Source organism: Streptomyces sp. NPDC022910 (assembly GCF_055561075.1).
On the sequence record NZ_JBVHHL010000009.1, the window covers coordinates 1 to 189,024 of the forward strand.

General features: G+C 70.5%; 156 protein-coding genes, 5 tRNA genes and 12 pseudogenes. 62 read left to right on the forward strand and 111 right to left on the reverse strand.

Features of this window, described 5'->3' with window-relative positions; all coding sequences use genetic code 11:
- From ACZ3TS_RS11230 to ACZ3TS_RS11260, 7 genes are all read right to left on the reverse strand, one after another.
- Positions 1-699: HNH endonuclease signature motif containing protein (locus tag ACZ3TS_RS11230; protein ID WP_467616137.1), on the reverse strand; the 699-nt coding region annotated here is incomplete at its 3' end.
- A 141-nt stretch (positions 700-840) separates the two neighbouring features.
- Positions 841-2,277 (reverse strand): terminase large subunit domain-containing protein, encoded by a 1,437-nt coding sequence (locus tag ACZ3TS_RS11235; protein WP_467616139.1) that lies wholly within the window; start codon positions 2,275-2,277, stop codon positions 841-843.
- Between the two features lie 53 nt (positions 2,278-2,330).
- On the reverse strand, positions 2,331-2,864 hold the full coding sequence (locus ACZ3TS_RS11240) for a hypothetical protein (RefSeq protein WP_224736245.1): 534 nt from the start codon (positions 2,862-2,864) through the stop codon (positions 2,331-2,333).
- A 24-nt stretch (positions 2,865-2,888) separates the two neighbouring features.
- Positions 2,889-3,791: a ParB N-terminal domain-containing protein gene (locus tag ACZ3TS_RS11245; protein ID WP_467616141.1), complete on the reverse strand. Its 903-nt coding sequence runs from the start codon at positions 3,789-3,791 to the stop codon at positions 2,889-2,891.
- A 2-nt stretch (positions 3,792-3,793) separates the two neighbouring features.
- Positions 3,794-5,128: a putative antirestriction adenine methyltransferase gene (locus ACZ3TS_RS11250; protein ID WP_467616144.1), complete on the reverse strand. Its 1,335-nt coding sequence runs from the start codon at positions 5,126-5,128 to the stop codon at positions 3,794-3,796.
- A gap of 133 nt (positions 5,129-5,261) precedes the next feature.
- Positions 5,262-5,663: a DUF488 family protein gene (locus ACZ3TS_RS11255; RefSeq protein ID WP_467616147.1), complete on the reverse strand. Its 402-nt coding sequence runs from the start codon at positions 5,661-5,663 to the stop codon at positions 5,262-5,264.
- Between the two features lie 275 nt (positions 5,664-5,938).
- Positions 5,939-7,081, reverse strand: a complete 1,143-nt coding sequence (locus ACZ3TS_RS11260; protein ID WP_467616149.1) for a ParB/RepB/Spo0J family partition protein — start codon at positions 7,079-7,081, stop codon at positions 5,939-5,941.
- Positions 7,082-7,926: 845 nt separating this feature from the next.
- Between ACZ3TS_RS11260 and ACZ3TS_RS11265 the strand changes: the two genes are divergently transcribed.
- On the forward strand, positions 7,927-8,469 hold the full coding sequence (locus tag ACZ3TS_RS11265; RefSeq protein WP_383144743.1) for a hypothetical protein: 543 nt from the start codon (positions 7,927-7,929) through the stop codon (positions 8,467-8,469).
- A gap of 5 nt (positions 8,470-8,474) precedes the next feature.
- Positions 8,475-9,242: a hypothetical protein gene (locus ACZ3TS_RS11270; RefSeq protein WP_467616152.1), complete on the forward strand. Its 768-nt coding sequence runs from the start codon at positions 8,475-8,477 to the stop codon at positions 9,240-9,242.
- On the opposite strand, the gene ACZ3TS_RS11275 is transcribed toward ACZ3TS_RS11270, so the two are convergent.
- Both ACZ3TS_RS11275 and ACZ3TS_RS11280 read right to left on the reverse strand, forming a co-directional pair.
- Positions 9,239-10,213, reverse strand: a complete 975-nt coding sequence (locus ACZ3TS_RS11275) for a recombinase family protein (RefSeq protein WP_467616154.1) — start codon at positions 10,211-10,213, stop codon at positions 9,239-9,241. The two genes, ACZ3TS_RS11270 and ACZ3TS_RS11275, sit on opposite strands and share 4 nt — an antisense overlap.
- Before the next feature lie 107 nt (positions 10,214-10,320).
- The gene (locus ACZ3TS_RS11280) at positions 10,321-10,581 is read right to left on the reverse strand and encodes a DNA-binding protein (protein ID WP_234334774.1); all 261 of its coding nucleotides are present in this window, start codon (positions 10,579-10,581) and stop codon (positions 10,321-10,323) included.
- A 163-nt stretch (positions 10,582-10,744) separates the two neighbouring features.
- Here ACZ3TS_RS11280 and ACZ3TS_RS11285 point away from each other — a divergent pair, with 163 nt between their 5' ends.
- On the forward strand, positions 10,745-12,634 hold the full coding sequence (locus ACZ3TS_RS11285) for a tyrosine-type recombinase/integrase (RefSeq protein WP_467616156.1): 1,890 nt from the start codon (positions 10,745-10,747) through the stop codon (positions 12,632-12,634).
- A gap of 151 nt (positions 12,635-12,785) precedes the next feature.
- On the opposite strand, the gene ACZ3TS_RS11290 is transcribed toward ACZ3TS_RS11285, so the two are convergent.
- The 3 genes from ACZ3TS_RS11290 to ACZ3TS_RS11300 all read right to left on the reverse strand — a co-directional run bounded on the left by ACZ3TS_RS11290 (position 12,786) and on the right by ACZ3TS_RS11300 (position 13,178).
- Positions 12,786-12,859: transfer RNA gene (locus tag ACZ3TS_RS11290), tRNA-Ile, on the reverse strand.
- Between the two features lie 168 nt (positions 12,860-13,027).
- Positions 13,028-13,100: transfer RNA gene (locus ACZ3TS_RS11295), tRNA-Asn, on the reverse strand.
- Positions 13,101-13,105: 5 nt separating this feature from the next.
- Positions 13,106-13,178, reverse strand: a tRNA-Asn gene (locus ACZ3TS_RS11300).
- A 163-nt stretch (positions 13,179-13,341) separates the two neighbouring features.
- Here ACZ3TS_RS11300 and ACZ3TS_RS11305 point away from each other — a divergent pair.
- The 4 genes from ACZ3TS_RS11305 (at position 13,342) to ACZ3TS_RS11320 (ending at position 19,167) form a co-directional block, all read left to right on the forward strand.
- On the forward strand, positions 13,342-13,647 hold the full coding sequence (locus ACZ3TS_RS11305) for a YtxH domain-containing protein (RefSeq protein WP_467616159.1): 306 nt from the start codon (positions 13,342-13,344) through the stop codon (positions 13,645-13,647).
- A gap of 117 nt (positions 13,648-13,764) precedes the next feature.
- Entirely contained in the window at positions 13,765-15,255 is a 1,491-nt protein-coding gene (locus tag ACZ3TS_RS11310) for a xylulokinase (RefSeq protein ID WP_467616162.1), read from the forward strand.
- A 250-nt stretch (positions 15,256-15,505) separates the two neighbouring features.
- Positions 15,506-17,239 carry an ABC transporter ATP-binding protein gene (locus ACZ3TS_RS11315; protein WP_467616164.1) on the forward strand — a complete coding sequence of 578 codons (1,734 nt, stop codon included), beginning with the start codon at positions 15,506-15,508 and terminating at the stop codon, positions 17,237-17,239.
- Entirely contained in the window at positions 17,239-19,167 is a 1,929-nt protein-coding gene (locus tag ACZ3TS_RS11320; protein ID WP_467616167.1) for an ABC transporter ATP-binding protein, read from the forward strand. The genes ACZ3TS_RS11315 and ACZ3TS_RS11320 overlap by 1 nt, the downstream gene beginning before the upstream one ends.
- Positions 19,168-19,202: 35 nt before the next feature.
- Here ACZ3TS_RS11320 and ACZ3TS_RS11325 read toward each other — a convergent pair whose 3' ends face one another.
- The 5 genes from ACZ3TS_RS11325 to ACZ3TS_RS11345 all read right to left on the reverse strand — a co-directional run bounded on the left by ACZ3TS_RS11325 (position 19,203) and on the right by ACZ3TS_RS11345 (position 26,830).
- On the reverse strand, positions 19,203-20,495 hold the full coding sequence (locus ACZ3TS_RS11325; protein WP_467616170.1) for an RNA polymerase sigma factor: 1,293 nt from the start codon (positions 20,493-20,495) through the stop codon (positions 19,203-19,205).
- A gap of 425 nt (positions 20,496-20,920) precedes the next feature.
- Positions 20,921-22,828 carry a DNA primase gene (dnaG, locus tag ACZ3TS_RS11330; RefSeq protein ID WP_467616172.1) on the reverse strand — a complete coding sequence of 636 codons (1,908 nt, stop codon included), beginning with the start codon at positions 22,826-22,828 and terminating at the stop codon, positions 20,921-20,923.
- A 47-nt stretch (positions 22,829-22,875) separates the two neighbouring features.
- Positions 22,876-24,141: an NAD(P)/FAD-dependent oxidoreductase gene (locus ACZ3TS_RS11335; RefSeq protein ID WP_467616175.1), complete on the reverse strand. Its 1,266-nt coding sequence runs from the start codon at positions 24,139-24,141 to the stop codon at positions 22,876-22,878.
- A 104-nt stretch (positions 24,142-24,245) separates the two neighbouring features.
- Complete coding sequence (locus tag ACZ3TS_RS11340; protein ID WP_467616177.1) at positions 24,246-25,580, reverse strand: deoxyguanosinetriphosphate triphosphohydrolase; 1,335 nt, start codon at positions 25,578-25,580, stop codon at positions 24,246-24,248.
- Between the two features lie 347 nt (positions 25,581-25,927).
- Positions 25,928-26,830 (reverse strand): sirohydrochlorin chelatase, encoded by a 903-nt coding sequence (locus ACZ3TS_RS11345; RefSeq protein WP_467616180.1) that lies wholly within the window; start codon positions 26,828-26,830, stop codon positions 25,928-25,930.
- 241 nt (positions 26,831-27,071) lie between these two features.
- On the opposite strand from ACZ3TS_RS11345, the gene ACZ3TS_RS11350 reads away from it, so the two are divergent.
- The 3 genes from ACZ3TS_RS11350 (at position 27,072) to ACZ3TS_RS11360 (ending at position 31,508) form a co-directional block, all read left to right on the forward strand.
- Entirely contained in the window at positions 27,072-27,767 is a 696-nt protein-coding gene (locus tag ACZ3TS_RS11350; RefSeq protein ID WP_467616183.1) for a SanA/YdcF family protein, read from the forward strand.
- Positions 27,768-27,769: 2 nt separating this feature from the next.
- Positions 27,770-29,239 (forward strand): membrane-associated oxidoreductase, encoded by a 1,470-nt coding sequence (locus ACZ3TS_RS11355; protein WP_467616186.1) that lies wholly within the window; start codon positions 27,770-27,772, stop codon positions 29,237-29,239.
- Between the two features lie 106 nt (positions 29,240-29,345).
- The gene (locus ACZ3TS_RS11360; RefSeq protein WP_467616189.1) at positions 29,346-31,508 is read left to right on the forward strand and encodes a molybdopterin oxidoreductase family protein; all 2,163 of its coding nucleotides are present in this window, start codon (positions 29,346-29,348) and stop codon (positions 31,506-31,508) included.
- A gap of 1 nt (position 31,509) precedes the next feature.
- Here the strand turns inward: ACZ3TS_RS11360 and ACZ3TS_RS11365 are convergent, their stop codons facing one another.
- Both ACZ3TS_RS11365 and ACZ3TS_RS11370 read right to left on the reverse strand, forming a co-directional pair.
- Positions 31,510-32,469, reverse strand: coding sequence for an intradiol ring-cleavage dioxygenase (locus ACZ3TS_RS11365; protein WP_467616192.1), 960 nt, complete (start codon positions 32,467-32,469; stop codon positions 31,510-31,512).
- Between the two features lie 104 nt (positions 32,470-32,573).
- Complete coding sequence (locus ACZ3TS_RS11370; protein ID WP_467616195.1) at positions 32,574-32,984, reverse strand: gamma-glutamylcyclotransferase family protein; 411 nt, start codon at positions 32,982-32,984, stop codon at positions 32,574-32,576.
- Positions 32,985-33,200: 216 nt separating this feature from the next.
- Between ACZ3TS_RS11370 and ACZ3TS_RS11375 the strand changes: the two genes are divergently transcribed.
- Positions 33,201-34,850 carry a M4 family metallopeptidase gene (locus ACZ3TS_RS11375; RefSeq protein WP_467616197.1) on the forward strand — a complete coding sequence of 550 codons (1,650 nt, stop codon included), beginning with the start codon at positions 33,201-33,203 and terminating at the stop codon, positions 34,848-34,850.
- Positions 34,851-34,944: 94 nt separating this feature from the next.
- Positions 34,945-35,946 (forward strand): aminoglycoside phosphotransferase family protein, encoded by a 1,002-nt coding sequence (locus tag ACZ3TS_RS11380; RefSeq protein WP_467616200.1) that lies wholly within the window; start codon positions 34,945-34,947, stop codon positions 35,944-35,946.
- Here the strand turns inward: ACZ3TS_RS11380 and ACZ3TS_RS11385 are convergent.
- Positions 35,867-36,466, reverse strand: a complete 600-nt coding sequence (locus tag ACZ3TS_RS11385) for an NADPH-dependent FMN reductase (RefSeq protein ID WP_467616202.1) — start codon at positions 36,464-36,466, stop codon at positions 35,867-35,869. The genes ACZ3TS_RS11380 and ACZ3TS_RS11385 overlap by 80 nt on opposite strands.
- A gap of 363 nt (positions 36,467-36,829) precedes the next feature.
- Here ACZ3TS_RS11385 and ACZ3TS_RS11390 point away from each other — a divergent pair, with 363 nt between their 5' ends.
- The 5 genes from ACZ3TS_RS11390 to nirD all read left to right on the forward strand — a co-directional run bounded on the left by ACZ3TS_RS11390 (position 36,830) and on the right by nirD (position 42,494).
- Positions 36,830-37,354: a hypothetical protein gene (locus ACZ3TS_RS11390; protein WP_467616205.1), complete on the forward strand. Its 525-nt coding sequence runs from the start codon at positions 36,830-36,832 to the stop codon at positions 37,352-37,354.
- A gap of 113 nt (positions 37,355-37,467) precedes the next feature.
- Positions 37,468-38,106: a class F sortase gene (locus ACZ3TS_RS11395; RefSeq protein WP_467616207.1), complete on the forward strand. Its 639-nt coding sequence runs from the start codon at positions 37,468-37,470 to the stop codon at positions 38,104-38,106.
- 196 nt (positions 38,107-38,302) lie between these two features.
- Positions 38,303-39,538 carry an NAD(P)/FAD-dependent oxidoreductase gene (locus ACZ3TS_RS11400; RefSeq protein WP_467616210.1) on the forward strand — a complete coding sequence of 412 codons (1,236 nt, stop codon included), beginning with the start codon at positions 38,303-38,305 and terminating at the stop codon, positions 39,536-39,538.
- Positions 39,538-42,144, forward strand: coding sequence for a nitrite reductase large subunit NirB (nirB, locus tag ACZ3TS_RS11405; RefSeq protein WP_467616213.1), 2,607 nt, complete (start codon positions 39,538-39,540; stop codon positions 42,142-42,144). Before ACZ3TS_RS11400 ends, nirB begins: the two co-directional genes overlap by 1 nt.
- A complete protein-coding gene (gene nirD / locus ACZ3TS_RS11410; protein ID WP_467616215.1) occupies positions 42,141-42,494 on the forward strand; it encodes a nitrite reductase small subunit NirD in 354 nt (117 codons plus the stop codon). Before nirB ends, nirD begins: the two co-directional genes overlap by 4 nt.
- A 4-nt stretch (positions 42,495-42,498) precedes the next feature.
- Here nirD and ACZ3TS_RS11415 read toward each other — a convergent pair whose 3' ends face one another.
- On the reverse strand, positions 42,499-43,425 hold the full coding sequence (locus ACZ3TS_RS11415) for an oxidoreductase (RefSeq protein ID WP_467616530.1): 927 nt from the start codon (positions 43,423-43,425) through the stop codon (positions 42,499-42,501).
- An 87-nt stretch (positions 43,426-43,512) separates the two neighbouring features.
- Between ACZ3TS_RS11415 and ACZ3TS_RS11420 the strand changes: the two genes are divergently transcribed.
- Positions 43,513-43,974: an excalibur calcium-binding domain-containing protein gene (locus tag ACZ3TS_RS11420; RefSeq protein ID WP_467616218.1), complete on the forward strand. Its 462-nt coding sequence runs from the start codon at positions 43,513-43,515 to the stop codon at positions 43,972-43,974.
- Positions 43,975-44,084: 110 nt separating this feature from the next.
- Here the strand turns inward: ACZ3TS_RS11420 and ppdK are convergent, their stop codons facing one another.
- On the reverse strand, positions 44,085-46,826 hold the full coding sequence (gene ppdK, locus ACZ3TS_RS11425; protein WP_467616221.1) for a pyruvate, phosphate dikinase: 2,742 nt from the start codon (positions 46,824-46,826) through the stop codon (positions 44,085-44,087).
- A gap of 445 nt (positions 46,827-47,271) precedes the next feature.
- Complete coding sequence (locus ACZ3TS_RS11430) at positions 47,272-48,492, reverse strand: ROK family protein (protein WP_467616223.1); 1,221 nt, start codon at positions 48,490-48,492, stop codon at positions 47,272-47,274.
- Between the two features lie 121 nt (positions 48,493-48,613).
- Here ACZ3TS_RS11430 and ACZ3TS_RS11435 point away from each other — a divergent pair, with 121 nt between their 5' ends.
- The 3 genes from ACZ3TS_RS11435 to ACZ3TS_RS11445 all read left to right on the forward strand — a co-directional run bounded on the left by ACZ3TS_RS11435 (position 48,614) and on the right by ACZ3TS_RS11445 (position 54,117).
- Positions 48,614-50,194 (forward strand): MGH1-like glycoside hydrolase domain-containing protein, encoded by a 1,581-nt coding sequence (locus ACZ3TS_RS11435; protein ID WP_467616226.1) that lies wholly within the window; start codon positions 48,614-48,616, stop codon positions 50,192-50,194.
- On the forward strand, positions 50,191-52,128 hold the full coding sequence (locus ACZ3TS_RS11440) for an amylo-alpha-1,6-glucosidase (protein ID WP_467616228.1): 1,938 nt from the start codon (positions 50,191-50,193) through the stop codon (positions 52,126-52,128). The genes ACZ3TS_RS11435 and ACZ3TS_RS11440 overlap by 4 nt, the downstream gene beginning before the upstream one ends.
- A 195-nt stretch (positions 52,129-52,323) precedes the next feature.
- Positions 52,324-54,117 (forward strand): sulfatase-like hydrolase/transferase, encoded by a 1,794-nt coding sequence (locus tag ACZ3TS_RS11445; protein ID WP_467616229.1) that lies wholly within the window; start codon positions 52,324-52,326, stop codon positions 54,115-54,117.
- A gap of 9 nt (positions 54,118-54,126) precedes the next feature.
- Here the strand turns inward: ACZ3TS_RS11445 and dusB are convergent, their stop codons facing one another.
- Complete coding sequence (gene dusB / locus ACZ3TS_RS11450; protein ID WP_467616230.1) at positions 54,127-55,359, reverse strand: tRNA dihydrouridine synthase DusB; 1,233 nt, start codon at positions 55,357-55,359, stop codon at positions 54,127-54,129.
- Positions 55,360-55,455: 96 nt separating this feature from the next.
- Between dusB and ACZ3TS_RS11455 the strand changes: the two genes are divergently transcribed.
- The gene (locus ACZ3TS_RS11455) at positions 55,456-56,907 is read left to right on the forward strand and encodes an MFS transporter (RefSeq protein WP_467616232.1); all 1,452 of its coding nucleotides are present in this window, start codon (positions 55,456-55,458) and stop codon (positions 56,905-56,907) included.
- On the opposite strand, the gene ACZ3TS_RS11460 is transcribed toward ACZ3TS_RS11455, so the two are convergent.
- The gene (locus tag ACZ3TS_RS11460) at positions 56,904-57,821 is read right to left on the reverse strand and encodes a helix-turn-helix transcriptional regulator (protein WP_467616233.1); all 918 of its coding nucleotides are present in this window, start codon (positions 57,819-57,821) and stop codon (positions 56,904-56,906) included. The two genes, ACZ3TS_RS11455 and ACZ3TS_RS11460, sit on opposite strands and share 4 nt — an antisense overlap.
- A gap of 101 nt (positions 57,822-57,922) precedes the next feature.
- Between ACZ3TS_RS11460 and ACZ3TS_RS11465 the strand changes: the two genes are divergently transcribed.
- On the forward strand, positions 57,923-59,350 hold the full coding sequence (locus ACZ3TS_RS11465) for an MFS transporter (protein WP_467616235.1): 1,428 nt from the start codon (positions 57,923-57,925) through the stop codon (positions 59,348-59,350).
- Positions 59,351-59,523: 173 nt separating this feature from the next.
- Positions 59,524-59,730, forward strand: a complete 207-nt coding sequence (locus tag ACZ3TS_RS11470) for a hypothetical protein (RefSeq protein ID WP_467616237.1) — start codon at positions 59,524-59,526, stop codon at positions 59,728-59,730.
- An 18-nt stretch (positions 59,731-59,748) separates the two neighbouring features.
- Here ACZ3TS_RS11470 and ACZ3TS_RS11475 read toward each other — a convergent pair.
- Positions 59,749-60,029, reverse strand: a pseudogene (locus tag ACZ3TS_RS11475) (CGNR zinc finger domain-containing protein); the annotation flags it as partial.
- Positions 60,030-60,031: 2 nt separating this feature from the next.
- Here ACZ3TS_RS11475 and ACZ3TS_RS11480 point away from each other — a divergent pair.
- A pseudogene (locus ACZ3TS_RS11480) lies at positions 60,032-60,216 on the forward strand (VOC family protein); the annotation flags it as partial.
- A gap of 11 nt (positions 60,217-60,227) precedes the next feature.
- On the opposite strand, the gene ACZ3TS_RS11485 reads toward ACZ3TS_RS11480, so the two are convergent.
- Entirely contained in the window at positions 60,228-60,821 is a 594-nt protein-coding gene (locus ACZ3TS_RS11485) for a TetR/AcrR family transcriptional regulator (RefSeq protein WP_467616239.1), read from the reverse strand.
- Positions 60,822-60,847: 26 nt separating this feature from the next.
- A pseudogene (locus ACZ3TS_RS11490) lies at positions 60,848-61,781 on the reverse strand (aldo/keto reductase).
- A gap of 253 nt (positions 61,782-62,034) precedes the next feature.
- Here ACZ3TS_RS11490 and ACZ3TS_RS11495 point away from each other — a divergent pair.
- The gene (locus ACZ3TS_RS11495; RefSeq protein WP_467616241.1) at positions 62,035-63,087 is read left to right on the forward strand and encodes a chitinase; all 1,053 of its coding nucleotides are present in this window, start codon (positions 62,035-62,037) and stop codon (positions 63,085-63,087) included.
- A 76-nt stretch (positions 63,088-63,163) separates the two neighbouring features.
- Here ACZ3TS_RS11495 and ACZ3TS_RS11500 read toward each other — a convergent pair whose 3' ends face one another.
- Positions 63,164-64,546 (reverse strand): glycine--tRNA ligase, encoded by a 1,383-nt coding sequence (locus ACZ3TS_RS11500; protein WP_467616242.1) that lies wholly within the window; start codon positions 64,544-64,546, stop codon positions 63,164-63,166.
- A gap of 197 nt (positions 64,547-64,743) precedes the next feature.
- Between ACZ3TS_RS11500 and ACZ3TS_RS11505 the strand changes: the two genes are divergently transcribed.
- The 4 genes from ACZ3TS_RS11505 to ACZ3TS_RS11520 all read left to right on the forward strand — a co-directional run bounded on the left by ACZ3TS_RS11505 (position 64,744) and on the right by ACZ3TS_RS11520 (position 67,911).
- Positions 64,744-65,703, forward strand: coding sequence for a metal ABC transporter substrate-binding protein (locus tag ACZ3TS_RS11505; protein ID WP_467616245.1), 960 nt, complete (start codon positions 64,744-64,746; stop codon positions 65,701-65,703).
- A 17-nt stretch (positions 65,704-65,720) separates the two neighbouring features.
- Positions 65,721-66,488 (forward strand): metal ABC transporter ATP-binding protein, encoded by a 768-nt coding sequence (locus tag ACZ3TS_RS11510; protein ID WP_467616247.1) that lies wholly within the window; start codon positions 65,721-65,723, stop codon positions 66,486-66,488.
- Positions 66,488-67,390 carry a metal ABC transporter permease gene (locus ACZ3TS_RS11515; RefSeq protein ID WP_467616250.1) on the forward strand — a complete coding sequence of 301 codons (903 nt, stop codon included), beginning with the start codon at positions 66,488-66,490 and terminating at the stop codon, positions 67,388-67,390. Before ACZ3TS_RS11510 ends, ACZ3TS_RS11515 begins: the two co-directional genes overlap by 1 nt.
- 101 nt (positions 67,391-67,491) lie before the next feature.
- Positions 67,492-67,911: a Fur family transcriptional regulator gene (locus ACZ3TS_RS11520; protein ID WP_467616252.1), complete on the forward strand. Its 420-nt coding sequence runs from the start codon at positions 67,492-67,494 to the stop codon at positions 67,909-67,911.
- Positions 67,912-67,924: 13 nt separating this feature from the next.
- Here the strand turns inward: ACZ3TS_RS11520 and ACZ3TS_RS11525 are convergent, their stop codons facing one another.
- From ACZ3TS_RS11525 to ACZ3TS_RS11550, 6 genes are all read right to left on the reverse strand, one after another.
- Positions 67,925-68,233, reverse strand: a complete 309-nt coding sequence (locus ACZ3TS_RS11525; RefSeq protein WP_467616255.1) for a hypothetical protein — start codon at positions 68,231-68,233, stop codon at positions 67,925-67,927.
- Between the two features lie 300 nt (positions 68,234-68,533).
- Positions 68,534-69,373 (reverse strand): isoprenyl transferase, encoded by an 840-nt coding sequence (locus ACZ3TS_RS11530; protein WP_467616256.1) that lies wholly within the window; start codon positions 69,371-69,373, stop codon positions 68,534-68,536.
- A gap of 31 nt (positions 69,374-69,404) precedes the next feature.
- Positions 69,405-70,151 (reverse strand): DNA repair protein RecO, encoded by a 747-nt coding sequence (gene recO / locus ACZ3TS_RS11535; RefSeq protein ID WP_467616259.1) that lies wholly within the window; start codon positions 70,149-70,151, stop codon positions 69,405-69,407.
- A gap of 4 nt (positions 70,152-70,155) precedes the next feature.
- A complete protein-coding gene (locus ACZ3TS_RS11540; protein WP_467616260.1) occupies positions 70,156-70,797 on the reverse strand; it encodes a DUF1266 domain-containing protein in 642 nt (213 codons plus the stop codon).
- Positions 70,798-70,855: 58 nt separating this feature from the next.
- Positions 70,856-71,074, reverse strand: a complete 219-nt coding sequence (locus tag ACZ3TS_RS11545) for a hypothetical protein (RefSeq protein WP_467616261.1) — start codon at positions 71,072-71,074, stop codon at positions 70,856-70,858.
- A complete protein-coding gene (locus tag ACZ3TS_RS11550; protein WP_467616263.1) occupies positions 71,074-71,253 on the reverse strand; it encodes a hypothetical protein in 180 nt (59 codons plus the stop codon). The genes ACZ3TS_RS11545 and ACZ3TS_RS11550 overlap by 1 nt, the downstream gene beginning before the upstream one ends.
- Before the next feature lie 185 nt (positions 71,254-71,438).
- Between ACZ3TS_RS11550 and ACZ3TS_RS11555 the strand changes: the two genes are divergently transcribed.
- On the forward strand, positions 71,439-72,272 hold the full coding sequence (locus tag ACZ3TS_RS11555) for a helix-turn-helix domain-containing protein (RefSeq protein WP_467616533.1): 834 nt from the start codon (positions 71,439-71,441) through the stop codon (positions 72,270-72,272).
- Positions 72,254-72,466, forward strand: a complete 213-nt coding sequence (locus ACZ3TS_RS11560) for a DUF397 domain-containing protein (RefSeq protein ID WP_467616265.1) — start codon at positions 72,254-72,256, stop codon at positions 72,464-72,466. Before ACZ3TS_RS11555 ends, ACZ3TS_RS11560 begins: the two co-directional genes overlap by 19 nt.
- Here ACZ3TS_RS11560 and ACZ3TS_RS11565 read toward each other — a convergent pair.
- The 13 genes from ACZ3TS_RS11565 to ACZ3TS_RS11625 all read right to left on the reverse strand — a co-directional run bounded on the left by ACZ3TS_RS11565 (position 72,444) and on the right by ACZ3TS_RS11625 (position 89,066).
- Complete coding sequence (locus ACZ3TS_RS11565; RefSeq protein WP_467616267.1) at positions 72,444-76,559, reverse strand: tetratricopeptide repeat protein; 4,116 nt, start codon at positions 76,557-76,559, stop codon at positions 72,444-72,446. The genes ACZ3TS_RS11560 and ACZ3TS_RS11565 overlap by 23 nt on opposite strands.
- A 5-nt stretch (positions 76,560-76,564) precedes the next feature.
- A complete protein-coding gene (locus ACZ3TS_RS11570; RefSeq protein ID WP_467616270.1) occupies positions 76,565-76,915 on the reverse strand; it encodes a trypco2 family protein in 351 nt (116 codons plus the stop codon).
- Positions 76,916-76,991: 76 nt separating this feature from the next.
- The gene (locus tag ACZ3TS_RS11575) at positions 76,992-77,645 is read right to left on the reverse strand and encodes a response regulator (RefSeq protein WP_467616273.1); all 654 of its coding nucleotides are present in this window, start codon (positions 77,643-77,645) and stop codon (positions 76,992-76,994) included.
- Entirely contained in the window at positions 77,642-78,850 is a 1,209-nt protein-coding gene (locus tag ACZ3TS_RS11580) for a sensor histidine kinase (RefSeq protein ID WP_467616276.1), read from the reverse strand. Before ACZ3TS_RS11580 ends, ACZ3TS_RS11575 begins: the two co-directional genes overlap by 4 nt.
- Before the next feature lie 212 nt (positions 78,851-79,062).
- Positions 79,063-80,673: an MFS transporter gene (locus ACZ3TS_RS11585; RefSeq protein ID WP_467616279.1), complete on the reverse strand. Its 1,611-nt coding sequence runs from the start codon at positions 80,671-80,673 to the stop codon at positions 79,063-79,065.
- On the reverse strand, positions 80,634-81,263 hold the full coding sequence (locus tag ACZ3TS_RS11590) for an NUDIX hydrolase (RefSeq protein WP_467616281.1): 630 nt from the start codon (positions 81,261-81,263) through the stop codon (positions 80,634-80,636). Before ACZ3TS_RS11590 ends, ACZ3TS_RS11585 begins: the two co-directional genes overlap by 40 nt.
- A gap of 133 nt (positions 81,264-81,396) precedes the next feature.
- A complete protein-coding gene (folE, locus tag ACZ3TS_RS11595) occupies positions 81,397-81,933 on the reverse strand; it encodes a GTP cyclohydrolase I (RefSeq protein ID WP_467616284.1) in 537 nt (178 codons plus the stop codon).
- A 484-nt stretch (positions 81,934-82,417) separates the two neighbouring features.
- The gene (locus tag ACZ3TS_RS11600) at positions 82,418-83,443 is read right to left on the reverse strand and encodes a DUF6879 family protein (protein WP_467616286.1); all 1,026 of its coding nucleotides are present in this window, start codon (positions 83,441-83,443) and stop codon (positions 82,418-82,420) included.
- 40 nt (positions 83,444-83,483) lie between these two features.
- Positions 83,484-84,452 carry an SCO2521 family protein gene (locus ACZ3TS_RS11605; RefSeq protein WP_467616288.1) on the reverse strand — a complete coding sequence of 323 codons (969 nt, stop codon included), beginning with the start codon at positions 84,450-84,452 and terminating at the stop codon, positions 83,484-83,486.
- 1 nt (position 84,453) lies between these two features.
- On the reverse strand, positions 84,454-85,437 hold the full coding sequence (locus tag ACZ3TS_RS11610) for an SCO2522 family protein (RefSeq protein WP_467616290.1): 984 nt from the start codon (positions 85,435-85,437) through the stop codon (positions 84,454-84,456).
- Positions 85,434-86,351 carry an SCO2523 family variant P-loop protein gene (locus ACZ3TS_RS11615; RefSeq protein WP_467616293.1) on the reverse strand — a complete coding sequence of 306 codons (918 nt, stop codon included), beginning with the start codon at positions 86,349-86,351 and terminating at the stop codon, positions 85,434-85,436. Before ACZ3TS_RS11615 ends, ACZ3TS_RS11610 begins: the two co-directional genes overlap by 4 nt.
- 3 nt (positions 86,352-86,354) lie before the next feature.
- The gene (locus tag ACZ3TS_RS11620) at positions 86,355-88,196 is read right to left on the reverse strand and encodes an SCO2524 family protein (protein WP_467616294.1); all 1,842 of its coding nucleotides are present in this window, start codon (positions 88,194-88,196) and stop codon (positions 86,355-86,357) included.
- A 72-nt stretch (positions 88,197-88,268) separates the two neighbouring features.
- Entirely contained in the window at positions 88,269-89,066 is a 798-nt protein-coding gene (locus tag ACZ3TS_RS11625) for an SCO2525 family SAM-dependent methyltransferase (RefSeq protein WP_467616296.1), read from the reverse strand.
- Between the two features lie 269 nt (positions 89,067-89,335).
- Between ACZ3TS_RS11625 and ACZ3TS_RS11630 the strand changes: the two genes are divergently transcribed.
- Positions 89,336-89,869 (forward strand): GNAT family N-acetyltransferase, encoded by a 534-nt coding sequence (locus tag ACZ3TS_RS11630; protein WP_467616298.1) that lies wholly within the window; start codon positions 89,336-89,338, stop codon positions 89,867-89,869.
- A 43-nt stretch (positions 89,870-89,912) separates the two neighbouring features.
- Here the strand turns inward: ACZ3TS_RS11630 and ACZ3TS_RS11635 are convergent, their stop codons facing one another.
- Positions 89,913-90,383 (reverse strand): phosphatase domain-containing protein, encoded by a 471-nt coding sequence (locus ACZ3TS_RS11635; protein WP_467616300.1) that lies wholly within the window; start codon positions 90,381-90,383, stop codon positions 89,913-89,915.
- Positions 90,384-90,532: 149 nt separating this feature from the next.
- On the opposite strand from ACZ3TS_RS11635, the pseudogene ACZ3TS_RS11640 reads away from it, so the two are divergent.
- Positions 90,533-90,796 (forward strand): annotated as a pseudogene (locus ACZ3TS_RS11640) (peptide ABC transporter ATP-binding protein); the annotation flags it as partial.
- Positions 90,796-91,731, forward strand: a complete 936-nt coding sequence (locus ACZ3TS_RS11645; RefSeq protein ID WP_467616302.1) for a dihydrodipicolinate synthase family protein — start codon at positions 90,796-90,798, stop codon at positions 91,729-91,731. The pseudogene ACZ3TS_RS11640 and the gene ACZ3TS_RS11645, both read left to right, overlap by 1 nt.
- Here ACZ3TS_RS11645 and ACZ3TS_RS11650 read toward each other — a convergent pair.
- From ACZ3TS_RS11650 to leuA, 3 genes are all read right to left on the reverse strand, one after another.
- A complete protein-coding gene (locus ACZ3TS_RS11650; protein ID WP_467616304.1) occupies positions 91,728-92,921 on the reverse strand; it encodes a sialidase family protein in 1,194 nt (397 codons plus the stop codon). The two genes, ACZ3TS_RS11645 and ACZ3TS_RS11650, sit on opposite strands and share 4 nt — an antisense overlap.
- 129 nt (positions 92,922-93,050) lie before the next feature.
- Positions 93,051-93,755, reverse strand: coding sequence for a TerB family tellurite resistance protein (locus ACZ3TS_RS11655; RefSeq protein ID WP_467616307.1), 705 nt, complete (start codon positions 93,753-93,755; stop codon positions 93,051-93,053).
- Between the two features lie 182 nt (positions 93,756-93,937).
- Positions 93,938-95,668, reverse strand: a complete 1,731-nt coding sequence (gene leuA, locus ACZ3TS_RS11660) for a 2-isopropylmalate synthase (protein ID WP_467616309.1) — start codon at positions 95,666-95,668, stop codon at positions 93,938-93,940.
- A 371-nt stretch (positions 95,669-96,039) separates the two neighbouring features.
- Between leuA and ACZ3TS_RS11665 the strand changes: the two genes are divergently transcribed.
- From ACZ3TS_RS11665 to ACZ3TS_RS11705, 9 genes and pseudogenes are all read left to right on the forward strand, one after another.
- Entirely contained in the window at positions 96,040-97,110 is a 1,071-nt protein-coding gene (locus tag ACZ3TS_RS11665; protein WP_467616311.1) for a M4 family metallopeptidase, read from the forward strand.
- Between the two features lie 32 nt (positions 97,111-97,142).
- The gene (locus ACZ3TS_RS11670; protein WP_467616314.1) at positions 97,143-97,409 is read left to right on the forward strand and encodes a protealysin inhibitor emfourin; all 267 of its coding nucleotides are present in this window, start codon (positions 97,143-97,145) and stop codon (positions 97,407-97,409) included.
- Between the two features lie 87 nt (positions 97,410-97,496).
- Complete coding sequence (locus ACZ3TS_RS11675; RefSeq protein WP_467616317.1) at positions 97,497-98,831, forward strand: GH1 family beta-glucosidase; 1,335 nt, start codon at positions 97,497-97,499, stop codon at positions 98,829-98,831.
- Positions 98,828-100,096, forward strand: a complete 1,269-nt coding sequence (locus tag ACZ3TS_RS11680; RefSeq protein ID WP_467616535.1) for an MFS transporter — start codon at positions 98,828-98,830, stop codon at positions 100,094-100,096. The genes ACZ3TS_RS11675 and ACZ3TS_RS11680 overlap by 4 nt, the downstream gene beginning before the upstream one ends.
- A 132-nt stretch (positions 100,097-100,228) precedes the next feature.
- A complete protein-coding gene (locus tag ACZ3TS_RS11685; RefSeq protein WP_467616320.1) occupies positions 100,229-101,302 on the forward strand; it encodes a PhoH family protein in 1,074 nt (357 codons plus the stop codon).
- A 12-nt stretch (positions 101,303-101,314) separates the two neighbouring features.
- The gene (gene ybeY / locus ACZ3TS_RS11690) at positions 101,315-101,812 is read left to right on the forward strand and encodes an rRNA maturation RNase YbeY (RefSeq protein ID WP_467616322.1); all 498 of its coding nucleotides are present in this window, start codon (positions 101,315-101,317) and stop codon (positions 101,810-101,812) included.
- On the forward strand, positions 101,809-103,116 hold the full coding sequence (locus tag ACZ3TS_RS11695) for a hemolysin family protein (protein WP_467616325.1): 1,308 nt from the start codon (positions 101,809-101,811) through the stop codon (positions 103,114-103,116). Before ybeY ends, ACZ3TS_RS11695 begins: the two co-directional genes overlap by 4 nt.
- Positions 103,113-103,471: pseudogene (locus ACZ3TS_RS11700) on the forward strand (MmcQ/YjbR family DNA-binding protein). The gene ACZ3TS_RS11695 and the pseudogene ACZ3TS_RS11700 overlap by 4 nt, the downstream one beginning before the upstream one ends.
- A 47-nt stretch (positions 103,472-103,518) precedes the next feature.
- Positions 103,519-103,872, forward strand: a complete 354-nt coding sequence (locus ACZ3TS_RS11705) for a cytidine deaminase (RefSeq protein ID WP_467616327.1) — start codon at positions 103,519-103,521, stop codon at positions 103,870-103,872.
- Positions 103,873-104,032: 160 nt separating this feature from the next.
- Here the strand turns inward: ACZ3TS_RS11705 and ACZ3TS_RS11710 are convergent, their stop codons facing one another.
- Entirely contained in the window at positions 104,033-104,371 is a 339-nt protein-coding gene (locus tag ACZ3TS_RS11710; protein WP_467616330.1) for a P-II family nitrogen regulator, read from the reverse strand.
- A pseudogene (locus tag ACZ3TS_RS11715) lies at positions 104,368-105,117 on the reverse strand (ammonium transporter); the annotation flags it as partial. The pseudogene ACZ3TS_RS11715 and the gene ACZ3TS_RS11710, both read right to left, overlap by 4 nt.
- Positions 105,118-105,227: 110 nt before the next feature.
- Here ACZ3TS_RS11715 and era point away from each other — a divergent pair.
- The gene (era, locus tag ACZ3TS_RS11720; RefSeq protein WP_467616333.1) at positions 105,228-106,178 is read left to right on the forward strand and encodes a GTPase Era; all 951 of its coding nucleotides are present in this window, start codon (positions 105,228-105,230) and stop codon (positions 106,176-106,178) included.
- Positions 106,179-106,346: 168 nt separating this feature from the next.
- On the opposite strand, the gene ACZ3TS_RS11725 is transcribed toward era, so the two are convergent.
- From ACZ3TS_RS11725 to ACZ3TS_RS11740, 4 genes and pseudogenes are all read right to left on the reverse strand, one after another.
- The gene (locus ACZ3TS_RS11725; RefSeq protein WP_467616336.1) at positions 106,347-107,459 is read right to left on the reverse strand and encodes a carbohydrate kinase family protein; all 1,113 of its coding nucleotides are present in this window, start codon (positions 107,457-107,459) and stop codon (positions 106,347-106,349) included.
- Between the two features lie 88 nt (positions 107,460-107,547).
- Positions 107,548-108,489 (reverse strand): annotated as a pseudogene (locus ACZ3TS_RS11730) (MFS transporter); the annotation flags it as partial.
- 24 nt (positions 108,490-108,513) lie between these two features.
- Complete coding sequence (locus tag ACZ3TS_RS11735) at positions 108,514-109,809, reverse strand: glucarate dehydratase family protein (protein ID WP_467616339.1); 1,296 nt, start codon at positions 109,807-109,809, stop codon at positions 108,514-108,516.
- On the reverse strand, positions 109,806-110,702 hold the full coding sequence (locus ACZ3TS_RS11740; protein ID WP_467616536.1) for a 5-dehydro-4-deoxyglucarate dehydratase: 897 nt from the start codon (positions 110,700-110,702) through the stop codon (positions 109,806-109,808). Before ACZ3TS_RS11740 ends, ACZ3TS_RS11735 begins: the two co-directional genes overlap by 4 nt.
- Positions 110,703-110,884: 182 nt before the next feature.
- On the opposite strand from ACZ3TS_RS11740, the gene ACZ3TS_RS11745 reads away from it, so the two are divergent.
- Together ACZ3TS_RS11745 and ACZ3TS_RS11750 are read left to right on the forward strand one after the other, a co-directional pair.
- Positions 110,885-111,667, forward strand: a complete 783-nt coding sequence (locus tag ACZ3TS_RS11745) for an IclR family transcriptional regulator (RefSeq protein ID WP_467616341.1) — start codon at positions 110,885-110,887, stop codon at positions 111,665-111,667.
- A gap of 214 nt (positions 111,668-111,881) precedes the next feature.
- Positions 111,882-113,267 carry an MFS transporter gene (locus tag ACZ3TS_RS11750; RefSeq protein ID WP_467616344.1) on the forward strand — a complete coding sequence of 462 codons (1,386 nt, stop codon included), beginning with the start codon at positions 111,882-111,884 and terminating at the stop codon, positions 113,265-113,267.
- Here ACZ3TS_RS11750 and ACZ3TS_RS11755 read toward each other — a convergent pair.
- The 10 genes from ACZ3TS_RS11755 to hrcA all read right to left on the reverse strand — a co-directional run bounded on the left by ACZ3TS_RS11755 (position 113,264) and on the right by hrcA (position 124,550).
- Positions 113,264-114,298, reverse strand: a complete 1,035-nt coding sequence (locus ACZ3TS_RS11755) for an adenosine deaminase (RefSeq protein WP_467616347.1) — start codon at positions 114,296-114,298, stop codon at positions 113,264-113,266. The two genes, ACZ3TS_RS11750 and ACZ3TS_RS11755, sit on opposite strands and share 4 nt — an antisense overlap.
- A gap of 20 nt (positions 114,299-114,318) precedes the next feature.
- Positions 114,319-115,224, reverse strand: a complete 906-nt coding sequence (locus ACZ3TS_RS11760; RefSeq protein WP_467616350.1) for a ribonuclease Z — start codon at positions 115,222-115,224, stop codon at positions 114,319-114,321.
- A 6-nt stretch (positions 115,225-115,230) separates the two neighbouring features.
- Positions 115,231-115,584, reverse strand: a complete 354-nt coding sequence (locus ACZ3TS_RS11765; protein WP_467616352.1) for an HIT domain-containing protein — start codon at positions 115,582-115,584, stop codon at positions 115,231-115,233.
- 348 nt (positions 115,585-115,932) lie between these two features.
- On the reverse strand, positions 115,933-119,163 hold the full coding sequence (locus tag ACZ3TS_RS11770) for a S41 family peptidase (RefSeq protein ID WP_467616355.1): 3,231 nt from the start codon (positions 119,161-119,163) through the stop codon (positions 115,933-115,935).
- 71 nt (positions 119,164-119,234) lie between these two features.
- Positions 119,235-119,801, reverse strand: a complete 567-nt coding sequence (locus ACZ3TS_RS11775; RefSeq protein ID WP_467616358.1) for a hypothetical protein — start codon at positions 119,799-119,801, stop codon at positions 119,235-119,237.
- An 86-nt stretch (positions 119,802-119,887) separates the two neighbouring features.
- Positions 119,888-120,280 (reverse strand): VOC family protein, encoded by a 393-nt coding sequence (locus ACZ3TS_RS11780; protein WP_467616361.1) that lies wholly within the window; start codon positions 120,278-120,280, stop codon positions 119,888-119,890.
- 16 nt (positions 120,281-120,296) lie between these two features.
- On the reverse strand, positions 120,297-121,037 hold the full coding sequence (locus ACZ3TS_RS11785) for a 16S rRNA (uracil(1498)-N(3))-methyltransferase (RefSeq protein WP_467616364.1): 741 nt from the start codon (positions 121,035-121,037) through the stop codon (positions 120,297-120,299).
- Positions 121,034-122,155, reverse strand: coding sequence for a nitronate monooxygenase (locus ACZ3TS_RS11790; protein WP_467616366.1), 1,122 nt, complete (start codon positions 122,153-122,155; stop codon positions 121,034-121,036). The genes ACZ3TS_RS11785 and ACZ3TS_RS11790 overlap by 4 nt, the downstream gene beginning before the upstream one ends.
- 238 nt (positions 122,156-122,393) lie before the next feature.
- Positions 122,394-123,530: a molecular chaperone DnaJ gene (dnaJ, locus tag ACZ3TS_RS11795; protein ID WP_467616368.1), complete on the reverse strand. Its 1,137-nt coding sequence runs from the start codon at positions 123,528-123,530 to the stop codon at positions 122,394-122,396.
- The gene (gene hrcA / locus ACZ3TS_RS11800) at positions 123,531-124,550 is read right to left on the reverse strand and encodes a heat-inducible transcriptional repressor HrcA (protein ID WP_467616370.1); all 1,020 of its coding nucleotides are present in this window, start codon (positions 124,548-124,550) and stop codon (positions 123,531-123,533) included. It abuts the gene before it with no gap.
- Between the two features lie 198 nt (positions 124,551-124,748).
- Between hrcA and ACZ3TS_RS11805 the strand changes: the two genes are divergently transcribed.
- Entirely contained in the window at positions 124,749-125,483 is a 735-nt protein-coding gene (locus ACZ3TS_RS11805) for an MBL fold metallo-hydrolase (RefSeq protein ID WP_467616371.1), read from the forward strand.
- 34 nt (positions 125,484-125,517) lie between these two features.
- The gene (locus ACZ3TS_RS11810) at positions 125,518-126,381 is read left to right on the forward strand and encodes a DUF3097 domain-containing protein (protein WP_467616373.1); all 864 of its coding nucleotides are present in this window, start codon (positions 125,518-125,520) and stop codon (positions 126,379-126,381) included.
- Here ACZ3TS_RS11810 and ACZ3TS_RS11815 read toward each other — a convergent pair.
- From ACZ3TS_RS11815 to lepA, 5 genes are all read right to left on the reverse strand, one after another.
- On the reverse strand, positions 126,365-126,544 hold the full coding sequence (locus ACZ3TS_RS11815) for a hypothetical protein (protein ID WP_467616374.1): 180 nt from the start codon (positions 126,542-126,544) through the stop codon (positions 126,365-126,367). The two genes, ACZ3TS_RS11810 and ACZ3TS_RS11815, sit on opposite strands and share 17 nt — an antisense overlap.
- Before the next feature lie 225 nt (positions 126,545-126,769).
- The gene (gene hemW / locus ACZ3TS_RS11820) at positions 126,770-128,002 is read right to left on the reverse strand and encodes a radical SAM family heme chaperone HemW (protein WP_467616376.1); all 1,233 of its coding nucleotides are present in this window, start codon (positions 128,000-128,002) and stop codon (positions 126,770-126,772) included.
- Positions 128,003-128,042: 40 nt separating this feature from the next.
- Complete coding sequence (locus ACZ3TS_RS11825; RefSeq protein WP_467616378.1) at positions 128,043-129,980, reverse strand: SpoIIE family protein phosphatase; 1,938 nt, start codon at positions 129,978-129,980, stop codon at positions 128,043-128,045.
- Between the two features lie 491 nt (positions 129,981-130,471).
- Positions 130,472-132,346: an AMP-dependent synthetase/ligase gene (locus ACZ3TS_RS11830; RefSeq protein WP_467616380.1), complete on the reverse strand. Its 1,875-nt coding sequence runs from the start codon at positions 132,344-132,346 to the stop codon at positions 130,472-130,474.
- A 265-nt stretch (positions 132,347-132,611) separates the two neighbouring features.
- Positions 132,612-134,480 (reverse strand): translation elongation factor 4, encoded by a 1,869-nt coding sequence (lepA, locus tag ACZ3TS_RS11835; protein ID WP_467616382.1) that lies wholly within the window; start codon positions 134,478-134,480, stop codon positions 132,612-132,614.
- A 296-nt stretch (positions 134,481-134,776) separates the two neighbouring features.
- Between lepA and rpsT the strand changes: the two genes are divergently transcribed.
- Positions 134,777-135,043 carry a 30S ribosomal protein S20 gene (gene rpsT / locus ACZ3TS_RS11840; RefSeq protein WP_467616384.1) on the forward strand — a complete coding sequence of 89 codons (267 nt, stop codon included), beginning with the start codon at positions 134,777-134,779 and terminating at the stop codon, positions 135,041-135,043.
- Positions 135,044-135,327: 284 nt separating this feature from the next.
- On the opposite strand, the gene holA is transcribed toward rpsT, so the two are convergent.
- The 5 genes and pseudogenes from holA to ACZ3TS_RS11865 form a co-directional block, all read right to left on the reverse strand.
- A complete protein-coding gene (gene holA, locus ACZ3TS_RS11845) occupies positions 135,328-136,317 on the reverse strand; it encodes a DNA polymerase III subunit delta (protein ID WP_467616386.1) in 990 nt (329 codons plus the stop codon).
- Positions 136,318-136,401: 84 nt separating this feature from the next.
- Positions 136,402-136,647 (reverse strand): hypothetical protein, encoded by a 246-nt coding sequence (locus ACZ3TS_RS11850; protein ID WP_467616388.1) that lies wholly within the window; start codon positions 136,645-136,647, stop codon positions 136,402-136,404.
- Between the two features lie 61 nt (positions 136,648-136,708).
- Positions 136,709-137,257, reverse strand: a pseudogene (locus ACZ3TS_RS11855) (arylamine N-acetyltransferase family protein); the annotation flags it as partial.
- Positions 137,258-137,379: 122 nt separating this feature from the next.
- Positions 137,380-138,489, reverse strand: coding sequence for a sensor histidine kinase (locus ACZ3TS_RS11860; protein WP_467616390.1), 1,110 nt, complete (start codon positions 138,487-138,489; stop codon positions 137,380-137,382).
- Complete coding sequence (locus ACZ3TS_RS11865) at positions 138,482-139,177, reverse strand: response regulator transcription factor (RefSeq protein WP_467616392.1); 696 nt, start codon at positions 139,175-139,177, stop codon at positions 138,482-138,484. The genes ACZ3TS_RS11860 and ACZ3TS_RS11865 overlap by 8 nt, the downstream gene beginning before the upstream one ends.
- Positions 139,178-139,264: 87 nt before the next feature.
- On the opposite strand from ACZ3TS_RS11865, the gene ACZ3TS_RS11870 reads away from it, so the two are divergent.
- Positions 139,265-139,960: a M15 family metallopeptidase gene (locus ACZ3TS_RS11870; protein WP_467616394.1), complete on the forward strand. Its 696-nt coding sequence runs from the start codon at positions 139,265-139,267 to the stop codon at positions 139,958-139,960.
- Between the two features lie 23 nt (positions 139,961-139,983).
- Positions 139,984-141,105, forward strand: a complete 1,122-nt coding sequence (locus ACZ3TS_RS11875) for an endonuclease/exonuclease/phosphatase family protein (protein WP_467616396.1) — start codon at positions 139,984-139,986, stop codon at positions 141,103-141,105.
- A 172-nt stretch (positions 141,106-141,277) separates the two neighbouring features.
- Here the strand turns inward: ACZ3TS_RS11875 and ACZ3TS_RS11880 are convergent.
- The 6 genes and pseudogenes from ACZ3TS_RS11880 to leuS all read right to left on the reverse strand — a co-directional run.
- Positions 141,278-141,445: pseudogene (locus tag ACZ3TS_RS11880) on the reverse strand (arylamine N-acetyltransferase); the annotation flags it as partial.
- 4 nt (positions 141,446-141,449) lie between these two features.
- Positions 141,450-144,023 carry a ComEC/Rec2 family competence protein gene (locus ACZ3TS_RS11885; protein WP_467616397.1) on the reverse strand — a complete coding sequence of 858 codons (2,574 nt, stop codon included), beginning with the start codon at positions 144,021-144,023 and terminating at the stop codon, positions 141,450-141,452.
- Positions 144,024-144,160: 137 nt separating this feature from the next.
- Positions 144,161-145,291 carry a ComEA family DNA-binding protein gene (locus ACZ3TS_RS11890; protein WP_467616399.1) on the reverse strand — a complete coding sequence of 377 codons (1,131 nt, stop codon included), beginning with the start codon at positions 145,289-145,291 and terminating at the stop codon, positions 144,161-144,163.
- Between the two features lie 96 nt (positions 145,292-145,387).
- A complete protein-coding gene (locus ACZ3TS_RS11895) occupies positions 145,388-146,233 on the reverse strand; it encodes a DegV family protein (protein ID WP_467616401.1) in 846 nt (281 codons plus the stop codon).
- A gap of 72 nt (positions 146,234-146,305) precedes the next feature.
- Positions 146,306-147,043: a hypothetical protein gene (locus tag ACZ3TS_RS11900; RefSeq protein WP_467616403.1), complete on the reverse strand. Its 738-nt coding sequence runs from the start codon at positions 147,041-147,043 to the stop codon at positions 146,306-146,308.
- A gap of 210 nt (positions 147,044-147,253) precedes the next feature.
- Complete coding sequence (leuS, locus tag ACZ3TS_RS11905) at positions 147,254-150,133, reverse strand: leucine--tRNA ligase (protein ID WP_467616405.1); 2,880 nt, start codon at positions 150,131-150,133, stop codon at positions 147,254-147,256.
- 459 nt (positions 150,134-150,592) lie between these two features.
- Between leuS and ACZ3TS_RS11910 the strand changes: the two genes are divergently transcribed.
- Both ACZ3TS_RS11910 and ACZ3TS_RS11915 read left to right on the forward strand, forming a co-directional pair.
- Positions 150,593-151,900 (forward strand): cytochrome b/b6 domain-containing protein, encoded by a 1,308-nt coding sequence (locus ACZ3TS_RS11910; protein ID WP_467616407.1) that lies wholly within the window; start codon positions 150,593-150,595, stop codon positions 151,898-151,900.
- Complete coding sequence (locus tag ACZ3TS_RS11915; protein WP_467616409.1) at positions 151,897-153,510, forward strand: NADH-ubiquinone oxidoreductase-F iron-sulfur binding region domain-containing protein; 1,614 nt, start codon at positions 151,897-151,899, stop codon at positions 153,508-153,510. Before ACZ3TS_RS11910 ends, ACZ3TS_RS11915 begins: the two co-directional genes overlap by 4 nt.
- Before the next feature lie 143 nt (positions 153,511-153,653).
- Here ACZ3TS_RS11915 and ACZ3TS_RS11920 read toward each other — a convergent pair.
- The 4 genes and pseudogenes from ACZ3TS_RS11920 to ACZ3TS_RS11935 form a co-directional block, all read right to left on the reverse strand.
- Positions 153,654-153,726 (reverse strand) — tRNA-Ala (locus tag ACZ3TS_RS11920).
- Between the two features lie 181 nt (positions 153,727-153,907).
- Positions 153,908-154,141, reverse strand: coding sequence for a hypothetical protein (locus tag ACZ3TS_RS11925; protein WP_059131550.1), 234 nt, complete (start codon positions 154,139-154,141; stop codon positions 153,908-153,910).
- 3 nt (positions 154,142-154,144) lie between these two features.
- Entirely contained in the window at positions 154,145-154,318 is a 174-nt protein-coding gene (locus tag ACZ3TS_RS11930; RefSeq protein WP_467616411.1) for a hypothetical protein, read from the reverse strand.
- A 69-nt stretch (positions 154,319-154,387) separates the two neighbouring features.
- A pseudogene (locus ACZ3TS_RS11935) lies at positions 154,388-154,543 on the reverse strand (MFS transporter); the annotation flags it as partial.
- 135 nt (positions 154,544-154,678) lie between these two features.
- Between ACZ3TS_RS11935 and ACZ3TS_RS11940 the strand changes: the two are divergent.
- A complete protein-coding gene (locus ACZ3TS_RS11940) occupies positions 154,679-154,972 on the forward strand; it encodes a hypothetical protein (RefSeq protein ID WP_467616412.1) in 294 nt (97 codons plus the stop codon).
- The gene (locus tag ACZ3TS_RS11945; protein ID WP_467616414.1) at positions 154,969-155,241 is read left to right on the forward strand and encodes a hypothetical protein; all 273 of its coding nucleotides are present in this window, start codon (positions 154,969-154,971) and stop codon (positions 155,239-155,241) included. Before ACZ3TS_RS11940 ends, ACZ3TS_RS11945 begins: the two co-directional genes overlap by 4 nt.
- A gap of 74 nt (positions 155,242-155,315) precedes the next feature.
- Here the strand turns inward: ACZ3TS_RS11945 and ACZ3TS_RS11950 are convergent, their stop codons facing one another.
- Entirely contained in the window at positions 155,316-155,588 is a 273-nt protein-coding gene (locus tag ACZ3TS_RS11950) for a hypothetical protein (RefSeq protein ID WP_467616541.1), read from the reverse strand.
- Here ACZ3TS_RS11950 and ACZ3TS_RS11955 point away from each other — a divergent pair.
- Both ACZ3TS_RS11955 and ACZ3TS_RS11960 read left to right on the forward strand, forming a co-directional pair.
- Positions 155,587-156,702, forward strand: a complete 1,116-nt coding sequence (locus tag ACZ3TS_RS11955; protein ID WP_467616539.1) for a YncE family protein — start codon at positions 155,587-155,589, stop codon at positions 156,700-156,702. The two genes, ACZ3TS_RS11950 and ACZ3TS_RS11955, sit on opposite strands and share 2 nt — an antisense overlap.
- Before the next feature lie 186 nt (positions 156,703-156,888).
- Positions 156,889-157,707 (forward strand): peptidase, encoded by an 819-nt coding sequence (locus ACZ3TS_RS11960; RefSeq protein ID WP_467616415.1) that lies wholly within the window; start codon positions 156,889-156,891, stop codon positions 157,705-157,707.
- A gap of 331 nt (positions 157,708-158,038) precedes the next feature.
- On the opposite strand, the gene ACZ3TS_RS11965 is transcribed toward ACZ3TS_RS11960, so the two are convergent.
- From ACZ3TS_RS11965 to ACZ3TS_RS11995, 7 genes are all read right to left on the reverse strand, one after another.
- A tRNA-Ala gene (locus ACZ3TS_RS11965) sits at positions 158,039-158,111 on the reverse strand.
- Between the two features lie 96 nt (positions 158,112-158,207).
- Positions 158,208-158,876, reverse strand: a complete 669-nt coding sequence (locus tag ACZ3TS_RS11970) for a histidine phosphatase family protein (protein WP_467616417.1) — start codon at positions 158,874-158,876, stop codon at positions 158,208-158,210.
- The gene (rsfS, locus tag ACZ3TS_RS11975) at positions 158,873-159,331 is read right to left on the reverse strand and encodes a ribosome silencing factor (RefSeq protein ID WP_467616419.1); all 459 of its coding nucleotides are present in this window, start codon (positions 159,329-159,331) and stop codon (positions 158,873-158,875) included. The genes ACZ3TS_RS11970 and rsfS overlap by 4 nt, the downstream gene beginning before the upstream one ends.
- Positions 159,332-159,440: 109 nt before the next feature.
- Positions 159,441-161,216 (reverse strand): LCP family protein, encoded by a 1,776-nt coding sequence (locus ACZ3TS_RS11980; RefSeq protein ID WP_467616422.1) that lies wholly within the window; start codon positions 161,214-161,216, stop codon positions 159,441-159,443.
- 16 nt (positions 161,217-161,232) lie between these two features.
- Positions 161,233-161,895, reverse strand: coding sequence for a nicotinate-nucleotide adenylyltransferase (nadD, locus tag ACZ3TS_RS11985; protein ID WP_467616424.1), 663 nt, complete (start codon positions 161,893-161,895; stop codon positions 161,233-161,235).
- Positions 161,896-161,977: 82 nt separating this feature from the next.
- Positions 161,978-162,133: a hypothetical protein gene (locus tag ACZ3TS_RS11990; RefSeq protein WP_181923042.1), complete on the reverse strand. Its 156-nt coding sequence runs from the start codon at positions 162,131-162,133 to the stop codon at positions 161,978-161,980.
- Positions 162,134-162,310: 177 nt separating this feature from the next.
- Positions 162,311-162,469 carry a hypothetical protein gene (locus ACZ3TS_RS11995; protein ID WP_467616426.1) on the reverse strand — a complete coding sequence of 53 codons (159 nt, stop codon included), beginning with the start codon at positions 162,467-162,469 and terminating at the stop codon, positions 162,311-162,313.
- A gap of 159 nt (positions 162,470-162,628) precedes the next feature.
- On the opposite strand from ACZ3TS_RS11995, the gene ACZ3TS_RS12000 reads away from it, so the two are divergent.
- Complete coding sequence (locus tag ACZ3TS_RS12000; protein ID WP_467616429.1) at positions 162,629-163,747, forward strand: M48 family metallopeptidase; 1,119 nt, start codon at positions 162,629-162,631, stop codon at positions 163,745-163,747.
- A gap of 281 nt (positions 163,748-164,028) precedes the next feature.
- On the opposite strand, the gene ACZ3TS_RS12005 is transcribed toward ACZ3TS_RS12000, so the two are convergent.
- The 5 genes and pseudogenes from ACZ3TS_RS12005 to ACZ3TS_RS12025 form a co-directional block, all read right to left on the reverse strand.
- Positions 164,029-165,096, reverse strand: coding sequence for an SCO2583 family membrane protein (locus ACZ3TS_RS12005; protein ID WP_467616431.1), 1,068 nt, complete (start codon positions 165,094-165,096; stop codon positions 164,029-164,031).
- 111 nt (positions 165,097-165,207) lie between these two features.
- A complete protein-coding gene (locus tag ACZ3TS_RS12010) occupies positions 165,208-165,822 on the reverse strand; it encodes an SCO2584 family spore wall biosynthesis protein (RefSeq protein ID WP_467616433.1) in 615 nt (204 codons plus the stop codon).
- Positions 165,823-165,940: 118 nt separating this feature from the next.
- Positions 165,941-167,227 carry a glutamate-5-semialdehyde dehydrogenase gene (locus ACZ3TS_RS12015; RefSeq protein WP_467616435.1) on the reverse strand — a complete coding sequence of 429 codons (1,287 nt, stop codon included), beginning with the start codon at positions 167,225-167,227 and terminating at the stop codon, positions 165,941-165,943.
- A 61-nt stretch (positions 167,228-167,288) separates the two neighbouring features.
- Entirely contained in the window at positions 167,289-167,777 is a 489-nt protein-coding gene (locus ACZ3TS_RS12020) for a hypothetical protein (protein WP_467616438.1), read from the reverse strand.
- Between the two features lie 144 nt (positions 167,778-167,921).
- Positions 167,922-168,075 (reverse strand): annotated as a pseudogene (locus ACZ3TS_RS12025) (glutamate 5-kinase); the annotation flags it as partial.
- Between the two features lie 354 nt (positions 168,076-168,429).
- Between ACZ3TS_RS12025 and ACZ3TS_RS12030 the strand changes: the two are divergent.
- Entirely contained in the window at positions 168,430-169,158 is a 729-nt protein-coding gene (locus ACZ3TS_RS12030; protein WP_467616439.1) for a L,D-transpeptidase family protein, read from the forward strand.
- Between the two features lie 76 nt (positions 169,159-169,234).
- On the opposite strand, the gene proB is transcribed toward ACZ3TS_RS12030, so the two are convergent.
- Positions 169,235-170,362 (reverse strand): glutamate 5-kinase, encoded by a 1,128-nt coding sequence (gene proB, locus ACZ3TS_RS12035; protein ID WP_467616440.1) that lies wholly within the window; start codon positions 170,360-170,362, stop codon positions 169,235-169,237.
- 961 nt (positions 170,363-171,323) lie between these two features.
- Positions 171,324-172,295, reverse strand: a complete 972-nt coding sequence (gene galE / locus ACZ3TS_RS12040; protein ID WP_467616442.1) for a UDP-glucose 4-epimerase GalE — start codon at positions 172,293-172,295, stop codon at positions 171,324-171,326.
- Between the two features lie 328 nt (positions 172,296-172,623).
- On the opposite strand from galE, the gene ACZ3TS_RS12045 reads away from it, so the two are divergent.
- Entirely contained in the window at positions 172,624-174,855 is a 2,232-nt protein-coding gene (locus tag ACZ3TS_RS12045; protein WP_467616444.1) for a bifunctional glycosyltransferase/CDP-glycerol:glycerophosphate glycerophosphotransferase, read from the forward strand.
- A gap of 25 nt (positions 174,856-174,880) precedes the next feature.
- The gene (locus ACZ3TS_RS12050) at positions 174,881-178,444 is read left to right on the forward strand and encodes a bifunctional glycosyltransferase/CDP-glycerol:glycerophosphate glycerophosphotransferase (RefSeq protein WP_467616447.1); all 3,564 of its coding nucleotides are present in this window, start codon (positions 174,881-174,883) and stop codon (positions 178,442-178,444) included.
- Positions 178,445-178,550: 106 nt separating this feature from the next.
- On the opposite strand, the gene ACZ3TS_RS12055 is transcribed toward ACZ3TS_RS12050, so the two are convergent.
- The 8 genes and pseudogenes from ACZ3TS_RS12055 to ACZ3TS_RS12090 form a co-directional block, all read right to left on the reverse strand.
- Complete coding sequence (locus tag ACZ3TS_RS12055; protein WP_467616448.1) at positions 178,551-180,065, reverse strand: glycosyltransferase; 1,515 nt, start codon at positions 180,063-180,065, stop codon at positions 178,551-178,553.
- Positions 180,066-180,106: 41 nt separating this feature from the next.
- Positions 180,107-180,592: a glycosyltransferase family protein gene (locus ACZ3TS_RS12060; protein ID WP_467616451.1), complete on the reverse strand. Its 486-nt coding sequence runs from the start codon at positions 180,590-180,592 to the stop codon at positions 180,107-180,109.
- Between the two features lie 214 nt (positions 180,593-180,806).
- Entirely contained in the window at positions 180,807-181,898 is a 1,092-nt protein-coding gene (locus ACZ3TS_RS12065; protein WP_467616453.1) for a glycosyltransferase family 2 protein, read from the reverse strand.
- 208 nt (positions 181,899-182,106) lie between these two features.
- Positions 182,107-183,543, reverse strand: coding sequence for a GTPase ObgE (gene obgE, locus ACZ3TS_RS12070; protein WP_467616454.1), 1,437 nt, complete (start codon positions 183,541-183,543; stop codon positions 182,107-182,109).
- A gap of 150 nt (positions 183,544-183,693) precedes the next feature.
- Positions 183,694-183,948 (reverse strand): 50S ribosomal protein L27, encoded by a 255-nt coding sequence (gene rpmA / locus ACZ3TS_RS12075; protein ID WP_023550764.1) that lies wholly within the window; start codon positions 183,946-183,948, stop codon positions 183,694-183,696.
- Between the two features lie 14 nt (positions 183,949-183,962).
- Complete coding sequence (gene rplU, locus ACZ3TS_RS12080; protein ID WP_009188585.1) at positions 183,963-184,283, reverse strand: 50S ribosomal protein L21; 321 nt, start codon at positions 184,281-184,283, stop codon at positions 183,963-183,965.
- A 238-nt stretch (positions 184,284-184,521) separates the two neighbouring features.
- Positions 184,522-185,080 (reverse strand): annotated as a pseudogene (locus ACZ3TS_RS12085) (dehydroquinate synthase/iron-containing alcohol dehydrogenase family protein); the annotation flags it as partial.
- Positions 185,081-185,280: 200 nt separating this feature from the next.
- Positions 185,281-189,024 (reverse strand): Rne/Rng family ribonuclease (locus ACZ3TS_RS12090; protein WP_467616457.1); only part of this gene is annotated, 3,744 nt, incomplete at its 5' end.

Sequence of the window (189,024 nt, forward strand, 5' to 3'; positions counted from 1 at the left end):
GGAGTTCGAACGGACCATCACCGAAGCACGCAAGAAGAGCGACCAGAGGTGCCAGGCCGCATAGGAGAGGTCTCTACGAAACCAGGGGATTGACAAGGCGATCATCGCCGCCGGATGATCCCGGCCGCCGCCAGCGTGGTCATCGATGTGGTCGACCTCGAGCAGCGGCTCCCCGGCCTCCGTCCGGTACGGGAGGTCCGGCAGCAAGCACTCTGGGTTCTCGCACCTTCCCCCACTTCGGATGACCACCGCCCGACGTGGTGCGGAATTCCGAACACGTCGGTCTCCCCCCACGGCCCGCCGCTCCTGATCCCGCCCGGACTCCTCCCATTCCGCCGCCCTCATACACAACGCCCGGTACGCGGCTACCGGGGTGGTGCGAGCACGCAAGCGTCGGGGTACGTACGGCTCGGGAACCAGATGGAAGCTGTCCGGTGCGGCCTGATCACCTGCCGCCTCATCCAGCCCTGCCCATGCGGCCTTCAGCTGTGCTTCGACAGCCTCCTGTTCGGCACGGTCCTTGACCACGAGCGTCAGCCTCTGGCCCTGCCTGGCCATCTCGATCGCCACCGCCACAGCGGTCGCGGTTTTCCCCGTCCCGGTGGGCAGACTCATCACGCTCTTCATGCCCACCCCGAACCGGCCGAGCGCGCCCTCACGGCGAGATCTCGTCTTGCGGGCGTCCACGATCGACGCCACGGCCGGAACCACAACGGTCCGGCCGCTCTCCACCCATGCCGGCATCACCCGAGCTTCCCCCGCCATCCCCGACTCCCTGTCTGTCCAGCGCCGATCAACTCGCAACGCTGCCACAACCCACGGACAACGGCCTTGGCCCAACTACCGCCGACCAGCGAGCCGCTGGTCATCCCCACCACGCGGAGGCGGCATCGTCGGATCCAGGAACAGGTCCCACAACGCCCACACCGCCGAGTCCAGCAGGTCGGGCGAGTCCTCCGTCTCGCCCTGGCCGACAAACGTCGTCATCTGCTCCTCCAGCTCCGCGAACCGCCGGGCCGGACCGACATGCGACACCCTGGCCTGCTCGTACAGCTGCGCCGCCGGCGCCGCCCGCGCCCGCTTCCCACGCGTTGCATGAACGATCCGCCAGTTCACCGTCGGGTCCACCTGCTCCAGCAGCGCGGGCAGGTAGTCACCACCGTTGTTGGCCTCGATCACCACGCAGTCGGCGCGGTGCTCGTGGTATAGCTCAGCGGCCCGCTTCATCGCCTGCGTCGGCGTATGCCGGTCCTGCTCGCAGTGCAGCAGATACCCGCGAGGCCGGTCATCCCCGAACATCGTCTCCACTGGGAACCCACGGCCCGCCACGGTGAACGCGGTCATGTCCGCGTTCTCGTGCGACTTCGTGGCCGGATCGACGGAGACCACCACGCGCTGGAGGTCAGGCAGATGCTCGGGTCGGGGGCGGAAGCCCTCGACTTCCAGCATCCACCCCTTCCACAGCGCGCCCTCCACGTCCTCGAGTAGCTCGCCGGACAGCTCCTGCCGCCCCAACCGGGTGCCGGCGTACTCCTCCTCCAGCTCTTCTCGGGCCGCCGCCGACAGGTTCGCGTCGTTCTCCCGCATGTGCCCGCGGGTCAGCACCACCCGAGGCGGCGCCCCGCCCTCCAGGTGCGCCTTCTCCTGGGCACGGCCCCGCTCGACGAGCCTCTTGACGTGTGGGAGCGGCTTCGGCGTCGTGGAGATCACGACTTGCGGGGTGTCCGCCTCACGCAGGCAGAACCACAGCATGTCGTAGACCTCTTGCGCGGTGTGCCGCGACCAGGCCGCGTACTCGTCGCACCATGCCTTGTCGAACGCCCAGCCGCGCAGGTTGTCCGGCGTCTCTGCACCGAATCCCCGGATCAGCGTGCCGTTCACCAGGCGCAGCGTCGTTTCACCCAGCGACGAGTTGTACTTCGCCACTTCCTCAGGCGGGAACACCGACAGCAGCCCCGACTTCGGGGACTCGAAGCAGATGTCCCGCACGAGCGTCGCGTTCTTCGCCACCACCGCGATCTGAAGACCTGGTGTCTGCGCCCACTCCTTCACCGTCTCCGCCGCCGTCCGGGACTTGCCCCAGCCACGGCCGGTGAGCAGCATCCACACCGTCCACAGCCACAGCGGCTTACGCTGTGCCGCGCGGGCATGGTGGTGCAGCCACCCAACGTGGGGCAGCCCATCACAGTTCGGGACCTCGCACGCCCACCTGCGCGCCGACAGCTCATCGGCGCGGACCAGTGCGGCGACCTCGGCCTTCATCTGCTCATCGCTCATTACCGACGGGTCCGCGAACCCCTCAACCATGCGGCGCTTGGCCCGACCGCGGCTCACTGCGCGCCCTCCGACAGCCGGCGCTCCAGTTCACGGCGGAGCTGGTCCATCCGGGCCCGGCGCTCCTCATCCGACAGTGAGGCCACGTCCACGCCCTGGTCCCGGTCCTCGACCGTCCCGGCCGCCGGGGCCTCACCCACGGCCCGCCGTTCGATCTCCGCCGCGACCTGGATGTAGCGCAGCAGTTCGGATGGCGACAGTTCCCGCGGGTCGAGTGTCTGAAGCCGCGCGACCGCCTTGCTCTGAACGGCCTGCGCCAACTTCGCGTGCCTGCGGGCGATATCCCGCCGCGCCTGTGCCTGTTCCGCGAGGAACAGGCGGTCCTGCTCCCGGTCGTAGGCCGCGGCCCGCATCACCCATGCGTACTGCCGCGACCACCGGCCCAGCAGCGTGCGGGATTTATGCAACTCGCGTGCCGTCTTTGTCAGACTCCGCGCTGGACCGAGATCGCGGTACACGGCGAACGCCTCGAACGCCTGGACCGACTCCCCGCTCTGCCGCTCCCAGGACTCCACGGTGTCCTCGGCCACCGCTCACCTCCTGGCCGACGGCCGTCAGTTGCTCTGTGCGGCCAGGACTTCCAGCGCCCGCCACGGCTCGTCGGCCGGCACGGTGCCGTCCTGCACCATCCGATCGATGGCCGCCCGCACGACGGCGGCCGTCTCCACCGGCACGTCCCGAACGCCGAACACCGTCTCCAGCGGTGCCGTCCCCGCCCTCGTCGCCTCTCCCGTGGTCGTGTCGAACCAGCCTTCGGCCAGCTCGCCGAGATGCCGCTCGAACACAGCGAGAATCACGCTGAGGGCCGTCGCGCTGTTGCCGATCTTGTATGCGGCTCGGGAGGTCTCCAGCGCATCGAGCACCGGCTCGTACTGCTCCAGCCCGGCCACCCACCGCTGGTCCGCCGTCGCCGTGGATCGGGCCGCGTCGAACGCGGCCTCGGCTCGCTCCAGCTCATCGGGCAGGAACATGAACTGCACGCTGGCGAAGTCGAGGTTCGCCTCACCCAGGGAGGCGACGTCCACCTTCTCCAGCAGGTCCAGGGCCTTGTCGTCCAGGCCCGTGTACTGCCGCCACTCCACCGACTCCAGCTCGTCGTACAGCTCCTTGAGGATCGCCGGATCGTCCTGGCCTGCGATGGCGTTGTGCGAGAGCTGGAGAGCGATCTGCCGCTGGCGGGGCAGCGGCTCGTCTATCTGCATCCACCAGATCTGCGACAGGCCGGCCTCGATCGCGGCGAGCGTGCGGTGGTTGCCGGACAGGACGACCAGCCGCCCCGTCTCGCGGTCCTTCCACACCAGCGGCGTCGAGGTCAGGCAGCCGTCACGCTCGATGTTCGCCACGAGCTGCCGGAACTGCTCGTGTGGCAGGAACCGCGCGTTCACGTCGAGCAGCGTCAGCGTGCGCGGGTCGCCTTGCACCATCTGCGGCGGGTCGAGGCGAGTGGTCTCCTCCATGGTCAGACTCCCGTCTTCGTCGTCGGGGCGCCCCACCGCTTCGCCCACATCTGAAGGGCCTCGGCCAGCGTGTGCTGGCCCATAGCCCCCTGGTATTGGAGCTGGAACTTCCAGCCGTCCTCGTTCAACGGGCTGCGTTTGTGCAGCCGCAGCAGCCCGCGGTACTTCATCGACACCGGGTTGTTGCTGAACGCCGTCGTCGCCACCCTCCGGATCCGCCGCGAGAACGCCCGCTGGCACAGCAACTGCGCCTCGGCGCTGGTGGCCGCGAGCACGATCAGCTTCGACAGCCGCAGGTAGTCCGTCGGCGCGACCGCGAAGTCCGAGAGCACGTACGCCTCGTCCGGCGTGTACGTGCTCGGAGCCATCGCGAACACGCCCAGCAGGCGTCCACCGCCGTCCTTCACCGCGACGGCCAGGTTCGCCGCGCCCGGCGCGATCTTCGGGTTGAGGTACCGGGAGCGCAGCGCGTTGAACTGGCCGGGCTTCAGCAGCGACAGCGTGAGCGGACCGACCAGTTCGTCACCCTCGCGCAGGCGGGGGACCTTCACCGGTTCGATCGGCTGGCGCGGAGCGACGATCCTCGTCCGCGCCTGACTGGCGTACACGTAGAAGGGAGCGGCGCGCGGCGTCGCCTTGATCACGCCGTGCAGGTAGGGGTGCAGCTCGGGCACGTCGTGGTTGGAGGCCGTCAGCCAGTACGGCCGATCCGTGATCGCGCCGAGCACGCTGACCACGTCGTCGTCGGACAGCGGCTCGTATTCAGGCGCGTCCCAGGTGAAGTGCGCCTCCAGCGGCTCGTACAGCTTCTCGTAGCCGCCGCCGTAGAAGGGAGGGAAGGAGCACACCGGGGCGTCACGGGGAACCTTCTGGAGCCAGGAGCGCACGTCTTCCACCTCGTACGAGGCGAGTTCGATGTCCGAGCCGGACAGCCGCTCGACCGTCTCGGCGTGCTTGACCTTCCACTGCTCCCGGTAGGAGCGAACGACCCGTTCGTGCCACAGCCCCTCGCGGCCGACACTGGCGAGGAACCGCGTGCCGAGCATCAGCGTGGCGACGGTGCCGACACCGTCGTCCAAGGAGTCCGCGAGCCAGCCGAGTTCGTCTCGGCTCTCCTCTCGGAGCTGGATGCCGACCGGTTGCCGGGTGAGCCACCGGCCGACCGCGCTGGTGTAGATGGACACGTCGGAGGAATGGAGGGCGAAGCCCATGCCGGCCACGCTGCGCTCGATGGTGAAGTTGCCGCAGCACGGGACGTACACCGGGCCGCTCGGCCACTGGCTGGCGGTCTCGCGCACGATGGAGCGCATGGGGCCCGGGATGGTGCCCTGGAACATCTCTCGCCTCCCGACGAACGACAGCGCCCGGCCCCGGCGGGTGCCGGGGCCGGGCGCTGCGCTGGAACCTTACACAAGGAGCAGGCAGCCCTTTGGAATCATGTCACCTATCTTTGCGGCGCGGTTCCGACGCTCATATCAAGGTGCCCTGCTGGTCCATCGGGGACAGCTCCCGCACGTCATCTCCGGTGGCCTCCTTCCACCAGGCGGCGAACACTCGGCGGTGGCACCACAGGCCCGGCTTGGCCAGGTCCTCGAAGCAGAGCAGCACCAGGCGGTGATCACCCTCGGCCTGCGTGATCTGCCGCAGCCGGGCGGCGATCCGCTCGGGCCCGAGCCGGTCGAGGTCAGCACGGTAGGCCGTCGTGAACTCGGGCTCGGGCTGGGAGAGGTATTCCCGACGCGGCGCGAGCTCCCGCACCGAGTGGGTGAGGGAGTACGGGAGTTTGAAGCGGGGAGCGCCCAGGGTGATGCGTACCGGCACCCCTTGCGGGGGCTGGAACGCCTGGAACCGATTGGTGAACAGGGTGAGCACGTGGCCATTCCTTTCATGGTGCTCAGATGCCGGGGTGCGTCGACGTCGCCGCCAGCGGCCCCGGTGACCGATGATGCCGCCCGCTCGGACCTTCGGGGGCCTGAGCGGCACCGGGCGCGTAGGGAGAGTCCCCCTGCACGCCCGGCCCGGGCCGAAACGGGTTGGAATTCAGAGAGGAATTCAAGCGGAAAGAGGCGCGGCCGGAATTCCGGCCGCGCCCACTCACCCAAACCCGTAGGAGAGGAGGGGCGCGACCGCTGCCGCGCCCCTCCGTTCTACTTCGCTGCCGCTTCAGTCTTCTTGGCGGGCGTCCGGCGCGCCGGGGCCTTCGTGCCCGCGGCCGTGCGCGCCGCGGGCTTCGGGCCGGGCTTGGCCGCCGCCTTCTTCCCCGTGGACTGCGACTCGTCCGCCGCCTTCGCCTCCGGCTTCTCGGCCTTCGCCTCGAGCTTGGCCGCCGCCTCGGTCTTCTTCGCAGCCGCCGCCTCCTGCTGGACCTCCACGGCCGCCTTGTTGAACTCCTCGGCCATGGCCCGCTGGATACCCTGCGCCTTGCTCAGCAGGTTCCGTACCATCTGCACCTTGGCGTACAGGCGGCCGACGACCCGCAGGTGACGGGCGAGGTCGTCACCGAGGATGACAGCCAGGTCCTCCGGCTTCTTCTCCGCCAGCTCCTCCAGCAGCGGGATCAGGACCTCCTCCGCCTTGCCGAGCTCGTCCTTCGCCTTAGCCTTGGCCTTCTTCTGCTTCTCCTGCTCCTCGGCCGTCGGCGCCTTCTCGTTGGTGAGGGAGGTCTGCTGCTCCATCATCTTGAGGCCGTTGGCGAAGTGCTGCGCCTCGGCCTCGCTGTCGAAGTCGCCGCGCACGTACCGCATGGCGGCCACCATCTGGTTCGCCGGGTTGAGCTGGGCGATGTGCCAGGCGAGGTTGTTCTTGATCTGTCCCTGGTCGACCATCTCGGCCACCTCGGGGCGCAGGGTGAGCAGGCCCAGCCGCCAGGTGATGTGCGTCTCCGTCTTGCCGAACTGCTTGGCGATCTTCGCCGGGGTCCATCCGGCGGCCTTGAGGTCGGCGTACGCACCGGCCTCCTCCATGATGGTCATGTCCGCCCGGTTGACGTTCTCAGCGATGCTGAGGACGTACGCCTCCTCCTCGGTGGCACCCTCGACGACCTTCGCCGGGATGACCTCCAGGCCGGCCGCCTGGCAGGACCGCCAGCGCCGCTCGCCCGCGATCAGCATGTAAGGGACCTTGGCGCCCTCGACCGGCCGGACGACGACCGGCTGGAGGAGGCCGTTCTCCTTGATGCTGTTGGTCAGCTCATCCTGCGCCTCCTCCGAGAAGAACTTCCTCGGCTGCTCCGGGTTGGGAGCGATCTCGCTGACCTTGATGTTGATGAACTCGACCTTGTTGTCAGCCATTTCCCCGCGCCTTTCGTGAATTCCGTTAGGGGTATTCCCCTTTGTTCTTACACTTATATCTTAATGGCGAATACCGCCAAAGCAAGTTCAGAACTCTTTTAATTCAAAGGAATTCAGAAAAGGGAATTCGCCGCATTTCCGAATTCCCCTTTCTGGCTGCGGACACGAGAGAGCCCGCCACGACCAAGCGGTCACGGCGGGCTGACTCCCGTCACGCACCCCGACGGCCGCACCGGACGGCCGACTCCTCGCCGGGTGGGGCGCGGGGGGTCGGCCACCCGGCGAGGAGCAGGGAAGGACGCCGCTCACGCGACGCTGCCGGGCGGGGCTCCTGCGGCTGCTGTACCCGCCCAGCACGTCAAAACGTACAGCAGCATCTCAAAAATGTCACCTATCTGTTCCCTGTCTGGGTGCTGGTCACCCTGTGACTCAACAGCACCCATCCTCTTGCAGGCCGTCGTCTGGCTCCCGGCCGCGCATACCAGCCTGCCACTCCAGCAGCTTTCGGGCCTCCTGGCGGGTCGAGACGCCCGCCCCGCCTCGAAGCAAACACGGGGGCTGCTTGGCCAGTTCAGCGATCCGCCGCTCGTCGATTTCGGACATGCGATTCCTCCCGTGAACGGCAAGCGCGCCGCCTTCGCCCGCCCAGATGCGACTTCCTCGACAGCCCACCAAGAGGCAGGTAACGGAGCGCGTGACGCCCGCAGTTCACCCGCCGGCTCCCCCGAGGAAACTGTCCAACAAACCCTATAACCCCTCCGAGCTGCGAGGTATCGTAGAGGCAGGGACGATTGTTACCGGCCAGTCACCTGCGGCAGCATACGACACGGCCAGAGAAGGCGGACATGACAGACACCACCGACCGGCGTCAACACATGAGTCTGGCCTCGAAGTTGCTCGTCCTGCTGCGCCTGCGCCGCGATCCGGACGGGTTCACGCCCAGCGCCCGGGACGTCTCAGATGCGACGACCCCCGTGGGACAGCGCAAGCCCCTGCTGTCGCACGGCACCGTCAACAGCCTGATGAACGGCACCAGCAGCAATCCCAGGTCGTCTACCATCGCTGCGCTCGCTCAGGCACTCGACGCTCCGGCCGCGTTCCTGCTCTCAGGACGGGAGTGGGACGACCTCGCAGCCCTGTCCGTGTACCGGGAGCACCCTGAAGCCCGCGAAGTCTTGCGTTTAATGCAGGACCTCGAAGTGCAGGACATTCTTGAAATCCGTTCGAAGCTCCGGGAGATCCGTGTTCGCAGGGGACTGTCCGAAGAGGTCCCCGCGATCCCCCCACCTCCCCCCGGCGTCGACCAGCCCCGTGAGGGCCGGCCGCGCCGCCTGCTGAGCCTGCACGAAGCCGCTGAGAGGGCAGCGGATGATCTGGAAGGACGTTGAACCTCTTGGACGGCCTCATCTACGGCGTCTGTGCCCTTGCCACAGCCATCAGCGCGGCGATACGTCTGCACTACACCCGTAAGCGTCGCAATCAAGCGGTCTATCAAATCGCCCACAGGGCCCGGGTATCGGCGTTCGCCGCCTGCTTCTTCGGCTCCCTCCTGGCGATCCCCACAGTCGCCGAAGCCGTTGACCGGCTCATGGACTTCAACGAGGTCTCATCCCTCGCCTCGGACCTCGCCGCGGTGATCTTCTGGGCAAGCCTCCAGGTCCTGATCGTGGACTGGACGCATTCAAGAAGCCACGTACAGGCGGGAGTCGCGGTGCGCCTCTTCGCCGTGTGCTGTGTTGTCGCGGCGATGATCTGGGAGTTCCATATGGCCGACACCGCACACACGGAGCTGTCCACGGCCTACGCGCGTAGATCCGACGTCCGGCTGTACCTGCTCACCTACCTCGGCTTCACAGCCGTGGCCGGGCTGGAAATCGGCGCCTTTTCTACCGGGCTGGCCATTGCGGCCTGGCAGCAACGACGCGCAGCCGCAACCGGACTGTCCATCGCTGCAGCCGGGGGCATCTTCGGCGTCGCCCATGCGCTCAGCCGTAGCGCGTACATCATCGCTGACCGGACCGGGCACGCTTGGCCGCTGTCTGTCGAAAACGCCGTCAGCCCCGCCTTGGCGGGGCTCTCCATCATCTGTGTGGCCACCGGTCTCGCGCTGGCCACCATCGGCTACAACGTCAGCCCCAAAGGCGCTGGCAGAGCAGTTTAGGCGGACTTCTCCTCAGCCTCCGCGCCCCACTGACGCCAATGCAGTGCCACCCGGTCCGCGTCCACCGTGCGAGAACCCCTGGACGCGGCCGGGTACACGGCCACCTTCTCCAGCATGAGAACCAGGACACCCTTCTTCGCCCTCATCGGCGCGTGCTTCCACCAGCGCACGAGGTCAGGGATGTCACCGACCGGCACGTGCTTGACCTGCTCCAGGAGACGAGCCTTCGTCTCGCTCTCGCGGATCAGCTGCATGAGTTCCTTGTCGGCCGCCCTGAACGCCTTGAGTGACATGTCCGGCGAACGCCCGTAGTCCACGCCCAGCTTCTTCTGCCGACGGCGCGCGGCTGCCGCCTCCTTACGCAGGAGGGCAGCCTGGGCCAGCAGTTCATCTCGCGCCTGACCAATCAGCGCGCTGACCTCCGGCTTGGCCAACTCTGCCAGCACGTGCTCAGCAACGTACGTCTCCAGCAGGTCAGCATTGATGCGGACCTTGCCGCACCCGCCCGGATGCTGAGCTGTGCTGGGCGCACACCGGTAGCCGCGGCTGCCGCGGTTCGAGGGAGAGGAGCCCAGCGAGGTCGTGCACAGCCCGCAGGTACCCATCAGACCCGGAATCAGATACTCGCGCTGTGGCGCCCGCTGCTTGTCGGGGTCATGGACGGGGCGCATGGCACGGATGGCCTCGAAGTCCTCCCGAGGAATGATCGCGGGGCCGCCCGTTTCGACGAGGTTGCGGTTCTCGTCTTCCTCCAGGCCGGCAATGGCCGGGTGATCGAGCACGTTTGCCAGGACGTCTGGCTTCCACAGGCCACCGCGCGTCGTGCGGTACCCCTCGGCGTTCATCCACTCCGTGATGGCGGGATAGGGCTGCTTGAGCAACCGCCGCGAGGCGGCAGCACGAATGCCCTCCGCCTCGCTCTCGCGCACCCGCCGGTACGCCATGTCCTCAAAGCCGTACAGCCTCGGCATCTCCTCGCCCCTCCTACCGACCCCCTTTAGTGAACTAGTTTACCGAAGATAGGTCACATTGTTGGAAACCCAACAAACACCCCAAGATCACGCGCCGCCTCCGTCGATCACGTACTCACCCCCGCGTCCCGGCGCTGCTCGATGCCGAGGACCTTCCACAGCTCCACCGTTGGTACCCGGACTGTGCCACCTAGCGGGAGCGTCCGAACAGGGAACTTCCCATTGCGGATCAGCTCGTACGCCTTGTCTCGGCCGATTCCCAGAGCACGCCCGGCAGTTGTCACGTTGACCGTGGCCGGAAGAGCCAGCAGCTCCTCCAGACCCATCGCTCCGGCCGAAGCCTGTCCGCCCGCTTCCTGAGCAGTCATCTCGTTGGTCGCAATCTCCCCCGCGCCAACTTGTCAGCAACTTTACAACGCTGTCCGACACCCCCAGCAAGATCGAGAGAGACCACGCCAGCCACGTACGGACACGTACGCACACCAACGGCTGGCTGTGATCCAAGCGACAGTCAACAGGGAGCAGTGTCGGATGTTCGAGCCGAGCTACTACAGGCGGTGCCAGTGCAAGGGACCACTCAAGGACAAGAAGGGCAACCCCGTCCTCGACGCCGACGGCAACCCCAAGATCGGCTCCATCGGCACGACGTGCCCCAAGCTAGGCAAGGGGCACGGCACCTGGAACTTCTACTTCGAGCTCGAACCAGCCGAGGGCGGCACCCGCCAGCGGGTACGCCGCGGCGGCTTCGCCAAGTTGGAAGACGCGAAGAAGAAGGCCAGGGAGATCTACGACGCCGCCGTGGCCGGCGGCGACGTGCTGTCCGATGAGAAGTGCGGCGACTTCTTCCTGCGGTGGATCAAGGCGAAAAGGTCCCTTGCCCGTACGACCCGCCACGGCTACGAGGAGCACATCAACAACTACCTCCTCCCTCATCTCGGGCACATCAAGTGCCGCGACCTCAAGGTTCGGCACCTCGACAAGATGTACGACGCAATCGAGAAGGAGAACGCCCAACGGATCCTCCACCGGCTGCGTGTCGACGAACTCCAGAAGAAGCGCGACGCCGCGCACCGGGCCTGGGTGAAGACGGCGGGCTATGCCAAGAAGGAGGAGCGCCGCGCCGCGCGCCGGGCATTTCTCGACGCGAACGCAGAGCTGCGCGAGGGCAAGAAGGGGCTACGGAAGCTCACCTCCCCAGCCACGATGCACCGCATCAACGACACTCTCAGCTCGGCACTGTCCTGGGGCATCAAGCGCGAACAGCTCTTCCAGAGGAACTGGGCCCAGCTCGTGGAGCTGCCGCCAGTCACTCGGCCCAAGCCGCTCGTCTGGACTCCCGAGCGCATCGAGCACTGGAAGCGCACCGGCGAAAAGCCCGGCCCGGTCATGGTCTGGACACCGGAGCTGACCGGCCAATTCCTCGACTTCGTCAAGGACGATTGGCTCTACGAGCTGTGGCACAGCTTCATCTTCCTCGGCCCCCGCCGCGGCGAGATGGCCGCCCTGCCCTGGACGGAGGTCAGCCTCGATGCCCTGTGGCTACGGATCTCCCAGCAGATCGTCGAGGTGGCGTACGAACTCTACGGAGAAGCACCGAAGGCCGACAGCGTTCGCACCCTGTCCCTGAGCCTGGAGTCTGCGGACAACCTCGCCGCCTTTCGCACGAAGCAGGAGAAGCAGCGCCAGGAGTGGGGAGACGCCTACGCCGAGAGCGGCCGGGTGTGGACGCACGAGAACGGCGAGGCGCTGCACCCCGACTGGATATCCCGACGCTTCACCCGCCTGGTCGAGCAGTCCGGCCTGCCGCCGGTCCGCCTCCACGACCTGCGCCACCTCGCCGCCACCCTGTCCCTGCTCGCCGGGCACGACATCAAGGTAGTCCAGGAGAAGCTGGGGCACTCCTCGCGCCAGATCACCTCCGACACGTACACCAGCGTGCTGCCCGAGATGCTGCGGGCCGAGGCAGAGTCGGTCATGGCCGTCGTCCCCCGCGACGTCCCCTTCCAGGTGCGCACCCCGCTGACGATCCCCGAGGCAGCCTGGCAGAACGACATCGCCGTCTTCTTCGCGCACGGCGCCAGGCAGTCAGGTGGCACCTGGGCCGTCGGAGCGCAGACCCACCCAGACTCCGACCTCCTCGGCATGATCACCCTGACCGGCCGGGGTCAGGACGACGCCGCCAATGCAACGGTGAAGTGGGTGCGTGATCACTGCTCCGCGAGCGACCTGGAGCTGGTGCGTGTGGAGAACTTCAACGACCGCTACCCCGAGGAGCAGCGAGCCGACTTCTCGCTCACGCGCTTCACGGTCGCCCGCTCCGAGTCCCCGACCGTCGAGGCATGGGCCCTACCGACCGGCCTGCCTCCGGCGGCGCCCCGCCATGGTCGCCGGGCTCCGAAAGGGCGCCGGAAGGCGGCGTGAGGGCGCTTCTGTCCACTGAATCGCCCCTGCGTCCACTGTGTGTCCACTGGATCTTGGTCTGAACGGATGAACGGAGGGCACCACCTTGGAGTGGTGCCCTCCGTTCTTACGTTTCCGCAGGTAGAAACGGTTCTCCTGGGAGAGGTGAGTGTGGGGCGGGTGGGACTCGAACCCACGGCCGACGGATTATGAGTCCGCTGCTCTAACCGGCTGAGCTACCGCCCCGGTGCGGCGCGTCGCGCACATTTGTGCGCGCCGTCTGCCGCAGCATAGCCGCTCATACGATCTCCTGCCTCGGATGGTCGGCTACACATGACCTTGAGGACTCCACCGAGGGCACAGCGGTTCCTGCGCACATGAAAAAGGACCCCTGCGGGGTCCTCGTTCAGCGTGCTCCCCCGACTGGACTCGAACCAGTAACCTGCCGGTTAACAGCCGGCTGCTCTGCCAATTGAGCTACGGAGGACCGAGCTCCCCCGACTGGACTCGAACCAGTAACCTGCCGGTTAACAGCCGGCTGCTCTGCCAATTGAGCTACGGAGGAATGCCTCGTTGCATCGAACGTACCTACCTGGGTATCCGCCAGGGGGCGCGCGCTCGCTGCGACACATACATTAGCGCAAGCAGGGGGGTGCTTCGCCAATCGGTACTCCCCGCGACGATGCCCACGCAAGGGACGACGCAGACGCAAGGGAAGGGTGGCCGCCATGCGCTATCGGCTCACGTTCGTCGCCGGGCTGCTTCTGGGCTACGTGCTGGGCACGCGAGCCGGACGTGAACGGTACGAGCAGTTGAAGAAGTCCGCCCGCCAGGTCGCGCAGAACCCCGCCGTCCGCAACACCGCCGAGACCGCCGCCCAGCAGGGACGCGAGATCGCCGGCAAGGCCTTCCACGCCGTGAGCGACAAGGTCGGCGACCGCATGCCCGCCTCGGTCGCGGGCCGCGTGCGCTCCCTGCGTGAACGGAACGCGAACGGCAGCGGCGGGGACGACTGGGGCACCAGCAACACCTGACCGCCGGGGCCGCCGGCACGGCCCGGACGGGGCGGCCGGCTTCCACCGCGCCGGGCGTGTCGTACGACGCTCCCGACGCGGCACGGTCACCGCCCTCCGTACGGCAGAATTTCCGCCATGGGGATAGTCGCCGGGTTGGACAGTTCGCCCGATTTCACTCGCATCGTCGTCTGTGACACGGACACGGGGGCCGTGCTCAGGCAGGGATATGCACCACATCCGGTGGAGAGCCCCGAGGCCGCGGGCACCGCCCGCGCGAGCGGATCCGAGCGTGGGGGAGGCCGTCCCTCCGACGTCGATCCGCAGGCCTGGCTGCTGTCCCTCGGGGAGGCGGCCGGCGGTGGGCTCCTCGAGGGCGTGCAGGCCATCGGCGTCTCCGCGCAGCAGAACGCGGTGGTCCCGCTCGACTCCCAGGGCGCCACCGTGCGGCCCGCGCTGGTCGGCGGCGACAAGCGTGCGCAGGTCGCGGCGGCCGACCTCATCGACGCCCTCGGCGGACGGCAGGCCTGGGCCGAGGCCGTCGGGTGCGTACCGCAGGCCGCGCAGCCCGTGACCAAGCTGCGCTGGCTCGCCAAGACCGAACCCGACAACGCGCGGCGCACCGCCCTGCTGCTGCAGGCCCACGACTGGCTCGTGTGGCAGTTGCTCGGGCGGCCCGTGAGAAGGACCACGGACCGTGGCGGCGCCTCGGGGACCGGGTACTGGTCGGCGGCGACCGGCGCCTACCGCTCGGACCTCGTCGAGCTGGCGCTCGGGCACCAGGCCATGCTCCCCGAGGTGCTGGGTCCCTCGGAGGCGGCGGGCACGACCCCGGAGGGGCTGCTGATCTCCGCCGGCACCGGCGAGACCATGTCCGCCGCCCTGGGCCTGGGCATCGGGCTCGGCGACGCGGTCGTCTCGCTCGGCGCCTCGGGGTCCGTGATGGCCGTGCACCCGGAGGCGCTCGTCGACTCGAGCGGGATGATCACCTCGCTGGCCGACGCGACGGGCATGCATCTGCCGGTGGTGACCACGCTCAACGCCGTGCGCACCCTGCGCGGCGCCGCCGAACTCCTCGGCGTGCCCGATCTGGAGGCCCTGTCCGAGCTCGCCATGAAGTCGACACCCGGCTCCCACGGGCTTGTGCTCCTGCCCTATCTGGAGGGCGAGCGGACCCCCAACCTGCCGCACACCGCGGGCACCCTGGCCGGGCTGCGGCGTGAGTCGATGCGGCCCGAACACGTGGCGCGCGCCGCGTTCGAGGGCATGCTGTGCGGGCTCGCGGACGCGCTGGACGTGCTGCGCGGCCGCGGGGTGGACGTACGGCGGGTCTTCCTGCTCGGCGCCGCCGCGGAGCTGCCCGCCGTGCAGGCGGCGGCGCCCGCGCTGTTCGGCGTCCAGGTCGTGGTGCCGCAGCCCGCCGACTACGCGGCCATCGGCGCGGCCCGGCAGGCGGCCTGGTCCCTCGGGGTGTCGCAGGGCACACTCGACCCACGCACCCCGCCCGCCTGGCAGGGTGCGGTCGCCCAGGTCCTGGATCCGGGCGACGACCTGGCGGTGGGCCAGGCCGTACGCCAGCAGTACGTGTCGGTACGCGAGCAGACGCATCCGGGGGCCTTCCGCTCGTAAGGCGCACGCTCCGTCGTACGGCGCACATGACGTCGTACACGTGCGGGCGCGTCCGATACGACATCTCACCCATCCCCCACGACATCTGCCCCCGTCCCCTGTCGGCCTACGCCCCGAGGCTGAATCCGAGTCAATACCCGGCCCGCCGTTGGCTTAATCGGTTGAGGTAACGCGGGGGGAGTGTTCGACGATAGGGGGTGGTGCATCACCGACCGCCATGCCGTCCGTCGACGACTCCGAGAGATCTCGCGTGCTCATACGACTTCTGAGGGCCCACCTGCGCCCGTACAGGAAACCCATCGCCCTGCTGGTGCTGCTGCAGTTCCTGCAGACCTGCGCCACGCTCTATCTGCCCACCCTCAACGCGCACATCATCGACAACGGTGTCGTGAAGGGGGACACGGGTTACATCCTGTCCTTCGGCGGCCTGATGATCGGGGTCTCCCTCGGCCAGGTCGTGTGCAACATGGGCGCCGTCTACTTCGGCGCCCGTACGGCGTCGGCCGTCGGGCGGGACGTCCGGGCGGCCGTCTTCGACCGCGTTCAGTCCTTCTCCTCGCGTGAGGTGGGCCACTTCGGGGCACCGACGCTGATCACCCGCACCACGAACGACGTGCAGCAGGTGCAGATGCTCGCCCTGATGACGTTCACCCTGATGGTGTCGGCGCCGATCATGTGCGTGGGCGGCATCGTCCTGGCGCTCGGACTGGACGTGCCGCTGTCCGGCGTCCTGGTCGCCGTGGTGCCCGTCCTCGGCATCTCCGTGACGCTGATCGTGCGCCGGCTGCGGCCGCTGTTCCGCACCATGCAGGTCCGCCTCGACACGGTCAACCGGGTGCTGCGCGAGCAGATCTCCGGCAACCGGGTGATCCGCGCCTTCGTGCGCGACGGCTACGAGAAGGACCGTTTCCGGGGCGCCAACACCGACCTCACCGAGGTGTCCCTGAACACCGGCCGCACACTGGCGCTGATGTTCCCCCTGGTGATGACGGTGGTGAACCTCTCGTCGATCGCGGTGGTCTGGTTCGGCGCGCATCGCATCGACAGCGGCGGCATGCAGATCGGCGACCTGACGGCGTTCCTCGCCTACCTCATGCAGATCGTCATGTCCGTGATGATGGCCACCTTCATGTTCATGATGGTGCCGCGCGCCGAGGTGTGCGCCGAGCGCATCCAGGAGGTGCTCGGCACCGAGTCGAGCGTCGTGCCGCCCACCGCGCCCGTGGTCGAACTGCGGCGCCACGGGCACCTGGAGATCCGCGACGCCGGCTTCCGCTATCCGGGTGCCGAGGAGCCGGTCCTCAAGGCCATCGGCCTGGTGGCGCGGCCCGGCGAGATCACGGCCGTCATCGGGTCCACCGGCAGCGGCAAGTCGACCCTGCTCGGGCTGATCCCCCGCCTCTTCGACGTCACCGAGGGGGCGGTGCTCGTGGACGGCGTGAACGTCCAGGAGATCGACCCGGCGCTGCTGGCGAAGACGGTCGGGCTCGTCCCGCAGAAGCCGTACCTGTTCGGGGGCACGGTCGCCACCAACCTGCGCTACGGCAATCCGGACGCGACCGACGAGGAGCTGTGGCACGCGCTGGAGGTGGCGCAGGCCAAGGAGTTCGTGTCGAAGCTGGAGAACGGCCTCGACTCCCCCATCGCGCAGGGCGGCACGAATGTCTCGGGCGGCCAGCGGCAGCGCCTCGCCATCGCCCGCACCCTCGTCCAGCGCCCGGAGATCTACCTCTTCGACGACTCCTTCTCCGCGCTCGACTACGCGACCGACGCGGCCCTGCGCACGGCGCTCGCACGGGAGACCGCCGAGGCGACCGTGGTGATCGTCGCCCAGCGCGTGGCGACCATCCGGGACGCCGACCGGATCGTGGTCCTGGACGAGGGCCGGGTCGTCGGCACCGGCCGCCACCACGAGCTGATGGCGAGCAACGAGACCTACCGGGAGATCGTTCTCTCCCAGCTCACGGAAGCGGAGGCCGCCTGATGGCCGGGCCCATGGGACGCATGATGGCCGGGAGCGGCCCCGACCAGCGCTCGATGGACTTCAAGGGGTCCGGAAGGCGGCTCCTGGCCCAGTTCAAGCCCGAACGCACCACCATGACCGCGATGTTGGTCTGCGGTGTGCTCAGCGTCGGCCTGTCGGTGATCGGACCGAAGATCCTCGGCAAGGCGACCGACCTCGTCTTCGCCGGGATCATCGGCCGCGGGATGCCGTCGGGGGTGACCAAGGAGCAGGTGCTGGAGTCCATGCGGAAGCGGGGCGAGGGCGGCACCGCCGACATGCTCTCCGGCACGGACTTCACCCCGGGCAAGGGCATCGACTTCGGTGCCGTGGGGAACGTCCTGCTGCTCGCGCTGTGTACGTTCCTGGTGGCCGGTCTGCTGATGGCGGTGTCCACCCGGCTCTCCAACCGGGCCATCAACAAGACCGTCTACCGCATGCGCGAGGACGTGCAGGCGAAGCTGTCGCGGCTTCCGCTGTCCTACTTCGACAAGCGGCAGCGCGGTGAGGTGCTCAGCCGCGCGACCAACGACATCGACAACATAGGGCAGACGCTGCAGCAGTCGATGGGCCAGCTCATCAACTCCCTGCTCACCATCGTGGGCGTGCTGGCAGTGATGTTCTGGGTGTCGTGGCTGCTGGCGCTGGTCGCGCTGGTGACCGTACCGCTCTCCTTCGTCGTGGCCACGCGGATCGGGAAGCGCTCGCAGCCGCACTTCGTGCAGCAGTGGCGCACCACGGGCAAGCTGAACGCGCACATCGAGGAGATGTACACCGGGCACACCCTGGTGAAGGTGTTCGGCCGGCAGGACGAGTCGGCGCGGCAGTTCGCCGAGCAGAACGAGAAGCTGTACGAGGCCGGGTTCAAGGCGCAGTTCAACAGCGGTGTGATGCAGCCGCTGATGATGTTCGTGTCGAACCTGAACTATGTGCTGGTGGCCGTGGTCGGTGGTCTCAGGGTCGCGTCCGGCACTCTGTCCATCGGCGACGTGCAGGCCTTCATCCAGTACTCCCGGCAGTTCTCGATGCCGCTGACGCAGGTCGCGTCGATGGCGAACCTCGTGCAGTCGGGCGTCGCTTCGGCGGAGCGCGTCTTCGACCTGCTGGACGCCGACGAGCAGGAGACGGACCCCGAGCGGGGGCTGCGGCCCGAGGAACTGCGCGGACGGGTCGCGCTGGAGCACGTGTCGTTCCGTTACGACCCCGAGAAGCCGCTCATCGAGGACCTGTCGCTCAAGGTGGAGCCGGGGCACACGGTCGCGATCGTCGGCCCGACGGGCGCCGGGAAGACGACCCTCGTGAATCTGCTGATGCGGTTCTACGAGGTCACCGGCGGGCGGATCACCCTCGACGGGGTCGACGTCGCGAAGATGTCACGGGACGAACTGCGCGCTGCGATCGGCATGGTGCTCCAGGACACCTGGCTGTTCGGAGGCACGATCGCGGAGAACATCGCGTACGGCGCCGCGCGTGAGGTCACGCGCGGGGAGATCGAGGAGGCGGCGCGGGCGGCGCACGCGGACCGGTTCATCCGTACGCTGCCGGACGGCTACGACACGGTGATCGACGACGAGGGCACGGGGGTCAGCGCGGGTGAGAAGCAGCTCATCACGATCGCGCGGGCGTTCCTGTCCGACCCGGTGATCCTGGTGCTGGACGAGGCGACGAGCTCGGTGGACACCCGGACGGAGGTCCTGATCCAGAAGGCGATGGCGAAACTGGCGCACGGACGGACGTCCTTCGTCATCGCGCACCGGCTGTCGACGATCCGGGACGCGGACACGATCCTTGTGATGGAGAACGGGTCCATCGTCGAGAAGGGCTCGCACACCGAGCTGCTGGCCGCCGACGGGGCCTATGCGCGGCTGTACAAGGCGCAGTTCGCCCAGGCGGTGGCGGAGGTCGACTGAGCCCCTGGGGGCCGCTCGCTGCGAGCGGCCCCCTGTCAGTCCAGGTAACCCCTCAACTGGTCGGCGAAGGCGTGGTCCCGCAGCTTGTTGAGGGTCTTCGACTCGATCTGGCGGATCCGCTCACGGGTCACGCCGAAGATGCGGCCTATCTCCTCCAGCGTGCGCGGCCGGCCGTCCACCAGCCCGTAGCGCAGCTGTACGACCTTCCGCTCCCGTTCGCCGAGGGTGGACAGTACCGCCTCCAGATGCTCCTTGAGCAGCAGGAAAGCGGCGGACTCGACCGGGCTCGTGGCGTCGCCGTCCTCGATGAGGTCGCCGAGGGCCACGTCGTCCTCCTCGCCGACGGGGGCGTGCAGCGAGACGGGTTCCTGCGCGAGCCGCAGTACTTCGCTGACCCGCTCGCTGGGCAGCTCCAGGTGGGCGGCGACCTCTTCCGGCGTCGGTTCGTAGCCGCGTTCCTGGAGCATGCGGCGCTGGACGCGGACGACGCGGTTGATGAGTTCGACGACGTGGACCGGGACGCGGATGGTGCGGGCCTGGTCGGCCAGGGCGCGGGACATGGCCTGCCGGATCCACCAGGTCGCATACGTCGAGAACTTGTACCCGCGGGCGTAGTCGAACTTCTCGACGGCCCTGATCAGACCGAGGTTGCCCTCCTGGACGAGGTCGAGCATGGTCAGTCCGCGGCCGACGTACCGCTTGGCGACGGAGACGACGAGCCGCAGGTTGGCCTCGATGAGCCGGCGCTTGGCCATCCGGCCCATGACCACCAGCCTGTCGAGGTCCAGGGCGAGTCGGGTGTCCAGGTCGGGAGTGCTGCCGAGCTTCGCCTCGGCGAACAGGCCGGCTTCGACGCGGCGGGCGAGTTCGACCTCCTCGGCGGCCGTGAGCAGGGGGATGCGGCCGATCTCGCGCAGGTACTGGCGGAACAGGTCCGAGGAGGGGCCGCTGGTGTCGACCCGGGCCCGGAGGGGTTCGACGGGCTCCGCCGCCTCGGTGGCCTCGCCGGCGGGCGGCTCGTCGAGCTCGGGCGGGTCCTGCGGCTCGGCTTCCGTCTCGGGATGGTGCGCGAGCCGGCTCTGCGGGGGCACCGCCGCGAGGACGTCGGTCTCCGCGTCCGGCGCGTCGCCACGGACATCGGTCTGTGTGAGGGTCTGGGTCTGCACGGGAGCGACCTCCAGGAATGTCGCTGCTGAGGCATGCGGCAGCGGAACGTCGGGGATGTGGCCGGTGGTCCGCCCGCCGGCCATCCCGTAGTCATTGAGCGGAACCGCGGGGGTGTCGGACCCGCCGTGGGCGGGTCGGCCGCGCTCCGAGGACTCAGGCACCGCAACCCAGTGTGGGGTACGACACATCGCTGCCACGAGGGGCGTGCGTCCACTTTTTGAGTCCGGTGCGTGACCGGGTGGTCACTCAGTTCGTTTGACCATCGCACCGACTCGGACGGGGATGGGGAGCATGCGCGCGATCGAGGAACTGCGGCGGCGCGTGGAGGCTGTGGAGGCGCTGGTCCACCACGTCGAGTGACAGCAGGCAGGGACACGGCATCTCGCGGCGTCCACGGACATCGAGAGCGGGGCGCTGCACGACCACCGGCGCTCCGATGCCGAGGTCATTCGGACCCTGTTGGAGGCGAACGCGCGCCACCGAAGAGTGCTGCGCACTCTGGCCGCAGGACAGCGGGCGGTGCTGAACCACTTCGGGATCAGGCCGCCCGAAGCGCCCCCGGATGCCTACCGTTCCGCGGCGGCGCTCACAGCGCCGCCGCCCCGCGTTCCCGCAGCGCCTGGTCGTACTGCTGCAGCACCCACAGCTCGTTCTGCACGGCGGACAGGTGGGCCGGATCCGCGTGGGGGCCCAGGCGGGTCAGGGTGCTCTGGACGTCGCGGACGCGGCGTTCGACCGCGCGGCGGCGGACCGTGACCAGTTGGGCGCCCGCGTAGGTGTCGTCCACCTCCTTGCGGAGCATGATCGCCTCGACCGCCAGCTCCGTGACCATGGCGCGGACCGTGTCGTCCGGGGCCGCCTCACGGACGCGGATCAGGTATTCCTGCGGGTCCTGCGCTCCGTACTCCGCGCCGCCCGCCTCAAGGATCGCCTGGCGGACGGCCGCGTACGGCGCCGCGGTGAACTCGTCGACCCCGTACGCGTCGAAAGCGGGAGAGACCAACTCCGGATGCTGGAGGGCGAGTTTGAGCAGCTCGCGCTCGGTGGCATAGACCGGGTTGCGGAGGTTCAGTGCCGGACCGGAGACCGTCGGACGGGGAGCCGCCTGGTAGGGCTGCTGGGGGCGCTGACCGGTCGGCGCCGGTCCCCTGCCACCGCGGTCGCGTGCCCAACGGGCCAGCTGCGCCACCCGTTTGACCACGAACTGGGTGTCGAGGATGCCCAGCATGCCCGCGAGCTGGACCGCGACCTCATGCTGGGCACCGCTGTTCTTGATGCGGGCGACGACCGGCGCGGCCTCGTCCAGCGCGGCGGCGCGGCCGGCCGGGGTTTCCAGGTCGTAGCGGCTCACGATCTGGCGGAGCGCGAACTCGAAGAGCGGCGTGCGGGGTTCGGCCAGGTCGGAGACGGCCTCGTCACCCTTCGCCAGGCGCAGCTCGCAGGGGTCCATCCCGTCCGGCGCGATCGCGATGTACGTCTCGGCGGCGAACTTCTGGTCGTCCTCGAAGGCGCGCAGGGCCGCCTTCTGGCCTGCCGCGTCGCCGTCGAAGGTGAAGATGACGCGAGCGCTGCCGTTGTCCATCAGCAGGCGACGGAGGATCTTGATGTGTTCCCCGCCGAAGGCCGTACCGCAGGTCGCGATGGCGGTGGTGACCCCCGCGAGATGGCAGGCCATGACGTCCGTGTACCCCTCGACCACCACCGCCCGGCTCGTCTTCGCGATCTCCTTCTTGGCCAGGTCGATGCCGTAGAGGACCTGCGACTTCTTGTAGATCGCCGTGTCGGGGGTGTTCAGGTACTTCGGACCGTTGTCCGCGTCGTACAGCTTCCTGGCGCCGAAGCCCACGACGTCCCCGCCGATGTCCCGGATCGGCCACATCAGCCGGCCGCGGAAGCGGTCGATGGGGCCGCGACGGCCCTCCTGGGAGAGGCCGGACAGGAGCAGTTCCTTGTCGCTGAAGCCCTTGCCCCGCAGATAGCGGGTGAGATGGTCCCAGCCCTGGGGGCTGTAGCCGACGCCGAAGTGGACCGCGGCTGCCTGGTCGAAGCCTCGCTCGGCCAGGAACTTCCGCCCCGTGTCGGCCTCGGGACCGGAGTCGAGCTGCTCGGCATACCACTCGGCGGCCAGCTTGTGGGCCTCCACGAGGCGGATGCGCTCGCCACGCTGGTGGGTCGGGTTGTACCCGCCCTCCTCGTACCGCAGCGTGATGCCCGACCGGGCGGCGAGACGCTCGACCGCCTCGGAGAACGAGAGGTGGTCGACCTTCATCACGAACGTGATGGTGTCGCCGCCTTCCTGGCAGCCGAAGCAGTGGAACAGGCCCTTGCTCGGGCTGACCTGGAAGGACGGGGACTTCTCGTCGTGGAACGGGCACAGACCCTTGAGGTTGCCGCCGCCCGCGTTGCGCAGCTGGAGGTACTCGGACACGACGGCGTCGATCGGGACCGCGTCCCGTACCGCCTTCACGTCCTCGTCGTTGATCCGTCCTGCCACGAGGTGATTCTACGGGGGTGCTGTGACAGCGGACGGCGCCCGTCGGGTCATGAGACCAGGCTCTCCAGGGGCACCCCCGGGTCCGCCAAGGCCTCCTGGTCCACGACCGTCCGTGCTCGGATCAGGTCCTGGATCCGGTCTGTGACGTCCCACACGTTCACGTTCATCCCGGCCAGCACGCGCCCCTCCCTCAGCCAGAAGGCGATGAAGTGCCGCTTCCCGGCGTCCCCCCGGATCACGACCTCGTCGTACGACCCCGGAGGCGCCCATCCGCTGTACTCCATCCCGAGGTCGTACTGATCGGAGAAGAAGTAGGGCACACGGTCGTAGGTGATGTCCCTGCCGAGCATGGCCCGGGCGGCCGCGGGACCGCCGTTGAGGGCGTTGGCCCAGTGCTCGACGCGCAGGCGGGTGTCGAACAGCTCATGCCGGAAGGACGCCACGTCCCCGGCGGCGTAGATGTCGGGATCGGACGTGCACAGCCGCGCGTCGACCGCGATGCCGCCCCCGTGCGCACGGTCCGCCAGCTCCAGCCCCGCTGCCTCCGCGAGGGCGACCCGCGGTGCCGCGCCGATCGCGGCGAGCACGTCGTGCGCGGGGTGCTCCTCGCCGTCGTCGGTGCGGGCGGCCAGCACCATGCCGTCCTGGCCGACGATCTCGGTGAGCCGCACGCCGAAGCGGAAGCGGACACCGTGCTCGCGGTGCAGCTCGGCGAAGAGGTTGCCCAGCTCGGGGCCGAGGACTCCGTGCAGCGGCGTCGGCTCGGGTTCGACGACGGTGACTTCTGCGCCGTACTCGCGGGCCGCCGCCGCGACCTCCAGGCCGATCCAGCCGGCGCCCGCGATCACGAGGTGGCCGTTGTCCCGGCCGAGCGTGGTGAGGACGCCCTTGAGGCGCTCGGCGTGGGCGAGGCGGCGCAGATGGTGGACGCCGGCGAGGTCGGTGCCCGGGATGTCGAGGCGGCGGGGCTCGGCGCCGGTCGCGAGCAGCAGCTTGTCGTAGTGGACGAGCGTGCCGTCGTCGCCGAAGCGGACCGTCCTGGCCTCGCGGTCGATGGCGTCGACGGTCTGGCCGAGGTGCAGCTCGATGTCGTTCTGCGCGTACCAGGCGGGCTCGTGGACGAAGACGCTGTCGCGTTCCTCCTTGCCGAGGAGATAGCCCTTGGAGAGGGGAGGCCGCTCATATGGGTGGTCGCGTTCGTCGCAGATCAGTATCACGCGGCCGGTGAACCCCTCCGCGCGGAGCGTCTCGGCCGCCTTCGCGCCGGCGAGACCTCCCCCGACGATGACGAATGTCTGATCCGCGTCGACCACTTGATGCCTCCTCGTAACGGTGTCGCCACATGCGAGCCTCCCGCACGGAGCGTGAAGCGGGAAGAGGGAGTGCCCCGATCAGGCCACGCCCGGCCACGTCCAGGTCATGTGCGCCCCGTCAGCCGTGCGTGCAGGGAGCGCGCCGATGTGTCCGTGAGCGAGGCGATCTGGTCGACGATCACCCGTTTGCGGGCTCGGTCGTCGTCCGCCTCGTGGAACAGCGCCCGGAACTGGGGATCGAGTCCCTCGGGCGCGCGGGCGGTGAGCGCCTCGGCCAGCTCGGCGACCACGACGCGCTGGTCGGCACGGATCCGCTCCTGTTCGGCGCGCTGCATCACGTACCGGTCGGCGACCGCCTTGAGGACCGCGCACTCCATGCGGGTGCCGGCCGGTACGACGAGTTCGGCGGCGTACCGCGTGAGGCGCCCGCTGCCGTACGCCCCCCGGGTCGCGCCCTCCGCGGCCAGGCAGAATCGGCCGATGAGCTGGCTGGTGGCATCCTTCAGCCGGGCCTGGGCGACCGCGGAGCCGTCGTAGCCGCGTGGCCACCACTCCTGGGCGAGGAGCCGGTCGAGGGCCTCGGCCAGCTCGCCGGGGTCGGTCTGCGCGGGCACGTACCGCCCGCGGGCTACGTCGAAGACCGCCTGCCGCTCGGGCTCGGCGTGCAGGCAGCCCGGGTCGATGTGGCCGGCGTGCAGCCCGTCCTCGAAGTCGTGCACCGAGTAGGCCACGTCGTCGGACCAGTCCATGACCTGGGCCTCGAAGCAGGTGCGGTGGCCCGGGGTGCCCTTGCGGACCCAGTCGAAGACGGGGCGGTCGTCCTCGTAGACGCCGAACTTTCGCGAGTCGGGGTCGGTGGGGTGGGCGCCGCGCGGCCAGGGGTACTTGGTGGCGGCGTCAAGGACGGCACGGGTGAGGTTCAGGCCCACGCTGACGAGTTCGCCGCCGTCGACGGTCCGTACGAACCGCTTGGGCTCGATACGGGCGAGCAGGCGCAGGGACTGGGCGTTGCCCTCGAATCCGCCGCAGTCCTCCGCGAACTCGTTCAGCGCCTGTTCGCCGTTGTGCCCGAAGGGTGGGTGGCCGAGGTCGTGGGAGAGACAGGCCGCCTCGACCAGGTCGGGGTCGCAGCCGAGGGCGGCACCCAGCTCACGGCCGACCTGGGCGCATTCCAGCGAGTGGGTGAGACGGGTGCGGGGGCTGGCGTCCCAGGCCTCACTCCGGGTGCCCGGCGTGACCACCTGGGTCTTGCCCGCCAGACGGCGCAGCGCGGCCGAATGCAGCACCCGGGCGCGGTCTCGCTGGAAGGCGGTGCGGCCCGGGCGCTTGTCGGGCTCGGGCGCCCAGCGCTCGACAGCCGCCGCGTCGTACGCCGAGCCGGCCGAGCCGTTCTCGTACCGCGCGGAAGTCTCGAATGCCTTCGGTGCAGTGCCGTCCATGACCCGACAGTAAACGCAGCGGATGACAATCGGGATGTGGGCGTCCGTATGCGGCGGTGCTGTTTCGCGGTCGCGTCGGCGCCGGGGGGCGGCACCGGGGGGCCGCGCGAGTGAGCCGAAGGGGCGCGCCGGTGTCGAGAGTGCATGGGGGTCCCCCGCGCGAGCGAAGCCGAGCGTGGGGGAGCGCGGAGGCGCGAAGCGCTGAGCACGGTCGTGGTCTCGACACCGGCTCAAGCGCCCCGGAGGCGAACGAGCCAAAAAAAGGGGGCGGCGCGAAGCGCTGAGCACGCTCGCGGTCTCGACACCCGCTCAAGCGCCCCGGACGCGAACGAGCCAGAAAAGAGGGTTCAGGCCGAGGCCAGCGCGCGTTCGTCGGCCGGCTCGGCGGCCGCGAGTGCCTGGTCGTAGCGGTGCAGCACGAGGCGGGCCATCGCCGGATGGGCGCCGAGCGGGGCCGCGGCGATCCACGGGGCGGCCTCGGCGCACTCGGTGGCGAAGCGGCCGGGCGCGGCGAAGTAGGAGGCGACGGCGATCCGGTGGCGGCCGCGGGCGGTGAGTGCGCGCACCGCCTCGGACACGGTGGGCGCGGCGGCGGAGGCGTAGGCGGGGACGACGGGGACGCCGAGGCGTTCGCCGAGGAGCTGCGCGGTGCGGCGGGTGTCGACGGCGGAGTCGGGGTCGCGGGAACCGGCGGCGGCGAGCACGACGGCGCTCGCCCGGCGCTGGGCGTCGCTGAGCGTCGTCGGCCAGCCGGCCTCGACCAGACGGGCGTGGAGGGTCTCCACGAGGAGGGGGTGCGGGCCGAGCGGCGCGGCCACGTGCGCGTCCGCCCGCGCCGCGGCGGCGGCTTCGGGGATGTCCCGCTTGACGTGGTGGCCGCGGCTGAGGAGCAGCGGTACGAGGACGGCGCGGGCGTCGCCGAGGGCCGCGAGGGTGTCGGGCAGCAGGGGCTCGTTCAGCTCGATGTGGCCGAGGTGGACGGGCAGGTGCGGGCGCAGTTCGCGGACGCGTTCGACCAGGGTGCGCACGGTCGACAGGGCGCGCGGGTCACGGCTGCCGTGTGCCACGAGGACGAGCGCGGGCGGGGCCGGGCGCCGGGTGCCGTCGAGGGAGACCAGGCTGAGCTGGCTGCCGAGCTGGCTGGTGATCCGGTTCATGAGTTGCGCCGTACTGTCGAGGTGGGCGCCACGGAGCGGCTGGCCGCCGGGGCGGAGGTGGGACTCGTCGCGAGGAGGGGTCGACGCCGTCATGGACCGATCCTGGCGGCAGGAGGTTGCCGCGCCGTTGCGTGACCATGACCGGGTTGTTTTCCGGGGTTTCACGCTACGGGGGCAGGAGGTGTGAGGAGGCGCGGGGTTTCCTTCGCGCGCCCCTCGGCGCGGAGGCCGGCCGCATGGGACACCCCTCGTGTCCCGCGCGAACCGCATCACCGTACGCTGCGTCCCCACTGGCGACAGTGGTGGAGCGACCGACCTGGGGGGACGCGTTTCGATGGGCCTGCCGCGCCTGAGGATCCGGGGACCGAAGCTGCCGCGCACGCGTGCCGGGCAGCGGCGTGCCGTGCAGGGCCTGGTGCTGCTGTGCGTGCTGGCGCTGCTGCCGGCGACGTGGATGTTCCTGAGCACGGGCGGCCGGCTCCGCACGACCGCGGACGTGCCGCGCACGGAGGTCGCCGTGGTCTTCGGCGCGGGCCTGTGGGACGGCGAGCCGTCGCCGTACCTCGCCCACCGGCTGGACGCGGCGGCGCATCTGTACCGGGCGGGCCGGGTCGAGGTCGTCCTGGTCACCGGCGACAACAGCCGCAAGGACTACGACGAACCGGACGCGATGCGCGACTACCTGACGAAGCACGGCGTGCCGGGCGAGCGGATCGTGCGCGACTACGCGGGGTTCGACACCTGGGATTCCTGCGTCCGGGCGAAGAGGATCTTCGACGTCGACCGGGCGGTCCTGATCAGCCAGGGTTTCCACATCCGGCGCGCGGTCGCCCTGTGCCAGGCGGCGGGCGTGACGTCGTACGGCGTCGGAGTCGACGACAAGCACGACGTGACCTGGTACTACGGCGGCACCCGGGAGATCTTCGCGGCGGGCAAGGCGGCCCTGGACGCGCTGTTCCACCCGGACCCGCGGTTCCTCGGCCCCAAGGAACAGGGGGTCGCGAAGGCGCTGGCGGCGGGGCGGGGCTGAGGGTGGAGATCACGGACCTGACGGCAGCCGAGCGCCGCGTCCGGGATGCCTTCCCGCTCGGTGAGGGCGTCGACTTCCGCGAGAGCCCCGACGAGGAACCCACGGCGGGCGCGTCCTGGGGTCCCGAGCGCACCGTACGGGCCGAGGTGCTGCGGGCGTTGCTGCTGGACGGGCCGGCCCGGGGCGGGGAGATCGCCGGGCTGAAGCTGTGGGGTGCGCGCATCACCGGGGTACTGCACCTCATGTACGGGACGGTGGAACACCCCGTCCGGCTGCGGCACTGTCACTTCGACGCGGTCCCGAATCTGTACGGGGCGCAGATCCCCGCCCTGGTGCTGACCGACTCGGTCCTTCCCGGGCTCACCGCGGGCGCGCTCCGAGTCGGCGGGGTGCTGCGGATCACCTGCTGCCGCATCTCCGGTCCGGTACGGCTCGCGGGGGCGAGGATCGCCGGGGCGTTCTTCGCCAACGAGGCGCGGCTCGGCATCCTCGACCAGGTCCCCGAGGAACCCGTCCTCCAGCTCAACCACGCGGAGGTGGGCACGGACGTGTGGGCCGTAAGGCTCGTCGCCAACGGCGAGGTCCGGCTGAAGGGAACCACCGTCGGTGGGCAGGTGAACCTCGACGACGCCGTGCTGCAGAGCCCCGGCGGTACCGCTCTGGACGCCGAGACCCTCTCGGTCGGCACCGATCTGCGGGGGATGCGGCTTCGCACCCACGGGCGGGTCAACCTGCGTGGCGCCAGGATTCCCCACCAGCTCAACCTCGCGCACGCCCGCCTGTCCCACCCGGACGGACAGGCCCTGCGCGCCAGCAGCTGCGTCATCGGCGAATTGTGGCTGCGCGACGCGGCACCCATCGAGGGCGCCGTCAACCTGCGCCGCACCCAGGTGGACCTCCTGCACGTGCCGCCCCAGGTCTGGCCCGAGCGTGTCCGGACCGACGGGCTCAGCTACCGCGTCCTGACCCCGCACCTCCCCGCCGAGCAGCGGCTCCCGCTGCTGGAGCGCGACACGGAGGGCTACCTCCCTTACTCCTACGAGCAGTTGACCATGGCGTACCGCACGACGGGCGACGACGCCGCGGCGCGCACCGTCCAGTTGGCAAAGCTCCGCCGACGCCGCCGTACCCTGCCGCGGTACGCCCGGCTGTGGGGCCATGTGCAGGACGCGGCGGTCGGCTACGGCTTCCGCCCGATGCGGGCCGCGGGCTGGCTGCTGTTGCTGCTGTGCACCGGCACGCTCGCCTTCGCGCTCCACCACCCGCCCGCGCTGAAGCCCTCCGAGGCGCCCGGGTTCAACCCGCTCTTCTACACCCTGGACCTGCTGCTGCCGATCATCGACTTCGGGCAGGAGGGGGCGTACGCGCCGCGCGGCTGGTACCAGTGGCTGTCGTATCTGCTGATCGCCACCGGCTGGGTGCTGGCGACGACGATCGCGGCGGGCGTCACGCGCTCGCTGAACCGGCAGTAGCACCGGTGACCTCACGCTGCCTCGCTCTGCGCGGGGAGGTCACCGTCCCGGCCGTGTAACAGGGAGCGGCCACGGCATGTAACACCGGCGAAGCACGCTGAGCTGCATGCAGACCACCTCGACGCCCACCCACTGCCCGTACTGCGCCCTGCAGTGCGGGATGAACCTGTCGCCCTCGCCGGAGGGGGGCGTCGAGGTGACCGAACGTACGGACTTCACGGTGAACCGGGGCGCACTGTGCGGCAAGGGCCGGACGGCGCCCGCGCTGCTGTCCTCGGGAGTGCGGCTGACCTCGCCGTTGGTGCGCTCCGGGGGTGTTCTCACGCCGGCCACCTGGGACGAGGCCCTGGACCGTGTCGCCCGGGAGCTCTCCCGGGCGCGCACGGAGCACGGCCCCGACGCGCTCGGGGTGTTCGGCGGGGGCGGTCTGACGAACGAGAAGGCCTACGCACTCGGGAAGTTCGCCCGGGTGGTCCTCGCCACCTCGCAGATCGACTACAACGGCCGGTTCTGCATGTCGTCGGCGGCGGCCGCGGGTGTGCGGGCGTTCGGCCTCGATCGCGGGCTGCCGTTCCCGCTGGAGGACATTCCACGCACCGGGTGCGTGATCCTGGTCGGTTCCAACCTCGCGGAGACGATGCCGCCCGCGCTGCGGTATCTGACGGAGCTGAAGGAGAACGACGGCACGTTGATCGTCGTCGACCCGCGCCGCACGCGGACCGCCGAGCAGGCGGACCTGCATCTGGCGCCACGGCCCGGGACGGACCTGGCGCTGGCGTTGGGGCTGCTGCACCTGATCGTCGCCGAGGGGCGCGCGGACGAGGCGTACATCCAGGAGCGCACCAGCGGCTGGGAGGAGACGCAGGCCGCGGCGATGGAGCACTGGCCGGAGTACGTGGAGCGGATCACGGGGGTGTCCGTTCCCGAGCTCCGGGAGGCGGTGCGGCTGTTCTGCGCGCCGGAGGCCGCGATGGTGCTGACCGCGCGCGGGCCCGAGCAGCAGTCCAAGGGCACGGACACGGTGGGCGCGTGGATCAACCTGTGCCTGGCGACCGGCCGCGCGGGCCGCCCGCTGTCCGGCTACGGCTGCCTGACCGGCCAGGGCAACGGGCAGGGCGGCCGCGAACACGGTCAGAAGGCCGACCAGCTGCCCGGCTACCGCAAGCTGACGGACCCGGCGGCCCGGCGGCACGTGGCCCAGGTGTGGGGGGTGGACCCGGACACGCTGCCCGGCCCCGGGCGGAGCGCGTACGAACTCCTCGACGCGCTGGGCACGGACATCCGCACCCTGCTGCTGATGGGCTCCAACCCGGTGGTGTCGGCGCCGCGCGCCGCACACATCGAGGACCGGCTGCGCTCGCTGGACTTCCTGGCGGTGTGCGACGTGGTCCTCTCGGAGACGGCGCAGCTGGCGGACGTCGTGCTGCCGGTCACGCAGTGGGCGGAGGAGACGGGCACGACGACCAGCCTGGAGGGCCGGGTCCTGCTGCGCCGCCGCGCGCTGACCCCGCCGCCCGAGGTCCGCAGCGACCTGGAGGTCCTGCACGAACTCGCCGCCAGGCTGGGCGTGGAGAAGGGCTTCCCCACGGACCCTGAGGAGGTCTTCGACGAACTCCGCCGCGCCAGTGCGGGCGGCCCGGCGGACTACTCGGGGATCACCTACCGGAGGCTGGCGGAGGAGAACGGCGTGTTCTGGCCGTGCCCGGCGCCCGCCGGTGCGGATGACGGTGAGGACGCCTCCCTGGACGTGCACCCGGACGACCAGGCGCACGACGAACCACCGTCCACCGTCCATCCCGGCACCCCCCGCCTCTTCCTCGACCGTTTCGCGACCGAGGACGGCCGGGCGCGGTTCACGCCGGTGACGTACCGGGCCGCCGCCGAGGAACCCGACGACGCGTATCCGGTGCTGCTGACCACCGGGCGGGTCGTCGCGCAGTACCAGTCGGGGGCGCAGACGCGTCGCGTCGAGGAGCTGAACGCCGCCGCGCCCGGCCCGTACGTGGAGATGCACCCGCGGCTGGCCGAGCGGCTCGGCGCGGCGGACGGGGAGGCGGTGGCCGTCGTGTCACGGCGGGGGCGGGCCGTCGCGCCCGCGCGGATCAGCCGTGCCATCCGGCCCGACACCGTCTTCATGCCCTTCCACTGGCCGGGCGAGGGCCGCGCCAACACGCTGACCAACCCGGCCCTCGATCCCACCTCCCGCATGCCGGAGTTCAAGGTGTGCGCGGTACGGCTGGAGCGCGTGGGCAGCGCCCTGGGGAAGTGACTCAAGGACTGGGCGTCCGCGACGCGCTCGCCGCGCCGTCCGGGGGCGGCGTGGTCTGTGCCGTTCCGCCGGGAGGTGCGCTCGGCGACGGCGTCACGGGCGTCCCCTTCGGCGGTGAACTCGACCGCCGCGCCCCCTCACCGCCCGTTCCCGCCCCGGTGTTCTCCCGCGTCGTGTCGACCCCCACGGTCAGCGTCGCCACGAACCCCTTGGCCGCCTCGCCCGTGACGCTCATCAGCCCGTCCCTCGCGCCACCCCCGCCGTACACGGTGTCCTGCGCGAGGCGGGTGCGCGTACCGGTGTGCAGCGTGTAAGGGGCCCTCGTGTACGCCTCGTCGGCGTGGCGGTCGTCGAAGAAGAGCTGCCCGGTCCAGTTGATCCTGCCGCCCTCGTAGGTGCCGCCGCGCTTCCTGCCTCCGGTGTGCACCCTGACGTGGATGTGCGGGGCGCGCGGCGTGTACCAGCCGGGGAAGATCGTCACGAACTCGGCGACGCCGTCGGTGTCGGTCGTCCGGAAGCCGCGCAGATACGTCCTGAGGTTCGCGCCGCTGGTGTCCTTGCTCCGGGCGGGCACCGTGCCGCCCGGGTGCGCGGTCGGGTAGCCGGCGTAGTAGCCCCAGGCGTCGCAGTGCCAGATCTCGACGGCCGCGCCCTTGAGCACGGCGCAGGTGTGCGGCTCGTCGCGCACGGTCAGCCGCACCGTGAGCGGGACGCCCTTCTTGCCCTCGGTGATGTCCCTGCGGAAGAGCGCACCGTCGAGGTGGTACGGCCCCGCGGTGACGCTCGTGGCGAGTACGCAGAGCTCGGCACCGGGGGCGGAGCTCGCCACCCCGAGGGGACCAGGGCCGTGGGAGCCGCGGGTCGGGGTGGAGCAGGAACTGATCCCGAGTCCCAGGACCGCGCCCGCGGCGGCGCCGCCCAGCGCGAGCGCACGCCGCCGGGTGATGTCGCTGTCGGTCATGCCCGGGACCCTAGGCCGGACGGCGCGGCCGCGGGAGGGGGTTCACGGAGCGGTCGCCCGCACGAGCGACGTGGACAGCCGGCTGCCCTCCCTGCGGGGCGCCCTCAGCGACGGGCGAGCCAGTCCCCGCCGTCGATCGGCCTGGCCCGTGCGCGCAGCCGTGTCGCGACGGCGGGTGCGGCGACGTACACCCAGGCGCGTACGGTCCTGCCGTCGACGGCCGTCACGTCACGCTTCACCCGCTCGTACAGGCTGCGGGGATCGCCCGGCACGTAGTCCTCCAACCGGTCCAGGGCGGCGAGGAGTTCCCCGTACGCCTCGGGCAGCGCGGTGACGATCTCGCCGCTGACGGTGCCGCCGTCCTGCTCCACGGCGTACGGGTATCCGGGGCCGTCGTACAGCACGGCGCCGCGCAGCAGCCCGGGCTCCTCGCAGCGGGTGCGGCCGCGCAGGAAGAGGTCGTGGTTGTGCTCGCCGGGGCGCAGCGTCCCGTACACGAAGAACGGCAGTCTCACGTGCCCGCTCTCCCGGTGGTCCGGCCGGCCGCAACCATGATCGAACTCCCTCCGGCGTCTCTACCGAAGCCTCGCAGAAACGATTCTCACCCCTCACACATCCCCACGAGCGCGCTATGGACATGACATGTCATGAACCCTTAAATCGGGGGGACGTCAGGGGCCACCGTCTCTGACTCCCCACGTGCGCCCCCACGCGCCTTCCCGAGGAGACCGATGAGTCGGATACGGCACATCCGAGGTTCCCGTCTCACCGCGGCCGGTACCGCCGCCACCACCGCGGCTCTGCTGGCCGCCGCCCTGGCCCCCGCCCCCGCCGCCGGAGCGGCCGACAGACCCAGCCGGGCCACCGCGATCGGCAACGCCGCGGCGGCACTGCTGCACCAGGCCGGGCGCCTGGGCCTGACCCCGGCGCAGGGTACCAGCGTGCGGGACGTCGTCGTGGACACGGACGGCAGCCAGCACGTGCGCTACGACCGGACGTTCCGTCAGCTCCCTGTCCTCGGAGGCGACTTCGTGGTCCACCTGACGCCGAGCGGCTCCTACCGCAGCGTGGACCGGGCCACGAAGCGCGCCATCACCGTGCCGACGACCACCCCCGCCGTCAAGGCTCCCGAGGCGGCCGACCTGGCCGCAGCGGCGCTGCGCGCCGTGAACCCGGGCGAACTGCTGAAGAAGGTGACGGCCAAGCCGCAGCTCGTCGTCGACGCGCTGCACGGCGCGCCCCGGCTCGCCTGGCGCACCAACGCGGTGGGCCAGGACTCGCTGGGCAACCCGGTCGCCCGCACGGTCCTCACGGACGCCCGCACCGGCAGGCAGATCGACGCGTGGGACAGCATCGAGACGGCGACCGGCGACGGGAAGTCCCTGTACAGCGGCACGGTTCCACTGGAGACGACGCAGTCCGGGTCGACGTACCAGCTCAAGGACCCGACGCGGGGCAACACCTACACCGGCGACGCCGCGAACAAGACGGACCTGTGCATCCTCGGGGTCTGCTTCAGCCGCGCGCCCGCCACCCTGTTCACCGACTCCGACAACCACTGGGGCACGGGCGCGGCCTCGGACCGCTCGTCGGCGGCGGTGGACGCGCAGTACGGCACCGACGAGACCTGGGACTACTACAGATCCGTCCACGGCCGCAGCGGTATCGCGGGCGACGGCAAGGGCTCGTACAACCGCGTGCACTACGGCACCAACTACAACAACGCCTTCTGGGACGACAGCTGCTTCTGCATGACGTACGGCGACGGCGACGGGACGACCTTCGGGCCGCTGGTCGCGCTGGACGTGGCGGGCCACGAGATGTCGCACGGCGTGACGTCGAAGACGGCGGCGCTGACGTACTCCGGCGAGTCGGGCGGCCTGAACGAGGCGACCTCGGACATCTTCGGGACGCTGGTGGAGTGGTACGCGAACAACTCCTCCGACCTCGGTGACTACCTGATCGGCGAGAAGATCGTCCGCTCGGGCTTCGGCAAGTCGGCGCTGCGGTACATGGACAAGCCGTCCAAGGACGGCAACTCGGCCGACTGCTGGAGTTCGTCGGTCGGGAATCTCGACGTCCACTACTCCTCGGGCGTCGCGAACCACTTCGCGTACCTGCTCGCGGAGGGCAGCGGCGCGAAGACCGTCAACGGCGTCTCCTACAACTCCCCCACCTGCAACGGCTCCACGGTGACGGGCATCGGCCGGGACAAGCTCGGCAAGATCTGGTACCGGGCCCTGACGGTCTACATGACGTCCTCGACGAACTACGCGGGCGCCCGGACGGCGACGCTGAACGCCGCGAAGGACCTCTACGGCGCCGGCAGCACCGAGTACAACGCGGTGGCTGCGGCGTGGAGCGCGGTCGACGTGGGCTGATCACCTGGTTCGGCCGAGGGGAAATCCATGGCGGGTCGGGTGCCGGTGCGTCCAGGCTCCGGCACCCGACCGTCCTACGGCCTCACGGAGACCCATGCCCGCCGCGAAGATGCACGCCGACGAACTCGACGTCGACAGCGCCCTGGTGCGTCGGCTGATCGCGGAGCAGTTCCCTCGGTGGGCGGAACTTCCCGTCACCGAGGTCCCGTCCGCGGGGACGGACAACGCCATGTACCGGCTGGGCGACGACATGGTCGTACGGCTCCCGCGCCGCCCCGGCGGGGCCCGGCAGGTGGCCAAGGAGCAGCGCTGGCTTCCCCTGCTCGCCCCGCACCTCCCGCTGGCGGTCCCGGTGCCGCTCGGCAGGGGCGAGCCGGCAGCGGGGTACGAGCAGCCGTGGTCGGTACTGCGCTGGCTGGAGGGCGAGAACGCGTACGACTCCCCCATCGCCGAACTCGGCTCCGCGGCCGTGGAGTTGGGCCGCTTCGTGGCGGCGCTACGGAAGGCCGACGCCACCGGCGGCCCGGCCTCCTGGCGCGGTGGCCCGGTCGGGGCGAACGATACCCACGTCCGCGCGGCGATTCGCGACCTGGGCGCCGACGGCAGGGTGGACGCGGCCGCGGCGACCGCGCTGTGGGAGGAGGTCGTCCGGCTCCCCCAGTGGGACGGCGACCCCGTCTGGCTGCACGGCGACCTCCTGCCGGGGAACCTGCTGACCAGGGCCGGGAAACTCACCGCGGTGATCGACTTCGGCGGCCTGGGCGTGGGCGACCCGGCGGCCGACACGCTGGCCGCATGGGCCGTCTTCACGGCCGGCACCCGCGATCTGTTCCGCGAGGCGGCCGAGGTCGACGACGCGACCTGGCAGCGGGGGCGGGGCTGGGCCCTGTGCTTCGGCCTGATGGCGGAGCACCACTACCGGGAGACGAATCCGGTCCTGGCCGCGACCGGCCACCGGACCGTGACGCAGGCACTCGCGGACCGACGGACGCGTCCGGCCCACCGGACCGCGCCGACTACCCGGCATACGGCCACCTCTCCTTCGCCTCCCGCAACGCCCTCGCCCACCAGACGAGTTGATCCAGCATCACCTTGACACCCGCGACCGGGCCCACCGCGTCACGCGGGCTCCCTTCCTCGTCGAAAGCGGCACCCGCGCCATGGAAGGACACCGTGTCCCGCATGGTGACCGCGTGGAGCTCCGCGAAGACCTGGCGGAGGTGTTCCACCGCGCGCAGACCGCCGGAGACACCGCCGTACGAGACGAGGGCGACCGGTTTGGCGCGCCACTCCGTGTAGTGCCAGTCGATCAGGTTCTTCAGACCGGCCGGGAACGAGTGGTTGTACTCGGGCGTGAGGACGACGAACGCGTCGGCGCCGGCCAGCTTCGGAGTGACCTCGGCGAGCGCGGCCGTCGCCTCGCGGGACCGGGAGAGGGACGTCGGCAGCGCCACCTCGGCCACGTCCACGACGTCGGGCACGAGATCGTCCCTTTCGCGGATCCGGCCGAGCAGCCACTGGGCGACGACGGGAGCGAAGCGGCCCTGCCGGTTGCTGCCGATCACGACGGCGACGCGAAGGGGCGAGAAGGCGGAGGGATCCGTGGTGGTGTTCATGGCGCACACCCTCGTACCTCAACCTTCCTCGAGGTCAAGTCGCGCCACGCCGAGCGGGATCACGCCGCCCTTCCCGAGGCCACGTTCGGGACCGGGGCTCATCTCCGTCACCCGTTTCGCGGCCCGCCCTGCGCTCTTCGGGTGCTCTGCGGTGCCCTGCCAGCCGTACGCCGGTGACCTGCCGGAACGCCGTCGAGGCCGCCTCCGGGAGCACCTCGCCCGACACCCGTTCATCGTATTTCTGACACATCATCAGAAGGCGGGCGGGGCCGACAGCCGCTTACCTCGACAGAGCAGGGGCACGACCTACGCAGCGGCACACTCGGGATGCCGCGGGCCGTGGCCTCTCCAAGGAGCAGCACGATGCGACGAACGGCCCGCCTGATCACCGGTCCCGCGCTCGCCGTCGCCGCCGCGGGCCTGGCCGCCGGGACCGCCTACGGCGGTGACACCCGGAGCCTGGAGGTCCTGCCGTCGACCGCCGTGCCCGGGGCCGAGGTCACGGTCAACACGGCGGCGTGCGGCCCGGACGGCTCGGCGGCCGGCGACGCCACCGCGGTCGGCGCGGGCACCTTCACGCTCGTGCCCACCACGCACGGGCAGGACGCCATCGGGCGGTTCCGGGTGCCGACCAGCGCGCAGCCGGGGACGTACGAGATCGTCGCGAAGTGCTCCGGCAGCCGGCACTCCACCGTGACCGGCGACCTGATGGTGTCCTTGACCGCGGTCAAGGACGCGACGCTTCCGCGAGGAAGCGTGCAGACGGGGGTCGGCGGCGCACTCGGCCCCGACCCCGTGCAGACCGCGGCCGGCGTGGCGGCTCTTGCCGTCGCGGCCGCGGGCGGTACCTGGCTCCTGCATCGCCGGGCGAGAGGCGACAGGATCTGACGGACACCCTCCGCTGTCCGTCCGCCGGTACCGCCGTCCCGCTCCCCTCCGGGTCCGATGCCCCTCGCGGCCCGGAGGGGGCACGGACCCCTGCATCCAGTGAGGAGGCGCACGTGCGCAAGATCGGCAAGTCCGGCGCGGTCGGAGACGCAGCCATAGCATCCGTCACGGTCGCGGCCCTCTGCTCCGGCATATGGTTGCTGCGGGGCGCTGCCGAGACCCAGGCACCGCCGCAGCCGTCGGCCGCGCAGGCCGCCGCGGGCACCGACCGCGAGAGGCCCGGATCACCCGCGCTGTCGCCCTCCCCACCCGACCGCATCCGCATTCCCTCGATCCGCGTCGACGCGCCCCTCACGGGCCTCCACCTGACCGCCACCGGCAGCCTCGAAGCCCCGCCCGCGGCGGACGAGAACCTCGCCGGCTGGTACCAGGACGGCACCACGCCCGGCGCGACGGGCACCGCGGTCGTCGCCGGTCACGTCGACACCGCGACGGGACCGGCCGTCTTCTACGACCTCGGCGCACTGAAGAAGGGCAGTACCGTCGAGGTGCACCGGCGCGACGGCTCGACGGCCGTGTTCACCGTGTACGCGGTCCAGGTCTTCCAGGACAAGGACTTCCCCGACGACAAGGTGTACGGGGCGGCGGCCCGCCCCGAGCTGCGGGTGATCACGTGCGGGGGCGGTTTTTCGGGCAGGACGGGCTATCAGGGAAACGTGGTGGTCTTCGCGCGTCTGACGGCCGGCCGCTGATCCGCTCGGGGCCTCCCCCTGCTCGCGGGCGCGTCTCGCGACCGGCGCCGATGTCCTCGCCGGCGAAGGCTCACCGCGGCCGGACGCCCGCGCACCGAACCCTCACAGCCCCACACCGCCTCCGCTGAGGGCAGCGTTCCCCGTGGGAAACAGCCGTGATGCGGCCGGGTAACGTCGGCACCGCACGCTGCGATGTATGACCTCGAATACGCGTGTGGTGGTGATCGGCGCCGGACTCGCGGGCGCCCGTCTCGCCCGGCGGCTCGGCGAGCTCGGCACGCCCGCCCTGCTCGTCGGGGAGGAGGAGCACGCCCCGTACAACCGGGTCCTGCTCGCCGACGTCCTGGCCGGCCGCTACGCGCCCCAGGTGATCTCCCTCCCGGCCCCGGAGCTCCTCGTGCGCGCCCGGGTCGCCCTGATCGACCGCGCGAGCCGCGAGATCCACTGCGCCGACGGCTCGGTGATCGCATACGACACGCTCGTCCTCGCCACCGGCTCCAACCCCGTGCTCCCCCCGCTGCGCGGTCTGCTCGCCCCCGGGCGCCACGAACTTCCCGAGGGCGTCCACGCGTTCCGCACCATGGACGACTGCCTGGGGCTCGCCAAGGCGGTGCGCGAGGGGGTGCGTGCCGTCGTCATCGGCGGCGGACTGCTCGGCGTCTCCGCCGCCCGCGCGCTGGCGGCCCGCGGCGCCCAGGTCGTCCTCGCGCAGCAGGCCGAGCGACTGATGGAGCGCCAGCTCGACCCGTCCGCCTCGAAGCTGGTGCGCCGCCACCTCACCGACCTGGGCGTGGAGGTCCACACCGAGACGCGGGTCCGCGGGGTGCGCACGCTCGGCGGTGCGGTCCGCTCCGTCGAGATGGCCGACGGCTATGCCCTCGACACCGACCTCGTGGTGCTGGCCTGCGGCGTCCACCCCCGTGTGGGCCTGGCCCAGGAGGCCGGCCTGGCCGTCCACAAGGGCGTCCTCGTCGACGACGAGCTGCGCACCTCGGACCCGCACATCCGGGCGATCGGCGACTGCGCCCAGCACGCCGGCACGGTGTACGGGCTCGCCACCCCGGCCCTCGAACAGGCCGAAGTCCTCGCCGAACTGATCGCGAGCGAGACCGGCGGCACGGGCAGCCCCGACGCCCGCTACACCGGCACCCGCTCCCTGACCCGGCTCACTCTCGCCGGGCAGGACTTCCTCGACCTCGCCGCCTTCGGCGAGACGGAACCGCGTCCCGGCGACGACGTCGTACAGCTCGCCGACGCCACCCGCGGCACCTACCGCAAGGTCGTCGTCCGTGACGACCGCCTGGTCGGCGGCGTGCTCGTCGGCGAACTCGGCACCGTCGGCGCGCTCGCCCGCGCCTGGGAGGGAGCGGAACCGCTCCCCGCGGACGGCGCCCCGCTGCTCCACCTGCTCACCAACGATGGAGGCTCCTGATGACCGCCACCCTGGGGGCCACCCCCACGATCGTGCTCGTCGGCCATGGCATGGTCGGCCAGCGCTTTCTCGAAGCGCTCGCCGAGCGCGGCATGACCGCCACGCACCGGGTGGTCGTGCTGTGCGAGGAGCCGCGCCCCGCCTACGACCGGGTCCGGCTCACCTCGTACTTCTCGGGAACCACGCCCGACGAACTGTCCATGACCGACATGCAGTTCATCGAGAGGCACGGGATCGAGCTGCACCTCGGCGACCCCGCCGAGACGATCGACCGGGACGCGCGGACGGTCACCTCCCGCTCGGGGCTCACCGTCACCTACGACACGCTCGTCCTCGCCACCGGCTCCTATCCCTTCGTCCCGCCGGTCCCCGGCAAGGACGCCGAGGGCTGCTTCGTGTACCGCACCATCGAGGACCTGCTGGCCATCGAGGAGTACGCGAAGGCGAAGGCGACCACGGGCGCCGTGGTCGGCGGCGGTCTGCTCGGCCTGGAGGCGGCCGGGGCGCTCAAGGGACTGGGCCTGGCCACGCACATCGTGGAGTTCGCGCCGCGCCTGATGCCGGTGCAGGTCGACGAGGGCGGCGGCGCCGCGCTCCTGCGCACCATCGAGGACATGGGTCTGACCGTGCACACCGGCACGGGCACACAGGAGATCGTCGCCGGTGAGGACGGCGCGGTGACGGGCATGAAGCTGTCCGACGGCTCCGAACTCGCCACCGACATGGTCGTGTTCTCGGCGGGCGTCCGCCCCCGCGACCAACTCGCCCGCGACAGCGGGCTCGCCGTCGGCGAGCGCGGCGGCATCACCGTGGACGAGCAGTGCCGCACCGTCTCCGACCCGCACGTGTTCGCCATCGGCGAGTGCGCGCTGGCCTCGGACGGCCGGGTGTACGGACTGGTCGCGCCGGGTTACGAGATGGCCCGGACGGCCGCCGCGACGATCGCCGCCGACGAGGCGGACCAGTCGTCGTTCACCGGCGCCGATCTGTCGACCAAGCTCAAGCTGCTCGGCGTGGACGTGGCCTCCTTCGGCGACGCGCACGGCACCACCGCGGACTGCCTCGACGTCGTCTACGCGGACTCGCGCTCGGGCACGTACAAGAAGCTGGTCATCGGCCGCGACGGGGAACTGCTCGGCGGCATCCTGGTCGGCGACGCGGAGGCGTACGGCACGCTGCGCGCCCTGACCGGGTCCGTGCCGCCCGTCGCCCCCGAGCAGTTGGTGCTGCCCGCCGGATCGGGTGCCCCCGCCCAGCTCGGTCCGTCCGCGCTGCCGGACGAGGCGGTCATCTGCTCCTGCCACAACGTCACCAAGGGCACGATCCGCGGCGCGGTCACCGAGCACAAGTGCACCACCGTGCCCGAGGTGAAGAAGTGCACCAAGGCCGGTACGGGCTGCGGCAGTTGCGTCAAGGTGCTCGGCCAGCTGGTCACCGCCGAGCTGGAGGCGAGCGGCGTCGAGGTCGACAAGGGACTGTGCGGCTGCTTCTCGCAGACCCGCGAGGAGCTCTACGAGATCGTCCTCGCCCTGCGCATCAGCTCCTACCGGCAGCTCCTCGACCGGTACGGGCGCGAGGGCGCGCGCGGTGGGGACGGCTGCGAGACCTGCAAGCCGGCGGTCGCTTCGATCATCGCCTCGCTCGCGCCCACGATCGGCGCCGACGGCTATGTCCTGGACGGCGAGCAGGCGACCCTGCAGGACACCAACGACCACTTCCTGGCCAACCTCCAGAAGAACGGCTCGTACTCCGTCGTTCCCCGGATCCCCGGCGGTGAGATCACCCCCGAGAAGCTGATCGTCATCGGCGAGATCGCCCGCGACTTCGGCCTCTACACGAAGATCACCGGCGGACAGCGGATCGACATGTTCGGCGCTCGGGTCGAGCAACTGCCGCTGATCTGGGCACGGTTGGTGGACGCCGGCTTCGAGTCGGGGCATGCCTACGGAAAGGCCCTCCGCACGGTGAAGTCCTGCGTGGGCCAGACCTGGTGCCGCTACGGCGTCCAGGACTCCGTCCGGATGGCGATCGACCTGGAACTGCGCTACCGGGGCCTGCGCTCCCCGCACAAGCTGAAGTCGGCGGTCTCCGGCTGCGCCCGCGAGTGCGCGGAGGCCCAGTCGAAGGACTTCGGTGTGATCGCCACGGCGAACGGCTGGAACCTCTACGTCGGCGGCAACGGCGGCGCGACCCCGCGCCACGCGGATCTGCTGGCCCAGGACCTGTCCGACGCCGAACTGATCCGCTTGATCGACCGGTTCCTGATGTTCTACATCCGCACGGCCGACCGCCTGGAACGCACCTCGGTGTGGCTCGAGCGGATCCCCGGCGGCCTCGACCACGTCCGCGACGTGGTCGTGCACGACTCCCTCGGCATCTGCGAGGAGTTGGAGGCGCTGATGGCCGCCCACGTGGCGAACTACCGCGACGAGTGGGCGCAGACCATCGACGACCCCGAGAAGCTGGCCCGTTTCGTGTCCTTCGTGAACGCGCCGGACACCCCCGACCCGGTCGTCGGCTTCGTCCCCGAGCGCGACCAGATCAAGCCCGACCTGCCGCTGCTGACCATCGGCACGCGACCCCTGGAAGGAAGCGCCCAGCGATGACCCTGGCACCCGAGACGACCGCTCTGAAGGTCCAGCTACGGCTCGACGAGGACAGCTGGTTCACGGTCTGCGACCTGGATCTGCTGCTCCCGGGCCGCGGTGTGGCGGCGCTGCTGCCGGACGGCCGCCAGGTGGCGCTCTTCCGCGACCGGGCGGGCCGGCTGTACGGCATCGACAACCGGGACCCCTTCGGCGGCGCGGCCGTGCTCTCGCGCGGCCTGACGGGCACTCACCGGGGTCGCCCGTTCGTCGCCTCCCCCCTTCTCAAGCAGCGCTTCGACCTGCTGTCGGGGCGGTGCCTGGACGACGAGACGGTGCGGGTGGCGACGTACGAGGTACGAACCGCCTGAAAGGTCACGCCTTCAAGGCGTCGTACGTCACCCCCGTGAGCCACTCGGAGGCGGTCCACAGCCGCCCTGCCACCGCGTCGTCGAGGGTCCACGGCGCTCGCCGGGACGGTGCCGGCGCGCCGCGCCACATCGCGAAGGAGGGCCCGGTGAAGGAGTCGGGGCGGACGCCGGGCGCGGTCGCCGCATACAGCGCGGGCAGCGCGCCCGTCTCCGCCGACTGGGCGAAGATCCGGTTGCCGATCTCCATCAGCCGCTCGGCGCCTCTGCGCCCCGCCGCCCGGGGACCGGCGGTCTGCAGGTTGGTGGCCGCGTACCCGGGGTGGGCCGCGGCCGCGACCACGTCGGCCCCGGTCGCGGCCAGCCGGCGTGCCAGCTCGTGCGTGAAGAGCAGGTTGGCCGTCTTGGAGCGGGCGTAGGCCACCCAAGGCCGGTAGCGGCGCTCGCTGTTGAGGTCGTGGATGTCGATGTTGGCCAGCGCGTGCACCATGCTGGACACGGTCACCACCCGCGCCCCGGGGGCGACGAGCAGGGCGGGAAGCAGCAGCCCCGTGAGCGCGAAGTGCCCCAGATGGTTGACCCCGAACTGGGTCTCGAACCCGTCCGCCGTCGTCCCGTACGGCAGCGCCATCACCCCGGCGTTGTTGACGAGCAGATCGAGCCGCTCGTACGGGAGGGAAGCCGCGAACTCCCGCACGGAGGCCAGGTCCCCGAGGTCGAGCCGCGCGAACTCCACCGCGGCGCCCGGCACCTCTCCGGCGATCCGCTCCTGCGCACCCCTCCCCCGCGCCTCGCTCCGGCAGGCGAGCACCACCCGCGCGCCACCGCGCGCGAGTTCCCGCGCGGCGACGTATCCGAGCCCGCTGTTGGCTCCGGTGACGACGGCGACGCGGCCGCCCAGGTCGGGAATGTCGGTCACGCGCCAGCCCGGCATGTTCATCACGAAACCATCACCGTTCCTTCATAAACGGCAGCCCGGGATTACGGTCGTGCCCGCATCCGACGCATCTGGGGGGACGATATGACCAACCCGTACACCACGCCACCCGTACCGCAGCCCGTCCGCCCCGCCCCGAGATGGGCCCGGAAGCGGTATGTGCTCACCGCGCTGGGCCTGGCCCTCTTCCTCGGCGCCGGCATCGGCGTCGGCGACCAGGACACGAAGACCGACGCGAAACCGGCGGCGGCCGGGCCGACGCCGACCGTCACCGTCACGGCGACCGCCACCGCCACGCAGACCGCAGAGCCCGAACCCGCCGCCACGGTGACCGCCACGAAGACCGTCCGGGCCACGAAGACCGTCACCGCCCAGCCCGCCGCAGGCGGTGGATCCGACGATGGCGCCAGCTCCGGCGGCGCCAGCGTCTACTACGCCAACTGCAGCGAGGCACGGGCCGCCGGTGCCGCGCCCGTCCACCGCGGCGACCCCGGCTACGCCGCCCATCTGGACCGCGACGGCGACGGCGTCGCCTGCGAGAGCTGACGGCATGCGAAGGGGCGGCACCCCCGCACAGGGTGCCGCCCCTCCTGGTGCACCGGGACCGTCGTGGTGTCGGTGAGGGTCGGGGACACCGACGTCGGTCCCGGGGTCTCCTACCGGTGGTCGCTGCCCTCCGCCTGCGACGCCGCCCGGCCCGCCTCCAGACGGGCCACCGGGATCCGGAACGGCGAGCAGGAGACGTAGTCGAGGCCGACCTCGTGGAAGAAGTGGACCGACTCGGGGTCGCCGCCGTGCTCACCGCAGACGCCGAGCTTGAGGTCCGGACGGGTGGCGCGGCCGGCCTGGGCGGCGGCCTTCACCAGGGAGCCGACGCCGTCCTTGTCGATCGTCTCGAACGGGCTGACGCCGAAGATGCCCTTCTCCAGGTAGGCCGTGAAGAACGACGCCTCCACGTCGTCCCGGCTAAAGCCCCACACCGTCTGGGTCAGGTCGTTCGTGCCGAAGGAGAAGAACTCGGCGGCCTCGGCGATCTGACCCGCGGTCAACGCGGCCCGCGGCAGCTCGATCATCGTGCCGATCGCCAGCCTCAGCCGTGCGCCCGAGGCCGCCTCGACCTCGGCGATGACCCGGTCGGCCTCCTCGCGCACGATCTCCAGCTCCTGGACGGTGCCGACCAACGGGATCATGATCTCCGCGCGCGGGTCGCCCTTGGCGGCCTTGCGCTCGGCGGCCGCCTCCGCGATGGCCCGCACCTGCATCGTGAACAGGCCCGGGATCACCAGCCCGAGGCGCACCCCGCGCAGACCCAGCATCGGGTTCTGCTCGTGCAGGCGGTGCACGGCCTGGAGCAGGCGCAGCTCGTTCTCGTGCGGCTCCTGACGGGACTCCGCCAGCGCCACACGCACCGACAGCTCGGTGATGTCGGGCAGGAACTCGTGCAGCGGCGGGTCCAGCAGACGGATGGTCACCGGGAGCCCGTCCATCGCCTCGAAGAGTTCCACGAAGTCCTGCTTCTGCAGCGGAAGCAGCTCCTTCAGGGATTCCTCGCGCTCGGCCTCCGTGTCCGCCAGGATCAGGCGCTCGACCAGCTCACGCCGGTCGCCGAGGAACATGTGCTCCGTACGGCACAGGCCGATGCCCTGCGCGCCGAAGCGCCGCGCGCGCAGCGCGTCCTCGGCGTTGTCCGCGTTCGCGCGGACGCGCAGGCGCCGCTTGCGGTCGGCGAACGCCATGATCCGGTGCACGGCCTCGACCAGTTCGTCGGCGTCGTCGGCGCCCGCGTGCATCCGGCCCTCGAAGTACTCCACCACCGGGGAGGGGACGACCGGGACCTCGCCGAGGTACACCTTTCCGCTCGACCCGTCGATCGAGATGACGTCGCCCTCCTCGACGACGTGCCCGCCGGGCACGGTCATCCGCCTGCGCTTGGTGTCGACCTCCAGCTCCTCCGCGCCGCACACACAGGTCTTGCCCATGCCGCGCGCGACCACGGCCGCGTGGGAGGTCTTGCCGCCGCGCGACGTCAGGATGCCCTCGGCCGCGATCATGCCGTCCAGGTCGTCCGGGTTGGTCTCGCGACGCACGAGGATGACCTTCTCGCCCGAGCGCGACCACTTGACCGCGGTGTACGAGTCGAAGACCGCCTTGCCGACCGCCGCTCCCGGCGAGGCCGCGATGCCCCGGCCGACCTGCTCGACCTTCGCGTGTTCGTCGAAGCGCGGGAACATCAGCTGGGCGAGCTGGGCGCCGGTGACGCGCTGCAGCGCCTCCGCCTCGTCGATCAGGCCCTGGTCCACCAGCTGCGTCGCGATACGGAAGGCCGCGCCCGCCGTGCGCTTGCCGACGCGGGTCTGCAGCATCCACAGCTGACCGCGCTCGATGGTGAACTCGATGTCGCAGAGGTCCTTGTAGTGGTTCTCCAGCGTCTCCATGATCTGCATCAGCTGGTCGTACGACTTCTTGTCGATCCGCTCCAGCTCGGCGAGCGGGACCGTGTTGCGGATGCCCGCGACCACGTCCTCGCCCTGGGCGTTCTGCAGGTAGTCGCCGTACACACCCTGGTGGCCGGAGGCGGGGTCGCGGGTGAAGGCGACACCGGTACCGGAGTCCGGACCCAGGTTGCCGAAGACCATCGAGCAGACGTTCACGGCCGTGCCCAGGTCGTGCGGGATGCGCTCCTGGCGGCGGTAGAGCTTCGCCCGGTCGCCGTTCCACGAGTCGAAGACCGCCTTGATGGCGAGGTCCATCTGCTCACGCGGGTCCTGCGGGAAGTCGCGCCCGGCCTCGGCCTTGACGATCTTCTTGAACTTGGTGACCAGCTTCTTGAGGTCCGCGGCCTCCAGCTCCGTGTCGACCGTGACCTTCTTGGCCGCCTTGGCCGCCTCCAGCGCGTCCTCGAAGAGGTCGCCGTCGACGCCGAGGACGGTCTTGCCGAACATCTGGATGAGGCGGCGGTACGAGTCCCACGCGAAGCGCTCGTCGCCGGCCTGCTGCGCCAGGCCCTGCACGGACTTGTCGGAGAGACCGATGTTCAGGACGGTGTCCATCATGCCCGGCATCGAGAACTTCGCACCGGAACGGACCGAGACCAGCAGCGGGTTGTCGGCCTGGCCGAGCTTCTTGCCCATCCGCTCCTCGAGCGCGCCGAGGTGTGCACTCACCTCGTCACGCAGTGCCGCGGGCTCCTCACCGCTGTCCAGGTAGACCTTGCAGGCCTCCGTGGTGATGGTGAAGCCCGGAGGGACGGGCAGACCCAGGTTGGTCATCTCGGCGAGGTTCGCACCCTTGCCGCCGAGGAGGTCCTTGAGGTCCTTGTTGCCTTCGGTGAAGTCGTAAACGAACTTCACGCCCTCGGCGCCGTTCTCAGCTACGTGGGGATCTTTGTTTTCCGACACGGTCTCGACTCCTCGAGGACGCGGTGGCTGCCCTGACGGCGAGGAACATACCCAGATCGAAGGCGTCTGGGTACGTCCACTTGCGCGTCATGCGCCTGTAACCACTCGTCCGCCACTGGATCGAAAGTCAAGGCTCGGCAAGTCAACACGCGCGGATGTTTTCACTTCTTGAACACGTCGGCACCCCGGGAGCCGCGCCCACCGCTCATGTGAGCGGGTTTCCACACGTCTGATTTCGATCGATGAACGATCAAGATGTGGCACTGAGTGCCACTCTTTGAGAAGTGCAGACGCCCAAGATCCGCTCATCTGAGCGCAACCCTTATCAAGGGTGGCGAGAATCACGCTAAGCGAGGCGCTGCGATTTCACCATGCGGACGCCGCATCCGAACGGAAACACGGTCGTCACGCGACAAAGACCACGCCCCTCGCGTACCGCGTCCCTTCACACGCCGAGCGCGAGCAGCCGCTCCTCCACCCGCTCCGGCGCGTAGAGGTGCTCGACGACCAGGGCGCCCGCTCCGATCAGGCCCGCCCGCTCGCCGAGCCGCGAGGTCACCACGTCCAGGTGCGCCGTGGAGCGGGGCAGCGCCCGCTGGTACAGGAGTTCCCGTACGCCCGTGAGGAAGGGGGTTCCGGCCAGGTCACCCGCGACCATCAGCACCCCGGGGTTCAGCAGGGTCACGACGGTCGCCAGGACCTCCCCGACCCGCCGCCCAGCCTCCCGTGCGAGCGCGGCCGCCTCCGGGTGCCCGGCGGTCAGTAGATCCCGTACGTCCGAGCCCGAGGCGGCCGGCACGCCCGCCTCCGCGAGCCGACGCGCTACGGCACCCCCGCTCGCGACGGCGGCCAGGCAGCCGTACGAACCGCAGCGGCACAGCGCGCCGGCGCCCTCGGGGACGCGGATGTGCCCGATGTCCCCCGCGCCGCCGTCGATGCCGCGGTATATCCGGCCGTCGACCACCACGCCCGCACCGATGCCGGTGGAGACTTTGACCAGGACGAACGCCGAGCAGTCCGGGTTTCCGGTGCGCTGTTCGCCGTACGCCATCAGGTTCGCGTCGTTGTCGACCAGCACGGGCACGTCGACGGAGCCGTGGGTGTGCTCCACGAAGGCACGGCCGATGCGCGCTTTGATGTCGTAGCCGTCCCAGCCGGGCATGATCGGCGGCTGGACGACCCGGCCGGTGTCACTGTCGACGGGTCCGGGGACGGCGAGCCCGATCCCGCAGACCTCGTGCGCCCGATGACCTGCCTTCTCGAGCAGTTCGGCGAACCAGCGGCCCAGTTCGCCGAGCACGGCGTCCGGGCCGTCCTCGATGACCAGCGTCCCGCTGTGCTCGGCCAGGATCTCGCCGGTCAGCGAGAGTACGGCGGCGCGGGCGTGCCGGGTGTCCAGGTCCGCGGCGAGCACCACCGCGTGGGCGTCGTCGAACTCCAGGGTGATCGAGGGTCGGCCGCCGAGCGGGGAGTCGACCGGTCCGCCCGCCCCCTCGCGCAGCCAGCCGGCCCGGAAGAGACGGTCCAGGCGCTGGCCGACCGTGGCCCGGGACAGGCCCGTGGCCTGCTGCAGGGCACCACGGGTCGTGGCGCGGCCACTGCGCACCAGTTCGAGCAGATCTCCGGCGCTGACCTGGCTGCCCGGCTTCCCCGCCCTTCCGGTCATGCGCACCCCCTTGCGTTCACCAACCTTGCATTACATATTGAGTTTTGCATGTTAAATAGACGTAACCCTACGGTAGCTACTTCCGAACCGCTCGGCCGGACGTCTTTCGGGGGAGACCTGAGTGGACCGCACCACGCAACTCACCGCCCGCCGCACGGAACTCACGGGTCCCGTGCGCACCTCCAGCCCTCCGCCGGCGTCCGGTCCGCGTGCGACCGTCCCTGTCGGAAGGCGTGTATACGATCCGGCCCGGCCCGCCGGGTCACTGCACGTCAGGGCGGCACAGGTGCTGGACGGCAACTGGACGGGGACGTCCACGGTGCCCTCGCGTGGCCTGTATCCGCACCAGTGGTCCTGGGACTCGGCGTTCATCGCGATCGGACTGCGGCACGTCTCTCCGCTGAGGGCGCAGACGGAGCTGGAGACGCTGCTCGACGCCCAGTGGGCGGACGGGCGGATCCCGCACATCGTCTTCAACCCCTCCGTGCCGTTCGACGCGTACTTCCCGAGTCCGGACTTCTGGCGCTCCTCGACCGCGGGGCGCGCTGCGGGCGCCCCGCGCACCGTACAGACCTCGGGCATCGTGCAGCCACCGGTGCACGCGCTGGCGGCCTGGCTGGTGCACCTCGCCGACCCGGGGCTGTCCAGGGCACGCGGCTTCCTGCCCCGCGTCCACCCACGGCTCGCGGCCTGGCACCGCTATCTGCTGCACCGCCGCGACCTGGGGGGTGGCGGGCTCGCCTCGGTGGTCCACCCCTGGGAGCAGGGCATGGACAACAGCCCCACCTGGGACGCGCCGCTGTCCCGGATCACGCCGGCCCCGGCCCGCACCTTCCGCCGTGCCGACCTCGACCACGGCGCGCCCGAGGACCGGCCGACGGACCTGGACTACGGGCGGTACGTGCGGCTGGCGACGGATTACCGCGACGGCGAATATGCCGACGGGGCAGACGAGGGGGCGGCCCGCAGGGCCTCCGTTGAGGGTGGGGGTGGGAGACGGGTGGGCGAGTTCGCGGTGGAGGACCCCCGGGCGGGCGAGTTCGCGGTGGAGGACCCGGCGTTCAACGCGCTGCTGATCGCGTCGGAGCACGCGCTGGCCCGGATCGCGTACGAGCTGGGCGCGACGGGCACGGCGAGGCACGCCCGCGCGGAGCGGCTGACGACGGCCCTCGTCGCCCGTCTCTGGGACCCGGCGGAGGGGATGTTCTTCTGCCGGGACGTGCGCGGCGGGTCCCTCGTCCCCGAGCGCAGCGTCTCCGGACTCGTCCCGCTGATCCTGCCCGCCCTCCCCGGTGACGTCGCCGCCGCACTCGTCCGTACGCTGCGGGGGCCGCATTTCGGGCTCGGCGGCGCCACCCGGCTCGTGCCGAGTTACGACCTGCTGGGCGAGGCATTCGATCCGCACCGGTACTGGCGCGGGCCCGCCTGGTTCAACATCGGTTGGCTGCTGGAGTCCGGCCTGCGGCTGCACGGGGAGCAGACGCAGGCCGACGGGCTGCGCGAGGCCCTGCTGGAGACGGCGGACGCCTCGGACTTCGCGGAGTACGTCGACCCGTACACCGGCGAGGCATGCGGCGCTCTCGGCTTCAGCTGGACGGCCGCCCTCACGCTCGACCTGCTGCACCAACGCCCCGGACACGGCGTGTCCTTCATGGGCAACGACACGTTCGACAGGAGCGACAAGGGAGGGGACCGGGGATGACGGACCGGCATCATCTGCTCGTGCGCGGCGGGACGTTCGCCGCCGTGGGCGACAGCGGCGACATCAGCGGGGTGCGGGGCGGCGGCTCCCCGGCCGGGTTGTTCGTACGCGACGCGCGGCACCTGAGCCGGTGGCAGCTCACCGTCGACGGCGCCGTGCCCGAGACGCTCACGCCGGTCGCCGACGGGGACACGGCCCGCTGCGTCCTCGTCCCGCGCGGCGGCCGCCAGGAGCCGCCCGCGCACACCCTCTTCCGTGAACAGGCCGTCGCCGACGGCACGTTCGTGGAGTCGCTGCGTGTCACCAGCAACCGCCCGGTGCCGACGACCGTCCGCATCGCGGTCACCGCGGACGCCGACTTCACCGACCAGTTCGAACTGCGCTCCGACCACCGCACGTACACCAAGACGGGTGCCGTGCGCTCCCGTCAAGTCCTCGACGACGGAGTGGAGTTCAGCTACCGGCGCGGCGAGTGGCGGTCCTCTACGACCGTCACGGCCGAGCCCCCGCCGGACACCGTGGAGGAGACGGGTACGGGTGCCCGCCGGCTGGTCTGGACGCTGGACCTGGAGCCGCACGGGACGGCGGAGCTGATGCTGCGGGTCGCCGCCCGGCCGCACGGGACGGCGCAGGTCCCGTTGGTCCCAGCGTCCCCCGCCGCGGCCAACGACCAACTTCTCGCCTTGGAAGGCGAGTTCATGGAGGGCGTGGCCTTCCCCACCGGCTGGCCCGAGCTGGCCACGGCCTGCGCACGGGGTCTGTCCGACCTCGCCGCGCTCCAGGTCCCGGCGACGGGCCCGGACGGCGAGGAACTGCTTGTCCCCGCGGCAGGCGCCCCCTGGTTCCTCACACTGCTCGGCCGTGACGCGCTCCTCACCTCCCTCTTCGCACTGCCCTACCTCCCGCAGCTGGCCGCGGCCACGCTGCCCGCACTGGCCGCGGCACAGGCGACCGAGGTCGGCACGCGTTCGGTGGCCCAGCCGGGGAAGATCGTGCACGAGGTGCGGCACGGGGAGCTGGCGCACTTCGAGCAGGTGCCGTACGGGCGGTACTACGGCTCGGTCGACGCGACACCTCTCTTCCTGGTGCTGCTCGGGGCGTACGTCGAGCACACCGGTGACGTGGCGACGGCCCGCCGCCTGGAACCCCACGCGCGCGCGGCGATCGGCTGGATGCTGGACCACGGCGGGCTCACCTCGCGCGGCTATCTCGTCTACCGCGCCGACCAGGGCGGTCTCGCCAACCAGAACTGGAAGGACTCTCCCGGCGCGATCTGCGGCGCCGACGGCAGTCGTCCCAACGGACCCGTGATGGCGGCGGGCGCGCAAGGGTACGCGTACGACGCACTGCGCCGCACCGCGCACCTGGCACGCACGGTGTGGGACGACGAGGTGTACGCGGCGTTGCTGGAACAGACGGCGGGAGATCTGCGCGACCGCTTCCAGCGGGACTTCTGGATGGACGACCACGCCTTCCCGGCGCTGGCGCTGGACGGCGAGGGCCGCCAGGTGGACGCGCTGGCGTCCGACGCGGGCCATCTGCTGTGGTCGGGCCTGCTGGACAAGCAGTACGGGGAGCTGGTGGGCAGGCGCCTGCTGGAGCCCGACTTCTTCTCCGGCTGGGGCGTGCGCACTCTGGCCGCGGACCAGGCGGCGTACCACCCGTTGTCGTACCACCGCGGCTCGGTCTGGCCGCACGACAACGCGCTCATCACGCTGGGGCTCGCGCGCTATGGGCTGCACGACGAGGCGCGTACGGTCGCGCACGCGCTGGTCGACGCGGCGACGGTGACGGGTCACCGGCTGCCTGAGGTGCTCGCCGGGTACGGCCGCGACACGCATCCGGAGCCGGTGCCGTATCCGCACGCCTGCGTCCGTGAGTCCCGCTCGGCGGCGACCCCGCTCGCGCTGCTCACCGCGGTCGGCGGCGCCTAGCGCGGCGCCGGGGGCCGGTTGACCTGGGATTTGCCGGGTGTTTGCCGAGCGCTGGGGCGCCGTGGTTGAACGCACGTACGCGGCCGCCCGTACGGGATGACGGCGGGCCCCAGCCTCCCCGGCGTGGCCCGCCGTCCACCACGGGCTTCGCACGGAAGGACCCTCGGGTTGCCTCTCAACACACGCTCACGACAGATGACGGACAAGGTTGGGGCGGCCACGGACGGAGTCCTGCCGGTGGAGGAGGAGCGACCGGACGATGCGGCGCAGGAGCCGCCGCAGGACACGGAGGCCCGGCCCGCGGCGACCGCCGTCCCCCGCCGCCCCCGCCGCCTGCGCACCTGGTGGGCCGCTCACCCCGTCGCCGCCCGTGTACTCGGCATCACCGTCACCGTTCTCGCCGGTGCCCTCGTCGTCGCCTCGTTCCTCCTGCCCAACAAACCCGGCTTCCGGCCCACGGTGTTCCTGCGGATACCGGTGGAGGCGCTGATCGGCGCCGTCGTGCTGACCGCCCTGCCGCGGCGGCCGCGGCTGGTCGTGGCCTGGCTCGGCGGGATCACGCTCGGCGTGCTGACCCTGCTCGACCTGCTCGACATCGGCTTCTACCAGTACCTCGGCCGCGGCTTCAACGTCATCCTCGACTGGCCCCTGTTCAGCGACGCGTACGCCTACCTCAAGGACACGCTGGGCGGAGCGGGCGCCGTCGGTGTCCTGGTCCTGGCCGTCGCGCTCCTCCTCGTCGTGCCCGCCGTCTCGGCGCTCGCCGTCGTCCGGGTCAGCAACGTGATGGCCCGGCACCGCACCACCACCACACGCACCGTCCTGGTCCTCAGCATGGTGTGGATGACCTGCACGGCCCTCGGCCTCCAGGTCAGCGGTATGCAGCTCGCCTCCGACCACACCGTCACGCTGCTCCAGGCCCGCGCCGACAACCTTCGCGCGACCATCCGCGACGAGCGGGAGTTCGCCAAGACCGCCCAGGCCGACGCGTTCGGCAACACCCCGGCCTCCCAGCTCGTGCCCGATCTGCGCGGCAAGGACATGATCTTCACGTTCATCGAGAGCTACGGACGCAGCGCGGTCGAGGATCCGATCATGGCGCCCGGTGTCGACAAGACACTCGACGCGAGCACCCAGGCCCTGGCCGAGGCGGGCTTCCACGCGAAGAGCGGCTGGCTGACCTCGGCGACATACGGCGGCAGCAGCTGGCTGGGCCACTCCACGTTCATGTCGGGCCTGTGGGTCGACAACCAGAACCGCTACCGCACGGTGACCGCGAGCGACCACCTCACCCTCACCGAGGCGTTCAAGAAGACCGGCGCCTGGGACACCGTCGGCGTCATGCCGGGCGTGCAGAAGGGCTGGCCGGAGGCGAAGTGGTACGGCCTCGACAAGGTCTACAACGCGTTCCAACTGGGCTACGAGGGGCCGAAGTTCAGCTGGTCGACCATGCCGGACCAGTACACGCTGGAGCAGTTCCAGCAGCGAGTGCACGGCAAGAAGCACGACAAGCCGCTGGCGTCGTTCGTCATCCTGACCTCCAGCCACCAGCCGTGGGCGCCGATCCCGAAGATGGTCGGCTGGGACCAGCTGGGCGACGGCTCGATCTTCGACGCCATCCAGAAGGCGGGCAACAAACCGGCGGACATCATCGCCGACTCGACCCGGTCCAAGGAGGAGTACGGCAAGTCCGTCCAGTACTCGGTGACCGCCCTGACCCAGTGGCTCGAGCGCTACGGCAACGACAACACCGTGCTCGTCTTCCTCGGCGACCACCAGCCCATCTCCCGCGTCAGCGGGAACCACGCCAGCCGTGACGTGCCGTGCGCGATCGTCGCCAAGGACCCGAAGGTGCTCGACAAGATCGCCGACTGGGGCTGGTCGGACGGACTGCGGCCCGCGCACGACGCCCCGGTGTGGAAGATGAGCTCGTTCCGCGACCGCTTCCTGACGGCCTACGGCTCCACCCCGCACCCGTCGAAGAACTAGGCCCCCGCCTCAGCCCCCGGACGTGTCCAGTTCCGCGTCCTCGCTGATGCCCGCGCAGTCGTACGGGTCCTTCAGCCAGCCGTCCGGCAGCACCACCCGGTTGTTGCCGGACGTACGGCCGCGGGGCCCGTCGGCGCCCACCGGCCAGGGCTGGTCGAGGTCCAACTCATCGAGGCCGGCGCGCAGTTCCGCCAGGGACGACGTGATCGCGAGCCGCTTGCGCATCTCCGAGCCGACCGCGAAGCCCTTCAGATACCAGGCCACGTGCTTGCGGAAGTCGATGACGCCGCGCGCCTCGTCGCCGATCCACTCGCCGAGCAGCGTGGCGTGCCGGACCATGACGTCGGCCACTTCGCGGAGGGCAGGGCGCACACCGCCTCCATCGGCGCCTCCGGCACGGGCCCCGGTGCGTCCCTCGAAGGCCGCCACCAGGTCCGCGAACAGCCACGGCCGCCCCAGGCAGCCCCGGCCCACGACCACTCCGTCGCAGCCCGTCTCACGCACCATCCGCAGCGCGTCGTCGGCCGACCAGATGTCGCCGTTGCCGAGCACCGGAATCTCCGGAACGTGTTCCTTCAGCCGTGCGATGGCGTCCCAGTCCGCCGTACCGCCGTAGTGCTGAGCGGCGGTGCGCCCGTGCAGCGCGATGGCCGTCACGCCCTCCTCGACGGCGATCCGCCCGGCGTCCAGGTAGGTGATGTGGTCGTCGTCGATGCCCTTGCGCATCTTCATGGTGACCGGGAGGTCGCCCGCGCCGCTCACGGCCTCGCGCAGGATCGCCCGCAGCAGGTTGCGCTTGTACGGCAGCGCGGACCCGCCGCCCTTGCGGGTCACCTTCGGCACCGGACAGCCGAAGTTCAGGTCGATGTGGTCGGCGAGGTCCTCCTCCGCGATCATGCGGACGGCCTTGCCGACGGTCGCCGGGTCCACGCCGTACAGCTGGATAGAGCGCGGCTGCTCGGTCGCGTCGAACGTGATCAGCTGCATGGTCTTGTCGTTGCGCTCGACCAGCGCCCGGGTCGTGATCATCTCGCTCACGAACAGTCCCTTGCCACCGCTGAACTCCCGGCACAGCGTGCGGAACGGCGCGTTCGTGATGCCGGCCATGGGCGCGAGCACGACGGGCGGCTGCACATGGTGCGGGCCGATGCGCAGTTCCGGGTTCGTCGTGGTCGGGTCGATCGTGGCCGGGTCGATCGTGGCCGGGTCGATCGTGGCCGGGTTCGTCGTGGGCGTGGACATTCCCCCATTGTCACGTACATCGAGGGGTATCCGTCACGGGATCATGCAGCAGTCATTAGTTAACCGCACTATCGACATCGGCGTACGATGGAGCGTATGCCCGAGCTCAGCCCCCGACGGCGCCTCCTGGTGCTCGCGATCTGCTGCATGAGCCTGCTGATCGTGAGCCTCGACAACACCGTCCTGAACGTCGCGCTGCCCTCGATGCAGAAGGAACTGCACGCGAGCGTGGCGGGCCTGCAGTGGACGATCGACGCGTACACGCTGGTCCTGGCCTCGCTGCTGATGCTCGCGGGCTCCACCGCCGACCGGATCGGCCGCAAGCGCGTCTTCATCGCGGGCCTGATCGTCTTCAGCCTCGGCTCGCTGCTGTGCTCCCTGGCCACGAACCTGGACGCGCTCGTCGCCTTCCGCATGGTGCAGGCGGTGGGCGGTTCGATGCTCAACCCGGTCGCCATGTCGATCATCACCAACACCTTCACGGATCCGCGCGAGCGTGCCCGCGCGATCGGCGTGTGGGGCGGTGTGGTCGGGATATCCATGGCGGCGGGCCCGATCATCGGCGGTCTGCTGGTCGACTCGGTGGGCTGGCGCTCGATCTTCTGGATCAACCTGCCGGTGGGCGTCGCCGCGCTGCTGCTCACCCTCATGTACGTCCCCGAGTCGCGCGCCCCGAAGGCACGCCGCCCGGACCCCGTGGGCCAGCTCCTGGTGATCGCCCTGCTGGGGTCCCTGACGTACGCGATCATCGAGGCGCCGAACTCGTCCGCCGGGCACACCCTGGTCCTCGGCGCGATCGCGCTGGCCGCCCTGCTCGCCCTGCTCGGGTACGAGCCCAGGCGCACCGAACCCCTCCTCGACCTGCGCTTCTTCCGTTCCGTGCCGTTCAGCGGCGCGACGGTGGTCGCGATCAGCGCGTTCGCGGCGCTCAGCGGGTTCCTGTTCCTGTCGACGCTGTACCTGCAGAACGTGCGTGGTCTGGACGCGCTGCACGCGGGCCTGTGGATGCTGCCGATGGCGGTCATGTGCTTCGTGTGCGCCCCGGTCTCAGGCCGTCTGGTCGGCAGCCGCGGCCCCCGCTTCCCCCTCCTGACGGCCGGAATCGCGATGACGGCCAGCGGTCTGTTGTTCGCGGCCTTCGAGGCCGAGACCTCGAACGTCACGCTGGTGATCGGTTACGTCCTCTTCGGCCTGGGCTTCGGCTTCGTGAACGCGCCCATCACCAACACCGCCGTCTCCGGCATGCCCCGCGCCCAGGCCGGTGTCGCCGCGGCGGTGGCCTCCACCAGCCGTCAGATCGGCGGCACGCTGGGCGTCGCGGTGGTCGGCGCGCTCCTCGCCGCGGGCATCCACTCGGGCTCCTACAAGGAGGCCTTCGTCCCGGCCGCGCGGCCCGGCTGGTGGATCCTCACCGGCTGCGGCCTCGCGGTCCTGTTGCTCGGCGCCCTCACGACGGGCCGCTGGGCCCGCACGACGGCACAACGCACGGCGGACCGGCTCCAGGAGGAGGAGGTACGGGACGCGGCAGGGGTCGGCGCACAGCGCTAGGCGGCCACGCGCTCGCGCTCCAACGCAATGGCCCGCAACCTCTCCAGCCTCCTGCGGGACTCCTCGTCGGCCGGCGCATACGTCACCATGCGGGGCCCGTTGTGCGGCCCCAGCCACAGATCCGTGTGGACCAGGGTCAGCAGACCCACATGGGCGTTGAGGAACTGCTTGCGCTTGCTGCGGGCGATCATCACCTCGTGCCGCTCCCAGGTCTCTCGGAACTCGGCGGACTCGGTCATGAGCCGCTTGAGCAGCATCTTCCAGGCGGGCTCGCCGAGGTGGTCGGCCATGTTGGCGCGGAACTTGGCCGCCATGAGCCGCGTGGTCTCCTCGAGCGCAACGATCGCCGCCCGCCACTGCGGGTTCGTGTAGCACAGCACCATGCAGTTGCGGTCCGCCGGCGGGACGGCGTCGAGATCGCACAACAGCAGCCCGTACGTCCGGTTGTAGGCGAGAATGTCGTACCGGCTGTTCGAGATGCAGGCGGGCAGCGGCTCCAGCTGCTCCAGCAGCATGCGCTGGGCGTCGGTGACCGACGGGCAGTGCGCGCCGGGCGCGGGGTCGGCGGCTCCGGCCAGGTTGAACAGGTGCGCCCGCTCACCGGCGTCGAGCAGCAGGGTGCGCGCGAGGGCGTCGAGGACCTGGACGGAGACCTGGATGTCCCGGGCCTGTTCCAGCCAGGTGTACCAGGTGACGCCGACGGCGGAGAGCTGCGCGACCTCCTCGCGCCGCAGCCCGGGCGTGCGGCGGCGCCGGCCCCGCGGCAGTCCGACCTGCTCGGGGGTGATGTGCTCGCGGCGGTGCCGCAGGAACGCGGCCAGTTCGTGCCGCCGGATGTCGGATGCGGGCGCCTCGCGGGAGCCGTGTTCCCCGGGCTCCCGGACCGCCGCCGTCTCCTGCACCATGGTCGCCATGCCCCCAGCCTGCCGCGCGCCGGACCCTGTTGCCAGGTAGTACTTCTACCAGGATAAAGAGACTCTGGTACCACCTTGAGAGTGAGTGCAGGCTCGATGGCGTGACCGAAACTGTTACATCCCGCACCGTCCGCTCGCCGGTGACGGCACCGCAGTTGGGCGGACTTGGACTGTTCACGGTGCTGCTGGCCGCGGCGCTGCCCCTCATCGACTTCTTCATCGTCAACGTCGCCCTCCCGACGATCGGCAAGGACCTGCACGCGAGCGAGTCCGTCCTCGAACTCGTCGTCGCCGGGTACGGGCTCTCGTACGCCGTCCTGCTGGTCCTCGGCGGCCGGCTGGGCGACCTCTTCGGCCGGCGCGAGTTCTTCCTCGGCGGGATGGCCGCCTTCGGGGTGACCTCGCTGGCGTGCGGACTCGCCCCGAACGCCTGGACCCTGGTCGCGGCGCGGGTCGCGCAGGGCGCGGCCGCCGCCGCGATGCTGCCCCAGGTGCTCGCCACGATCCAGGCGGCGACCAGCGGGCAGCGCCGCGCCAAGGCGATGAGCCTGTACGGCGCGACGGCCGGCCTCTCCATGGTGGCCGGGCAGATCCTCGGCGGTGTGCTCGTGGCCGCGGACATCGCGGGCACCGGCTGGCGCTCGGTGTTCCTCGTCAACGTCCCCGTCGTGGTCGTCGGCCTGTTCCTGGCCGCGCGGGCCGTTCCCGAGACCCGCTCCCAGCACCCGGAGCCGGTGGACGGCCCGGGCACCGTCCTGCTCGCCGTGGCACTGCTGACCCTGCTCGCGCCGCTCACCGAGGGCCGGGCGGCCGGCTGGCCGCTGTGGACCTGGCTGGCCCTCGCGGCCTTCCCGTTCGCGGCATGGGCGTTCTACGCGGTGGAGCGCCGCGCGGACCGGCGGGGCCGCACGCCGCTGGTGCCGCCGAGCCTGTTCGCGCTGGTGTCGCTGCGCCGTGGACTGATCATGATCGTGCCGTTCTCGATCGGCTTCAGCGGCTTCATGTTCGTGATCGCGGTGGCGCTGCAGCGGGGCGCCGGCCTCGGCCCGGTATCGGCGGGTCTCGCGCTCACGCCCATGGCGGTGGCGTTCTTCCTCATGTCGCTGTACGGGCCCCGGCTGGTCGCCCGCTTCGGCACCCGCGTGGTGAGTGTCGGGGGGCTGATCCAGGCGGTCGGTGTGGCGCTGATGACGCTCGCCGCCTGGCGCTCCTGGCCCCACCTGGGCGCGGTGGAACTGCTGCCGGGCGCGGCGGTGGCCGGCGCGGGCCAGGCGCTGCAGCTCCCGATCGTGCTGCGGATCATCCTGTCCGAGGTGCCGCCGGCCCGGGCGGGCGTGGGCGGCGGAGTCATGATCACCACCCAGCAGTCGGCGCTGGCGCTGGGCGTGGCGACGCTCGGCTCCCTCTTCCTCGCCCTGGTGCCCGGCATGGGAATGCGGGACGCGCTGGTGACGACGCTCCTGGTCCAGCTGGTCGGCGTCGCCCTCACGATCGCCCTGAGCCTGCGCCTGCCGCGCACGATCAGCTGACGCGGCGCCCGTCGGACGGTGCCCCGCGGCCCTCTGGGGGCCGCGGGGCCGTCGGCACGCTCCGGCGAAGGCTTGGTGACAGGTGCGTCAACTCGCCGTAAGACCCCCTATTGATCTTCCTGTTGCTGCACACTCCTTGCTGCGCAAGCGGACAGGTACTCCCTGGAGGCGTCATGCTGCAGATCAACACGAGCAAGGTCAGCCGCTGGGACCAGCACGGGCGCGAGCACGTGGTGCGGGTGGAGCGGACCGGGGTGCAGCGCACGATCAGGTGCGACACGTGCGGCTGGCGCAAGAGCGCGCAGTTCCTGCCCTGGCTGAAGGCGGAGGAACACCTGGCCGAGGCACACCAGGCGACGGTGGACCCGGCGGACGGCTAGGGAGCCGCAGGCAGCCGGTCACGCCTCTTCGGCCCGGCGGGCGCGCAGCGTCCGCACCTTGTGGCGGTTGCCGCAGTGCTCCATGGAGCACTGCGGCGGCGTCCGGGCCGGGACGTGTCGACGTACCCCAACTGGCGGTCGTCGGCGGCGCACATGCGGATGCGGTGAGCGAAGGGACCGGTGAGCAGGTCCACCGCGTCGCGCGCGATCGTGGACAGGAGCTGGACGCCGCTGCCGGGCCCGGCCCAGGCCCGTGCGCCGTCAGCGCCCATGGCCGGGTTGAGGGGCGGCTGCGAGGCACCCCGAGCTCAAGAGCACGAAGAACCGCCTGCACATCGACGTCCACGCCGGCCCGGAGGCCCGCGACGCGACCGTGGCGCGCCTGGAGTCCCTGGGCGCGACCCGCGTCGAGGAGGTGGACAAGGGAATGGCCGGCCACTGGTGGGTCATGCGAGGCCCGGAGGGCAACAGTTCTGCGTCGCCTGAGCGGGCCCGCGTCAGACGCCGGCCCGCAGTCCGTTCAGCAGCAGGTCCAGTACCGCCTCGAACTGGGCGTCGATGCCGGGCTGTTCCCACTCCCGGTGGTAGCACGGGTCATGGAAGCGGCCCGTGGCGTGGAAGAGGGCGCGGGCCGTGGTCGCCGGGTCGGCCGCGGCGAAGGCGCCGGACGCGGCACCGTCGCGGACGATCTCCGTGAGCTGGCCGGTCAGGTCCGCGATGTGCTGGTCGACCACCTGGCTGGTCTCCCCGGTCAGCACCGTGAAGGTGGCGAACAGCTCGGGATCGTCCCCCGCCTTGTGCCGCTTGGCGTCGAACAGCCCCCGGAACCAGCCCCGCAGCCGCGCCTCGGGGTCCCCCTCGCCGGTGACGAACCCGGCCAGCGCCGCGGCCGTCCGGTCCAGCCACCGTTTGGTGACCGCCTCCCGCAGCGCCGCCTTCGTACGGAAGTGGCGGTACACGCTGCCGTGGCTGACGCCGAGCGCGCGGGCCACGTCCACCACGGTGGCCTTGGCCGGACCGTGGCGGCGCAGCACCTCCTCGGTCGCCTCGAGGATGCGCTCGGCGGTCAGGGTCTCGGTGCTGGGTGCCATGGCCTAGACCGTACCCGGCACCGGGATCAGCGCTCGCTGTCGAGGTGCGCCATCTGTGCCTGCGGGTAGCGTTCGCCGGCCGCCGCGTCCGCCGGTACGGCCGCCTCGATGGCCGCCAGGTCCGCCTCGTCCAAGGTCACGTCCAGTGCGCCGAGCGCCTCCGACAGGCGCTCGCGGGTGCGGGCGCCGACCAGCGGCACGATGTGAGAGCACCCAGGCGATGGCGAGCTGAGCGACGCTCACACCCTTCTGCTCGGCGATCTTCCGCAGCGCGTCGACCAGGCCCAGGTTGTGGTCGAGGTTCTCGCCCTGGAAGCGGGGCGAGAAGGCGCGGAAGTCGTTCGCACCGAGCTGCCGGTCGCGGGTGAAGTGGCCGGAGATCAGACCGCGGGAGAGCACGCCGTACGCGGTGATGCCGATGCCCAGCTCGCGGGTGGCGGGCAGGATGCTCTCCTCGATTCCGCGCGAGATGAGCGAGTACTCGATCTGGAGGTCCGAGATCGGTGCCGTGGCGGCGGCGCGGCGGATGGTGTCGGCGCCCACCTCACTGAGGCCGATGTGCCGGACGTGCCCCTTCTCCACCAGCTCCGCGATCGCGCCCACCGTCTCCTCGACCGGGACGTCGGGGTCGAGACGCGCGATCCGGTAGACGTCGATGTGGTCGACGCCGAGGCGCTGGAGCGAGTACGCCGCGAAGTTCTTCACCGCGGCGGGGCGGCCGTCGTACCCGGACCAGCCGCCGTCCGGGTCGCGCAGCGCCCCGAACTTGACGCTGACCAGGGCCTGTTCGCGCCGGGCCGCGGGGGCGGCGCGCAGGGCCTCGCCGATCAGCATCTCGTTGTGCCCCATGGCGTAGAAGTCGCCGGTGTCGAGCAGGGTCACGCCCGCTTCGAGCGCGGCGTGGATGGTGGCGATGGACTCGGCCCGGTCCGCCTCGCCGTACAGCGCGGACATGCCCATGCAGCCGAGACCGAGGGCGGAGACATGGGGGCCGGTGGTGCCGAGAGGGTGGGTACGCACGAGGACTCCTTCGGGATTGCGCGTGGGTTCCTGCCTCTACCTTCACATGACAGGTGACAAATATCAATATCTGTCACCTGTCATGTGTTACTCGCGGAAAGTCGATTTGGTCCAGACCTATTGACGAGAGGTCTGGACCACGAGCACTGTCATGCCTACGACACCTCACCGCACCCCCACCGGGAGGCCTCGCATGATCCGCCACAGGCTGCGCCTGCTCGCCGCCGCCCTGACAGCGGCCGTTCTCGCACCACTCTCGATCGCCACCGCGCCCACCGCATCCGCGGCCGACACCTGCGCCGTGAAGTCCCGTCCGTCCGGCAAGGTTCTCCAGGGCTACTGGGAGAACTGGGACGGCTCATCCAACGGGGTCCACCCACCCTTCGGCTGGACCCCGATCACCGACTCGCGCATCGCCGCGCACGGCTACAACGTGATCAACGCGGCGTTCCCGGTCATCCGCTCCGACGGCACCGCGCTGTGGCAGGACGGCATGGACACCGGGGTGAAGGTGGCGACGCCGGCGGAGATGTGCGCGGCGAAGGCGGCGGGCCGGACGATCCTGCTCTCGATCGGCGGCGCGGCGGCGGGCATCGACCTCAGCTCGACGGCCGTCGCGGACAAGTTCGTCTCGACGATCGTCCCGATCCTGAAGAAGTACAACTTCGACGGCATCGACATCGACATCGAGACCGGACTGGTCGGCAGCGGGAACATCGGCCAGCTGTCGACGTCGCAGGCGAACCTGATCCGCATCATCGACGGAGTGCTGGCACGGATGCCGTCGAACTTCGGTCTGACGATGGCCCCGGAGACGGCGTACGTCACCGGCGGCAGCGTGACCTACGGTTCGATCTGGGGCGCATACCTGCCGATCATCAAGAAGTACGCGGACAACGGCCGCCTGTGGTGGCTGAACATGCAGTACTACAACGGCAGCATGTACGGCTGCTCCGGCGACTCCTACGCGGCGGGCACCGTGGCGGGCTTCGTCGCACAGACGGACTGCCTCAACAAGGGCCTGACCGTCCAGGGCACGACGATCAGGGTCCCGTACGACAAACAGGTCCCGGGCCTGCCCGCCCAGTCGGGCGCGGGCGGCGGCTACATGTCACCGAGCCTGGTCTCCGAGGCCTGGCGCCACTACGGCACCTCGCTCAAGGGCCTGATGACATGGTCGATCAACTGGGACGGCTCCAGGAGCTGGACCTTCGGCGACAACGTGAAGGCGCTGCAGGGCCGCTGAGCCGAAGGCGCGCCCCTTCAGACGAACGCCGGGCCCACTGGAGCGACCCAGCGGGCCCGGCGATCGAGCGAGGTGACTAGCAGCCGACCAGCCGACCGGCCAGGTAGCCCTCGATCTGGTCCAGCGACACGCGTTCCTGCTTCATCGAGTCGCGCTCACGCACCGTCACCGCGTTGTCCTCGAGCGTGTCGAAGTCGACCGTCACGCAGTACGGCGTGCCGATCTCGTCCTGGCGGCGGTAGCGGCGGCCGATGGCGCCCGCGTCGTCGAACTCGATGTTCCAGTGCTGGCGCAGCGTCCGGGCCAGGCCCTTGGCCTTCGGGGACAGCTCCGGGTTGCGGGACAGCGGCAGGACCGCGACCTTCACGGGAGCCAGGCGGTGGTCCAGGCGCAGCACCGTGCGCTTCTCCATCTTGCCCTTGGCGTTCGGCGCCTCGTCCTCGACGTAGGCGTCGAGCAGGAAGGCCAGCATGGTGCGGCCGACACCGGCCGCGGGCTCGATGACGTACGGGGTCCAGCGCTCGCCCGCCTCCTGGTCGAAGTAGGAGAGGTCCTGACCGGAGGCCTTGGAGTGCGCGGAGAGGTCGTAGTCCGTGCGGTTGGCGACACCCTCGAGCTCCCCCCACTCCGAGCCGCCGAACTGGAAGCGGTACTCGATGTCGGCCGTGCGCTTGGAGTAGTGGGAGAGCTTCTCCTTCGGGTGCTCGTACCAGCGCATGTTCTCCTCACGCAGGCCGAGGCCCGTGTACCAGTTCCAGCGCTCCTGCATCCAGTAGTCGTGCCACTTCTCGTCCTCGCCCGGCTTGACGAAGAACTCCATCTCCATCTGCTCGAACTCGCGGGTGCGGAAGATGAAGTTGCCCGGCGTGATCTCGTTGCGGAACGACTTGCCCATCTGCGCGATGCCGAACGGCGGCTTGCGGCGCGAGGTCTGCTGGACCTGGCTGAAGTTGGTGAAGATGCCCTGCGCGGTCTCCGGGCGCAGGTACGCGATGGAGCCGCTGTCCTGCGTCGGGCCGAGGTGGGTCGAGAGCAGACCCGAGAACTGCTTGGGCTCGGTGAACTGGCCCTTGGTGCCGCAGTTCGGGCAGTTGATGTCCGCGAGACCGTTCTCGGGCAGACGGCCGTGCTTGGCCTCGTACGCCTCCTCCAGGTGGTCCGCGCGGAAACGCTTGTGACAGGAGGTGCACTCGGTGAGCGGGTCGGTGAAGGTGGCGACGTGACCGGAGGCCACCCAGACCTCGGTCGCCAGGATCACCGACGAGTCGATACCGACGACGTCCTCGCGGGACGTGACCATGTAGCGCCACCACTGACGCTTGATGTTCTCCTTGAGCTCGACACCCAGGGGTCCGTAGTCCCAGGCGGCGCGCTGACCGCCGTAGATCTCGCTGCACGGGAATACGAAGCCACGGCGCTTGCTCAGGTTGACGATGGTGTCGATCTTGTCGGCGGCCACGGTGCTCTCTTCATTACGACGACGGACGACGAAGCGACTGCTTCAGGGCATTGCTTCAGAGCGAATGCTTCAGGTTACCGGCGGGGGCTCCCCTCCAATCAAATCGGTAGGGCACCTGGAGCCGGCACCCGGGTCCACCGGGCTCTCGCGGGGTCGCTTGTTGACGACGGTTTCCATATTTGTTGAAAATGACTGTCATGAACGTACGACGACGCCTCATACCCGTGGCCGCCCTGACCGGGGTCACCGCACTCACTCTCGCGGCGACCTCCGCCTGCTCCTCCGACAGCGCGGCGGCCGGCGACACCGGCAAGTTCGACGTCGTCGCATCCTTCTATCCGATGGCCTTCCTCGCCGAGCAGATCGGCGGGAAGTACGTCCATGTCACCAGTCTCACCCAGCCCGGCCAGGAGCCGCACGACCTGGAGATCAGCGCCCGGCAGACCGCGCAGCTCCAGGAGTCCGACGCGGTGCTCTACCTCAAGAACCTCCAGCCCTCCGTCGACGACGCGGTGGCCCAGTCCGAGGTCAAAACCAAGATCGACGCCGCCTCCCTGACCACCCTGGAGGAGCACGGCAACGAGGTCGGCGGGCACGCGGCCTCCCACGACACCCACCAGGGCGAGGAGTCCGGCGGCAAGGACCCCCACATCTGGCTCGACCCGGTGCGCTACGCCGAGGTCGCCAAGGGCGTCGGCAAGGCCTTCGAGAAGGCGGACCCGAACCACGCGGACACCTACAAGAAGAACACGGACGCGCTGGTCAAGAAGCTCGACGACCTCAACACGCAGTTCGCGGACGGCCTGAAGGACACCAAGGGCAAGGTCTTCATCACCACGCACGCCGCCTTCGGCTACCTCGCCGAGCGCTACGGCCTCACCGAGGAGGCCATCAACGGCCTGGACCCGGAGTCCGAGCCCAGTGCCGCCCGCGTCAGGGACCTTGAGAAGATGGCGAAGGCCGACGGCGTCACGACTGTCTTCTACGAGACGCTCGTCAGCGACAAGACCGCGAAGACCGTCGCCCGGGACGCGAACCTGAAGACGGACGTCCTCGACCCGATCGAGGGCATCACGTCGAAGTCCCGCGGCAAGGACTACTTCTCGGTCCAGGCCGCGAACCTCAAGGCGCTGCAGACCGCCCTGGGGACCAAGTGATCGTTACGGAGGACGCCATGGGCGAGCCCGTCATACGCTTGCGCGGCATACACGCCGACCTGGGCTCGCGCCCCGTCCTGCGGGGCATCGACCTCACCGTGCGCCGCGGTGAGGTCGTCGCGCTGCTCGGCGCGAACGGCTCGGGCAAGTCGACCGTCATACGCAGCCTCATCGGCCAGGTGCAGAGCGGCGCCGGCGAGATCGAGCTGTTCGGCACCCCGCTGCGCCGCTTCCGCGACTGGCGGCGCGTCGGGTACGTGCCGCAGCGCACCACGGCCGCCGGCGGTGTGCCCGCCACGGTGACCGAGGTGGTGTCCTCCGGCCGGCTCTCCCGGGCCCGCTTCGGCGTCCTGCGCAAGGCCGACCACGAGGCCGTACGCCGGGCCCTGGAACTGGTCGGCATGGCGGACCGGGCCAACGACTCCGTGGGCGCGCTGTCCGGCGGCCAGCACCAGCGTGTGCTGATCGCCCGCGCGCTCGCCTCCGAGCCCGAGCTGCTGATCATGGACGAGCCGATGGCGGGCGTCGACCTGGCGAGCCAGGAGGTGCTCGCGGGCACGCTCAAGGACCAGGTGGCGTCCGGTGCGACCGTACTGCTGGTGCTGCACGAGCTGGGCCCGCTGGAGCCTCTGATCGACCGGGCGGTCGTCCTGCGCGACGGCTGCGTCCTGCACGACGGGCCGCCCCCGAAGGCCGTGGGCCAGCACGCGCTCCCCGGCCACGACCACGTACACCCGCACATGACGGCGGGCGCCGAACCGACCCGTACGGGACTGCTGAGCTGATGGACTTCCTGAACTACGCCTTCATGCAGCGGGCGCTGCTCGCCGCCGTCCTGGTCGGCATCACCGCGCCGGCCGTCGGCATCTACCTCGTGCAGCGCCGTCAGGCCCTGATGGGCGACGGCATCGGCCATGTGGCGATGACCGGCGTGGGCCTCGGCTTTCTGCTGTCTACCTCACCGGTGTGGATGGCGACGGCCGTCTCCGTCCTCGGCTCGGTCCTGATGGAGCTGATCCGCTGGTACGGCAGGACGCGCGGCGACATCGCGCTCGCCATGCTCTTCTACGGTGGCATGGCCGGCGGCGTGATGTTCATCAACCTCGCGCCGGGCGGCTCGAACGCCAACCTGACGTCGTACCTGTTCGGGTCGCTCTCGACGGTCTCGCAGTCCGACTTGACGGCCATCTGCCTGCTGGCGGCCTTCGTCGTCCTGGTCACCCTGGGGCTGCGCCGTCAGCTCTTCGCGGTCAGCCAGGACGAGGAGTTCGCGCGGGTGACGGGGCTGCCGGTGCGCGCGCTCAACCTGCTGACGGCGATCACGGCGGCGGTGACGGTGACGGTCGCGATGCGGGTGGTGGGCCTGCTCCTGGTCTCCGCCCTGATGGTCGTCCCGGTGGCGGCGGCGCAGCAGCTGGGCCGCAGCTTCGCGGCGACCTTCGCGATCGCGATCGCCATCGGCGTGACCGTGACCATCAGCGGCACGATCACGTCGTACTACCAGGACGTACCGCCCGGCGCGACGATCGTGCTGCTGACGATCGCCGCGTTCATCGCGCTGACGGCTCTGGCCACTCCGCTGGCCCGCCGCCGCGCCCGCGCGGCCGCGGCCGCGCAGACCGCCGGGGACCCGGTCGAGTGCGCGATTCCGGCCACCCGGGGGGCGACCGACCAGGTCGGAGTCTGACCACGCACAGGCCGGGCTGGCAGAATGGCCCGGCAAGGCGCAGCCGTGAGCCGCGAGAGACGCGCGCCCCGTAGGCGAACGAGCCATCAAAGGAGACAACGGTGACGACCGCCGGCCCGCCCGTACAGGGACGTTCCACCCGCCAGCGTGCCGCCGTGGCGGCGGCTCTCGACGAGGTCGACGAGTTCCGCAGCGCGCAGGAGCTCCACGACATGCTCAAGCACAAGGGCGACTCGGTGGGCCTGACGACGGTCTACCGCACGCTGCAGTCGCTCGCCGACGCGGGCGAGGTCGACGTCCTGCGCACCTCCGACGGTGAGTCCGTCTACCGCCGTTGCTCGACCGGCGAGCACCACCACCACCTGGTCTGCCGGGTCTGCGGCAAGGCCGTCGAGGTCGAGGGCCCGGCGGTGGAGAAGTGGGCCGAGGCGATCGCCGCCGAGCACGGTTACGTCAACGTCGCCCACACGGTGGAGATCTTCGGCACGTGCGCGGACTGCGCGCAGGCTTCCCGCGGTTGAGCGGCCGCGGGCGTCAACCCCGGTCGTAGCACCAGCAGTGCAGCATCGGCGTGAGCGTCCACATCCGCAGCGCCATGAGGGCGCCGAGGACAGCGACGGCCGCCCACCCCGCGGACGACCGCCGTCCGGCGAGCGCCAGTCCACCGGCTGCGAGCAGCGCCGCGAACGCCGGCATGTAGACGACCAGCGGCGCCAGGTTCTCGCGCAGCCCCGGGAACGACTCCATTTCGGTCGTACTGCCGAAGCCGACGAGCACGACGAGCCCCGCGAAGGCGAAGACGTCGGCGGCCGCGCAGCCACGGGCGACACGGGCAGCGGTCATACGCAGGCCAGGTGCCGGTCGAGCAGGGCCCGCGGGCGCTGTGCGTCCTGCTCGGTGCGCAGACGGCGCTTGCGGGGAATGCCTCAGATCATGGCCGCGCACAGGACGGCGTATCCCGCGAACAGCGCGAACGCCCACCGCACCGGCGCGAGCCTGCGCATCCGATCCCGTACCCGGATGCCCGCGAGGACGTCGGCTCCGGTAGGCCGGTTCGGCGGCGTCCGCGTCCTGGACGATGTCCCGCCCCTGGTGAACCATGGGCGGAACCCTGGCGTTCGGTTCCGCCCTGCATGCCCCGGCTCAGGCCTCGGCCTGCCTGCCCTCCATGGCCAGCAGTTCCTCGTTCGGGATGGCCCCGCCGAAACGGCGGTCGCGGGAGGCGAACTCCAGGCACGCCCGCCACAGATCGCGCCGGTCGAAGTCCGGCCACAGCACGTCCTGGAAGACCATCTCGGCGTAGGCGCTCTGCCAGATCAGGTAGTTGGAGGTGCGCTGCTCGCCGCTCGGCCGCAGGAACAGGTCCACGTCCGGCATGTCCGGGTAGTAGAGGTACTTCGCGAGGGTCTTCTCCGTGATCTTCGCGGGGTCGAGCCTGCCCGCCTTCACGTCCTCGGCCATCGCCTGCGCCGCGTCCGCGATCTCGGCACGGCCGCCGTAGTTCATGCAGAAGTACAGCGTCAGCAGGTCGTTGCCCTTGGTCTGCTCCTGGGCGACCTGGAGTTCCTTGGCCACCGACTTCCACAGCTTGGGCATACGGCCCACCCAGCGCACCCGGACGCCGAGTTCGTCGAGCTGGTCGCGGGTCTTGCGGATGAAGTCACGGTTGAAGTTCATCAGGAAGCGCACCTCGTCGGGCGAGCGCTTCCAGTTCTCGGTGGAGAAGGCGTACAGGGAGATGTTCCCGACGCCCATCTCGATCGCGCCCTGCAGCACGTCCAGCACACGCTCGGCACCGACCTTGTGCCCCTCGGTGCGCGGCAGTCCCCGCTCCTTGGCCCACCGGCCGTTCCCGTCCATCACGATCGCCACATGGTTCGGGACCAGCTCGCCCGGCAGCTTCGGCGGGCGTGCCCCGGACGGGTGCGGCTCCGGGGTCGTGTACTCGCGGCGCTGGCGCCCCAGGAACCCGCGTACGGCCATGTGCTTCTCGTCTCCTCGATCTGCTTTCGCTCTACTGTTCCACGTACCGAAGCGAGCGCAGTCCGCGCTCCAGGTGCCAGTGCAGATACGCCGACACCAGTCCGCTGCCCTCCCGGACGTACCGCGGCTCGCATGCGTCCGCGGTCTCCCAGTCTCCCGTGAGCAGCGCGCCGAGCAGTTCGAGGGCCCCCGGCGAGGGTACGACGCTGCCGGGTACCCGGCAGTCGCCGCAGACGGACCCACCCGAGGCCACCGAGAAGAACCGGTTCGGCCCCGGCATACCGCACTTCGCGCAGTCGCTGAAACTGGGCGCGTAGCCGTTGACGGCGAGGGAGCGCAGCAGAAAGGCGTCGAGGACGAGATGCGGCGCATGCTCACCCCGGGCAAGGGTCCTGAGCCCCCCGACGAGCAGCAGATACTGCTGGACCGCCGGCTCCCCCTCGTGATCGGTGAACCGCTCGGCGGTCTCCAGCATGGCGGTCCCGGCGGTGTAGCGGGCGTAGTCCGTCACGATCCCGCCCCCGTAGGGAGCGATGGTCTCGCTCTGTGTGCACAGCGGCAGCCCGCGCCCCACCAGTTCGCTCCCGCGCGCGAAGAACTGCACGTCCACATGCGAGAAGGGTTCCAGCCGGGCCCCGAACTTGGACTTGGTCCGCCGCACTCCGCGGGCCACGGCACGTACGCGACCGTGACCGCGCGTGAGCAGCGTGATGATCCGGTCCGCCTCACCCAGCTTCTGGGTGCGCAGCACGATGCCGTCGTCGCGGAACAGACTCATGGACTCATTCTCGCGTACGGAGCCCGCGCGCGTGGTCGGGGTGGCGGATGGCGTCCCACGGTGCCAGGTTCCAGGGGCTGTCCCGGTTCGCCGGGTCGAGCAGGGAGCGCAGATGCGCGTCGGCAACGGCCTGCGGGGCGGGAAGGTCCACCCCCGGTTTCCCCTGGAGCCCGTCCAGCCAGACCTTGCGCCCCAGCAGATAGTGGTCGGAGTACTCCTGCCAGGAGGCGTAGGTCCCTGCGACCGCCGGCACGATGCCCTTCAGCGCGGTCCAGGCCTCCCCCTCCGTGATCATCCCGCAGCCGAATCCGCGGCGGGCGATGTCGACGTACAGCGCGGTGTCCCAGGCCAGCGGCGCGACGCCGAGGAGCCGGTGGGCCCGCGCCCGGTAGCCGTTGCGCGCCAGCCCGCCGAGCCGACGGATCAGCTTCTCACGGGAGGTGATCTCCCACTGGTCGGCCAGCCACCGCCGCGCGCTGTCGTCGTCGATCCGCGTGAACGGGTACAGGGTGGTCCGGGAGGCGCTCCGGTCCTGGCTGACCGGCGCGCTCAGCGACACCATCCACAACTGGTGCATCGTGAGCGGGACGGGGTACCGGCGCTCGGCCCGCGGCCTTCTCCATCTCGTCAAGTTCCACAAGGCCATGCGCCCGCACCTTACGTCATGCCACACCCAGCGCCGCAGGGTCCGCGGATCCGCTGCTTCAAGAGACCTCGCCGCGGCTGCGTGCGTTGGCGTACGCGGTCGCCGCGCTCAGGCGCTCCGCCTGGGTCGCGACGCGCACCACCTCCGGCTCCACGTCCCACTCCTTGCCCCCGCCGTACGGTCTCAGCTGTACGTACGGGCCCTCGTGTCCCATCACCACGCCTACCCTCCCGGTACGGATGTCGACCGCGTACGAACCGATCGGCGGCTTCTGCATCACACCCCCGTGGCCCGCTGCGTGCGGAGTGCCGCCGCGAGCCGCGCGGCGACGTCGACGCGGCAGCCGCCCAATTCCACGAGCGGTCGGGGAGCCTCGCGCGCGGGACTCCCCGGGTCGATCCGGAGCGACGGCAACGTGATTCCGGCGTCCGCGAGCGCCGTCCGCAATTCCTTCACGGTCTCCTCTGCCTCTTCGACGCAGCGCGCCGAGTCTCGTCCCCCGAGTGGTACGTGTACTGCAGCCACCGTGCTCCCCTTCCCTTTCGGGTTTTACGCTTCGCATCCCTATGGTGACGCTCTGCATCTACACTCGACAGGTGTCTGTGCCCTACAAGTGCGAGGCAGCGGAGGGGCGTTGGGCTATGGCCAACGGTGTGCGCCAGGCGGCGTGGGAGTTCTTCGGCGCGGAGCTGAAACGCCGGCGGGAGAACACGGGATTCACCCAAGTGGAGCTGGGCGCACGGGTTTTCGTCTCCGGCGGATACATCGGCCAGTTCGAACAGGCCATTCGGAAACCGCAGTTGGATGTGGCGCAGCGAATCGACGAGGTCCTGCAAACCGAGGGTTTTTTCGAGCGCACATGGCGAAAGCTGATTGACGACAAGCGGTATGCGGATTACTTCGTCGAGGTCGTGGAGTTGGAGCGGCTGGCGACGAAGATCTGCGAGTTCGCGCCGACGCTGGTGCCGGGGTTGTTGCAGACGGCCGCGTACGCGAGCGCCGTGACTGTGGCCAACAATCCGTTCGCCACCAACGGTTACGTGGAGGAGACAGTGGCCGCGCGGCTGGAGCGGGCACGCGTCCTGGCCGACACTACAAGGCCCGAGTACTGGATCGTGCTGCACGAGAACGTGCTGCGTATCCCGGTGGGCGGCCCGGCGGCGATGGCCGAGCAGTTGGAGCACGTCGCCGGGATGGCGCGGGGGCGGAAGGCGCTGGTGCAGGTACTTCCGTACGCGCAGGGTGCGCATACCGCCATGATCGGGGACCTGAGGCTCATGGAGTTCGAGGACGCCCCGCCAACCGCCTATACAGAGACCTCGTTTTCGGGAACGCTCGTCGACGAACCGGCGGTGGTGAAGCGTGCACAGCGCGCATACGATCTACTCAGGGCCGCCGCGGTGTCGCCAACGGCGTCCCTCCCCTTGATCGAAGCGGCGGCGGAGGACTTCAGACGATGCGCGAGTACGAGCTGATCAACGCCCGCTGGTGCAAGAGCAGCTACAGCAACGGCGAGGGCGGCAACTGCCTCGAGGTCGCCGACGGAGCCCCCGACGTCGTCCCCGTCCGCGACAGCAAGGTCCCCGGCGGTCCCGTACTGCTCATCGGCTGGGCGGCGTGGGCGGAGTTCATCCACAGCATGGCGGCTACTCCTCGACGGACCCGGTAAGAGTGGCCCTGGCCCACTTGAGGCCGGCCGTGAACTTGTCGGGGTGCTCCGCCGCCAGCTGCTCGTACATCTGAACGGCCCGCTCGTTCGTCTCCAGGGCCTCCTCGAGCTGCCCCAGCTGCCACAGATCCGCCGACCGGTTGTTCAGAGACCTTGCCAGGTCGGGCAGAAACTCGTCCCGCCGCTCGGCGTTCAGCCGCTCGTACAGCTCTACAGCGCGGGTGCTCGCATCCAGCGCCTCTGGGAGCTGCCCCTTCCGCCTCAACCAGACGGACTGGTTGTTGAACGCCCTCGCCAGCTCGGGCAAGACCTCGGGGCGGTCGGCAACCAGCGGAGCACACAGTTCGATGGCGCGTGTCGCCAGCCGCAGGGCTTCCTCGTCTCGCTTCAGCTCGCCCAGCCAGAAGCACTGGTCGTTCAGCAAGGCGGCCAAGTCGTACAAGTGCCGGGGGTTGTCCACAGCCAGTTGCTCGTAGAGCTCCAGGGAACGCGTGCTCGTCTCCAGCGCCTCCAGGTGCCGGCCCACCTGGCCCAACCTCGTGGCCTGGTTGTGCCGGGACCTCGCCAGGTCGTACAAGACCTCGGGGCGGTCGGCAGCCAACTGCTCGTACAGCTCCGCGGAACGCGTGCTCGTCTCCAACGCCTCCTGGCGTCGGCCCATCTCGCTCAACCAGCCGGAGTGGTCGTCCATGGACTTCGCCAGATCGGGCAGGAGCTCGTCCGGCCGCTCGGCCGCCAGGCGTTCGCGAATCTCCACAACACGCGCACTCGCGTCGAGCGCCTCCTGGTGCCGACCCACGCTCCGCAACCAGTGGGACCGGTTGTCCAGGGTCCTCACCAGGTCGGGCAGGAACTCGTCCGGCCGCTCATCCGCCAGACGTTCGTACAACTCGGTGGCGCGTCCGACCGTCGCCAGCGCATCCTGCAACCGCCCGAACTCCGCCAGGTGCCACGAGTGGTCGTCCAGTGACACCACCAGTTTGGGCAGGTAGACCTCCGGCCGCTCGGCGGCCAGCCGCTCACGGATCTCGAGGGCGCGGGTGCTCATCCGCAGTGATTCAGCTCGCCGTCCCAGCTCCCACAGGTTCATCGCCTGGTTGGACAGCGTGTTGGCCAGGCCGGGCAGGAACATGTCCGGCCGCTCGGCGGCCAGCCGCTCACGGATCTCCACAGCACGCATGCCCGGCTCCAGCGCGTCCTCCCGCCGCCCCAACTCCACCAGGTCCACTGACCTGTTGTGCAGTGACAGAGCCAGGTCGGACAGGAAGACATCCGGCAGCTCGGCGGCCAGCCGCTCCCGGATCTCCAAAGCGCGGGCACCCATCCGCAGCGCCTCGTCCCGCCGCCCCACCTCCCACAGGTTCACCGAATGGGTGTTGAGCGATCTGGCCAGATCGGACAGGAACGCATCCGGCAGCTCGGCGGCCAGACGCTCCCGGATCTCCAAGGCCCGGGCACTCATCGGCAGCGCCTCGTCCCGCCGCCCCACCTCCCAGAGGTTCACCGAATGGGTGGACAGCGACATCGCCAGCTCGGACAGGAACCTGTCCGGCTGCTCGGCGGCCAGGCGCTCCCGGATCTCCAGAGCCCGGGTGCTCGCATGCAGTGCCTCGTCCCGCCGCCCCACCTCCCACAGGTTCACCGATTGTGTGTTGAGCGATCTGGCCAGATCGGACAGGAACGCTTCCGGCCGCTCGTCCGCCAGACGTTCGTACAGTTCGAGAGAGCGGATGTTCGCCTGCAGCGCCTCCTCGTGGCGCCCCAGCTCCGCCAACGAGTTCGAGTGGTTGTTCAGAGACTTCGCCAGGTCGGGCAGACACGCGTCCGGCCGCTCGGCGGCCAGCCGTTCGTACAGGTCCGCCGCCCGGGTGCTGGCCTCCAGCGCCTGATCCGGTCGTGCGAGCGCCGCCAGCCGTGTCGACTGTTCATTGAACCAGTTGGCCAGCTGGGCGTTCTCCGCGAAGTCGTCTGTTTTCCGGTCGGCCGTGGAGGAGGCGGTGACGGCGGACCGGTGATGGGCGATGTGCCGGCGTGTGAGGGCCACGGCGTGTTCGGCGATGCGCCGACTCTGCTGGGGGATGGCCTTGTAGAGCCGTCCGGCTAGGTCGAGGGGAAGGTCCGGGTCGGAGCACACGCGGTCCAGCGCTCCCAGCAGTGGCAGCGGGTTGTGGGCCTGGGCGGCGATGGTGATGGCGGGCAACGCGAGTGTGGCGCGGTGGGTGGTGATCGATTCCCGGAGTTGCCGACCCAGTGCGTGCGGCGCGTCCGGCTGGGCGAGGACGCGGGTGAGCACGGTCAGGGCGTGAAGGGCCTGGCCGTGGTTGAGACGCGGCAGGACGGCGTCGATCAGGGCGGGCTGCCTGCTCAGGGCCTGGGCGAGGTGGTGTTCGGCCAGCCGATCGGGTTGCAGGCTGCCCCAGTAGGTGCCGAGGGCGTCGGGTGGATACAGGTCGTGGATCCATGTGGCGAGGCGCAGCCTGATGTCTTCGAGGCTGTCGCCGCGAAGACCCGGCACGAGAGCAAGCGTGTCGGCCGCCTCGGCGTGCGTGCCGGCCCCGGTCAGGAAGGCAGTGGTGAGGGCAGAGGTGCGCTGGTGTTCCGAGCCGAGGTCGTGATGGTCGGCCACGCGGTCCCAGTAGGCGTGCTCGTGATGGAGGAGCACGTCCTCGGGACCCCCGGACGCCGTGGTGCCGGTCAGGAGCTCGGCGAGGGCGGTCATGTGAAGTGTCAGGGCATGACCGACCCCCGGCGCGACCTGGGGTTCGGTGGGTGCGGTGATGTGCGTGTAGCCGGGCAGACGGGCCAGCGCCTGCGCCAACTGCTCCGCTGTCCCCCGATACGCCTCGGTCACGGAGCGTTCGTCGCCGGATTCGAGATGCTGCAGCCACAGCGGCGACGGGTGGAGGGCGGCTGTGGAGGCGGTGTCCCGGCGCAATTTGTGCCACCAGTCGCCTTCGGTGCGGCCCAGCAGGAGCAGGCGCACCGGGTGTCCGGTGGGGTGCTGAGCGAGATGGGTGAGGAGCGCGGTGAGCGTCTCGGTGCGGGTTTCCGCGTAGTCGACGATCAACAGCAGTCGCTGCGCCACACGGGACAGGGCCCTGAAGAGGTGGTGCGTGTCGATGCCGGTGGAGGCCAGCCGACCCACGGCCCAGCCGTCGTCGGCGACGCGCAGGGCGAGTTCACGGGCCAGGCGGGTCTTGCCCTGCCCGCCCGGACCGGTCATCAGCCGTCCTGACAGCACGGAGGTGTTGTGGCACCACTCCAGCAGTGTCTCGAGCTCGGGCCGGAGCCGGAACGCGACGACCTCGTATTCCGGGCGCAGCAACGCCGCGGGCGATGCCGGAGGAAGCGCGGGGTGCCAGGGTGTGAGGTGGTCCTGGAGTTCGACCGGCTCGAGTACCAGGCGGCGCCCGGTGGCTTCCTCGACCGCGCGACGGAAGCCGTCTTCGCGGGAAAGCGCGTGCAGGGGCACCGCGGTCAGGCGGCTGGACGCGAAGCCCGGGGTGTCCTCGACGACCACCCCGGTGATCAGGTGACCGCAGGTGACGGCGGCTCCGGAAATGCCGTGCCAGCTCGCCCGTCGGGACTGCGGGGCCTGGCGCTGCTGGTCGGGCCGATGCGCGGCAGTGATCAGGTAGCGCCGGGCCCGGGTCCCGGCGGCGGGGTTGATGTGCCCGTCGACCTGGTCGATCTCCCGCTCGGTACCCTGCGGGGTCAGGCTGTCCGGGAACCCCGTGGCCTGGCACGCCACGCGGACTCCCTGGCCCACCAGCCTGCCGAACCTGGGTGGCAGGAGCCCTGCCCGTGGCTGCCACGGGTCCGGCCCGTCGTCGGCACCGCGGACGACCTGTACCAGCGCCGCGTCCAGCGCGACGTCCTCCCACACCACGGTGGCCGCGCAGAGTCGGCCGCCGTCCAGCCGGACCAGGATCCGCGGATGCAGCGCACCACGGTCGTCCGCGAGGACATGTCGCGCCGTCAGCACCAGTCGCGCGGCGAGCAGGGTGCCCGTCCCCAGCGAGCCGCCCTTGCCGGCCGCCGGCGCCGCCCAGACCTCGACCAGCCGGCGCAGATCGAAGACCGCGTCCGCCATCGGATCTACTCGGCGGGCAGCTCGTCGACCTGGCTGCGGACCCGTGCCGGATCGCCCCGCCCGTCCACCGGCTGCAACGTGATCTTCAGACGGTGCGTGTCCGTCGACGCCTGGCTCTTCCGGCCGCCCAGCGACAGCACATACACCTTCGCGCTTGCGTCGGCCCCTCTCTCCATGCGGACGTCGACAGCGAACTCCAGCTCCACCGGGCCCACTTCGAACTGCAGCTCCTGGCCCCGGCCCTCGGCCATCGCGGCCTGCAACTCGGCGCGCACTCCACGCACCGCTTCCGCCAAACCCACCCACGCCTCGTCCGGCACACACACCACCCCCGCGAAACGGCGTCCACTCAGCACGCCGATTCTTCCAGGAAGAGTCCTTCGCCACGCCTCCACCACGGTGGGTTCGTCTCTGAGCCGCTGAGCGGACCGGCTAGGTCACCGACACCAGCCCCGCCTCGTACGCCATGATCACCAGCTGGACGCGATCCCGCGCGTCCAGCTTGGTCAGCAGGCGGGTCAGGTACGTCTTCGCCGTCGCCACGCTGATGCACAGCTCGGCGGCTATCTCGGTGTTGGACAGGCCTGTGCCGACCAGGGTCAGCACCTCTCGCTCACGGCCCGTGATGCCCGTCAGCTCCCGGCGGCCGCGGGACGGTGCGGGGAGCGCCGCGAAGTCCTGGATCAGGCGGCGGGTCACGCTGGGCGCGATCAAGGCGTCGCCCGCCGCCACGACCCGTACCGCGCCGATGATGTCGTCCAGCGCCATGTCCTTCACCAGGAAACCGGACGCGCCCGCGCGCAGGGCCCCGTACACGTAATCGTCGTCGTCGAACGTCGTCAGGACCACGATCCGTGCGGCGGACGACCCCGCCGTGATTCTGCGCGTCGCCTCTATGCCGTCCATCTCCGGCATGCGGATGTCCATGACGACCACGTCGGGGTCGAGTTCCCCGGTCAGCGTCACCGCCTCCCCGCCCGTGCTCGCCTCCCCCACCACCTCCACGTCCTCGAGGTCCGCCATCACCATGCACAGCGCCGTACGGATCAGCTGCTGGTCGTCGGCGAGGACGACGCGAACGGTCATCGGACACCCGCCGGCACCGGCAGCCGCGCCGCCACCCGGAAGCCGCCCTCCGGGAGCGGTGCGGCACTGAAGTCGCCGTGCAGCAGCGCGACTCGTTCGCGCATGCCCGCCAGTCCGAAGCCCGTGTCCGTCGACGTGCCGTGGCCCCGGCCGTCGTCCGTCACCTCGAGGGCGATGTCGTCGTCGCCGTAATCCACGGTCACGCGGCACGCGTGCGTACCCGAATGCCGTACGACGTTGGTGACCGACTCCTGAATGATCCGGAACGCCGACAGGTCGACGTCCGGGGGCAGGCGGCGGGGCTCGCCCAGACGCCGCACCTCGACGCGCACGCCCGCTGCCGTCGTGGCGGCGGCCAGCCGGTCCACGTCGTCCAGCCCGGCGGCGGGCCGCACCGCCGCCTCCGTGCCCTCCCCGGGCCCCGCGTCGGCCGCCCGCAGCGCCACGAGCATCCGCCGCAGCCCGGCCAGGGTCTCCCGGCCCGTCGTCTCCACCGCCCGCATCGCCTCGCGCGCCGCGTCCGGCTGGGTCGTCGCCACGCGGGCCGCCGCGCCCGCCTGGAGGGCGATGATGCCGATGCTGTGGGCCACCGTGTCGTGCATCTCGCGGGCTATGCACAGCCGTTCAGCCGTCACCGCCTGCGCCGCGGTCTGCGCGCTGAGCCGCTCGGCGTGTACACGGGCCTCATGCGCGGAGTTGCCCAGCAGCCAGCTGATCACCGCCACCAGGGCCACGGCCAGCTCCGCCGACATGCCGACAGACCACCCGCACAGCAGCCGTGTGGCGATGAAGACGACCAGAGTGCCGACCCCCATGGTCAGGGCGACGACAGCGATGCGGCGCGGCCGCGTCGCCGCGATGAAGTACAGCGCCAGGATGGGCGCGAGGTACTGGGCCATCGGCAGCTCGCCCACCCCGATGGTGGTCGTCTCGCCGATCGAGGCCAGGATCAGCAGCGTGAGGGCTCGCAGCGGTCGCCGGGACAACAGCCGGGCGCCGTACAGCGCCATCACGGTGGACAGCGCGAGGAACGTCAGGCCGTCCCAGCGGTACAGCTGGGCCGCCGCCCACTTCTCCGGCTCCGTCTCTCCGGGCAGCCTGAACGTGGTCAAAAGCGTGAAGAGTGTGCTCGCGTACCAGACCAGCGCGATCCACGCACCCGGAGGCACACGCTTGATCAGGGGGAGCGACGGGGTGGCGGGCATGTCGTGATCGTAGGTGCGCGGCCCGGCATCGGTCATCGGCCCGTGGACGTACAACCACGGTCGACACCCCGCGCGTTCCACTGTCAGCGTACGGCCCGCCGACGACGGTGACGGGCGGCTGGATCGTGCTCGGGGCGTGGGCGCTGGTGGCGGCCGTCGTCGCGGTGGTCACCGTGGACCGCCGCGACGTGTGATGTGCTGCACAGGGTGACCTAGCGGCTGTCCGGGACTGGTTCCCGGAGTTCCGCGTCGGGTTCCGTGGACCCCCGACGTGCCCTGTCGCGGCGGAGCAGGGCCAGGTGCGCCCCCGTGAGCGCCAACAGGATGCCGACGTTGACCAGCGCCGCCACGTGCATGCCGTCCGTGAACGCCGTGCGGGCCAGTGCGAGGAGTTCACCGCCGAGCCGCTCGGGCAGTCGGCCCGCGACCTCGGTGGCGCCGCCCGGGGTGGCGAGGGCAGCCCCGGTCAGGTCGGACCCGATGCCGTCCGGAAGGGAACCGCCCTCCAGTTTCGCGCGGTACACGGCGGCGGCCACGGACCCGGCGACGGCCACGCCCAGCGCCTCGCCCAGGTTCGCCCCGGTCTCCCCGATGCCCGAGGCATTGCCGGCGCGTTCGGGCGGGGCACTGCTGATGATCACGTCGTTGGTCAGGGCGAGCGCCGCCTGCACGCCGAAGGAGGTGACGGCGAAACCGGTGACGGCGAGGGCAGGCCCGGTCGTCGTACCGGCCTGGGTGAGCAGCACCAGCCCTGGCACGGACAGCAGGAAACCGCCCGCCATGACCCGTCCCGGGCCCGTCCGCTCCGCCACGAGGGGAGCCAGCAGTGCGCTCACCACGCCCGCCATCACCGCGGGGAGCGTCCACAGTCCGGTCGCCAGCGGAGACAGTCCCAGCACCAGCTGGAAGTACTGCAGGAGCAGGAACTGCGTCCCCGTCACCGCGAAGAGCCCCAGGGTCAGTCCGCCCAGCGACACCCCGAACGCCGCACGGGAGAAAAGCCGGAGGTCGAGCATGGGATCGGTGAGCTTCAACTGCCTGCGCACGAAGACGGTACCGAGGCAGAGCCCGGCGAGGAGGCTCAGCAGCGACAGCGTACCGACGCCGTGCTGGGCGATCTCCTTGAAGCCGTAGACCGCCGGCAGCACCGTCACGATGGACAGCGTGACGCTGGCCGGATCCAGTCGGCCGGCATGCGGATCGCGATACTCGGGCAGCAGCAGCGGACCGGCGATCAGCAGGACGACACCCACCGGCACACCGAGGAGGAACACCGAGCCGTACCAGAAGTGCTCCAGGAACAGCCCGCCGATCAGCGGGCCGATCATCCCACCGATGCTGAAATTGGTCATCCACACCGCGACCGCCAGCCGCCGCTGCCCCGGGTCGCGGAACATGTTGCTGATCAGGGAGAGGGTCGACGGCATCAAAGTCGCCCCGGCGACCCCCAGCAGGGCGCGCGAGGCGATGAGCATCCCCACGCCGGACGAGCAGGCGGCGAGCACCGAGGCCGCGGCGAATGCGGCCGCACCCGTCAAGAGGAGCCTGCGGCGCCCGATCCGGTCACCGAGGGTTCCCATGGTGGCAAGGAAGCCGGCGACCATGAAACCGTAGATGTCGACGATCCAGAGCAGTTCCGTACCGCTCGGGTGCAGTCGCTCGCTGACATAGGGCGCGGCCAGGTGCAGCACGGTCATGTCGAGACCGATGAGCATGGTCGGCAGTGCGAGGACGGCCAGTCCGATCCATTCCCGTCGCCCGGCCCGCGGAGGAACCACCGGAATCAACCAGCCGCACGGGACGAGACCAGCGCGCCCCGGCATGCGTCGAGCAGGCGGCGTACCGCATACGTGACCGGATGGTTCAGCGCCTCGTCGGGCGTGAGCCACAGGGCCGAGGTGCCCTCCGGGCCCAGTTCCACCGCGAGGTCCGCGTCCACCGCGTCGGCCGTCCGGTAGATGTGCCACAGGTGGGCGTCGGCACCACGACGACAGCCGTCACCGGGCACCGGAATCCGGGTCAGGAGCTCGAGCCGCTCGCCGGCGATGCCGGTCTCTTCGTGGAGCTCGCGCACCACCGCGTCGTCGGGGCTCTCCCGGCGCTCGACGTGCCCGGCGGGAATCGTCAGGCCGAAGGGGAAGGCCGTACGGTCGAAGAGGAGGACGCGGCCACCCACGTCCCGGACGAACACGCCCGCCGTCTCGTGCCAGTACTCGCCCTCGGCGTCGGTCCACCAGCGGACCGCGGGATCCAGCACCAGCGCCCGGTCGGCCACATGACCGCAGGCGAGGCACGCACAGCGCCGTCGGCCACCCGTGGTGCGCCACACCACCTTTTCGCCGCGGCAACGCAGACAGTAGTGGTGCTCCGCGCCGTCACGCAGCGCGTGCGGCGGAAGGAAGTCCAGCTTCATGCCTCACTCCCGGAACTCCCCGTCTCCGACGTCTTTCAGGGACGTCCCCGCCGTGCCGGACGGCACGGCCTCGCGCGGCGGACAACCCTGGTGTCCGCCGCGTGAAGCCGGGTCGGTCGGATCCGGCGGACCGTCAGCCGTCCAGGCCGAACCGGGAGAACAGCTCCTTGTCGCCGGCGACATAGGAGGTGTCGGTGATCGCCGTCTGGTCGGACGGGCCCCGGCTGCACATGCACATGTGCCGGCCGGTGGAGACCACCCGCGCCGCGCGCGCGCCGCCCGAGGTCATGATCTCCTCGGCGATGTCCTTCACGAGGTGCTCCTGGATCTGGAACCTGCGGCTGAACGCCTGCACCAACCGGGGGAACTTGCCCAGCCCGAGGATCCGGTCGCCGGGGACGTACGAGATCGCCACCTTCCCGTAGAAGGGCAGGAAGTGATGCGCGCAGATCGAGTAGTAGTTGATGTCGTGCACGCGGACCACGCCGGCGTGCTCGCCCTGGACCTCGACCGTGGTCTTGAGGATCGTCGAGGTGTCGATCTCATAGCCGCTCAGCAACTGGCGGTACGCGCGGACGATTCGGGGCTCGCATTCTGGCTCCCGATACCAGTCGAGTGCGCGTTTGTCGGTCGTGATGTTCTCTTCGAGCCACTCGACGATGCTGCTCACGAGCCACCTCCTGATGGACGGAATTGCGCCGTTTCCGCTGCTGTTTCATGTCTGCCTGCGGGCATTTCCGCACGGGTGGCTTTCCGAGGAATCTCCGTCCTCGTAATCGAGCCGGGTGCTCGTGTCGCTCGCGGGGCCTGTCCGGGGATCCGTTCCGCCGGAGCCCCAAGCGAGTGCGCACGTGCTCTGAACAGCAGCTTCGCGCTGACGGTGTCATGCTGCCCGCGGGCAGCACCGCCCGCAACTCAATGGAGGTGTCCGGGTGACCCGTCACCCTCTCGGGCCTGCCCCGTTTCCTGCTGCGGTGGCTTGGCCGTGAAACTCGAGGAAAGAACGCAACAGTTCTGGAAAAGAGCACGACGGCTCGAGAAAAGAACGCACCGGCAATGCGTACTGCCGCGACAGGGCATTTCCGCGGCGTCTTCCGGCCGGTTGCGAACGGAAGGTGAAGTCATGGATGAGGCGGCGGGTTACTCCGGGGCGATCAGCCGGACGCGGCGGTCGGTTCGGGCTGGTGGTCGGGCTCGTTGGGCCGAGTCGCCTCCCAGAGCACGTTGAACCGGTCGACCCGCTCCTCGACGTGCTCCCGCGTCATCTTCAACGTCGTCTTGGCGGGCGTCCCCCGCACGTCCGGCTCGGTCTCGTAGCACAACTCCCCGTCGAAGATGATGAAGTCGTTCAGCGGAGTCACCTGGGCGTTCGGCTCCAGCTGCGACTGGATCGCGATCCGCGCGTCGATGCCGAACTTGCGGTGCCTCTCGCAGAGGTTCCTCAGGCTCTCGGTGACGTCCTCCGGCTCGTCCACGAGGAACAGCCGCCGTATCTCCACCTCCCGCTTCTTGATCGCCTCTCCCTGCACCGCGAGATAGCGTTTGGCGGGCTCACTGGACCAGAAGTCCCGGTCCACGTCGGTGCTGGTGGCGTAGAGCGTCTTCTTCACGCACGTGGTGAGGTCGATCAGCCACTCGTGGTTCTCGCCCGCGCAGTCCGCGCTGCCGTTGCTGAGGCTCTCCATCAGCGAGGCGAGGCGCGCGATCTCCTCCTGGGCGAAGGTCTTCACGATCTCCGAGCCCTGCTCGCCGACCTGTGTGTACTTGCGGGCCAGCCGGGTCACCCCGTCGGAGCGGAGCACCGAACGGTCCACCTGACTGAACAGCTCGGTCGCGGCGTTGATCTTGGCAAAGCTCTCGTCGACCGCGTCGCGCATCTCCCGGTGGTGCGCGGTCAAACGGTCCTTCATCTCACGGATGCGTTTCTTCTGGTACTCCTCGACGGCCTCCAGGCGTTCTCCGAAGTCCACGAGGTACTGCACGATCAGCGTCGCGGTGCCGATGACGACGGACACGGTCCACTGCCACATCTGGCCCGCGTCCGGGTTCACCACGTTGGTCAGGAAGAACGTGCCCGCCGCCACTAACACCGTGACCAGCGTCTTGCGGAACAACCTGGATATGCGCTGCTCCTGGCCCTGTGGAACGGCCCGGACTTCCCCTGTCGGTGCTCCGCTCATGTCGGCCTCCCCCGTCGGTTGTGTCGGTCCGTGCCGCCCTTCAGCGCGCGCTCAGCGCTTCGTGCAGCAACGGAATGGCCTGGACGGCCAGTTGGTCGTGGATGCGCTGGCGCAGGGTCTGCCACTGGCGAGTGAACCCCGGCTTCTCCTCCAGCACGTCCCACAGGTGATCCAGCGCGGACTCCACGTGTGCGCGCGGCATCCACAGATGCAGCAGGTGATCGACCGCCGGACGCAGTGCCAGGACGGCCGACGGGCCGTCCACCGCGCCGAGCCGGCTGTTGTCCAGCATGTGCACGACCGTCGTCAGCAACCAGTCGTGCAGGGCGAGGTCCTCACACAGGCCGGCGGCCGCGGCGGCCGGGACGTCCTCCGGCAGCCGCAGTTCCACGGTCCGCAGCCCGTCCTCGGCCAGCGTGAAGCGTTTCAACGACGCCGGTTCGCCCTCCGGGGCACGCAGTGCGGCCCAACGCAGATGAGTCCGACGGGACTTGAAGGGCGCCTTGTGGTCGAGCAACGGATGGCGCAGCAGTTGGGCGAGCAGGCCCTCGGCGATCATTCCGAGGTCCAGTTCACCGCGCGCGCCGCCGCGCAGGACGCCGTCCGCGGTGGCCTGCATGGGGAGCTTCCCGAAGGGTTCGACCAGGCCGGGCCGTACCAGGTAGTGGCCCCAGGGGCGGCGCAGGTCGGGGCCGGTGGCCGGGGCGTTGAAGTAGGCGGTGGCCTGCAGCACGCGGCCCTCGGTGAGCGCGGCGCGGGCGGCCACCGTGCCGACGCCTCGCACCTTGGTGCCGTTCGAGGTGGGCAGCCGGCAGTCCACGCCGGTGAGCACCTCCGGGGAGAGCACGTACAGATTGGGCCGTTCGGAGACCCGGACGTGTTCGTCGGCGCGCAGCCTCAACAGCTGGGCGGCGGCCCGGCCGTCCAGCGGCTGGAAGGACGGCAGCAGACAGGTGCGCACCTCACCGCAGGCGAGGACCGGACGCGCCGACTGTCCCGAGGCCCGCATCTCAGGTCTCCCCGTGGGAGGAGACGCCCGCGGGCTCCTCGTAGAAGACGTAGGTGGCGCGCTGCGCGACGGCGGCCGGCACCGCGGCGCCCTCACGGGCGGAGCGCTCGGCGACCTGCTGGAGGGCGCCGGAGTCGACGTCTATCTGGTCGAGGATGAGCCGGACGGCGTCCTCGACGGCCAGGAAGCGGTTGGGCATCAGCGTGCAGGTGCGGTACGCGCTGAAGGGCGCCGCGGAGGCGCTGAGCTGGATCAGCGGCGGCAGCCGGTCCCAGTCGTACGGGAAGTCGGCGCCGTTCCAGGGCCGCGGGATCAGCACGGGCTCGCCGAGGTGGCGCAGCAGACCGAGGCGGGCCAGCTGCCAGACGGCGGCGAGGAACGGGCACGACCACAGGCGCTGTCCGTCCTTCTCCGACCACAGCTCGACGTCCATGAACACCGAGTGGTTGCGGGCCGCGGTCTCCTGCGGTGGCTGCCAGCCGGTGACCTCGCCCATGGCGCTGCGCGAGGTGGGGGTGCGCTGCCCGTTGGCGAGCCAGCCGGTCCGGCTGACGGGCGGTCGGGAGCCGTAGCTGCCCGGCGGCGGCGACTCGACGAGGCGGTGCCTCACGGACTCGGCAAGCTCGATCTTGTCGGCGACGGCGCAACCCGACTCCCGCGCGAGGTAGTCGATGACCAGTCCGGCCCGCTCGGCCTCCTGGAGCACCACGGGGACGAGTTCGGCGGGCGTGGAGAAGCGGGTGAAGTAGTCGTCGATGAGGAAGCAGGTGCTGATCCGGGGACGCTTGCCGCCGAGGCGACGGGCTGCCGCGGCGCGGGCGGCCTCCACCCAGATCCGTACCTCGGCGAAGTGCTCGCGCAGCCGCTCGGGCCCCGCCTCGAAGTCCTCCATATAGAGGTGGCCCAGCTCCAGGGAGAGATGGGACAACGGGAGGGACTGGGTGCGGGGATCTGCGGTGGTCTCGCGGAACACGGCCTCCGTCACGGCTGCTCCCAGAACTTGTCGTCGGTCAGCCGCCCGGCCAGCTCGCTCAGCGCCTCCCAGGTCTCGCGGTTGGCGATCTGGCTGTCGAGCACGTCCTCGTCGGTGATGAGCTGCTCGCGCCACTGCAGGACGGGTTCGAGAGGCACGGAGCCCAGCACCTGGCTGTAGCCGATGCCCGTGGTGGAGGCGAGCTGCTTGAGATCGGCGTCGCACTCGCGCATCCATGCGGACTGGGTGGGTGACACCTGCGACCACAGCGGCGACTCGGGGTCGGGCACGGCGGCCCGTACGAAGCGGATGACGCTGCGCAGGGCGTCCTCGTCGTGGCCACGGGCCACACCGCCGGCGATGATCCCGCGCTTGCCGTGGACGAGGCTCGCCGCGGCCGCCACATGTTGCCGGGTCCAGCGGTGGAAGACGAGCCAGCGGGCCTGGACGCCGCGCATCTCGCGCTGCGAGGTGGCCTCCAGGACCATGTCGACGGCGTAGCTGCGGCCGGCGCTGAGGTCGACGATGATCAGGTCGAACTCGCTGTTGAGCCGGAGCAGGAGATCCACGCAGCGGCGCAGGTTCTCCTCGCTGGTGGCGAACTCGCCGCCGCTGAGGTCGCCGGGCATGAGGACCAGACGGCCGGAGCCGGGCGGCTGGTTGCGCAGCACACGGTGCTCGGTGTCCGACCAGACGTCGATGCGGACGGGCTCGCTGACCTCGCCCTCCAGATAGGAGTGCAGGCCCCGGTCCTCTGCGGCCTGACGTGCGTCGGGGACGTCGAAGACGGCCGCCGCGGTGGGCGAGCCGAAGTCGAAGTCCAGGTAGCAGACGTCGTCACCGGCGAGCGCCCGGTGGTAGGCGAGGTTGGCGCTGGTGACGGAGCGGCCCGTGCCTCCCTTGTCGGAGGCCGCGAAGACGAGCACGGCTCACACCCCCTGGGCCGCGGCTTCGCGGGCCCGGGCCAGGGCGTCGAGCTGTCCGAGTACGTCGAGCGTCAACGAGCAGGCGGTGCCGGGCTGTTCGTCCACGAGTCTGCGGGCGCGGCGCAACTTGACCTCGATGCTCCTGAGTTCCATTCCGCGGTTGCCGTCGGTGGCCGGCGCGGGCTCCATCTGTTCGTTGCCGAGGAGGTGGGTGGACTCGCTGAGCAACGCCCGGGCGAGTTGCGTCAGTTCGGTGCTGCGGATCGGGGGCTGCTTGTACATCTGGTGGACCTGGACCATCACCTCGGTGACGCGCTCGGTGACACTCCATGAGACCGGGCCTTCGGAGTACGGCGACTCGGGGTACGCGGCGTGGACGTTGTCCCACAGGCCGGCGCCCTCGCCGTCGCGGATGCGGCGCCGCCACACGTGGCCGAAGATGTCCTCGGCGAGCCTGAGCAGCCGGTCGTGCGAGCCGAGGTTGCGGGAGAGCGTGCACAGCTGGATGGTCCGCTTGAGCAGCTGCGCCGAGAAGTCGGTCATCTTCCACTGCATGGGCGGGCCGACGCGTTCGCTGCCCTGCAGCGGAAGGGTGACGCCGGGGTTGTGCAACTGGACCATGGGGTCGTCGCTCGTCATACGGCTGGTGATGCGGCCGCGTTCCGCGAGGCGTTCCATGACGCTGACGGTGCGGGTCAGGTCGTCGTCGGTGGCCCGACGCCGCATCAGGTCGTGGACGAGGATGGCGGCGACGGAGAGGGAGAAGTACTCGGATTCGAGCTTCTGGCCCGTGGTGCGCCAGGGGATGTCCTCCAGGGGCCAGCGGTCGGTGTCGAAGCGCGCGATGCCCGACCAGAACTGCTGTGTGATCTCCCAGCGCAGTCGTAACGCCTCGGCGAGCTTCTGCTGCTCGGAGTTGAGCAGGCCCAGGGTGAGTGTGCGGTCGGAGAACAGGTCCTGGATGCCGTCGAGGGCGACGACGGTGAAGTACAGGTACGGCACGGGGTTGGCGACGCCCTCGGGCTGCGGACCGATCGGTTCGTCGGTCTCGACCTCGGGCGCGTCCCTCACGATGCTCCAGCCCCAGCCGCACTCGAAGAGCTGATTCTCGTCCTTGAGGCCCTCCTGGACGTCGACGCCGAGGACGAAGCTCTCGACGATGGCGGCGCGGAGCGGCCGGAAGCGGCGCTGGAACTTCTGCAGCACGTGGCGCTGGGACAGCCGTCCCTGGCCGAGGAGTTCGCAGAGCGTACGGCCCTGGGAGGAGTCGGTGTCGAAGACGTTGACGGTGAACGAGCGCAGCAGGCTCACCATAGCGGCGGTGAGCCGGTTGCTGGTGGCGCTGCGCAGTTCCTGGATGGTCTCCAGGACGTCGCTGCGGCGGGTCTTGGCCTCGTACACCTTGAGGAAGCCCAGCGTGGCCAGGCAGAGGGTGATCGACATCGAGTACGAGTCGACCACCCCGAGCTCACGCTGTTCCTTGGTGAGGTCCTGGTCCTTGTCCGAGGACCTGAAGTAGTAGCCCCCGGCGAAGGTGGGTCTCTTGTCGTCGCCGGTGTGCCTGCGCATGAACTGGGCGGCGGCCGTGACGAGGTTCGCGGGAATCTCCAGCCGCCCCCCGGCCTTCCTCATCACCTTCTGGACATCGTCCTGTGTGGTGTCGGGGTCGTCCAGCCGGAACGCCGGGATCTCCGTGGCCGGGTACAGGACGCAGAGCAGCCGTTCCGCGTCGGCGACGCTGCTTTCTCCGCCCCATTCACCCCATGACCACTCCCCACCGTCGAACGAGTTGCGGGCGACCGCCTGCCAGATGTCCAGCAGATGCTGGCGTGGCTTGATCTGCATCCCATGCCCCTCACACAGGCCGCGCTGCCGTCTTTTGAGGAAGAGCCCTCTTCTGTTGTGAAGATTCGGTCCTCAACCGGTCGGAATATCAGAGTCCGATTTCCGGTGGCCAAAGGCGATGATCATTCCGGAATACCCTTCACGTACGGCCGCCGACGCCTCGAGGCGGCGCACGGTGGGGAGTTCGTCCGCAAAAGGCTCCACGCTCTGGCGCACCTCCGATTCTCCCACGTCGCACGCGGGGAAGAAATGCTCGCCGGCGTGATAACCCTTCGAATGTTCCATGAACGCGGCGGCGAAGGGCGCGCCGGGGGTCAGGGCGCGCAGGAAGCACTCGACGCCGCGCCTGAACTCGTCGTGGGAGGTGGTCATCGATTCGGCGACGAAGAACATGGTCCCCATGGACCACTGTCCCTCGTGCTGCACGAGGTCGAAGAGGTCGCCCGGCTGCACCTGGACGATCTGGCGGAACTTGGCCCGCGGGTCAATGTCCCGGTCGAAGGCGTCGTACGCCTCGTGCTTGCACAGCACGCGCCAGAACTGGTCCCAGTTGTCGTCGTAGGACTTGACCTGGCTTTCGAGGTAGCGCACGTTCGCCGGTGAGCGCTCGAAGAGGGTGATGTCGTGGCACCAGGGCAACATCGCGAGTGCGGGGTAGAGGTTCGCACCGGCCCCCACGTCGATGCCCGAAACCCGTCCGGTGTTGTGCCCTCTGAAATGATCGCCGAAATGATCGCGTAGAATACGAAGGATCTCCGCGTCCTCTGCCTGTAAGTCGCGGTAATTGTGATCAACGTAGGCGATCGGGTCGAATGCGCCCCAGGACACGTCCGCATTCAGCTGAGCATCCCCCGGCGATCTGAAGGTCATCCCCTCACGGTACCGGACGGCGGGGGGCCTTAGGCACCCTCGGGGACCCGTCGCGCCGATACACAGGGCGAATCAAGTCGCAATGGGGCGCACCAGGGGCGCACCGGGGCGAATGACTTTTTGGACCTGTTCCGGCCTTGAACGGCCAGATCGTCCCGCTCAAGATGGTCGGAACTCTGTCGAACACACCCGAACGGCAGAGAGCGCGCGTCTCGCCCGTACCACCCGTACGGGCGTCAACGTGTCTTTGACTTCCCGCAGGGGGCGGCATGACTGCGTTTCCAGAGGAACGTTTCCCTTCGCGCGGCGGCCGCACCGGCCCGGCGGTCTTCCGCGACCGGGCGTTCGTCGACCGGCCCCTGACGATGAGAGGGGTGACGGAAAGAGACCTGCCCGAACTCGTCCGTGTCGACAGGGAGGCCTTCCCGGACGAGCCCTACCCCTACTTCGTGCTCCGTCAGCTGTTCGACCTGCACGGCGACTCCCTGCTCGTCCTCGCCGACGGGGAGAGCCTGCACGGCTACGTCCTGTACGTCACCACGCGGGACGGGTACCGGAGTTGGGTCGTCAGTCTCGGCGTGACGCGCGACCAGCGGGGGCGGGGGCTCGGCCGGCGGCTGATGCTCGAAGTGCTGCGCCGCCTGCGTGCCGAGGGCGTCCACGAGGTCCGGTTGACGGTGGAGCCGGCCAACGCCGCCGCGATCATGCTGTATCGGTCGCTGGGCTTCTCCTCCGACGAGGGTGTGCGCGAGCACTACTTCGGCGCCGGGGAGGACCGGCTCATCATGACGCTCGGGCTGTGAGGCTCACGGCGCGGGGGGCCGTGGGGCTCAGGCGGCCCGTCGTTCAGGCGCTGAAGTGCCGCACGTACCGCCGCTGCCACGGGGTCTCCACGGCGTGCCGGTCGTACTGGGCGCGTACGAACTCCACGGCCTCCCGCGGCGGTACGCCGTCCAGCACGGCGATGCAGGCCAGCGCGGTGCCGGTACGGCCGCGCCCGCCGCCGCAGGCGATCTCGACGCGCCCGCTCGCGGCCCGGGTCCACGCCTCGGCGAACAGCCGCCGTACCTCGGTGCGGCCGGCCGGCAGACGGAAGTCGGGCCACCGTAGCCAGTCGGCCTCCCAGGGGACTTGCGGGGGCGGCCTGCCGAGCAGGTACACGGCGTAGGTGGGGGTGGGGCCGTCCGGAAACGGCGAGCGCAGCGCACGACCGCGCACGAGCCGCCCCGACGGCAGCCGCAGGACGCCGGGGGCGGCCGGGTCCCAACCACCGTCTTCCCGGGGTTCGGTGCCGGACTTCGGATCGGGCTCGCTCATCGGTCCAGTGTCGGCCGCGGGCGCGCCACGCGCACCGTTTCGCGGACGGCGGGTCGGCCGCCCCTGCAGCAACTCGTGGCACTCACCGGGCCGGAGTTTGCGATCGAGGATGCGCCGCTCGGCCTCGCGCCGGATCCGGCCGCTCACGACGGCATCCGTACACTCGCGCCCTCTTCTCCGCCACCCCCGGTCTGCTGCACACGATCGACCCGATCCCGCTGACCGGCCCGGTGCCCTCGACGACCCGGCCGCCGAGCGGATGCTGCTGGAAGGCGGACGATGCGTGCGCAGCGGTCATGCCGGACTTCTCCGGCGCGTCGGCCGCCGGGCACCGCTTCCCCTGTCACCATCCTGTGGAGGAGGGCGAACCGACGCGCGACCTCGTACGCCCGAGCCACCCCAGGGAGCCTTGATGACCTTCCCCGCCCCGCTCACCGGTGTCGTCCCGCCCGTCTGCACCCCCCTGACACCGGAAGGCGAGGTGGACGTCCCCTCGCTCCTCAGGCTGGTCGACCACCTGGTGGAGGCCGGGGTACACGGTCTGTTCGTGCTCGGCTCGTCCTCGGAGGCCGCGTATCTGACGGACCGGCAACGCAGGCTGGTCGTGGAGTCGGTGGTGGCCCATGTGGCCGGGCAGCTGCCGGTGCTGGCCGGGGCGATCGACATGACGACCCCCCGTGTCCTCGACCACGTCGCCTCCGTCACGGCAGCCGGCGCCCGGGCGGTCGTCGTCACCGCGCCCTTCTACACCCGCACCCACCCTGCGGAGATCGCCCGCCACTACCGCCGGGTCGCGACCACCAGCCCCGTTCCCGTCCTCGCCTACGACATCCCGGTCGCCGTGCACGGCAAACTCCCCGCCGACCTCGTGCTGCAGCTCGCCACCGACGGCGTGCTGGCCGGAATCAAGGACTCCAGCGGCGACCTGGGCAGCTTCCGGGAGATCGTCACCGGCGCTCGCACCCGCCCCGAAACGAGCGGCTTCAGCGTGCTCACCGGCTCGGAGGTCGTCGTGGACGCGGCCCTCGCACTGGGCGCCGACGGAGCGGTGCCCGGCCTCGCCAACGTCGACCCGCACGGCTACGTCCGTCTCTACCGCCTCGACCGGGCGGGCGACAGGGACGGCGCCCGGGCGGAACAGGAACGTCTGTGCACCCTGTTCGGCATGGTGCGCGTCGGCGACCCGGCTCGGATGGGCGGCAGCTCGTCGGCGCTGGGCGCGTTCAAGGCGGCACTGCACCTACGGGGGGTCATCGACTGCCCGGCCACGGCGGAACCTCAGATCCCGCTGTCGCCGGAGGAGGTCGAGCGCGTGGGCAAGTTCCTCGCGGGTGCCGGACTGCTCTAGCCGGCCTCGAGCTCCCTCACGGGGATCCGCCGGAACTCGATCGTGTCGTAGGGCCCGGCCGTCCCGGTCTCGTACAGGATCCCGGCCCTCCCGCCGCGCAGCTCTACAAGGTCGCTGTAGGCCGCCCGCTTCCGGGACAGTGTCAGCGCCTTGGTGAAGGTCGCCCCGCCGTCGGTGCTCCGCCAGATCGCCATCGCCCGGCGTGCGGTGCGGACGGAGGGACCGGAGAAGAGCAACGGCGCGCCACGGCCGTGGAGCTGGAGGACGCTGCCCTGGACGACCGGGACGTCGTCCAGGGTGTGCTGCACCGCGTAAGGCCGGTCCCAAGTCTCCGCGCCGTCGCCGGAGTAGGTGTCGAGGCGGTTGCCCCGGTTCGTGCCGTGCTCGTCACGGGCACTGAAGTAGAGCCTGCCGTCAGGGAGTTGGGCCCCGCTGCTCTCGTTGGAGTTGTCGTAGCCGTCGTGGGAGTCGTCGGTGAAGCCGATGTGCCAACTGCGCCCGGCGTCGTCGCTGTAGAGCGCGTGCGCGCCGTGGTACCTGGCCTCCCTCCCGGTGTCGGACGAGCCGCCGGGCGGCGCTGCGGAGTGGTTGGCGGGCACGACGAGACGGCCTGCGTGCGGTCCGCGGGTGAGGGCGACAGCGTGGCCCGGGCCCGTCGCGTACCACCGCCAGTCCGGCCGTTTGACCTGCGCCGTGATGTCCCGTGGAGCCGTGAAGTGCCGTCCGTCGTCACGGCTCGTCTGCACGAAGACGCGGCGGCTCTGCCCGGGCGTCGCCTCGCCCCGCATGATCTGCGCCTCGGTCACTGCACCACTGTTGTAGGACGTGACCAGGACGATCCGGCCGGTGCGCGGATCGACCACGGGCGTGGGATTGCCCCGGGTGTCCCTCTTGCCGGCCGCGACGACCCGCAGCGGGCCCCAGGTGCAGCCGCCGTCCGAGGAGCGCCTGAGGACGACGTCCACGTCGCCGCTGTCCGCCGCCCCGTGCCTGCGCCCCTCGGCGAAGGCGAGCACGGCTCCCTTGCGGGTCGTGACGACCGCCGGGATCCGGAAGGTGTGGTATCCGCCGCGCCCCGCGGTGTAGGGCACGGAGGAGGCGCAGCCGGGGGCCGCCGAGGCGGGCGCGATGGCCGTGGAGGGGGTGAGCAGCACGGCGGCGGCGAGGAGGGCGCGGCCCAGAGGTGTCATCCCACTCCCTCAAGAGCTGGCGTCCCCGAGGGACGGTGACCTTGTCGGTCACATGCTCCCCACGGTCACCGCGTCCGACCCCTGCACCGCCCGCGCCTCACCGGAGCGAGTGACGGGGCCGTGTCGGACCTAGGACGGCGTGCGCGCCGCCGCCAGCAGACGGGTCACATCGTCCGCGCAGATCGTCAGGGCCGCGCCCACGGTGGCCAGGACGTCGCGTTCCGCGGGGGTGTAGGGGCCGTCCGCCAGGGCGATGCGGGCGCCCTGGAGGAGGATCGACTCGCGGCCCGCGGGGGCGAGGTGGGGGGCGAGGGGGTCCAGGGCCTCGTGAAGCTCTATCGCCAGGCTCGCGCCACCGGGTTCGCCGCAGACGCGGCCGGTGTCGGCGGCCAGAGCCTCGACCAGGGCACCGAGCCCGTCCCCCGTGCAGTCGTCGAAGCCGGCGGCGCGGACGGCGGCGGCGGCCGTCTCCAGGGACGTACGGGAGCAGGTGCCGCCCGCGGCGAGGACCGCGAGGGCCACCGTGTGCACCGCGTCGCGGAGCATCGCCGAGAAGCGGGTCGTGGTGGGGTGGTCGAGGACGTCCATGCCGTAGTGGTGGCCGCAGGCCGCGCACTCCACGGCCGGGCCCACGCTGCCGCGCGGCAGGACCGGGACCCCCACGAGGGTGAAGCGGCGGCGTCCGGTGAGCCGCTGGTAGTTGCGGTCGCCCCCGCAGCCTGGGCAGAAGAACTCCCCGTCACCGACCGCGGTCCACGCGGTACGCATGCCGAGGACGTGCGCGACACGGCTCTTACGGACTCCTCGGCCGTTGCGTCCCCGTCCTGGCAGCACGTCGCACCTCCGTCACGCCGCGGCAACATCGCCGCGCTGGCGTGATGTTAGCCACATTGTTGATGCGAAGTCAGTACCCCGGACGAGACCTCTCCGTGATCTTCGCCGGAAATGGCTGGTCCACGACGCGGCCCCGCCCGCCCCAAAGGGCGGACGGGGCCGTGAACCTGCCGGTCAGACGGTCAGCGGGCGGTGCGGTTGACCGCGGAGACGACCGCCTTCAGCGACGCACGTGTCGTGTTCGCGTCGATACCGATCCCCCACAGGACCTTTCCGTCGATCGCGCATTCGATGTACGAGGCGGCCTGCGCGGAGGCGCCCTCGCTCATCGTGTGCTCCTGGTAGTCCAGCAGCCGTACGTCGATACCGATGGACTGCAGGGCGTCGAAGAAGGCCGAGATCGGACCGTTGCCGGAGCCGGTCAGGACCGTGTCGGCGCCGTCGACCGTGGCCTCGACCGTGAGGGTGTCCACGCCGTCCGTGTCCGTCGTCGACTGGCCCGTCTTCACCTGGATGCGGCCCCACGGGTTGCCCGGGTTCGGCAGGTACTCGTCCTGGAAGACGCTCCAGATCTCCTTCGGCGTGACCTCGCCGCCCTCGGCGTCCGTCTTCGCCTGAATGATCTTGGAGAACTCGATCTGCATGCGGCGCGGCAGGTCCAGCTTGTGGTCGTTCTTGAGGACGTAGGCGATGCCGCCCTTGCCGGACTGCGAGTTGACGCGGATGACCGCCTCGTAGGAGCGGCCGACGTCCTTCGGGTCGATGGGCAGGTACGGCACCGCCCACTCGATGTCGTCGACGGTCTTGCCCTGGGCGGCCGCGTCGGCCTCCATGGCGTCGAAGCCCTTCTTGATGGCGTCCTGGTGGGAGCCGGAGAAGGAGGTGTAGACGAGGTCCCCGATGTACGGGTGGCGGGGGTGGACCTCCATCTGGTTGCAGTACTCCCACGTACGGCGGATCTCGTCGATGTGGGAGAAGTCGATCTGCGGGTCGACGCCCTGGGAGAAGAGGTTCATGCCCAGGGTGACCAGGTCGACGTTGCCGGTGCGCTCGCCCTGGCCGAACAGGCAGCCCTCGACGCGGTCGGCACCGGCCATCAGGGCCAGCTCTGCCGCCGCGACCGCCGTGCCGCGGTCGTTGTGCGGGTGGACGGACAGACAGACGTACTCGCGGCGGGAGAGGTTGCGGTGCATCCACTCGAAGCGGTCCGCGTGCGTGGACGGGGTGGAACGCTCCACGGTGGCGGGCAGGTTGAGGATGATCTCGCGGCCCGGGCCGGGCTGCCAGACGTCCATGACCGCCTCGCAGACCTCCAGGGCGAAGTCCAGCTCGGTGTCGGTGAAGATCTCCGGCGAGTACTGGTAGCCGAACGCCGTACCATCGGCCTCCGGGCCCAGCAGCTTCTCCGCGTACTCCATGACCAGCCGCGTGCCGTCGACAGCGATCTGCTTGATGTCGTCCTTGGAGCCGCGGAAGACGACGCGGCGGAAGACCGGGGCGGTCGCGTTGTAGAGGTGGACGTTCGCGCGCCTCGCGCCCTTCAGGGACTCGACGGTCCGCTCGATCAGGTCCTCGCGGGCCTGGGTCAGCACGGAGATCGTCACGTCGTCCGGGATCGCGCCCTCTTCCTCGATGATCGAGCGCACGAAGTCGAAGTCGGTCTGGCCGGAGGCCGGGAAGCCGACCTCGATCTCCTTGTAGCCCATGTTCACCAGCAGGTCGAACATCGCGCGCTTGCGGGCGGGCGACATCGGGTCGATCAGGGCCTGGTTGCCGTCCCGCAGGTCCGTGGAGAGCCAGCGCGGGGCCTGGGTGATCCGCTTGTTCGGCCACGTGCGGTCGGGGATGTCGACCTGGTCGTACGGACGGTACTTGTGGATCGGCATGGACGTGGGCTGCTGGCGGTTCGCCATGATGCGTGGGCTCCTCGATAAGTCCGCGTGTCCGGAAGGACGGCCGACGGCGCAACGCCAAACTCCGCGGGGAGGGGGTCGGCCTCGACTACAGGCCCTCGCCGCGGCAGCTAAGGAGGAGCAGCCCGAAACGCATGATGCTCCGCATGCTAGCCGAGCCGCGCCGGATACGAAGGCCCGTATCAGTATGCGGGACCGGGGAGACAATTCGAACAAAAAGTACGCAAGGTCACAATCACCCCGCGGCACCGGAACCTCATAGGGCTTCCTCATAGCACTTCCTCACGGAACATGCGGCTCCGCACCAGGCTTTTCACCAAACGTGGTTGCATGTGGTGACAGAGCGGTGACTCAGTGCAATGGTGCCGGTCATGACCAACTACGGGGGCTTTGAGCCCGTCTTCTGCACCATCGTGCCACCGCATGTCCTCGACAAAGTCGCACAGCACGAGGACTCCTCACTCGCCACGCCCGCGCGCCGCACCCTGGAGCGCGACGCCCTGGAGCGCACCCGCCGCCGGCTGACCACGGTCATCGGCGCGCCAGTGGCGGCCCCGACCGAGGAAGCCGCGGGCCGGCCGCACCGCACCGTCTACGACGCCGCGCATCAGCAGAACCTGCCCGGCAGGAAGGTCCGCGGCGAAGGCGACGAGCCCGGCAAGGACGCCTCGGTCAACCGGGCGTACGCGGGCCTCGGCGCCACCTTCGAGCTGTACCTGACGGCGTACGGCCGCGACTCCATCGACGCCAAGGGGCTGCCGCTGGACGCGACCGTGCACTTCGGTGAGGACTACGACAACGCCTTCTGGAACGGCGAGCAGATGGTGTTCGGCGACGGGGACAACGAGATCTTCCTCGACTTCACCATCCCGGTCGACGTCATCGGCCACGAACTGACCCACGGTGTCACCCAGTACACGGCGAACCTGGCCTACTACGGCCAGTCGGGCGCCCTCAACGAGTCCGTCTCGGACGTGTTCGGCTCGCTGATCAAGCAGTACACGCTCGGCCAGACCGCCACCGACGCCGACTGGCTGATCGGCGCCGGGCTGCTCGCCCCGCGCGTCACCGGCAGGGCGCTGCGCTCGATGAAGGAGCCGGGAAGCGCGTACGACGACGACGTCCTCGGCAAGGACCCGCAGCCGGCGACGATGGACGGCTATGTGAAGACCAACCAGGACAACGGCGGGGTGCACATCAACTCGGGCATCCCCAACCACGCGTTCTACCTGGTCGCCACCGCGCTCGGCGGGCACGCCTGGGAGCGGGCCGGACAGATCTGGTACGAGGTGCTGACCGGCGGGGAGTTGGATCCGGAGGCGACCTTCGCGGACTTCGCGAAGCTGACGGTGGCGGCGGCCAAGGCCCGCTACACCGAGGGCGGCGAGGAGCAGGAGGCCGTCCTCAAGGCCTGGGAACAGGTCGGAGTACCGACCTCGTAGCCCTCACGCGCGTCTCGTACTAGACAGGTCCCATGCGTATTCGGGTGAGGCGCACGGGCGGGTTCGCGGGCATCGAGCGCCGGGCCGAGGTGGAGACCTCGGGACGGGCCGACGCCCAGGAGTGGCATGCCCTGGCCGAGCGGGCGCTCGCAGCCGGCCGGGGCACGCCGCCGGCCGGGGTGCCGGACGGCTTCAGCTACGAGATCACCGTGGACGGCAGGACCGTGTACTGCGCGGATCCCCGGCTGACCGAGGAACAGCGGGCGCTGGTCTCGCGGGTGCTGAAGGAGGGAGCCTGACCCGTCCCCGGGATGCGCCGAACCGCCGTCGCGCGATGTAACCGGTAGTCCACGCCTGCCCGTTGACTTCCGTTACCGTCGGTAAGGATGATCCGGCGCATGGCGACGAACCCGATACCTCAGTTCCCGGCCGGCTTCCTGTGGGGCGTGTCGACCTCGGCCCACCAGATCGAGGGGGCGGTGGACGAGCGCGAGCCCTCCGTGTGGGACGCGTTCACCGCCGAGCCGGGGCGGGTGAAGGACGGCTCGACCGCGGCGGTGGCCTGCGACTCCTACCACCGCTACCGCGAGGACGTGGCGCTCCTGGCCGGCCTCGGCGTGGACGCGTACCGCTTCTCGGTCTCCTGGCCCCGGGTGAACTCCCCGGGCGGCCTCGATTTCTACGACCGCCTGGTCGACGAGCTGTGCACGGCGGGCGTAGGGCCGGTACCCACCCTGTTCCACTGGGACCTGCCGGTCACGCTGGACTGGCTGGAGCGGGACACGGCGTCCCGGTTCGCCGAGTACGTTTCGGTCGTCGCCGAGCGACTCGGCGACCGCGTCACGAAGTGGATCACGCTCAACGAGCCCGCCGAGCACACCCTGCTGGGCCACGCGCTCGGTGTCCACGCACCGGGCAGGCAGCTGATGTTCGACGCGCTGCCGGTGGCCCACCACCAGCTGCTGGCCCACGGCCTGGCGGTACGGGCCCTGCGCGCGGCCGGGGCGAGCGACATCGGGATCGCCAACTCCCACGGGCCGACGTGGCCGGCGTCCGGGAAGCAGGAGGACGTGGACGCGGCGGAGTTCTACGACGTCCTGCTCAACCGGCTCTTCTCCGACCCACTCCTGCTCGGCCACTACCCCGAGGGCATCGCCGAGCTGATGCCCGGCGACACCGAAGACGTCGCGTCCGACCTGAAGGTGATCGCGGAGCCGATCGACTGGTACGGGATCAACTACTACGCCCCGACGAGAGTGGGCGCCCCGCAAGGCACGGAGATCGAGTTCGGCGGCCTCACACTCCCCGCCGAACTCCCCTTCACCGTACGGGAGATCGAGGGCCGCCCGGCGACGGACTTCGGCTGGCCGGTGGTCCCGGAGGGCCTGACCGAGCTGCTGACCGGCTTCCGTGAGCGCTACGGCGACCGACTCCCGCCCGTGGTCATCACCGAGAACGGCTGCTCGTACGAGGGCGTCGACGACCAGGAGCGCATCAGCTACCTGGACGGCCACATACGGGCGCTGCACCGGGCGATCGAGGCGGGCGTCGACGTGCGCGGCTACTTCGTGTGGTCGCTGCTGGACAACTTCGAGTGGGCCGAGGGGTTCGCACGGCGCTTCGGGCTGGTGCACGTGGACTTCGACGACGCCGCGACGCCGGAGCGGACCCCCAAGGCGTCCTATGCGTGGCTGCGCGACCTGCTGCGGGCGCAGAGATGACGACGGCCGAGCGGCCCGCCGAGCGGCCCGTGGGCGGCCTCGCCGAGCCCGTCGGCCGGGTCGGCCGCGGCTGGACCTCGGCCCTGTCGCTGGCCAACGGGGCGATCTGGGTCGGCTGGTACGGCCCGCTCCAGATCCTGCTCGCCTCCCAGGCGAAGGACTTCGCGCCCGGCTCCGGCATGTCCAAGGAGACGATGCTGGCCTGGGTCACGGGCGCGGGCGCCGTGGTGTCACTGCTCGCCAACCCGTTCTTCGGCGCCCTCTCGGACCGCACCACGGCCCGCTGGGGTCGCCGCACACCGTGGATCGTGGCCGGGACGGCGGGCGGGGCGCTGTCGCTCCTGCTGCTGGCCCGGGCGGACGGCCCGTGGACCATGGCGCTCGGCTGGTGCCTGGTCCAGCTGACGCTGAACGCGGCCTTCGCGGCGGTGACGGCGGCGGTCCCCGACCGGGTGCCACGGTCCCAGCGGGGCTCGGTGGGCGGCTGGCTGGGGGCGGCGCAGATCCTGGGCGTGGTCGGCGGGACCGGTCTGGCGACCGTGGCCGGGGGCATCGGCGCGGGCTATGCGGCGTGCGCGGCGTTCACCGTACTGGGCGTGCTCCCGTACGTCCTGGCCCACAAGGACCTGCGTCTGCCGGTTTCGGCCCGCCCCGCCTGGTCGTGGCGGGCCTTCCTCGCCGGGTTCTGGCTGAGCCCGCGCCGCTTCCCCGACCTGGGCTGGGCGTGGCTGACCCGCTTCCTGATCAACCTCAGCAACGCGCTGGTGCTGCTGTACCTCCTGTACTACCTGCGGGACCGCATCGCCTACCACGACCCCGAGCAGGGCGTGCTCGTCCTCACCGCGGTCAACGGCGTGACCCTCCTCGCCACGGTCGTCGTCGGCGGGGTCCGGTCGGACCGGGTGGGCCGCCGCAAGCCGTTCGTGATCTGGTCGGGGGTGCTGATGGCGGTGGCGACGGCGGCCCTGTCCGGCTGGCAGACCTGGACCGGCACGGTCGTCGCGGCGGCGGTCCTGGGTGTGGGCTTCGGGGTCTTCACGTCGGTCGACTTCGCGCTGATGACGGACGTCCTGCCGAGGGCGCTGGACCGCGGGAAGGACCTGGGGGTCATCAACGTCGCCAACGCCCTCCCCCAGGTCGCGGCCCCGGCCCTGGCCGCGCCGATCGTGACCTACCTGGGCGGCTATCGCGTGCTGTACCTGGTGGCGGCGGTGATCGGACTGGCCGGGGCGGTGCTGGTGGGGCGGATACGGGGAGTGGAGTGACCGGCGATACCGAAGAAGCCCCGGTGAAAATCCTACGGTTCTGTCAGCCCCGCGTCGTACCCTTGAAACGCGAGGCCGCCCTCAGCTGCGCGGCCGTACGGAGGAGGAATCGCAGGCCTTCAGAGCCGGCCCATGACTCAGACACCCACAGCGCACAGCCCCGCGGAGGGACAGGCCCGAGCGCACTTCACCGTCCCCGCCCAGCACCCCATGGTGACCGTGCTGGGGTCCGGAGACTCCCTCCTGCGCGTGATCGAGACGGCTTTCCCGGCGGCCGACATCCATGTCCGGGGCAATGAGATCAGCGCGGTCGGGGATCCCCGGGAAGTCGCTCTGATCCAGCGACTGTTCGACGAGATGATGCTGGTGCTCCGCACCGGACAGCCGATGACGGAGGACGCAGTGGAACGCTCGATCGCCATGCTCCGGGCGAGCGACAACGGCGAGGGCCCCGAGGAGACCCCGGCCCAGGTGCTCACGCAGAACATCCTCTCCTCGCGCGGCCGCACCATCCGTCCCAAGACGCTGAACCAGAAGCGGTACGTGGACGCGATCGACAAGCACACGATCGTCTTCGGCATCGGCCCGGCGGGCACCGGCAAGACATACCTCGCCATGGCCAAGGCGGTGCAGGCCCTGCAGTCCAAGCAGGTCAACCGCATCATCCTGACCCGGCCGGCCGTGGAGGCGGGCGAGCGCCTCGGCTTCCTGCCCGGCACGCTGTACGAGAAGATCGACCCGTATCTGCGCCCGCTCTACGACGCACTGCACGACATGATCGATCCCGACTCGATCCCGCGGCTGATGGCCGCCGGGACGATAGAGGTCGCCCCGCTGGCGTACATGCGTGGCCGCACCCTCAACGACGCCTTCATCATCCTCGACGAGGCCCAGAACACGAGCCCCGAGCAGATGAAGATGTTCCTCACCCGCCTCGGCTTCGACTCGAAGATCGTGATCACGGGTGACGTCACCCAGGTCGACCTTCCGAACGGCACCAAGAGCGGTCTGCGGCAGGTCCAGGAGATCCTGGAAGGCGTCGAGGACGTCCACTTCTCCCGGCTGACGTCCCACGATGTCGTACGGCACAAGCTCGTCGGCCGTATCGTCGACGCCTACGAGAAGTACGACAGCGAGTACGGCACCGAGAACGGCACGCACAAACCGGGCCGCGGCAAGGCCGGGCACGCGCACAAGGGGAAGTAGACCAGCGGCACCATGTCGATCGACGTCAACAACGAGTCCGGTACCGAGGTCGACGAGCAGGCGATCCTCGACATCGCCCGTTACGCGCTCGCGCGAATGCGCATCCACCCGCTCTCCGAGCTCTCGGTGATCGTCGTGGACGCCGACGCCATGGAGCAGCTGCATGTCCAGTGGATGGACCTGCCCGGGCCGACGGATGTCATGTCCTTCCCGATGGACGAGCTGCGGCCGCCGTCCAAGGACGACGACGAGCCGCCCCAGGGACTGCTCGGCGACATCGTGCTGTGCCCGGAGGTCGCCGCCAAGCAGGGCGCCGAGGCACCGACGCAGCACTCCATGGACGAGGAGCTCCAGCTCCTGACCGTCCATGGCGTGCTGCACCTGCTCGGCTACGACCACGAGGAACCAGACGAGAAGGCCGAGATGTTCGGCCTCCAGGCCGCCATCGTGGACGGCTGGCGCGCGGAGAAGGGCCTGACCGGCCCCTCCCCGGCCCCGACCGTGTCATGAGTCCCCAGCTCGTCATCGGCGCGATCGCCCTGGTCGTCGTCGCCTGGCTCGCCGCCTGCGCGGAGGCGGGCCTTGCGCGCGTCTCCAGCTTCCGCGCCGAGGAGGCGGTACGCAGTGGCCGGCGCGGCAGCGCCAGACTCGCCCAGGTCGCCGCGGACCCGACCCGCTACCTCAATGTGGCGCTGCTCGTCCGCGTCGCCTGCGAGATGGCCGCCGCCGCGCTCGTGACGTACGCCTGCCTCAAGGCGTTCGACAACACCGCCGAGGCCCTCCTGGTCGCCATCGCGGTCATGGTCCTCGTGTCGTACGTCGCCGTCGGCGTCTCCCCGCGCACCATCGGCCGCCAGCATCCGCTGAACACCGCGACGGCGGCCGCGTACGTGCTGCTGCCGCTGGCCCGGATCATGGGACCGATCCCCTACCTGCTCATCCTCATCGGCAACGCCCTCACCCCCGGCAAGGGCTTCCGCCGCGGCCCCTTCGCCTCCGAGGCGGAGCTGCGGGCGCTGGTCGACCTCGCGGAGAAGGAGTCACTCATCGAGGCCGAGGAGCGCCGGATGGTGCACTCGGTCTTCGAGCTGGGCGACACCCTCGTACGGGAGGTGATGGTCCCGAGGACGGACCTGGTGGTCATCGAGCGCTACAAGACCATCCGCCAGGCACTGACCCTGGCCCTCAGGTCCGGCTTCTCGCGCATCCCGGTCACCGGCGAAAGCGAGGACGACATCGTCGGGATCGTCTATCTGAAGGACCTGGCCCGCAAGACGCACATCAGCCGGGACGCCGAATCCGAGCTGGTGTCCACCGCCATGCGGCCGGCCACCTTCGTCCCCGACACCAAGAACGCGGGCGACCTGCTGCGCGAGATGCAGAAGGAACGCAACCACGTCGCCGTCGTCATCGACGAGTACGGCGGCACGGCCGGGATCATCACCATCGAGGACATCCTGGAGGAGATCGTCGGTGAGATCACCGACGAGTACGACCGCGAGCTGCCGCCGGTCGAGGACCTGGGGGAGGACCGCTACCGGGTCACCGCCCGCCTCGACATCGGCGACCTCGGCGAGCTCTACGGCCTGGAGGCGTACGACGACGAGGATGTGGAGACGGTCGGCGGACTGCTCGCGAAGGCGCTGGGCCGCGTGCCCATCGCCGGTGCCTCGTCGGTCGTGGAACTGCCGGACGGCCGTGAGCTGCGGCTGACCGCGGAGGCCGCGGCCGGGCGCCGGAACAAGATCGTGACCGTGCTGGTGGAGCCGGTGGGCCCGGTCGAGCCCCCGGAGGAGGAGCCGGAGCAGGAATGACCCCTCAGGAGCTGCGCGCCCTCTGTCTGTCGTTCAACGCGGCCGTCGAGGACTTCCCTTCAACCCGGACACCTCGGTCTTCAAGGTCCAGGGCAAGCTCTTCGCCCTGACGCACCTGGACGCGCGGCCCCTGACGGTCAACCTCAAGTGCGACCCCGAGGACGCGGTCAGGCTGCGCACCGAGTACGAGGGCCTGATCGTCCCCGGCTGGCACATGAACAAGCGCCACTGGAACACCGTCACGGTGGACGGCGAACTCCCCGACCGCCTGGTCAGGGAGCTCGTCGAGGACTCGTACGACCTTGTGGTCGCCGGTCTGCCGAGAGCCGACCGTCTCCGGCTCGACCGCCCCTGATCCGGGCCGCCCCGACCTGAGCGATCCGTTCTTCGTATGCTCAGGGCATGACCGACAGCAACGCGCTCGACCCCGAGGACCGCAAGATCGTCACCCTGGCCCGTTCCGTGCGGGCCCGCAACGGAGTGCCCGAGGGGGCCGCCGTACGGGACGAGACCGGACGTACGTATGTGGCCGGGACCGTTGCCCTCGATTCGCTGAAGTTGAGCGCGCTGCGGACAGCGGTGGCGATGGCGGTGGCGTCCGGGGCGAAGTCCCTGGAGGCGGCGGCGGTCGTGACCGAGTCCGAGTCCGCGTCGGCGGAGGACCGGGCGGCCGTACGGGACCTCGGCGGACCCGAGACGCCGGTGCTGGTCGCCTCGCCCGACGGGGTCGTGCGGCTGACGGTCTCCGCGGGCTGACGTCTCTGGGGGCCCCGGCCCCCCGTTCGGCCTACCGGCCTTGTCCTCGGACGCCGAACAGAGGGATGGGCCCACCGTAGGACTTCGGCGTTCGACCAGCCACGGGTCTGACCGCGTCCGCGCCGCCCTGCGCGGTCGGCCTTGGCCGGAGGGCTGGCGGTCAGAGCGCGTCGGCGCCGCGCTCGCCCGTCCGTACCCGCACCACCGTCTCCACCGGCAGCGCCCACACCTTCCCGTCCCCGATCTTCCCCGTCTGCGCGGCCTTGACGATCGCATCGATGACGGCGTCGGCGTCCGCGTCCTCGACGACGACCTCGATCCGGACCTTGGGTACGAGGTCGACCCGGTACTCGGCACCGCGGTACACCTCGGTGTGGCCGCGCTGGCGGCCGTAGCCGCTCGCCTCGGTCACGGTCAGGCCGTGCACGCCGAGTTCCTGGAGGGCCGTCTTGACCGTGTCGAGGCGGAACGGCTTGACGATCGCGGTGATGAGCTTCATGCCTGGGACGTGACCTTCTGCGTGGCGGAGGGGGCGGAGTGGGCGACCGGGGCGCCGTGGCCCAGGACCCCGTGATCGTAGGCGGTCTCGGCGTGCACCGTAAGGTCCAGGCCGGTGTGCTCCTGCTCCTCGCTCGCCCGGAAGCCCATCGCCCTGTCGATCAGCTTGCCGATGCCGTACGTCACGGCGAAGGCGTACACCGCCACGACCACCACGGCCACCAGCTGCTTGCCCAGCTGGGCGAGCCCTCCGCCGTAGCGCAGGCCCTCGCTCCCGCCGGTCATCCCTCTGACCGCGAAGAGGCCGATCAGCAGCGTGCCGATGACGCCGCCGACGAGGTGGACACCGACGACGTCGAGCGAGTCGTCGTAGTTCAGCTTGAACTTCCAGCTCACGGCGTACGAACAGACGACACCGGCGGCCAGGCCGACGACCAGGGCGCCGAGCAGGGAGACCGTACCGCAGGAGGGCGTGATCGCGACCAGACCGGCGACGGCGCCGGACGCCGCGCCCAGCGTCGTGGGGTGGCCGTCGCGCTTGTGCTCGACGAAGAGCCAGCCGAGCAGGCCGGTGCAGCCGGCGGCGAGGGTGTTGAGAAAGGCGGCCGCGGCGATGCCGTTCGCGCCGAGGGCCGAGCCGGCGTTGAAGCCGAACCAGCCGAACCAGAGGAGACCGGCCCCGAGCATCACCATCGGCAGGTTGTGCGGGCGCATGGCGTCCTTCTTGAACCCGAGGCGCGGGCCGAGGGGATGTTTCGGTGACGTTTCGTGTTGCGTGGGAGTTTCCGAACCCTCACCGTGTCCTGGGTGCGGTCGGCCGTGCGGCGGGGCTCCGTGGATCAGGGACAATGGGCGCCATGAGCGTTCGCACCCAGTCTTCCGAACCGCCCGAGGCCGTCCACCGGGCGGGCTTCGCCTGTTTCGTGGGCCGCCCCAACGCGGGCAAGTCCACCCTCACGAACGCTCTGGTCGGGCAGAAGGTGGCGATCACCTCGAACCGGCCGCAGACGACGCGGCACACGGTTCGGGGCATCGTCCACCGGCCGGACGCGCAGCTGATCCTGGTCGACACCCCGGGTCTGCACAAGCCGCGGACGCTGCTGGGCGAGCGGCTGAACGACGTGGTCCGTACGACCTGGGCCGAGGTGGACGTGATCGGCTTCTGCCTGCCCGCCGACCAGAAGATCGGCCCCGGTGACCGCTTCATCGCCAAGGAGCTGGCCGGGATCAAGAAGACTCCGAAGGTCGCGATCGTCACGAAGACGGACCTCGTCGACCCCAAGGCCCTGGCCGAACAACTGATCGCGATCGACCAGCTGGGCAAGGAACTGGGGATCGAGTGGGCGGAGATCGTGCCCGTCTCGGCGGTCGGGGACAAGCAGGTGGAACTGCTGGCCGACCTGCTGATCCCGCTGCTGCCCGAAGGACCGGCGCTCTACCCCGAGGGTGATCTGACGGACGAACCGGAGCAGGTCATGGTGGCCGAGCTGATCCGGGAGGCGGCGCTGGAGGGCGTGCGCGACGAACTGCCGCACTCGATCGCGGTGGTGGTGGAGGAGATGCTGCCGCGCGAGGACCGCCCGGCGGACAAGCCGCTCCTCGACATCCACGCGAACGTCTACATCGAACGGCCCAGCCAGAAGGGCATCATCATCGGGCCGAAAGGCAAGCGGCTGAAGGAAGTCGGCATCAAGTCCCGCAAGCACATCGAGGCGCTGCTCGGGACCCCGGTCTTCCTCGACCTGCATGTGAAGGTCGCGAAGGACTGGCAGCGGGACCCGAAGCAACTGCGACGGCTGGGCTTCTGAGGGACAAGCACATCGAGGCGCCGCTCGGGACCCCGACCGCGCGGCGGCAGCCGCACATCGATACAGCCTCGACCTGCATGTGAAGGCCGCGAAGGACTGGCAACGGAACCCGAAGCAACTGCGACGGCTGGGCTTTCGAGGGTCCGCAACCCCCGAGCCTCGCGAGGATCATGCCGACCGGCGGAACCCGATGGTCGGGACGGCCCTGCGGCGCGGCCACGGCTCGATGCTCGCCTCCGGAACAAGCCCCTCCAGAAACGCGTATCTGCTGAGCGCCGCCGGCTCCTGATCCTCGTACGACTGGACCTCGCGCCACCACGCCGCGATCTCGGACCAGCCGGGCGCCGAGAGCGACCCGCCGAACTCCTGCACGGACAGGGCGGCGGTCAGACCCGCGAAGGCGAGGCGGTCGGCCAGCGGCCACTCGGCCAGCGTGCCGGTGACGAAGCCCGCCACGAAGACGTCGCCGGCGCCGGTGGGGTCCAGGGCCTCGACGGCGATCGCGGGCACGCTGGCCGTCTCCCCGGTACGCCGGTCCACTGCGTACGCCCCGTCGGCGCCGAGGGTGACGACAGCCAGCGGCACGTGATCGGTCAGCGCGTGGGCGGCGGCACGGGGGCAGTCGGTGCCCGTGTACCGCATGGCCTCTTCCGCGTTCGGCAGGAACGCCTCGCAGTGTCCGAGGTCGGCGAGCCCCGCCAGATCCCATGCGCCGGTGTCATCCCAGCCGACGTCCGCGAAAATGCGGGTGCCGCGACCCGCGGCCTCGGCGATCCAGGGGGCGCGCCTGCCCGGGGTCAACGAGGCGACGGCGGCGCGGGCGCGGGGCGGGCAGGCGGGAGCAGGCTCCTCCGGCGGCGGCTCGTGGCCGTGGGAGACCATGGTGCGCTCGCCCTCGTACGCCATGGAGACGGTGACCGGGGAGTGCCAGCCGGGGACTCTCCGCGACGCCGAGAGGTCGATGCCCTCGCCCTGCTCCATCTCGTCCCAGCAGTACTCGCCGTAGTGGTCGTCGCCGAAGGCGGCCGCCAGGGAGGTCTTCAGGCCGAGGCGGGCCAGCGCGGCGGCCATGTTGGCGACGCCGCCGGGGCTCGACCCCATCCCGCGCGCCCATGACTCGGTCCCGCGCACCGGGGCGGAGTCGAGCCCGGTGAAGATGATGTCGAGGAAAACCGTCCCCGTGAGATAGACGTCCCACGGCGGGTCACCCGGCACGCGCAGGGCGGCGAGGGGGTCGATGTGGGGGTGGCTGTGGTGTCCCTCTCCGATGGTCGCGGTCACAGTTGCTCCCTGGCATGGTGCGGATCCAGCCAGTGTGCACCAACCGTCCCCGCGGGCGGCGCCGGTCGCACCGGAGCCGCCCGTCACGTCAGGTCGCGGCCGTTCCCGGGTGTGCGGTCCGGGCCGCGCCCGGGGTCGCCCTCGGGGCGCGTGCCTCGGCCGCCGCGGCCGGACGCGTCCTGATCCGGTCGTTGACACCGCCGCCCCGTACCAGCAGCACGCTCAGTGCGGCGAGGAAGCCGACGACAGTGAGACCGACCAGCCCGCCCTTCGTCGAGCCCGTCGCGTCCCCGATGATGCCGAAGGCCGTCGGGGCCACGAAGCCGCCCAGGTTGCCGATGGAGTTGATCAGCGCGATGCCGGGGGCGGAGGCACGGGCGTCGAGGTAGCTCTGCGGGATCGTCCAGAAGATCGGCGAGGCCGGCTTGAAGCCCATCGCGGCCAGACACAGAGCGCCCAGGCCCGCCCACGGCGACACGAAGACGGCGAGGAGCGTGCCGCAGCCGCCGAGGACCAGCAGCGTGATCAGGATCGGCCGCCGCTTGCCGATCCGGTCGGAGATCCGGCCGCTGACGTACACGGCGGCGATCGCGCACAGCCACGGCACCGAGGTGAGCAGACCCACCTGCAAGTCGCTCAGCCCGCCGATGTCGTCGACGATCGACGGCAGCCAGAACGTCACCGCGTACAGGGCCGCGTTGATGGCGAAGTAGATCCACAGGAACAGCAGCATCTGCGGGTCGGCGAGCAGCTTCCAGCGGGAGACGTGCCGATCCGTGCCCCGCTGCCGGTCACGTGTGTCCTGCTCGGCGTCGATGACCGCGACCAGGGAGGTCTTCTCCTCCTCCGTGAGCCAGTTCGCCGTCTCGATGCCGGAGTCGAGGAGTCGGTAGACGACGAAGCCGAGGACCACGGAGAAGACGCCCTCGATGAAGAACATCCACTGCCGGCCCGCGTGACCCCAGACACCGTGCATCTCCAGCAGGGCACCGGAGACGGGGCCGACGATGACGGTCGCTGTCCCCGAGCCGAACTCCCGGGCCGGCGAGCCGAGTTACCAGCGCGGCACGGACGGGGTGACCCACTCGGGGTCGGCGAGACGCATGGCGGCCGCGTCGTCCCGGTCCTTGAGCGACCCGTCGTCGTCGAGCCACCTCCGGTGCAGGAACGCCAGCCTGTCGCGGTCGAGTTCGACGCCGAGGCCGGGCGTGTCCGAGACGGTGACCTTGCCGCCCTCGAAGGTGAGGCGCTCGGTCAGGACGTCCTCCGACTGCCAGGGGTAGTGGGAGTCGCAGGCGTGGTGCAGATCGGGGACGGTCGACGCGACGTGGGTCATCGCGGCGAGAGAGATCCCCAGGTGGGTGTTGGAGTGCATGGACACCCCTATGCCGAAGGTGCGGCAGATGGCCGCGAGTTGCTGGGTGTTGCGCAGGCCGCCCCAGTAGTGGTGGTCGGAGAGGACCACCTGGACGGCGCCCTTCGTGAACGCCTCCTGGATCTCGGCGAAGGTCGTCACGCACATGTTGGTGGCGAGCGGCACGCCGGTGTTGGCGGCGACCTCGGCCATGGCGGGGGTGCCGAGCGCAGGGTCCTCCAGGTATTCGAGGACGCCCCCGAGCTCCTGCGCCACCTTCAGCGAGGTCTCCACGGACCAGGCTCCGTTGGGGTCGAGACGCAGTGGGTGGCCGGGGAAAGCCTCGGCGAGGGCGCGGATCGCGGCGATCTCCTCGTCCGGCGGGAAGACACCGCCCTTGAGCTTGAAGGAGGTGAAGCCGTACCGCTCCTTGAACCGCCGCGCCTGCTCGACGACTCCGGCCGGGTCGACGGCGGCACCCCAGTCGTTCCTCTCGCAGGCGACGCCCTCGGGATGGTCGGCCCACTTGTAGAAGAGGTACGCGCTGTACTCGACCGCGTCCCGCACCTTGCCGCCGAGCAGCGCGTGCACGGGGAGCCCGAGCGCCTTGCCGAGGGCGTCGAGGCAGGCGACCTCGAAGCCGGAGACGACGGACAGGCGCAGTTTGTCGGCGGTCTGGACACCGCGCAGTCCGCCCACGTCGACCTGGTCGTCCACGCGCGAGACGTCGACGGAGACCTCGTCGGCGACGGTGAACAGGCTGTTGAGGTCGGACACCTGGCGGCCGATCAGTTTGTCGGCGAAGGGCCGGGCGAGCTCCAGGTACTTGGTGTCGCCGTACGTCTCGCCGAGCCCGGTGATCCCGTCGGCCGTCACCACCTCCACGATCAGGCGGGGCGTGTACGGCTGGTGAACCCCCTGGGTGTTCAGGAGGGGCGGGTCTGCGACCAGGATCGGGGTCAGGCGCACTTCGGTGATGGTCAGGTCGCGGGTCACAGGGCGGCTCCTACGAGGTCGAGTCCGGTGGCGAGCAGGGTTTCCAGGTCGGCCAGGTCGGCCGCCGACGGGTCGGTGAGCGGAGCGCGTACGGGTCCCACGGGGCGGCCGCGCAGCCGGGCCGCCGCCTTGACCAGCGACACGGCGTAACCGGGCACCCGGTCGCGGAGTGCGACGAGCGGGACGTAGAAGTCGCGCAGCAGCTTGTCCACCGTGGCGTCGTCGCCGCCTTGCAGCGCGGCGAAGAAGGCGTTCGCGATCTCGGGGGCGAAGGCGTGGACGGCGGAGGAGTAGGCGGGGACGCCGACGGTGGCGTACGCGCGCGCCTGGATCTCCGCGGTGGCCGCCCCGTTGAAGAACAGGAAGCCCTCGGGTGCGGTGAGGGTGAGCCGTTGCAGCCGGTCCAGGTCGCTGTGGCCGTCCTTGAGTCCGATGACACCGGGGATCCGGGTGATGCGCTCGAACGCCTCGACGCCGAAGGCGACCTGGCCGCGCTGATAGGCGATGAGCGGGAGCCGGGTGCGGGCGGCAATGTGCTCCAGCTGCGCGACGAGCCCGTCCTGCGGTGCGGCGACGAGGTAGTGCGGCAGCACGAGCAGCGCGTCGGCACCGGCCTCCTCGGCGGTCCGCGCGAACCGTACGGCCTGCGCCCAGCCGTATCCGATGCCGGCGACGACGGGCACGCGCCCCTCGGCCGCCTCCACCGCCGCGACGACGACCTGCCCGTACTCCTCCTCGTCCAGGGAGAAGAACTCTCCCGTGCCGCAGGCCGGGAAGACGGCGCCGGGGCGGGCGGCGAGCTGCGCCGTGACGTGGGCGCGGAAGCCGTCGAGGTCGAGGGAACCGTCCTCGGCGAAGCTCGTGAGAGGAAACGACAGCACCCCCTGCGCCATGCCGTCCCGCAGTCTGCGAGTCACGGCCTGCCTGTCTGTATCCGTACCGCCACCCACTCGCTTATCTCCCCATGTAGATGTCATCCACGTATGAAGATGAAGATTAGATACGCGAACCGGAGCCGTCAATGGGCACGCACGCATCGCGCACCGGCCCCTCCCACCCGGATTACGATCGGCGCATGTCAGACACAGGGGGCGTCCGCGAAGTGAAGTCAGCCGCGCGCACGGTCGAGCTGCTCGAACTGCTCGCCGCGCGGGGCGACCGCCCGGCACGCCTGCAGGAGCTCGCGGACCAGCTCGAGGTACCGCGCAGCTCCATGTACGCCCTGCTCCAGACCCTGATCTCGCGGGGCTGGGTGCGCACGGACATCACGGGCTCCCTCTACGGCATCGGCATCCATGCCCTGCTGGCGGGCACGAGCTATCTGGACTCCGACCCGCGCGTCCGTATCGTGCGCCCGTTTCTCGACGAGGCGTCGGAGGCGCTCGGCGAGACGATCCACATGGGACGCCTCGACGGCACGGACGTGGCCTATCTGGCGACCCGCGAGTCGCACGAATACCTGCGCACGATCAGCCGGGTGGGCCGCCGCCTGCCCGCACACGCGGGCGCGCTCGGCAAGGCGCTGCTGGCGGAGCGACCCGACGAGGAGCTGCCCGAGGGCCCGTACGAGGCGCTCACCCCGAACACGCGCACGACCCGTGAGTCCCTGGCGGCGGACCTGGCCGCGACCCGCGAGCGCGGCCACTCGATCGACCGCGAGGAGGGCGTGGCCGGCATCGTCGGCTTCGGCTTCGCGCTCCGCTACGACACACCGGCCCAGGACGCGATCAGCTGCTCGGTGCCGGTGGCCCGCCTGACGCCGGGTCACGAGGAGCGGATCGTGACAGTGATGCGGGAAGTCCGGGCGAGGATCGAGGGGATCGCACCGGGTGGCGCGGGGGCGCCGCACTGGCGCTGAATCGGGGCACCACAGGGCGGCGGACAGCCGAAAAAGCTCGCGCCTACCCGGCCCCACCAGCTCCAAACCCCTACGTGACCCACATCACACACCCCGGGCTTCTTCTTCAACCGCGTGCTTGATACAAATTGCCCGCGCGTTCCTGTCGTTCGACGGACGGCGCCCCAACTCCCCCTTTTTCTGAGCCGCTCCTTCCGCACGCCCTGGAACGCCCGTGTCCTCCCGCACCGCCCCGCCCTGGCCCCTCGTCGCCCTTTTCACAGCCGGGTACCTTGCCGCGTACCTCCTGCCCACCACCGTCGGCAGACTCGACTCGGGCCTGCCGCTCTCGGCCACCGAGGCCGGCTCCATCGGCAGTGCCCTGCTGCTCGGTTCGGCCGGCGCGGGCTTCCTGCTCGCAGCCCACGTCCACCGGATCGGTCCCCGCCGGCTCGCGCGGGCGGGACTGCTGCTCGCCGCCGCCGGATACGGCACGGCCGCGCTCAGCCACAGCATCCCCGTGGTCGTCGCGGGAGCGGTCGTCGGCGGTTTCGGCTCCGGCACGGCCACCACCGTCGCCGCGACCGGCATCGCCGCCATGGGGGTGCCCCCTGCTCGAGCGAAGTCGAGAGCTTGGGGGAGCGACCCGCACCGTGCCTCCACGCTGGGCCTGCTCTGCGTCTCCGCACTCGCCGGGGCGGTCTATCTGACGGTCCCCCACCTCGGCCCGGGCCACGGTCTCCCGCTCGCCGCGATCGCGCTCACCGCGGTGCTGGTGTGGCCTGCGACCGGCCGCCTCCCGGTCCCGACGCCGGCGGCCGCTCCCCGCGGGACCGGGACGGCCGGCCGCCTGCCCCACGCACGCTCGGGTCTCGTCCTTGCCGCCGGCATCCTGTGCTGGTCCCTGGCGCAGAACTCCCTGTGGGGTGTCAGCGGGCGCATCGGGCTCACCCAGGCACACCTCACGGAGGTCACCGTCGGTGCGGTCTTTGCGATCGCGCTCGGCACCGGGCTGCTCGGCGTGATCGGCGCGGGTGTGCTCGGCCCGCGTCGCGGCCGCGCGCTCCCCATCGGCGCGGGTACCGCGCTCATCGCCGGCTGCATCGCGCTGAGCGCCTCAGCCACCGGACTCGGCACCTTCGCGGCCGGTGAGATCGCCTGGAACACGCTCTACCCGATCGTGCTGTCGTACCTCATCGGCCTCGCCGCCTCGCTCGATCCGCGCGGACGCTGGGCGGTCCTGGTCGGTTCGGCATCCTCGCTCGGCACGGCGGCGGGCCCGCTGACCGGCAGCGTGCTGGCCGCGCAGGCGGGCTTTCCGGCGATGGGCACGATCCTCGCCGCCGGTCTGCTGGTGATCACGCTCCCGTTGACCGCGGTCGCCCTGCACACCGGCGGCCGCCCGCTCCTGCCCGGCGCGGTACGCCGCCGCGGAGGCACCCCGGCCGCCGTGGTCGCCGCCTCCACGGGCACCCCTATGGGCGCGGTACCGCCGATCGGCGCACCGCAACAGCCGGTCGTCGAGATCTCCCTCGACACACCGACAGCGACCGCACGACAGGAATACGACACAGCCGGACCCCGCCAGGCGACCACCGCACCGGGACCCGGAGCCGTCTAGCGCCCACCGAACTCGTACGCGTCGACCTCGGCGAGGTAACGCGCCCGCCGCTCCTCGTCGTGCTCCAAGAAGGAGGCGACGAAGGAGTTGCGCGCCAGCTCGCGCATCCGCTCCTCGCTCAGGCCGAGGGTGTCCCGTACGGCGTGGAAGTTGTCTCCCACGTACCCGCCGAAGTAGGCGGGGTCGTCGGAGTTGACGGTGCACAGCAGCCCGGCGTCGAGCATCGCGGGCAGCGGGTGGTCCGCCAGGGTGTCCACGGCGCGCAGGCGGGCGTTGGACAGCGGGCAGAGCGTCAGCGGCACGCGCTCGCGCACCAGCCGCTCGACGAGGGCCGGGTCCTCCATGCAGCGCAGCCCGTGGTCGACGCGCTCGACGCCGAGCACGTCCAGGGCCTCGGTGATGTACTCCGGCGGCCCCTCCTCGCCCGCGTGCGCCACCCGGCGCAGCCCGAGGGCGGCGGCGGCCTCGTAGACCTCGCGGAACTTGGCCGGCGGGTGGCCGACCTCGGCCGAGTCGAGGCCGACGCCGACGATCCGGTCGAGGTAGGGCTTCGCGGCCTCGAGCGTCTCCAGGGCCGACTCGGCGGACTCGTCCCGCAGGAAGCACATGATCAGCTGGGTGGAGACCCCGTGGTTCTGCTCTCCCCCACTCTCGGCTTCGCTCGAGCGGGGGGACCCCCACCGGCCGAGCGCCCGCCACAGTCCCTCGACGACCGTGCCCATGCCGACCCCGCGGGCGATGTGGGCCTGCGGGTCGAAGAAGATCTCGGCGTGCCGCACTCCCTGCGTGGCGGCCCGCTCGAGGTAGGCGTTGGCGAGGTCCTCGAAGTCCTGCTCGGTCCGCAGCACGGCCATGAGCTCGTAGTACAGGTTCAGGAAGGACTGGAGGTCCTCGAAGGCGTACGCCTTGCGCAACTGCTCGGTGTCGGCGTAGGGGAGTTCGACACCGTTGCGTGCGGCCAGCGCGAAGGCCAGCTCGGGTTCGAGGGTGCCTTCGATGTGGAGGTGCAGTTCAGCTTTGGGGAGGGGCATCAAAGCATCGTAAGGCCCGGTCAGGCCCGTTTCGGGACAGGCACTCGCAGCAGGTCGTGCGCCACGGTCAGCTCTCCCTCGAACCCGGCGGCCCGGGCCTGCCGCTCGAACTCCTCGGGGTCCGAGTAGCGCTGGCTGAAGTGGGTGAGGACCAGATGCCGCACGCCGGCCTCCCGTGCCACCCGGGATGCCTGGCCTGCCGTCAGGTGACCGTGCTCGACGGCCAGTTCCTCGTCATCGTCGAGGAAGGTCGACTCGATGACGAGCAGGTCGCAGCCCTCGGCGAGGGCGTAGACCCCGTCGCACAGCCGGGTGTCCATGACGAACGCGAACCGCTGTCCGCGCCGTACCTCGCTCACGGCTTCCAGCGGGACACCGCCCAGGGAGCCCTCGCGCTGGATACGGCCCACGTCAGGGCCCTTGATCCCGTGCGCGGCGAGCCGCTCGGGCAGCATGCGCCGTCCGTCGGGTTCGACGAGCCGGTAACCGAACGACTCGACAGGGTGGGACAGCCGGCGGGCTTCGAGCGTGTACGCGGCGGTCGTCGCCAGCACCCCGTCCTCGGCGACCGGTGCCTCGGCAAGCCGCGCGGTCTCCCGGTAGGCCGTCGCGTACCGCAACCGCTCGAAGAAGTGCTGCCCGGACCGGGGATAGTGCGCGGTGATCTTGTGCGGCACCTTGTCCAGGTTGATCCGCTGGATGACCCCGGCCAGCCCCAGCGAATGGTCCCCGTGGAAGTGGGTGACGCAGATCCGGTACAGGTCGTGGGCGGAGACCCCGGCACGGAGCATCTGCCGCTGGGTGCCCTCGCCGGGATCGAAGAGGATGCCCTCCCCGTCCCACCGCAGCAGATAGCCGTTGTGGTTGCGCTGCCGGGTCGGGACCTGGCTGGCGGTGCCGAGGACCACCAGTTCACGTGCGGACACGGCGCCTTACCCGGGGGGCCACTGCAGGCCGCGGCCGCCGAGGACGTGGCCGTGCGCGTGCCAGACGGTCTGCCCGGCCCCGCTGCCGGTGTTGAAGACGACGCGGTAGCTCTCGAGCTTCTCCTGCGCGGCGATCTCGCCGGCCTCGTGGAGCAGGCCGGCGGCGATGGCCGGTTCGGCGGCGGCGAGAGTGGCGATGTCCCGGTAGTGGACGCGCGGGATGACCAGTACGTGGGTCGGCGCCTGGGGGTTGATGTCCTGGAAGGCGACGGTGGTCTCGGTCTCCCGGACGACCGTCGCCGGGACATGCCCCGCGACGATCTTGCAGAACAAGCAGTCGTCCTGCGGCTCTCCCGCCATGGGCGTGCCTCCTCACACAGACTGATCACGACGACGGCATCGTATCGGCCCGGCCTCCGGCAACGCCCCCTTCTTCGCTCCGCGAGCAGGCGCGGCATGGGCCGCCGCCGAGCGGCGGGTCCGGTGACCGGCCGGCCGGTGCTCCACCGGCGGCTTGTGGCGACGGGCCCTCCGTGCCCGCTCTGAAGGGTGAGTCCCCGGCCGGCCGGGGGCGGCACTACGCGGCGGCACGCTCTCCCGTGTTCCTCCGACCACTTGGAAAAGGGCGGGCGGGGAACACCCGCCGCGAGCGGCGGGACCGGGTGCGAGGCGGTGGTGCGCCGGTCCGCCGGCGGCCGGCACGGTGGATCACAGCGCAGGCAGCTCCGGGGGCCTCTTCGCCGGGTGTTCCTCCAGCGCCGCCAGCGCTGTGCGCACCGCCTCGTCCAGCTGGGTGTCACGCCCGGCCGCGTGGTCCTGCGGCGCCTGGACCACCTCGACGTCGGGATCGACCCCGTGGTTCTCCACGCCCCACTCGTAACCCTCCAGCCAGAACGCGTACTTCGGCTGCGTCACCAGCGTGCCGTCCACGAGGCAGTACTTGCTGTCGATCCCGATGACCCCGCCCCAGGTCCGCGTCCCGACCACCGGCCCGATCCCGAGCGCCTTGACCGCCGCGTTCACGATGTCCCCGTCCGAACCGGAGAACTCGTTGGCGACGGCGACGACGGGTCCGCGCGGCGCATCCTCGGGATAGCTGTACGCCCGCAGTCCGCGCGGCAGGTCCCAACCCACGATCCGCCGCGCGAGCTTCTCCACGACCAGCTGGGAGGTGTGCCCGCCCCGGTTCTCCCGGACGTCCACGACCAGCCCCTCCCGGGCGACCTCGATCCGCAGGTCGCGGTGGATCTGGGCCCAGCCGGGCGCCTGCATGTCCGGCACGTGCAGATACCCGAGCCGTCCCCCGGACTTCTCGTGCACGTACGCCCGTCGGTCCGCCACCCACGCGTGGTACCGGAGCGGCTCCTCGTCCGCGAGCGGTACGACGACGACGTGCCGCGGATCGCCCCCGCCCGCCGGTGAGACCGTCAGCTCCACCGGTGTGCCCGCCGTGCCGACCAGCAGCGGCCCGGGCCCGGTCACCGGATCCACCGGCCGTCCGCCGACCGCGATGATCGCGTCCCCGGCCCGTACGGCGACGCCGGGCGCGGCCAGCGGCGCGTGCGCGTCCGGGTCGGAGGTCTCCGAGGGCAGCACCCGGTCGATGCGCCAACTGCCGTCCGCGTGACGGGAGATGTCGGCCCCGAGCAGTCCCTGCCGCCGGTCCGCGCCGACACCGTGGCCGCTGGGCGTGACGTACGCGTGCGAGGTGCCCAGCTCGCCCTGCACCTCCCACAGGAGATCCACCAGGTCGTCGTGCGTGGCGACCCGCGCGAGCACCGGCCGGTACCGGTCCAGTACACCCTGCCAGTCGGCCCCGCCCAGGTCGGCCCGCCAGAAGTTGTCCCGCATGAGGCGGCCGGTCTCGTCGTACATCTGCCGCCACTCGGCCGCGGGGTCGACGGTCTGCCGTATCCGCGACAGGTCGACGGTGATGTTCGCGTCGCTGTTGTCGTCGTTCGGGGCGCGCCGGTCGCTCGGTACGACCTTGAGCTTGCCGTCGGTCCACAGCAGCACCCGCTTGCCGTCACCGCTGACCGCGAAGTGGTCGGCGTCCGCGGCGAGGTGCTCGATGCGCTGCTGGACGAGGTCGTAGCGCTCCAGCTCGGTCTTGGGGTCGGGGTCGTCCGGCGTGGCGCGGGAGGCGCCCAGCACACCGCGCACCGGGTGCCGCAGCCACAGCACCCCGTCCTTGGCTGCGCGCAGTCCGGAATAGCGCGCGGACTCGACCGGGAACGGCACGATCCGGTCGGCGAGCCCCTCCAGGTCGATCCGGGTCGTGGGCGCGCCCTCGCTGTCGGGCGTCTCGTCCTTCTCGGGTGCCTCGAAGGGACGGCCGTGCCGCTGCGGACCGAAGGGGGACGGGGTGGTCGCCGCGAGCGTGATCAGATGGGGCCGCGAGCCGCCCACGAAGGCCAGGTCGAAGACGTGTTCGTCGTAGACCGGGTCGAAGGAGCGTGCCGAGAGGAACGCCAGGTGCTTGCCGTCCAGGGTGAACGCGGGCGCGTAGTCCCGGAAGCGCAGCGGGGTCGCCTCCGTCACCGACAGGTCGGCCGTGTTGGCGAGCTTGAGGTGGCGCAACGGGCGCGGACCGGGGTGCGACCAGGCGAGCCACGCCGAGTCGGGCGAGAAGACGAGCCCGTTGACTTCCCCGTCCTCGCTGCGGTCGACCTCGCGCACCTCGCCGCTGTCCCGCTCGACGAGCAGCACCCGCCCGTCGTCCGCCGCGACCGCGACCCGGCTGCCGTCGGGCGCCACCGCGAGTCCGAGCACCCGCCCCAGCTGCCCCACCGCGAGCCGGCGCGGGATGGCGCCGGGCAGGAGACCGGTGGCGGGCGCGAACTCCAGTGCGTCCTCCCCCTCCGCGTCGGTCACCCACACCACCCACTCCTCGCGGTCGGCGCGGAAGGTGCGCGGCAGCCGGGCACGGACCCCGTGCTCGGCGGCGAGCGCGCGGGCGGGCCCCGAACGGTGGGTGACCCAGTGGACGGCACCGCGCACGGAGATCGCGCTGCCGCGCCCGGTGTGGTCGGGCGAGGCGGCCCCGAACCAGCGGGACGCGCTCACGGGATACGGCTGGAGGTCGGCGCGCTGTCCGCCGAGCCTGATGTCCAGCCGCCGGGGCTCGGCACCGTCCAGGTCGTCTAGGATCCAGAGTTCACCGGCACAGGAGTACACGACCCGGGTGCCGTCGGTGGCCGCGTGCCGAGCGTAGAAACCCCCGAGGGGGGTGTGCCGTCGCAGGTCCGAGCCGTCGGCGAGCGACGAGTACAGCGCACCTGCGCCCTCGTGGTCGGAGAGGAAGACGATCCTCCCCCGAGTTCTCGGCTCCTCCCCCATGCCGACCCACGACGGGTACTCGATGTTCCCGTCGAGGTCCGGGTGCAGCCGTACGAACTCCCCCTCGCCCTCCCGGTCGATCCACAACTTGCCCGCCGTGCCGCCCCGGTACCGCTTCCACCAGGCGGCCTCGCGGCCCATGGGCGCGGACAGCAGGACCGTGGCCGGCCCGTACGCGACCTCGCCGACGGGTCCGTACGGCAGGGTGGTGGCCGGCCCGCCGTCGAGCGGCACGGCACGCGCCCAGGTGCGGCGCAGCGAGGCCTGGCCGACCGTGCTCAGGGCCAGCACCTGCCCCTCCGGGGTCCAGCCGCGCACCTGGGTCTTCGCACTCCCCCAGTACGTCAGGCGCTTGGCGGGGCCGCCGTCCATGGGGGCGACATGCACCTCGGGTGCGCCGTCGCGGGTCGAGGTCCAGGCGACGGTCGTTCCGTCCGGGGAGAAACGGGGATGATTCACCGGGACGTTGTCGGCGCTGACCCGCCAGGCACGGCCGCCGTCGAGCGGGGCGACCCAGACGTCGTCCTCGGCGGTGAAGGCGACCAACTCGCCGTGCAGGTGCGGGAAGCGTAGATACGCGGGCGATGCGGACTGAGTCACCAGGTCACCCTAAGCAGCGATCTCCTTCCCCGACAGGGGTTTTCCCCACATGATCCGGTCCTTTGCGTGCGTCACTTGCCCTGGACCGGCCAACAGGTGGGGTCGCCCTGGCACCAGATCGTCTTCGTCACGGTCACGGTGGGCCGGGGCTCGCCGGGGGTGGTCGGGCGGAATGTGACGGGGGGCGTCGGCGTGCTGCTCGCGTTGCAGTTGCCGAGGCCCCTGACGTGGAACCACTCCCTGCCGCCCACGGTCGCCCTGAGGTCCCCGCGCACGCACTTGCCGTCGACGGCGCGGGTGACCCGGCCCTTGACGGTGATGTCCTTCTTGTCGTCGGTCTGCCCCTGGCAGTCGACGGTGACGACGGTGGTCCCGGACGGCGAGGGGGTTCTGCCGGCTGCGGCGGTCCTGTTGCCGTTGCCGTAGTTGCCCGTGCAGGCGAGCCAGCGCACGTTCACGTGCTGCCGCTCCAGTTCCTTGGTCGCGGTCTGGTCGGTCGTGTACGCCACCGACGCCGTAGTCAGATCACCGGGCCGGCACGCCACGACACCGCCCACGGCGGCCACCGCGAGCCCGGTGACCACCGCGGCCCGCCGCCGTCCCGTCGGCCGCCGCCAGATCCGCCTCACTGCCCCCATGGAGGGCAGCCTGCCACTGCCACGCCCACGACGGTAGAGCGCATACGGCCACCCGAGCGCCCGCGTGTACGCCTCCCGACGTGCCGTCAGGTGCGCAGCAGCAACCACTCCTGGAGTTCCACCAGGTTGCCCTCCGGGTCCTTGAGATGGGCGACGCGCATGCGGTCGGTCATGGGGGCCGGGCCGTGCAGCAGCGTCGCGCCGCGGGACGTTATCTGCTCGCAGAACGCGTCCAGGTCGTCGACGCGCAGCACCACCAGCGAGCGGTGGCCCGTCGCCTCGTCGCCCAGTTCACCGAGGATCCCGGCCATCATCGCCCTGTCCTGCAGCGCGATGCCCGCCGAGCCGGCGGCGGGGCTGAACTTCTCGTACGGCCCCTCCAGCGCCCCCGACTGGGGTTTGAGTCCGAGGACCTCGGCGTAGAACCGGTAACAGCCGGCGAAGTCCGAGACCAGCAGCCGTACCTGGGCGAGTTCCATGGTGTTCCCCCGTGGGTCAGGACCAGCGGCCCGTGCGGCCGAGCAGCAGGGCGGCCGCGGCGGTCCCGGCGGTCGATGTACGCAGGACGGTACGCCCCAGCCGGAACGCCCTCGCGCCCGCCTCCTCGAACTGCGCCAGCTCCTCGGGGGAGACACCGCCCTCGGGCCCGACGACCAGCACGATCTCGCCCTTCGCGGGGAGTTCCACGGTCGCCAGGGGCTCCTCGCCGCTCTCGTGCAGGACCGCGGCGAAGTCGGCTTTGGCCAGAAGTGCCGCAACCTGCTTGGTCGTCGCCGCGTCCGCGACCTCCGGGAAGCGCACTCGGCGGGACTGCTTGCCCGCCTCCCGGGCGGTGGCCCGCCACTTGCCGAGCGCCTTCAGCCCGCGGTCGCCCTTCCACTGCGTGATGCACCGGGAGGCCGCCCACGGGACGATCGTGTCCACGCCCACCTCCGTCATCGTCTCCACCGCCAGCTCGCCCCGGTCGCCCTTGGGCAGGGCCTGGACGACGGTGATGCGCACCGGCGCCGGGGGCTCCTCGTGGAGGGACTCCAGGTCCATGACCACCAGTCGGTCCTTGCCCTCGGCGGCCTTCACCACGCCCTCGGTCCACCGCCCGTGCCCGTCGGTGAGGACCACGTCCTCACCGGGCCGCAGGCGCTTCACCGAGACGGCGTGCCGCCCCTCGGGCCCCTCGAGCAGGAACTCCGGACCGATTCCGTCGAGTCGGTCCACGACGAACACGGGAGCCGTCATCGCCCGGCACCTCCCGCCGACAACGCTGTCTTCGCCGCCTCCAGCTCCGCCGCCAGCACCTCGACGAGCTGCCCGGCAGGCAGTTCGCGGGCCAGCCGGTGGCCCTGCCCCGCCCACAGCGCCATACCCTGCGCGTCGCCCGCCTTTGCGGCCGCCTTGCGCAGCGGCGAGGTGAGGTGGTGGATCTCGGGGTAGGCGGCCGGCGCATACGGTCCGTGCTCCCGCATGAACCGGTTGACCAGACCGCGGGCCGGGCGCCCGGAGAACGCGCGCGTCAGCTCCGTCCGGACGAACAGGGGGTCGGTCAGCGCCCGCTTGTGCACGGGGTGCGCGCCGGACTCGGGCGTCGGGAGGAACGCGGTGCCGAGCTGTGCCGCGCTCGCGCCCGCCGCGAGCACCGCGGCGATCTGGCTGCCGCGCATGATCCCGCCCGCCGCCACGATCGGGATCCCCACACTCTCGCGCACCTGGGCGACGAGCGCGAGCAGCCCGATGCCGGACCCGTCGTTCTCCTGGACGTCCCGGTGGGTGCCCTGATGGCCGCCGGCCTCGACGCCCTGCACGATCACCGCGTCGGCGCCCGCGCTCTGCACGGCCACTGCCTCGTCCGCGGTGGTCGCGGTGACGAGGGTGAGAGTGCCCGCGCGCCGCAGGGCCTCCAGAACCTCCGGGGCCGGAACCCCGAAATGGAACGAGACCACCGGGACCGGGTTGTCGAGGAGGACGGCGAGCTTGACGTCGTAGCCGTCGTCGCGGCCGCTGTCGGGGTCGCCCAGCTCGGTCTCGTACCAGGCGGCCTCGCCTGCGAGCTGGTTGGCGTAGACCTCGACCGCGGCGGGAGAAGGCAGCGCGGCGCCGGCCGCTCCGGCGGAGCCGGTACTTGCACCGGGATACTCGGGCTGCGGCATGAACAGGTTCACGCCGAAGGGGCCGCCCGTGAGCGCGCGGAGCTGCTTGATCTCCTGGTACATGCCGTCGGCGGTTTTGTACCCGGCGGCGAGGAACCCGAGGCCACCGGCGTCGGACACGGCGGCGGCGAGCTGCGGCACGGAGACGCCGCCCGCCATGGGGGCCTGCACGATCGGATGGCGGAGGAGATCGGTCAGCGCGGAGGACATGACGGCATGTTGTCACGTCCTCCGAACAAGTCCGAATCCGGCCTTCCTCTGGCATATGCCAGAGGAAGGGGCCGCGGGTCAGGAGTGGTGGGATGTGCCCGCGTCCAGTGCAATTCAGCCGACGGCCGACGCCATCAGCCCGTCCGGCACCTGGGGACGAGGCCGTGGTCCGGGGGGCCGCAGCTCCAGGAGCGGCCCTCCAGGCACTGCCGCCCCCGCCGGGGGCGCCCACCCGGCGTCACCGCCCGTTGAAGGCGTCCTTCAGCCGTGAGAACAGCCCCTGCTGCCCCGGCTGGAACTGCCCCTGCGGGCGTTCCTCGCCCCGCAGTTGCGCCAGCTCGCGCAGCAGCCGCTCCTGCTCGGGGTCCAGCTTGGACGGCGTCTGCACCTCGACGTGCACGACCAGGTCGCCCCGGCCGCCGCCGCGCAGATGCGTGACGCCGCGGCCGTGCAGCGGGATCGACTGCCCGGACTGCGTACCGGGACGGATGTCGACCTCCTCCAGGCCGTCCAGCGTCTCCAGCGGGACCTTCGTGCCGAGGGCCGCCGCCGTCATCGGGATGGTGACCGTGCAGTGCAGGTCGTCGCCGCGCCGCTGGAAGGTCGGGTGCGGCAGCTCGTGGATCTCGACGTACAGGTCGCCGGCGGGACCGCCGCCGGGGCCGACCTCGCCCTCGCCCGCGAGCTGGATCCGCGTGCCGTTGTCCACACCCGCGGGGATCTTGACCGTGAGCGTCCTGCGGGAGCGCACCCGCCCGTCGCCCGCGCACTCCGGGCACGGGTTCGGGACGATCGTGCCGAAGCCCTGACACTGCGGGCACGGCCGGGAGGTCATGACCTGACCCAGGAAGGACCGCGTGACCTGCGAGACCTCACCGCGGCCGCGGCACATGTCACAGGTCTGCGCGGAGGTGCCGGGCGCGGCACCCTCCCCGTTGCAGGTGTTGCAGACGACGGCCGTGTCGACCTGGATGTCCTTCGTCGTGCCGAAGGCCGCCTCGTCGAGCTCGACCTCGAGCCGGATCATGGCGTCCTGGCCCCGGCGGGTGCGCGAGCGCGGTCCGCGCTGCGACGCCGTGCCGAAGAACGCGTCCATGATGTCCGAGAAGTTCCCGAAGCCGCCCGCGCCGAAGCCACCCGCGCCGGCGCCGCCCGCCTGGGACAGCGGGTCGCCGCCGAGGTCGTAGACCTGCTTCTTCTGCGGGTCCGAGAGCACCTCGTACGCGGCGTTGATCTCCTTGAACCGCTCCTGCGTCTTGGGATCGGGGTTGACGTCCGGGTGCAGCTCGCGGGCGAGCCGACGGAACGCCTTCTTGATCTCCTCCTGCGACGCGTCACGGCGCACGCCGAGTACGGCGTAGTAGTCCGTGGCCACTTACGACTCCGCCAGGATCTGTCCGACGTACCGTGCCACCGCTCGTACCGCTCCCATCGTTCCCGGGTAATCCATGCGGGTCGGTCCGACCACGCCCAGTTTCGCTACTGCCTCGCCGCCCGAACCGTAGCCCACGGAGACGATGGACGTGGAGTTGAGTCCCTCGTGTGCGTTCTCATGACCGATACGCACCCGCATGCCCGGATCCTTCGCCTCGCCGAGCAACTTGAGGAGCACGACCTGCTCCTCGAGCGCCTCGAGGACGGGACGGATGGTGAGAGGGAAGTCATGCGCGAAGCGGGTGAGATTGGCGGTGCCGCCGATCATCAGCCGCTCCTCGGTCTCCTCCACGAGCGTCTCCAGCAGGGTGGAGAGCACCGTCGCGACCGTGCCGCGGTCCTCCGGTTCCTCGAAGGCCTCGGGCAGGTCCTGGACCAGCTGCGGAACGTCCGCGAAGCGGCGGCCGGCGACCCGGCTGTTGAGCCGCGCGCGCAGATCCGCGAGAGACGTTTCTCCGAAGGGGGCCGGGCAGTCGATCATGCGCTGCTCGACGCGGCCGGTGTCCGTGATCAGCACGAGCATCAGCCGGGCCGGGGCCATCGACAGCAGCTCCACGTGCCGCACCGTCGAGCGCGTCAGCGACGGGTACTGCACGACGGCGACCTGCCGGGTGAGCTGTGCGAGCAGCCGTACCGTACGCGTCACGACGTCGTCGAGGTCGACGGCGCCCTCCAGGAAGTTCTGGATCGCGCGGCGCTCGGGCGGACTCATCGGCTTGACGGCCGCGAGCTTGTCGACGAAGAGGCGGTAGCCCTTGTCCGTGGGGATGCGTCCGGCGCTGGTGTGCGGCTGGGCGATGTAGCCCTCCTCCTCCAGCGCGGCCATGTCGTTGCGGACGGTGGCCGGGGACACACCGAGCTTGTGCCGCTCGGTGAGCGCCTTGGAGCCCACCGGCTCCTCGGTGCCGACGTAGTCCTGGACGATGGCGCGCAGCACTTCGAGCCTGCGTTCACTGAGCATCGCGCGCACCTCCAGCTGTCTGTCCGTCCCCTTGACGCTTCCCCTGGCACTCTGCGCGTGCGAGTGCCAGCACCCCGCAGTCAGTGTACGGCGGTCGGGTACGCCCCGGGCAAGGCCGGGCCGCGCCCTGGTACCGACGTGTACCGACCTGTCCCGGGGTGTCCTGCCAGGCGGGAGGTCTGGGGATAGCGTCGCCTTATGACGGTGCTCTGGGAAGGGTCCGGGTGGGAGACGCTCGGTCCGAGGGCGGGGCGCAGACGGCTCCCGGTCTGGGACTGCACAGCCGGGCTGGTCGTCGGCGAGCGCGCGGCGCTCATGATTGACGCGGGGTCGAGCCTGGGCGAGGGAACACGGTTGCGCACCGAGGCGCGGCGGCTGCTCGCGCCCCTGGGCCCGGACCGGCGTGTGACACATCTCGCGCTCACGCATCCCCATTTCGACCATGTCTTCGGGGCGGCGGCGTTCGCGGACGTGGAGGTGTTCGGGGCGGTGGGCATCGACGGGGTGCTCGTCCACGAGCGCGGCGAACTGGTCGCGGACGCGGTGCGCAACGGCCTGGACCCGGATGGGGCGACCGAGGCCGTGGACGTGCTGGTCCTCCCCCGCCACCAGGTCTCGGGCGAGTGGACGCTCGACCTGGGCGGGGTGCAGGTGCTGCTCGCGAATGTGGGACCGGGCCACACGGCCCACGACCTGGTGGTCCTCGTCCCCGGGGAGCGGGAGGTGGTGTTCTGCGGGGACCTGGTGGAGGAGTCCGGCGAGCCCCAGGCCGGCCCGGACGCGATTCCCTCGCACTGGCCGGCGGCCCTTGACCGGCTGCTGGAGCTGGGCGGGGAGGACGCGGTGTACGTGCCGGGGCATGGTTCGGTGGTGAACGCCGGGTTCGTCCGTTCCCAGCGCGACGAACTGGCGGCCCGTTTCGGCGTGTCGTAGGAACCGGTGGACACCTTCTCCTATCGTCATCCGAATGCGCCCACCCGTCTCCCACCACCGCCCTTCCAACGAGGGCCCTTCGGGCCCGCACCCCCGTTCGTACTCGCCGGACCTGACCCCGCCGTGGAAGAAGCCGCAACCCGTGCCGGAGGTTCCGGCGGACCCCGGTCTGGTGGTGGAGGAGCCGAGCACAGGCTTCTGCGGCGCGGTGATCCGCTGCGAGGCGGGCACGGTGACGTTGGAGGACCGCTTCGGCAAGCACCGCGTGTTCCCGCTGGAGCCACGCGGCTTCCTCCTGGAGGGCCAAGCGGTGACGTTGGTGCGCCCTTCTTCATCGGCGCCGGTACGCCCCACACGTACGGCCTCGGGCTCGGTCGCCGTCCCCGGCGCACGCGCACGCGTGGCCCGCGCCGGCCGGATCTACGTGGAGGGCCGCCACGACGCGGAACTGGTGGAAAAGGTCTGGGGCGACGACCTGCGCATCGAGGGCGTGGTGGTGGAGTACCTGGAGGGCGTCGACGACCTGCCGTCGATCGTCTCGTCCTTCTCCCCCGGCCCCGACGCCCGCCTCGGCGTCCTGGTGGACCACCTGGTCTTCGGCACGAAGGAGTGGCGCATCGCCGAGTCGGTGACGAGCGAGCACGCACTGGTGGTGGGCCACCCGTACATCGACATCTGGGAGGCGGTGAAGCCGGCGGCCCTGGGCATCGCAAAGTGGCCGCGCGTCCCGCACGGCCAGGACTGGAAGAAGGGGGTGTGCCGGGCGCTGGGGTGGCCGGAGAACACGGGGGAGGCGTGGCGGGGGATTCTGGCGCGGGTGCGGTCCTACAGGGACCTGGAGCCGGAGTTGTTGGGGAGGGTGGAGGAGCTGATCGACTTCGTCACCGCGCCGGGATAGACCGAAACTCGCCGGTGTGGATGCCGGTGTCCAGCACGGGCAGGTGCAGCATCTCCCCGAACTTCCAGTTCCGCCGGCTCCGGTAGTCGGCGCACTCGCCCCTTCCGTGAGGCTCGGTGAGCACCAGGCATTCCGCCGCTGCCGCATCGACGATCAGATACACCGGCTCCGCGGGACACCGTCCTGGACGTCCTCCACCGTGCGGTTGTGCACCAAGTCCGGGCATCTCGTCATCACGATGTCCCCTCGCAGCAGCTCAGCCCTGACGCCCTCAGGGACTTCGAGCGTGCCGAAGACTCGATCGCCTGCCTGTCGTTCATGGCTGCACGCCAGGAACGCGACACACATCCGCAGCGGCCCTTGAACTGCGATCCACCACGACGAGTGATCAGTCCACCAGGTCCCGCACCACCGCATCCGCCAACAGCCGCCCCCGCAGCGTCAGAACGGCCCGCCCCTCCTCGTACGGCCCCTCCTCCAGCAACCCCTCCGCCAGCGCCCGACGAGAGGCCACCAGCCCCTCCTCCCGCAACAGCGACAACGGCACCCCCTCCCGCAGTCGCAGCTCCAGCAGGATCCGCTCCACCCGGCGGTCCTCCTCCGACAGGAGCTCGCGGCCGGCCCCCGGGGAGCGGCCCGCCGCCAGTGCCGCCGCGTACGCCCCCGGGTGCTTCGCGTTCCACCAGCGCACCCCGCCCACGTGACTGTGGGCGCCGGGGCCCGCACCCCACCAGTCGGCGCCACGCCAGTACAGCTCGTTGTGGAGGCAGCGGCCGGAGTCGGACGTGGCCCAGTTCGAGACCTCGTACCAGTCGTAGCCCGCCCCCGCCAGCACCTCGTCGGCGATCAGATAGCGGTCCGCGTGGACGTCGTCGTCCGTCATGGGGATCTCGCCCCGGCGGATGCGGCGGGCCAGCTGCGTACCCTCCTCGACGATCAGCGCGTACGCCGATATGTGGTCGGGGCCCGCGCTCAGCGCCGCGTCCAGCGATGCCCGCCAGTCGTCGTCCGACTCCCCCGGCGTGCCGTAGATCAGGTCCAGGTTGACGTGCTCGAAGCCCGCCGCCCGGGCCTCGGCCACACAGGCCTCGGGGCGGCCCGGGGTGTGGGTGCGGTCCAGGATCTTCAGTACGTGCGGGCGTGCGCTCTGCATGCCGAAGGAGATCCGGTTGAAGCCGCCCTCCCTCAGCGTGGCCAGGTACCGCTCGTCCACCGACTCCGGGTTCGCCTCCGTGGTCACCTCCGCGTCGTCCGCGAGCCCGAACTCGTCGCGGATCGACCCCAGCATCCGTACGAGGTCCTCCGCTGCCAGCAGCGTCGGCGTGCCGCCCCCGACGAAGACTGTGCGGACCTCGCGCGGGTCGCCGCCCAGCACCTTGCGGGCCAGGCGGATCTCCTCGATCAGCGTCTCGGCGTAGTTGTCCCGGGACGCCAGCACCCCGCCCGTGCCGCGCAGCTCCGTCGCGGTGTACGTGTTGAAGTCGCAGTAGCCGCAGCGCGTCGCGCAGTACGGCACGTGGAGGTAGAACCCGAGGGGGCGCTCGGCGGCCTCGGCCAGGGCGTGCGCGGGCAGCGCGCCGTCCTCGGGAACGGGCTCGCCGTCGGGAAGTGCGGAAGGCATGTCCTCCATTGTCCCGTACCGCCGGGACAAGCCACTCCGCTCATTCCGCCTGCAGCACGAGCAGCGCCAGATCGTCCTCCGGCGGCTTCCCGCCGAACTCGTGCACCAGCCTCCGGATCCGTTCCGCGATCAGCTGTGCGCTCAGCCCGGCGCAGCCGGCAAGTGCCGCCGCCAGTCCGTCCCCGTCGTCGAACTGACGCGACCCGCTGCGCCGCTCGGTCACCCCGTCGGTGACGCACAGCAGCGTGTCGCCGGGGTGCAGCTCGAAGGTCTCGCAGGTGTACGCCACGTCCTCGACGACCCCGAGCAGCGTCTGCGACTGCGCCATGGCCCGTACGCCGCCGTCCGGGCCCAGTAACAGCGGCAGCGGATGCCCGGCGGCGGCGAGCGTGCAGCGCACCCCGCCCTCGACGGGGACCAGCTCGCCGTGGAGAAGGGAGAGGAAGCGGGCGTGCGGGCCGTCGTCGGCGACCGGCATCGGCGCGCCCGCGGCGACGAGCGCCCGCGCCGCGGCGTCCGAGGCCTCGGTCGCGTCGTCCAGCAGCAGCTGGTTGAGACGGTCCAGGACGTCGGGGACCGCGTAGCCCTCGCGGGCCAGCAGCCGCAGCCAGGGCCGGGCCAGACCGATCACCACGGCCGCCTCCGGCCCCTTTCCCTGGACGTCACCGAGCGCGAAGCACCAGCGTCCGTCGCCGGCCGGGAAGATGTCGTAGAAGTCGCCGCTCGGTCCGCCCTTGTCGCAGGGCTCGTACACGAGCGCGCTGCGTACCCCCGGGATCTCGGCGACCGCTCCGGGCAGCAGTCCGCGCTGCAGCACCCGGCTGATGGTGGCCTGGCGCGCGTACTGCCGGGCCGCCCCGATGGCCAGCGCCACCCGGCGGCTCAGGTCCTCCACGAGCCCGGTGACCTCGTCGGGGAAGCACAGCAGGCCGGCCCGCCCGATGACGAGTGTGCCCAGCGGCCGCCCGCCGGCGATCAGCCGGTACGCGAGTGCCGCCCCGGTCGCGCCGCGCGCACCCAGCGCCTCGCCGGGCCAGGGCACGGTCACCGCCCGGGAGCGCACCGACTCGGGCAGCCGGGGCGGGTCCTTCTCCAGCGCCCGGCGCAGCTCCTCGATGCAGTTCTCGCTGCCGTGCCAGACGCGGGCGAGCCGGGGCCCGGGGGCGACCGCCGCCTCGGGCCCGTGCCAGCCGGTCGCCTCGTCCTCGAGCCACACCGCACACCAGTCGGCGAGCCGTGGCACGAGGAGCTGTCCGGTGAGCGCGGCGACCAGGTCCTCGTCGAGCTGCCCGGCGAGCAGGTCGGATGCCTCGGCGAGGAAGGAGAGGGCGCCGCGGCCCCGCCAGTCCCGGTCGTGCACGACGCGGGCCGGCTCGGCGAAGGCGGAGAGGTCGGGTCCGAGGACCTCGGCCGCGCTCAGCCCGCGTTCCAGTGGCCTCTCACTGGCATACGCATCGAGCTCGTCCTCGACGTCGAGGGCGCCGTCGAGGGGCAGCTGCGCCCAGACGGTCTTGGTGCCGGTGCGGTAGGTGATCCCCCAGGCCGTGGAGAGCGCGGAGACGAGCCGCAGCCCACGCCCGTACTCCGGTATGCCATAGGGGTGTTCGGTGCTGTCGTCCCGTACCGCGCGGGAGGGGTGGTGGTCGGAGACCTCGACGACGAGGCCGGGCGGCCCGTCCTCCGCGTCCTGGAGACGGCACGCGACGTCGACGTCCGTGCCCGCGTGCACGACGGCGTTGGTGACGAGTTCGCTGACGACCACCAGGGCGTCGTCGGCCAGCCGTTCGGTGAAGGTGTCGGGCTCGGCGGCCCGGGCCCAGTCGGTCAGGGCGGCGCGCACGATCCGGCGGGCGGCGCCGGCCGCGAGCGGGCCCCCGGGCAGCGTCGTGCGCACCACCGCACGCACCCCTGCGCCCTCCGGCGCAGGGGTATCAGGGGCACGGGAAACGGTCTCCCGTTGCGTGGGAATGGCCCCCATGGACAGCTCCCCAGGCAGTTCGGACGAATACGCCTCTGGCGATGCGGACAGAGTGACAGATCGACCACGCCCATAAGCGCCGAGTTACCGAAGTGAGCCGCCATGAGTGAGAACAGTGCTACAGATGTGTTCGAAGACGGACAGATTCGAGCATCGAATCTCCGTCCTCTCGCGGCGATGACAGCCGCCGGGACGGACCCCTGGTGGCCCCGGCGGCCGACACGACGCGCGTGGACCGCGAGGTCGGTCATGAGGGCCAGTCGGGCGGGTGCGCCGTTGTCGAACCTGCACCGCAGGAAACCAGCAACTGAAGCGCCTGACCGGGGACGGTTCCGGACCGGGCGGAGTTGCGTACCCAGGTCCGGGAACCACGGCATCCGGTCGCGGGGGTTCGCGCCACCTGAGGTGCGCGGGGAACTGCGCGAGCAGCCACCGACGGCCCGCAGAGGGCCGACGGTGGCTGCTCGACCTCGGCCCTCCCGGCGGAGCGACTACGCCTCGCGCGTCCCGGCGTACATCTCGTCGATCAGATGCTTGTACTCCCGCTCCACGACCGGCCGCTTCAACTTCAGGCTCGGCGTGATCTCACCGTGCTCCACGTCGAGGTCACGGGGCAGGAGACGGAACTTCTTGATGGTCTGCCAGCGCTGGAGGCCCTCGTTCAGCTGCTTGACATAGCCGTCGACCATCTCGACCGTGGCGGGCGCGGCGACGACCTCGGCGTACGGCTTGCCCTCCAGGCCGTTCTCCTTCGCCCACTCCAGGATGGACACCTCGTCGAGGGCGATCAGCGCGGTGCAGAAGTTCCGGTCGGCGCCGTGCACGAGGATGTTGGAGACGTACGGGCACACCGCCTTGAACTGGCCCTCGACCTCGGCAGGCGCGATGTACTTGCCGCCCGACGTCTTGATGAGGTCCTTCTTGCGGTCGGTGATGCGCAGATAGCCGTCGGGCGACAGCTCGCCGATGTCGCCGGTGTGGAACCAGCCGTCCGCCTCCAGCACCTCGGCGGTCTTGTCCGGCAGCCCGTGGTAGCCCTCCATGATGCCGGGGCCGCGCAGCAGGATCTCGCCGTCGTCCGCGATGCGCACCTCGGTGCCGGGCAGCGGCTTGCCGACAGTGCCCGTCCGGTACGCCTCTCCCGGGTTCACGAAGGAGGCCGCGGAGGACTCCGTGAGGCCGTAGCCCTCCAGGATGTGGATGCCGGCGCCCGCGAAGAAGTACCCGATCTCGGGCGCGAGGGCGGCGGAGCCGGAGACGCAGGCGCGCAGGTTGCCACCGAACGCCTCGCGGATCTTGGCGAAGACGAGCGCGTCGGCGACCTTGTGCTTGGCGCCCAGGCCGAAGGGCACGGCGTGGGTGCCGGTGCGGCGGAAGTTGTCCTGCGAGACCTTGGCGTACTCGCGCGCGACTTCGGCCGCCCACTGGAAGATCTTGTACTTGGCGCCGCCACCGGCCCGCGCCTTGGCCGCGACCCCGTTGTAGACCTTCTCGAAGATGCGCGGGACGGCCGCCATGTAGGTGGGCTGCACGACCGGCAGGTTCTCGATGATCTTGTCGACGCGGCCATCGACCGCGGTGACGTGCCCCACCTCGATCTGGCCCGAGGTGAGCACCTTGCCGAAGACGTGCGCGAGCGGCAGCCACAGGTACTGCACGTCCTCGCTGCCGACCAGACCGGTCGCCGCGATCGCCTTCGCCATGTAGGCCCAGTTGTCGTGCGGCAGACGCACGCCCTTGGGGCGGCCGGTGGTGCCTGAGGTGTAGATGAGGGTGGCGAGCTGGTCCTTGGTGATCGCCCCGACCCGCTCCTTGATCAGCTCGGGGTGCTTCTCGAGGTGGGCGGCGCCACGTGATTCCAGCTCGGCGAGGGTGAGCACCCGGTCATCGGTCTCGACGCCCTTGGGGTCGATCACCACGACGTGGGTCAGCTCGGGCAGCTCGCCGCGCTTCTCCTGCGCCTTGGCCAGCTGCTCCACGTTCTCCGCGATGAGCACCTTGCTCTCGGAGTCGGAGAGGATGAAGGCCGACTCCTCGGCGTTGGTCTGCGGGTAGACGGTCGTCGTGGCCGCGCCGGCACACAGGATGCCCAGGTCGGCGAGGATCCATTCGACCCGCGTGGAGGAGGCGAGCGCCACCCGCTGCTCCGGCTGCACACCCAGCTCGATCAGTCCGGCCGCGATCGCGTAGACCCGCTCGGCGGCCTCGGCCCAGCTCAGCGACTTCCAGTCGTCCGGGCCCTGGCCGGAGGCCGGGGGCACGGGGTAGCGGTACGCCTCGGCGTCCGGCGTGGCCGCCACGCGCTCCAGAAAGAGGGCCGCCACGGACGGCGGACGGTTCTCGATCAAAGTCTGTGTGTCGCTCACGACATCCTCCGGGGCCCGCGATGGTGCGGCTGGCTCATTGCGGCTGGCTACTACGGCTGGCTACTGCGGCTGGTGTCACTCACGCATCGTTGTTTAACTCGCGAGTAACTATCGAGCAGGGATCAGGGTAGAGCCCGACCGGCCGGTGCGTAAGAGGCGGCGGCCTGTCACTTCCTACAGAGAGCGACCGGGTGCGTGCACAGGGGCCCGCCGCACTTTCGTACGACGAGCCCCCGTTCGGCCCGGTTTTCACGGACTACCCGCGTTACTTCTTGCCCTTGGCCGACCCCGCGCTGTCATCGCTGGACAGGACAGCGATGAAGGCCTCCTGGGGAACCTCCACGGAACCCACCATCTTCATCCGCTTCTTGCCCTCCTTCTGCTTCTCCAGCAGCTTCCGCTTGCGGGAGATGTCACCGCCGTAGCACTTGGCGAGGACGTCCTTGCGGATGGCGCGGATGGTCTCGCGGGCGATCACCCGGGAGCCGACGGCGGCCTGCACCGGCACCTCGAAGTTCTGCCGCGGGATGAGTTCCTTCAGCTTGGCGACGAGACGTACGCCATACGCGTACGCCTGGTCCTTGTGGGTGATCGCCGAGAAGGCGTCGACCTTGTCGCCGTGCAGCAGGATGTCCACCTTGACCAGGGAGCTGCTCTGCTCGCCGGTGGGCTCGTAGTCGAGGGACGCGTATCCGCGGGTCTTGGACTTCAGCTGGTCGAAGAAGTCGAAGACGATCTCCGCGAGGGGCAGCGTGTAGCGGATCTCGACCCGGTCCTCGGACAGGTAGTCCATGCCGAGCAACGTGCCGCGGCGGGTCTGGCACAGTTCCATGATCGCGCCGATGAACTCGGTGGGCGCGAGGATCGTGGCCCGTACGACGGGCTCGTACACCTCGGCGAGCTTCCCCTCGGGGAACTCACTCGGGTTGGTCACGACGTGCTCTTCGCCGTCCTCCATGATCACGCGGTAGACCACGTTGGGGGCGGTGGCGATCAGGTCGAGACCGAACTCGCGCTCCAGCCGCTCGCGGATCACGTCGAGGTGGAGCAGGCCGAGGAAGCCGACGCGGAAGCCGAAGCCCAGGGCTGCGGAGGTCTCCGGTTCGTAGACGAGCGCGGCGTCGTTGAGCTGGAGCTTGTCGAGGGCCTCGCGCAGGTCGGGGTAGTCGGAGCCGTCGAGCGGATACAGGCCCGAGAAGACCATCGGCTTCGGGTCCTTGTACCCGCCGAGAGGCTCCACGGCACCCTTGGCCTGACTGGTGATGGTGTCACCGACCTTGGACTGGCGGACGTCCTTCACACCGGTGATGAGGTAGCCCACCTCGCCGACGCCGAGGCCGTCGGCCGGGAGCATCTCGGGCGAGTTGACGCCGATCTCCAGCAGTTCGTGGGTCGCGCCCGTGGACATCATCCGGATCCGCTCGCGCTTGTTGAGCTGGCCGTCGATGACACGGACGTATGTGACCACGCCCCGGTACGAGTCGTACACGGAGTCGAAGATCATCGCGCGGGCGGGCGCGTCGGCGACACCGACCGGCGCGGGGATCTCCCGTACCACCTTGTCGAGGAGCGCGTCGACGCCGACGCCGGTCTTGGCGGAGACCCGCAGCACGTCGTCGGGCTCGCAGCCGACGAGGTTGGCGAGCTCCTCGGCGAACTTCTCGGGCTGCGCGGCCGGCAGGTCGATCTTGTTGAGCACGGGAATGATCGTGAGGTCGTTCTCCATCGCCAGGTAGAGGTTGGCGAGGGTCTGGGCCTCGATGCCCTGGGCGGCGTCGACGAGGAGGATGGTCCCCTCGCAGGCGGCGAGCGATCGCGAGACCTCGTACGTGAAGTCGACGTGCCCCGGGGTGTCGATCATGTTGAGGATGTGCGTGTTGCCCGGATCGTGGGTGGGGGCCCACGGCAGACGCACCGCCTGGGACTTGATCGTGATGCCGCGCTCGCGCTCGATGTCCATGCGGTCGAGGTACTGAGCGCGCATCTGCCGCTGCTCGACGACACCGGTCAGCTGGAGCATCCGGTCGGCGAGCGTGGACTTGCCGTGGTCGATGTGCGCGATGATGCAGAAATTGCGGATCAGAGCCGGGTCGGTACGGCTCGGTTCGGGCACATGGCTAGGGATCGCGGGCACGCAGGGTCCTGATTCTTGAGGCGTCCGCAGTGTCTGCGGTCTCGGGTCGGATCGATACGTAGCTTCCATGGTCCCACGCGCGGGAGGCTGCGCCCGGTTTGGGCCACTCCGGGACGGGCCCGGGGGCCGGATCGAAGCCCGTTCGGGGCGCCGACGGCCGGTTTGGGCGGGCCCGAAGGCGGCTGGTAGCCTGAGTGGCTGTGTCTCCTGCCCTCTCAGCGCGAGGCACGTCTTCAACAAATCACCGGCGCGTGAGGCGACCAGCCTCGCGTGCCTGAACCTGTAGAGGCTCATTCGTGGCGAACATCAAGTCCCAGATCAAGCGGAACAAGACGAACGAGAAGGCGCGCCTGCGCAACAAGGCCGTCAAGTCCTCGCTCAAGACCGCGATCCGCAAGGCTCGCGAGGCCGCTGCCGCGGGCGACGCCGAGAAGGCCACCGAGCTCCAGCGCGCCGCCGCGCGTGCGCTCGACAAGGCCGTCTCGAAGGGCGTCATCCACAAGAACCAGGCCGCCAACAAGAAGTCGGCGCTTGCTTCCAAGGTCGTGGCCCTCAAGGGCTGACACTTGATTTGACGCCGGAGGGAACCGAGCGGGCCCTCTCTCATCCGCTCCCATCCGGCACCCCGGGTTCGTACGCGGCCTGCGTTCGCCACGCGGGTACGAGCCCACGAGCTTGGACCGAGGCCCCGCCCCCGCCCTTCCCCAGGGCGAACGGCGGGGCCTTCGGCGTGCCAGGCGGCGGTGCCCCTGGATCGACGGTGCCCTAGATGGATGGCACTCGGGATCGATGGGTGCCCTGATCGATGGGTGCCCTGGATCGATGGTGTCCGGGATGAAGGCTTCGCCTACGCCCGCCCCCTGGAGCGTGCCGCCCGCGCCACCGTGACGACCGCCTTCTCCAGGGCGTACTCCGGATCGTCCCCGCCGCCCTTCACGCCCGCGTCGGCCTCCGCCACCGCACGCAGGGCGACCGCCACCCCCTCCGGCGTCCAGCCCCGCATCTGCTGCCGCACCCGGTCGATCTTCCACGGCGGCATTCCCAACTCCCGGGCGAGGTCCGCGGGGCGCCCGCCCCGCGCCGACGACAGCTTCCCGATGGCCCGCACGCCCTGCGCGAGCGCGCTCGTGATCATCACCGGCGCCACTCCCGTGGCCAGCGACCACCTCAGTGCCTCCAGGGCCTCCGCCGCCCGCCCCTCGACGGCCCGGTCCGCGACCGTGAAGCTCGACGCCTCGGCCCGCCCCGTGTAGTACCGCCCGACCACCGCCTCGTCGATCGTGCCCTCGACATCGGCGACGAGCTGCGACACCGCGGACGCCAGCTCGCGCAGGTCGCTGCCGATCGCGTCGACCAGCGCCTGGCACGCCCCGGGCGTCGCCGAACGCCCCTGCGTCCGGAACTCTCCGCGCACGAACGCCAGCCGGTCCGCCGGCTTGGTCATCTTGGGGCAGGCCACCTCACGCGCTCCCGCCTTGCGCGCGGCGTCGAGCAACCCCTTGCCCTTGGCGCCGCCGGCGTGCAGCAGCACGAGGGTGATCTCCTCGGCGGGCGAGGCGAAGTATCCCTTCAGTTCCTTGATCGTGTCGGCCGACAGGTCGTGCGCGTTGCGCACGACCACGACCTTGCGCTCGGCGAACAGCGACGGACTCGTCAGCTCGGCCAGCGTGCCCGGCTGCAGCTGGTCCGAGGTCAGATCCCGTACGTCCGTGTCGGCGTCGGCGGCGCGGGCGGCGGCCACCACCTCCTGCACGGCACGGTCGAGCAGGAGGTCCTCCTGACCCACGGCAAGCGTGACGGGGGCGAGGAGGTCGTCATTCGCGGTCTTCTTGGCCATCACGGAAAGCATCCCACGCGCCACTGACAACGCGACCGGACCGCCCGACGGTCACGGCCGGACCCCGGGCACCGCCCCGCACGGCTACGGCTCCTCCCGCCAGCCGTCCCACTCCCCCGCGAACGCGTCCAACTGCTCCGGGTCGAGGCCCTCCTCCCTGTCCCGCAGCACCACCAGCCACTGCGCGTCCTCGGCATCGTCCTCACCGGCCAGCGCGTCCCGGACGATCCGCGGTTCCTCATGCAGCCGGAACCGCTGCCCGAGCGCCTCCGCCGCCTCTTCCGCGGCATCGCGGTCGGGCAGCACCAGCACATGTCTCACATCGCTCACGACGCCATTTTCCGCTACGCCCGGCCCGGCCGACGCCGCGGTCCGCCCCGGAAGGTCCAGGTCACCGCCCATCGACTGCCGTTCCGCGGGCCGTGGGCACCCGGTCCAGCCCGATCCCGAACCGCTCCCGGTACAGCTCCAGTACCTCCTCGTCGCTCGTCAGGTCCGTCACCTTCCTCTTCCCGTCCGGGGCCGTCACCGTCAGACGGCTGTCGCTGAGCGTGATCCGCCCCCCGTCCTCCGTGACCCGCGAGCACACCAGCGACCGCACGAAGTGCGAGGCCGGCGACGTGCTGTTCCACCAGGCCCCGATGGTGAAGTCCCCGAGCGCCCTCGGCCGCACCTCCAGCCGGTACTCCGGCCTGCCGTCCCGCACCACGTCGAGGTCCCCGAACTCCGCGGCACCGCCGCCTCCTCGCACCCCCGCCACATCCGCTCGGGCCTCGATCACCCGGAACACACCGGCGGGGTCCCGCTGCTCACCCCGCTCCCCGAACGCCAGCGGACAGTGGCTGTGCGCCACGAAACCGACGTCCGCCAGCCAGTCGCCCCCGTCCACCGTCCGCACCCGCAGCGCCGCGACCGTACGGCGAGCCGGGTGACCGTACGGGTTGCGCTCGGCGCCCCGCGCCAGCACCAGGGCAAGGACGGCGGCGGTCACGGCTGCCACGTAGAAGAGCAGGCCGGTGAACGACTTCACGGCGCGGCCGTTTTTACTGTGGTGGCCGCGCATCAATTCCCTGATTCTTCACCTGCCGGTGTGCGGGATATCGCGGGTAGTTCCACAGTGATGCGGATCCCGCCGGCAGAGCGCGGGGTGAGGGTGAGCGTTCCGTCGTGTGCGTGGGTGATGGTTTTGACGATTGCCAAGCCGAGGCCGACGCCTGCGTGGTCGGTGTGTATGCGTTCGGTGCCGCGCTGGAATGGTTCGGTGAGTGTCGAGGCGAGCTGTGGGGAGATGTTCTCGCCGGTGTTTTCGACAGTGAGCACCACACTGTTGGGGCGGACGCTGGTATTCACCCACACGATGCCCTGTTCGGACAGGTTGTGGACGATCGCGTTGTGTACGAGGTTCGTGGTCAGCTGCAGCAGGAGCGCTTGCGATCCGATCGTAGGGGTGATGTCGCCGCTGGTCTCGATGGTGACGCCATGCTTTTCCGCGAGAGGCAGGAGTGTTTCGGTGGCTTCCTCCGCCATGAGGGACAGGTCGACGTGTTCTCGGGTGAAGGACCGCTGCTCGGCGCGGCTGAGCAGGAGCAGCGCCTCGGTAAGGTCGATCGCTCGGGTGTTGACGGCGTGGAGGCGGTCGACGAGTTCGCCGGGGTCGCGGTTCGGATCGGTGCGGGCCACGTCGAGGAGTGCCTTGGAGATCGCCAGCGGGGTGCGCAACTCGTGAGAGGCGTTGGCTGCGAATCTCCGCTGTTCGGCGACGTGTGATTCGAGCCGGGCGAGCATCGTGTCGAAGGCGTCGGCGAGTTCGCGGAACTCGTCATTGCGGCCCGGTAGCCGGATTCGGTGGGAGAGTGATCCGTTCGTGGCCATGCGTGTGGCGTCCGTGATGCGAGTCAGCGGGGCGAGCATGCGGCCGGCGAGGATCCACCCTCCCAGGAGACCGAACACCAGCAGGAAGGGCAGCAACTGGCCCGCGGCCTGCACGAAGGTGTGCAGGACAAAGGAGCGGTCGGGATACAGCCCGCCGGGGGTTCTGGTCGGACGCTCGGGCACGTAACGCAGCAGGGACCACCACACCGCCACGAGCAGCAGGACGCCGGCCAGCATGAGGAACCCGGCGTAGCTGAGGGTGAGTTTGACGCGAACGCTCAAACCAGGCTGCCTAGCCACGGTCTCGTCCCTCACGTCCGGTGCCGGGTGCTGTGTCGATGCGGTAGCCGACGCCTGGCACGGTGGCGATGATCCAGGGTTCACCGAGGCGCTTGCGCAGTGCCGAGACAGTGATGCGCACGGCGTTGGTGAACGGATCGGCGTTCTCGTCCCACGCGCGTTCCAGGAGTTCTTCGGCGCTGACGACACCGCCTTCGGCAGCGACGAGGACTTCGAGCACGGCGAACTGCTTCCTGGTCAGCGCGACGTAGCGGCCGTCCCGGTATACCTCTCTGCGGAACGGGTCAAGGCGCAGGCCTGCGATCTCTCGCACGGGAGGCCTGCTGTGGGCGCGCCTGCGGTCGAGTGCTCTGAGCCTGAGAACGAGCTCTTGCAGTTCGAACGGCTTCGTGAGGTAGTCGTCGGCGCCGAGCTCGAACCCGGAGACCTTGTCGTCGAGCCGGTCGGCCGCGGTGAGCATGAGGATCGGCATGCCGCTGCCGGAGGCGACGATCCGTTGGGCGATCTCGTCACCGGACGGTCCGGGGATGTCGCGGTCGAGGACGGCGATGTCGTAGACGTTGATGCTCAGCAGTTCCAGAGCGGTGTCGCCGTCCCCTGCGGTGTCGGCCGCGATCGCTTCCAGGCGTAGGCCATCACGGATGGCTTCTGCCATATAGGGCTCGTCCTCGACGATCAACACGCGCATGCCGTTAACGCTACGGGTCGGCACATATCGTCGGCATATCGAAAACCACATACGCGCCGGCAACACCGCGCTGCCTTGACTGGCGGTATGAGTAACACCCCACCATCAGCACGAACAACGAGCCGCCGGAATCGCCGGCTCCTCGTCGTCGGCCTGATAGTCGTCATAGCAGCGGTCGCCGCAGCCCTCGGCTACCAGGTGCCGAAGTCCTCGTCCTCGGCGACCGCATCACCGTCCCGCTCGGCCGCACCACCGTCCCCCACGGCGGCATCGCCTTCCCCCTCGGCCACACCCTCGCGTACGAATCGCGGTGAGCACCGCGGTGCGCTCGGCGAGGCCGGCGGTGTCGTCCCCGACGGCGTGACGGTCTTCGATGACGAGCTTCCGGCTGTGGCCAACCTCGATCCAGAGCTGCTCAAGGCCCTGCGCCAGGCGGCAACGGATGCTGCGGACGACGGAGTCGACTTCTACGTCACCAGCGGCTGGCGTTCCCCGGAGTACCAAGAGCAGCTTCTTCGCAAGGCGGTCTCCACATACGGGTCCGAAGACGAGGCCGCCCGTTGGGTGGCCACCGCGGAGACGTCTCCTCACGTGTCGGGGGACGCGGTCGACATCGGGCACTCCGATGCGACGGCGTGGCTGTCCGAGCATGGCGCCGCGTACGGGCTGTGCCAGATCTACAAGAACGAACCCTGGCACTACGAACTGCGCACCAGCGCAATCGATCATGGTTGCCCGCGCATGTATGAAGACCCCACCCAGGACCCGAGGATGCAGCAGTGACCGGCAGTGAGCGAGGACAGACGATGGCGCAGATGGACACGGCGGAAACCGACCAGGGCGACGCCGGCCGCCGGGATGCCGGCTCCGTTGCCCGGCGCGCGAGCATCCGCCGGGATACCGGCGCCGGGACCTGGCGTGCGGGCATACGCCGGGCGATCCGTATCGGCTGCCGGCCGGGGCCCTGGAAGCGCGGCCTGGTGCTCGCGGCGCTGGCGCTGCTGCTGGGCCTGTTCATGCTGCTGCACGCGGAGATCCCGAACCGGCGGATCGGCAACCTCGGCAGCCTGGTGGAGACCCTCCTGCCGTGGTTCGGGCTTTTCATCCCGGTGCTGCTGGTCGCGGCGCTGTGGCGCCGCTCCGCCTCCGCGGTGGCCGCGCTGCTGCTGCCTGTCATGGTGTGGCTGAACCTGTTCGGCGGGCTGCTCAGCGACAAGTCCCACCCTGGCAGCGACCTCACCGTGGCCAGCCACAACGTGGGCGCCGACAACCCCGACCCGGCCGGCACCGCCCGCGACCTGGCCGCCTCCGACGCGGACGTGCTGGCACTGGAGGAGCTGACCCCGCAGGCCCGGGGCACGTACGAGAAGGGGCTGGCGAAGGCGTACCCGTACCACACGGTGCAGGGCACAGTCGGGCTGTGGAGCAAGCTGCCGCTGTCGGACACCCAACCGGTCGACATCGAGACGGACTACGGGCCGCTCGCGGACACCAAGCCGACCGACGTCAAGATGGCCTACAACCGGGCGCTGCGCACCACGGTGGCCACGGACCAGGGTCCGCTGGCGGTGTACGTGGCCCACCTGGGGTCCGTACGGGTGATGCCCAGGGGAGGCTTTTGGACGGACTCGCGGGACCGCGGCGCGCAGGCACTCGGCAAGGCCATCGCCGCCGAGCGGAACGAGCGGGTGGTGCTGCTCGGCGACCTGAACGGCACCATGGACGACCGCGCGTTCGACGGCCTCGCCTCACAGATGGACTCGGTCCAGGAGGCGGCCGGGGACGGCTTCGGCTTCACCTGGCCGGCGAAGTTCCCGGTGGCGCGGATCGACCAGATCCTGGTCCGCGGCGTGCAGCCGGAGAGCTCGTGGATGCTGCCGGCCACCGGCAGCGACCACCTTCCGGTGGCGGCCGGCATCAGCTGGTGAACACCGCGCAAAGGCCGGCGCTCCACCTGCTGCAGACGGCACTTGTCTTCGTCAACACGCTGGTGATCCAGGACATGCTCGCCGAGCTCGGCTGGGCGACCGTCCTCACCTTGACGAGGACAAGCGGGCCCTCACCCGGCTGTTCCGGATACATCTCCAGCCCTACGGCGAAGTCCGCCTCAACGAACGAGGCTGCCCCGCCGCAGTGGATCGACAGGTTCTCGAACGGCACGGTCTGCAGATGCCGAAGATGCAGCTCGCGCAGTACATCGACGGTGGGCCACGCGGGATGCTCCACCCCGATCCGGCGCAGACAGGCGTCAACCTGTGCGGCATTCATGACCTCAGTCTCTCGCCACCGCCAGACCCTCGCCCGCACCGATGACGGCGATCGCCCCGTCCTCGTCCGTACGCAACACCAGCGCACCCTCGCCCCGCAGCGCCGCGACCGTACGGGGAGCCGGGTGACCGTACGGGTTGTCCTTCCCGCACGAAATCAGTGCGAGCCGCGGCGCCACCCTCCGTATCAGCTCCGGATCCTGGTACGCCGACCCGTGGTGAGCGACTTTGAGGACGTCCACAGGGCCCAGCCCGGCGCCACCCGGTGACCTCAACAGCGCCTGCTGAGCAGAGGGTTCGAGGTCTCCGAGCAGTAACAGGGTCAACCCCGCCGAACGTACGAACAGGGCGACGCTCGCGTCGTTCGGACCGTCCGGGGACGGGGCCGGGTCCGGCGGCGGCCACAGCACCTGCCAGTCGAGCGCTCCGGCACGGCGACGCTCCCCGGCAAGGGCGCGCGTCACCGGGATGTGCCGGGCGGCCGCCTGAGCGTGTACGACCGCTGCTTGCTCCGACGGCTCTTCGAACCCGGTCGTCTCGATCGCCCCCACCGAGCGCCCGCGCAGTACCCCCGGCAGTCCGGCGACATGGTCGGCGTGGAAGTGGGTGAGCACCAGGAGCGGGATGCGGGAGATGCCGAGCACGGTCAGACACCGGTCGACCAGCGCCGGGTCGGGACCGGCGTCCACGACCACCGCCGTGCCCTCGCCCGCCGCGAGCACGGTCGCGTCCCCCTGACCCACATCGCACATCGCGAACCGCCAGCCCGGCGGCGGCCACCCCGTGATCACGCGGGTCAGAGGCGGCGGCTGCACCACCACGAGCAGCAGGACCACGGCGCTGACCCCGGTCAGCCAGGGGTGTCCCAGCAGCCGTCGGCCGATGAGCACGACGACCACCGTCACGGCCGCCAGCAGCAGCGCCCCCGCCCAGCTGCCCGGCCAGTCCACGCCGCCGCCCGGAAGCGACGCCCCGGTGCGCGCGATGCCGGCGATCCATCCGGACGGCCAACCGGCGCACCACGCCAGCCACTCGGCGACCGGCATCGCCACGGGCGCGGCGGCCAGCGCGGCGAACCCCAGCACGGTGGCCGGCGCCACGGCGAACTCCGCGAGCAGATTGCACGGCACCGCGACCAGGCTGACCCGCGCCGACAGCACCGCGACGACCGGCGCGCACAGCGCCTGCGCCGCGGCTGCGGCGGCCAGTGCCTCGGCCAGACGAGGCGGCACTCCGCGCCCGCGCAACGCCGCGCTCCAGCGCGGGGCGACGGTGAGCAGCGCGCCGGTGGCCAGTACGGAGAGCAGGAAGCCGTAGCCCCGGGCGAGCCACGGGTCATAGAGCACCAGCAGCAGGACCGCCGTGGCGAGCGCCGGGATCAGGGATCTGCGGCGGCCGGTCGCCAGGGCGAGCAGCGCGATCGCTCCGCAGGCCGCGGCTCGCAGCACACTCGGATCCGGTCGGCACACGACGACGAACCCGAGTGTGAGCGCACCGCCGAGGAGCGCCGTCCCCCGCAAGGGAATGCCGAGCCGGGGCGCGAGCCCTCGGCGCTCGGCACGCTGTGCCAGACCGACCGGGCCGACGAACAGCGCCAACAGGATCGTGAAGTTGCCTCCGCTGACGGCCAGCAGATGCGCGAGGTCCGTCTCCTTGAACGCGTCGTCCATCTCGGGCGTGACCCGGGAGGTGTCCCCGACGACCAGCCCCGGCAGCAGCGCCCGCGCGTCCGGACCGAGCCCGTCGGTCGCCTCCCGCAGCCCGGCGCGCAACCGCCCCGCCCACCGCTGCGCCGCGGACGGCTCACCGACCACGTCGGGTGCTCCCTCGCCCCGTACCCGCAGCACGGCGGCGATGCGATCGCCGCCGGTCAGCGGGGGCGCCAGCCGCGCGGTCACCCGCACCCGCGTAGAGGGCAGCAAGGTCGACCAGGGCGACCGCACGGTCCCCTCCGCGGCACCTTTCGGGCCGGTCACCGGCGCGTGCGTGTTCGTGTCGACGATCACCAGCACCGGCGCCCGGGTCACCACCACGGTTCCGTCCGCCTTCGTCAGACGCCGTACCTCCCCGTCGAGCAGCAAGGCGGTCGGTGTCGCATGATCGCCCTTGATCCTGGGCCGGGTGAGCCGTGGATCGGACGCGACCTCGATCTCCGCGGTCACCGCGGCGTACTGTCGCGCAAGGGCGGGAACGGGCCCCCGCCGCAGGTCCGCGCCATGGAGCCCGGCGGAAAGCGCCGCGGCCGCGATGCAGAGCAGCACGGCGGCGACGGACACCTTCGACCACGCGCCCCACGCCCGACCACGGTCCTCGCCCCGCGCCCCCGCCCTCCGCGCCGCCAGCAGCCCGCCGGCCGCCAGCAGGGAGCCGACCACCACACCGGTGACCCACGCGGTCGGAGCGTCAAGAGCCCAGGCAGCAGCCGCCCAGGCCGCCAGCGCGGGCGCCACCAGCCGCAGGTCCGCCGGTCCCTCCTGCCGGGGATGCGGATCTCCCAGCCGGCTAAGCCTCACGACGCGCACGGCGGAGGGACCGGGGGCGCGTGGTGCGCCGAGACGACCGCTGATCGTGATCCGCATGGCCGGACGGTCCGAGCAGGCCCGCGCAGCCGCGCTGTCAAGGCCGGTTCGGCTCGTTCCCTTGGGCCGCGAGGTATCCGCCCGGGTGTACTGCGGTGGTGTCTTTGGCCCGAGCGCGCCACGGTCCTTCGGCGGGCTCATGGTCGTACGAGATTCCGCAGGTCGGCGAAGCGTCGCTCGCCGATGCCGTTGACATCGCGGAGTTCGTCGACGGAGCGGAATCCGCCGTGTTGGGAGCGGTAGTCCACGATGTGCCGGGCCAGGACGGGGCCCACCCCCGGCAGCGCGTCGAGCTGCTCCGCGGTCGCCGTGCTGAGGGAGACCGGGGTGGCAGGGGCCGCAGCGCCGGCTGCGGATCCGCCAGTGGCCGGGCCCACCGCTCCCGCGCCCGACACGGGTGCGGGAGCGCCGACCACGATCTGCTCGCCGTCCACCAGAAGGCGGGCGTGATTGAGGCCGTCGGTGTTCGTGCCTGGGCGCACTCCGCCCGCCGCCCGCAGGGCGTCCGCGACCCGGGATCCGGCCGGGAGTCTCTGCAGCCCGGGCGTGCGCACCTTGCCGCTGACGTCCACGACCACCGCCGCGCCCGTGCCTGTCACGGCCCCGCCCGTAGGCCCCGGCCCGGCCGAAGTGCCCGGCTGAGCGGCCCGGTTGGAGCGCTGCGCGCCCGGTTCCCCGTAGGGCACGGCCGCCCGCACCACCTCCGGTGCCCGCACCTGCTGCGTCCGGCCTGACCAGAAATACTGCGCGGCGATGACCGCCGCCACGACGAGCAGCACGCTCAGCGCGGCCACGCTCTTGCGCTCCAGCCCGCATCTCGACTGCAACCACAGCGGCATCCGCTCGCGCACGGCGGGACCGACCCGCTCCCGCCACGTGCCGCCCGCCGCTCCGTACGCGAGGGCATCGGCGTCACCGACCGCGAAGGACGGGGCAGCCGCTGGGGACCGGTCCGCCGGGAGCGGCTCCGCGGCGGCCGGAGCGAGCAGATGGCCGATGCCGCTGACCGCCGTCGTACTCGCCCGGGGCAGCCCCGGGTCCCGGTCCGTGGGTGGCGGCCCGTTTCCCAACTCCTGCCGCCCCTTCGCCTCTTCTGCGAAGAGCGCCTCGACGCGCAGGCGGAGTGCGTCGGCGGCCGGGGTGTGCCGGTGCCGGCGGGTGTGCCCGCGCGAGTGCCGAAGGCGGTGGTGAGCGCGGCCGTCGGAGCCAGGGCTGCGCCCCGGACCGCTCGTGGGAGTCGCTGTGCGTGGACGTGATCGAAGTGCCATGCGCCGAGGATCGGGCAAGCCGCCGACCTCGCGATGATCTCGGTCAATTCCCGGGGATTACTACCCGGTTGTGGATAAATCGGTCACCCACGCGCGTCACCGCGGCGAGACCACAGCCCCCAGCAGCCCGGGCCCCGTGTGTGCTCCGATCACCGCGCCGACCTCGCTCACATGCAGCTCGGCCAGCCCCGGCACCCGTTCGCGCAGGCGGTCCGCGAGCGCCGACGCCCGTTCGGGAGCCGCGAGATGGTGGACCGCGATGTCGACCTGCGCGTTGCCCGCGCGCTCGGCCACGATCTCCTCGAGGCGGGCGATCGCCTTGGACGCCGTCCGTACCTTCTCCCGCAACTCGATACGGCCGTCGTCCAGCTGGAGCAGCGGCTTCACCGCGAGCGCGGAACCCAGCAGCGCCTGGGCGGCCCCGATCCGGCCGCCACGCCGCAGATAGTCGAGCGTGTCGACGTAGAAGTACGCGGAGGTGCCCGCGGCCCGCTTCTCCGCCGCAGTGACCGCTTCGTCGACCGTGCCGCCGGCCTCCGCGGCCTCCGCCGCGGCCACCGCGCAGAATCCGAGGGCCATCGCCACCATCCCGGTGTCGACCACGCGCACCGGCACGGGGGCCTCGCGCCCGGCGAGCACCGCGGCGTCGTACGTGCCCGAGAACTCGGAGGACAGGTGCAGTGAGACGATGTCGGTGGCCCCGGACTCGGCGACCTTGCGGTAGGTCTTGGCGAAGAGTTCGAGGCTGGGCCGGGACGTGGTGACGGGCCGTCGCTTCTGCAGGGCCTGGGCCAGGGAACGGGCCGAGATCTCGGTGCCCTCTTCGAGCGCCTGGCCGCCCAGGACCACGGTCAGCGGCACCGCGATGATCCCGTGGCGCTCCATCGTCCGCGGCGGCAGGTAGGCCGTTGAATCGGTGACGATCGCGACATGGCGGGACATGAGCTGGAGGTTACCCGCCGGAACGCACGGGCGGCAGCCCGGCCCCTCCGACCCGGGCTCAGCTTGGCAAGATCATGGGGTGCTCTCGGGGCGGGGCTTCTTCTGCCAGGGATGGGCGGCCCGCTGTCCCCGCGGCTCGATGGCGGGCCGGCTCCGCTCCCGCGACGCACGGGACTCGGGAGTCTCCGGCCAGGTCTGGCCATCGGCGGCCGCCGCCTCGGGAACCGGTGCCTGAGGCCACGTCGGAGCCGGCGGTGTGGGCTGCTCCTTGGTCCAGTGGCGCAGCGCACCGGTCTCCACGTCGATCTGCGCGCTCAGCGCGTCCAGGTCGTCGTCCGCGAACCGGCGTGCCCTGTCGTGTGCCGCCCACCGCAGCGAGTCCGCCGAGTGCGTGATCCGCTCGGTGCGCTCGCGCAGTTCCGGCAGCCGGGCGGCGAGCGCGCGCCGGTCCGGCTCGGTCTCCAGGCGCTTGAGCTCGGCGTCCAGTTCCTGCCCGTGCACGCTGAGGCGGTTGAAGAGGCCCAGCGACTCCTTCAGGGATTCGTCCTCGGCGACACCCGCGTGCAGCGCGTCCTGCGTGGCGCGCAGCGACGTGCGCAGGGTCAGACGGAGCCCGGCGACCTCGCCCGCCGGGCCCACCTGGGCAAGGGTCTTGGCACGCAGAGTGGTGTCCTCGACCGTGCGGCGGGCCTGCGCGATCGTGCGGTCCACGCCGCGTTTGGCCGCGCCGATCGCCTTCACCGTGGCATACGCCCCGAGCACGACGCACAGCACGAACAGGAGCACGATGACGGTCAACACGGCTTCCACGACGCTCCTCCTCCGGCCGGCGACGGCGGCTGCTGTGCCTCCTTCACCGTAAACGCAGAGGGCAGGCCCGGGGTTCCGGAAGAACCCCGAACCTGCCCGTAGGGGACTACCCCGACATTGCGGGAAACCGGTCGGCCGGACCGTGGTCCGGGCGGCCAGAACGCCTCGGGAGACGCCTCCGCCGGTCGAGCCGAACGGGGGCTGCGCCCGCTACGCCGTGACGATGTTCACCAGCTTCGGCGCGCGCACGATCACCTTGCGGATCCCGGCACCGCCCAGCGCGGCGACCACCTTCTCGTCGGCCAGCGCCACCTGCTCCAACTCGTCCTCGGAGATGGAGGGGGGAACCTCCAGGCGCGCCTTGACCTTGCCCTTGATCTGGACCACGCAGGTCACGGTCTCGTCCACGACGTACGCCGGGTCGGCGACCGGGAAGTCCTGGTGCACGACCGAGTCCGTGTGGCCCAGCCGGCGCCACAGTTCCTCGGCGACGTGCGGGGCCAGCGGCGCGATCAGCAGCACCAGGGCCTCGGCGACCGAGCGCGGCACCGCCCGCCCCGCCTTGGTCAGGTGGTTGTTCAGCTCGGTGATCTTGGCGATGGCGGTGTTGAACCGCAGGCCCTCCAGGTCCTGGCGCACGCCGTCGATCGCCTTGTGCAGGGCGCGCAGCGTGTCCTCGTCGGGCTCGGCATCGACGACGGTGACCTCACCGGTCGCCTCGTCGACCACGTTGCGCCACAGCCGCTGCAGCAGGCGGAACTGGCCCACCACCGCGCGCGTGTCCCAGGGCCGCGACACGTCCAGCGGACCCATCGCCATCTCGTACAGGCGCAGTGTGTCCGCCCCGTACTCGGCGCAGATCTCGTCCGGGGTGACCGCGTTCTTCAGGGACTTGCCCATCTTGCCCAGCAGGCGGCTGACCTTCTCGCCCTGGTAGTAGTACGCGCCGTCGCGCTCCTCCACCTCGGCGGCCGGCACCGCGATACCACGGCTGTCGCGGTAGACGTAGGCCTGGATCATGCCCTGGTTGAACAGCTTGTGGAACGGCTCCGCCGAGGAGACGTGTCCCAGGTCGTACAGGACCTTCGACCAGAACCGCGCGTACAGCAGGTGCAGTACGGCGTGCTCGGCGCCGCCGACGTACAGGTCGACGCCGCCGTGCGGCATGCCCTCGCGGGGGCCCATCCAGTAGTGCTCGACGTCCGGGTCGACCAGCTTCTGGTCGTTGTGCGGGTCCAGGTAGCGCAGCTCGTACCAGCACGAACCGGCCCAGTTCGGCATCGTGTTGGTCTCGCGGCGGTACTTCTTCGGCCCGTCGCCCAGGTCCAGGGTGACGTGGACCCACTCCTCGTTGCGCGACAGCGGGGTCTCGGGCTGGGTGTCGGCGTCGTCCGGATCGAAGGTGCGCGGCGAGTAGTCCTCGACCTCCGGCAGCTCCAGCGGCAGCATCGACTCCGGCAGCGCGTGGGCGACGCCGTCCTCGTCGTAGACGATCGGGAAGGGCTCGCCCCAATAGCGCTGACGGCTGAACAGCCAGTCACGCAGCCGGAAGTTGACGGTGCCCTCTCCGATGCCCTTGCGCGCCAGCCACTCGGTGATGCGCGCCTTCGCCTCGACGACGTTCAGGCCGTCCAGCGAAACGGCCTCACTGGAGGAGTTGACGATCTTCGCGTCGTACGTGACGAAGGCGTCGTCCCACGTCGACGGGTCGGTGCCGCGGCCGTCGGTCGGCTCGACCACACAGCGGATCGGCAGCTCGAAGGCCCGTGCGAAGGCGAAGTCCCGGCTGTCGTGCGCCGGGACCGCCATGATCGCGCCCGTGCCGTAGCCCATCAGGACGTAGTCGGCGATAAAGACCGGGATCTTCTCGCCGTTGACGGGGTTGGTGGCGTACGCGCCCGTGAAGACGCCGGTCTTGTCCTTGGCCTCGGCCTGCCGCTCGACGTCGGACTTCGAGGCGGCCTGCGCGCGGTAGGCGGCGACCGCCTCGGCGGGCGTGGCGTGAGAGCCGGTCCACACCTCGTGGGTGCCCTCGGGCCAGGACTCGGGGGTGAACTTCTCGACCAGCGGGTGCTCGGGCGCCAGCACCATGTAGGTGGCGCCGAACAGGGTGTCCTGGCGCGTGGTGAAGATCGTGATCGCTTCGCCGTCGATCGGGAAGTCGACGCGAGCGCCCTCGGAACGACCGATCCAGTTGCGCTGCTGCAGCTTGATGGCCTCAGGCCAGTCCAGCTCCTCCAGATCCTCCAGCAGCCGGTCGGCGTACGCGGTGATGCGCATGTTCCACTGGCGCAGCTTCGCCTTGAAGACGGGGAAGTTTCCGCGCTCGGAGCGGCCGTCGGCGGTGACCTCCTCGTTCGCCAGGACGGTACCCAGGCCGGGACACCAGTTGACCGGTGCGTCGGAGGCGTAGGCCAGGCGGAACTCGCCCAGGACGTCGGCGCGCTCCGCAGTGCTCAGCTCGTTCCACGCGCACGTGGTTCCCGGGACCCCGCGCTCACCGGACTCGAACTGGGCGATCAGCTCCGCGATCGGGCGGGCCTTGCGCGCCTCCTCGTCGTACCAGGAGTTGAAGATCTGCAGGAAGATCCACTGGGTCCACCTGTAGTAGTCCGGGTCGATCGTGGCGAACGACCTGCGCTTGTCGTGGCCCAGGCCCAGTCGGCGCAGCTGGGACTTCATGTTCTCCATGTTGGCCTCGGTGGACACGCGCGGGTGCGTGCCGGTCTGCACGGCGTACTGCTCGGCGGGCAGGCCGAAGGCGTCGAAGCCCAGCGTGTGCAGGACGTTGTGGCCGGTCATGCGCTGGAACCGCGCGAATACATCGGTAGCGATGTAGCCCAGAGGGTGACCGACGTGCAGGCCCGCACCGGAGGGGTACGGGAACATGTCCATGATGAACTTCTTGGGCCTGGAGACCAGCGCGGGGTCGCCGGCCAGGTCGCCCTTGGGGTTCGGCGCCTCGTACGTGCCCTCGGCGTCCCAGAAGTCCTGCCAGCGTGCCTCGATCTCGGCCGCCATGGCGGCCGTGTAGCGGTGCGGCGCTGCCTCCGCCGACACGGCGGCGGCAGCGGGGTTCGTCTCGCTCATGATCCTCAAAGCTCCATCGATCGTCTCTGCCGGCGGAAATGAAAAAGCCCCTCGCACAGGAGGGGACGCCGCGCCGATTCCGACCACGCGATGCACCCGGTGGTCGGGACTGATCAGCGCGGCCCGCTAAGCAGAAGGCGTACGGCACGCATGGCGTCAGGGTACCGCAGCGCCCGAGGGCACCGCGACGGGCTTCCGGCGGCACACCCGGGAGCGGTCCGGAGTGAACCCAACACGGGACGGAACCGTACTCAGACACCGACGGGCGAGTGGTGAAGGCCCAGAAAAGCTGAACAACGTTCAATTGTTACTTCGCGTAACAGTAGCTATTCGGACATCGCTACCATCCCGTTGCCCTTTGATAACAACGCAATAACTCAAACCTCGTACTGCTCGGTTTGGAGCCCCTTAGAGTGCGGCAGCGGGACCGCCTTCCCGAAACTGTTCGGAGTTGCCCCCATGAACCCTCCACGTAGTAACAGCTCGCTCCCCAAGCCGGGCCGCTCGGCCTACGGCATGGTGTCGGCTGTGGTACTGCTGCTCATACCCGTCATCGTGCTCGCCGGCGGGAACGCAGTCCGGGACTTCCTCAACTTCGGAGCGGGCGTCCTCTCGCTCGTCTCCCTCAGCTGCTCCGTGATCTGGGGGCTCGTCGCCCAGGACCGGATCTTCCTCAACATCCGCCAGCGGATCGTGGCGCAGGCCGTGCACCGGACGACCGCGGTCGCCTCGATCGCGTTCCTCCTGGTGCACGTCACGGTCAAGCTGGCACTCGACCACACCGTGCTGATCGCCGCGCTGATCCCCTTCAGCCTCGGCGTCAGCGGCTCGGCCGGACTCATCGGCCTGGGCTCCCTGGCGGGCCTGCTCATGATCTTCGTGGGAGTCACCGGAGCACTGCGCAGCAACTTCGCCTCTCCGGCGCCGGTCGCGGCGCGCTGGCGGGCGATGCACATGCTGGCCTACCCGTCCTGGTGCGCCGCACTGATCCACGGCCTGTACGCGGGACGGGCGGCGAAACCGTTCTTCATGGTGTCGTACGAGCTCTGCCTGCTCGGGGTCATGGCGGCGCTGGCCCTGCGCGCGGCACCGCGCCCGTTCAAGCGGAAGGTGGCCGACCGGATCTTCGCGATCGTCGGAACCGGCGACAGGCCGGGGCGCGACGAACTGGACGCCAGCCGCGCACGCAACGCGGAGGCCGCGGCCGCCATGGCGGGCTTCGGAGCGCGCCCGGCAGGCCGCGGCGCGGCCGACGGGGGCCTGATCCCCTCACAGCCCACCGCGCCCCTCTACGACGCCCCTCCGGCCCGCACCATGACCCCGGAGACCGGCAACGGCTTCGCGGCCGCCTACCGTGCCATGTCGGCCGCCCCTCGCGCACAGGGCCCGATGACACCCGACGCGACCCAGCGCATGGACCTGCCGCTCGACATGCAGGCCACGGAGGCGATGCCGCGGGTCGACGGCTCCGGCAGCACCTCGGGCAGCTGGCCGATCCCCTCCCCGCCGCCGGTCGGCGAGGCGCCGCCATCCGCGTACGACCCGCTTCAGGACACCGGATACACCATCCCGGCCTACGGAAATTCCGGATACGACGGGTACGGCGGGGGTGAGATGTACGACACGAGTGAGACGAACAGCCCCTACGGCCCGTACAACCCGAACAACACGTACAACAGCGGTCCCGCCACTGAAACGCTGCCCGGCGCCTACGACACGCCGGGTACCGGCGAACCCTGGAACGCGCCTTCCGGAGGCTTTAAGTGAACGAGGCCCTGCCCGACGTCCCAGAAGTCCGCGTGGTCGGACTTCCGCAGCTCACGTCGGGCTTCGACCTTGTCGAGAGACTCGACCTGCCGATGCACCTGAAGGTGCACGGCCCGCTCGAGCCGATGGGCGGCGAACAGCTCGCACAGCTGGCCGAACAGATCTCCCTGAAGGGGCGCGGCGGCGCCGGCTTCCCCTTCCACAAGAAACTGCGGTCGGTCGCCGAGTCGGCGATCCGCCGCGGCATCCGGCCGGTGGTCGTCGTCAACGGGAGCGAGGACGAACCGGCCTGCCGCAAGGACACGGTGCTGATCAACCGTGCCCCGCACCTCATCCTGGACGGCGCTCTGCTGGTCGCCGAGGCCCTCGGCGCGCGGACGCTCGTGGTCGGCGTGACGCGGGCCTCCACCGAGCGGTCGATGGAGCAGGCGCTGGCCGAGCGCGGCCTCAGTGACCGGCGCGGCGCGCCCATACGCGCGCGCGTGCAGCGCAATCCGGTGCGGATGGTCACCGGCGCCGCCGCGTCGCTGATCCGCTCCATCGACGGCGGTCCGGCGATCCCGCCGGGCCGCAAGACCAGTGCCTCGCAGAGCGGCGTCGGCGGCGCCCCCACGCTGCTGTCGAACGCCGAGACGTTCGCCCAGTTGGCGATCGCGGCGCGCATCGGAGCCGAGCGCTACTGCAACACCGGTCTCTACGACGAACCCGGCACCGTCATGCTCACCGTCTCGGGCGCGGTCAACCGCCCCATGGTGATCGAGGTCCCCACGGGTGTGCCGCTGCGGTACGTGCTCCAGCTGGCCGGTGCCCCGCCGGTGCCGCAGGGTGTGCTGACCGGCGGCTACCACGGCAAGTGGATCGACGCGGCGACGGTCAACGAGGCGATCGTCTCGCGCAACTCCCTGGACGCCGTCGGCGGCTCGCTCGGCGCCGGCGCGATCCTGCCCATCAGCCAGGAGACGTGCCCGCTGGGCGAGTCCCTGCAGGTGGCCAAGTGGCTGGCCGAGGAGAGCGCGGGCCAGTGCGGTCCCTGCTACCTCGGCCTGCCCGCCGCGGCCCGCGGCATGGAGGACATCCTCAACGGCGGCGGTCCCGCCGCGCTCGAGGCCCTGAAGCAGGTCGCCAAGGCCGTGAAGAGGCGCGGTGCGTGCTCGCACCCGGACGGCTCGGCGATGTTCCTGGAATCGACCATCAAGGCCTTCACGGACGACCTGGCGGCACACGTCCTCGGCAACGGCTGCGGCAGACCTGTGGAGGGCGTGCTGCCGCTCTTCGAGGGCGGCAGGGCGCCCACGGGCATCCCGGGCGGCGGCCAGGCCGAGCCCGAGGCCGGTGCCAGCCGGCAGAAGATCTTCGTCGACTGGACGCTGTGCCGCGGCCACGGCCTGTGCGCGGACATCCTCCCGGAGGTCTTCGAACTCGGCGCCGACGGCTTCCCGACGGTCGCGCAGGCGCCCGTGCCGCTGTACGCGGAGGCGAAGGCACTGCGGGCCGTACGCCGCTGCCCGGCCCTCGCGCTGCGGATCGAGGAGGACACCCGGTCCGCCGCGCCGTCACGCAACCTTCCGGTGCTGTCTCAGGGCCGCGGACGCCGCGCCCTCGGCCGCTGAGCACGCCGCCCACGGGCCACCCCGAGCACGCTGCCCACGGGCCACCCCGAGCGGGGTGGCCCGCCGCGCCCCCGCCGCGCGGAACGACTCCCGCATACGCCGAAGGCGGTCCATCCGATGGGACGGACCGCCTTCAAGTCCTGTGGAGCTAAGGAGAATTGAACTCCTGACCTCCTGCATGCCATGCAGGCGCTCTACCAACTGAGCTATAGCCCCTTGCGGCCACGCGGCGGAGCCGCATGCTGACCGTGTCGCCCGGTTTCCCCGGCGGCGACGCCAACATTACACGGTCCTCCGGGTGGAACACCAAATCGTTTCCGTTCCGCACGCACACGGGGTCGTCCGCACGGATACCGGGGCTGACCTCGGCTCCCTGTCCGTGTCCACGACCCCCGGGTCAGGCCGTGGCGAACGAATAGAAGCGTTTGAGCGTGCAGTGGTCGTCGAGGAGGCGGCCGTAGATCGGCTCCCCCTCCAGTTCCCGGTAGGTCTCGATCGGGTCCCCCTTTATGATCAGCGCCCGTGCGCATTCCTCGCACCAGTACTGGTAGTCGGGGTTGACCGGTTCCATGTCCCGGACGATCGGCGTGCCGCTGCCACACCAGTCGCACTTCCGCCTGTGTGCACCCATCGATCAGCTCCAGCTGTGGCCGCAGGCCGTGCACACGTAGGAGATTCCACCGTTGTCGCCGAGGACCTGGGCGACGTGGGACGAGCCGCAGGAAGGACAGTCGAGGAGGGTAGCCTTCTGACGTGTCACCGCCACTGCGAGGAGATCATGGACCTCCCCGCGGATGCTCGCAGGCATCGCTACTCCCTCCCGTCGGGCCGCGCCCCCTTCCGGCCGTTTGATTCTGCCACGGCCGGGCCAATACGGTCAGCGACGCCTTCGTACCAGTCCGGACACGGCACCCAGCGTGGCCGTCGCGGCCAGCGCGTACATGCACACGAGGAGCGCGTCCGAAGAGGTATACGCCCCGGGGACCCCAAGTGACTCAAGCCGGTTCAAGAAGAGTGTGCCGAAGACCGCCACTGCGGCTCACCACCCGGGGGTCGCAAACCCTGAGGTGCCCGGCGTTGCGGTCAACGTCTTACTCCGGGGGACCGGATTCCTCCATTTGGCGACATAAAGTGCGAATAATCAGTTATTGCTATATACCGTGCGCCTATGACAAGCAGCAACAGCAGGGGAATGTCCCTGACGAAAGGTGTCATCGTCGCGGCCGGGGCGATCGCCGCGCTCGGCGCCGCACCGGCCGACTCGGGTGACGCGGCCGACAGTGCGGACACCCGGGTGAGGTTCGAGGTGGTCGCGTCGGGAGGTCTGTACGTGTCCGCCCCCTGCGCGGCCATGCTGTCCGATGTACACCCGGGGGCACTGCCTCCGGTCGGCTCGGTGAGGTTCGCGTCACCGACGAGCGGGCCGCGCGGGATGCCGCGTGGATTGCCACCGTCACCGTGAGCCGGGACTTCTCGGCCGGTCGACCCGGCCCCCATGAGACGATCTCCGGACGACATGTGCTGTACCGCCCCGGAGCGGCGATCGATGCGTTCAACGGACCGTTCGTCCCCGGCCACCCCGGGACCCTCGCCCACTTCCGTATGGCGTTCAGCCATCCCGGTGGTCACGGCAGCAACTCTGTCGCCTGGAACCCCACCTTGAAGGTCCATGTGCCCGAAGCCGGGGTGGCCGACGTCTACCGAGGCGTGGTGACGCATTCAGTGGCTTGAGCTCGTCAGTGGACCGCCCCTGTTTTCCGGATTTCCAGAACACAGGTAATTCCAGGAATCAGGGAACATCAGGATCAATTGTGCATACAATAAGAATACAACACGCCTGAGTTCAATTTCTGATATCGCGGTAATGCAGTAACAAATACCCCTAAATTGACCTTCGAGTCATCGCAGATGATCTTGACGTCTCGGTGTTTGCCGGGCGTCTTCATCGTGGATGCGGAGGTCTCCGTGCTCGGATTTTGCCCTGCCAGATGGTTCAGGCAGCGAAGGGAGAAGCCCGTATCGGCCAGGCGACGGTCCGTGGTGGGTTTGATGGTGCAGGCCTCGCTGGCCCTGTCCATGGTCGCTGCACCTTCTGCAGCCGCCGCCCCATCGGACTTTCTCTATGTGGTCAATTCCACCGACGGCACCGTTTCGTTGATCAACACCACGAACGACAGCGTCACCGGCACCATCACTGTCGGCAATACTCCCGTCGGGGTGGCCGTGACCCCCGACGGCGCCAAAGCCTACGTCGCCAACCTCAACGGCAACAGTCTGTCGGTGATCGACACCGCGACCGACACCGTCAGCACCACCATCAACGTCGGCACGAATCCCTCCACGGTGGCCGTGACCCCCAACGGCGCCAAGGCCTACGTCACGAACAACACTTCGAACGACGTGTCCGTGATCAACACAGCGACCGACAGTGTCACCGGGACGATCGCCGTCGGCACCAACCCCCGAGGGGTGGCCGTGGCTCCCAACGGCGCCAAAGCCTACGTCGTGAACAACGGCTCGGACAGCGTGTCGGTCATCAACACCAGCACTGACGCCGTCTCCTCCACCGTCACCACCAACATCGGCACCGGCCCGAGCGGGGTGGCGTTCACCGGGGACGGCGCCAAGGCATACATCACGAACACCGGCTCCAACAACGTGTCAGTGATCGACACCTCCACCGACACGGCCGGCCCCACCCTCCTCACCGTCGGCGGCGGTCCCCTAGGCGAGGCGGCCTCCCCGGACCAGGGAGACGTGGTGACCACCTTCCAGGTCACCCCCACGGACGGCCTGACCATTGCCGTTCCCTATTCGGCCACCCTGAGCGCGGTCAGCCCGGGCAATACCGCCACGGGCCAGCTCGGCCAGGTCACAGTGGACGACCAGCGTTCGCTGGCCGATGCCAGCTGGGTGGCCACGGCCTCACTGACCGACGCCTTCACCACCCCCGGTGGCAGCCCCATCACCGGCAGCGCCACGACCTGCACACCCGGATCGGCAATCTCCCCCGTCAACGGGCCGTTCACTCCGGGCACAGCGGGAACGCTCGCCTCCGCCCGGACCGCCTTCAGCAAGCCGAGCGGTTCCGGTAACAACTCCGTCAGTTGGAACCCCACCCTGGACGTCGCCGTCCCCGCAGACGCGGTCGCCGGCACCTACACCGGGACGGTGACCCATTCTGTGGCGTGAATCGTCGCCCCAGCGCCGCAGCTTCACCCTGATCGTCGTCGCGGCTCTGACCGCGGCGACGATCGCCCTGGGTTTCCCTACTCCGGCCGGCATCGCCTCAGCGACAGCTGAGGACAAGGGGCCGGGATCCATCGGTATCCGGCTCCTCGAAGCCCCCGTCGCGCGGCGGTCGACCCCCGGGCACGGATGTACATCGTCGACCACCTCAGGCCAGGCACGACGATCAAGCGCGGCATCGAGATCTCGAACAAGTCGTCCGCCGCACGCCGCATCGACCTGTACGCGGCCGCCGCCTCCATCGAGAACAACGGGTTCACCTTCGCCGCGAAGCGCACACCGAACGAACTGACTCAGTGGACCCGCGTCAAACCCTCCTTCGTGATCCTGGACCCGCACTCGAAAGCCAAGGCCGAAATCACGACCAATGTGGCGCGGACCGCGCAAGCCGGAGAGCGCTACGCCGTCGTATGGGCCGAGAACAGCGTGGCCGCGGACGCCACCCACAACATCGGCAGCATCACCCGCGTGGGCCTGCGGATCTACTTGGACATCGGGCCCGGCGGAGAGTCCCTCTCAGACTTCAAGATCGAGAAGATGAAGGGCGCGCGTGACAAACAGGGCCGCCCCAGCCTCACCGCAGCCGTCCGCAACCTTGGCGGGCGAGCCGTGGACCTTAACGGGACGCTCGAGCTTCGCGAAGGCCCCGGCGGCACCAGCGCAGGCCCCTTCCCCATGGATTCCGGTCTCACACTCGCCCCGCACGGAACGGGCACCGTCACCGTTGCCCTTGATCCACGCCTGCCCGACGGTCCTTGGAAAGCCAAGCTGACGCTGCGGAGCGGACCCGTGGAACGGACGAGCACAGCAACCGTGACGCTCACCGAGGCGAAGGCCAGATCCCGCGCATCCCTCTACGCAGCAGCCGCCGGAGCCATTGCCCTGGCCGCTTGCGTACTCGCCCTGGTGAGAGTCCGACACCGTCGGCGAAACGGCCGAAAGCCGTGATGCCGCCGTTCGGCAAGGTCTTCGTCGAGTCCGGCCGCGATGAGGGCGGCGGCACCGGGGGTCTGAGCGGAGCCGACGTCGCGCCACTGCCCGTGTGCAAGGGGCGGGCGTCGGCCTGGGCGCCCCAACGGAGGGCGAGTTCACGTGCGGCGGGGCTGTAGGGCGTGCGGCGGTGGGCGAGTTGCTGATGCCGGGAGCGGAAGCAGCGGCTGTGGCCGCCGTGCGAAAGGGCGCCGGCCGATGTGATGTGTGGCACCCCGAACACGAAAAATCCCGCCCCTGGAGGACGGGATTCTCTGTCGATCTTTGACGACTCGAGGGTGTCGATCCGTGGAGCTAAGGAGAATTGAACTCCTGACCTCCTGCATGCCATGCAGGCGCTCTACCAACTGAGCTATAGCCCCGCGTGTTCTTCCCGCTCGGCGGGGCGAACAAGAAGAACTTTAGCCTGCGGCCTGCCGGAAAGTGAAATCCGGGTCCCGGCACCGGGTGAGGAGGTGTCAGTCGTCGTCACCGAGGACCGGTTCCGGCAGCGTGCCCGCGTTGTGCTCCAGAAGGCGCCAGCCGCGCACACCTTCGCCGAGCACGGACCAGCAGCAGTTGGAGAGACCGCCGAGGCTCTCCCAATGGCGGGACTCGAGGCCGAGCAGTCGGCCGATGGTGGTGCGGATCGTGCCGCCGTGGCTGACCACCACGAGGGTGCCGTCCTCGGGGAGCTTCTCGGCGTGCCGCAGCACCACGGGGGCGGCACGTTCGGCGACCTCCGTCTCCAGTTCGCCGCCGCCGCGGCGGACGGGCTCACCGCGCTTCCAGGCGGCGTACTCCTCGCCGTGCCGGGCGATGATCTCCTCGTGGGTCAGCCCCTGCCAGACGCCCGCGTAGGTCTCGCGCAGGCCCTCGTCGTGGGTGACCTCGAGGTCCGTGAGCACGGCCAGCTCGGCGGCAGTGGCGGCGGCGCGCTTGAGGTCGGAGGCGACGATGGCGTCCGGCTTGAGGGAGGCGAGCAGACGGGCGGAGCGGCGCGCCTGGCCGACGCCGGTCTCGGTCAGCTCGACGTCCGTGGAGCCCTGGAAGCGGCGCTCCACGTTCCATGACGTCTGGCCGTGCCGCCACAGGATGAGGCGGCGGCCCCGGCCCTTCTTCCCGGTGTCGACGCCCTGGGCCGTCACCGCAGCTCCCCACCCAGCTCGGCGTTGAGCGCGGCGGCGTCCTCGGCGGCCTGCAGCCGGGCGTGCTCCGCGGCCTTGCCCCGGGTCGCCTTGGCGTCTGCGGGCAGCTCCAGCTCGGGGCAGTCCTTCCACAGCCGCTCCAGTGCGTAGAAGACCCGCTCCTCGCTGTGCTGGACGTGCACCACGATGTCGACGTAGTCCAGCAGCACCCAGCGGGCCTCGCGGTCACCCTCGCGGCGCACCGGCTTTGCGCCGAGTTCCTTGTTCAGCCGATCCTCGATCTCGTCGACGATCGACTTGACCTGGCGGTCGTTGGGCGCGGACGCCAGCAGGAACGCGTCCGTGATCGACAGCACGTCGCTGACGTCGTAGGCGATGATGTCGTGCGCGAGCTTGTCGGCGGCCGCCTGGGCGGCGGTGTTGATGAGCTCGAGAGAGCGGTCCGTTGCGGTCACTACGAGGCTTTCCGTCGGCGGTCAGTGATACCTCAAGGGTCTCACGGACCGCCGACGACACCCGACGTGATTGACGGAGCACACCCCGGCGTCCGGGGTGTGGCCCGCGTCACGACGACGTCTTGTAGTTCTGGCCGAGGACGACCGAGACATCGGCACTGGTCGCGATCTTGCCCTTCTGCACGGAGCTGGTGGGCAGCCCCAGCGTCTTGGCGACCTCGATCGCGTTCTCCTTGTCGCCGTCGTCGGCGTAGACGACCTGGGACGCAGCCAGGGCGGTGCCGGTGCCGGCGTCGATGAAGGTGTAGCCGCCGTTGACGAGGCTGACGCGGGCCTGCTCGCCGGCGGTCTTGGAGCCGGTGGCGTTCTTGATGCCCACCCGGACGGCGTCGCCGGCCTCGGGGCTCTTCACAGTGCCGCCGAGCAGGGTCTTGACCACAGTGTCGGTGGCCTTCTCACCGATGGTTCCGTCGGACTGGACCGGCAGCAGTTCGGTCTTGTAGTCGCCCCCCTTGGCGTGGTCGGCGAGCTTGGCCAGGAAGGTGCCGAGATCCTTGTCGGTCAGGGAGGGGTCGAGGATCTGGGCAAGTGTCTGCACGGTGGTCGTCGCGGCCTGCGGATCCGAGGACATCTTGCGCAGCACGCCCTGCATGACCTGGCCGAACCGCTCCAGCTGGGCGTCCTGGGACTCTCCGGAGGCGCGGTAGGTGGCGTACGCGACGGCCATCTTGCCGCTCAGGGTCTGGTCCTCCCCCTTGTGCACGAGGGGGGCGCCGCCCTTCTTCTTGGCGTCGGGGTCGGGGACGTCGGCGTTGGTGGTGACCACGACGTTGCCGACGAGTTCGACGAGGTTGTTCAGGTACGGGGTGTCGAGGCGCCAGGTGCCCTCGACCTTGGTGCCCAGGACGGAGTCGATGGCGTCGCTGGTGCCGGAGGAGCCGTCGTCGGCGACCGACTTGCCGAGGGTGGTCGTGGTGCCGTCGTCGGAGGTCAGGGCAAGGGAGTTGGGCAGCAGGACGGTGGCGCCCTGCTTGGTGGTGGTGTTGTCGACGAGCAGCGCGGTGGAGGTGCCGCCGCCCTTGGTGTTGTGCAGGTGGACGACGATCACGTCGCGGTTCTGGGCGCCGACGGCCGTCGCCGTGGCACCGGACTTGCCGCCGGAGGAGGTGCCGGGCAGCCTGCCCGTGTACCAGAGGTAGCCGACACCGCCGACAGCCACCAGGGCGAGGACCACGACGAGCGTGACGATCCGGCTGCGGGCGCGCCGCCTGGCCTCCTCGCGGCGCTCGGTGCGGTTCTCGGTGAACTGCAGCCAGTCGATGACGTCTTCGGATTCTCCGTCGGGCTCCTCGACGAAGGCGAACTGCTCGGTGCGGTAGTCGCCGTCGCCGTGCGCCTCCCTCCCCGGGGAGGTGTCCGTTCGTCCGTCCGCGCCGTCGTGGCCGGGGAAACCGGCCGTACCGCCCGCGCGCCCAGGACCGCGGTCGGCGGGCCCCGCCTGCTGGGGGATGTGGGCGGTCTGTTCCGCAACGCGCGGCTGCTGCCCGCTCGTTGCGGTCCGGCCGTAGGGGTCGTAGCCGTCGGCGGCGGTCCCGTACGGGGCGTAGGGGTCGTACGAGGCGACGGACGGCTGCTGGCCGGTGTGATGCGGGGGCACGGGCCTCTGCCGGCCGGTGTGGTACGGCGCCTGGGACTGCTGCTGGCCGTTTCCGTACGGGTCGTAGCCGTAGCCCTGGGGCTGTTGTTGCTGCTGTGTGCCGTACGGGTCGTAGCCCTGCGGGGTCTGCTGGGCGGGCACCTGCCGGTACACAGGCTGCCCGAACTCGTCATAGCCGACGAGTTCGTACTGGTCGCCGCCCGCGTACTCGTCGTATCGGTCGTTCACCGGTGCCCCTCTCGGCTCACTCGCCGCGGTACAGCTGACGCTTGTCGATGTAGCGCACCACGCCGTCCGGCACCAGATACCAGACGGGTTCGCCGTTGGCGACTCTCGCACGGCAGTCTGTGGACGAGATGGCGAGAGCGGGAACTTCGATGAGCGAGACACCACCCTCGGGAAGGCCCGGGTCGGTCAGGGGGTGGCCGGGGCGGGTGACGCCGATGAAGTGCGCGAGGGAGAACAGTTCGTCCGTGTAACGCCACGTGAGGATCTGGCCCAGCGCGTCGGCACCGGTGATGAAGAAGAGGTCGGTGTCGGGGTTGAGAGCCTTCAGGTCGCGCAGGGTGTCCGTGGTGTAGGTGGGGCCGCCACGGTCGATGTCGATGCGGCTGACCGAGAACTGGGGGTTCTCGGCGGTCGCGATGACCGTCATCAGATAGCGGTCCTCGGCCGGGCTGACCTTGCGGTCGGTCTTCTGCCACGGCTGCCCCGTGGGCACGAACACCACCTCGTCGAGGTGGAACTGCGCGGCCACCTCACTGGCCGCGACGAGGTGCCCGTGGTGGATCGGGTCAAAGGTTCCGCCCATGACGCCCAGACGGCGTTTGCCCGGGTTCGACGGCCCGTTTCCGGGGCCGGGTCCCGGGCCCGTCGCCGGACCGGTGGGCATGTGCTGCTCTCCCATGCGTCCAGACCCTACCGGCCCGTCCGCCGGAGCCCGTCCGTCAGGCCCCCGCGAACGGCCGGGACCAGGCACTTTGCCGGGCTCAGCGGTCGCGGTTGAAGCGAGTGGTGATCCACAGCAACAGGAGGAGGATGACGAGGGCGCCTCCGCCGGTCATGAAGGGGCTGATGCTCGCGTGGCGTTCGCCTTCGCCCTCGGCGAGGGTGGCCAACTGGGCTGCGGTGCTGTGGAAGCTCATCTTCGGCAGAACCTATCCGGTGTGGGCGGGATAAAGACGTCGGCTCATCGTAAGCGGGCGCCTCGCCACCGATCACGCCGACTCCGCCGTTGGGAAGGGCGCTTGCCCTCCGGGCGCGGAACGGGCCGGGGGGCGGGCCGGAGGTGCCGTGGCGGGTCGTGGGGGCCGCCACGGCCGTCAGTCGTCCTTGCGCCTGTATCCCCGCAGCAGGAACCACGCGGTCAGGGCGGTGCCGAGGACCATCACGATCAGCACGACACGGAGCAGGTTGCCCGAGCCCTGCCGGTCGGCAGCCATCGCGGCTTCCGTGAGCCAGGTGGCGGAAATGTGCTCCATGGGATCGCTCCTTACAGTGTGCTGCCCTGTCACGGTATCTCCGCCTAGGCTGGACCCCGCTTCGGGGGCACATCGGGCGTCGCACACCACGCAGTCACCCACCGAGCGGTGGCCCGATGATCAATCGCACAGTGGGTCACCAGACACATGGGGGAACACATGTCCGACCACGGTCATGAGCAGAACGGGCACGAGCACGTGCCCAGCAGGCAGCGCAGGCGTTTTCCGGGGATCTCCTCGCGCGCGTACGAACACCCGGCGGACCGTTCGGCCCTGGTGGCCCTGCGCAAGCTCAGCGGCTTCGACACGGTCTTCAAGGCGCTCAGTGGTCTGCTGCCCGAACGCAGCCTGCGGCTGCTGTTCCTGTCCGACTCGGTGCGGGTCTCGGACGCGCAGTTCGCCCATCTCAACGGGATGCTGTGGGACGCCTGTTACATCCTGGACCTGGAGAAGGTCCCACCGATGTACGTCACCCAGGATCCGCAGCCGAACGCGATGTGTATCGGCCTCGACGAGCCGATCATCGTCGTGACGACCGGGCTCGTGGAGCTCCTGGACGAGGAGGAGATGCGGGCGGTCGTCGGGCACGAGGTCGGCCACGCGCTGTCCGGCCACGCGGTCTACCGCACCATCCTGCTGTTTCTGACCAACCTCGCGATCCGGGTCGCCTGGATCCCGCTGGGCAACGTCGCGATCATGGCGATCGTGACCGCGCTGCGGGAGTGGTTCCGCAAGTCGGAGCTCTCGGCCGACCGGGCCGGACTGCTGGTCGGGCAGGATCTGCAGGCCTCGATGCGGGGGCTGATGAAGATTGCCGGCGGGAACCATCTGCACGAGATGAACGTGGACGCGTTCCTGGAGCAGGCCGAGGAGTACGAGGCCGGGGGCGATCTGCGGGACTCGGTGCTCAAGATCCTCAACGTGCTGCCGCGCACCCACCCCTTCACCGCGGTCCGCGCGGCCGAGCTGAAGAAGTGGGCCGCCTCCCGTGACCACCAGCGGATCATGGACGGTCACTATCCCCGGCGCACCGAGGACGGGGACACCTCGGTGTCGGACTCCTTCCGGCAGTCGGCGGCCAGCTACGCGAACGAGGTGCGGGAGTCCAAGGACCCGCTGATGAAGCTGGTCAGCGACATCGCGGGCGGCGCGGGCGACCTCGGCGGCCGGGTACGGCGCGGCTTCGCCGGCTTCGCGAGCAGCGCCCCGAAGGACGCCCCGCGCGAGCCGCGCGACGCTCACCCGGACGACGAGGAGACCGACGGCAACGACGCCTGAGCGCCCCAGGGCTCACCACGGCCCGGAGCCCCGCGGCAAACCCCTACGGGATGCCCTTCGCCCGGCCCTCACAGAGGCCTCCCTGGCCCCACTCGGGGCCAGGGAGGCCGGGCCGCCCCGACCGACGGAAGAAGAACCCGCCAGGCCGCCACGGTCTCCCGATCGGTGCCGCCAGGGACGGGGGAGGCCAGGCCGCCGGAAACCCCCAATGCGCCCCCAGCCGCCCCCCGAAAGCCCCGCCCCTCTCACCGGCCCCCGCCCACAGACCTCGGACCGTGTCGCTAGACCTTCGGCTCTGCGCTCCTCGCCAGGGTGCCGCACAGGGCCGTGGCGCTGCCCGTCGCGTAGGGGTCGGTGCCGGCCGGGCCGCCTGCCTTGGCCGTCCGGCCCGCGAGCAGCGGGTGCAGGTGGTTCGCGACGTCCTCGGCGCAGGCGAGCGGGCCGGCCTGGAGGTAGGAGGCGACCAGTTCGGCCTGGTGCATGCGCAGGTCGTCGCGGTCGAAGCGGAAGGTCAGCTCACGCCGCACGGTGAAGAGCGACGCCCGTGCCTTCGCGTCGGCGCCGGTCGGCTTCAGCGCGTACACCAGGGTGTGGTCGGAGGTGACCTCCAGGGTGTCGGAGTTGGTCTCCGCCGCCTGCAGCGTGCCCTGGACTCGGATGTTGCGGTCGGCCAGCTGGGCGCGGGTGGGGTCGAAGCGGACCAGCCAGCCGGTGGGCGAATGCCGCCCGTCCGCGGCCGGGTGATCGAAACTCTGATCGAACTGGTCCAGCTGCTGCGGGTCGAGCAGCACGCGGACGGGGCGCACGGCACCGCCGGTGAGGACGGCCGGGTCCAGCGAGGACTCGACAAGGTAGTCCTTCGCGGTGGTCAGCGCGGCCACGATCTGACTGTCGGAGAAGTGTGCGGTGCGCCGGACGGCGGGAAGCGTGATGCCCTCGGCGCCGACACGGAACTGGGCGGCGGGGCTGTGCGCGATGAGCGCCTCGGGGTCGGTGGAGCCGGGTACGGCGGACTGCGGGGCGAGGGGTATCACCGTCATGCGCAGCGGCTCGACGGTCTGCGCCTTGGACGCCGGATAGGGGTGGCGCACCCCCATGTAGACCGCGGTGCCGAAGGCGACGGCTATCAGCAGTACGAGGATCAGCGCCTGCCGGGACAGTCCCCGACGCAGCGGCGGGCGGCGGCGTACGGCCGGGGCGTGGTCGGCCATCCGCTCTCGCGCGGAGTACTCCTGGAGGCGGGCAGCCCTGACGAACGATTCGTCGAACACGACGGATCGGTACTCGTCCTCGCCACCACCGGGAGCGCCCTCGGGTGTCCCCTCAGGTGGGTCTCCAGGCCCGCCCATACCTTCAGAGTAGGTCTCCCGGAGCTCAGGTAAACGCCCTGGTACACGACAAGTTCTGACAGGTTCTCACCAGGTTTTTCGAACGGAAGTCGAACACCGTCGTGTGCGGCCTCAGGGGGTCCGGGGCTCCGCCGAGAACGCCGGGCGCGAGTAGTCCGCGGAGGCCGAGGGACCCGTGCCGGCGCTCGCTTCCTGGCCCTGCTCCAGACCGGTCGTGGCGGGCGGCGGGACCTGTTCCTGGCGGCCCGAGGACGCGCCCCGGTACACCGCGGCGAACGCCAGCGCGACCATGCCTATGCCCATCACGAGGGCGAGCATCCAGGCGACCGGGCGGTGCCAGCGGGCCCCCTTGCCGTATCCCCTGCCGTACGTGCCCGGCGCGCCGTAGCGGCCCCCGAGGATCTCCGTGTCGTCCAGGTCGTCCAGATCCCTGCCGTGGCCGAATTCACCGCCCTCGTCGGGGCCGAATCCGTCCTCGTAGCGCTCGTCGTCGCCGCGTGCGCCCCGGGCGTGCGCCCGGCGCGCCTCGGCCTCCTGGGCCTCGGTGCGGGCCTGGGCGGCGGCGAGAAGCCTCTCCACGGCCGTCGGCTCGTGCACCACGGCGGCCCGGACGAAGGCCTCGTCGAACACCACGGAGGCGAACTCTTCGTCCATACCTCCGCGGTCGCGGTCGTCGTCGGGCTCCCGGCCGTCACCAAACGGCGTGCCCCCCACGTCCTCCGGCACGGATCCAGAGTAGACCTGGGGGGTCAATTTGGGCAGACGGTAAGGAATTTCATCCACCTGGCGAGACGGTTCACAGGTGGCCGCCAGGAGCCACCGGTGATCCGTACCGAGCGCCCGCTCAGCGCCGTACGTGCCCGTCCCCGGTCACGATGTACTTCGTGCTCGTCAGCTCCGGCAGGCCCATCGGGCCCCTTGCGTGCAGCTTCTGCGTGGAGATGCCGATCTCCGCGCCGAAGCCGAACTGACCACCGTCCGTGAAGCGCGTCGACGCGTTCACGGCGACCGTGGTCGAATCGACCAACTGGGTGAACCGGCGAGCCGCCTGCTGCGAGGTGGTGACGATCGCCTCGGTGTGACCGGAGCTCCACAGCCGGATGTGCTGTACGGCCTTGTCCAGGGAGTCCACGACCGCGGCGGCGATGTCGTACGAGAGGTACTCGGTGTCCCAGTCCTCGGGCGTGGCCTCCACCACCGTGGCCCGGGAGTCCTTGGCGTAGGCCATCACCCGCTCGTCGGCGTGCACGGTGACCCCGGCCTCCGCGAGGGCGTCCAGGGCGCGCGGCAGGAACTCGGCGGCGATGTCCTGGTGGACGAGCAGCGTCTCGGCGGCGTTGCACACGCTCACACGCTGGGCCTTGGAGTTGATCAGGATGTCGATCGCCATCTCGATGTCGGCCTGGGCGTCGACGTAGACGTGGCAGTTGCCGGTGCCGGTCTCGATCACCGGGACCGTGGACTCCTCGACGACCGTGCGGATCAAGGAGGCGCCGCCGCGCGGGATGAGTACGTCGACCAGGCCGCGGGCGCGCATCAGCTCGCGCACCGACTCGCGGCCCTCGCCGGGCACGAGCTGCACGGCGTCTGCGGGCAGCCCTGAGCCCCCCACGGCGTCGCGCAGGACCCGCACGAGGGCGGTGTTCGACTCGTACGCGGAGGACGAGCCGCGCAGCAGCACCGCGTTCCCGGACTTCAGGCACAGCGCGGCGGCGTCCACGGTCACGTTCGGCCGGGCCTCGTAGATGATCCCCACCACGCCGAGCGGCACCCGGACCTGGCGCAGGTCGATGCCGTTGGGAAGGGTGGAGCCGCGGACGACCTCGCCGACCGGGTCGGGCAGGGCGGCGACGTCCCGGACGTCCGAGGCGATGGCCCGGATCCGCTCGGGCGTGAGCGTGAGCCGGTCGATGATCGCCTCACTGGTGCCTGCCTCGCGGGCCTTGGAGATGTCCCGGGCGTTCGCCTCGACGATCTCGCTCGTACGGACCTCCAGCGCGTCCGCGACGGCGAGCAGCGCGTCGTCCTTCTCGGCCCTCGGCAGCGGCGCGAGGTCGGCGGCGGCGGCCTGGGCGCGGTAGGCGGCCTGGGCGACCGGGGACATGGAGTCGTACGGCGAGAGCGTCGTCATAGAGGAAGGGTAGTGCTCCGGGCGGAGGCGTCCACGGCTCATTCCACGCACCGAGACAGGCTCAAAACGGGTGAACTCCGACCGGTGTCGCCGGCGGTGGTCCGTACCCCTCGGCGACGCGCTGGTGGTAGGTCTCGCGGTCGATGACCTCGAGGCCGACGATCTCCCAGGGCGGGAGCCCCGCGCTCTGACGGTGCTCACCCCACAGGCGCAGCGCGACCGCCGCGGCGTCGTGCAGGTCGCGGGCCTCCTCCCAGTAGCGGATCTCCGCGTGGTCGCCCGCGTAGCGGCTGGTCAACAGGAAGGGGTGGTCGTGGGCGAGCTGCTCCAAGGCCCGCCGGACCTCCTCCAGGGGTGCCTCGTCGCCGGAGACGCTCAAGGTGACGTGCCACAGACGCGGGACGTCGCCGGGCTCCTCGTACGCTTCCCCGGCAGCGACGCCGACCAGGGTGCGCTCCTCACCGGCCGTGCGGGGAGCACCACCGTCGCGAGAGGCACCGGAGGCACCGCGACCGCGGAACGCCGTCACCCCAGGGCGCACTCGTCTCACGACGGCCTCCTTACCCGGTACTCGTGCGGAATGGGTCCCCGAGACACATCCCCGAGACAAAGTGGAGCAGGCCGCAAGGCTCCTTGGGGCGGTTTTACGGAACGTATCCCACCGGAACACCGCGCGGGCGGGCCTTTCGGCCCGCTACGGGTGCACGACGCCCAGGTCGTCCCTGTGGATGACCGCGCGTTCGTACGCGGGCCCCGGTGCGCGCGCCAGTTCCCAGGTCGAGCGACCGATCAGCCGGGGGATCCTCCTTGGCGCCGAAGTTGACGAGCCCACGCGCCACCGCCCGTCCCAGTGCCAGTGACCATGCCATCGGTACTGACACCGGCCGCGGCCGACAGCGGGGCAAGGTCCTTAAGGGCGGCGACTCGGGCCGACCGGGCGAGGCCCGCGGCAACGGCATCGGAGGAGAACCAGCACGATCTCCGGCTCGCCTCCGCCGCGATGCTTGGCGAGCACGCCCACGGGCACGTCGACCCGCCGGCCCAGCCTCCCGACACGGTCGTCGGCAGTAAGTAAGAGGGCATCCGAGCCGGGCAGTTGACGTCTGGGGACGTTCCCGTGACCGCAGTCCAGCCGAGTTGACGGCGATCGGCAGGTCGGGGCGGCACCCACTTGTCCGGGACGGGCTGCGACCATGGAGCCCATGCGAAAAGATCGTGCGATGCGGGCGGCGGCGGTCGCTGCCTGCGGTGCGTTGGCGATGCCCTTGGCCGCGTGCGGCAGTTCGGACCACAGGGCCGCCGCAGCGACCAGCGACCGGGCCGAAAACGCACCGCCGGGGGACACCGCCCTGAAGCGAATACCCGGCGTCGGCGACGGGCTGTGGCGACGCGTACCGGCCGGCTCCCGCCAGGTGGTCGCCGTCTACGGCGCGGGCAGGAACTCCCCCGAATCGACCGTCGTGCTCTTCACCAAGCACGGCTCCACCTGGAAGCAGACGCGTTCCTGGGCGGCGCACAACGGGAGCGAGGGCTGGACGACGGACCATCACGAAGGCGACCGGCGCAGCCCGGTGGGAGTGTTCACGCTGAGTGACGCGGGCGGCGTGCTCGACGACCCGGGAGCCAAGCTGCCGTACACCAAGTCCGCATCGTTCCAGGCGCCCCACTACTGGAAGAAGGCTTACTGGCACGACTTCGACTACGTCATCGCCATCGACTACAACCGGGTCAAGGGCACTTCGCCCAATGACCCGACCCGGCCGCAAGGGCAGTCGAAGGGCGGGAGCATCTGGCTGCACATGGACCACGGCAGCGGCACGTCGGCGTGCGTGAGCCTGTCCAAGTCGGCGATGCAGTACCTGCTGCGCACCCTCGATCCCCAGCAGCACCCGGTCGTAGTGATGGGAGACAAGGCGGATTTGAAGGCCTGAGAGCAGCACGGACACTCATCCGACGGCGAGACGCCGGGCCGCGGTAGCCGTCCGGGGTGTCTGTCCTTTCGGCCCGTTACGGATGCAGGACGACCAGGTCGTCCCTGTGGATGACCTCGCGTTCGTACGCGGGCCCCAGTTCGCGCGCCAGTTCCCGGGTAGAGCGGCCGATCAGCCGGGGGATCTCCTTGGCGTCGAAGTTGACGAGCCCGCGCGCCACCGCCCGTCCCTCGCTGTCGCGCAGTTCGACGGGATCGCCCGCGGTGAAGTCGCCCTCGGCCGCCGCGATACCGGCGGGCAGCAGCGACTTGCGGCGCTCGACGACCGCGCGCACGGCCCCGTCGTCGAGTGTGAGCGCGCCCTGCGGGGTGGAGGCGTGCTGCAGCCACAGCAGCCGGTCGGCGGAGCGCTTGCCGGTGGGGTGGAAGTACGTGCCGGTGTCGCCGCCGGACAGGGCGTCGGACGCGTGGATCGCGCTGGTCAGAACCACGGGGATGCCGGCGGCCGCCGCGATCCGGGCCGCCTCGACCTTGGTGACCATGCCACCGGTACCGACACCGGCCTTGCCCGCGCTGCCGATCACGACGTGCGCGAGATCCTCCGGCCCTTGCACCTCCGCTATCCGCGAGGTGCCGGGCCTCCTGGGGTCCCCGTCGTAGACGCCGTCCACGTCGGACAGCAGAACCAGCAGGTCGGCGTGGACGAGGTGGGCGACGAGGGCGGCGAGCCGGTCGTTGTCGCCGAAGCGGATCTCGTCGGTGGCGACGGTGTCGTTCTCGTTGACGACGGGCAGCGCGCCCATCGCGAGGAGCTTGTCGAGCGTGCGGGAGGCGTTGCGGTGGTGGGCGCGCCGGCTCATGTCGTCGGAGGTGAGGAGCACCTGGCCGACGCGGACGCCGTGACGGGCGAAGGAGGCGGTGTAACGGGCCACGAGCAGGCCCTGTCCGACGCTGGCGGCGGCCTGTTGCCGGGCGAGGTCCTTGGGGCGGCGGCGCAGACCGAGGGGTGCCAGCCCGGCGGCGATGGCGCCCGAGGAGACCAGGACGATCTCCTTCTCGCCGCCACTGCGGTGCTTGGCGAGCACATCGACGAGGGCGTCGACGCGGTCGGCGTCGAGCCCGCCCACGGCCGTGGTCAGCGAGGAGGAGCCCACCTTGACTACGATCCGATGGGCCTGCGCCACGGCCTGCCTTGCCCCTGCCACCTGCGGTCTCGTCCCCTTCACCTGCGCATGGCGTGCGCTTCACGCCGGTCGGCTGCCCCGAACGCAATCTACGCGAACAGGTGCGGGAGATGCGCATCCGTCCACCAGGCAGACATGCCCGAGCCCGTCGCGCGGGGCCGGAGCTCACGACTGGCAGGCCCTCGGGTGGCTGATGCACTTGTGGCGTGTGTCCAGATGCCACCTTTCCCCGGGCCCTCGCCTCATTCATCGCATCTTGCCGTGACGCGGGTTGGAAACCGTCCCGTTCCGGGCCGAGGGCTGCCAGGTATTTCCGACCGCCCGCCTCGTCAACGGTGAGCTCCGAGTTTGCCGAGAGCCCGAGACTGTCACGGTCTCGCAGAATACGAACTTCGCATCGCGAGGGAAATCGGCAGCGGGTATTTCTGAAGCACCTGTCCTGCTCGGATTCGGACGAGGACGAAGGTGAGGACGAGCACGCCGAGAGGGGCCATGCCCGAGCAAGGCCTCGGACGGGACTCAAGTGACGCGAAGGGCTCATGGATGAAGCTGGGCGTACCCTGTCAGTAACCACTCATGTACCGAGAGTAAGACGACGTGACTATGCCTGGAACTCGTCCCCACAAAGGCGAATTCCTGAGTCACACCAATCTCACGAAGTTCGGCAAACGGCTTCAGCGAAATCCGCTTGTCAATGACAGGGGTATTCGCGTCCTCAACGGTGAAGCATCCACTGGATTTCCTTGGAGTTCCGGTCGCCCTTGCCCTCGCGGAATTCGGCATCGTCGGCGATGAGGCCGTCCATATCCCACGCTCTTCTTTTCCGCCCAGCGCACTGCGCTGCTTTGAAGGCCGGCGTCTGCTACAAGGACACCCAGGCCTGAGCCCGCGGAGCACTTCAGAGGAAGCAGAACCACGGCAGCAGACGGCCCCCGCGAGCCCGAGCCCGCGGGGGCCGTCCGAGGCCCGGCGTCACATGACCTCAGGCGTGCCGGTGACGCCACCCCTGCCAGGCGGATTCGATCATCTCGTCCAGGCCGTGGCGGGCGGTCCACCCCAGTTCCTCGTGGATGCGGTCCGCCGAGGCCACCACCCGGGCCGGATCACCGGGGCGGCGGGCGGTCACCTCGGGCGCCAGGCGCTCGTTGCCGGTGACCTTGAGGATGCGGTCCACCATCTGGCGCACCGAACTGCCCTCGCCGCGGCCGATGTTGAGGGTGAGCGCGGTTCCCTCCGGGGCCGCGCCGAGGCGCCGCGCCGCCGCCAGATGGGCGGAGGCGATGTCCTGGACGTGAATGTAGTCACGCACGCAGGTGCCGTCCGGCGTGGCGTAGTCGTCACCGAAAATCCGGGGAGGCTCACCGTCCTCGAGCCGCTCGAACACCATGGGGACGAGGTTGAAGACGCCCGAGTCGGCCAGTTCGGGGGAGGCGGCCCCGGCCACGTTGAAGTAGCGCAGGGAAGCGGCCCTGAGACCGTGGGCCCGTGCGGCGGCGTTGATCAGCCACTCGCCGATCAGCTTGGTCTCGCCGTAGGGGCTCATGGGCACGCAGGGGGTGTCCTCCGTCACGAGATCCACATCCGGCATGCCGTAGACGGCGGCGGACGAGGAGAAGACCATCCTGTCGACGCCGGTGGCCGCCATCGCCTCCAGCAGAGTCTGCAGACCGGTGACGTTCTCCCGGTAGTAGTGGAGCGGCCGCTCCACCGACTCCCCCACCTGCTTCTTGGCTGCGATGTGCACCACACCGGTTACAGCATGGTCACGAATCGTCTGCTCCAGGAGAGGCGCGTCCAACACGCTGCCCACGACCAGTCGCACGTCGACGGGCACCCGGTCGGCGTCGCCGGTCGACAGGTCGTCGTACACGACCACCTGTTCGCCGCCCTCCGTCATGGCGCGCACCACATGGGTGCCGATGTACCCGGCGCCACCCGTGACCAGCCAGCTCATCCGCATGCCTCCTCGATCCGTGTCACTGGGAAGCAGACTCGTTCATGGCCCGCGGAAAATCGAGTCCGACATTTGGAACACAACCACAAATAAGACGGGCGGGGGCGAGTGTGAGGAAGTTCTCCAGTCGCCTGGAAAGTGGCAACTGGCGCTTCTACCCGAGGTTTCGAGCCGGTGGTCATCCTCTAACCATCCCGCTACCGTGCCCACACTAACTTCAAGTGAATCCTTTACGCTGATGCGGCGGCGCGCTCCGGACTGCCGGCGGGTGGAGCGCGCTCCGGTCCCAGCTCACGCTCGTGGTCAGTTCTCGGAACAGGTTGTAAGAATGCCCAGACTCTCTCTAGTCGTCCCTGCGTACAAGGTGCAGGGCTACCTCGCCGAGTGCCTGGACTCGGTGCTCGGGCAGGACTACACGGACTTCGAGGTCATCGCGGTCGACGACTGCTCGCCCGACGGTTCGGGCGCGATTCTCGACGACTACGCGGAACGGGACGCGCGGATTCGTGTGATCCACCTCACGGAGAACGTGGGGCTCGGACGCGCACGCAACGCCGGGATGGAGAAGACCCAGGGCGATTACGTGTTGTTCCTGGACAGTGACGACACGTTGGCCGACGGCGCGCTGAGGGCGATATCCGACCGCCTCGACGCCACCGGGGATCCCGAGATACTCGTCTACGACTACGCCCGTACCTACTGGGACGGCCGGGTACGACCCAACCAGCGGGCGGACCTGCTGACGAACGACGGCCCGGACGTGTTCTCGCTCGCCGACCGGCCGCAACTGCTCGAGCTGCTGCAGATCGTCTGGAACAAGGCCTACCGCCGGGACTTCATCGTGCGCCACGGCCTCACCTTCCCGCCCGGGTACTACGAGGACGCCCCCTGGACGTTCTGCTCCATGATCAGCGCGCAGCGCATCGCCGTGCTGGACCGGGTCTGCGTGATGTACCGGCAGCGGCGTGAGGGCGGCAACATCCTGAAGACCGTCAGCCGCAAGCACTTCGACGTCTTCGACCAGTACCGCCGCGTCTTCGACTTCGTCGACACCCACGCCGAACTCGCCCGGTGGCGCGAGCCGTTGTTCCGCAAGATGGTCGACCACTACCTGACCGTCCTGGACCGCCCCGACCGTCTGCCGGCGAACGCACGGGCGGAGTTCTTCCACCGTGCGGCCGCCGACTACCGCACCCACCTCCCCCAGGACTTCCGGCGACCCCCCGGCGGCCGTGGTCACAAGTACGCGATTCTCGCGCGGGACGCCTACACGGCGATGGCCGGAGCCACGGCCGCGACGAAGTTCCGAAAGGCGGTCAAGAGCCGCACACGTGCCGCCATCAACCGCTCCAAGCGCGGCGCCCTGGACGTCTTCTACCAGTCCCAGCTCAGGCTGCCGCTCGACGAGAACCTGGCGCTGTTCTCCGCCTACTGGAGCCGCAGCGTCTCCTGCAACCCGGCGGCCATCGACGCCGAACTCGCCCGCCTCGCCCCGCACCTCCGCCGCGTGTGGGCCATCCGGCCGGACGCGGTGGACCTGGTGCCCAAGGGCGTGGACTACGTCCGCGTGGGCTCGCGCGAGTACTGGGCGGCCCTCGCCCGCGCCAAGTACCTCGTCAACAACGTGAACTTCGCCGACGCCGTGGTCAAGCGCGAGGGCCAGGTCCACCTGCAGACCCACCACGGCACGCCGTTGAAGACCATGGGCCTCGACCAGCGCAAGTACCCGGCCTCGACGGACATGGACTTCGACAAGCTCCTCGAACGCTGTGACCGCTGGGACTTCAGCATCAGCTCCAACCGGTTCTCCACCGCCGTCTGGGAGCGGGTGTACCCCTGTTCGTACGTGTCCCTGGAGACCGGCTACCCGCGCAACGACATCCTCGTGAACGCCACGTCCGACGACGTGCGCCGAGCACGGCTCGCGCTCGGGCTGGCCGACGGCACCAAGGCATTCCTGTACATGCCCACCCACCGCGAGTACCAGCCCGGGTTCAAACCGAGTCTCGACCTCGCCCGCCTCGCCGACGACCTGGGGCCCGACGTGACCCTGCTGGTGCGGGGCCACTACTTCTACGGCAGCTCCGCACACGTCGCCGAGCTGCGCCGCAGCGGCCGTATCGTCGACGTTTCGGGGCACGCCCGGGTGGAGGAGCTCTACCTCGCCGCGGATTCGCTGATCACGGACTACTCCTCGGCGATGTTCGACTACGCCGTCCTGGACCGGCCGATCATCATCTACGCCCCCGACTGGGACATCTACTCCGCGGTCCGCGGCACCTACTTCAACCTGCTGGAAGAGCCGCCCGGCGCGGTGGCGACCACGCAGGCCGAGCTGATCAGGCTGCTCGGATCGAACGAGTACGACGGGCCCGACGCGGCCGAACGCCGGGAGGCGTTCCGCCGGCGCTTCTGCGAATTCGACGACGGGCACGCGGCCGAACGCGTGGTGCGGCGGGTCTTCCTCGGCGAGGAAACCCCGTTGCCGTTCGTCCCGTTCGCCGAACGTTCCCACGCACCGAACCCCGCCCAGGCGCTCGAACTGGTCGAGCGGGCCTGACCCCGGAAAGGAGATCCACCAAGCCATGGCCCCCCGGCTCAGTGTCATCGTCCCCATCTACAACGTCGAGCGCTACCTGCCCGCCTGCCTTGACTCGCTCGCGGCACAGACCTTCGGCGACATCGAGGTCCTGATGGTGGACGACGGTTCGCCGGACAACTCCGCCGCCATCGCCGGCGAGTACGCCGCCCGCGACGCGCGGTTCAAGCTCATACGCAAGGAGAACGCCGGGCTGGGCGCTGCCCGCAACACGGGCATCGCCCACATGTCCCCCGAGGCGGAGTTCCTCACCTTCGTCGACAGTGACGACGTCATTCCGCCCGACGCCTACCGGCTGATGGTCACCAGCCTCGACGAGTCGGGCTCGGACCTCGCCACCGGAAACGTCTTCCACCTCAAGGGCGAGAGGTCCTGGCAGGTGCCGCTGCTGAAGATGCTCGCCGGTGAGGCTCGCAAGCGCACCCACATATCGACGAACCCCAAGCTGGTCGCCGACCGCATCGCCTGCAACAAGGTCTTCCGGCGCACCTTCTGGGAAGCGCACGGCTTCGCCTTCCCGGAGGGCATCCTGCACGAGGACATCCCCGTCGTGCTGCCCGCCCACTACAAGGCCGAGGCCATCGACATCATCGGCGAGCCGACGTACTTCTGGCGGCTGCGCGAGGGCGAGTCGGCGCCCTCGATCACCCAGCGCCGCAAGGAGCCCCAGGCGATCCGCGACCGGGTGACCGCCGTGAGCATGGTCAGCGACTACCTCGCCCAGCAGCCGGGACCGGAGTTCGCGGAGTACAAGCGCCAGTACGACGACCGCGTGCTGCGCGACGACCTGCGTCTGTTCCTGCGGGTGGTGCCGGATGCGACGGCGGAGTTCCACGAGGCCTTCCTCGAGGCGACCAACCGCTACCTCGACACCATCGATCCGGAGATCGTGATGGCCCTGCCGACGGATCTGCGGGTCCAGTGGCTCCTGGTGCGCAAGCACGCCATGCCCGAGCTGATCGCGCTGCTGGCCTCCCAGCGCCGCAAGGACCCCGTGGAGGTGTCCGGCACCTTCCGCAAGTACGCCAGCTTCCGCACCCTGGAGGAGAGCGGGTTCGAGCTGCCCAAGGCGGCGCTGCGCATCGACTCCGACCTGGACCTGCGCGCCCCGCTGCGCTCGGTGACCTGGAAGGACGGCAAGCTGCTGCTGTCCGGTGACGCCTGGATCGACAAGATCGACCTGTCCGGCAAGCGGAGCAGCCTCAAGGTCGTCCAGCTCAAGCGCGACGGCTCCCGCCGGCGCATGTTCCTGCCGGCCAGGAACGTCCACCGCCCCGAGTGCACCACCGATTCCGGTCAGAAGCGGTACAACTACGACTGGGCGGGCTGGGAACTGGAACTCGACCCTGCCAAGCTGCGCAAGGGCGGCGCCTGGCAGGAGGGCCTCTGGCACGTCGGCATCAACGTCTACGCCTCGGGTCTGGTGCGGCGCAGCGGCATCTGGGCCCGCGGCGGCTCCGCGGCCAACTTCCCGCCGTACCAGTGGCTCGACGACGAGTTCCGGCTGCTGCCGACCGTCGAGCGCGGCGCCTTCAAGCTGCGCATCGAGAAGGTGCGCGCCCTGATCACCGATCGCCGTCTGGCCGGTGACGCGGTGGAGATCAGCGGTGAGATACGTACGGAACTGAAGTCCGGTGAGACGCTGGCGCTACGACTGAGCAACGCCAAGGGCGGCGAGATACGCAAGTACCCCGTCGAGGTCACACGTGGCGGAGGAAGGACGACCTTCCACACCCGGGTACCGCTCGCCGACGTGGCCCTCCTGGGCACCGACACCGTCGACGACCAGGCGCAGCCGGAGCGCCGCCTGTGGAGCACCGTCCTGCTGGCCACCGCGGAGGACGGCACGGAGCGCCAGTTCAGCAGCGTGGTGCGCAACGGTTTGGAGGACCTCAACGTCGACCTGCCCGCGTCCTTCGGTCAGGCGGGCGCCCACCGGGAGATCGCCCTGGTCTCCGGCCACAACGGCTACCTCAAGATCATCGGTCGGACACGCCGTGCCGTGATCACCGGGGTCGGTCTGGAGGACGGCCGGATCGTGGTGCGGGGTCGCGGCAGTCGGGAGCTGATCGGGGGCGATCTGATCCTGAAGGCGAGCAACCGCTTCGACGAGCGCAGAGCGTCGGTGGAGTGGTCGGACGACACCACGTTCACCGTGGCCTTCGACCCGTCCGTGATGGGCGGCTCCGGCCGGGTGCCGCTGAAGGCCGGCCGGTGGAACCTGCTGCTGCGCGCCCAGGACGCGGACGTGCCGGACGCCGAGTTCGTCATCGACCGGCTCGCCTTCCCGCAGTTCCCGCTGCACACCGAGCTGAGCGGACGCCGCTACTGGTTCGAGAACCGCTGGGGCGACTTCCCGCAGCTCAACTGCCGCTCGGAGCTCAGCGATCTGGAGCGCGGCCCGTACCGGCAGCTCCAGCTGCGCCGCGAGGTGTACGAGCCCGGTTGCCAACTGCCGCTGCGCGACCAGGTGTTCTTCCTCAGCTACAACGGCAAGCAGTACTCCGACAGCCCGCGCGCGATGCACGAGGAGCTGCTGCGCCGCGGGAGCGACCTGAAGTTCCTGTGGGCCGTGCGCGACGGCCAGGTGATTCTGCCGCCCACGGCCGAGAAGGTCCGCATGTGGGGCCGCGAGTGGTTCGAGGCGCTCGCCACGTCCCGGTACATCGTCACCAACGGGCATCTGCCCGAGTGGGTGGAACGCCGTCCCGGCCAGGTGATCGTGCAGACGTGGCACGGCACCATGCTCAAGAAGATCGGCCACGACATCGAGACCCTGTACTTCGACCGCGAGTACCAGAACCGCCTGGCGCTCGAAGCCAAGAACTGGAGCCTGCTCGTCTCGTCCAACCGGTTCTCCACGCCGATCCTCAAGCGTGCGTTCTCCTTCGACGGGGAGATCCTCGAGGCCGGTTACCCGCGCAACGACTACCTCTACTCACCGGACCGGGAGAAGATCGCGGAGAAGGTGCGGCAGGAACTGGGCCTGCCGAACGGCAAGAAGATCGTGCTGTACGCGCCGACCTGGCGGGACGATCAGTCGCACAGCGCCGGCCAGTACCTGTTCGACCTGCGGATCGACCTGGACGACGCGCGTCGGCGCATCGGCGAGGATCACATCCTGCTGATCCGGCGCCACTCCAACGTCGTCGACGCCGTGCCCGGAGCCGGCAACGGCTTCGTGTGGGACGCCTCGGAGTACCCGGACATCGCCGACCTGTACCTGGCCGCGGACATCCTGGTCACCGACTACTCGTCCGTGATGTTCGACTACGCCCACTTGAAGCGGCCCATTCTGTTCTTCACGTACGACCTCGAGCACTACCGGGACACGCTGCGCGGCTTCTACTTCGACTTCGAGAAGGACTCGCCCGGCCCGCTGATCTTCACGTCCGAGGAGCTGGTCACGGCGATTCGCGACGTCGACAAGGTCTTCGCCGAGTACCAGGACCGGTTCGAGCGGTTCCACCACCTGTTCTGCGACCTCGACGACGGCCACGCCTCGGCGCGGGTCGTGGACCGGATGCTGGAGCAGAGCCGGGAAGTGTGACCGGCGGCCGGAGCAACGGAACGGGCCGGGCCCCGGAGGACATGTCCTCCGGGGCCCGGCCCGTTTTCCGTGCGCTCGCCGCCGCGCGCCGCGGGCGGCGCCGCCGTCACAGCCGTACGGTCTTCACCGCGAACTGGCTCAGCGCCGTGAAATACGGCCGCAGTTCCGTCTTCCGGGGCTGGGCCTCGCGCGCGGGCGGGGGCGGCGTCGTGCCCAGAGTGCGCCGGGCCTTGCGGAAGGCGCGGTTCACCACGGACGGTCGCGGGACGGATCCAGTGGTGACCACGGGTCGCGGGAAGGTGAACACGTCGATCGGCTCGAGCACGTCGGTGGCCAACTTCGCGAGGGCCACACGGGGAGCCCCCGCCTCCGGCCGGACCCAGAAGTCCCAGATGACTTCCTTGCCCTCCTCGTCGGTGTGCTCTCGCACCAGGGTCGTGCAGTCGATCACCGCCGCGACCGTGCCGTCACCGGTGTCCTGGAGGGGGAAGGTGAGCAGGCGCTTCTTCTTCCGCCGGTGCACCGCCTCCACCACCGCGCCCGAGCCCGGTGCCGCTCCCCACAGGTCCGCCCGCAGCTGGATGACCCGCTCGTCCACACGGACGGGACCCACCTCGACATGCACCGCGCGCAGCGCGCTGCGCACCCGCAGCCGTCCGTCGTCGTGCCGATGCGGCAGCAGCAGCGCGAGCGGATGGCTGCCCGGCCGCGGCAGGTCCACGGCGAGCAGGTCCCGGGTGTCGCACCCGTGGCCGTGGGTGCTCAGCGGCACCTCGGTGCCCGAAGGAGTGGCCAGGACGGCCTCCCAGGTGCCGTGCGGTACTCCGGCGTCCCAGGGGACGAGCGCCTCACCGTCGGCGGACAGTGCGAAACGGCGTTCTTCGGCGTCCTTGCCGCTCTTGCGCAGCACCAGGTCTGCGCCGCGGGCGGCCTCGGGCAGCCGGCCCACTCCGATGTGCACGCTGCCCTGTGCGTCGACCCTGGCGGTGGCGTGCCGGGGCAGCGCCTTACGTGCTGATGCCTGCTCGAGGATGGCTTCGAAGCGCTTACGGGTGGCCGTCTCGTGGAAGCGTTCGGCGTTGCGCACAGCGTTCTCGGACATCTTCCGCCGCAGCTCGTCGTCCCGCACCAGTTGCAGGATCGCCTTCGCCATCTCGTCCGCGTCGCCGCGCGGGACGATCAGACCGTCCTCGCCGTGGGTGAGGATGTTGCGCGGGCCGTGGTCGGCGTCCGTGCTCACGACGGGCAGCCCGGCCGCCATCGCCTCCACGATGACGTTGCCGAACGCTTCCCGCTTGGAGGGCAGCACGAAGATCGAGGCTTTGCCGAACTCGGGCGTGACCGGGGCGACCCGGCCCATCAGCTGGATGCTGTTGGACAGCCCCAGCTCATGGATGCGGGTCCGCAGCCGGGCCTTCTCGGTGCCATTTCCGTAGATACGCAGCGTCCAGTCGGGCGCCTGGGCGTGGACCTGGGCGAAGGCCTCGATGAGGAGCGCGTGGTTCTTGTTGTCGGTGAGGTGGCCGGCGGAGATCACGATCTTGTTGGTGCCCCTGGAGCGGACCGGCGTGGCGGGCACGCAGTTGGGCATGACCACGAGCCGGTCCCGGACTGCCGGCACCTGTCGGCCGATGTCCTCGACCTCCTCGGGCGTGAGCGCCGTCAGTGCGTCCAGCGACAGGTACGCGGGGAGAGCCGCTCCTTGATGTCCTCGGTGTAGATGGCCGGCATCGAGTGCTCCTGGGTGACCTTGAGGTAGGTCCCCGGGGCCTGGGCGAGCATGATGGTGTTGCGCGGGCTGGAACTGACCACCACGTCGGCGTCAGTGGTGGCGAGGTACTCCAGCAGTCGCAGTTCGGCGAGTCGGCTCACCACCGGCTTCTTGGCGCCGACGTTCAGCGGGTAGATCAGCGGGAACTTGTCCACGAGCGGGTCGTCCACGTCGGAGACGGGCGAGTGCGGCCGCAGATCGCTCAGTACCCGTACCGACACCCGCGGATCGAGGGGGAAGTACGATTCGTCGCGCACCTTGCGCAACGCCACGATCTCCACCTGGTGTTTCTCGGCGAGCGCTCCGGCGAGGTTCTGGGTCGCGCTCACCACACCGCCCATGTGGCACAGGTCGCGGACCAGAAATGCGATCTTCAACGTGAATCAACCCCCTAGAGGCGTCGCGCACCGACGCCGTCCCCAACCGTGGTCCCAGAACCGGTCGCCGCACGGGCACCCGGTTGGCATGTCTCGGCTCCGCTTGTCGGCGGGATGTGCCGACTGTGCGGAGGACTTACCGCGAGTTAGACAGGGGCGAACAGTAGAGAGTTGTTCATCTAATGGTCACGAGTGAGACACGTGTGCGTTGGAGTCAACGACTGCGCTGCAGCCACCGCCTGATACCGCTCAGCACCCGATGGGAGGAATGACGGCTGCGCGCCTGGTATGGGCCGGCCGCGGGCTTCACCTCGGCCTTCGGCACCAGGGTGGTCAGGGCGGTGAGCTCCTCCGTGAGCGTCCGGGAGATCAGCAGGCAGCGCAGCCGGGAGAGGGGAGGCAACCGGGCGACGAGCTCCTGCGGGAAGTAGTCGCGCAGGAGGTCTCCAGCCAGCTTCACATGCAGGTCGCGGGTCTCCTCCGGTAGCTCGGCGAAGGTCTCGTTGAAGCGGCCGAGGATTTCCAGGGTGAGCCAGCGGTACAGCAGCCTGTTGCGCTTGCCGCCGGGTGGCACGTGCGCCACCACGATGTTCAGTACGTCGCGCACGTTGTCGTAGAACGGAACCGGGTCGGGGACCTGCTGGGTCAGGTGCGGGAAGTTGTCGCGGCGGACCAGGTAGTAGCAGTCGTAGTCGGCCACGACGGAGATCGACCGGGCGAGCAGGTAGGCGGGCACGACGAAGACCTGTTCCTCGGCCAGCCGGACCCCTTCCGCGAACCGCAGGTCGTGCTCCACGACCAGGGAACGCCGGAAGAGCTTGTGTGCGGTGAGCGACCAGACGCCGTGGGAGGAGAAGACATCGCCGCCCTCCACGTTCTGCCGGAACGCCGTCACAGGGGCCTTGCGGCCCACGCCCCGGATCTTGCCGAGGACCACATCGGAGTCGTTGCGCTCGGCGGCGGCCACCATACGCTCCAGTGCCTCGGGGCCCAGGTAGTCATCGGGATCGGCGAAGAACAGGAACTCTCCCTCGGCCATCTCGATGCCCCGGTTGCGTGGCTGGCCCGGCGCGCCGGAGTTCTCCTGGTGCGCCACCCGGACCCGGCCCGGGTGGCGCGCCGTCCACTCGTCGAGCAGCGTCGCGCTGCCGTCGGTGGAGCCGTCGTCCACCGCGACGATTTCGATTCGCTCGAACCCGATCGACTGGTCGGCCACCGACTGGAGGCACTCCTGGAGATAGTCGACGGTGTTGTGGACCGGAACGATCACCGAGACTTTGGGACGGCGCGAGGGCGTGAGGCCCATGTGTTTCCCCCCGTGAGCACAACGCACACAAGGCAGGGAGAAGCGGCAAGGCAACACCCCCCGCCCTTCTTGGTCACGTCATCCTAACGTCGCCCGCACGACCAATGGGCTTCACCGGTAGGACAGTTGACGGAAAGTCCCGTGACAGCTGTACGCCGATGAGCCCAAGGCCTGCAAACGCCGAGGAGTTGTGCGGAGGGGTCCGTGCCTAGAAAGGCTCGAAGTCGTCGAAGTCCCGCTGAGATTCGTCCCGTTCGGCCTGACGGTCCCGGCGCCGCTGCGCGGCGGGCCGTGCCGACTCGAAGCGGTGGTCCTCACCCCGTCGGCCCAGCATCTCGGCACCCGCAGTCACCGACGGCTCCCAGTCGAAAACGACCGCGTTGTCCTCGGGCCCGATGGCGACGCCGTCGCCGGACCGGGCGCCCGCCTTCATCAGCTCGTTCTCGACACCGAGGCGGCCCAGCCGGTCGGCGAGGTAGCCGACGGCCTCGTCGTTGTCGAAGTCGGTCTGGCGCACCCACCGCTCGGGCTTCTCGCCGCGCACACGGAACAGCCCGTCGTCCTCCCGCGTCACCGTGAAGCCCGCGTCGTCGACGGCCTTCGGCCGGATGACGATCCGGGTCGCCTCCTCCTTCGGCTTGGCGGCCCGCGCCTGCGCGACCAGGTCGGCGAGGGCGTACGACAGTTCCTTCAGCCCGAGATGGGCCACCGCGGACACCTCGAAGACGCGGTAGCCGCGGGCCTCCAGCTCGGGGCGCACCATCTCGGCCAGGTCCTTGCCGTCCGGTACGTCGATCTTGTTGAGGACGACGATCCGTGGACGGTTGCCGAGGCCGCCGTACTGCTTCAGCTCCTCCTCGATGACATCGAGGTCGGAGGCGGGGTCGCGGTCGGACTCCAGCGTGGCCGTGTCCAGCACGTGCACGAGCACGCTGCACCGCTCGACGTGCCGCAGGAACTCCAGACCGAGGCCCTTGCCCTGGCTGGCACCCGGGATGAGCCCCGGCACGTCGGCGATGGTGTACACGGTCGCACCCGCGGTGACCACGCCCAGGTTCGGGACCAGGGTGGTGAACGGATAGTCGGCGATCTTCGGCTTGGCCGCGGACAGCACGGAGATCAGCGAGGACTTGCCCGCGCTCGGGTAACCGACGAGGGCCACGTCCGCGACCGTCTTCAACTCAAGGACGATGTCCTGCAGGTCACCGGGCTCGCCGAGCAGCGCGAAGCCGGGCGCCTTGCGGCGGGCGGAGGCCAGCGCCGCGTTGCCGAGGCCGCCGCGGCCGCCCTGGGCGGCGATGTACGACGTCCCGTGCCCGACCAGGTCGGCCAGCACGTTGCCCGCCTTGTCCAGAACGACCGTGCCGTCCGGTACCGGCAGGACCAGGTCCTGGCCGTCCTTTCCGGCCCGGAAGCCGCCCTCGCCGGGCTTGCCGTTGGTGGCCTTGCGGTGCGGGGAGTGGTGGTAGTCGAGAAGCGTGGTGACCGACTGGTCGACGGTGAGGATCACATCGCCGCCACGGCCGCCGTTGCCGCCGTCGGGGCCGCCGAGCGGCTTGAACTTCTCGCGGTGCACGGAGGCGCAGCCGTGGCCTCCGTTACCCGCGGCGACATGCAGTTCGACGCGGTCCACGAAGGTGGTCATGGTGCAGTGCCTCCTGGGGGTCCCCCCGGCCGAAGGCTGGGGGCGTATGGGTGGTGTTCCGAGCAACAAGCGAAAGGCGGACCCGCCTTCCCGACCGGGAAGTGAGGTCCGCCTCGCGAAGATTTCGCGATTGCTCGTGAAGCGCTCGGGTCAGGCGACCGGAACGATGTTCACGACCTTGCGGCCGCGGTGGGTGCCGAACTCCACCGCACCGGCCTGCAGCGCGAACAGGGTGTCGTCGCCGCCACGGCCGACGCCCGCACCCGGGTGGAAGTGGGTGCCGCGCTGGCGGACCAGGATCTCACCCGCGTTCACGACCTGACCGCCGAAGCGCTTCACGCCGAGCCGCTGGGCGTTCGAGTCGCGACCGTTCCGGGTGGACGATGCGCCCTTCTTGTGTGCCATCTGTTCTCAGTCCCTTACTTCGCAGCCGTGGGGATCGACGTGACCTTGATCGCCGTGTACTGCTGGCGGTGGCCCTGCCGACGGCGGTAGCCGGTCTTGTTCTTGTAGCGCAGAATGTCGATCTTCTGGCCCTTGTGGTGGTCCACGACCTCGGCCTGGACCTTGATGCCGGCCAGCACCCACGGGTCGCTGGTCACTGCGTCACCGTCGACAACGAGCAGGGTCGAGAGCTCGACCGTGTCGCCAACCTTGGCAGTGGAAATCTTGTCAACCTCAACGATGTCGCCGACAGCAACCTTGTGCTGGCGACCACCGCTGCGCACGATGGCGTACACGCGGATCTCACTCTCTTGCTCGGAACGGAACCCCTGACGCCAGCCGCTCACACGGGCTCGCGAGCCCGATACATCCGGGATGGACGAACGGCCTCCCCCGTCCCGACGGACCGTGACGGTTCCCGCGACAGGAGGTGAGGTGCTCAGGGGTTGGCGTACTGGAACACGCCGACGGTCAAGGTTACGGGGCCCGGCCCATGAGGGTCAAACCGGGGCACCGTCCCGTCCGCCGGCCGTCTCATCCGGCGACCGCCGCGACGTAGTCCGCGTATGCGTCCTTGATCCGCGCCGGCGTCAGCTCGAGGTGCTCCAGGATCGTGTCCCGGCCCGGCCGGGTCTCCGGCGCGAACTCCACCGCCCGGACGAACCGTCGTCGCTGAACCCGATCTCCTCCGCCACGACCGGCAGCCCGTGCCGGCGCAGGGCCTCGGCCATAGCCGGGACCCGTCGTGATCGCCGCGCTGGTACATGGCGAAGGCCGCGCCCAGCCCCACCTGCTCGCCGTGACTCGCCGCCCTCTTGGGGTACAGCAGGTCGAGCGCGTGACCGATCTCGTGGCAGGCTCCGGACGAAGGCCGGGTGTGTCCGGCGATCGACATCGCGATACCCGAGAGCACCAGCCCCTCGGACAACACGGTCAGGAACCCGTCGTCGCCGCAGCCACCCGGGTGGCGCAGCACGGCCTCACCCGCCCGCCGGGCCATCGCCGCGGCGAGGCCGTCCACCTTCTCGCCGTTGACGCGGTGGGACAGCTCCCAGTCCGCGACCGAGGAGATGTTGGAAAGGGCGTCACCGATGACGCCGTCCGGCGACGGCCGCCAACACGAGGCCTGTCATCGCGGTTCTCTCCTCACCTCGCCGCCGAGGCCACGAGGGATGAGGTCTCGACGTCACATCTGTCCGACGAGGGCCGTCCAGCACCCGCTGGCTCGACCCCGTGGTGCAACTGTGCGGTCCTGCCCGGAGCGGGCAGGACCGCACAGCGTAGGCGACCGGCTCAGCTGTCGTCGCCGGTGCGGGCCGAGACGGAGGACAGCGACTGCTGCGCCGCCGCGGTCTTCTCCGACGTCTTCTTGGTGGCCTTCGCCGTCGTCTTCGCCGCCGCCTTCTTCGCCGTCGTCTTCTTCGCGGCGGTCTTCTTGGCGGCCGTCTTCTTGGCCGTCGTCTTCTTGGTCGCGGCCTTCTTCGCCGTTGCCTTCTTGGCGGTCTTGCGGGCCGCCTTCTTGGCGGGCGCGGACACCTCGGCCTCGGCGGACGCCTCGGACGCCCGGTCCGCGGTCTCGGCCTCCGCCGGTGCCTCGCCCGCCGGGACGACCACGACGGCCGTCTCCTCGGACGCGGTGGGCGCGGTGGCCTTGCGCACGGCACGGCGGCGCGGACGGGCCGGGGCGGCGCTCTCGGCGGGCACCTCGACCGGCTCGGCGGCCTGCTCGCCCGGAGCCTCGGCGTGCGGCTCGGCAGCCTGCTGCGCGGCCTCGGGGACCGTCACCACGGCCTCCGTGGGCGAACCGGCCGGTGCCGAGACGCTGCGGGTCGCACGACGGCGCGTACGGCCCTTGGGCGCGGCCTCCTCCTCGGCGAGCGCGGAGGGCGCCTCGACGACCGGGTCCTCGGCCGCCGCCGGCTCCGCCTCCGCCTCCTGACGGGGTTTCGGCGCACGCTCGTCCGTACGGGACTTCGGAGCGCGCTCCTCGGTCCGGGGCGCGCCCGCGGGAGCCGACGCCCGCCGGGTCGCCCGGCGTCGCGTGCGGCCCCGGGAGGCGGCGGCCTCGGCCTCGGCGACGCTGCTGTACAGCTCCTCGTCGGGCGCGAATGCGTGCATCAGCGGCTCCGCGAGCGCGGCGGCCGCGACCTCAGCCTCCTCCTCGACGGCCGCAGCGGCCTCGACGGTCTCCTCGGCCTCAGCGACCACCGCCTCGTGCGTCTCGGGCTCGACCTCGGCACCGCCCCGGCCGCGCTTCCTGCGCTTCCCGCCACCGGTGACGGCGGGCGCCTGGTCCATGTGCACGATCACGCCACGGCCGTTGCAGTGGACGCAGGTCTCGGAGAACGACTCCAGCAGGCCCTGTCCGACGCGTTTGCGTGTCATCTGTACGAGACCCAGCGAGGTCACCTCGGCGACCTGGTGCTTCGTACGGTCCCGGCCCAGGCACTCCAGCAGGCGCCGCAGCACCAGGTCCCGGTTGGACTCCAGCACCATGTCGATGAAGTCGATGACGATGATGCCGCCGAGGTCGCGCAGCCGCAGCTGGCGGACGATCTCCTCGGCCGCCTCCAGGTTGTTCCTGGTGACGGTCTCCTCGAGGTTGCCGCCCTGACCGGTGAACTTGCCGGTGTTGACGTCGATGACGACCATCGCCTCGGTCCGGTCGATCACCAGCGAACCGCCGCTGGGCAGCCAGACCTTGCGGTCCAGCGCCTTGGCGAGCTGCTCGTCGATCCGGTACGTGGCGAAGACGTCGACCTCGGAGGTCCACCTCTGCAGGCGGCCCGCCAGGTCGGGGGCGACGTGGCCGACGTATCCGTGGATGGTCTCCCATGCCTCGTCACCGCTGACGATGACCTTGGAGAAGTCCTCGTTGAAGATGTCGCGCACGACCCGGACGGTCATGTCCGGCTCCCCGTACAGCAGCGACGGTGCATTCGAGCTGCCGCCGTTCTTCGACTTCTTCTGGATGCCCTCCCACTGCTCCTGCAGTCGCTCGACGTCCCGGCGCAGCTCCTCCTCGCTCGCACCCTCCGCGGCGGTACGCACGATGACGCCCGCGTCCTCGGGGACGATCTTCTTGAGGATGGTCTTCAGCCGGGCCCGCTCGGTGTCGGGCAGCTTGCGGCTGATACCGGTCATCGAACCCTCGGGCACGTACACGAGGTAGCGGCCCGGGAGCGAGACCTGGCTGGTCAGACGGGCGCCCTTGTGGCCGATCGGGTCCTTCGTCACCTGGACGAGCACGGACTGCCCGGACTTCAGGGCGGACTCGATACGACGCGGGCCGTTCGCCATGCCCAGCGCCTCGAAGTTGACCTCACCCGCGTACAGGACGGCGTTGCGGCCCTTGCCGATGTCGATGAAGGCGGCCTCCATCGACGGCAGGACGTTCTGCACCTTGCCCAGGTAGACGTTGCCGACGTACGAGGTCGCCTGCTCCTTGTTGACGTAGTGCTCGACGAGCACGCCGTCCTCCAGGACGCCGATCTGCGTACGCTCGCCGCTCTGGCGCACCACCATCACACGCTCGACGGCCTCGCGCCGGGCGAGGAACTCGGCCTCGGTGATGATCGGGACCCGGCGGCGCCCCTGCTCGCGCCCCTCGCGGCGGCGCTGCTTCTTGGCCTCGAGACGGGTCGAGCCCTTGATGGACTGCACCTCGTCAGTGCCGTCACCGGACCGCTCTTCCTTCTTGCGGGGCTCACGGACCTTGACGACCGTGCGCTCCGGGTCGTCGGACGACGGCTCGGCCTCGACGGCCGCGTCACCGGCCCGGCGGCGGCGACGGCGACGGCGACGGCTGCTGCTGCTGCTGGAAGACCCCGACTCCTCGCCGTGCTCCTCCGCTGCCTCCTCGGCGTCCTCCTCGACCTGCTCGGCGGTGTCCTCGGCGTCCTGCGCGGCCTGCTCGGCGGCGAACTCCTCGGCGTCCTCGGTCTCGCCCGCCTCGCCCTCGGCGGACTCACCACGGCGACGGCGGCGGCCACCGCGACGACGGCGACGGCGCGAACCGGTCTCCTCGATGTCCTCGATGTCTTCGATGTCTTCGATGTCTTGGGTGTCCTCGGTGTCCTCGGTGTCCTCGCCCTCGGCGGACTCCTCCGGCTCCTCGGCCTCCTCCACCTCGTCGGTGGTCCCGGTCGTCACGGCCACGGGCTCCTCGTCACCGCCCCCGCGGCGACGGCGGCGGCGCTGCCCCGCGGTCTCCTCCTCGACGGGCTCCTCCTGCTCCGCTGCCTCGGCGGCAGCGGCAGCGGCGGCCCGCTCCGGGGTCTGGAACATCGGCTCGGCGAACACCGGCGCCTGGAAGACGGCGACAGCGGGCCGCGCGGGCCGCTGCACGGCCTCGGGCGCCTCGGCGGCCGGCCTCCCGGGCTCGAAGAAGCCGGTGGCGGCCTTGCGGGCCACGCGACGGCGGGTACGGCGCGGGGCGGCGTCCTCGGCGACCGGCTCGGCCTCCGACGCGGCGCCGACCGCGGCGGGAACCTCGGCGGCGGTCGTCTCGGTCTCGTGAGCGGCGGTCACGGGCGCCTCCACGGGCGCTTCGACGGTCTCGGCCGTGGGTGCAGACACCCGGCGGGTGGCGCGGCGACGGGTGCGGCGCGGGGCTGCCTCGACGACCTCCTCCTGCTCCGCGGCCCCGGCGGCAGCGGGGGCGAGCTCTGCCTCCTCGCTCACCGGCTCCTCGACGGGCACGGGGGCCGGTTCGGCGGCCTCCGGGGACTCGGGCGAGACGGCGGGCGCGGACACGCGACGCGTGGCACGACGACGCGCACGACGCGGAGCCGCCTCCTCCTCGGCTGCAGCCTCCGCCTCCGGCACGGCGACCTCGGACGCGGCGGCCTCGGACGGGGCGGTCACCGGCTCCTCGGCAGCAGCTTCGGTGCTCTCGCCACCGGCCGACGCCACCGCTTCGGCGGACTCGGCGGACTCGGCGGACTCCGGCGAACCGGCGGGCGCGGACACGCGACGCGTGGCACGACGACGCGCACGACGCGGAGCCGCCTCCTCCTCGGCTGCAGCCTCCGCCTC

Coding starts and splice junctions, on each gene's coding strand:
- ACZ3TS_RS11235 (WP_467616139.1), bottom strand. CDS start 2,277: ATGAGCGATGAGCAGATGAAGGCCGAGGTCGCCGCACTGGTCCGCGCC.
- ACZ3TS_RS11245 (WP_467616141.1), bottom strand. CDS start 3,791: ATGGAGGAGACCACTCGCCTCGACCCGCCGCAGATGGTGCAAGGCGAC.
- ACZ3TS_RS11250 (WP_467616144.1), bottom strand. CDS start 5,128: ATGTTCCAGGGCACCATCCCGGGCCCCATGCGCTCCATCGTGCGCGAG.
- ACZ3TS_RS11260 (WP_467616149.1), bottom strand. CDS start 7,081: ATGGCTGACAACAAGGTCGAGTTCATCAACATCAAGGTCAGCGAGATC.
- ACZ3TS_RS11265 (WP_383144743.1), top strand. CDS start 7,927: ATGACAGACACCACCGACCGGCGTCAACACATGAGTCTGGCCTCGAAG.
- ACZ3TS_RS11275 (WP_467616154.1), bottom strand. CDS start 10,213: ATGCCGAGGCTGTACGGCTTTGAGGACATGGCGTACCGGCGGGTGCGC.
- ACZ3TS_RS11280 (WP_234334774.1), bottom strand. CDS start 10,581: ATGACTGCTCAGGAAGCGGGCGGACAGGCTTCGGCCGGAGCGATGGGT.
- ACZ3TS_RS11285 (WP_467616156.1), top strand. CDS start 10,745: ATGTTCGAGCCGAGCTACTACAGGCGGTGCCAGTGCAAGGGACCACTC.
- ACZ3TS_RS11305 (WP_467616159.1), top strand. CDS start 13,342: ATGCGCTATCGGCTCACGTTCGTCGCCGGGCTGCTTCTGGGCTACGTG.
- ACZ3TS_RS11310 (WP_467616162.1), top strand. CDS start 13,765: ATGGGGATAGTCGCCGGGTTGGACAGTTCGCCCGATTTCACTCGCATC.
- ACZ3TS_RS11320 (WP_467616167.1), top strand. CDS start 17,239: ATGGCCGGGCCCATGGGACGCATGATGGCCGGGAGCGGCCCCGACCAG.
- ACZ3TS_RS11340 (WP_467616177.1), bottom strand. CDS start 25,580: ATGGACGGCACTGCACCGAAGGCATTCGAGACTTCCGCGCGGTACGAG.
- ACZ3TS_RS11345 (WP_467616180.1), bottom strand. CDS start 26,830: ATGACGGCGTCGACCCCTCCTCGCGACGAGTCCCACCTCCGCCCCGGC.
- ACZ3TS_RS11350 (WP_467616183.1), top strand. CDS start 27,072: ATGGGCCTGCCGCGCCTGAGGATCCGGGGACCGAAGCTGCCGCGCACG.
- ACZ3TS_RS11360 (WP_467616189.1), top strand. CDS start 29,346: ATGCAGACCACCTCGACGCCCACCCACTGCCCGTACTGCGCCCTGCAG.
- ACZ3TS_RS11365 (WP_467616192.1), bottom strand. CDS start 32,469: ATGACCGACAGCGACATCACCCGGCGGCGTGCGCTCGCGCTGGGCGGC.
- ACZ3TS_RS11375 (WP_467616197.1), top strand. CDS start 33,201: ATGAGTCGGATACGGCACATCCGAGGTTCCCGTCTCACCGCGGCCGGT.
- ACZ3TS_RS11380 (WP_467616200.1), top strand. CDS start 34,945: ATGCCCGCCGCGAAGATGCACGCCGACGAACTCGACGTCGACAGCGCC.
- ACZ3TS_RS11385 (WP_467616202.1), bottom strand. CDS start 36,466: ATGAACACCACCACGGATCCCTCCGCCTTCTCGCCCCTTCGCGTCGCC.
- ACZ3TS_RS11390 (WP_467616205.1), top strand. CDS start 36,830: ATGCGACGAACGGCCCGCCTGATCACCGGTCCCGCGCTCGCCGTCGCC.
- ACZ3TS_RS11400 (WP_467616210.1), top strand. CDS start 38,303: ATGACCTCGAATACGCGTGTGGTGGTGATCGGCGCCGGACTCGCGGGC.
- nirB (WP_467616213.1), top strand. CDS start 39,538: ATGACCGCCACCCTGGGGGCCACCCCCACGATCGTGCTCGTCGGCCAT.
- nirD (WP_467616215.1), top strand. CDS start 42,141: ATGACCCTGGCACCCGAGACGACCGCTCTGAAGGTCCAGCTACGGCTC.
- ACZ3TS_RS11415 (WP_467616530.1), bottom strand. CDS start 43,425: ATGCCGGGCTGGCGCGTGACCGACATTCCCGACCTGGGCGGCCGCGTC.
- ACZ3TS_RS11420 (WP_467616218.1), top strand. CDS start 43,513: ATGACCAACCCGTACACCACGCCACCCGTACCGCAGCCCGTCCGCCCC.
- ACZ3TS_RS11430 (WP_467616223.1), bottom strand. CDS start 48,492: ATGACCGGAAGGGCGGGGAAGCCGGGCAGCCAGGTCAGCGCCGGAGAT.
- ACZ3TS_RS11440 (WP_467616228.1), top strand. CDS start 50,191: ATGACGGACCGGCATCATCTGCTCGTGCGCGGCGGGACGTTCGCCGCC.
- ACZ3TS_RS11445 (WP_467616229.1), top strand. CDS start 52,324: ATGACGGACAAGGTTGGGGCGGCCACGGACGGAGTCCTGCCGGTGGAG.
- dusB (WP_467616230.1), bottom strand. CDS start 55,359: ATGTCCACGCCCACGACGAACCCGGCCACGATCGACCCGGCCACGATC.
- ACZ3TS_RS11455 (WP_467616232.1), top strand. CDS start 55,456: ATGCCCGAGCTCAGCCCCCGACGGCGCCTCCTGGTGCTCGCGATCTGC.
- ACZ3TS_RS11460 (WP_467616233.1), bottom strand. CDS start 57,821: ATGGCGACCATGGTGCAGGAGACGGCGGCGGTCCGGGAGCCCGGGGAA.
- ACZ3TS_RS11470 (WP_467616237.1), top strand. CDS start 59,524: ATGCTGCAGATCAACACGAGCAAGGTCAGCCGCTGGGACCAGCACGGG.
- ACZ3TS_RS11485 (WP_467616239.1), bottom strand. CDS start 60,821: ATGGCACCCAGCACCGAGACCCTGACCGCCGAGCGCATCCTCGAGGCG.
- ACZ3TS_RS11495 (WP_467616241.1), top strand. CDS start 62,035: ATGATCCGCCACAGGCTGCGCCTGCTCGCCGCCGCCCTGACAGCGGCC.
- ACZ3TS_RS11505 (WP_467616245.1), top strand. CDS start 64,744: ATGAACGTACGACGACGCCTCATACCCGTGGCCGCCCTGACCGGGGTC.
- ACZ3TS_RS11510 (WP_467616247.1), top strand. CDS start 65,721: ATGGGCGAGCCCGTCATACGCTTGCGCGGCATACACGCCGACCTGGGC.
- ACZ3TS_RS11515 (WP_467616250.1), top strand. CDS start 66,488: ATGGACTTCCTGAACTACGCCTTCATGCAGCGGGCGCTGCTCGCCGCC.
- ACZ3TS_RS11525 (WP_467616255.1), bottom strand. CDS start 68,233: ATGACCGCTGCCCGTGTCGCCCGTGGCTGCGCGGCCGCCGACGTCTTC.
- ACZ3TS_RS11530 (WP_467616256.1), bottom strand. CDS start 69,373: ATGGCCGTACGCGGGTTCCTGGGGCGCCAGCGCCGCGAGTACACGACC.
- recO (WP_467616259.1), bottom strand. CDS start 70,151: ATGAGTCTGTTCCGCGACGACGGCATCGTGCTGCGCACCCAGAAGCTG.
- ACZ3TS_RS11540 (WP_467616260.1), bottom strand. CDS start 70,797: ATGGCCTTGTGGAACTTGACGAGATGGAGAAGGCCGCGGGCCGAGCGC.
- ACZ3TS_RS11545 (WP_467616261.1), bottom strand. CDS start 71,074: ATGCAGAAGCCGCCGATCGGTTCGTACGCGGTCGACATCCGTACCGGG.
- ACZ3TS_RS11555 (WP_467616533.1), top strand. CDS start 71,439: ATGGCCAACGGTGTGCGCCAGGCGGCGTGGGAGTTCTTCGGCGCGGAG.
- ACZ3TS_RS11560 (WP_467616265.1), top strand. CDS start 72,254: ATGCGCGAGTACGAGCTGATCAACGCCCGCTGGTGCAAGAGCAGCTAC.
- ACZ3TS_RS11565 (WP_467616267.1), bottom strand. CDS start 76,559: ATGGCGGACGCGGTCTTCGATCTGCGCCGGCTGGTCGAGGTCTGGGCG.
- ACZ3TS_RS11575 (WP_467616273.1), bottom strand. CDS start 77,645: ATGACCGTTCGCGTCGTCCTCGCCGACGACCAGCAGCTGATCCGTACG.
- ACZ3TS_RS11580 (WP_467616276.1), bottom strand. CDS start 78,850: ATGCCCGCCACCCCGTCGCTCCCCCTGATCAAGCGTGTGCCTCCGGGT.
- ACZ3TS_RS11585 (WP_467616279.1), bottom strand. CDS start 80,673: ATGCCGGGGCGCGCTGGTCTCGTCCCGTGCGGCTGGTTGATTCCGGTG.
- ACZ3TS_RS11590 (WP_467616281.1), bottom strand. CDS start 81,263: ATGAAGCTGGACTTCCTTCCGCCGCACGCGCTGCGTGACGGCGCGGAG.
- ACZ3TS_RS11600 (WP_467616286.1), bottom strand. CDS start 83,443: ATGAGCGGAGCACCGACAGGGGAAGTCCGGGCCGTTCCACAGGGCCAG.
- ACZ3TS_RS11605 (WP_467616288.1), bottom strand. CDS start 84,452: ATGCGGGCCTCGGGACAGTCGGCGCGTCCGGTCCTCGCCTGCGGTGAG.
- ACZ3TS_RS11620 (WP_467616294.1), bottom strand. CDS start 88,196: ATGCAGATCAAGCCACGCCAGCATCTGCTGGACATCTGGCAGGCGGTC.
- ACZ3TS_RS11625 (WP_467616296.1), bottom strand. CDS start 89,066: ATGACCTTCAGATCGCCGGGGGATGCTCAGCTGAATGCGGACGTGTCC.
- ACZ3TS_RS11630 (WP_467616298.1), top strand. CDS start 89,336: ATGACTGCGTTTCCAGAGGAACGTTTCCCTTCGCGCGGCGGCCGCACC.
- ACZ3TS_RS11635 (WP_467616300.1), bottom strand. CDS start 90,383: ATGAGCGAGCCCGATCCGAAGTCCGGCACCGAACCCCGGGAAGACGGT.
- ACZ3TS_RS11645 (WP_467616302.1), top strand. CDS start 90,796: ATGACCTTCCCCGCCCCGCTCACCGGTGTCGTCCCGCCCGTCTGCACC.
- ACZ3TS_RS11650 (WP_467616304.1), bottom strand. CDS start 92,921: ATGACACCTCTGGGCCGCGCCCTCCTCGCCGCCGCCGTGCTGCTCACC.
- leuA (WP_467616309.1), bottom strand. CDS start 95,668: ATGGCGAACCGCCAGCAGCCCACGTCCATGCCGATCCACAAGTACCGT.
- ACZ3TS_RS11665 (WP_467616311.1), top strand. CDS start 96,040: ATGACCAACTACGGGGGCTTTGAGCCCGTCTTCTGCACCATCGTGCCA.
- ACZ3TS_RS11670 (WP_467616314.1), top strand. CDS start 97,143: ATGCGTATTCGGGTGAGGCGCACGGGCGGGTTCGCGGGCATCGAGCGC.
- ACZ3TS_RS11675 (WP_467616317.1), top strand. CDS start 97,497: ATGATCCGGCGCATGGCGACGAACCCGATACCTCAGTTCCCGGCCGGC.
- ACZ3TS_RS11680 (WP_467616535.1), top strand. CDS start 98,828: ATGACGACGGCCGAGCGGCCCGCCGAGCGGCCCGTGGGCGGCCTCGCC.
- ACZ3TS_RS11685 (WP_467616320.1), top strand. CDS start 100,229: ATGACTCAGACACCCACAGCGCACAGCCCCGCGGAGGGACAGGCCCGA.
- ybeY (WP_467616322.1), top strand. CDS start 101,315: ATGTCGATCGACGTCAACAACGAGTCCGGTACCGAGGTCGACGAGCAG.
- ACZ3TS_RS11695 (WP_467616325.1), top strand. CDS start 101,809: ATGAGTCCCCAGCTCGTCATCGGCGCGATCGCCCTGGTCGTCGTCGCC.
- ACZ3TS_RS11705 (WP_467616327.1), top strand. CDS start 103,519: ATGACCGACAGCAACGCGCTCGACCCCGAGGACCGCAAGATCGTCACC.
- ACZ3TS_RS11710 (WP_467616330.1), bottom strand. CDS start 104,371: ATGAAGCTCATCACCGCGATCGTCAAGCCGTTCCGCCTCGACACGGTC.
- era (WP_467616333.1), top strand. CDS start 105,228: ATGAGCGTTCGCACCCAGTCTTCCGAACCGCCCGAGGCCGTCCACCGG.
- ACZ3TS_RS11740 (WP_467616536.1), bottom strand. CDS start 110,702: ATGGCGCAGGGGGTGCTGTCGTTTCCTCTCACGAGCTTCGCCGAGGAC.
- ACZ3TS_RS11745 (WP_467616341.1), top strand. CDS start 110,885: ATGTCAGACACAGGGGGCGTCCGCGAAGTGAAGTCAGCCGCGCGCACG.
- ACZ3TS_RS11755 (WP_467616347.1), bottom strand. CDS start 114,298: ATGCCCCTCCCCAAAGCTGAACTGCACCTCCACATCGAAGGCACCCTC.
- ACZ3TS_RS11765 (WP_467616352.1), bottom strand. CDS start 115,584: ATGGCGGGAGAGCCGCAGGACGACTGCTTGTTCTGCAAGATCGTCGCG.
- ACZ3TS_RS11775 (WP_467616358.1), bottom strand. CDS start 119,801: ATGGGGGCAGTGAGGCGGATCTGGCGGCGGCCGACGGGACGGCGGCGG.
- ACZ3TS_RS11780 (WP_467616361.1), bottom strand. CDS start 120,280: ATGGAACTCGCCCAGGTACGGCTGCTGGTCTCGGACTTCGCCGGCTGT.
- ACZ3TS_RS11785 (WP_467616364.1), bottom strand. CDS start 121,037: ATGACGGCTCCCGTGTTCGTCGTGGACCGACTCGACGGAATCGGTCCG.
- ACZ3TS_RS11790 (WP_467616366.1), bottom strand. CDS start 122,155: ATGTCCTCCGCGCTGACCGATCTCCTCCGCCATCCGATCGTGCAGGCC.
- hrcA (WP_467616370.1), bottom strand. CDS start 124,550: ATGCTCAGTGAACGCAGGCTCGAAGTGCTGCGCGCCATCGTCCAGGAC.
- ACZ3TS_RS11805 (WP_467616371.1), top strand. CDS start 124,749: ATGACGGTGCTCTGGGAAGGGTCCGGGTGGGAGACGCTCGGTCCGAGG.
- ACZ3TS_RS11810 (WP_467616373.1), top strand. CDS start 125,518: ATGCGCCCACCCGTCTCCCACCACCGCCCTTCCAACGAGGGCCCTTCG.
- hemW (WP_467616376.1), bottom strand. CDS start 128,002: ATGCCTTCCGCACTTCCCGACGGCGAGCCCGTTCCCGAGGACGGCGCG.
- ACZ3TS_RS11825 (WP_467616378.1), bottom strand. CDS start 129,980: ATGGGGGCCATTCCCACGCAACGGGAGACCGTTTCCCGTGCCCCTGAT.
- holA (WP_467616386.1), bottom strand. CDS start 136,317: ATGGCCAAGAAGACCGCGAATGACGACCTCCTCGCCCCCGTCACGCTT.
- ACZ3TS_RS11865 (WP_467616392.1), bottom strand. CDS start 139,177: ATGCGCGTGTTGATCGTCGAGGACGAGCCCTATATGGCAGAAGCCATC.
- ACZ3TS_RS11870 (WP_467616394.1), top strand. CDS start 139,265: ATGAGTAACACCCCACCATCAGCACGAACAACGAGCCGCCGGAATCGC.
- ACZ3TS_RS11875 (WP_467616396.1), top strand. CDS start 139,984: ATGGCGCAGATGGACACGGCGGAAACCGACCAGGGCGACGCCGGCCGC.
- ACZ3TS_RS11885 (WP_467616397.1), bottom strand. CDS start 144,023: ATGCGGATCACGATCAGCGGTCGTCTCGGCGCACCACGCGCCCCCGGT.
- ACZ3TS_RS11890 (WP_467616399.1), bottom strand. CDS start 145,291: ATGGCACTTCGATCACGTCCACGCACAGCGACTCCCACGAGCGGTCCG.
- ACZ3TS_RS11895 (WP_467616401.1), bottom strand. CDS start 146,233: ATGTCCCGCCATGTCGCGATCGTCACCGATTCAACGGCCTACCTGCCG.
- leuS (WP_467616405.1), bottom strand. CDS start 150,133: ATGAGCGAGACGAACCCCGCTGCCGCCGCCGTGTCGGCGGAGGCAGCG.
- ACZ3TS_RS11910 (WP_467616407.1), top strand. CDS start 150,593: ATGAACCCTCCACGTAGTAACAGCTCGCTCCCCAAGCCGGGCCGCTCG.
- ACZ3TS_RS11925 (WP_059131550.1), bottom strand. CDS start 154,141: ATGGGTGCACACAGGCGGAAGTGCGACTGGTGTGGCAGCGGCACGCCG.
- ACZ3TS_RS11930 (WP_467616411.1), bottom strand. CDS start 154,318: ATGCCTGCGAGCATCCGCGGGGAGGTCCATGATCTCCTCGCAGTGGCG.
- ACZ3TS_RS11940 (WP_467616412.1), top strand. CDS start 154,679: ATGACAAGCAGCAACAGCAGGGGAATGTCCCTGACGAAAGGTGTCATC.
- ACZ3TS_RS11955 (WP_467616539.1), top strand. CDS start 155,587: ATGGTCGCTGCACCTTCTGCAGCCGCCGCCCCATCGGACTTTCTCTAT.
- ACZ3TS_RS11950 (WP_467616541.1), bottom strand. CDS start 155,588: ATGGACAGGGCCAGCGAGGCCTGCACCATCAAACCCACCACGGACCGT.
- ACZ3TS_RS11960 (WP_467616415.1), top strand. CDS start 156,889: ATGTACATCGTCGACCACCTCAGGCCAGGCACGACGATCAAGCGCGGC.
- nadD (WP_467616424.1), bottom strand. CDS start 161,895: ATGGGAGAGCAGCACATGCCCACCGGTCCGGCGACGGGCCCGGGACCC.
- ACZ3TS_RS11990 (WP_181923042.1), bottom strand. CDS start 162,133: ATGAGCTTCCACAGCACCGCAGCCCAGTTGGCCACCCTCGCCGAGGGC.
- ACZ3TS_RS11995 (WP_467616426.1), bottom strand. CDS start 162,469: ATGGAGCACATTTCCGCCACCTGGCTCACGGAAGCCGCGATGGCTGCC.
- ACZ3TS_RS12000 (WP_467616429.1), top strand. CDS start 162,629: ATGTCCGACCACGGTCATGAGCAGAACGGGCACGAGCACGTGCCCAGC.
- ACZ3TS_RS12005 (WP_467616431.1), bottom strand. CDS start 165,096: ATGGGCGGGCCTGGAGACCCACCTGAGGGGACACCCGAGGGCGCTCCC.
- ACZ3TS_RS12015 (WP_467616435.1), bottom strand. CDS start 167,227: ATGACGACGCTCTCGCCGTACGACTCCATGTCCCCGGTCGCCCAGGCC.
- ACZ3TS_RS12030 (WP_467616439.1), top strand. CDS start 168,430: ATGCGAAAAGATCGTGCGATGCGGGCGGCGGCGGTCGCTGCCTGCGGT.
- galE (WP_467616442.1), bottom strand. CDS start 172,295: ATGAGCTGGCTGGTCACGGGTGGCGCCGGGTACATCGGCACCCATGTG.
- ACZ3TS_RS12045 (WP_467616444.1), top strand. CDS start 172,624: ATGCCCAGACTCTCTCTAGTCGTCCCTGCGTACAAGGTGCAGGGCTAC.
- ACZ3TS_RS12050 (WP_467616447.1), top strand. CDS start 174,881: ATGGCCCCCCGGCTCAGTGTCATCGTCCCCATCTACAACGTCGAGCGC.
- ACZ3TS_RS12065 (WP_467616453.1), bottom strand. CDS start 181,898: ATGGGCCTCACGCCCTCGCGCCGTCCCAAAGTCTCGGTGATCGTTCCG.
- obgE (WP_467616454.1), bottom strand. CDS start 183,543: ATGACCACCTTCGTGGACCGCGTCGAACTGCATGTCGCCGCGGGTAAC.
- rpmA (WP_023550764.1), bottom strand. CDS start 183,948: ATGGCACACAAGAAGGGCGCATCGTCCACCCGGAACGGTCGCGACTCG.